Consider the following 196,582-nt stretch of genomic DNA (forward strand, 5'->3'; position numbering starts at 1 on the left):
GCGGCAGCTCCTGCAAATCACGCGAAATATTACGTAGCGGGTGCACTACCAGCCGGTTGATACACCAGCTGATGGATACCGACAAAATCAGTGCCAGCAGCAGATAGGTGGTGATCATCGTTGCCAGGGTACTGAGGATGAACTGATATACCCGGGATGAATCAGCCTGTAATACCAGATAGGCAATCGGCTTCGGCAGCCCAGTCCGTTCTACCGAATACAGTGGCAGCGTAATTTGTACTGGCAATTCAAACAAACGCGCCACCAGTCGTGGTATCGGCTTCTCCACCTCAAAATCCGCGTGCAGCGTCTGAAACGCATTGGGCAGCACCACATCGGCACGTGACAGAATGCCGGCGGGTTTCAGGGTATTAAGAATGCGTTCGGCCTGGGGAATATCGGCTTTTAACACCGCTTCGGACAGCGGCTGACGCACGGTATGCGCCACGTTCTCCATCTGCTGGGCGTAGTCAATCCTGCGCTGCTGCACAAAATGAAATAACTGGATGACGATAAAGATACAGATAGTAACCAACGCCACGGTGGAGACTGTGGCCATCTGCTTAATCGTTAAAGAACGACTGACGCGCAACAAAATCTCTCCTGGCAACTCTTAGCCGTGTTATCAGACAGGAAAATGCGTAGCAAGTATATCCCAGATCACGGTTTTTTTTCGCCGGGAGAAAGTCGCAAAATCGGCTGGCGAGGGGATAAAAGACATTATTCGGATTAATTAACGTACCGGCACAACAAGCGCGATAAATCGCGCTTGTTGTCGTTATATATTTATTGCGGGTATGCCACCCAATCGCCGCCATTAAGACGAATCCAGGGTTTGCCCTGATACATCATCACCACCGCATTATCGTTTTCCGATACCACCGGCGTTTGCGGCAGATTATCAGTCAGCGCTGACATATTCACATTCGGCGCATTAAATACCTGGCCATCCACTACGCGAGAAATAAGCTCCGAAAGCGCCAGCATGCTGGTGGGCGTATTGATGGTCAGGGGCTGGCCCTGATGCGGTGCTTTCATCCCCACAAAGCTGATCCCCACTGGCACATGGGTAATGGCTGGGCTGGGGATATCGCGCAAACCGGACATCTGCATTTTATCGCCCTGCAAGGCGGCACCGTGCTCCGGTACCACCAGCACCATCACGCGCCGTCCGGATTTCTCCAGATTGGTCAGGAAGGTGTCGAGCTGGTCAAACAATACTTTGGCGCGCGGTTGCCAGGGCGCGGTACGGGGGCTGCCCAGTTCGCGCGTGCCATCATGCAGCGGGATCAGGTTATAGAAGGTGGCGCTGCGCGCATCGTTACTCTTGCTGCGTTGATCCAGCCAGCGCTGCATCAGCTGACCATCATTAAACACCGTTGAGCCGTCAAACGAGGTCAGCTCCGGTGCGATGCCATTTTGCGACATCAGCGGAGCCTGCATATCGCCATAATCACGCAGCTCTTGCAGATAGTTACCGAACACGCCGGTATGGTCCATCATCAGTTCTTGTTTGAAACCGAGTTTTGCCAGGTTATCAAACAGGTAACAGCGCTGATCGGTGGCTTTATACAGATTGCTGTGTGAGGTCTGTCCGCAACTGGCACGCAGCAAACGAATTCCCGCCGGGCCGCTATAGCCGGTAGCCGAGTTGTAGTTATCCAGCATAATGTCGAAATGGTGCCACAGCGGATGATTGCGCAGCTGAGCCACATCCAGATCGGACCACGACAGCGAACAAATGTTGATCACCAGAATATCGAACGGTTGTGAGTCAGCAGGCAGGCTGTCCGGGAAATGGGTGACGCGCTGACGTTCGCTGTCGTAGAAACGATTGAGCCAGGCGGTAAGATTGGCACTGGTCGGCGGCGCAGATTGATCGAGCGCATCCGGGGTTTTACCCCCAGCAGCGGGTGGGTTATTCAGCACCACTTCTGGCGTGGCCGCTTTACCGGGCAGCAGATTGAAAGAGGGGCCGGCAATGTTGATCACGTTCAGCCAAATCAGCGCCACCGCCACCAGCACCGTGATGCGAATCCATTGGGCTACAAACAGATACAACACCAGCAGCACAAAAGCCGCGCCAATCATCTCCCAATTGATAAAGCGATCGAGCAGATCAAGCAGGTAAGCGGTGGAAAACCCCGCAACCTGATCGCCCTGGCTAAGAATCGAACTCAGACCCGGCAGCCAGGTATCGTGCCAAAACAGGCCAAAACCAATGGGTATCGACACCCAGTTGCGCAGCCGGTGCCAGCGCAGCGACGATAGCGGAAACAGCAGCCAGGCGAGAAACACCAGGTTGCTCAGCGCATGAAAGTTCAGGTAGCCATACCACAGCAGACCAAACTTAAGCAGAAAATAGAAATTCCAGCCGCCAAGTCCACGCCACCAGCCGCTTGCCAAAGATTTTTTATCACTCATTACGGTTTGGTATCCGTTTTCGTCGTATTCCGTTGCCAGACCCCTTCCGATTTGAGTGCACGAGCAGGCAGCAGGCGCATCAGCAGGCTATTGCTGCTGCGCGGCAGCCAGCGGGCCAACAGGGATTTAAGAAAGAGCAGAATTAATAACAGCAGGATGATGACCTGCACCCAGTCCATTAGTGTCATCAGCGCGGCACTCCCTCAATATTCAGGCTAATCGGCTGGGGAACCTGCGCCGCGCGTGTATGGGGCGCAGAGGGGGACGGATCCGGGTTTACGGCCACCGGCACGGCAGGCAGATCATACTGCGTCACCGGCGTCAGCTGCCGCATTTTGTGGACTTCCGACACAATCTGGTTGTCCTCAAACCACACCATACGGTTGCTGAACAACTCGTCATGGGGCAGCGAAAAAATAGATTTCAGCGCAATATCCAAATCATTAAAGCGACAGGAAGAAAGAAACAGGTAAATACGATCCTCACGCTGCGTCACCAGATCGCCAAAGCGACGTGGTTTGCACAGGGTCAGGACCTGTTCCGGCTTCAGCTGTGGCACCGGACGTAACGCCACCATCAAACCTTTATCATTTTCCGGCAGCAGCGTATTTTTCATCAGTTTCTGCACCGCGCTGCAAAAACCCTCCAGCGGCAGATAACCGCGTTGCTGCAACGGCTGCAACGCCTGCATCAGCGCCGGGAGATCTGCCGGGACATGGCGTGTAAATTGCTGGCCCTGAATCCCTTCCAGCGTGGTGAGAAAACGCGACAGGGTTGCCGCTGTCGGCACAATGGCATTGATGCCGCACGCCAGCAGCAGGCGTTCATCGCTGTAGCGCAGGCTGGTATTCATCTCGCGCACCACAATTTTCAGTGCGTTACCGCGTGAACGACGCAAACTATGGACCATCTTCGCCAGCGCATTGATGTCGTGGTTATTGGCGAGGCTGAAGATCACCGTGGCTGCATTGGCCTGCTGTGCACGGGTATACACCCCATCATTATTGCTAAACAATCGCCACTGCGCGGACAGCGGTGGCGCACCTTCCAGCACGCTTTCCTCGGCGAGAAATTGATTCTCATCATTGAGGCTCAGCGGAATATTTTGTTCTGCCTCGCTGGCAGCAATAAACTGCTGGTCGATAAAACTGAGCCGGATAGCGCGGTCAGCTAACAAACGATCGGCGGAATACCACCAGTTAATTCGATATTGCCAGCTATCCTGTTCATACTCTAAATGGGCTACACCATCAATCTGACGAAAATAACGCTGCAAATGATTGCGCAGGTTAATTATTGATGTACCGGAAGTTATTACCAGCAACGTCATTTGTTTTTCCATTAACAGACGACGCATACGTTTCAGCCAGATCGTCAACTCCTCGGACGATAATTTTTCCCACTGCGCGGTATTACTAAAAAACAGCAGCAGCCCGTTTTTTCTATTCAACACACGCGCAAAATCATTGGCCAATTGTAACAGGCTGGATTTATTCGACGGCAGCGAAAATAACGGAATACGTGCCGGTCCGCTTTGCGGCTCCGGGGTCAGCAAGGCGCGGGGTTTCTCACCCGAGCTTATCAGGGTTACCGTCTGCTGGTGACTAACCACCTGACGTAGCAACGATCGCGCATCTTCTGGCCTTTGACAGGTTATCCAGTAAAGCCCTGGCGTTTGCAGCGTAATTAATTCCTGCTGAACCTGTTGCAGGCCGAGCGCATAGAGATTTTTCATATTTGATTCGCGATCTGTACAATCCAGGCTAGTTTATTATAGACGGCAGCGATTGGAACTGTTGAAATAAAAAATAAGCGCACTAACTCAAATCACATTGATCTGTGTGGGTGTTTAACGTTTTTGTCAACGCTAAACTTATCTCAAATAAATATAACCATTTTTCATCCGTTGTCGTTTTTCCGGTGGCAAAAAAGTAATGAAAACAGAAAATGCCTTTTCGCTGGTATCACATACCAGTGGCGAGCAGGATGACATAAATGCCCTGAGTGAGGCCTTTTCGTTAAAGGCATTTCGCTACATTGATATTGCCCGCGCAGAACGTCTGAATACCCTGGTGTCATGCTGGCCGCTACTTCAGGAATTAACGGCCGCACAGGAGCCTGAACGCTAATGGCGGTCATTGCTCTCCAGGGGCTGCGCGGCGGCTGTGGTGCCACTGCGCTCTGCGCCGCGCTCGGCTGGGCGCTGAACGCATTGCAGGAATCGGTGCTGGTCATCGATCTTTCCCCTGCAAATCAACTGGCTATTCACTTTAATCTTCCCATCACGGAACCAGCTGGCTGGGCACCCGCACTGCTCGCTAATCAACCGTGGCAACACCAGGCACAGCGTTACCTGCCAGGGCTGGATTTCCTGCCATTCGGCGCATTAACCCATCAGCAGGGGTTAAGCATTCGCACTGCCGGAGAGAAATTTGCTGAACCTTTGCTTAATGCTTTACCGTCACTGCAATCACAATACCGCTGGTTGATTATGGATATCCCGGCGGATGTGTCGCTCTGGCATCTGCCTTTTCTGCACGCCGCAGACCGGCTGGTGCAGGTATTGACCCCGGATGCCAACTGCCAGCTGCGTCTGCATCATCCACATTTTTTGCCGCACACCCTGTTTTTAATCAACCAGTTCAACGCCAACAGCAGACTTCAACAGGATCTGCATCAGCTGTGGATCAGTTCGCTGAACAACCTGATTCCCCAGGTGATCCATCGGGATGAGGCGCTGGCAGAAGCGCTGATGATGAAGCAGCCGGTGGGTGAATATCGCCCGCACGCCCTCGCCAGCGAAGAGATAAACACCCTGGCCAACTGGCTGCTGCTCAACGTACCGGGATCGGATAAATGAATCCGTTGCGTTGGTTGCTGGTGCCACAGGCGTGGCAGGCGCTGCAACAGCGCGCCCAATCAGCTCGCCAGCACGGTGCCGGCTGGCCGACCATCATTTTGCATCTGATGTGGTGTGTGCTGGCCTGGTCTCTGCTGCGCCTGGAAACGCCGGGCTGGCAGCGTATTCTGCAACAGCGTCAGCGTTACTATCCGCAGATTTCTCCACAGCGTCCGCGTCCGCTCGATTTCCTGCGCTATCTGTTGCAAAGCCTGTGGCTGCTGCTGGTGCTGCCACTGGATGACAACCCGCGCAGCGAGCGTCAGCGCTTCAACGCGTTTCAGCCGCTGTTCCGCTGGCGTCAGCAGTTGTACCGCTGGCTTGGCGCGCTGCCGACCAGGCTGGAGCAGCATCGTCTGACCCTGCGTTGCGAACAGCGTCTGCAGCGCTTACCACCGCGTCTGCGCCAGCTGCTGTTTATTACCGCCGCGATTGCCGCCAGCCTGCTGGCGTTGCTGTGTATTTCACAGCCATTCGGCATCATGACGCAGTTTGTTTTCGTGCTGTTGCTGTGGAGCCTGGCGATGCTGGTACGCCGCGTACCAGGACGACTGTCGACCATCATGCTGATTGTGCTGTCGCTCACCGTCTCCTGCCGTTATCTGTGGTGGCGTTATACCGAAACCCTTAATTGGGACGATCCTCTCAGCCTCGCCTTTGGTCTGCTGCTGATTGGCGCGGAAACCTACTCATGGACGGTACTGGTACTCGGCTATTTCCAGACGTTATGGCCACTCAATCGCCAGCCGCTTTCCATGCCTGCGGATATTTCCAGCTGGCCGAGCGTCGATATCCTTGTGCCGACCTATAACGAGCCGCTTAGCGTGGTGAAACCGACCATCTATGCCGCCATGGGCATCGACTGGCCGCGGGATAAGCTGACTATCTATATTCTCGATGACGGTACGCGTGACGAGTTCCGCGAGTTTGCCGCCGCGGTCGGCGTGCAATACGTGGTACGCCCGACCCATGAACATGCCAAAGCGGGCAACATCAACCATGCGCTGAAAACCCGCTGTCGGGGTGACTACGTGGCGATATTTGACTGCGACCATGTGCCGACCCGTTCGTTTCTGCAACTCTCTATGGGCTGGTTCCTGCAAGATCACCAGCTGGCGATGTTGCAGACGCCGCACCACTTCTTCTCCCCCGACCCTTTTGAGCGCAACCTCGGACGCTTCCGTCAAACGCCGAATGAAGGTTCGCTGTTTTATGGTCTGGTGCAGGATGGCAACGATACCTGGGACGCGGCGTTTTTCTGCGGCTCCTGTGCAGTGCTGCGTCGTAGCGCGCTGGATGAGATTGGCGGCATCGCAGTGGAAACCGTCACCGAAGATGCGCACACCTCGCTGCGCCTGCACCGCCGCGGCTATACCTCGGCGTATATCCGCATCCCGCAGGCTGCCGGGCTGGCGACCGAAAGCCTGTCGGCGCATATCGGCCAGCGCATTCGCTGGGCGCGCGGCATGGTGCAGATTTTCCGTCTGGATAACCCGCTGTTCGGTAAAGGGCTAAAACTGGTGCAGCGCCTGTGTTACGCCAACGCCATGCTGCATTTTCTTGCCGGTATTCCGCGGCTGATCTTTCTGCTGGCCCCACTGGCATTCCTGCTGTGCCACGCCTACATCATCTACGCTCCGGCGCTGGCGATTGCCATCTACGTGCTGCCACATATGCTGCACACCAGTCTGACCAACTCGCGTATTCAGGGACGCTGGCGGCACTCATTCTGGAGTGAAGTGTATGAAACAGTGCTGGCCTGGTATATCGCCCGCCCCACCACGGTGGCGCTGTTTAATCCACATAAAGGTAAATTCAATGTCACCGCCAAGGGTGGTCTGGTGGAAAAACGCCATCTCGACTGGGTGATCACCAAACCCTACATGATTCTGGTGCTGCTGAATCTGGCAGGCATCGTAATGGCCTTCTGGCGCATGGCTTACGGTCCGTCCAACGAAATCCTCACCATCTGGGTCAGCCTGGTTTGGGTGCTCTACAACATGGTCATCCTTGGCGGTGCGGTGGCGGTGTCGGTTGAAGCCCGGCAGATTCGCGAAGCCCATCGCGTCGAGATTGCCATGCCCGCCGCCATTGCGCGTGAAGATGGTCATATGGTGCCGTGCACGCTGCGTGACTACTCGGACGGTGGCGTCGGCGTAGAGCTACGCGAAGCGGATGCGTTGCAGGAAGAGGAGCCGGTATGGCTGCTGCTGCGTCGCGGTCAGCAGGAGTTCAGCTTCCCCTGCCAGGTGCAACGCGTATTCGGTCGCCGCGCCGGTATCCGCCTGCATCAACTCACCACCGAACAACACATTGAATTTATTCAATGTACCTTTGCCCGCGCCGATACCTGGGCGCTGTGGCAGGACGGATTCCCGGAAGACAAACCGGTGCAAAGCCTCGCCGACATTATGGTGCTGGGCTTTAAAGGCTATCTGCGTCTGGCGGAGTACGGGCCGCCGCAGCTGCGTCGTTTATTCAGCCTGCTCACCCGACTTCTGGGCTGGCTGGCATCACTGCTGCCGCAGGGTATTGGCCGCGTGAAAACAGAAAACACTCATTAAGTGATATGACCATGACGAGAAAACTGAGTTGGTTCACCGCCCTGCTGCTGGGCACCGCCACTGTGGCGCAGGCCGTACCGCAGCCCGCCGCCCCGGTTGCGCCCCAGGCCGCAGTTCAGACCGCGCTGCCGGTGGCAAATGACCTGCTGATGCCGAATGCGCCGCTGCGTGCCAGCCAGTTGCTGTTCAATCAGGTTGCGCCACCGCCGGGCAGCATGACGTTACGCGGCACGGTGCCAACCAGTCAGATTGAATTTGGCGTGCGCAGTGATGAAGTGGTGACACGCGCACTGCTGACCCTCAACTATCGTCCGTCACCGGCGTTAATCCCGACGCTGTCGCAGCTTAAGGTCTATCTCAACGATGAACTGGTCAGCCTGATCACCCTCACCGCCGATCAGCTTGGCAAAGAGAACCAGGCTCAGCTGGCGATTGATCCGCGCTTTATCGGCGACTTTAACCGCATACGACTGGAACTGGTCGGCCATTACGCCAACGTGTGCGAAAACCCGGCCAACAGCACCATCTGGCTGGATATCGGTAAAGAGAGCAAGCTCGACCTGACGCTGCAAAAGCTGCCGTTGAAAAACGATCTGTCGCATTTCCCGGAACCTTTCTTTGATAGCCGCGACAGCCGACCGTTGCAGCTGCCGATGGTGTTCCGCAGCGCACCAGACCTGCAACAACAGCGCGCCGCTGCCATCCTCGCCTCTTACTTTGGCAGCAAAGCGCAATGGCGCGGCCAGACCTTCCCGGTGCTGTATAACCAGCTGCCGAAGGAACAGCACGCGGTGGTGTTCGCCACCAACGACCAACGCCCCGATTTCCTGAAGGATATGCCACCGGTGGATAAACCCACGGTGACGATGGTCAGCCAGCCGGATAATCCGTATGAGAAAATGCTGCTGATCCTTGGCCGCGATGACAAAGATTTGCTGACGGCGGTGGAAGGGATTGCTCAGGGTGAACTGCTACTGCGCGGCGATAGCTCGACGGTGGATAACGTCAAACTGCTGGCACCGCGCCAGGCCTACGATGCGCCGAACTGGGTACGCACCGACCGTCGCACCACCTTTGGCGAACTGACGCAGTACCAGAACCAGCTCCAGGCAGACGGCCTGCAACCCAACCCGATCGCCCTGACGCTCAACCTGCCACCCGATCTGTTCCTGGTACGCGCGCGCGGTATCGATATGGACCTGATTTACCGCTACACCTCGCCGATTCAACAGGATGGCTCGCGTCTGGCGGTTCATCTGAACAACCAGTTTATGCAGGATTACCCGCTGACGCCGAAAGACACCGCAGCGAAGCAGATGCTGCACATTCCGCTGATTCAGGGGTTGCAGGATAGCAGCCGTCAGCTGACCATTCCGGCGTTGCGCCTTGGCGTGGTTAACCAGCTGCGTTTCAACTTCGACTACGCCAACACCTTTATTGGCGGCACCGCCGATGGACGCTGCGAAACCGTCACCGCCGTTGACCATCATGTAGTGATTGATGATCACTCCAGCATCGATTTCTCCGGCTATCGTCATTACATCGAAATGCCGTCGCTGCGCGCCTGGGCCAACGCGGGCTTCCCGTACAGCCGCTACGCCGATTTGGCGCAGACGCTGGTACTGGTGCAGCCGAAACCGAACAACAGCGAAGTCACCACCCTGCTGAATGCGATTGGCAGCATCGGTGCGCAAACCGGTTATCCGGCGCTGCGCGTGCAGGTCAGCGATGACTGGAGCAAAGCGAAAAACACCGATGCCGATCTGCTGATGATCGGCAGCATCCCGGACGATCTCCAGGACGACCGCAAGATCAACGCTCTGGTCGCTGCCGCCCGCAGTTGGATCAATATGCCAACCCGCCAGGTCAGCGCACCGAATATTCGCGCCTCCGCCGCTGACCGCGCTGTCGAAAGCCAGACCACCATCAGCTCACGCGGGCCAATGGGGGTGATTGTCGGCTTCCAGTCTCCGCTCTTTGATCAGCGCAGCGTAGTGGCGCTGCTGGCCGACAGCCCGCGCGGCTGGGATCTGCTCAACAACGCGATGCAGGACAGCGGCAAACGCGCCGCCATTTTTGGTGCCGCCTCGATCATCCGTGAATCAGGCGTTTACAGCCTGCGCGTCGGCGATACCTACTACGTCGGCCACCTGCCATGGTGGGAGCGTCTGTGGAACATGCTGGCGACCCATCCGGTGTGGCTGGCGGTGTGCGCGACCCTGGTTGTGCTGCTGTTTGCGCTGATGACATGGCGTCTGATGCGTATGGTGAGTCGCCGTCGTCTGGCTGAAGACGAAGACGATGAATAAAGCACGCGCGTTGCGGGTCAGCTTGCTGCTGGGCAGCACGCTAGGCATGCTGGCAGGTGCGGTCGCCGCCCCGGCTGGCCCGCAGGTGTCGCCGGTCGAATGGCTGCTGATGCAGATTCGCACCGGTGAATCGACCAACAAGTACGATCTGGTACAGCAGTCGCTGTACCGGCTGGAAAAAATCGACCCTGATAATCCCCAGGTGCTGGCGGCGCAGATCCGTATGGCGCTGCGTCAGGGAGATCAAACCAAAGCCAGGCAGTTGCTGGATGAACTGAAACGTGTGGCACCACAATCCGCTGCCGCCCGGGAATCCGCAGCCGGTCTGGCGTTGACCACAAGCGTTGGCCGCCAGCAGCTGCAACAGGCACGACTGCTGGCGGCTGCGGGCCGCCTCCCTGAAGCCAAAGCTGCCTGGGACACGCTATTTCACGGCGTCTTCCCGGATGTCACCACCGAGCTGGAGTACTGGCAACTGGTGGCGCGTCTGCCCGGCCAGCAGATGACGGCGTACCGTCAGTTGCAGGCGCTGGAGCAGCGTTACCCCGGCAATATTGGCGTGGAACTGCAACTGGCGCGCATGGCGTTTGATAACAATCAGCCGGGTGACGCGCTGACGCAACTGCGCAGCCTCGCCAAACGCGATGGTGGCCGTGATGCCGCCGCCGAGCTTTGGCTGCAACAGATTCAGAATCAGCCGGTCAGCGATCGCAGCGTCGCCAGTCTGCAACAATATCTCAGCATTTTTACCTCCGGCGATGCGCAACAGCGCGGACAGCAGGAGCTGGCACGGCAGCAAAAACTGCTGGCCGATCCGGCGTACCGTCAGCGCATGCGTGGGCTGGCGCTGGTCGATGCTGGCGGTGGCGCAGGGGCGATTGCCTCATTGAGCGCAGCGCTGAAAGCCACACCTGACGATGCCGAACTGATGGGCGCGATGGGCCAGGCCCAGGCGCGCGCCAATAACCGTGCCGCCGCCATTAGCTGGCTGGAAAAAGCGATCAAAAACGGCCAGTCCAGTACTCAGGTGGGCAAATGGCAATCGTTGCTGCAAACCAACCGTTACTGGCTGGCGATCAACAACGGGGATAACGCCCTGAAGAAAGGCGATATCGCCGGGGCGGAACGTCAATATCGCTACGCCCAGGCCATCGACAGTCGCGACAGCTGGGCGTTGATTGGCCTGGGCGATGTGGCGCAGGCACGCCACAACAGCGCGCAGGCGGAACAATACTGGCAGCAGGCGCAGCGAATGGATCGCAGCAACAGCACGGCGCAACGCCGTCTGACGGCGCTGCGCCGTGACCGCCTGCTCGCCGAAGCGGATGCGCTGGCACAACAGGGCCAGTGGCATCAGGCGGTGGTGAAGTATCGCCAGGCAGCGCTGGTGATTCCTGACGACATCTGGTTGTCGTACCGGCTGGCGGGGGCACTGCGCAACAGCGGGGAAGCCGCCCAGGGCCGCGCAGTCATCGACAATATGGTGCACCAGCATCCGCAGGACCCTGGCGCTGCCTACGCGCAGGCACTGTGGCTGTCCTCCGGTGATGAGGATGACACCGCGCTGGCGGCGCTCAACCGTCTGCCGCAGGCGCGCTGGGATGACAATATGCGTGGGCTGGCTGAGCGCCTTCATCAGCAGAAAGTCCTCGCCCGCGCCGACCGGGCGCTGGAGCGCGGCGATGCGCGCAGTGCGCTGGCGGCTTATCAGCAGGTGCTGCAACAGGATGCACACAACAATGACGCCGCGCTGGGACGTATCGAAGCCTTGCTGGCACTGCATCGCCCACAGGAAGCACGCCAGGCGTTGCAGCAATTACCGGCCAGCGTGGCGCAGGAAAGCCTCAACAGTGGCCGTCGCGTGGCGCTTGCCTGGCAGAACAGCGGCGACAGCGAGCGAGCGCAGCAGCTGTTTAGCGAGCTGAAAAACCGTGCGGCCAACGAAGCGCCGTCGCAGGGGAAAGCACTGGTGTATCGCGATGCCGCACGGCTGGAAACGCAGCGGCAACAGCCCGCCCAGGCGCAGCAGGACTATCGCCAGGCGATGGCCGCCAGCGGTATCAGCGACGTCGTCCCCACAGATAATGACAGCTACACCCGGTTAACCCGTAACCAGCCGGATGATGACTGGCTGAAGCGCGGTATCCGCAGCGATGCCGCCGATCTTTATCGTCAGCAGGACACCACCTTCACGCTGGAACAGGATTACTCACGCGATAAAGGCAGCGGCGGACGCTCAGACTTCACCGCCCACACCACCATGATGCAGGCGGAAACGCCGCTTGCTGATGGTCGTAGCTTTGTACGCGTCGATCATGTGCTGGTTTCGGCCGGCACCTTTGCGACGGAGAACGGCAGCCACAACGACCGTTTCGGCAGCTGTAACGATGACAACTCGGTGGCGGCTGTCGCCGTGATTTTACTCAGCGTGCCGAAGGCACCGCGCTGGGTATTGGCTGGCATAACGATCGCTGGTCAGCCGACGTGGGCACCACCCCGCTCGGTTTTGAGGTGACCAACTGGGTTGGCGGCCTGAGCTGGAAAACCGATGTCGATGATATCGGCGTGACACTGACGGCTTCACGTCGTCCGATTGCCAGTTCGCTGCTGGCATATGCCGGTGCGCGCGATCCGGCCACCAACGGCGGCAAAACCTGGGGCGGCGTGGTCGCCACCGGCGGTTCGCTCGGTCTGAGTTACGATCAGGGCGGCGCACACGGGGTATGGGCCGATCTCAGTGCGCATCAGCTCACCGGTGAAAACGTCGCGGATAACACCCGTGAACGTTTGATGGCCGGTTATTACTACAAGCTGATTAACGAGGACAATCGCCGCGCCACGGTTGGCTTGAACACGATGCTGTGGCACTACCAGAAGGATTTAAGTGATTACACCTTTGGTCAGGGCGGTTACTACAGCCCACAGCAATATTTGTCGTTCTCGGTGCCGGTCACCTGGCGTCAGCGCACCGAAAACTGGTCATTTGATTTGGGCGGATCGCTGTCGTGGTCGCATTCGCAGACCGACGCGCAGCAACGTTACCCGGTCAATCCAGGCTTTGTACTGGCATCGAACCCGATGTCGGACAGCAGCTCCGGCAGCGGTGTGGGTTATACCTTGCAGGCGATTGTGGAACGCCGATTAACGCCGCATTGGTTTGTTGGCGTGGCGATGGATATTCAGCAGGCGAAGGATTACACCCCGAGTCATGGGTTGTTGTATGTGCGGTATTCGATGGCGGGCTGGAACGGGGATATGGATATGCCGCCACAGCCGTTGATCCCCTACGCGGATTTTAAGTAGCGATGCAGTAGTCTGGCTCCGCAGGGGCTTCGTCCGCCAGCAGCGGTTTAGCTCCGCAGGGGTTCCGCCCGCCAGGCTTTAGGCAGTTTCAGGGCCGCCAACACCCCCGCCTGCAAGACCATCGAATAAAAACAAACAGCAAAAGAAAAACCAAAGACCGGCATGGCTAGGGCAGCGGGGGTGTGAGCGCCATCCGAACTCGCTGAGCGCGGGAACGATTCCAGGGTGAGCCGCATGGATGCGGCGAAAGGCGGCGTTGAGCAGGAGCGAATCGACGCCGGTCCGTCGGAAGCGTGAGTAAGCGAAGGGACCGCGAAGCGGCGAGGCAGGCGGCGCAGAGCCGGGGAATGCAAAGGGGGAGGCCATTCCCCCTTTGCTCGGTCGCCGCACCAGCGAACTGAAACTACTTCAGCCTATAGCGAACGAAACTATCTCGATCCGAAAACAACCCCTACGCGTCAGCGCCTTTCCTGATAGGCCATCCAGACCAGCAGTTGCAAGCTCGCCGAAAAGTAATTCTGATCCGCAGCCAGCCGGTCGCTGAGATACCCGGTTTCGCTCAGGGTTAAATCACGAATCGCCAGCAAACCGCCATCGAGGTTATAAGGCGCAGGCGTGTTCGCCAGCACATCAAACCACGCTGGCGTGGTTAAGCGACCATAGCCCTGCCAGACGCGCTGGAACGGCACCAGATGCAGGCTCTGCGGATCATACCACCAGATATTGAGCGGGATACGAATCGCGTCATAGCTAAAGCGATTGGAATACCCCACCGCCGGCGCCACCGAACCATCAGCATTCAGCGCCACCCAGTCGAGCGGCAAACCGCTTTTGCCAAAGTGCATATCTCCCAGCAAATCCATGCCATCGTCAATCAACTGATTCCACACGCGCAGATGACTGTGCTCGGCAAACTCACGCCAGGCGGGGAACAGGAAATAGGAGGGATTGAGCACGATAAAGCTGGTTTTATTGAAACCCTGCGCGCCCGGCAACATCACGGTATGCCCGGCATAGGTCATCACGTTATCCTTCACGATCGCGCGCTGAATGCGGTCCGAGGCCTGCTGATAATTGCCACCCCACTTCTGCGCCGCACGCTGCAACGCCCAGGCAATCAACACATCGCCATCGGAGGCATTATTTTTATCGGCAACCGGATCGGCAGCACCCGGCGTGTAACGCCAGTAAAACAGATCGTTTTGCGGATTGCGCAGATGACGCTGCGTCCACTGCCACAGCTTATCAAAGGTGGCGCGATCGTCATTCGCCACCGCCAGCAACATGCCGTAGCCCTGGCCTTCGGTATGGCTGACATTGTTGTTGGCCGTATCGATGATGCGGCCATCACTGCTCATAAAGCGACTCTTGAAGGTACTCCAGCCATTTGCGGCCGCCTGGGCGCTAAAAAACATCACCATCAAACACAGCATCCATTGACGCCAGAACGGCTTAACTCTCATCTCAGCATCCTATTGATATCGGTAGTGCAGCGTGCCGCCATCAAGTTTTTCCAGGGTAACCGGAACGGCTGCGCTGCCACCCTGCGCCTGCAACCATTGGGCATAGACACCCGCCAGTACCGCGCTAAAAGCCAGCTGCCAGCGTTCCGCGTCCACCAGGCTGTCACCCACCGGTAACGCATGGTGCTGAATCAGAATGGCGTTTTCTATCGGTTGTAACTGGGCAAAACCCCAGCTAAAACGCGCCAGCTGCAAATTGATTTCACGCTCCAGATCCTGCACGGTGCGCGCCTCCGGCAAAGGATAGCGTGCAGCCAGTGATTCGCCCACCTGATTCAGGAAACCTTCGGCTTCCTCACCGGCATTATCCAGCATGCCTTCAACCATCACGCTAACCAGATCAAACCAGCCCGGCTGATGCGGATGGCTGACACGCGCTGCCAATTGCTCACTCATTAGTTGTCTCCGAACATGTAACGGAAGTACAGATTCGCGGTGGTCTCGTTGTAATCGCCGAAGGTGTCATAACCTAACTGACCACCCACGGTGAGATCTCTATTGATCTTATAATCCGCACCGGCGTGCAGGTTATAACCAATACCATTCTTGCTGTCGCCATCGTAGTAAGCGCTCTTGACGTCGCCCGCATCCGCCAGTGCCTGCAGCTCTGCCTGCAATGTCGGATCGTTCGGGAAATAGGCGCTCCGATCCTGGCTGTAGGACTGGTAACCAATCGAGCCGCCAATATTCACCTTCAGGTCGTCAAACTTACGCGAGAAGTCGATAGGGAATGAGATCGACGCGTAGTTCTGCGGGCTGAAGTAACCGCCCTGACCATAGCTGAAGTAGCTGAGGTTTTTCGAGAAATCCATCCACGACAGACTCATCCCCACTTTCAGTTCGCGGTCATCGTAGTGGAACGGACGCACATAAGCTCCCGCTGTGGCCTGCACGCTATTGTTGCTGGCGACGTTCTCACCCAGATAGCTGTAGGCACCGCCGCCAACATAAAAACCGGCGTCGCCGTTGTCGTAGCTTAGCAGCGCGTTGCCGCCGTTCTTCGTCACCTGACCCCATTTCTTACCGGTGGCGGTATCTTCTGCTCCCACGTACGACAGCAGGCTATCGGTCACCGCACGACGCTCACCGGTCAGGATCAGCGTCAGGAAATCTGTCAGTTTCGGCGACCATTGCACGCCACCTACCATCGTGCTCAGATCCTGGCCGAGCGGCGTACTGCCGAGGTCAATTTTATAGCTGTCGCCTTTCAGTGCCAGATTCAGCTCAACCCCGTTGCCTTTCTGCGAATTTGTCGAGGAGGACGGCACATCGGTAACTTCGGCATCACCCGCCGCTACCACCGCGCCCTGAATCAGCGAGTTAGTACCGAAGCGACGCCATGCATCGCCAGCCGCACTGCCCGCCGACAGAGAAATTGGCGTCATGGTGAAGTCGAAACGTGAATCGCCGAACGGCACGGTGGAGAAGGTCAGCGGTGCTTTGGCTTCGGTTAGCTTACTCAGACCCGATTCGCCATCACGCCCACGAACCTGCACGGCACCCTGCGTCCAGGTACCGGTTTTCTCCTGCAAATCGTCCATCATGTCGTCGATCTGGCGCAGCGTGCGGCTCTGCTGCACCGCCGGAGTATTGCTGGCCAGCGTCACGCCACTGGCGCTGCTGGTCGCATCCGGGGCGGATTGCCACGGCATCACCGCGCCATAGCTGGACGGGGTGCGTCCCACCGGTGAAGTGCTGCGGTTGATAAACGGGTTGTCGGCCAGCGCCAGACCACCCACGGTCGGCACGCTGCCGGATTGCGCGCCCTGCAAGCCAATCAGCTGGCCGCGTGCGCTACGCAGATAGCTCATCGCCTGACTGTGCTCGCCGTTGGCTTCCGCCACCCGCGCCAGCAGCAACAGGCGATCCGGTGTCTGCTCATTACGCAGGCCACGCGCCAGGGTATTGGCGCGCTGCACGTCGTTCTGCGCCAGCGCCACGTTGATGGCCCCTTCGCGCGCATCCTGAGTCGGGGTGTCCTGAGTCATCAGGTAGTCATACACCACGCCCGCTTCTTTATTCATCTTGCCGGACTGATAAAGACGCGCCATCGCAAACATCAGGTCGCGGTTCTGCGGATCATGTTGCAACGCACCCACCAGCTTGTCATAGGCGGCAGCGTACTGTTTCTGCTCGCGCAGGCGATCCACTTCGTTGATAACGTAGCCGTTACGAATACCGGCCAGCTGGGTTGGCGTACTGCGCGCCTGCAATTCCGGGCTGCTGAGGAAGCTCTGCGCTTCGGTAGTCAGGCCGGCCTGATTGAGTACCGCCACCTGGGCGGCATAATCACCGGCGTTGCCCTGCACGCCACGCTGCATATTACTGCGCACCACTGAAACTGCCGTGGTGAGGTCCCCGGCTTTCGCCAGTTTCTGCGCCAGGTTCCCCGCATCCACCGGGTTAGCAGGCGGACTGGACGCCAGCGCGCGCAGGGTATTGGCGGCGGCGGCATTGGAACCCTGCGCCAGATACTGATCGGCGGTGTTCATTTGCAGGTTGAAGTTGACGCGTTGCGCCAGCTCACGCATATCGCTGCTTTTGCTGCTGTTGGGAATACGCGACAGCAACAGGCTGGCCTGCTGCCAGGCACCGCTTTCGCTGGCATTCAAAGCACCGGCGTAAAGCTCATTGGTGCTGGCACCGGTGCGCATCGCTGGCTGCATAATATTTGCCGCCATCATGCTGTCGCCCTGCCCACGATAGATGCGCGCTAAGTCGAGACGCAGCCAGCCATCGTCAGGGAAACGCGCAATACCCTGTTGCAGGGTGGCAATCGCCGCCGCGTTGTTGCCTGCCGCCAGTTCCCGCTTCGCCTGCTGACGGATCGGGTCGGTGCTGCTGCCGCGCGGTGCCACGCTCTGACGCACGCTTTCCGGCAACGATCCCAGCAGGGTGTTGGCCTCTGCGCTGCGGTTCTGCTGGCGCAGCACATAGAACAACCCTTCTTTGGCGTTACGGTTATCCGGGTCACCTTGCAGGATCGAACGGTAAGTCTGCTCTGCCTGTGGCAGTTGATTGGTACGACGCAACACATCCGCACGAAACAATTTGGCCGAGGTGCCCTGCTCGCCAGCGGCCTGAGTCAGCGGTTCGCTGAGTGCCAACGCCTGGGCGCTGTCGCCATTTTTCAGCGCCTGCTGTGCGGTCGCCAGTTGCGCGTAGAAGCGCGCATCGGTGGCCTGTTTCTGGCGCGTTGCACTCTGATCGCCACCCAGCTGCGCAGCGCGCGTCAGGTAATCGGCGGCCTCGGAATAACGTCCGGCACGCTGCGCCACGTAGCCCATACCGGCCAGCGCATCGGCATCCTGCGGGTTCGCCTGCAACACTTTTTCGAAGTTGTTCTGGGCGCTGCTAACATCACCGCTGTTGAGGGCGGTAAAGCCTGCGCCTTTTTCGGCACCGCCGACATTTTTACGGTAGTAATCCATCACCGCGTTGTCCTGCGGGTGACGTTGCTGCCAGGTCTGATACAGCGAGGCATCGGCTGCCTGCGGCCCCAGCCACAACAACGCCTGGCGCAGCGAACGGTCGGCGTCTTTGTTGCCATCCGCCATACTTGCCAGCACATCGATCCCTTCGCGACGGGTGGATTCCTGATACGTCATCGCCTTGCCCAGCGCCAGTCTGGCCCCGGTATCCTGCGGATGCGCGGCAGCGAACTGACGCAGCGCCTCAACGGCCTGCGGCAGCAGCGTGCGGTCACCCGCCATGGTCAGATAATATTCGGCTGCTACGCTCGGCGGCGGCTCGTTGCCGCTGAAGGTGTTGCGCCAGGTCTGTAACGCGGCGGCGATATTGCCGCTGCGCGCCTGCTGACGTGCCAGTGACAGCTGCGATTGTGGAATGCTTTGCAGCTGACGCGCGTTGTCCAGCTCAGTGAGATGGCTATCGTTCGGTGATACCTGGCTCAGGCGCGCGCGCCATTGTGAAGCCGCCACGTTATCACCGCTTTGTTGTGCGTAAAGCGCCAGCAGATACAGTGCCTGAGTGTTATTCGGTTCCACCATCAGCACTTTCTGCAGCGAAGCCTGCGCCAGGTCGTCATGCGCTTTCTGATGCCAGTAAGCCGCCTGATCAAACAGCGCCTGTAGCGCAGGGTTAGTACTCTCGGCCGCCAGCAGCGGCTGAGAGAGTGTCAGTGCCCCACCCAGAATCAGGGCGTGGCGAATACCGGCGCTAATCAGATGTTTTTTCATTGTTTTTATCCTTACTTCTTGCCGGACTTGCTATCACCCTGCGGATTGAGACGTCGCCAGGCGTGACGTTTCAGCATCGCCCAGGCGCTTCCCCCCACCAGTGCCGATACCAGCAACGCGGCCAGTGCCATCAGCACCGAGTGTTGGTTGGCATACCACACCACCATCATGTACCAGGGCATTTCACCACTCGGGAACTGGGGTCCGACGCGGAAACTGCGGATACCGTTTTCATCGGTGATGATGGCGGTGTCGCCGCGAATACCCGCGTTAATCCGTGCCGAGTTCAGGTCGTTATGCAGACGTGTCAGCTGGTCATCGCTGGTGGCGACCGTCATCACCACCAGGCGATCCGGGTTCCACGGCGAGCGATAGCTGAGAAAGCCGCGCCAGGCTTCATTCGAAGAGAAGTAACGATCGGCATCCAGCTGCTGGCGATACCAGTCGCCGGTCAGCCAGCCACGCAGCTTGTCCCAGGTAGTCGGGTCCTTCACCCCCAGCGTATTGCCGCTGGTCTCATAAGGTGTCCCCGCCAGCATTGCCTGGTTAAAGGCGCTGTTTTGCGTGGTGCTCACCGCCAGCAGATCGCTGTGCTCCAGACGCGTCAGATTGGTGCCGCCATTCGGCATGCCGAACAGCACCTGGTTTTGCGCCAGCGGTACGCCGGTGGCGTTACCGGCACGGGCCGCCATATCCAGCAGGGTGGAGATCTCCGCGTCGCTCGGTTTCTCCGGCAGCATCAGCGTGGTCTGGGCGAAATCGGCCAGACGCGAGAACGGGAAGGATGCACCAACGAAGTACGACAGGTTCGGCAGCATGGTGAAGTGACGCGTATGGCTCAGGTCGATCGACGAGTCATCTTCAATGCGGCTCTTGATGTTGTTGTTCAGCAACACACCGCAAGGGGCATCCGCTTTCGGCTTGATGTTGAAGTACAACGCCAACTGGTTATCCCCGTAAATCAGATAGGGATCGAGCTTCAGCGTGTAGTTTTCCTGGCGTGCATCGCCACCCAGACGGTGCCATGCGCTCTCCAGCAGGCCGACTTTGTTCACCGTCAGGTTACGCAGGAAGGTGCCGTTCAGCATCACGTTGAGGAACGAGTTGTTCTCGTCGATCCAGCTTTCCGACGGGAAACGATAGTGCAGGTTCACCGGAATGGTGTCGCCGTCCCACATAAACAGGTCCGGCGCGGCGCGGAAGTTCACGCTCAGCGCGTCGTGCCAGATGCCGGTGGTGGTCAGGCTCTGATCTTTACGCAGCAGCTCACTCAGACGCACCGGACGGCTGGTGTTAATCCAGCGCGGCGCATCATAAGGCTTACGCAAACCAATCGGCTGCGTCTGCACATTCATGCTGCTGGCATCGGTGGTCAGCGGATGCGTGGTGAGACGGTTCGCCGCCTGACGCAGCTGCGCATCATCCGCGCCACTCACCAGCAGCAGCTTGTACACCGGGTTGATCGGGTTATCAACCATTTGCAGGGTCGGGCCGTTGGCGGCCGGGAACGTCAGCGGGCCGATTTTATCGCCCGGATGACCAAACAGAATGCCGTTGTGTTCCGGCAGATCGCCGCGCACCACCGGGAAACGAATGCCACGGTAATCCGACTGAATACCCAGCCACGAAGCCACCAGCGCCGCCGCACTGACAGTATCCGGTGCCACATCATTGGCAAAACCAATGGTGACGGTGGCGGGCGTCATACGCAGCGGATCAAGAAATGGACGCGGGAAGTTACGCAGGGCGGTGCCGATGTTCAGCTGCTGCCCTTCCATGCTCAGCGTGGTTTTCGGCAGAATCGTCACCTGATACTGGCGGGCGCTATCTTTCTCGCACAGCAATTTGTCGGCGTCGTTAATCTTGAAGCTGAGGTTGTTGCTGGACACCACCATCGCCGCCGGGATATCAAGCTGGTAATCACTGACATCGCTGTCGCTGGAGCCGAGTGGCAGCGTACCCAGCGGCTGGCCGTTAAGCATCAGTTGCAGCGAGGTATTACGTGACGCCAGCGCCGCAGAGACACGCAGAGACAGGTTGAGGCGCGCATTGGTGATCACTTCATCACCCGGCAGGGTAAAGACGATACCGGATTGCAACTGGCCGCCGGTCAATACGATCCCCTGCGGCTGGCCCATCTGCGCCACGGAAATCACGGTGCTGACCGGCTGATTCAGCGGTGCCGCAGCCACCACCGGTGCCGCGACAGGAGCGGGAAGCGGTGCGGGGGTCGGTAACACAATATCCGATGCCGGTGCCTCGCTGGCTGCCGCAGGCGCATCGTTTTCCGTCGCCGGGGCATTTTCTGCCGGGGCGTAAGGGGCACTGCCTGCCGCCGCTTTAAGCTGGGCATCCGCGTTGCTATCCAGCCCCTGCGGCGGGGGCACCTGTCCCAGGGCAGAGCTATCCTGCGTCACCGTTGCCGAGGTATCCGCCCAGGCAGGCACCAGCAGCAGCGCGGTTGCCAGCGAACTTGCCAGCAACGTTTGCATCAGATTCTTCATGCTGCGCTGTCCTCTTTCACGGCAGGCTGAGCGTCCTGCTTGCCTTTGTTGCGACGATCTTTCCATGTCAGCCAGAACAGCTCAAAAACGGTACGCACAATGGTGCCAATCGACAGCAACGGATTGTCCTGCTTGTACTGCGGCTGAATCCACGCATCGGCGCGCGCCAGCACCACGCGCACCAGTTCACGGCGACGCGACAGCGGCATGGCTTCGAAACGCAGACGAATGGTTTCTTCGTCACCGGAAATTTTGCTCACCGGAATGGTGATAGCACCGGATTTCAGCAGCAGATCAATCTCTTCGATTTCATCAAACTCATGACGACCGTCCGGTGCATCGAGCTGCGCGCCACCCATCGACAGGTTGCTGGTCATGGTGCGCGACGAGATACCGCTGGCGTAGTGAATAATCGCCGGGATTTCTACCTCAATACGGATGGTTTTACGCACCTGTTTGGTTTCGCGCGCCACCGCAATCGCCGCCATCAGGATAATCAGGCTGAACACCGCCCAGCCGACGTTCAGGGCGATAACGTAAGGGTCCACGCCAAAATAGTTATGCATGGTGGCACGTACCACGCCTGCCACGATGCCCACCGTCAGCAGTGCCGCCACAATCACATGGGGACGCACGATATGGAAATCGAAGAAGCCCTGATCCAGTACCCCGCCTTTATCCGTGACGTTGAATTTGCCGTGTTTCGGCGAAAACATGGTCAGGATAGTCGGGATAACCAGGTGGAAACACATCACCGTTTCGTAAATCTCACCCCAGAAGGTGTAGCGGAAACGGCCATTCATGCGGGAGTTGACATACAACGACATCACCAGATGCGGCAATACGTAGGCGAAGATCAGCGATGCCGACGAATGAATGATGTTCAGGTTAAACAGCAGGTACGCCAGTGGCGCAGTCAGGAACGCCACGCGCGGTAAACCAAACTGGAAATGCAGCATGGCGTTGAGGTAGCACAGACGTTGCTGCCATTTCAGACCACGGCCCAGCAGCGGATTATCGACGCGGAAAATCTGCGTCATGCCACGCGCCCAGCGGGTACGCTGAATAACGTGCAGACCAAGACGCTCGGTGGCCAGACCGGCGGCCAGCGGAATCGACAGGAACGCCGAACCCCAGCCCAGACGCTGCATTTTCAGCGCGGTGTGCGCATCTTCGGTGACGGTTTCAACCGCAAAACCCCCAATCTGCTCCAGCGCGCTACGGCGAATCACCGCACAGGAGCCACAGAAGAAGGTGGCGTTCCAGTTATCGTTACCCTGCTGTACCGGGCCGTAGAACAGCGAACCTTCGTTCGGGATGCTGCGCGCTGCGCGCAGGTTACGCTCGAACGGGTCCGGCGAGTAGAAGTAGTGCGGCGTCTGCAACAGCGCCAGTTTCGGATCTTTCAGGAACGGTCCGACCGTCGCTTGCAGGAAGGTGCGGGTGGCGACGTGGTCACAGTCAAATACGCAAATCAGCTCACCTTTGGTGATTTTCATCGCGTGGTTGAGGTTACCGGCTTTGGCGTGGCGGTTATCGTCACGGGTGATATAACCGACACCCACATCCGCAGCAAACATGGCAAACTCACTGCGCTTACCATCATCCAGTAAATAGATTTTGAGTTTGTCGCGCGGGTAATCAATACATTGTGCCGCCAACACCGTATCGCGAACCACATCAAGGCTTTCGTTGTACGATGGCACATAAACGTCCACCGTCGGCCACAGACTGGTGTCATCAGGCAACGGTTCGATGGTGCGTTTTAATGGCCAGGTGGTTTGCAGGAAGCCAAGAATTAAGATCAGCCAGACATAAAGCTCGGCAAGATATAAGCCGATGCCAAGAATGGCTTCAACCTCTGAATTAAATTGCAGAGTCTCCGTGGTGCGCCACCAGATATATCGGGTTGACATGAGCGCGGAGAGAATGACCATCACCACTGTTATTTTGCGGCTTTTGCTGAAGCCCATTAAAAACATCATACCGATGCTGATTAAGCCAAAGATATATTGTTTCTGGCTATCCATCGGCGTAATGATGATTACCGCTGCGACCGGTGCAAGCACCAGCAGCAGCAGGTAAAACCCGAGTTTTCTCATGATTCACCTGCGGAGCTGTGTTGTTTTTATTCGCGGTCTGGCAAGGCCAGACTATTAATAATGACTGCGAATGGGTGCCTGAACTTCGCCGTTACCCACGGTGATATTCAGGATATTGGAGACACGTCTGGCAACCAGCTCAATATCAAACGCTGCCGCAGATGCAGGGCTGAAATCAAAAACAGATTGCTGCGACGCATTGGCCTCCGCGACACTTTCATCACGGTGCACCACACCCAGTAAATTGTCCCCCAGACGCTGCTGCATAAAAGCAGTGACTTCACGGCTTATATTGCGGCGGTTATCGCTCTGGTTGAGAACAAAATAGTGTCCACGTTTATTATTCAGTGGCTGACCAATCATGCGGTCATTTTCAATTTGCGGCAGCAAAGAGACGGACGCGGTATCTGCCAGCATCACCACTAAATGCATATCGGCCAGTGCCGTCATCGCCTTTAATGCCGGACCCGGGCCAGGCGGAAAATCCGCAATGATCACCAGTCCCGGATAATTCAGCACCGTATCCAGACCGCGCCGCAGAAAATGCGGATCTTTCGCCAGCCGCTCTTCAAAACGCTCACGCTGTTCTTCGGTGACGTCACCGTAAGGCATGACAAAAATATTGCCGCCGGTGGTGAGAATCGACTGACTCCAGTCTGCCTGCTCATCCGAGCGCGCCACAAAGCCGCGACCATCATGCAGCGGCACACCAAAATGCAGACGCAGTGCATTTTGTACGTCAAAATCGATTGCCAAAACTTTGCTGCCTGCGCGGGCCAGACTCCAGGCCAGGTTGGCTGCCATTGTGGTTTTCCCTACTCCCCCTTTAGGCGAGCACACACAAACTAACGGCATAGCGCAATCTTCTCCAGTAACGGTTTCAGTGGTGTATCTTTCGACAGGTTCGCGGGCGCAGCTGGCCGTGAACGGAATAGTGCGCCAAAGCGTGACGGTGCCGCAGAAGGCTGAGGCGCAGGCGCGACCGGTGATACAAAAGCTGGCCCAGGCGCAACGGCAGCCGGGGCCGGGGCCGGGGCCACTGGAGCAGGCGCCACCCAGGGTGCAGGTTCAGGTACAACCGCCTGAACAGGGGCCGCTGGGGCTTCAGCCGGTTTTGGCGGCGGAGGCGGAAACAGCGATGTGGTCGCCTGGCGCTCAACATGGGTCGCTTTTGGTGCCACTGGCATGATCGACGGCGTAGGCCGGGATGTTTCAGGTGGAAACAGCGATGCTGCTGGCTGAGGCTCAGCCACCGCAGGCGCAGCTGTCACTACCGGGGCAGCTGCCAGGCTATCGAGAATTGAACCCCGCACGCTGCTGGCAACGGGTGTCGCCTGCGGTTGCGGCGCAGGAGCAGGAGCAGGAGCAGGAGCAGGAGCAGGAGCAGGAGCAGTAAATTCGTTACCCCGAATCGGCTGCGGCTGCGGCAAATCAATACGCTGGCCACCACCTAAGATTTCCTGATCTTCGTCCGCCGCCAGCTGACGAATAATCGCCCACTGACTTTGGTCCGCTTCCTGCGTTTGCCCAGACATATCCTTAAAAGCGATATCCAGCGTCTGCGTTTTTTCCTTAAAACGCTGCAAATCGTCGTAATTCTTCATGACCAGGGGCCTGTTAAGGAGGGGGGAATTTTTCGCGAATATATCACATACCTTTAAACACAGTGAGAGAATTCTGATTATTAAAGCGTCGCATTCAATAAAAGAGTTTTATCTTTCTGATTGAAAAAAAGGTAGCAATATAACGATCCATCTGCTTATTATCCGGAATTAATTAATATCGATTAACTGAAATAATCACGGTGATAACATTTCTATAACCCACTGAAAAATCACCAACCCTCTGCAATCTGCGGATTTTTCATACGTGTGATGAGCTTCACACAATCCTGACAAAATTCAGAATTTGTCCTGGCATTGAGAAGAATTTTTAAGACCAGCCAAAGACGGATGAAATGATGTAATGAATTTTTCTGTTTTTGCATAATCAATGCTTCGAGCGTTAATTTTATTGAAGTATAGACGAGCAAATGAAAAAGGCCCCATTCGGGGCCTTAAACAATCACCATAATACTTTTATGCGCCCGTAATTGGCTGGTTCTCATCCTGATCGACAGCGAAGCAGGCAATCTGCTGTTCGCCATAGGTTTTCAGTTTCGGCTGCAATTGTACGCAGGTACCAAAACGGCGGCGGCAGCGCGCATTGAAAGCACAGCCCGGCGGTGGGTTTAGCGGGCTGGGCAGCTCGCCAGTCAGTTTAATACGTTCACGACGCTCATCCGGATTCAGGCGCGGCGTCGCCGACAACAGTGCCTGGGTATACGGATGACGCGGGTTACTGAAGATCGCCTCTTTGCTGCCTTTTTCCACACAGCGTCCCAGGTACATCACCATCACTTCATCGGCGATATGTTCCACCACCGACAAATCGTGGGAAATAAACACATAGGACAGGCCAAGGTCCTGCTGCAGGTCCATCATCAGATTCAGCACCTGCGCACGCACCGACACATCAAGCGCCGACACCGGTTCATCGGCGATCAGCACATCCGGGTCGAGCATCAGACCACGCGCAATGGCGATACGCTGACGCTGGCCGCCAGAAAACATATGCGGGTAACGATCATAATGTTCGGTTTTCAGGCCGACCTTCGCCATCATCTCCAGCGTTTTCTCGCGACGTTCCGCTTTGGTCAGCGTGGTGTTGATCACCAGCGGCTCTTCCAGAATCTGGCTGATTTTCTTGCGTGGATTGAGTGAGCCATACGGATTCTGGAACACGATCTGAATTTTCTGGCGACGCAGTTTCTGCGCCTGAGGATCGTGCTTCAGCAGATCCTGACCGTGCCAGTACAGCTGCCCTTCCGTCGGGGTTTCAATCATGGTCAGCAGGCGGCCAAGGGTGGACTTACCACAGCCCGATTCCCCGACCACTGCCAGCGTTTTACCGCGTTCCAGGTTGAACGACACGCCATCAAGCGCTTTCACCAGACGTTCCTGGCCGAACAAACCTTTCTTCACCGGGTAGTGTTTTTTCAGGTCAATCGCCTGCAGCAGGTAATCCTGCTGTGTATTTTCATGACTCATAAGTCGGTCTCCCGGCATCATCCAGTGGGAAGTGGCATTTGGACTGGCGGCCCGGAATATCGCGCAGCTCAGGTTCTTCGCGACGGCAACGGTCAGTCACATAGGGGCAGCGCGGATTCAGCAGGCAGCCGGTCGGACGGTCATATTTGCCCGGCACCACACCCGGTAGCGACGCCAGACGCGCTTTATCCTCCGCGAATTCCGGCAGCGCGCGCAGTAACGCCTGAGTATAAGGATGACGCGGTGCTTTGAAGATATCCGCCGCTTTGCCGCTTTCCACCACCTGGCCGGCATACATTACGATGATGTGCTGAGCCGCTTCGGCCACCAATGCCAAATCATGGGTGATGAGGATCAGCGCCATGTTCTCCTGCTTCTGCAACTCCAGCAGCAGTTCAATGATCTGCGCCTGGATGGTCACGTCGAGTGCGGTGGTCGGCTCATCGGCGATCAGCAGTTTCGGTTTGCAGGCAATCGCCATGGCGATCATCACGCGCTGGCTCATGCCGCCGGACAGCTGATGCGGATACACATCCAGACGCGAGGCCGGATCGGGAATCCCCACCTGCTCCAGCAGGTCAATCGCCCGCTGACGGCGAGTGCTACGGCTGCCGCCCTGATGCACTTTCAGCGCTTCCATAATCTGGAAGCCCACGGTGTAACACGGATTGAGGCTGGTCATCGGGTCCTGAAAGATCATCGCCACTTCCGCCCCCACCAGCTGACGACGCTCTTTTTCAGAGATGCGTTGCAGATCGCGCTGATTAAACTCCAGCTTCTCTGCCATCACCCGGCCGGGATAATCGATCAGGCCCATAATCGCCAGTGAACTGACGGATTTGCCGGAACCGGACTCACCAACAATTCCGACCACCTGGCCCTGCTCAACCTGATAACTGATGCGGTCAACCGCACGGAACGGTGTTTTTTCGTCGCCAAAATGCACCGACAGTTTTTCTACATTTAATAACGCCATCTCGGTGCCTCTTTACTGCTTGAGTTTCGGGTCGAGTGCATCACGCAAACCATCGCCCATGAGGTTGAATGCCAGAACCGTCAGCAGGATGATCACTCCGGGGAAGGTCACCACCCACCAGGCACTTTGCGCGTACTGCAACACGTCGGAGAGCATGGTGCCCCACTCCGGCGTCGGCGGTTGCGCCCCCATACCGAGAAAGCCCAACGCTGCCATATCAAGGATGGCGTTGGAGAAACCTAATGATGCCTGCACGATCAGCGGTGCCAGGCAGTTAGGCAGAATATTGACGAACATCTGGCGCAGCGTACCGGCACCCGCCACGCTGGACGCGGTGACGTAATCGCGATTCACTTCCACCAGCACCGCCGCACGCGTCAGACGAATATAGTGCGGCAGCGCCACGAACGTCAGCGCCAGCCCGGCATTAACAATCGACGGACCGAAAATCGCCACCAGCACCAGCGCCAGCAACAGGCTGGGCAGCGCCAGCATGATATCGACCAGACGCATAATGATGGCGTCAACCACCCCACCGAGGTAACCGGCCATCAGACCGAACACCACCCCGAGGATCAGCGACAGCACCACCACCAGACAGCCCACCAGCAGTGACAGGCGCGCACCAAACATCAGGCGCGACAGGATATCGCGGCCAACATCATCGGTGCCGAGAATAAATTTCCAGCTGCCACCGTCCTGCCAGACTGGTGGGTGCAGCAGCGCATCACGGAACTGTTCAGCTGGCGCATGCGGGGCCAGAAATTCGGCGAAGATGGCGACAAGCAGCATCAGGATGATGTAGACCAGGCCAATCACCGCGCCTTTATTACGTTTGAAGTAGTGCCAGAATTCCTGAATCGGGGTCATCGGCTTGGGTGCAGCGCTTACGCTTGCGGGATCAACAGCAGACATGATGCCCCCTTATTTCTTATGACGGATACGTGGATTCACCACGCCGTACAACAGATCAACCAGCAGGTTGACCAGGATGATCAGAATCGCCACCAGCAGCACGCCGCCCTGCACTACCGGATAATCGCGGCGTTGCAGCGCTTCAATCAGCCAGCGCCCAAGGCCCGGCCAGGAGAAGATGGTTTCTGTCAGAATCGCGCCCGCCAGCAAGGTACCCACCTGCAAACCGATGACGGTCACCACCGGCAGCATGGCGTTGCGCAGCGCGTGCACCACAATCACGCGCATCCGCGTCAGCCCTTTGGCGCGCGCGGTGCGGATGTAGTCTTCGCCCAGCACTTCCAGCATCGAGGAGCGCGTCATACGCACAATCACCGCCAGCGGGATGGTGCCCAGCACGATGGCGGGCAGAATCATGTGCATCACCGCATCTTTGAAGTCACCCGGTTCACCCCACAACAGGGTGTCGATCAGCATAAAGCCGGTAAGTGGATGGCTATCGTCGAGGAAGATGGTGTCACTGACGCGCCCGGAAACCGGCGTCAGGTTGAGTTGCACCGACACCAGCATGATCAACATGATGCCCCACCAGAAAATCGGCATCGAATAACCGGTGAGTGAGATGCCAACGGCGGTGTGATCGAACACCGAACCGCGTTTCACCGCAGCCAGCACGCCCACCGGGATACCGACGGCAATGGCGAAAATCATCGCGCAGATGCCCAGCTCCAGCGTGGCTTTAAAGCGCGGCACGAATTCGTCCCACACCGGAATGCGGCTTTTTAATGAGATACCTAAATCGCCGTGCAACACACCGTTGATGTAGGTGAGATATTGTTTCCACAGGGGTTGGTCAAGACCAAACATCGCCATCAACTGCGCATGGCGTTCTGGCGAGATACCGCGTTCGCCCGCCATGATCAGCACCGGGTCACCGGGGATCAGATGGACAAATGCGAAGGTCAACAGGGTAATACCGATAAATGTCGGGATGACAAGTCCCAGACGTCGGAGTATGAACTGCAGCATAAGCCGGACTCTCAGTCATTTCCCACAGCGTTGCCACCGGGGACTACATTGCTCAAAACAAGCATCCGGCACATAGCCGAACGCGACGCCAGAAGCGCTTCAATATAAGAATTTAGCCGGAAAAAAAGTGCGGAGTGCGGGCGGTAAAGATACCGCCCGAGGGCCGACGGCGTCGGCCCTGACCGCCATAATCCGAAAGGTTATTCCTGGATATCGACGTTTTCGAAGTGATGTTTACCTAACGGGTCAACCACATAGCCGGTCACTTTCTTGCTGACGGGCTCATACACAGTCGAGTGAGCAATGATCAGCGCCGGAGCCTGGTCATGCATGATCACCTGTGCCTGTTTGTAGTATTCAATACGTTTGTTGTGATCGGCTTCAGCACGTGCAGGCTGAATCTGATCTTCAAACGGCTTGTAGCACCAGCGCGAGTAGTTAGAACCGTCTTTCGCCGCTGCACAGCTGAACAGGGTGGCGAAGAAGTTGTCCGGATCTCCGTTGTCACCGGTCCAGCCCATCATCACCGTCTGGTGTTCACCCGCTTTGGCGCGTTTCAGGTACTCGCCCCACTCGTAGGTTACGATGTTGGCTTTCACGCCAATTTTCGCCCAGTCAGCCTGAACCATTTCCGCCATACGACGGGCGTTCGGGTTGTATGGACGCTGAACCGGCATTGCCCACAGGTCGATGGTGAAGCCATTCGGCAGGCCTGCTTCTTTCAGCAGTTCTTTCGCTTTAGTCGGGTCATACGGATAATCTTTAACCGCATCGTTGTAGCCCCACATGGTCGGCGGAATCAGGTTCTTCGCCGCCTGGCCTGCACCCTGATACACCGCATCAATGATGGCTTGCTTATTCACTGCCATGGTCAGTGCCTGACGCACTTTCACGTTATCCAGCGGTTTTTTCTCGGTGTTGAACGACAAGTAACCGACGTTCAGACCCGGTTGCTCCATCAGATTGATGTTTTTGTCTTTCTTCATGCTGGCGATATCAGCCGGGTTCGGGTACGGCATCACCTGGCACTCGCCTTTCTGCAACTTGGCATAACGCACGGAAGCATCTGGCGTGATGGAGAAGACTAAGCGATCGATCTTCGGCTTGGTGCCCCAGTAATCCGGGTTAGCTTTGTAGAGGATGCGTGAGTCTTTCTGGTATTGCAGCAGCTGGAACGGACCGGTACCTACCGGGTTCAGGTCCAGTTTTTCCGGCGTACCGGCTTTCAGCATGTTGTCAGCGTACTCTTTGGACAGGATAGAAGCGAAGTCCATACCGAGGTCAGCGAGGAACGGTGATTCCGGACGTGTCAGCACGAAGCGAACGGTGTTGTCGTCCACTTTCTCGATTTTGCTGATCAAGTTCGGCATGTCCATGCCTTCGAAATACTCGTAGCTGCCGCCAGAGACGCCGTGGTACTTGTTGTTTTTATCGAGCTGACGCTCGAAGGAGAAAATCACGTCATCAGCGTTGAAGTTACGCGTCGGTTTGAAGTCTTTGGTGGTTTGCCACTTCACGCCTTTGCGCAGATGGAAGGTATAGGTTTTGCCGTCAGCGCTCACATCCCACTTTTCGGCCAGGCCCGGTTCCACTTCTGTGGTGCCGATTTTGAATTCAACCAGACGGTTGTAGATCGGTACGGAGCTGGCATCGTAGGTCGTACCAGAGGTGAACAGCTGAGGGTTAAAGCCTTCCGGCGAACCTTCTGAACAGTAAACGAGGGTTTTCGCCTGAACACCTGCGGCAACGGTCATAGCAATCAGGCTCAGACCGACCTTCAGCATCCTGGATTTAGCCAGGGAGTTGATCATGTTTTGCTCCATTGTGATGTGATGTTGTGTGCGTTGCGCCTGACCTCTGATTTTTTTATGCGGTTCAGGCAAGTCACGTTTGTGACCAAAATGCGAGCCGTTGTTGTTGTTGCACTGGCACCGTGGAATCTGCCAGATGCGTCGGACTCTGCATCTATTGACGCATCAATTTGTCAACAGTTGCAAAGAACGTCAATACAAGGTGGGGTTATTTACAGAGAGTGTGAGTAACCGCAAGCAACGATAAAAAATACCCTTCAACCGGTAAGCCAATATTTAAAAAGGTGATAAAGCCATCTACACCGAGCAATTATCTGGATATATAGCCAAATGACAGTGATTATCACCGCTAAAAAACATACAAATATTGCCAGTAAATGTTGAATATATGAACGATTCCCCGTGCGTTATGACGTTCAGGCAGCGAAATATGCTGGACTATTGGCATAAGAAATCAGCAAAAAGTAAAAAGCGGTCATAAGAAGAATGTGTCGCGAATTAAGCGGGCAGCTAAGCAGCAGCAAGGGATTGATAGCCGTGAGCAGGAATAATGACGACTAATGGACGATCGCCGAGGGTAAGGGGTGAATTGTTAACTTTTGGTATTTCGATCATCCACAGCACCAGGCCGTAGCGGCGCGATTTATCGCGCAATTCCGCGTGCGATGCAGAAAAACCCGCGCGATAAATCGCGCCGCTACGGATAATGCAGACGAAAAAAAACCTGCTTTTACAAGCAGGTTTCTTAAATCTGGTCGGTGAGAGAGGATTCGAACCTCCGACCCCTTCGTCCCGAACGAAGTGCGCTACCAGGCTGCGCCACTCACCGATGGGGGCGCATCTTACTGCGCCACTTCTGGAGCGTCAATCCCTTTTTGTGCAAATCCACGCGATCGCCTGGAAAGCAGGCAGCAGGGAAAAAGCCTCTGCTGCTCAATAAGTTCCAGGCAAAAATTACAGCATTTTGGCTTCTGCCGCTGCCGCTGGTGCCTGGCACCAGTTATTCGCCGCTTTAATCCCGCCGTTCGGCGAGCTGTAACCCAGGCAGCCGAGAATGGTGTCGAACAACTCAACATGACGATGCGTTTTGCCGACGCGCTGTTGCGCCTGCAAACGTTCGAAATTGCTGCGGTTGGTTGGGTCAGCCAGATACTTATCCGAGGCCCAGACCATCATCGGGACGCGGAACTGTTCCGGCGGTGCCATTTCGCGCGGTGTACCGTGCAAATGCATATTCTCGCTAATCGACTCACCGTGATCGGCGGCATAGAACACAATCGCCTTCTTGTCGCGCAGCTGGTCTAACACGCTATCCAGCATGGTATCGACATAAAGAATCGAGTTGTCATAAGCATTGATCAGTTGTGCTTTGCTACAGGTTTCATCGACACCCATACACTCCGGCTGATAACGGGCGAAACTGCGCGGATAGCGCTGCGAATAAAGGTAGTGCGAACCTTTGGTATGCAGCACCACCAGATGCTTACCTTTCGGGAAACGCTCCAGCGACGCCTGTAACTCTGGCACCAGCAGCATATCGTCCACCGGCTTACCCTGATTACGTTTCTCAGAGCCAATTTGCTCACGGAACGAGAAGTTATTCACATCGGCGTTATCGTAGAACCACACTTCGCTCTGCATGGCGAACAGCTCCGATGTGAAACCCAGCTCTTTCATTACTGCGAAGATATTCTGTTCTTTCAGGGTGCGCCCGGGGTTATCCATGGTGCCGCCTTCACGAACGAACATGCAACGCAGTGACAGCTTGGTCGCGGTATCGCAGGACTCGCCACGGAACGCCACCAGGTTCTTCTCTTTCGATAACTTCGGCGTGGTATCGCGTGAATAACCCAGCATGCCCATATGATCCCAGCGCGTCGTCTCACCAATCACAAACACCACGTAGGTGTCATCAATACCGGGCGGTGCCACGTAGGTAAACTGCTTTGCCGGGTCGAGCAGTTCCTGGCTATCCAGCTGCTCATCCACTTTGGTCCAGGTAAACAATCCAAGCGCGGCAATCCAGTTGGAAGGCAGATAAGAATGCGCTACCACGCCACCATAACTGGGCAAGTCGATATTGGTGATCTCTTCATTGGCTTTTTGCAGCCTGTCGAAATAGCGAATCGGCAGCCACACCAGCGCCACGCTCAGCAGTAAAATCACCGTGGGTTTGAGACGCTGGCCCGGCGTTTTCAACTGATTAATCAGCGTCTGACTCAGGTTGTTACGCCAGATCATCAGCAGCGGTAAGGCGCTCACCAGCACCATCCACAGCACAAAATGCAGGCCAATCACTTCTTTCGACAAATCAACATCGGTGGTCATCACCGAAGCGACGATGCCGTAGCCGATCACCACGTTAAAAAACGCCATGTAATAGGCAGAGGCGACGGAAATGACTACCAGCAGGCTGGCGAGCACGCGATAAATCCATTTACCGCCCAGCGACAACAACCGCATCAGGAAGAAGGTCAGCAGTACTGCCGCCACCACTTCTGCCACAGCAGAGGCCCATTCGGTCAGTGTGAATTTCGTTAGATAACTGTCAAAACGTCGATAAAAAATCGGCAAATTCAACAGGATGCCGATATACAGCGCGAGCAGCAATGACAGCTTCTGCTGCGTTAAGGTTTTAATATAATTCATGAATTTACTTATTCCCGGCCTGGTGTCGGAGCTATGACCCTAAATGTGACTGTGTAAAGACAACAGAGTTCGCACAGTTTGCTAAAAACGTGATGAAACGTGCAGGATCGGGACGAATCTGAACGGAGAGAACACGATGATGCGAAGCCAGGCAGTAGAACATTTAACCAGAGGTATGACCAGAGAATTTTTTGAGCGTCGCCTGGAAAGTTTTAATTCATGAGAGGAGTACCTACTTCACTTTGATGATTCTGCCATCATCTGTGAGCTGATAGGTTGAATAATCAAATCTAAACTGCGTTATGCCATCTCGTGTGAAATAAACAGCCATAAGTCTTTTCTTATCAATACAATTTTTGGGCGGCTGCATATCATCAAAACATAAACGATCTTCCTTACCCAGTTCTTTATAGCCATCACCAAATGCAAAAATTGAAATCAATGCTGGCCCCCCTTCCTCTTCAGAAACGATATTATATTTTAACCGAATTTCATTCTGATTCTTCAGCCACCATTGAACACTTGCCACTTGCGACAAGGGCAAGTGGTCTACGAGAATTTCCGCAGTGTATTGATTATGATGTCCCCCCATGACCATGACATCCCGATTGTTCAGGTATATCAACGACCCGGCGATAGCTGCGGCGATACCAGCTAATAAAAAAAAACCTCTTCTCATCAACGCCCTCCTTGAATATCTACGACTGCTTCCATATTTGTTAAAAATGGACGAAAACCGAACCTATCAAAACGTTGAAGAATGAACCAAATGCGAAAAAATTGGAACTGATTAAATTTTTTCTTTCGAATATCATCTACATCCAGACCAAAATGATCCTGCCCCATATATTTCACTTTTGCATGCCAGTGATTTCCATCAATTTCCAGGTTCAAAAGCTCAATTCGTGTCGAATGAACATCGTGTATAGTAATACCCATTCCATTAATTTTATCGAGTATTAAGGAATCGAACTTGGGCAGAATACTGTCTCGAATAAAGAAATTCAAACCATCAATACTCTGTTTAGTAAGTATTTTATTAGTAAAATCAATACAGGTATTTAATCCTGTGATGATAGCAAGCCTCGAACTACTGTCAGAATTATCCCTCAAAATCTTCTCCCTGTATGCCATATCCAGCTGCATATCCCGGAAGGGTGCTCCGGTCGATTGCTGAAAATGCCGGAGCATTTTATTGATCAGGTGTTTATATGGCCCCACGCAGGCGTAGGGTAGCGAAGTCACCTGCATCTCTTCAAACAATATACGGGCACATTCCTCCACACTCACCGCTGCTCCACGTTTGCCACCGTAAGCACCATGGAAACGTGACTGAGGATTATGGAATGCCGTCAGCCGTGTCATGCTGTAGGGATCAACCTGATTAGATACGTGATTGAGATGAAACTCGTTCTTTAGACGCACTTCAGAAATATCGCCATAGCGCATATCATCCGCGCCATAGTCATTAAAAAAACGTTGGGTGATATAAATCGTTTGCGGAAAGGTTGCCATTGCCATGCGGAGTTACTCCCTGTAACCGGCTGTCCATGATGCTGGCTATTAAATCGTATTCCCCGGCAGAAAAAATTGATCAAACCCCAGAAAATGAAATCCCCAAAAATAAAAAAGACCCCGCAAGGAGTCTTTTTTATTACCCGAATAACTAAAAAGAGTCATTAATTAATGATATTCAGTGTAACGTCAATATTGCCGCGTGTAGCATTAGAATACGGGCAGACGATATGCGCAGCATCCACCAGTTTCTGTGCTTCAGCAGCGTCCATACCTGGCAGATTAATATTCAGAGTCACCTGAATGCCGAAACCATTCGGGATCGGACCGATACCCACTTCACCTTCGATCCATGCATCTTTAGCAATGGCGAATTTGTCGCGCGCGGCGACAAATTTCATCGCGCCGAGGAAACAAGCGGAATAACCTGCTGCGAACAGCTGCTCCGGGTTGGTCACTTCACCGCCCGCGCCGCCCATTTCTTTTGGTACGCCGAGTTTCACATCCAGCACACCATCAGAAGAAGTCGCACGACCATCACGGCCACCGGTGGCTTTGGCTTTTGCAGTATAAACAACTTTCTCTAAAGACATGATAACCTCACTAATTCGCTATATGATCGCGTGCTACTTATTTAGCACTGTCCTGATACACATGACACGGGTGCGTCGCACCCGCTCTTTTTTACTTAGCGCGATTCAGATTATCGCGCAAATCATCCAGCTGATTTTTCAACGCCAGCAGCGTGTCATCATCGCAGGCTGAGGCGCATTTGATCGCTTCCGGGATAGATTCCGCTTTCTGGCGCAAGGCGCGTCCCTCATCCGTCAGCGTGACCACCACCTGGCGTTCATCCTGACGCGAACGGGCACGACGCAGCAGCCCGGCGCTTTCCAGCCGTTTCAGCAACGGCGTCAGGGTGGCGGAATCGAGGAAAAGCTGCTCGCCAATCTCTGACACCGTCAGGTCGTCCTGCGTCCACAGCACCAGCATCACCAGATATTGCGGGTAGGTGATTTCCAGTTGCGCCAGCAGTTGCCGATACACTTTATGCATCGCCAGGTTCGCCGAATACAAAGCGAAACAGAGATGCTGATCGAGCTGGAGTGGCGTCTGCGACACTTTTTTGTCATCTTGATTACTGTTCATGCGATTTAATATAGATAGCGCGCTAGACAATTGCAAGCTACTTTTTCCCGGAGAACACAATATGCGGGATTCACTGGAAGATCAGGCGCGCCGCTATGCCACCCAGGCCCATGCTGCTGCCGGACAGCGTCGTAAATATACCGATGAGCCTTATATCGTCCATCCGGCAGCAGTCGCTGAGCTGGTGCGCAGCGTCACTGATGACGAGGCGATGCTGGCTGCCGCCTGGCTGCATGACACGGTAGAAGATACACCCAGCACATTACAGGATATTGAAAGCCACTTTGGCCCGCGCGTGGCTGAACTGGTGGATATGTTGACTGACAGCGCCCAGCCGCAGGCGAAAAACCGCGCTGCCCGTAAGCTGGCGCACTTCCGCCATACCGCACAGGCCTCCCCCGAGGCACAAACCATCAAACTGGCCGACATCATCGATAACACCCGCGCCATCGTGCAATTTGACGCCGACTTCGCCCGCGTTTATCTGGTGGAGAAGCAGGTGCAGATTCAGCTGTTAAATGAAGGAGACAAGCGTTTGTGGCAGCAGGCGGAGAATATTATTCGTCAGGGTATTGCCCAGCTGGCGCAGCCGCCGCACAGCGTACCGGAGAGTTGGTTTGTCAAACAGGCGGCCAAATACGGGGGTTTAAGTTAAAAAAAACCCGCCGTGATGGCGGGTCAGAACCGAATAGTCGGTGTTACTCAAGTAATTGTCGACCCAGATAGGGATTGGCCTGCAACAGCTTCATCAATTTACGTGCCGTAGCGGAAGGGCGCGTGCGTTGCGCCTCCCAGCTTTTCACTGAAGAGACGCTCACCCCCATCACGCGGGCGAATTCATCAACCTGCATGCCGGTCATCTCTCGTAAACGCTGCGGCTCGGGAACTGACGCCTTGTGAAGGGCGATTTCAGATACAGAAGGCTGTGCATCACGTGTCAAAACAATCTGTTCAAGACTACTAAGTAACTCGACCATTGGATCTTTTATTTCCATAGAGAACTCCTTAAAACTCACTATGAATCACGTGAAAGTAGAGAGGTAAAGCGTCCGCAGACGCTGAAACCGACCAGTTCAGGCTGCGTCCCACAACGGTTTAAGAGGTTTTATGATGAAACCGCTACGGGACACAGCCTGTTGCACACTGCGAAAAGATGCCAGAACAATGCAACAATTGGCCGGGTTTCTAAGTATGGGTCAGAACCCCGGCTTTGCCGCGTTTTTACTGATTATTTTTTGATCTTAATTATAGCTCAACAGGATCGATCACCATAAGTAGCTGACCCGCCTGCACTTGCTGCCCGACCTGCCGTTGCAGGCTATGGATTTTTCCGCTGACTGGCGCGACGATCGGGATTTCCATCTTCATTGATTCGAGAATGCCAACGGTGGCTCCCGCTTCAATGTCACTGCCTGGTGCCACCAGCCACTGCCAGACGCTACCTGCCACCTGGCTCTCCACACCATAACAATCGGCGGGGATGCTGGCCTCTTCACTGCTCTGCTCCGGCGGCTGGCTGTCAAAGGTAAACTGCCCCTCGGCACGCCAGCGTGCCAGTTCACTGTCAAATGCCTGTTGACGCTGCTGCTGGAAGTGGGAAATCTCGTCGGCCTGCTGTGTCAGTAACGACTGATAATCGGCGAGGCGGAATTCACCCTCCTCAATCCTCAACGGATAATCCCCCCAAGGAAAACGTTCCCGAATCTGTAGCAGCTCGTCGGCGCTGACCGGATAAAAACGGATCTGGTCGAAGAAACGCAGCAGCCAGGGTTGGGTGAACACTGACGTCTGACGGTCACGGTTCCACATCTGTAGGGTACGTCCGACAAACTGATAACCGCCCGGCCCTTCCATGCCATACACGCACAGATAGGCTCCACCGATCCCCACCGAGTTTTCCGCCGTCCAGGTACGCGCCGGATTGTATTTAGTGGTCACTAAGCGATGACGTGGGTCGAGCGGTGTGGCAACCGGTGCACCGAGATAGACATCGCCCAGCCCCATCACCAGATACGCGGCGCTGAACAGAATGTCTTTCACCGCCTCAACGCTTTCCAGCCCGTTGATACGACGGATAAATTCAATATTGCTCGGACACCAGGGTGCATTGGGTCGGACAGACTGGCTGTAGCGTTGAATCGCCACACGGCAGGCTTCATCATCCCAGCTGAGCGGCAGCCACAAGGTGCGCGAAGGAACAGCCGCATCCGCTAAGGTTCCCAGTAACTTATCAGCGTGCAAAATCTGCGCCAGAAGCTCACTTCTTGTACAGGCCTGCGCGTCATAATGAATCTGCAACGAGCGGATTCCGGGGGTCAGTTCCAGCCGACCCGGCAGCGGATGCGCCTCCAGCCACTGCATCAGCGCATGGACGCGGAAACGCAGCGCGATATCTAACAGAAGATCGCCATATTCCACCAACAGAAAACGGTCACCGGCGGCGCGTACGCACAATGATGGCAACCCCTCAGTTGCTGCATGTTGGTGCAACACCGGATCAATCAGGGGCAGCGCTACGCTTACGTTCAGCGGCTGTGCCTGGAGTGTGGCGATCTCCTCACGCTGCGCCTGCGCCAGTTGATCGGCGCTGGTCAGATCGATCGGCACAAACTGCACCCGATCGCCCGCTTTCAGCTGGCCAATCTTCCACAGATCGGCCTCGATCACCGTGGCCGGACAAACAAAACCCCCGAGCGACGGCCCATCCGGACCAAGGATCACCGGCATATCGCCAGTAAAATCGACGGTGCCAAATGCGTAGGCGTTGTCATGGATATTGGAGGGATGCATCCCCGCTTCACCGCCATCGCTACGCGCCCAGGTGGGTTTCGGACCGATTAAGCGAATGCCGGTGCGGCTGGAGTTGTAATGCACCTGCCACTCGGCAGCGAAGAATTCGCTGATGTCGTTATCGGTAAAGAAGGTGGGCGCGCCATGCGGCCCATAAATCACCCGCAGCTGCCAGCTTCCGTTGAGTTCCGGCAGCAACGCCGCTGGCAACGCGGCCTGCGGTAACTGCGCGGGGGCGGCGAGGTGCAACACATCCCCGGCGCGCAGCGCCCGTCCGGCATGGCCCCCGAATTTGCCCAACGTAAAGGTACTGCGGCTACCGAGATAGCGCGGCGTATCCAGTCCGCCCGCCAGCAGCAAGTAGCTGCGGCTGCCGTCATGCACGTCCCCTAGCGTCAGGGTTTGCCCGGCCTGGGCACTGATAATCTGGTTCATCGCCAGCGATTGCTGATCGAGCTGCGCCACCAGCGGTGCGCCAGTCAGCACAAAGCTACAGGCCTGATTAAAACGTAAGGTCGGGCCACGCAAGGTAATTTCCAGACCCGCAGCCTGGGGATCATTCCCCAGCAGACGGTTGCCGAGCTGGAAGGCGCGACTGTCGAACGGACCGGAGGGCGGCACACCGACATGCCAGTAGCCGGTACGGCCCGGCGCATCCTGCACCGTGGTCAGGGTGCCGCCGCTGAGGATATCCAGCGTCGGCGGTTGCCACTGCACGCCGCCGAGGGTTGCGGTAATGATACATCCCTGCTGCACCTCCGCCAGGGTCAGCAAATGGCGCAGCCACAGCAGATTGGTTTCGATGCCGTACAATTCTGTGGCGTCCAGCGCCTGCGCCAGTCCGGCCAGCGCCTGGTCGCGGTCCGTCCCATGCACAATCACTTTCGCCAGCATCGGGTCGTAAAACGGAGAAACCGCCATGCCGCTCTCAACGCTGCTATCGACCCGCAAAGTGGCGGCTGCCAGTTCCCCCGGGAAGGCGACATGACTGAGCAGACCGGCACTCGGCTGGAACTGTTTTGCCGGATCTTCCGCATACAAACGCACCTGAATCGCATGGCCGGTTGCCACCCGCGGCAAACTGGCGAGCGGCGGCAACGTCTGCTGCGCCAGCTCCACCATCCAGCGTACTAAATCCACGCCGTACACCATTTCGGTCACGCCGTGTTCCACCTGCAAACGGGTGTTTACTTCGAGGAACCAGAATTGCTGGCTGCCCTCGTCATAGACATATTCAACCGTCCCGGCGCTGCGGTACTGCACCGCACGTCCAAGGCGTACCGCTGTCGCCTGCAATTCGGCGCGTACCGCGTCACTCAGGCCCGGGGCTGGGGTTTCTTCCATCACTTTCTGATTACGGCGCTGCGCCGAGCAATCACGCTCGCCGAGCGCAATCACCTCACCCGCCCCATCACCAAAGATCTGCACTTCGATATGACGCGCTCTGGCGATAAATTTCTCTAAAAAGACGCCATCGTCGGCGAAATTATTACCTGCGAGGCGTTTTACGCGGGTAAAGGCATCGGCCAGCTGCTGTGCATCATCACAGCGCTGCATACCGATGCCGCCACCGCCAGCGGTGCTTTTCAGCATCACCGGATAGCCGATGTCGAGCGCGGCGGCCTGCGCCTGCTCCAGCGACGTCAGCAGGCCGCTGCCGGGCAGCAACGGGACATTATTGTCCTGCGCCAGCGCACGGGCGCGGTGCTTCAGGCCAAACGCTGCCATTTGCTGTGCGTTCGGCCCGAGAAAATGCAGGCCCGCCGCTTCGCAGCGATTAACAAATTCGGGGTTTTCACTGAGGAAACCGTAACCGGGATGCAGCGCCTGTGCGCCGCTCTGCGCGGCAATCGCCAGCAGCTTGTCCTGGTTCAGATAAGTATCGCGCACCTGGCCCTCGCCCAGCGACCAGGCTTCATCCGCCAGTCGCACATGGCGCGCGTGGCGATCGGCTTCGGCATACACCGCTATCGCCCGGATATTCATCGCTTGTAAGGTGCGGATAATACGCACCGCAATCGCGCCACGGTTGGCAATCAATACACGCTCAATCATGACTTCATCTCTCTTTCCGGCAGGTCGTCCTGCGCTGGCATTGACGGCAAATAACGGGTCGTCCCGTTGCGTCAGGAGATCACCACACGCTGACTAAAATCGGCGTCGGGTTGTAACCGTTACAGGGGTTGTTGAGCTGCGGGCAGTTGGAGATCAGCACCAGAATGTTCATCTCCGCCACCATCTCGACATATTTACCCGGCGCAGAAATCCCATCGGCAAAGGTCAGCCCGCCTTCGTGCGTCACCGGTACGTTCATAAAAAAGTTGATGTTGTGGGTGATGTCGCGGCGCGTCAGACCATATTCAGGATGTTCCGCCACCGCCAGCATCCAGCTGTCGCGGCAGGCGTGCATATGCCGTTTCTCCAGGTCATAACGCACGGTGTTACTTTCGGTGGCGCAGGCACCGCCGAGGGTGTCGTGGCGACCACAGGTATCGGCGACGATGGTCAGCATCGGACGATCGTCATTGGAACGCAGCACGCTGCCCGCCGTCAGAAACACATTTTGCTGGCCGCGCAGCGTGTCAGTCATGCTGTAGCGTTCAGCGGTGTCGTCAGCGTTGAAGAACAACGTATCCGCCGCCTGATTGCCTTCCAGATCGGTGATGCGCAACGTCGCGCCTTTTTCGATGCGATACAGCCAGTAATCACCGGCACCAATATGCTGCTGAAAATGGGCCTCGGCAGGATTCAGTAAACTTTCTTTGATCATCACAACTCTCCCTGCAATTGATAGAGCGCGTTATTACGCAGGCCGCGCTGGTTCTCGGCACGTTGCAGACAAATCTCCGGCAACGGCGCGCGCTGCGCATCGATCTGCAATCCCAGCGGCTGGCGCGGATAATCACCCGCCGGGGTGAGCGGATGCGGGCAGGTGTGCAGCATCACCAGGGTGTCCATGGCGAAACGCAGCCGGACCTGAGCACCGGCAGCACCCTGCCGTTCCCGTTGCAGCGTGCCATTGTCGTCGGCGCGTACCTGGGCGAAGAAGTTGATGCAGGCGGCCATATCACGCTTGCCGAGGCCATATTTCGCCAGCTCCACGAGGAAACTGTCGTAGCCGTTCTGATGGCGCTGATTACGTGCCTGCTGATAATCGCTGGCGCCAAACAGCGCGGCGGTTTGCGCGGCGTTCAGCGTGCCACACACGCTCTCGTGCCAACCGAAGCTATCCGCTTCAATACCGCAAAAGATGCGCCCCATGTCCGAGTAGAGGCAGTGCCCGGCGGTAAGACGAAAGGTGTGCTGGCACTTGAGGGTGTCCGGCGCGTTGTAACGCTCCAGCAGGTTTTCCGGGTTGTAAAACAACATGCCGACATTCGCGCCGCCCACCACATCGGTGAGGGTCAGCGCGGTGCCGCTGCGCATCACAAACGACCAGTGCGAGCCAGCCGGTAACTGCGTTTGATACGAGGTAGTCATGATTCTCTCCTTCAGGCGACCTGCGATTCGGCCAGCGGCGCATCAGCGGGCCGCTGCCGATCGAGCGGCAGGTCGTAAGTAATGGTTGCGCCCCAGGCTTCCGGCGCGTGGGGGTCGTGGCGCAGCTTGTCGAAAACCAGCAGGCGTGAGGCGAGGCTGAAGCCTTCTTTCAGATCGTGGGTGATCATAAAGATGGTCAGGCCATGCTGTTGCCAAAGCTGGGTGATCAGCTGATGCATCTCGCTGCGGATACCGGGATCGAGCGCGCCAAAGGGCTCATCCAGCAGCAGAATGCGCGGGCGCTTCATCAGTGCCTGCGCCAGCGCCAGACGCTGTTGCATCCCTCCGGACAGCTGATGCGGATATTTGCTTTGCGCATGTTCCAGACCTACCTGCGCCAGCATTTCCTGCGCACGCTGGCGGATGGCCTGCCGTTTGCGCCCCCAGACGCGTCCCAGCCAGCGGGCGGTGCTGAACTCTTCCGCCAGCATCACGTTGCCCAGCACCGTCAGATGCGGGAACACCGAGTAGCGCTGAAACACCACGCCGCGATGGGCATCGGGTTCATCGGGGATCGGTTCACCATCCAGCAGCAATGCGCCTTTGGTGGGGGCTTCGGTGCCGAGCAGCATATTGAGGAAGGTGGTTTTGCCGCAGCCGGAAGCGCCGACAATCGCCACAAATTCTCCCTCTTCCACGCTGATGTTCAGTCGCTCCAGCACCACCTGCTGGCCATAGTGCTTCTCAAGGTTTTTCAGTTGCAGTAAGGGCATGCTGCGTTCCTTATTTGGCGTAATACCACGGCCAGCAGCGACGGCTAATCAGCCGCAGCAGCAGGTCGAGGGCAAAGGCCAGCAGGGTAATCCAGGCGACGTAAGGCAAAATCACATCCATCGCCAGATAACGACGCATCAGGAAGATGCGGTAGCCGAGGCCTTCGGTGGCGACGATGGCTTCTGCGGCGATCAGGAACAGCCACGCCGAGCTGAGTGACAGGCGCACGGCATCGAACAAGCGCGGCATCAGCTGTGGCAGTATCACCCGCCACAAAATCTGCGCGCTATTGCCGCCCAACGTCTGCGCCTTCACCAGCTGCTCGCGCGGGATTTTCTCCACCTGGAGTTGCAAATCGCGGGCAATCAGCGGGGTGATGCCGATGACAATCAGCACCACTTTCGACACTTCACCGAGGCCAAAGCAGATAAACAGAATCGGCAGAATCGCCAGCGGCGGCACCAACGCGAACAGGGTGACCAGCGGAGCCAGCACCGCACGCACCACCGGCAACGCGCCAGTGAACAGGCCAATCGCCAGCGCCAGCATGGCGCTGATTAACACGCCGCTCAGCAGACGCATCAGGCTGGCGGCGGTGTCGGTCCACAGCAGATACTCCCCGGTACGCGGGCTGGGCTGAAACGCCATCCGGTTGATGGCGTCGCCCATGGCGTTAAACCCCGGCAGCAGCTTATCCGCCGCGTTGAGGCTCAGACGCGCATCCGACGCGAACAGATACACCAGCAGCAACGCCAGCAGCGGCAGCACACCGAGCAACAGGCGGCCCATCGGCAGCGGTTGATAGTTAATCAGTTTACGCATCGGCTTTGCTCCCGCTTACAGCTGGCCTGCGGCCGCCAGTTTGGTGTAGGTATCGATAAAGCGCAGTTTGATGTTGCCCGCGTTACCCCAGTTACCCGCCGGTGTTTCCACCCCCACCACATCGGCACTCGGCGCGGCCTCGCCCAGCAAGCCATGCTTGAAGGAGAACTCCGCCACCAGCTGCATCGTGGCTTTCAGCTGCGGGCTATCGACGAAATCGAGGGTGGTTTTGCCATCGCTGAACAGATGGGTGGCGGCCAGTTGCTGGTCAAAACCGGCGAGGTCAGTGCCGGATGCCTGCGCCATTTGCGTGCGTGCGGCGACGGCGGTCGCGCCCGGACCGGACATGGTTTTCAGGGTTTCATACCAGGCACCGGTCAACGCTTTGCCCAGCTGCGGGTATTTCTTCAGGGTGTTGGTGTTGACCACCAGCAGGTCGAGGATTTCGCCCGGAATCTGCGCCGAGGAGAAGATCAGATGGCTGTTCGGCACCTTCTTCGCTTCTGCCAGCAGAGGGTTCCAGGTGACGATAGAGTTGACGTCCGGCGTACCAAAGGCGGCCACCAGATCGGCATCAGCGGTGTTGACCACTTTGACATCTTTTTCGCTCATGCCGGATTTCTCCAGCGCGCGCGCCAACAGGTAATGCGAAACCGACAGCTGCACCAGATTGATCGGTTTGCCTTTCAGCGCCGCCACACTGTCCGCGCCTTTCAGCAGAATGCCGTCGTTGCCGTTGGAGTAGTCACCGACGATCAGCGCGGTGCTATCCACGCCGCCGGTGGCCGGAATGGTCAGCGCATCCATGTTGGTCATGGTGCAGCCGTCAAAGCCGCCTGCGGTGTATTGGTTGACCGACTCGATATAGTCGTTGACCTGCACAAACTGAATGTCGATGCCGTATTTATCGGCCCATTTTTTGACGATGCCATTCTGCTGGGCGTAATCCCACGGCATCCAGCCTGCATAAATGGACCAGCAAATCTTGAAGGAAGGTTTCGCGGCGGCAAGCGCGTTAACGCTGAACAGCGCGATGGTGCAAAGCAACAGCAAGCGAAGGCAGGCTTTGATCATGGTGGTTCCTCTGACGTTAGCGGACGAATAAAAGCAGGAGGCGGCGAGTAACGATCTCGCTTTCCTCCCGGGCTTTTATCCCGCCGTGTAACCGTCAGAGGACGGTCGGTCACTCTCGGACCAGCATCTCGCGATCGGAACCCTAGTGACCCATTGCAAATTGTCTGGCGACATCGGTTACCCGCTATCGCTCCTGCATCTGGCTAAAGTCAGGCAAAAAAAGTGCCAATGTTATATTTAATTGAAAAATATGAATTTTTATAAAAAACATCTCCCCCGGCAGCCAGGTTCTGCACAGCGGTGCAGCATCCGCGCACCAACATGACGCAGGCCAACCAGGCGCAGGTTGATGTAGTTCTCAGTTTTCACCTGGCACGAAAAAAAGTTTTACTTAACGATCATAGGGTTATTCCTCAATCCCTTTACCCGCTTCCGAACCAATTAAATATTGGTTCGCTTCTTGCCTAAGCTGATAACAACTGACCACCCCCGTAGCGGCGCGATTTATCGCGCGCCTTTTAACAGAACATGCATAAACAGCGCGATGAATCGCGCCGCTACCAGTTTGTGCAGGCTGTCGTTTGATGACAGACATTAGGTTTTACGCGATTCCAATTGATGAATAAACAGGCGAACCAATCATGAGTGACACGCCAAAATCTGCCATCAACTCCAGCTCGGCACTGGAGCAATTGCGCCAGCTGATTCAGCAGCAGGAGCACACGCCCGATCGCGCACTGCCGACCGAGCGCGAGCTGGCCGAACGCTTTGGCGTGGGTCGGCGCGAAATCCGCCGCGCGCTGGATGTGCTGGAAGAAGAAGGCCGCATCTGGCGTAAGCAGGGCAAAGGCACCTTTGTCGGCCCGGCCGCCCCGGTACAGCCGCTGGTGCTGCACGATTTGCCGCAGCAGTCGAACCTGCTGGAGGTGATGGAAGCGCGTCTGCAACTGGAACCAGGGCTGGCGCGCCTCGCCGCACTACGCGCCAGCAAAGAACAAATCGCCCTGATGAAACGCCTGATTGAACGCATGCAGGGCATTGTCGCGCCAGAAGATGGCGACCAGCACGAGCTGTGGGACAGTGCCTTTCACCGCGCTATCGCCGAAGCCGCCGGGAATCGCCTGATGCTTGGTCTGTTTGAAGCCGTCGACGCGGTGCGCCGTGACCCCGGCTGGCAGCATCTGCGCGAACAGGCACGCACCCCGGCACGCCTCGATACCTACGACAACCATCATCAGCGCCTGCTGGACCATATCGCCAATCGCCAGCCCCATGAGGCGGCGGCAGCGATGCGTGAGCACCTGCTGGCGCTGCAACAGGCGCTGATGGAAACCCTGTATGCCAGCCACGAGGAGACGCCATGACGGCCCAACCTGTTTTGTCGGTCAGCAATTTGCGCGTGCAGTTTCGCGGTTCACCGGTCACGGTGATCGACGATATCTCCCTGACATTGCACGCCGGAGAGACTCTGGCGCTGGTCGGCGAATCCGGCTGCGGCAAAAGCATCACCTCGCTGACGCTGATGGGCCTGCAACCCGATAGCGCGCGGATTTTACAGGGCGAGATGCAGTTTGATGGCCGCGATTTGCGCACGCTGAGCGCCGGTGACTACGCCAGCCTGCGCGGCAATCAGCTGGCAATGATTTTTCAGGAGCCGATGACCTCGCTCAATCCGGCCTTCACCCTTGGCGATCAGCTGAGCGAGGCGGTGATGCGCCATCGTAAGGTCAACCGCCGCACCGCCATGGACACCGCACTGGCCATTCTGCAAAAAGTGCAGATTCCGGCAGCGGAAATGCGCCTGAAGGCGTATCCGCATCAGCTGTCGGGCGGAATGCGCCAGCGCGTGATGATCGCCATGGCGCTGATTAACCAACCCAAACTGCTGATCGCCGATGAACCCACCACCGCGCTCGACGTGACCATTCAGGCGCAGATCCTCGATCTGCTGAATACGCTGAAGCAGGAAACCGGCACCGCAGTACTGATGATCACCCACGATCTTGGCGTGGTAGCGGAAGTCGCGCAGCACGTGGCGGTGATGTACGCCGGCCAGGTGGTGGAGAGTGGGACGGTGGCCGCGATTTTCAACGATCCGCAGCACCCCTACACCATCGGGCTGATGGGATCGATTCCCAGCCTGAGCGCCCGCAGCGGCGCACTGGCAACCATTCCCGGCTCGGTGCCGTTGCCAGAGAGCATGCCCGCCGGTTGCCGTTTTGCCACCCGCTGCCCGTTTGCAGAAACGCGCTGTCATCAGAACCGTCCGGCGCTGCGCGCGCTGACGCCGGAACATCAGGTGGCCTGTTTTCGCGCCCCGCTGGAACAACACGTTACGCTGGGAGAGATCGCATGAAACCAATTTTAGAATGTCGCGATTTAAGCAAAACCTTCAATGGCCCAAACCGCCTGTTTAAACGCAACCGTGGCGTCACGGCGGTGGACCGCGTGTCACTGCAGGTGATGCCGGGGGAAACGCTGGCGATTGTCGGCGAGTCCGGCTCCGGTAAATCGACACTCGGGCGTCTGTTGCTGCGTTTGCTGGCGGCCAGTGCCGGTGAAGTGATGTACGAAGGTGAAAGCATCACCCACGCCAGCGGTACGCGCCTCAATCAGCTGCGCCGCGAATTGCAGATTATCTTTCAGGACCCCTTTGCCTCCCTCAACCCCCGTATGACGGTGCAGCAGATTGTCGGTGAACCGCTATGGCTGCACGACAAAATGAACCGAGAAGCACGCCATGCACGGGTGGCGGAGCTGCTGCGCACCGTCGGCTTGCCCGCCGCCTGGGCAGAACGCTATCCGCACGAGTTTTCCGGCGGCCAGCGTCAGCGCATCGGCATTGCCCGCGCCCTCGCCTCGCAACCGAAGCTGCTACTGGGGGACGAGCCGGTGTCCGCGCTGGATGTTTCGGTACAGGCACAGGTGGTGAACCTGCTGGAAAGCCTGAAGCAACAATTTGGCCTGACGATGATTATCGTGGCACACGGTCTGGCGGTGATTCGCCATATGAGCGACCGCGTAGCGGTGATGTACCTCGGGCAGATTGTCGAACTGGCGGCGGTGGACGAGATTTTCGATGCTCCGTTGCATCCCTATACCCAGGCACTGATCGCCTCCGCGCCGCAGATGCAGCCCGGGGCCAGCCGCACCATTCCAATGTTGCAGGGCGATCTGCCCAATCCAGCCAATCCTCCCACCGGCTGCCGTTTTCACACCCGCTGCCCGTGGGCGACCGCCGAATGCCGCCAGTTTGAACCCATCAACCAGGTGCTGAGCGGTGGACGACAAATTGCCTGTCACCGCTGGCAGGAGATTAACCGCGACCGTAGCGCAATTGTGATTGCGCCGCCGTCTGCCGCCTTTTTACGTCGCCGCGCGCTGTTTGAGCAGGCGGTCAATCAGCAAGCTTAACCCTCTGGAGATTAGCCGTGAAGAAAGCGTTATTAACTGCCCTTAGTGGTCTGATGTTGCTGGGTGCCAGCGCGCATAGCCACGCCGAAAGCGTGATTCGCATCGGACTGGGTGCCGACCCGGACATGCTCGATCCCCATCTGGCGCGTACCTACTATGGCCGCTTTGTGTTTGCTGCCATGTGTGACCGGCTGGTCGATGTCGATGAGAACCTGAAAGTGGTGCCGGGCCTCGCCACCGACTGGGCATGGAGTGATGACGGCAAAACGCTGACCATGAATCTGCGCAGTGGCGTCACCTTCCACGACGGTGAAAAATTCGATGCTAACGCGGTGAAATTCAATATCGAACGCGCACTGACGCTGCCGGGTTCGCTGCGTAAAAGCGAAATCTCCTCGATTCAGAGCGTGGAAGTCAGCGGGCCGATGCAGGTCAAATTCCACCTGAAAACCCCGGATGCGGCGCTGCTCAGCCAGCTGACCGACCGCGCGGGCGCGATGCTGGCTCCCGAGGCGGCGAAGAAGCCTGATTTCGCCACCCACCCGGTGTGTTCCGGCCCGTATCAGTTTGAAAGCCGCGTGCAGCAGGACCGCATCGTCCTGAAACGCTTTGATAATTACTGGAACAAAAGCGCCTATCACTTCGACAAAGTGATTTTCCTGCCGATCCCGGATGCCTCGGTACGCCTCGCCAACCTGCGCGCTGGTGACCTCGATCTCACTGAAGGCGTGGCCGCCAGCGACGTGAAAACCGTTGAAGGCGACAGCAAACTGGCGCTGGCGAAAGTCACCGGCCTCGGTTATCAGGGCATCACCTTCAACATCAGCAACGGCAAAGTCGATGCCAATAGCCCGCTGAAAGATCCGCGTGTGCGTGAAGCCTTCTCGCTGGCCATTGACCGCGATGCGCTGAACCAGGTGGCGTTTGAAGGCCTGTATACCCCGGCTAATCAGGCGTTTTCCCCGGTCAGCCCGTATCACGTCAATATCCCGACCCCGGCACGCGATGTGGAGAAAGCCAAAGCGTTGCTGAAGGCGGCTGGCGTCACCACACCGCTCAACGTGACGCTGCTGGTCACCAACAACCCCACCGCGCAGCAGGTTGGCCAGGTGATTCAGGCGATGGTGAGCGAGGCCGGTTTCAACCTCAATCTGCAAATGAGTGAGTTTGCCACCCTGCTGGATCGCCAGCAGCGCGGCGATTACCAGCTCAGCCTGTCAGGCTGGTCCGGTCGCCCCGATCCGGATGGCAGTATTTACTCGTTTATCAACAGCAAAGGCACGCTGAACGATGGCCGTTACAGCAATCCGCAGGTGGATGAGTGGCTGAACGCCGCACGTCTGACCAACGATCAGGCGCAGCGTCAGGCGTTGTACAACAAGGTGGTGAACCAGCTGCAAACTGATATGCCGATTGCTTACCTCTACTTTGAGCCGCGCATCTTTGGCATGACGAAAAAATTGCAGGGCTTTAAAGCCTGGCCGGACGGGCTGGTTCGCCTGGCTGGCGTGAGCATGGCGCAGTAAACCGCTAAGGAGCGATGATGCTGGAATTGATTGTTAAACGGCTGCTGCTGGCCATTCCCACCCTGTTGCTGGTGAGCATTATGGTGTTTGCGCTGCAAAAGCTGCTGCCAGGCGACCCGGTGCTGGCGATGGCCGGTGAGGAGCGCGATCCGGCGGTCATCGCTCAGTTGCGTGCCGAGTACCATCTCGACGACCCAATCCCAACGCAATATTTCGCGTGGATTGGCAGCGCGCTGAAGGGCGACCTCGGCATGTCGTTGCGTACCAAAGAGCCGGTGACGGCGTTGATTACCAGCAAACTACCGGTCACGCTGGAGCTGTCGCTGCTGGCGATGCTGATTGCGCTGCTGATCGGCATCAGCATGGGGATTATCGCGGCGGTACGCAAAGATAGCTGGGTCGATCACACCACCAACTTTGTCGCGCTATCGGGCATCTCGGTGCCCCATTTCTGGCTGGGGATTCTGCTGATCCTGCTGTTTTCGGTGCACCTGCAATGGCTACCGGCCTCAGGTTTTGTGCCGGTAAGCGAAGATATGGCGCAGAACCTGAAAACCCTGCTGTTGCCCGCACTGGTGCTGGGCACCGGCCTCGCCGCCACCCTGATGCGCCATACCCGCGCCTCGATGATTGCGGTGCTGAAAGCGGATTACATCCGCACCGCACGCGCCAAAGGCCTGCTGGCCCCTAAAGTGGTGCTGAAACACGCCTTCCGCAATGCGCTGATGCCGATCGTCACCCTGACTACCTTGCTGTTTGGCGAACTGCTGGGCGGCGCGGTGCTGACCGAGCAGGTTTTTACCCTGCCCGGCTTTGGCAAGATGATTGTCGATGCGGTGTTTAACCGTGATTACGCCGTGGTGCAGGGCGTGGTACTGGTGGTTGCCATCGGGTTTCTGCTGCTCAACCTGCTGGCCGACGTGCTCTATCTGTTAATCAACCCGAAAATGCGAGGCTAACCATGAGCGAGGTGTTAACCGCAGGCGCAGTGCCTGCCGTAGCAAAGCCGAATCGCCGGGTGCTGAAGAAGTTTCTGCGTAATAAAAGTGCGCTGATTGGTGCGGTGATTGTGGTGCTGTTTGTCGCAGTGGCGCTGCTGGCCCCGTGGCTGGCACCCGCTGATCCCATCAAAGCCAACTTTCTGGCGGTACGCAAAGCGCCATCGGCGCTGTTCTGGTTCGGCACTGACGAACTGGGACGCGATATTCTGTCGCGTCTGATTTGGGGCGCGCGTACCTCGCTGCTGGCGGGCTGCATTTCGGTGATGATCGCCATCCTGATTGGTGTGCCGCTCGGACTGGTTGCCGGTTACTGGCAGGGCTGGTGCGACGGCATTATTTCACGCTTTATCGAGGCACTGCTCGCCTGTCCGTTTTTGATTCTGGCGATAGCGCTCGGTGCGTTTCTCGGCCCGAGCCTGTCGAATGCGATGATTGCGATTGGCCTGTCAGCGATGCCGATTTTCGCCCGCCTGACGCGCGGCCAGGTGATCGCCATTCGTCACGAGGAGTATATCGATGGCGCTCGCGCAATTGGTCTGCCGGACCGCTGGATCATCCTGCGTTACGTGCTGCCGAATGTGCTGTCGCCAATTCTGGTGCAGGCCACGCTGGCGATTGCGTCGGCGATTATCACCGAAGCCAGTCTGTCGTTTCTCGGTCTCGGCCAGCAACCCCCTTCACCCTCGTGGGGCGCGATGCTGAATACCGCAAAAGGTTACCTGGAACAGGCACCGTGGATGTCGATTTTCCCCGGCCTGGCCATTTTTCTCACCGTGCAGGGCTTCAACCTGCTGGGCGACGGACTGCGCGACGCGCTCGATCCGCGCAATGACTCACATTAAGGAAAGGTTATGAGTGATTTGGATTACAACGTCAGTTACGCCTCCCACCGTGTACCAATGATGGGACGCAACGCCGTCGCCACCTCGCAGCCGCTGGCAGCGCAGGCCGGTATCCGCATGTTGCAGCTGGGCGGCAATGCCGTCGATGCGGCGATTGCCAGCGCCATGGCGCTGACGGTGCTGGAGCCGACCGGCAACGGCCTCGGCAGCGATGCGTTCGCCATTATCTGGGATGGCAAGGAGTTGCACGGCCTGAATGCTTCCGGGCGCGCCCCGGCGGCGTGGAACCCAGAACGCTTTGCCGGGCAGCAAACCATGCCAGAAATCGGCTGGGAGGCGGTCACCGTGCCTGGCGCAGTGTCGGCCTGGATGGCGCTGGCGGAACGCTTCGGCACCCTGCCGCTCACCACGCTAGCGCAACCGGCGATTGAGTACGCCCGCGACGGCTTTCCGGTATCGCCACTGATTGGTCAGTTGTGGCAGCGTGGCTACAACAAACTGAAAGATCAGCCCGGCTTCAGCGCCTGCTTTGCGCCGGATGGCCGCCCGCCGCGCGCCGGTGAGCTGTTCCGCAATCCGGCGCAGGCCGCCACCTTGCAGAAAATCGCCGAAACCAACGGTGAAGCCTTCTATCGCGGCGAGCTGGCGCAACGGATGACCGCCTTCGCCGCCGAACACGGCGCGGCGCTGACGCTGGAAGATCTCAACCATCATCGCGCCGATTGGGTGCAACTGCTGTCGCATCCGTTTGCCGGTGGTTCGGTGCAGGAGCTGCCGCCAAACGGCCAGGGCATCGCCACCCTGATTGCCCTCGGCATTCTGGAGCATTGGGATATCGGTCGCTATACACCGGACAGCGTGCCGTGGCTGCATCTGTCGATTGAAGCGATGAAGCTGGCGCTGGTGGATCTGGACCGTTACATCACCGATGAAGATCACCTGGAATTCCCGGCGGATTTGCTGCTGAGCGACAGCTACCTGAAACAGCGCGCTGCACTGATCGACCCGGATAAAGCGGGAGATTTTACCTTCGGTTCACCGCAGCAGAGCGGCACCGTGTATCTCTCGACCGCCGATGCCAGCGGCATGATGGTGTCATTTATTCAGTCCAACTTTATGGGCTTCGGTTCCGGCGTGGTGGTGCCTGATACCGGCATCAGCCTGCAAAACCGTGGCGCAGGTTTCTCACTCGACCCTGCTCATCCGAATGTGGTTGCCGGAGGCAAACGTCCGTTCCACACCATCATCCCGGCGTTTGCGTTGGATGGTGACGGCCAGCCGCTGATGTCATTCGGGGTGATGGGCGGCCCGATGCAGGCGCAGGGGCATTTGCAGATGGCGCTACGTATTATGCTGCACAAACAGAACCCGCAGGCTGCGATTGATGCACCACGCTGGCGTGTGGTACAGGGCCGCGAGGTGATTGTTGAAGCAGGCATGGATCGCAATGTCCTCGCCGCGCTGCGCGCGATGGGCCACAAGATTGCGGTGGAGGATCCGTTGCAGGGTTATAACTTCGGCGGTGCGCAGGTGATTGTGCGCGACCCGCAGGGGTTTTATATCGCGGCGACTGAAAGTCGCAAGGATGGGCAGGCGCTGGTGTACTGACGCCGACCACGCAACACCCCACGCAATAAATTGCGCCGCTACGACTTACTGCACGTATTTGTAGCGGCGCGATTTATCGCGCAGTTTTTAGATTATCCCGCCCGTTGTGCGCTTCATGCCATTGTTCTATCCTTGAGAACTTTTCCCACCGAATTAAATCTATTCCCCGCAACAGAAGCGTGGCGGGGATAAGCCATGATCACTGACAGGAGTTGAAATATGGCGTCAGGAATTTCCCGCATCTGGATGCGTAGCGGTATGTTGATGATTACGTTGCTTGCCGTGCTGCAACTTACCGCCTGCGGCGACAAAGAAGGCGATCAACGCAAAGCCTTTACTGATTTTCTCCAGAACACCGTGATGCGCAGCGGCGAGCATCTGCCCAGCCTGAGCGAAAACCAGAAACAAACCTTCGGTAACTATGCCAGCGATTACGCCATCCTTTATGGCTTCTCTCAGCAGGTCAATCAGGCGGTCGAACAGGGCATGCGCCCGGTCGTTGATGAGCTGGCCGCGATTCGCGTACCCCAGGATTACCTGACGCGCCGTGACACACTGCGCCAGGCCAGCGGCAATCTGGGTGTGCTGACCCAGCAGATTCAGGCCGCCAAAATGCAGGCTGACAGCAGCCACGCGGCCCTGAAACAGCCGGACGACCTGAAAAAAGTGTATGACAGCGTCTTCACCAAAGTGGTGACGCAACCCGCCAGCACCCTGATGCCACTGCTGCCGCAATTGCAGGCGCTGAGCCAGGCCGCAGTCCAGACCGGTGACTATCTGCAATCGCAGGGTACGCGTGTCACCTTTAATAATGGCGGCGTGCAGTTCCCCACCCAGGATCAGGCGACACAGTACAACGCGCTGATGACCACCCTTTCCAGCAATGCCCAGGCGCTGACCCAGGCACAGAATGCCGTGCAGAGCGGTTTTCAGTAAAACGTCAGGCGGGTAATCATGGATTACCCGCTTTTCAGACTTTTGTCACTTCCTTACATTCCCCTTTTCTGCTCTACCCCACCCCCGGCATTGTGTGATCTGGCGCATTTTCGACCATAAATTGTTTGTGATCATCATCACATTTATGAAACAAACCACACCCACCAAAAAGTGATTAGGGTCACATTTATCACCCTGATTTGGTTAAATATTCGACATCGTACTTTTCTTACACTGCCTTTTTGTGATCAATATCACCAAATAGCACCCTGCACCCCCCAAATTAGCGTGATCTAAATCACACTTATTCCATGCCCTACGCAGCGTCATAAACTAGTGCTAGAGTCCGCCTGCATACAGTAATGCCACGGCCCCCGCCGTAACGTCTTAACAAAAACAAACGCGCTCTCTTATTGCGGCGCGTCTCAATAAGGGGTGGGTTTATGTCCTCATCAGTGAAGGTCAAAGTTCAAAGCTTTGGTCGCTTTCTGAGTAATATGGTGATGCCTAACATCGGTGCGTTTATCGCCTGGGGTATCATCACCGCACTGTTCATTCCAACCGGTTGGATCCCCAACGCGACGCTGGCGAAACTCGTCGGCCCGATGATCACCTATCTGCTGCCATTGCTGATTGGTTTCACCGGTGGTCGTCTGGTGGGTGGCGACCGTGGCGGTGTGGTCGGCGCAATCACCACCATGGGTGTGATTGTCGGTGCCGACATGCCAATGTTCCTCGGCTCGATGATTGCCGGTCCGCTGGGCGGCTGGGCGATCAAACATTTTGACCGTGCCGTTGATGGCAAGATCAAAAGCGGCTTCGAGATGCTGGTTAACAACTTCTCCGCCGGTATCATCGGTATGCTGCTGGCGCTGCTGGCGTTTATCGGTATCGGTCCTTTGGTTGAAGGCCTGTCCCACATTCTCGCCGCAGGCGTGAATCTGATGGTGCAGAACAACCTGCTGCCGCTGACCTCCATCTTTGTTGAACCGGCGAAAATCCTGTTCCTCAACAACGCCATTAACCACGGTATCTTCTCTCCGCTGGGTATCCAGCAGGCGAGTGAAGTGGGCAAATCAATCTTCTTCCTGATTGAAGCCAACCCGGGTCCGGGTATGGGTGTGCTGGTGGCGTATATGATTTTTGGTCGCGGTAGCGCCAAACAATCAGCCGGTGGTGCAGCAATCATCCACTTCCTCGGCGGTATCCACGAAATTTACTTCCCGTACGTGCTGATGGCACCGCGCCTGCTGCTGGCGGTGATCCTCGGTGGTATGACTGGCGTGTTCACCCTGACCGTGCTGCACGGCGGCCTGGTGTCCCCGGCTTCTCCGGGTTCAATCCTCGCCGTGCTGGCAATGACGCCTAAAGGTGCTTACTTCGCTAACGTCACCGCCATCATCGCGGCGTTTGCTGTCTCCTTCGTTATCTCTTCTATCCTGCTGAAAACCAGCAAAGTGAAAGAAGACGACGACATCGAAGCGGCAACCAAACGTATGCAGGACATGAAAGCGCAGTCCAAAGGCCAGAACGTGACAGGTGCACCGGTTGCCGGTGATGCCATGAGCGTTGACCTGAACCACGTACGCAAAATTATTGTGGCCTGCGATGCCGGTATGGGTTCCAGCGCCATGGGTGCAGGCGTGCTGCGTAAGAAAGTGCAGGATGCCGGTCTGAGCAATATTTCGGTGACCAACAGCGCCATCAACGCCCTGCCGGGTGATGTGGACCTGGTGATTACCCACCGCGATCTGACTGAGCGTGCTATGCGCCAGGCACCGCAGGCTCAGCACATTTCGCTGAACAATTTCCTCGACAGCGCGTTGTACACCAACCTGACCGAACGTCTGGTGGCGGCAAATCGCAGCGAAGCGCATCGCGAAACTGTGCAGACCGCCCTCGCCGACAGCTATGACGACGGCAGCGCGCATCTGTTCAAACTGGGTGCCAACAACGTGTTCCTCGGCCTGAGCGCCAGCAATAAAGAGCAGGCAATTCGCTTTGCCGGTGAGCAGCTGGTGAAAGGCGGCTACGTGCAGCCGGAATACGTTGATGCCATGCTGGAGCGTGAAAAACTGACCCCGACCTACCTCGGTGAGTCGATTGCAGTACCGCACGGCACGGTGGAAGCCAAAGACCGCGTGTTGAAAACGGGCGTGGTATTCTGCCAGTATCCGGCGGGCGTGAAGTTTGGCGAAGAAGCGGATGAAGTGGCGCGCCTGGTGATCGGTATTGCAGCACGCAATAACGAACACATCCAGGTGATCACCAGCCTGACCAACGCGCTGGACGACGAAAGCGTGATTGAGAAGCTGGCGAATACCACCAGCGTACAGGATGTGCTGGATCTGCTGTCTGGCAGCAAAACCACCGCCTGATAGATAACTCCTTTTCCCTGGGGCGGGCATGCCCGTCCCCACGTTCCGGGGCGGACATGCCCGCCCCATCGTCATTTGATATGGGTCAAATTATGAAAGCGTTACATTTCGGAGCAGGTAACATTGGCCGTGGTTTTATCGGTAAGCTGTTGGCTGATGCCGGTATCGAGCTGGTATTCGCGGACGTCAATCAGGTAGTGCTCGATGCCCTTAACGCCCGTCATGAGTATCCGGTTCATGTGGTTGGCGAGCAGGCGAAAGTCGAGATTGTGAAAGGTGTGAGCGCGGTGAGCAGCGCCAGCGAGGATATCGTGACGCTGATTGCTGAGGTTGATATCGTTACCACGGCGGTTGGTCCGCAAATTCTGGAGCGCATCGCCAGTGGTGTCGCCAAAGGGCTGGCCTACCGCCGCGACAACGGTAATGTCCGTCCGCTGAATATTATTGCCTGTGAAAACATGGTGCGCGGCACCAGCCAACTGAAACAGCATGTGCTGAAAGCGCTGCCGGAGCAGTATCATGCCTGGGTTGAACAGCATGTTGGCTTTGTGGATTCCGCGGTAGACCGCATCGTGCCGCCGTCAGAAGCTGGCAGCAATGACCCGCTGGAAGTCACGGTAGAAACCTTCAGCGAGTGGATCGTCGATAAAACCCAGTTCAAAGGCGAACTGCCGAATATTCCGGGTATGGAACTGACCGATAACCTAATGGCGTTTGTCGAGCGTAAGCTGTTCACCCTGAACACCGGCCACGCGATTACCGCCTACCTCGGCCAGCTGGCCGGTCACGCCACCATCCGCGATGCCATCCTTGACCAGAAAATCCGTGCCGTGGTGCAGGGTGCGATGGAAGAAAGCGGTGCGGTGCTGATCAAGCGCTATGGCTTTGATGCGGATAAACACGCCGCCTACATCCAGAAAATCCTCAGCCGTTTTGAAAACCCGTACCTGAAAGATGACGTTGAGCGCGTGGGCCGTCAGCCGCTGCGTAAACTCAGCGCGGGCGATCGCCTGATCAAACCGACGCTGGGCACGCTGGAATATCAGCTGCCGCATGCCAACCTGGTGCAGGGCATTGCCGCCGCGATGCATTACCGCAGCGCGCAGGACCCGCAGGCCCAGGAGCTGGAAGCGCTGCTGGCGGAAAAAGGCCCGCAGGCAACCCTGGCACAAATTTCCGGGCTGGATAGCAACAGTGAAGTCGTCACCTCAGTGGTGAGTGCTTATAACGCTATGGCATAATGCGCGCCACGCAACACGGCGGTATTTGAACGATGCAGGCAATAATGGAAGAGAAGCAAGCTTTTGAAAACCGGGTGCTTGAGCGCCTGAACGCCGGTCGTTCGGTGAGAAGCTTTCTGATCGCCGCCGTTGAGCTGTTGACTGAAGCGGTTAACCTGCTGGTTTTGCAGGTTTTCCGCAAGGATGATTACGCCGTGAAATACGCCGTCGAACCCTTGCTGCTCGGCAATGGTCCGCTCGGCGAGATGTCAGTCCGCCTGAAACTGATTTACGGTCTCGGCGTGATCAATCGTCATGAATATGAAGATTGTGAATTGCTGCTGGCACTGCGCGAAGAGTTAAACCACGACACCTTTGAGTATCGTTTTACCGATGACGAGATTCTCGGCCCTTTTCGCGAACTGCACTGCGTCGTCGCCTGGCCGCCCCAACCCGATTTCACGCGCGATGATGAAGAACTGCGCGCCATGCAGCAGCAGCGTTATTTGCAGATGGTGCGCTCCACCATGGTGTTGTCTCTCACCGAGCTGATTTCCCGTATTTCCCATAAGCAGGCGTTTAAGAAGCCTGCGGTTTGAGGTATTAACCGCGCGATAAATCGCGCAACAGCCGTGTCGTTATGGTGTATCCTTTCCCTGTTTTCCTTAACGAGTTTTCCCGATGAAAGAACAAGAAAAAGCTGAGATCAAACGTCTTAGCGATCAGCTGGATGCCCTGAACCGCAAAGAACCACAGCTGCTGGAATCAGGTGATGCCGAGAAACTCGGTGCGCTGCTGAAAGAAAAAGAAGCACTGGTGGTGGAGATTGAACGCCTGCGCGGTGTCCGTGTTGAGAAGCTGAGCAAAGAAGCGCAGCAGCTGCAAAAACTGCCATTCAGCCGTGAGATCACCAAAAAAGAACAGGCCAATATGGGTGCGCTGAAGAAAAGCGTGCGCGGCCTGGTGGTGGTGCACCCGATGACCGCACTCGGACGTGAGATGGGGCTGAAAGTCATGACCGGCTACGCGAAGCAGCCGTTCTGATTGCGGTTACGCGGCGTGAGTCACGTCGCGTACCCCTTCCACACCTGATGCCAGCAATGCCTGTTGCGTCAGGTTATCCAGCAGTTCATAGCGACGGCGATACTCCGCACGTTTCTTGCTGGCAATCTCTTCCAGCGCCTTACGCGGCATATGCAGCGGCAGCGTAAATATCCCATCCGACCGTGCTTCACCACCTAACGACTGCCAGAATTCACTGTAGCTGGCAAAGAAGTGATCGCCCTTGCTGTGACGATAACGCAGGCTGCGGAAGACGTGGGTGGTATCCCCCACTGCGCTGATGGCCTGAACGCCGCATTGTTCTGCGAGAATAAATACCGCTTCCATCAGCAGACGTTTAGGGAATAAACCGTGTGCCGCCTTGGTCGCATCACGAATCACATCATTAGAAATATGTTTGCGAGGTCCCTGCAAACCGCCAATTAATAAACTGCGTTGTTGATTCTCATTAAAAATAGAGAAAGACAGAGACGCGATTAACTTCTCTTCAAAATGCAATTCCAGCGTAATTTCGCCTTCACGGTCGAAGCGCCCCGGGCAGCAGTGAATCGTGAAAGATTCGCCATTCTTGCCTTTAAAACCCGCCAATAAATTGTCACCGGGGCTTTGCAGCATCTGGCGCAGGGCGGCGTTTTCCAGGCCAGCCATCAGATGATAGTGATCGAGAATGGCTTGCGCCCGCTGCGCCACGCTAAAACCCGCGCGCAGATAAGGACGATGGAGCTTAGCGGGTAGCAACCCCTGCACCGTTAACATTTGCGGCAACTGCGGCAGTGCCGCCAGTTCATGCAGATAACGATGGGTTGTAACAGGATAAATAAGGGATCTTAAGGCAAATTTAAAACGGAAATTTTTGCTACGCCATAATTTATTTGGCACAAACTTTCCGCTTATTAATTGCAGAAAAAGTGATGCTGACGAATCATTATTCGTCTCAGAAGTAATTATCGTAGACATGATTATTTGTGCTTTTGCAGGACTAATTGGCGCAAGTATATGCCCCAAATTATCAACGACGAGTTAATAAGTTTCGACACGTTGCAATCACTGGCGGGAATATCAGTTTTGTTGAAGATTGGTTTAAATTTCGTTTAAAAAAAACCGGCGGCCATGGCCACCGGTTGCGGTATTCAGGTGCTAATTACTTAGCAGAAGCGAAGCGTGCTGCTGCTTCGTCCCAGTTAACCACGTTCCAGAACGCCTTGATGTAGTCAGGACGTTTGTTCTGATACTTCAGGTAGTAAGCGTGTTCCCACACATCCAGACCAATGATCGGGAAGCCAGAAACGCCAGCGATCGCTTCGCCCATCAGCGGGTTGTCCTGGTTAGCAGTAGAAACTACCGCCAGTTTGTCGCCTTTTTTCACCAGCCACGCCCAGCCAGAGCCGAAACGGGTCGCAGCCGCTTTCTCGAACTCTTCCTGGAATTTTTCTACGCTGCCGAAATCTTTTTCGATGGCGGCTTTCAGTTCGCCCTGCAGGGTAGTGCCGGTTTTCAGGCCTTTCCAGAACAGGCTGTGGTTAGCATGGCCGCCCGCGTTGTTACGCAGTGGGCCTTTTTTGTCAGCCGGCAGCTGATCCAGTTTGGTGATCAGCTCATCAACCGGCAGATCGGCGAATTCTGTGCCTTCCAGCGCGGCGTTAGCGTTGTTGACGTAAGTCTGGTGGTGTTTGGTGTGATGGATTTCCATCGTCTGCTTGTCGAAATGCGGTTCCAGTGCGTCGTATGCGTAAGGCAGGGATGGCAGTGAATAACTCATGTTCTTCCTCTCCATTAGTGTTTGAGCAGCACAACCTCGCTGGCGTGCCGCGTAAGCAGTTGGATCATTATAGTTAAATTCATGATCCGGAAAAGGGTTATCAATGCCTTAGTAAAGATAAGGATTTGAAGAATCTGGCAATAGTGGCGCGATAAATCGCACCACTCAGGGGAATGAAGATCAGCGGCCCAGCTCAGTCAGCGACTTATCCAGCGCCCCGACCAGCCAGTCGATATCGCCTTCCTGGAACGCCAACGGCGGACGCAGTTTCAGTACGTTACCGTACGGACCTGCGACGGAAGTCAGCACATGGTGATCACGCAGCTTCTCAATCAAATCCAGTGCCAGTGCCTTGTCTGGCGTTTTGCTGCTGCGATCGCTGACCAGTTCGAAACCGATAAACAGGCCCGCACCGCGCACGTCACCAATCGATTCATGACGGTCCATCAGCTTCGCCAGCTCGGCCTGCAACTTCGCGCCGACAATACGGCTATGCTCCTGCAAACCCTCTTCCTTGATCACCTTCAGTACCGCCTGCGCGGCTGCCATCGCCACCGGGTTGCCACCAAAGGTGTTGAAGTAAGGAATTTCATCGCTGAATGCCGCCAGCACATCACTTTTTGCCAGCAGGCCAGACACCGGAATGCCGTTGCCCATCGGTTTACCGGTGGTGACCACATCCGGCACCACGCCGTGACGGGCGAAGCCCCAGAACGCATCACCGGTACGGGCAAAGCCAGGCTGCACTTCATCCGCGATAAAAATACCGCCGTTAGCGTGTACCACATCCACTGCTTTCTGCAGGAAACCCGGCGGGTTTGGCAGCACGCCGTCAGAGGAGAAAATGGAGTCAGCGAGGAAACCGGCGAACTTGATGCCGTGCGCTTTCATGTCGTCGATTTGCTTCTGGATTTCGTTGGCAAACCACTCGCCGAGATCAGGCGCATTGACACGATAGTGATCTGGCGGTGGCACCAGACGGGTGGTCGCCGCCAGCGGCTGGCCGGTGCCCAGCGCCGGTGACGCGCCAGAAGTGAGGTCGCTGGTGCCGTGGTAAGCCTCCTGTGAAACGATAATGCCGGTGCCACCGCTGAACGAACGCGCAATGCGAATCGCCAGGTCATTGGCTTCCGAACCGGTACACATATACATCGCACGGTCGATGGCATCCGGGGTGGTCGCCAGCAGTTCTTCGCTGTAATCCAGGATACGTTCGTGCAGATAACGGGTATGGGTGTTCAGCATCTTCATTTGCTGATTCACTGCCTCAATCACTGCCGGATGGCAATGGCCGATGCTCGCCACGTTGTTGTACACATCGAGATATTTGTTACCTGCGGCATCCCACAGATACTGCCCTTCACCGCGCACCAGATGTACCGGCTTACGGTAGAACAGGCGATACGACTCGCCCAGCACTTTGCTGCGTTTATCGGTCAGTTTGCGCGTATCGGCATCCAGGCCGTCGGCATGTTCAGCACGAAAACTGTTGGTATCCATGATGGTGGAACGTGTAGCCATGGTAACTCCCGTTGCGAAGGTGAAAGGGGTGCATGCGTAATAACCGTTTACAGATATCATGCCGGTTTTGGCGAGAAATGCAACCAAATACACAAATACAACCAAATACACATGACGGAACGATGAAGCTCAGGTAATCTTAGGCCCACGCTGAACTCGCCACAGGGAAATGTCATGTTGCAGGAAACCCGTTTACATCGCATCCGCGCACTGCTGACCACGCATCATCAGGTCAGTACCGAGCGCGTGATCAAAGAGCTGGGTATTTCGCGGGAAACCGCGCGGCGCGACATTATCGAGCTGGAAGCGCAGGGGGTGGCGCGCCGCGTCCATGGCGGCCTGGTGGCGGTGGATAGCCAGCCAGAAGCACCGCTGCGCGAACGGCGCAGCGCCCAGGCCAAAGAGAAACGTGCCATTGCCATCGCGGCGGTGCAGCATCTGCAACCCGGCCAGACGCTGTTCCTCGATTCCGGCACCACCACCACCCTGCTGGCCGAAGAGTTACGCACCATGTCCGGGCTGACCATCATCACCAACAGCCTGCAAGCGGCGCTGGCGCTGAGTTCAGCCGAAGAACATGAAACGCTGAATAATCAGGTGATTTTGCTGGGCGGCATGATGTCTGCCGGTGCACAGCAGACGCGCGGCGAAATGACGGTGGGCGAGATTTATCGTTATCGTGCCGACGTAGCGCTGCTGTCTCCGGTGGGAATTGAGTCCAGACAGGGAGCCACCAGCTTCCATCCGCACGAAGCGGCGATAGCGCGCGCCATGGTTCAGCAGGCCAGTCACACCATCCTGCTGGCAGATCACAGCAAACTTGGCGTCGTCAGCCGCACTCAATACGCAGCGATTGCCGAGGTGGATTTGCTGATTTGTGATGCGGGCCAGGGCAAACCTGGCGCGCTCAATGCCCTGCAACAAGTGCTGCCGCAGGTTCAGGTGGTTTAACGCAGCCGCTGCGGGTGGGTATAGATGGTGGCGCGGCCTGGCTTGCTGAAGCCAACCAGCGTTAAGTTGCTGCGCTGTGCCACATCCACTGCCAGCTGAGTCGCTGCCGACACCGCAAACAGAATCTCGACCCCACACATCGCTGACTTCTGCACCATCTCATAGCTGGCGCGGCTGGACACCAGCACCGCGCCCTGCTGCCAGTCGGCTTTGCTGCGATAGCCCAGCAGTTTATCCAGCGCCACATGGCGACCCACATCTTCACAGCCACCGCGCAGTTCACCCGTGGGTGACATCCATGCCGCCGCGTGGGTGCAGCCGGTCAGTTCGCCCACCGGCTGGAAATCACGCAGCCGCGCTAACCCGGCATCCAGATGGTCGAGGGAAAAGGTCTGGGTAAAGGGTAAGGGGGTGATCGGTTTGCCGATCTGATCCAGCTGCTCGACACCACAGACGCCGCAACCAGTGCGCCCTGCCATCGCGCGACGCTGTTCTTTCAGCGCCATAAAGCGACGGCTGGATAGCTCGATTTGTACTTCGATGCCATTGCAGCCCGGCACCACATCAAGACCGAAAATTTCCTGCGGCGTATCGATAATCCCTTCCGACAGCGAAAAACCGAGCGCAAAGGCTTCAAGATCGCTGGGGGTCGCCATCATCACCACATGGGAAATACCGTTGTAGACCAGCGCCACCGGAACTTCCTGCGCCAGCCAGTCCGGCTCCGCATGGGTGATGTCGCGCCGCTGCCACACCTGCGCCTGGCTCGCACCTGCGATCTCACTCACATTGCTGGGACTTTTCTGATCTTTCTGTGTCACTTTCTTCGCCTCGCACAACAACCTTACAAAAGCAGTGGTAATATTTAGCCGCTATACTCGCAGTCTTAGTTGGGTCATTTTGAACCGCTAACCAGCGCTCCGCAAAAATAAAATGTAGTAATGTCGAATCAAGGATTATCCATGAACGTCAGCAGAAGAAAATTCTTCAAAATCTGCGCGGGCGGTATGGCAGGGACAACGGCAGCACTCCTCGGCTTTACGCCAGAGGTAGCGCTGGCGGAAACGCGGCAATACAAGTTGTTGCGCGCCCGCGAAACCCGTAATACCTGCACTTACTGCTCAGTCGGCTGTGGCCTGTTAATGTACAGCCTCGGCGATGGCGCGAGAAACGCCAAAGAAACCCTCTTCCATATTGAAGGGGACCCGGATCATCCGGTCAGCCGCGGAGCCTTATGCCCGAAAGGCGCTGGCCTGCTGGATTTCGTCCATAGCGACAGCCGCCTGCACTACCCGGAATATCGCGCGCCAGGCTCGGATAAATGGCAGCGTATCAGCTGGGACGATGCGTTTGATCGCATTGCGAAGCTGATGAAAGCGGACCGTGACGCCCATTTTGAGGCGCAAAACGCCGCTGGCGTGACAGTTAACCGCTGGCTCACCACCGGCATGTTGTGCGCCTCGGCGTCCAGCAATGAAACCGGCTATCTCACCCAGAAAATGACCCGATCGCTCGGTATGCTGGCGGTCGACAACCAGGCACGCGTCTGACACGGACCAACGGTAGCAAGTCTTGCTCCAACATTTGGTCGCGGTGCGATGACCAACCACTGGGTCGACATCCGTAATGCCAACCTGATCGTGGTGATGGGCGGTAATGCGGCTGAAGCGCATCCCGTCGGTTTCCGCTGGGCGATGGAAGCCAAAATCTTCAACAAAGCCAAACTGATTGTCATCGATCCGCGCTTTACGCGCACCGCATCGGTGGCGGATTTCTATACGCCCATTCGCTCCGGCTCCGACATTGCTTTCCTGTCGGGTGTGCTGCGCTGGCTGATGGAAAACGACAAAATCCAGCATGAATATGTGCAGGCGTACACCAATGCCAGCCTGATCGTGCGCGAAGATTTTACCTTCGAAGCAGGGTTATTCAGCGGCTACGACACTGAAAACCGTAAATACGACAAAACCAGCTGGAACTACGAGCTGGGCGATGATGGCTTCGCCAAACGCGACGACAGCCTGAGCCATCCGCGCTGCGTCTGGAACCTGCTGAAACAGCATGTCAGCCGCTACACGCCAGAGATTGTCGAGCGCATCTGCGGCACGCCGAAGGCCGATTTCCTGCATGTCTGCGAGCTGATTGGCGAGACCAGCGCAAAAGATCGCACCACTTCCTTCCTGTATGCCCTCGGCTGGACCCAGCACTCCATCGGCGCGCAGAACATCCGCACCATGGCGATGATTCAGCTGCTGCTCGGCAATATGGGGATGGCAGGCGGTGGCGTCAATGCGCTGCGTGGTCACTCCAATATCCAGGGGCTGACCGACCTCGGCCTGCTGTCGCAAAGCCTGCCGGGTTATATGACGCTGCCTTCTGAGAAGCAGACCGATCTGCAAACCTATCTCACCGCCAACACGCCGAAAGCTGCGCTGCCGGGCCAGGTGAACTACTGGAGCAACTACCCGAAATTCTTCGTAAGCATGATGAAAGCCTTCTTTGGCGACAAAGCGCAGGCAGAGAACAGCTGGGGCTTTGACTGGTTGCCGAAGTGGGACAAAGGCTACGACGTGCTGCAATACTTCGAAATGATGGCACAGGGGAAAGTGAACGGTTATCTGTGCCAGGGCTTCAACCCGGTGGCCTCGTTCCCGAACAAGCGCAAAGTGATTGCTTCGCTGTCGAAGCTGAAGTTCCTCGTCACCATCGACCCGCTCAACACCGAAACCTCGACCTTCTGGCAGAATCACGGCGAATTTAACGACGTCGATCCGACGCAGATTCAGACCGAGGTGTTCCGCCTGCCCTCCACCTGCTTTGCCGAGGAGAACGGCTCGATCGTGAACTCCGGCCGCTGGTTGCAGTGGCACTGGAAAGGTCAGGACGGTCCGGGTGAATCGCGCAACGATGGCGAAATTCTGGCGGGCATCTACCTGCGACTGCGTGAGATGTATGCCCACCAGGGCGGTGTTGCACCGGAGCCGGTGCTGAACATGACCTGGAACTACCTGACGCCAGATAACCCGGCGTCGGAAGAGGTGGCGATGGAGAGCAACGGCAAAGCTCTGGCGGATATCGTCGATGACAAAGGCACCCTGCTGGTGAAAAAAGGTCAGCAGCTCAGTACCTTTGCCCATCTGAAAGATGACGGCAGCACCAGCAGCGGCTGCTGGATTTTCGCCGGTAGCTGGACGCCGGAGGGCAACCAGATGGCGCGGCGCGACAACGCCGATCCGTCCGGCCTCGGCAACACACTGAACTGGAGCTGGGCATGGCCGCTCAATCGCCGCATCCTGTATAACCGCGCTTCCGCCGATCCGCAGGGCAATCCGTGGGATGCCAAACGTCAGTTGCTGAAGTGGGATGGCAGCAAGTGGGCCGGTATGGATATCCCGGACTACAGCGCCGCCGCACCTGGCAGCAATGTCGGTCCGTTCATCATGCAACCCGATGGTATGGGCCATCTGTTCGCACTCGACAAAATGGCGGAAGGTCCGTTCCCGGAACATTACGAACCGTTTGAAACGCCGATCGGCACCAACCCGCTGCACCCCAACGTGGTATCGAACCCGGCGGCGCGCGTGTTTAAGGACGATCTGGCGGCGATGGGCAAAGCCGAACAGTTCCCGTATGTCGGCACCACCTATCGTCTCACCGAGCATTTCCACTTCTGGACCAAACACGCACGGCTCAACGCCATCGCACAGCCGGAACAGTTTGTGGAGATTGGCGAAGTGCTGGCGAACAAGCTGGGCATTGCTCAGGGCGACATGGTGAAGGTCAGCTCGAATCGCGGCTATATCAAAGCCAAAGCGGTGGTCACCAAACGTCTGCGTCCGTTGCAGGTGGATGGCAAAACTGTGGATACCATCGGCATTCCGATTCACTGGGGTTATCAGGGCGTAGCGAAGAAAGGTTTTATCGCCAATACCCTGACGCCGTTTGTCGGCGACGCCAATACGCAAACGCCGGAATTTAAGGCATTCCTCGTTAACGTCGAGAAGGTGTAAGGAGAACGAATATGGCTTATCAATCGCAAGACATTATCCGCCGCTCCGCCACCAACGGCGTCACGCCACCGCCGCAGGCGCGCAACCATCAGCAGGAGGTGGCGAAGCTGATTGACGTCACCACCTGCATCGGCTGCAAAGCCTGCCAGGTGGCCTGCTCGGAGTGGAACGACATCCGTGATGAGATCGGTCATAACGTCGGGGTGTACGACAACCCGGCAGATTTGACCGCCAAATCCTGGACGGTGATGCGGTTTTCCGAAGTCGAGGAAAACGGCAAACTGGAGTGGCTGATCCGCAAGGATGGCTGCATGCATTGCGCCGATCCTGGCTGCCTGAAAGCCTGTCCTTCGGAAGGGGCGATCATTCAGTACGCCAACGGCATTGTCGATTTTCAGTCCGAGCAGTGCATCGGCTGTGGTTACTGCATCGCCGGTTGTCCGTTCGACGTGCCGCGTCTCAATAAAGAACGACAACCGCGTGTATAAATGCACGCTATGCGTCGATCGTGTCACCGTCGGCCAGGAACCGGCCTGCGTGAAAACCTGCCCAACCGGGGCGATTCATTTCGGAGCCAAAGCCGATATGCAAACCCTCGCCGGGGAACGTGTGGAGGAGCTGAAAACACGCGGTTACGACCATGCCGGTTTGTACGATCCCGCCGGGGTGGGCGGTACACACGTGATGTATGTGCTGCACCACGCCAACAAACCGCAGCTGTATCACGGCTTGCCGGAAAACCCGAGCATCAGCCCCGCTGTCACCTTCTGGAAAGGCATCTGGAAACCGCTGGCGGCGGTCGGTTTTGCCGCCACCTTCGCGGCGGCGGTGTTCCACTGCGTCGGCATCGGACCGAACCGGGTGGACGACGAAGACGACAACCTGCATGACGATGACGATAAAGAGGAGCGCAAATGATGAAAAAGCGCGATCGCCTGGTGCGCTACAGCGCACCCGAACGCATCAATCACTGGATTGTGGCGTTTTGCTTTGTCTTTGCTGCCCTGAGTGGGCTGGGTTTCTTTTTCCCGTCGTTCAACTGGCTGATGCACGTGTTGGGCACACCACAACTGGCGCGGATTCTGCATCCTTTTGTTGGCGTGATTATGTTTACTGCCTTTCTCATTATGTTCTTGCGTTACTGGCGGCATAACCTGATCAACCGTGACGACCTGATATGGGCGAAAAATATTCATAAAATCGCGCGTAATGAGGAGGTCGGCGATACCGGCAAATACAACTTCGGGCAGAAGTGTGTGTTCTGGGCTGCTATCATCAGCTTAGTCATGCTGCTGGCGAGTGGAATTGTGATTTGGCGACCGTACTTCGCCGGAGCCTTCTCCATTCCGCTGATTCGCGCCGCGCTGGTGGTGCATTCGGTCTCAGCCGTGGCGCTGATTATCGTGATTATGGTGCATATTTACGCCGCCCTGTGGGTCAAAGGCACCATCACCGCGATGGTTGAAGGCTGGGTCCCTGCCGCGTGGGCGAAGAAACATCACCCACGCTGGTATCGCGAGCAGCGCCAACGCCAAACACAACAGGAAAAACGCCCCTGATGAGTATTCGCATTATCCCGCAGGACCAGCTGGAGAAAAGCGATAAGAACACGGCGGATAAAATTCCGCCGTTACTTTTCCCCCGGCTGAAAAATTTATATAGCCGTCGGGCAGCCCGTTTGCGCGATCTGGCCGCGAAAAATCCGCTCGGCGATTATCTGCGCTTTGCCGCCGTAATCGCCCAGGCGCAGGAAATTGTGCTGTACGACCATCCGTTGCAGATCGATTTACGCGCGCGGCTGGAGCAATGCGCCGAGCAGGGTATCCCGCCGCTGGATATTCACACCTACCCACGCGATGCCCACTGGCAGCGGCTGCTGCATTCGCTCATCGCTGAGCTGAAACCGGAAATGAGTGGCCAGGCGCTGGCAGTGCTGGAAAATCTGGAGAAAGCCTCCGCGACCGAGCTGGAAACCCTCGCTACCGCGTTGCTGGAAGGCAATTTTGCGCAGGTCAGTAACGACAAGTCGCCGTTTATCTGGGCGGCATTGTCCATTTACTGGGCACAGATGGCGGCGCTAATCCCGGGCAAAGCCCGTGCCGAATATGGCGAGCATCGTCAGTTCTGCCCGGTATGTGCCAGCGTGCCGGTGGCCAGCGTGGTGCATATGGATGTCGGACAGCAGGGATTACGTTATCTGCATTGCAATCTGTGCGAAAGCGAATGGTATGTGGTACGCAGTAAATGTTCTAATTGCGAACAGACAAGGGATTTGCATTACTGGTCGCTGGATAGCGAGATGGCAGCGGTCAAAGCCGAAAGTTGTGGCGATTGTGGGACTTACCTGAAGATGTTTTATCAGGAGAAGGACCCCGCCGTAGAACCGGTGGCCGATGACCTCGCTTCTCTGGTGCTGGATGCGCGTATGGAGCAGGAAGGTTTTGCGCGCAGTAGCCTGAATCCGTTTCTGTTTCCAGGCGAAGGGTAAGCCTTCGCCATTACTCTTTCTGCGTGCCGCGACAACCACGGAGGCGTTCGATGAAACTGATAGGCAGCTACACCAGTCCTTTTGTCCGGAAAATTTCGGTGATCCTGCTGGAAAAAGGCATCGTCTTTGAATTCGTCAATGAATCACCGTGGAATGCCGATAGCCATGTACCGCATTACAATCCGCTGGGCAAAGTCCCGGCGCTGGTGGATGACAACCATCTGACCTGGTTTGATTCTTCGCTGATCGCCGAAGCTATCGAACTGCGAGGTGAAGCGCCGGCATTGCTGCCCAAAGATCCCCTGCGTGCATTGCAAATCCGCCAGCTGGAAAAACTGGCCGATGGCATCAGCGATGCCGCGCTGGTGATTGTGCGTGAAAAAATGCGCCCGGGAGACCAGCAATCCGAAGAGGTACTGCTGCGCAATCGGGAAAAAATCCTGCGCGGCCTTGATGCGCTGGAAACCGCTGCCGCCCAGCGCGAGCTGCTACATAGCGACACCCTCAATCTGGCAGATATCGCTACCGGTTGCATGATTGGTTACCTCAACTTCCGCCGCGTGGTGCCAAACTGGTGTGTGAATCGCCCGGCATTAATCAAACTGGCGGAGAACCTGTTCCAGCGGGAAAGTTTTGCCCGCACCGTCCCGCCTACCAGCTAAAAGTTGCCCGATGAAAACATTGTTTAGCCAGCTGCCTGCTATTGATAGTCTGCTGCGCGATCCTGCGTTGCAGGCGTTGATTGATGATGCAGGTACGGCTTTTGCCACACGTCAGCTACGCGCCATGCAACAGGAAGCCCGCGAACACATCCAGCAGTATCAGGCTTTGCCCGACTGGCATGCTAACTGGCCGGATGAAGCATTGCGCCGATCCCGGCAGCAGCGCCAGAGCGCGTTGCGTCCGGTGTTCAATCTGACCGGAACCGTATTACACACCAATCTGGGCCGCGCCCAATTGAGCGAGGCCGCGATCAATGCCGTCACGCACTGCCTACGCCAGCCGGTGACGCTGGAATACGCGCTGGATGATGCCGCTCGCGGCCATCGCGATCGTGCCGTTGCGGCCCTGCTGTGCGAACTGACCGGCGCGGAAGATGCCTGCATCGTCAACAACAACGCGGCGGCGGTACTGCTGATGCTCTCCGCTCTTGCTGCCGGGCGTGAAGTGGTGGTCTCGCGTGGTGAACTGGTGGAAATTGGGGGCGCATTCCGCATTCCTGACGTGATGCGCCAGGCCGGATGCCGTCTGGTGGAAGTCGGCACCACTAACCGTACCCATCTGAAAGATTATCGCGCCGCAATCACCGACGATAGTGGCTTGTTAATGAAAGTTCACACCAGTAACTATCAGATCCAGGGTTTCACCCATGCGGTGACCGAGGCGGATCTGGTGGCGCTCGGCGCAGAACATCAATTGCCGGTGATCACCGATCTCGGCAGCGGATCGCTGATCGACATGACCGCTTACGACCTGCCAGCCGAACCGATGCCACAGCAGCTGATTGCCGCTGGTGTCAGCCTGGTGAGTTTTTCCGGCGATAAACTGCTGGGTGGGCCACAGGCCGGGATAATTGTCGGTAAAAAAGCATTGATTGCCCGGTTGCAACAGCATCCTCTCAAACGCGCGTTGCGCGTGGATAAAATGACGCTGGCGGCACTGGAGGCCACGCTGCAGCTTTACCGTCACCCGGAAAAGCTGCGTGAAAAGCTGCCGACGTTGCAGCTGTTGACCCGACCCGCAGATGACATCCTGCAACAGGCCGAACGGCTGATACCCGCGCTGGAAAATGCCTTTGGTCATGATTTTTCGCTGGCAATCGCCCCTTGTTCGTCACAAATCGGTAGTGGATCGCTACCAGTGGAGCGTTTGCCCAGCTTTGCCATCACCTTTAGCCCGCGCGATGGTCAGGGTGGCACCCTGAATGCGCTGGCACAGCGCTGGCGCACCCTGCCACAACCGGTGATTGGTCGCCTGCAGGATGGCAAACTGTGGCTTGACCTGCGCTGCCTCAGCGACGAATCGGCCTTTATCAGAGCCTTAGTACCATGATTATCGCCACCGCCGGACATGTCGATCATGGCAAAACCGCACTGCTCCAGGCACTGACCGGCATCAATGCCGATCGTCTGCCAGAAGAACAACGGCGTGGCATGACCATCGACCTGGGTTACGCCTACTGGCCACAGCCTGATGGCCGGGTGATCGGTTTTATTGATGTTCCGGGCCATGAAAAGTTTCTCGCCAACATGCTGGCGGGGATTGGCGGTATTCATCACGCGCTACTGGTGGTGGCCTGCGACGATGGCGTGATGCCGCAAACCCGTGAACATTTGCAGCTGCTCAGCCTGGCCGGGCAGCCACCACTCAGCGTCGCGCTGACCAAAGCGGATCGCGCAGACGCGGCCCGTATTGAAGAAGTGCAGCAACAGGTGGCGCAGTTAACGCAGCAACTGGGCTGGCCAGATGCGGCGCAGTTTGTCACCAGCAGCACGACCCGGCAGGGCATTGACGCATTGCGCCAGCATCTGATCGCGCTGCCAGAACCGCCCTTTATACCCCGGCAGCGTTTTCGCCTTGCCATTGACCGCGCCTTTACCCTGAAAGGGACTGGCCTGGTGGTCACCGGTACCGCGCTGGCGGGAGAAGTCAGCATCGGTGATACCCTGTGGCTGACCGGAGTCAATCAGCCGGTACGCGTGCGCGCCCTGCATGCGCAGAATCAGTCCGTCCCCCATGCGCAGGCCGGGCAACGCATTGCACTGAATATTGCTGGTGAGGTGGAAAAGGCGCAGATCAGCCGTGGTGACTGGCTGCTGAGCCAGCAACAGGATCACGGCAGTACGCGACTCACCGTGGCGTTATCGCTGTTACAGCCGCTGCATAGCGCTTCACATCCGGTGCATCTTCATCATGCCGCCAGCCATGTTACCGGACGCATAACCCCACTCAGCGACCAGCTCGCCGAGCTGGTACTGACTAGCCCACTATGGTTGGCAGATAATGACCGCCTGATCATCCGCGACAGTAATACACAGCAAACGCTGGGGGGCGGTCGGGTGGTTCTCCTGAACAGCAAAAAGCGCGGCAAGCGGCATCCTGACTATCTGGCCTGGCTGCAACAGCTGGCGCTGGCGGAGGATGATGAAGACAGTCTGCGTGCCCACCTTGCACATCAGCCTGCTGACTACAGTGAATTTTCCTGGGCGCATCAGCTCACGCCAGCGGCAATGGAGATCCTGCTGACCGCCATCGCGCCGGTGCGCTTAAATCAGGCATTAATGGACCCGGATCAGGCCAGCCGCTGGCAGCAAGCGCTACTCGACGCGCTGGCCCATTTTCATCAGCAGCATCCCGAGCAACCGGGTATCGGCCACGACCGCCTGCGTCGTATCGCCCTCCCGCATGCCCCGGCAGAACTGGTGCTGGCGCTGATTGATCAGACGCTGGCACAGGGACTGATTCAGCAACGCAACGGCTGGCTGCACCAACTCCATTTCGAACCCCGTTTTAACCCGCAGGAAGAAGCGTTGTGGCAACAGGTTGGCCCGCTGTTCACGGACCAGCCGCTCTGGGTACGCGATATTGCCACCAGCCTCCAGCAGGATGAACAGGAGATTCGCACCCTGTTGCTGACGGCGGCGCGCCTCGGCCACGTCACCGCGATCGTACGCGATCGCTACTACCTCACTTCGCAGGTGCAGATCTTCGCCGATCTCATTCGCCAGCGTGCCGCTCACGGCGGCAGCACTTCGGCGGCTGATTTCCGCAACCAGCTTGGCACCGGGCGTAAAGTGGCGGTGCAAATTCTGGAGTTTTTTGACCGCAGCGGTTTTACCCGCCGCCGTGGTAATGAACATCTGCTGCGTGATGCGCGGTTGTTTAATACGTAACTGATATGCACAACTTTGTAGCGGCGTGAAGATCGCATAAAAAAGGGACGATTTCTCGTCCCTTTCAATTACCGACTGGTGCGCCTTACTGCAACAGCGAAATATCCGCTACTTGCAGGAACAGCTCGCGCAGCTGGGCCAGCAGTGTCAGACGGTTAATCCGCACTGCCTGGTCATCCGCGTTCACCATCACTTTATCGAAGAAGTTATCGACCGCTTCGCGCAGCTGCGCCAGTTCGATCAACGCATCCTGATAGCGGCCTTCTGCGAAGTACGGTTGCAGTTTACTGCTGAGCGCCGTGACGAAGGTCGCCAGCTTGATCTCTTCGTTCTCTTTCAGCAGCGAAGCCTGCACGCTGTCGTTCAGCGTTTCGGTTGATTTCGCCAGGATGTTAGAAACACGTTTGTTGGCAGCCGCCAGCGTTGCCGCCGCTTCCAGAGTACGGAAGTGCGAAACCGCTTTCATACGCGCATCGAAATCTGCCGGACGGGTCGGGCGACGAGCCAGTACCGCCTGAATGGTGTCTACACTATGGCCTTCTTCCTGATACCAGGTACGGAAACGGCCCAGCATAAAGTCGATCACATCATCCACGACCTTAGCATTGCTCAGTTTGCTGCCGTAGAGGCGCACCGCTTCTTCCGTCAGGGTTTGCAGATCGAGCGGCAGGTTCTTCTCGACGATAATACGCAGCACGCCCAGCGCAGCACGGCGCAGCGCGAACGGGTCTTTATCGCCTTTCGGATGCTGACCAATCCCGAAGATGCCCGCGAGGGTATCCATTTTGTCGGCAATCGCCACGGCGCAGGCAACCGGGTTAGACGGCAGATCATCACCGGCAAAACGCGGCTGATACTGCTCGTTCAGCGCCACGGCGACATCTTCCGCTTCGCCATCATGGCGCGCGTAGTGCATGCCCATCACACCCTGGGTGTCGGTAAATTCAAACACCATGTTGGTCATCAGGTCGCATTTGGACAGCAGGCCAGCACGGGTTGCATGGTTCACATCGGCACCGATCTGCGCGGCGATCCAGCCAGCCAGCGCCTGAATGCGGTCGGTTTTATCACGCAGCGTACCCAGCTCTTTCTGGAACAGCACCGTTTCCAGACGCGGCAGATGATCTTCCAGACGCTTTTTACGGTCGGTGTTAAAGAAGAATTCAGCATCAGCCAGACGCGGACGGACCACCTTCTCGTTACCGGAGATGATCTGCTGCGGATCGCTGGATTCGATGTTGGCAACAAAGATGAAGTTCGGCAGCAGTTTGCCGTCGTCAGCGTAAACCGGGAAGTATTTCTGGTCACCTTTCATGGTATATACCAGCGCTTCAGCCGGAACCGCGAGGAATTTCTCTTCGAAGGTGGCGGTCAGCACTACCGGCCATTCCACCAGCGAGGTGACTTCTTCCAGCAGGCTATCGCTCAGGTCAGCATTGCCACCCAGCTGCAGCGCCGCTTTTTCCGCATCCGCTTTGATCTGTGCTTTGCGCGCTTCGTAGTCCGCCATCACCTTGCCACGTTCCAGCAGCAGCTGCGGGTATTGATCGGCATTGTCGAGGGTGATTTCCGGCTCGCCCATAAAGCGATGCCCACGGATCACGCGGTCAGACTGAATGCCAAGGATGGTAGCCGGAATCAGCTCCGCACCCAGCAGCAGTGTCACGGTGTGTACCGGACGCACAAATTGCACGTCGCTGGCACCCCAGCGCATCAGTTTCGGGATCGGCAGCTTGCTCAGTGCAGTCGCTACCATGGCAGGCAGCAGCGCCTGAGCGCTTTCGCCTTTCACCTGGGCGCGATACACCAGCCATTCGCCTTTATCGGTGTTCAGACGTTCCGCCTGATCGACGGTGATACCGTTGCCCTTTGCCCAGCCTTCTGCCGCTTTGGTGGCATTGCCGTCAGCATCAAAAGCCGCCGCAATCGCCGGGCCACGTTTTTCAACTTCGCGATCCGGTTGTGCCGCCGCCAGCTGGGCCACTTTCAGTGCCAGACGACGCGGAGCCGCAAACCAGCTGACTTCACCGTGCGCCAGGCCAGCAGCATCCAGTTCAGCAGTCACATGCGCAGCAAAGGATTCCGCCAGGCTGCGCAGCGCTTTCGGAGGCAACTCTTCGGTGCCAATTTCCACCAGGAAAGTTTTATCGGTCATGGCTGCCTCTTACTTGTTGTTATTGCACATCGGGAAGCCCATCGCCTCGCGCGAGGCGTAGTAGGCTTCAGCCACGGCTTTGGTCAGGGTACGGATGCGCAGAATGTAACGCTGACGTTCGGTCACCGAGATCGCCTTACGCGCGTCCAGCAGGTTAAAGCTGTGCGCGGCTTTCAGGATGCGCTCATACGCAGGCAGCGGCAGCGGTTTTTCCAGCGCCAGCAGGCGCTGCGCTTCTTTCTCGTACTGCTCGAAGCAGGTGAAGAGAAAATCCACATCGGCGTATTCGAAGTTGTAGGTCGACTGTTCCACTTCGTTCTGATGGAATACATCACCGTAAGTGGTTTTGCCCAGCGGGCCGTCACTCCAGGTCAGATCGTAGACGCTGTCCACGCTCTGGATATACATCGCCAGACGCTCCAGACCGTAAGTGATCTCACCGGTCACCGGCTTACACTCGAGGCCGCCCACCTGCTGGAAGTAAGTAAACTGCGTCACTTCCATGCCGTTGAGCCACACTTCCCAGCCGAGACCCCAGGCACCCAGCGTCGGGTTTTCCCAGTTATCTTCAACGAAGCGAATGTCGTGCACCGTCGGATCAATACCCAGCTCTTTCAGCGACCCAAGGTACAGCTCCTGAATGTTGTCCGGCGAAGGCTTGATGATCACCTGGAACTGATAGTAGTGCTGTAAACGGTTCGGGTTTTCACCGTAGCGTCCATCGGTAGGACGGCGGGATGGCTGCACATAAGCGGCGGCAATCGGCTCCGGGCCCAATGCACGCAGGCAAGTCATCGGGTGAGAGGTGCCAGCGCCCACTTCCATGTCCAGCGGTTGGACGATGGTGCAGCCCTGACGCGCCCAGTAATCCTGCAAGGTCAGGATCAGGCCCTGAAAGGTCTTGGTATCAAACTTTTGCATGTTGAATTCGCACGCGATACGGGTGGATTAAAAAAGAGTGCGACAGTATACCCTTTGGTCGCGCAATGTGCAGCCGGAAATCCTGACGGCGGTACCAGTAGCCAGATGGCTCTGAATTTCAGACCCAAAGGTTGTTGGCGCGCCTGTCGCTGACTACCCTTCCGGGCAGGACGTTCTGTGCTCGGGGAAGCCATGCCGCAAAAAATCAATTGGATCGACAACTTACGTGCCATCGCCTGCCTGATGGTGATCGTCATTCATACCACCACCTGGTACATCACCGGGCCGCTGGCGGTAACAGGCATCAGTTGGGATGTGGCTAACGTACTCAATTCAGCATCACGCGTCTGCGTGCCACTGTTCTTTATGATTTCAGGTTATCTGTTCTTTGGTGAACGCAGTGCCCAGGGGCGGCATATGCTACGCATCGTGCTGTGCCTGCTGTTCTACAGCGCGGTGGCGCTGGCCTATATCACCTGGCTGACGCCGATCAGCGAAGGTCGCTCGCTGCTGAAGCTGCTACAAAAACCAGTGTTCTATCACCTGTGGTTTTTCTTTGCGATTATCGGTATCTACCTGCTTTCTCCGCTGATTCAGGTGAAAACCGTGCATCCGCGCTACGTGGCGTTGTTAGTCGCGGTGCTGGCGGTGCTGGCGAATCCCAACACAATCAGCCAGTCGGTAGGGCCGTTTCACTGGCTGCCGGTGAATTTGTATGTCAGCGGTGACAGCATTTATTACCTGCTGTATGCACTGCTGGGGCGGGCCATTGGTTGTATGGATACGGAAAAACCGGGCGCCACTCCACTGGCGGCACTGGGTTTTATCGCCTGCGTCATTGGCATCACTCTCGGCACCAAACAGATGCTGCTGATAAACGGCGCGTTCAACGATACCTGGTATCTCTACTGCGGACCGCTGGTATTTATTGCAGCGATCAGCCTGCTGGTATTTTGCAAAAACACCCTGAATCGCCGCACGTTACCGCTAATGGGGACCATTGCACGCTACTCTCTGCCCATTTATGGCTTTCATGCGTTGTTCATCCATTTTCTGCGAACCCACCATTACGATGATATGGCAAATCCATGGCTTGACCTGCCGTGGGTGTTTGGCGTGACGCTAATCGGCAGTTTGCTGCTGGCGATATTGTTGAAGCGGATCGATAAACATCATCTGGTGAGCTGATCGTCCCAGCGTTGCAGCGCCCGACGCAGCTGACGTGCAGAGGAGAAACCCGCGGCCAGCGCGGCTTTTTCTGCGGCTTCGCCCTGCTGCTGACGCTGACGGGCAATCACCAGCCGCAGCTGTTCGTGGTATTCGCGCACGCTAATACCCAGATGCTGGCGGAACAGACGCGTCAGATGCCGCTCGCTGACATGGGCCCGCTCCGCCAGCGCAGGCAGCGACCAGTCATACTCCGGGTGGGCAATCATCACATCCTGCGCGCGGTGAATCGCCGGGTGCAGATGGTTACGATAGCGCAGCCACGGCGAGAGTTGCGGGTCATCACCAGAACGCCGGAACCACACCACCATCTCACGCGCCACCGCCAGCGCCTGACGCGCGCCACATAGCCGGTTAATCAAGTGGAGTGAGAGGTCGATACCGGCGGTAATCCCGGCGCTGCTCCAGATGCCGCCATCTTCAATAAACACCCGGTTTTCTTTTACCAGCGCAGCCGGGGCCGCCGCCTGTAAACGGGGCAACACGTCATGATGCGTGGTGCACTGCACGCCATCCAGCAATCCGGCTTGTGCTGCCAGCAGCGAACCGGAACAGACGCACACCAGGGTGATACGCTGAGCCTGAATATCGGCCTGTTGCTGACGCAACCAGTCACGCGCAATGGCGGCGGCGGGGGTGTCGTAGCAGGTACGTGAATCGTGCACGCCAGGCACCACCAGCAGGCTGTCGGCAGGCAAGCGATCGGGCAGCGGCGCGATGTCGCTGATGGTCATTTGGGTGGAACAGGTGACGCGGGTCTGCGGCCCGATATAGTGCAGCACGAAGTGGCCGCCAGCCAGCTGGAAAGTTTCTGCCGGACCGGTGAGATCGAGCACCATCACCCCAGGCAGAGTCAGGAAGAACACGGGTTGCGGCATAGTGGTGCTCCGGTTGGTTTTTCTTTACGTCCTGCACCTGACCGTAGCGGCGCGATTTATCGCGCATGTTTTAGCAGCAGGTGTCCCGGTTCAAAAGACGCGCGATAAATCGCGCCGCTACATCATAGCCAACCTTAACATCCAACTCATGTCCTATTCGACCATCCTGACGCTGTATCAGGACATCAGCGGTTGCAGTTGCTGATACAGGCGGGCAAAGACTTCACGCTGCGGTTGATAGGCCCGATGTCTGGCCGCATCCGGTTGATGACGTTGCGCCAGCTCCGGCATTGGCAACACGCTATCGGGAGCAACCGCCAGCTGCGCCAGCCGTGCCGCACCCAGCGCAGGTCCCACTTCGCCGCCATGGCAATAATCCAGCGTCAGGCCGCTGATATCTGCCAGCATCTGCCGCCAGTAAGCGCTACGCGCGCCGCCACCAATCAGCATCACCGTTTGTGGTTGCACGCCACATTCATGTACCGCCTCCATTCCTTCCGCCAGGGCAAATCCCACCCCTTCCAGCACCGCACGCGCCAGTTCCGGCCTGCCGTGCTGATGCGTCAGGCCAAAAAATGCCCCCTGCGCCTGCGGGTTGTTATGCGGTGTCCGCTCGCCGGAAAGATAAGGCAGGAACCATACTGGTGAAACATCGCTGCGCGCCTGTTCGGCTTCAGACAGTAGTTGCGGCACATCCTCACAGCCAGTGAGTTTTGCCGCCCAGTCCAGACAGGAGGCCGCACTGAGGATCACAGACATCAAATGCCAGCGCTGCGATAGCGCATGACAAAAGCTGTGTACCGCCCGCTGTGGATTGCTGAGATAGCCATCGCTCACCAGGAAATAGACGCCCGAAGTGCCGAGCGACAACATACCCTGCCCCGGCTCTACCATACCGACACCCACCGCTCCCGCTGCGTTATCACCCCCACCTGCTACCAGCGGCACCGGCTGCATTCCCCAGCGTTGGGCAATCTCTGGCTGCAATGTACCGGTCACCTGGTTGCCTTCAAACAGCTGTGGCATCTGGCGACGATCCAGCCCACAGGCGGTGAGTAACTTATCGCTCCAGTCGCGTTTCGCTACATCGAGCCACAGGGTCCCGGCTGCATCCGACATATCCGTGGCAAAATCGCCGCTTAATCGCCAGCGCAGATAATCCTTGGGTAGTAAGACCTTAGCGATCTGCGCAAAGATCTCAGGTTCATGTTGCTGCACCCACAACAGCTTGGGTGCAGTAAAGCCAGGCATCATCAGGTTGCCGGTGATGGTACGTGCATCCGGCACCTGCTGCTCCAGCTGGCGGCACTGCTCAGCGCTGCGTCCGTCGTTCCAGAGAATCGCCGGACGCAGTACCCGAAACCGGGCATCCAGCAAGGTGGCACCGTGCATCTGGCCACTCAGCCCAATCGCCTGCACGCCGCTTAAATCGTGCTGTTGCGCCAGTGCCTGCATTGCCTGGTCCGTGGCGAGCCACCAGCTTTCGGGATCCTGCTCGCTCCATAGCGGATGCGGGCGCGACACCTGCAACGGTGCGCTTGTTACGGCAACCACCTGCCCCTGCGCATCCAGCAATGCCACTTTGACGCCGGAGGTGCCTAAATCGATCCCGATAACCATGCTGCTCTCCCGAAGGGTTAAAAATCAAAAAGGTAGTGATTCACCAGGTTTTCCAGCTGCTCCTGGCGTCCGCTGCGATGCTGCGGATTGACGATATTTCAGCTGTTCCTGCTGTCCGGCGTGTTCCGGCGCCAGGGCGAGGCGCCAGGCGGAAAATTCCCCTTTGAGGATCTGCTGACCAAACTCTCCGTTCCAGCCGCTGTAGCGCTGTGCGACCCGCTTATCCAGCTCGCCATCCGCTACCATCCGCGCCGCCACTTTCAGCGCCAGCGCCATGGTATCCATCGCGCCAATATGGCCGTAGAACAGGTCATATTTATCGGTGCTCTGACGCCGAACTTTGGCATCAAAGTTTAAGCCGCCAGTGGTGAATCCGCCCGCTTTGATGATTTCGTACATCACCAGCGCATTCTCTTCCACGCTGATCGGGAACTGGTCGGTGTCCCAGCCGCACTGGATATCGCCACGGTTGGCATCCACCGAACCGAAAATCCCCAGCGCAATGGCAGTGGCAATTTCATGGTGGAAGGAGTGGCCCGCCAGCGTGGCGTGGTTAGCTTCCACGTTAACTTTAATCTCTTTCTCCAGCCCGAACTGCTTCAGGAAGCCATATACCGTCGCCACATCGTAGTCATATTGGTGTTTGGTCGGTTCCTGCGGTTTCGGCTCGATCAGCAACATGCCCTGGAAACCGATTTTATGTTTATGGTCCACCACCATCTGCATAAAGCGGCCAATCTGCTCACGTTCCTGGCGCAGGTCGGTATTCAGCAGGGTTTCATAACCTTCTCGGCCGCCCCACAACACATAGTTTTCACCGCCGAGGGTTTGCGTTGCCTGCATGGCGCTGCACACCTGGCTGGCGGCCCAGGCAAAAATTTCCGGATCCGGATTGGTAGCTGCGCCTGCGCCATAGCGTGGATGGGTGAAGCAGTTGGCGGTGCCCCACAGCAGCTTGACGCCGGTGGACTGCTGTTTTTCCGCCATCACATCGCTCATCACCGCCAAATTATTCGCGATAGCTTTTCAGCGAATCGCCTTCCGGCGAGACATCAACATCGTGGAAGCAGTAATAAGGTACGTTGAGCTTATGGAAGAACTCAAAAGCCACGTCGGCCTTCTGTTTCGCCAGTTCGAGTGCATCACCATTCTTCTGCCAGGGGCGATCAAAGGCACCGACACCAAACATATCTGCGCCGTTCCAGCAGAAGGTATGCCAGTAGCAGGCGGCAAAACGCAGATGCTCCGCCATGGTTTTACCAAGAATCACTTCATCAGGATTGTAATGACGAAACGCCAGAGGATTGCGGGTAGCGGCTCCCTCATAACGAACGCGATCAAGCTGGTCGAAATAGGCGTGCATTTTTTGCTCCTTAGCATGAGGACCCGAGTGGTCAGCTTTGAGTCATTATTGTGGTAATGCGTTATGCCGCTTCTCAATTACGATATTTCACACTTAACTTAAGATAATTATTATTTGTGCGTCAGCTCGCAAAATAATGTCGTTATTTTCATTGCACGCCTTCTCGCAGCTGCCTTGCAATCCATTCCTCTGAAAACCTCCAAATATCGATCGCGCTCAAAAAATCGCAAATAAACCAAAAAACGTAATAGCTGGATAAAAATCAGTAATTGATGTTGCCGGAATCTCAGGTCAACAATTCAACCGCCCTGTTCATAGCCTCAAACCTTAAACAACGAAAACAGCCTCCACCCCTACAGGATGAACACCATGAACATGAAAACAACGTTGTTAGCCGTCTGCGCGGCGCTGGCCCTGATAAGCCACGCTGGCGTAGCGAAAGAAGTGAAAATCGGTATGGCGATTGATGACTTACGTCTGGAACGCTGGCAGAAAGACCGTGATATCTTCGTGAAACAGGCGGAAACGTTGGGAGCGACCGTATTTGTCCAGTCCGCCAACGGCAACGAAGAAACCCAGATGTCGCAAATTGAAAATATGATCAACCGCGGCGTCGATGTATTGGTGATCATCCCTTATAACGGCCAGGTATTAAGTAACGTGGTAGCGGAAGCGAAGCGTGAAGGCATTAAGGTTCTGGCCTATGACCGCATGATAAATAACGCCGACATTGATTTTTATATCTCTTTTGATAATGAAAAAGTGGGCGAGCTTCAGGCCGAAAGTATTGTGCAGCAGGTGCCAAAAGGGAATTATTTCCTGATGGGTGGCTCACCGGTTGATAATAACGCGCGCCTGTTCCGCGCCGGACAAATGAAGGTGTTAAAACCCTATATTGATAACGGCAGTATCAAAGTGGTGGGCGATCAGTGGGTTGATGCCTGGCTGCCAGAAAATGCGTTGAAAATTATGGAAAACGCCCTTACCGCCAACAGCAACCATATTGATGCGGTCGTGGCCTCGAACGATGCTACCGCAGGGGGTGCCATTCAGGCGCTGAGCGCACAGGGCCTGGCAGGTAAAGTGGCGATCTCCGGACAGGATGCCGACCTGGCCGCCATCAAACGCATCATGAATGGCACACAAACCATGACGGTGTATAAACCCATCACCCAGCTTGCCACCGAAGCCGCCAAAATCGCGGTTGAACTCGGCAACGGTCAGACCCCGGCCAGCAACGGCAAACTCAATAATGGCCTGAAAGATGTGCCGTCACGCCTGCTGACGCCAATTCCGGTCAACAAAAGCAATATCGAAAGCACCGTAATCAAAGACGGCTTCCATAAGCAGAGCGAACTCTAAGCGCAGCCCGCGAAGGAGAGATGTCGATGTTGCTGGAAATGAACCATATCACTAAGCGCTTCGGCGCGGTGAAAGCGGTGGATGACGTTAGCCTGCGGCTGGAAGCGGGTGAAGTGATGTCGCTGTGCGGCGAAAACGGCTCGGGAAAATCGACACTGATGAAGATCCTGTGCGGGCTTTACCCGCACGGGGACTTTGACGGCAGTATCCATTTTGCTGGCGATGAAATCCAGGCACAGACTATCCGCGATACCGAACGCAAAGGGATTGTGATTATCCATCAGGAGCTGGCGCTGGTGCGTCAGTTGACGGTGATGGAAAACATTTTCCTTGGTGCTGAACTGGGGCGCTACGGCATGGTGGATGACGAAACCATGACCCTGCGCTGCCAGCAGCTGCTGGAGCGGGTCAAACTGAATGTTTCGCCCGACACGCGCGTGGGTGAGCTGGGTTTGGGCCAGCAACAGCTGGTGGAGATTGCCCGCGCCCTGAATAAACAGGTGCGCCTGCTGATCCTCGATGAACCCACCTCCTCCCTGACCGAGCAGGAAACCGAGGTGCTGCTCAGCATCATCAAAAACCTGCGCGAGCATGGTATCGCCTGCATCTATATTTCGCACAAACTCAACGAGGTCAAAGCAATTTCGGACACCATCTGTGTGATCCGCGATGGACAGCATATCGCCACACGTGCGGCGGCTGGCCTGAGTGAGGATGACATCATCACCATGATGGTGGGACGCGAGCTGACCGCGCTCTATCCCCACACGCCGCATGATATCGGCGAGACCCTTTTGCAAGTGGAGAATCTGACCGCCTGGCATCCCGTCAATCGCCATATCCGCCGGGTGAATAACGTCTCTTTCAGCCTGAAGCGCGGTGAAATTCTGGGTATCGCCGGGCTGGTGGGGGCTGGGCGCACCGAAACTGTCCAGTGCCTGTTTGGCGTCTGGCCCGGTCGCTGGCAGGGCGACATCACCCTCAACGGCAAAAAAGTACACATCCGTGACTGCCGGGACGCCATTGCGCATGGCATCGCCATGGTGCCGGAAGATCGTAAAAAGGACGGAATTGTGCCGCTGATGGGGGTGGGCAAAAACATCACCCTGGCGGCATTGGACCAGTTCAGCCAGCGGCTTTCCACACTGGATGAGGCGCTGGAACAACAGGCGATCAACGATGCCATTGTCCGTCTGCGTGTGAAAACCTCCTCTCCCGAATTGCCGATTGGCCGCCTGAGTGGCGGTAACCAGCAGAAAGCGATTCTCGCCAAATGCCTGCTGCTGAATCCACAGATTCTGATTCTCGATGAGCCAACACGCGGCATCGATGTCGGCGCACGTCAGGAGATCTATCTGCTGATCAATGCGCTGGTGCAGCAAGGGATTGCCGTCATTGTCATTTCGTCCGAGCTGCCCGAAGTGCTGGGCCTGAGCGATCGGGTTTTGGTGATGCACGAAGGACAAATCAAAGCCGATCTGATTAACGACAACCTGACTCAGGAGCAGGTGATGGAAGCCGCCCTGCGGAGTGAACACTATGCTTAAGACCGAAAGTACAGAACGCGGCCTTACCACGCCGGGTAAAAGCGCTCCGGGCAAATTCCCGCTGCCGAATTTGCAGGTGCTGGTGATGCTAGGTGCCATCGTGTTGATTGCGCTGTTCTTCACCTGGACCACCGACGGTGCCTGGCTCAGTCCGCGTAACGTCTCCAACCTGCTGCGCCAGACTGCCATCACCGGCATCCTTGCGGTGGGAATGGTGTTTGTCATTATTTCGGCAGAGATCGATCTCTCGGTCGGTTCGATGATGGGCCTGCTCGGCGGTGCGGCGGCGATTTTTGATGTCTGGCTCGGCTGGCCGCTGCCGCTCACCATCGTGGTTACCCTGGTGATGGGGCTGTTGCTCGGCACCTGGAATGGCTGGTGGGTCGCCTATCGTAAAGTCCCCTCTTTTATCGTTACCCTGGCGGGCATGCTGGCGTTTCGTGGCATCCTGGTGGGGATCACCGACGGCACCACCGTTGCGCCCACCAGCCCGGCGATGTCGCAGATTGGGCAAAGCTACCTGCCTGGCGGGGTCGGATTTGGTTTCGGCTTTGCCGGTCTGGCACTGTTTATCCTCTGGCAGTGGCGTTTGCGCCTGCGCCGTCAGCGTCTGGGCTTGTCACAACCCGCCGCGAGTGGTGCCGTTGCACGTCAGGCAATCACCGCCGTTCTGGTGCTGGGGGCAATATGGCTGCTGAATGATTATCGTGGCGTACCGACCCCGGTGCTGCTGCTGGCGTTACTGTTGCTGGGTGGCATGTTTATGGCAACGCGCACCGCCTTTGGCCGCCGTATTTACGCCATTGGCGGCAACCTGGATGCCGCCCGGCTTTCCGGGATCAACGTGGCACGTACCAAGCTGGCGGTGTTTGCTATCAATGGCGTGATGGTGGCGATTGCCGGTTTGATCCTGAGTTCGCGACTGGGCGCGGGTTCTCCCTCTGCGGGTAACATTGCGGAGCTGGATGCCATCGCCGCCTGTGTCATCGGCGGTACCAGCCTGGCGGGAGGTGTCGGGTCTGTCGCGGGTGCGGTGATGGGGGCATTTATCATGGCATCGCTGGATAACGGCATGAGCATGATGGACGTACCGACCTTCTGGCAGTACATCGTCAAAGGCGCGATTCTGCTGCTGGCAGTGTGGATGGATACCGCTACCCGGCGTCGGGTGTAATCGCGTGAGCGATCACAATGTGGCGCAAATTCTTTCTGCTCCCCGGCCAGCCGTGTTATGCAATGCGCTGAGGGTTTAAGGGAACACGCCACTATGCATGAAAAACGCTATCGCATTACGTTGCTGTTCAACGCCAATAAGGTCTATGACCGCCAGGTTGTTGAAGGCGTAGGTGAATATTTACAGGCGTCGCAAACCGACTGGGACATCTTCATTGAAGAGGATTTTCGCTGCCGCATCGATAACATTCGTGAGTGGCTGGGCGACGGGGTGATCGCCGATTACGACGACAGCTCAATTGAAAAGCTGCTGGCGAATGTGTCTGTGCCGATTGTCGGCGTGGGTGGCTCCTATCATCAGCAACAGGACTACCCACCGGTGCATTACATCGCCACCGATAACGCCGCGCTGGTGGAGAGTGCCTTTTTGCATCTGAAAGAAAAAGGTATTAACCGCTTCGCTTTTTACGGCCTGCCCGCCGCCAGCGGTAAACGCTGGGCGCAGGAGCGTGAACATGCCTTCCGCCAGTTGGTGGCACGGGAGCGTTATCAAGGGGTGGTATATCAGGGGATGGAAACGGCCCCAGAAAACTGGCAACACGCGCAGAACCGCCTGGCGGACTGGCTGCAAACGCTGCCGCAGCAGACCGGCATTATCGCCGTCACCGATGCACGCGCGCGCCATCTGTTGCAGGCATGTGAGCATCTGAAGATTCCAGTGCCAGAGAAACTCACGGTTATCGGCATCGACAATGAAGAACTCACCCGTTACCTGTCGCGCGTGGCGCTTTCTTCCGTCGCACAGGGCACACGTCAGATGGGTTATCAGGCCGCCAAGCTGCTGCATCGCTTGCTGGATAAACAGTCGCTGCCGCTACAACGTATCCTGGTGCCGCCGGTAAAAGTGATTGCCCGCCGTTCTACCGATTTTCGTTCGTTACGTGACCCGGCAGTGATTCAGGCGATGCATTACATCCGCTTTAACGCCTGTAAAGGTATCAAGGTGGAACAGGTGCTGGATGCCATCGGCATTTCACGTTCCAATCTGGAAAAACGCTTCCGCGATGAAACGGGCGATACCATTCATGCCATGATTCACCGCGAAAAACTGGAGAAGGCGCGCGAGCTGCTAGCCAGTTCCTCCCTCAGCATCAATGAAATCTCACAGATGTGCGGCTACCCTTCGCTGCAATATTTCTACTCGGTATTTAAGAAAAGTTATGCCACGACGCCGAAGGAGTACCGGCAACATAACGGTGAAAACGTGCTGTGACGCACGGCTAAGATCAACAACGTTGCCCCGTTTGCCGCTATAATTCTGCGGCTACGGTAAAGGAAGATCGTCGTCTCCGGTGAGGCGGCCGGATTTCAAATCCGGTTGGGGCCGCCAGCGGTCCCGGGCAGGTTCGACTCCTGTGATCTTCCGCCACTTTACCTTCTCCACCCAGGACACCTCATGCTATTCAACCCTGCCGATAACATCCCCTTCGCTGGCGACCCACGCAAAGACGATTTACGCCAACGGTTGATGCAGCCGGATGCGCCCAAAGTCATTGCCGTGTCACTATCCAAAGAGCTGGATCGCGAAAGCCGCACGCATCAGCATGCCGCCGGGCAGCTTTACTGCCTGAAACAGGGGTTAATGACGGTCAACACGCCCTCTGGCATCTTCGCCAATCCGCCGCGGCTGGTAGGCTGGATTCCGCCGCACTTTGAACACGCCATCGTCGGGCCGGGCCGCGTGACAGGCTGGACGGTGCTGATTGATGAGGCGCTGGCCTCACCCTTACCGGATAGTCCGGTGCTATTAGCCTGCCCGGCACTGCTGGAGCCACTGGCCGAAAGGCTGGCGACCTTATCCCCGGACCTGTGGGGCAGCGATCGTTACAACCGGCTGAGCGAGGTCTTTCTTGATGAACTCTACCAGGCATCGGTCCAGCCGCTCACCTTACCGTTACCTGAGGACCCACGTCTGTTGCAGATTGCCCGCCAGCTGATGGATGACCCATCCGACGCGCGAACCGGACCGGAGCTGGCGCGCTGGGCCGGACTCAGCCCGCGCAGCCTGAGCCGCCATTGGACCAGCGCCACCGGCATGAGCCTGGCAAAATATCGTCAGGTTGCGCGTTTACTGAACTCATTGCAGGAACTCGCCGCCGGAAAGAGTGTGCAGCAGGTGGCATGGCAGGTCGGATTTGAAAATGTCAGCAGTTATATCAGTGCGTTCCGCAACGCTTTTGGATCAACACCGGGCAAATACTTTGCTACGCCTGCTGTCCGTGCGAATGCAGCATCAGCAGACTAGCCGGGCCGTCCATCGGCGGCAGACTGTGCTGATATTTACGGCGAAACGCGCCGGGGGGGAGATTGAACATGCGGCGGAACGTGCGGCAATAGGTTTGCTGCGAATCAAAACCGAACTGCAAAGCGATGTGCATCAACGGTGTGTTGCCACTGAGCAGTTCAATCACCGAGGCGGTTAACTTCCTCTCACGAATATAGGCACCCAGCGCCAGACCGGTATAACGGCGAAACAGACGTTGCAGGTGCCACTGCGAATACCCCGCCCGCTGGGCAACGGTCTCCAGAATCAGTTTTTGCTCGATATTCGCTTCAATCCAGATCAGCAACTGATGCATGAAGGTCACGTTAATATCCATACTTCCTCCCAATGCTGTCAGGCAAAACCGGGCCTGAATCCGGTCAGTCAGGAGGATTATAAAAAAACCGCAAATGGCTATGTTTATGCGTAAGGCCAATAAATAACGCTAACTCGCCAGTTTGGGATGTGGTGGGGGGTTTGTGTGATAGATCTGAGTATCTCTTCATGGAGACTGGCCTGCTCCTGACGGCGGACGGCTAGAATAAAAAGCCGGAAGGATCATTCAGATCACTTCCGGCTTATTTTTCATCTGGTAATAATAATATCTGGATGTTTTGTAGATTTTATAAAGTCTGAAAAATGTTCATCTCCAAATTTATCACCATGCTCCTCCATCAGGTTAATTGTGTGTGTGATAAATCTTGATAATTCCTTTAATTCATCAACACTTACCTGCAATGACATTTCCTGAAGACTGACTAAGTCACTGTCTTCATTTTCATATCCATAAATTTTCATAGTGCCTCGTGTTTAATCTGGTGGCGTCCATCCATGACTACTAAGCCATATACGAGCTTTTTTAGTTGGATTCGGTATACCACGATGAGCATCGTGAATACCACCGCTCATATTAGAGGATGTTCCATCTGAATAATGAACGTGAGCTTCCTGGCCGAGTATATGCCCCCTGTCAACACGCTGTATTTCCCTCGGAGCCTGCCCTCGCTCAACTTCCTTTTGCATTGAACCAGGCGATGAAGGTTTGCACCTGCTGAGACCTGACGGATCTATCCAGCTGAACGGGTTCGGTGCATACGCGTAGAGATTTTCTCCTCCCGCCAGACCCACCGGGTCCTGGACCGTAAACCGTCCCACCTGCGGGTCATAATACCGGAACAGATTATAATGCAGTCCGGTCTCCCGGTCCGCGTACTGGCCGGCGTAGCGCAGCGGCTGATGGCGCAGCGACGCGCCGTTCAGGTCAGTGCTGAACCAGACTGTCTCTCCCTGTTCTGCATCCTGCTGATGGTCGATTCGCGCCAGCGGGCTCCAGGTTTCTGCCGGGTCATAAACATAGGTCTGCCGGTTGCCGTTCGCCTGCTGCCTGGCGTTTAAAAGTCTTCAAAGGATGAATCAATAGCAGTATGAAATGTAATCTCAATAGGTGGTATTTATACTAACTAATAAGATAAGCGGAACACCCCTGAAAAATAAAGAATTCAACATGTAACTTAAACGAAAAACTTCCTGATTCCTGAGAAAAGACAAACAAGGATTCCTCACCCTTTTCTATAACCGCAGGCATAAAATCAGCACAATACCAATTAGAAACAACCACATCACCTGGGTTACATGCATTAAGCTTTATGCTGACAACGTTGAAATCCTTTCCCCACACCCCCCATTTTTTTGTTTCAACACATGGTTTTTCCTTAGTGTGTATTGTCAACCCTATATGACCACCAGAACCAAAAGTAACATCACCAATTAATAGGTCACCTAGAATTCCATTAGGGTATAGGGATTTTAAAAAGGGATTGCTTTCAACTAAATCTAAAATATTCATAAGTCCTCACTCAGAAATTATAATGGCCATGTGTACCCGGGAAGTCCCCGGTTTTCAAGTTATCAGATGGCCTAATGTTGAAGTGTGGCTCTAAACCATGCCCCTTAGTTGCTTTGAAATGGCCCAAGCTATGCTCCTGTATAAATACGCGTTCACCATTATTATTGTTAAATTCATACTGTCTTGTTTTAACAACCTGGCCATTTTCTCCCATGATGACTTTTCCATTCCCATCCAACAATTCAGGTTTAGATATATCTACAGGATGTTGGCTATTCGGTATTCCTGCATCACGTTTAGCCTGCCTGAATGCATCACGGCGGCTTACCCCTTCAAATGTAGTCTTCTTATTTGGACCACATGCATTCAGACCTAACGGATCGATCCAACTGTACGGATTCGGCGCATACTGATAAAGATTCCAGCCTCCCGCCAGTCCCACCGGGTCCTGCACCGTAAACCGTCCCACCTGCGGATCATAATACCGGAACAGATTATAATGCAGTCCCGTTTCCCGGTCCGCGTACTGCCCGGCGTAGCGCAGCGGCTGATGGTGCAGCGACGCGCTCCCCGGCAGACGGTAAAACCCTTCCGTCTGCCTGCTCACCTCGCCAAAGCTGCCATACTGCCCGCTCCAGCGCACCGTACCCTCTGCATCCGTCACTTCCAGCGGCGCACCGTTCAGGTCCGTGCTGAACCAGACTGTCTCTCCCTGTTCTGCATCCTGCCGATGGTCAATGCGCGCCAGCGGGCTCCAGGTCTCCGCCGGGTCATAAACATAGGTCTGGCGGCTGCCGTTCGCCTGCTGCTCCTGTAACAGGCGATACCCCTGCCACAGGAAGCACGTTTCCTGCTCACCCTGTCCGCTGTTCACCACCTTGCGCGTACGTCTGCCCAGCGCGTCGTAATGATAGTGCGCGGTAAACCGGCCCTGCGGGCCGCTGCCACCGGCGGTTATCAGCCGGTTTTCCGCGTCGTAAGTAAAATGCTGCTCATACTGGCCGCTGCGGCGACGGATGAGGTTGCCCCACGCGTCGTACTTCATAAACAGCTGCTGCCACTGCCGCAGACGGTTATCCCTCACCGCGACGGAAGCCTGCTCCTCATCCACCAGGTTGTCGGCAGCATCGTAGCGGAACCACCGGCTGGCGTGGCCCTGCCGGGCTTCGTAATGTTTCAGCAGGCGGCCTTCGGCGTCATAGCCGTAGTCCACCTGGCCGCGCAGCGTGTCGTGGATACCCGCCAGCTCACCCCGCGCGCAGTAGCGGAAGGCGCGCGACAGGATATCTTTTTCCGGCAGCGCCACCCCGTCTGTCACCGCGCTCTGCTGCCGGGTGCGGCGACCGAGGCTGTCGTACTCCCGGCTCTGCCAGCGCGCCCCCTGGCTGCGCCGGGTTTCCCGGTGCAGCCGGTCACGGGTAAATTCACTCACCAGCTGCCGGTTAAAACGGATGGCGCTGACGTGGCCGGAGCCGTAATGCAGCCAGCTAAGCTGCTGCCCGTCCGGCAGCGTCAGACCGCTGAGGTTGTTCAGTTCATCCCACTGATAATCCAGCGTGCCGCTGCGGCCTGATTCACTCAGCAGACGGCCTGACGCATCGCGCCGGAAAAGGATTTCATCCGCTTCAATACCCAGCGCCGCCCCTTCCTCTGTGGGCGTGCGCGTCACGCTAACCAGCTGACCGGCACGGTCATGCCGGTAACGATATCCGGCATGGCAATGGCTGCGCCCGGTCAGCAGGCCGCTGTCGTCATAGCGAAACTGCTGAATACGACGCGGCAGTCCGCCATCCGGGCCGGGCATACCGTCTTCCCGCATGGCGCTGAGCAGGCCGCGCTCGTCCCACTGCCACAGCCGTTCGGTTTCATCCGGGCGCACTTCACGCAGCGGACGACCGGCGGCGTCATAGTCAAAACGGTATTCACCCCCGTTGCCGTTCTCCAGCCGCAGCAGGTTGCCGCGCGGATCATAATGCCAGCGACGCGTGCGTCCGAGACGATCGGTCTGGCTGACGGGCAGACCTGCGACGTTGTAAGCCCAGCGGATTTCACTGTCCAGCGTATCGCGCCAGGCACTCAGCTGACCGCGCGGGTTCCATATCAGCGTTTCACGGGTGTCGTCGGGATGAATCAGGGTGCACAGCTGCCCGGCGTCCCGCTGATGGTCAATATGCGCCAGCAGGCTCTAGCTTTTCACCAGATCATAAACATACATCTGACAGCTGCCGTTCCTGCAACAGACGATAACCCTGCCGCAGTTTTAGTGCCTTCCTGTGTGGTGGCTAATCAGGTTACCTAAGGCTCCACAAAAATTGTTCGTCGTTCACCACAAGGTTCTTATCCACATCGTAAGGGAACTACATTGTATTATGTATTGGACGCGCTTGTAGTTCTTAGCATAGAGTTCATTCAATAGTTGAATCCGCTGTTCACCATTCGGCAACTTCCAACCCATACTCACTTTTCAACACTGTAAATCCTTTGTTTTTTTTCTCGGAAAAAAAAATTCTATCTTGTGAATTCTTATAAAGTCGCTCATCCCCCCAGAAAAAATCTATATTTCTTTTTATTATCCCCGCCTGTAATCTTATAAAAAAAACATTATCAATCGTTGATGTGCAGAATGTTAAGTCTTCATTATCATCAATTCCTGAAACAAATGACTTAAAATTTTTTTTCATTATGCGAGCATCACACTCATTTTTCAAAAGAACTTGTCTTTCAAAAGCAATATCAATGACAGCTTGATAATCAATATCTTCTTGAATGATCTCATATTCCTTAATATCGTTTTTAGATAATATCAAATCCTTTAGCACTCTAAACTCATTTCTTTCTTTTGCTACTTTAAGCTTCTCCTTAAGATTCATTGACATTTCTTTCTACCCTTCATGTTTGATATGCCTTTTGTGTCTTCTGGTATATGGCCAAGGTGTTGATTATATCTGACCTTGCTTTCCAGTGGATTTCCATGTAAATCATCAGCAGTATGAAGATGCGGACCTCTACCAAACTTATCTTCTTCATGCATTATGATATATTTCCTATCACCATTATTATAAAACTCCCACACCGTTCGATTCTCATATTTAGAATCAAAAACTTTCACAGATTGTGGAGTATTCGTGTTTTTAGGAATACCTAATCTTCTTTTAGCCTCTCTAAACTGAGCTTTGAACGATAGAGAATAATTATTTAGACCCCACGGATCCACCCACCCCATCGGATTCGGCGCATACTGATAAAGATTCCAGCCCCCCGCCAGTCCCACCGGGTCATAGGAACGATTCCGGTGCCATCATACTTTTTAGCGGGGTTAACCTGCTGATTTAATTATTTTTTCATGGCCATTTTTGCCTGCATACTGCTGCACATTAACTCGTAGTCCCCGACGCACGTTTTGCCCTATGCACGCTCGACACGCTGTGACCTTCCCTGCCTGCACTTCCACCATTATAACCGCATAGCCTGCCAATACCTGGCTCTGAACTTTTAGTTAACTTTCATGTTTTAGTTAACTTTCATGGTGGAGGACAGGCGAAACACAGTTTGAAGAATAACTAATTATTCATCTCTTTAATTTTTGGTTTCCATACATTTATCCATTTTCTTTCTATTTCTGATGAGTAGTTCTTAATTTTGTAAAGATCGCTTTCATCTTTGTGTGATAAAAAGCATTGATCAACACAATTAACCATCCAGGATAAAAATTCATTTATCTCTGCCTCACGCCCATTTTCTTTTATAAATAATTCACAGCCATAGATTAAATCATCCAATAAAGCCTGTTCGAATAATGCATCTTCAAACAATGAATAACAAAAAGTGCCTTCAATCAGATCGTCTCTATTTTTAAGTATCTCTTCTTTAAGAAGAATATTCATCTAACACCCCGGCCCCTTTCTTTTCGTTGCTTTAGCAGATTTTCGTTCATTATAAGAACCATCCAAATTAAAGACACCCTTAGACTTATCCAATGCAGAGAATGTCTCATAATGATCCTTATGCATATTATCCATGTAGAAATAGTCTCCATTTTTAAACGTAACATTCCCGATTTTTACTTTGGAAGAAATTTTAAAAATCTCAGCCCCTTGATATTTCTTTCCAGTCTTTTGAGCTGCATCTCCAATAATATCTATAAAGCTCAATCCGAGCGGATCCATCCACCCCAGCGGATTCGGCGCATACTGATAAAGATTCCAGCCCCCCGCCAGTCCCACCGGGTCCTGCACCGTAAACCGTCCCACCTGCGGGTCATAATACCGGAACAGATTATAATGCAGTCCCGTTTCCCGGTCCGCGTACTGCCCGGCGTAGCGCAGCGGCTGATGGTGCAGCGACGCGCTCCCCGGCAGACGGTAAAACCCTTCCGTCTGTCTGCTCACCTCGCCAAAGCTGCCATACTGCCCGCTCCAGCGCACCGTACCCTCTGCATCCGTCACTTCCAGCGGCGCGCCGTTCAGGTCCGTGCTGAACCAGACTGTCTCTCCCTGTTCTGCATCCTGCTGATGGTCAATGCGCGCCAGCGGGCTCCAGGTCTCCGCCGGGTCATAAACATAGGTCTGGCGGCTGCCGTTCGCCTGCTGCTCCTGCAACAGACGATATCCCTGCCACAGGAAGCACGTTTCCTGCTCACCCTGTCCGCTGTTCACCACCTTGCGCGTACGTCTGCCCAGCGCGTCGTAATGATAATGCGCGGTAAACCGGCCCTGCGGGCCGCTGCCACCGGCGGTTATCAGCCGGTTTTCCGCGTCGTAAGTAAAATGCTGCTCATACTGGCCGCTGCGGCGACGGATGAGGTTGCCCCACGCGTCGTACTTCATAAACAGCTGCTGCCACTGCCGCAGACGGTTATCCCTCACCGCGACGGAAGCCTGCTCCTCATCCACCAGGTTGTCGGCAGCATCGTAGCGGAACTGCCGGCTGGCGTGGCCCTGCCGGGCTTCGTAATGTTTCAGCAGGCGGCCTTCGGCGTCATAACCGTAGTCCACCTGGCCGCGCAGCGTGTCGTGGATACCCGCCAGCTCACCCCGCGCGCAGTAGCGGAAGGCGCGCGACAGGATATCTTTTTCCGGCAGCGCCACCCCGTCTGTCACCGCGCTCTGCTGCCGGGTGCGGCGACCGAGGCTGTCGTACTCCCGGCTCTGCCAGCGCGCCCCCTGGCTGCGCCGGGTTTCCCGGTGCAGCCGGTCACGGGTAAATTCACTCACCAGCTGCCGGTTAAAACGGATGGCGCTGACGTGGCCGGAGCCGTAATGCAGCCAGCTAAGCTGCTGCCCGTCCGGCAGCGTCAGACCGCTGAGGTTGTTCAGTTCATCCCACTGATAATCCAGCGTGCCGCTGCGGCCTGATTCACTCAGCAGACGGCCTGACGCATCGCGCCGGAAAAGGATTTCATCCGCTTCAATACCCAGCGCCGCCCCTTCCTCTGTGGGCGTGCGCGTCACGCTAACCAGCTGACCGGCACGGTCATGCCGGTAACGATATCCGGCATGGCAATGGCTGCGCCCGGTCAGCAGGCCGCTGTCGTCATAGCGAAACTGCTGAATACGACGCGGCAGTCCGCCATCCGGGCCGGGCATACCGTCTTCCCGCATGGCGCTGAGCAGGCCGCGCTCGTCCCACTGCCACAGCCGTTCGGTTTCATCCGGGCGCACTTCACGCAGCGGACGACCGGCGGCGTCATAGTCAAAACGGTATTCACCCCCGTTGCCGTTCTCCAGCCGCAGCAGGTTGCCGCGCGGATCATAATGCCAGCGCCGGGTACGTCCGAGCCGATCGGTCTGGCTGACAGGCAGACCTGCGACGTTGTAAGCCCAGCGGATTTCACTGTCCAGCGTGTCGCGCCAGCCGCTCAGCTGACCGCGCGGGTTCCATATCAGCGTTTCACGGCTGTCGTCGGGATGAATCAGGGTGCACAGCTGCCCGGCGTTGTTCCACTCGCGCTGCGTCACGTTGCCTTCCGCGTCTTCGCTGCGGAGAAGCTGGCCGAAACGGTCATAGCTGAAACGGGTGACGCTGCCGGAGCAGTCGGTGCGCTGCGTCAGCAAGCCCTGACGATTCCACGCCAGTTGCACCACGCCGCCTGTCGCATCGGTCACACTTTCCGGCAGCGTTTCTTCATCGTCCGGGTAGTGATAAACCGTGGCATAGCCGGATGCGTCGGTTTCCGACAGCAGGCGTCCGGCCGCATCGTAAAGGCTTTGCGTGCTGGTCTGGTCGGGATGCTGGATACGGGTGATCAGGTCAGTCTGGCGATGCCAATGATATTCCGTCCGGCGTCCGGCCGGATCGGTCTCTGAAGTCATGCGGCCGTATTTATCCCAGCTGCTGCGACGCATTGCGCCACCCGGCAGGATAACATCACTCAGCTCGCCGTCTGCGTAGATCAGGGTGGTCTGGCGACCATCAAAATCGGTGAAGCGGGCAACATTGTCGTCGTCATCAATCAGCCAGTGCGCCTGCGCGCCATCGTCACGCAGCGCCCGCCGCGTGCCTGCGGCAAAATCGTAGCTGAATTCGAGCTGTTCGCCGCCGTTGTGGCGAAAGGCGACCACACGCGGCAGGCCGTCAATCTCCTGCCAGCGATATTCACTCAGCAGGCCGTTGGCATCCTCATGGGCGATCATCAGCCCGTCACGCCATTGAAAACGACGGCGCACGCTACCGCCCCGGCCGGTTACGCAAACAAGCTGGTGCTGATCATCGTAAGCGTAACTGACCAGGCATACTTCGTCATCCAGCCAGGCACCCGTCAGGCGGCCCGCGTTATAACGACAAACCACGGTTTGCCCCGCGCTGTCCGTTAAGGCATGCAGGGTGCGATCGGCGTTCCAGGTGAACAGAATGTCATTGCCACCGCGATCACTCAGACGCAGCGGCAGGGAAGATTCATCATCGGATAACGCCGGGAAGTGCCAGCGCTCGCCGCTGATGTCATAGAGTGACCAGCTGTCATCCTGGTGATGTTCCAGCCACTGTTTTTCATCGGCACACCAAGTGCGATGGCCCCGAGGGACCCGGGGAAAAGAAATGAAGTCGCCGGAGGGCGCGCGCCATACCAGGCCATCCTGATAATGCTGCAGCCGGGTTTCCCAGAACAGATGCCAGCCCCGGCCCAGCACGCTGTCGCCGGGATTACCGCTGCGCCAGTAGCGCTGCCAGCGCACCGGCAGGCGGGAAGGCAGCACAAAATCCAGCTCGTCATCACCGCTGAGAAACTTCTGGCCGCTGACGATATCCACCGGGCGGGCAATAATCCCTGCCGCTGCGGCGCCGGTCATCAGCATCCCGGCCCGGCAGGCAATACGCGCAAGTTTGTTGATGCCCGGCAACCTGCTCAGTAATTTGCTCAGCGCACCGGTCTTGCCGGCCAGGCCGCCCCAGCCACCAGCGAATCCGGCAAACAGCAGCGTCAGATCCGAGAATTTATATAACCATTCAGGGACTTCAGGTTCGATCGGCAGGGTCTGCTGTGCAGCACCACCGATAAACACATTGGCGGAGCCGGTCATCACCTTTGCATCGCAGGTGGTATGGTCCCCGAGGCGCGCGGCGGGCATGCCGTTGATAAAGACGCTGGACGATCCTTCCGCCATCTGCTCGGAACCGTCGTCAGAACAGTCCACTTCGCTGTAAGTGGCGACCGCCGCAGGCTGACCATTGATAAAAACATCGGCCGAGCCGGTGGTGATGGTGCCTTCTTTTGACATGCTGGCGGCACCGGCTTCGGCAATACCATCGCGGGCTGCCGTCGCCAGTTCCCCCGTGATCCAGCCGACCGCCACGCTGGCACCGATCAGCAGAACACCCACGCCGAGACAGGCTGCGCCCAGCCCGGCAATCATTAGTGCGCCCGAGGCAATCCCCCCGACCGCCGCAATCAATCCGCCAATCAGCGTGCCACCAATCATGCCTGCAAGGGCATGAGAATGCCCGATGTCGTCCCCGACGCGTGCAGCTTCAAACATAACAACATTCCTTATCGTTAAGCGTGAAAACGGAAGCTCCTGAGCAGGGAGGCAAAACGCGATGTATCCGTATCGCTCAGTACATCCATCGAAGTCATGGTGAACACCAGCACTCTGCTGTTGTCCGGGGTGAAAACCGCCTGCTGCTGCCAGACGCATCTGCCATCACGCAGGTAACTGGCGTGGATGATTTCGCCCGACAGGAGATTCTCGCCAAGCGCAGCGGAGGCACGTTGTAACTGTTTCCAGCCCTGCAGATGCTGCGCCATCAGTGCCAGTTGACGATCAATATACGTATCCAGCGCTTCATCAGCGTGGAGCGTATCGCGGGAGATATTGAACGCGGGTAAACCCGCACCTGTTACCGTAAAGACATTGACTGTACGATCCTGATAGCAGTCAGGCAGCGCAATCAGGCCTTCCGTGAAGAGACAAAATTGAGTTGAGTCGTTCATTGAGCGCATTCCCTATGCTTAAAACGTAGGGGAGTCTCTCATATGACGTCGCCATTGACCACATTTTAAGCTGGCACTGAATTTTCTGCTGACTGGTACAGCGCGATAAATCGCGCTGTTGTAAATTCCCTTACTTCACCAGGTTTGCCTGCCAGTCACTAAACAGCGTCGGCCAGTTTTTTGCCGGAATGTCCTGTTTCTTCACGATGCCAAAACCATGGCCTCCCAGCTGAAACAGATGCAGCTCAACCGGCACCTTGTTTTTGCGCAACGCGTCAAACATCCGCAAGGTGTTCTGTGGCGAGGCCGTGCCATCATTCAGCGCCTGGGCAAGGAAAGTGGGGGGCGTATGGGCGGATACCCGGTTTTCCTGTGAATAACGTTGTTTGACGTCATCATTGATATCTTTGCCATACATCGCCGCACGCGTGCCGTTATGAGTGACGCCATCTTTCAGAGACAGCACCGGATAGATCAGCGCAGCAAAATCAGGACGCGCAGAAACCTTGTCCTGCTCATCCTTTGCCGGGTAATTGCTGGCATCAGGATCGTTGCTGACATTGGCCGCCAGGAAGGCACCGGCCGAAAAGCCCATCACGCCAATCTGATTCGGCGCGACCTGGTATTGGTCAGCATTGGCGCGAATCAGGCGCATGGCGCGCTGAACATCGGCAAAAGCATCATTGCGGTTAACCTCTGATCCACCGTGTGGCATGCGGTAAAGGAGCACGAACGAGGAATAGCCTTTTTTACTCAGGACCTTTGCCACATCCAGCCCTTCGAGATCTTCCATAATATAAGAAAATCCCCCACCCGGAATGATAAGCACCGCCGAATGATTATTTTCTCCGGCCGGTGGAACATAAATCATTTCCGGTGATGCCACCTTTGTGACAGCACGATTATTATCTGCCAGGTTCTTACTAAAGTTAATAAATGTATTATTTCCTGACACTTCATTTGACCAGATCGGAATTTCCTTATTGGCAAATGCGCTGGGAAGATAAATCAGGGAAATCAATGCGGATAAAAAAATCGACTTCATCTTTCTGGCTCCAAATCCTGAATGAAAACAACAACAAGCGTTCCGACAGCTCACCACAACGGCACGCCCTCTGCAGCAGAATCCAATCCCAGAAGAAAAAACCTGACTTTATAATAAGTCCAAATGAATCTATAGAGAAAGGTAGCAAATATTGGTGTGCATTTTCACCCAATATAATTATGGACCAGAAAAAATTAGACTTTTCTCATGTTTACGTTAACAACACCCTATGTTATAAGTAAATTTTAAACTATAAGAATCTGTGACCATGGGAATTTACTGGATCATAAGCCTGACATTGACCTTCGTGGCAATTGTTGAAGTCATGCTTAGTAAAGATGAAAACACAGCACGACTCAGATTATATCTTTATTTTGTTGCCGTGGTCGTGCTTTTTACCTTTGGTGGAATTCGTGGTCTTGGCACCGGTCTGGATGATTTACAGTATCGCCAGTTCTTCTCACAGTTTATCGATCAGATTATTATCGATGGCTTCTGGAATGCGGTTATCAACTTCCGCTATGAACCGGCTATTTATGCCATTGCGGGCATTACCCGAATATTTACCGCCAATCCGGACATCTTTATCTTTGTCTTTACCGTGATTGCCGTCTGCGTCAATGCGCATTATTTCCGTAAGCTAACGCCGATCCCCTTAGTCGCCCTGGCTGTGTACTCTGCACACCTGTTTATCAATAAAGACATGAACCAGATTCGCTTTGGTTTGTGTTCGGCATTTTTAATGGGTTTTGTTTATCATTTCGCACGCAGAAGTAAATCCGGAATGGTAACCACCTTTATTCTGTCGTTTATCAGCCACGCCACCGGTATTGTTGCGTTACTGGTACCGATAGCGCTGATTGTGAAAAAACATAAGTACATACCGATACTTATCGTGTTAGCCAGCCTGCCACTGGCCTTCATGGGCAGCTCGGCGTTAATCTCTGCCCTCTCCAGCCATCTGGGTTCGTTAGGCGACAGGGCAATGGGCTACGCCAACCAGGACTCCGCACAGGAACAGGGCATCATCACCCTTTCCAACCTGAAAAATATTGGCTTCGTCTTCATCTTTAGCTTCCTGCTGCTGAGCGACAAAATAAAGAATTTTGAAGATGAGAAATTCCGCCTTTACTACATCCTGGTCATAACCTTTGCGATTGGTAGTGGTTTGAGGATGGCTCTGCAGGATTATGCGTCCGGCGGGCGCCTGGCCAACTATTTATTGCAGGTAGAGCCGGTCCTTATTTCCCTGTGCATCTGGGAAACGAAGAAATTCATGAAGGTTCTGGCGGTGGGCGTGACGGTATTAATGGTTCTTTACTATCTTTATTACAATACTATTTCAAGTAAGCAGTCGATCACCGGCTACCAGGTTTCTCGTACCTTCCAGCTGTTCCGCTAAAAAAATGCGCTGACGTTAACTGCGTCAGCGCTGCGCTTCTATTTAAGAATACCCCGATAGACACATAAGGAAAGTCCGAATATCTTTGCTGTTCGGGGCATTGCTTGCATTTTGAATCTTTTAAAACTCTAATAGCTGAACATCTGCGTCAGCAGTGATCGGATTATTCCTAACAACTCACGTGAAGTTTATTAATGATTTCACTGGCGCAACGTCACTCAATGAAAGAATGCAGATATGAACGAAAAAAATAACTTCGACATCGTCCGACTATCGCTCGCCTTTATCGTGTTACTGGTGCATTCGGCAGAAGTCACCAGAAATCCTGACATTCGTTTCCTTGCTCACTTTCTGAATAGTGATTTTGCCGTAAAAGGATTTTTCGCAATAAGTGGTTTTCTTATTGCAAAAAGTTACTTAAGAAGTAAATCACTCACCTCTTATTTTATTAAGCGTGCGCAACGAATTTTACCCGCGTATATATTCGTGGTGATTATGTGCTTCGTGATTGGTCTGTGCCTGACGACGCTGCCCATTGTCGATTTTCTGAAAAACAAAGAAACTATCAAGTATCTGATAGCGAACTTCTCGTTCCTCAACTTCATCCAGCCATCCCTGCCGGGCGTGTTCACCAGCAACCCGAACCAGCCGCTGGATGGCTCCCTGTGGACGATTAAGGCTGAGCTGAGTCTCTACGTGCTGTTGCCCTTCGTTCTGCCGCTGATGAAGAAAAACCCGTTGAAAGTCTGGGGAGCAATTTTCATCATTTCCTGTGCCTGGTTCTTTTACTTCACAGCAGTGTATACCGGAGCCAAAGCCGATACGCTGGCGAAACAGTTCATTTCGCTCTCTTCCTACTTCTTCTTTGGCAGCCTGCTGGCGACCCATCAGCCCACGTTTGATCGTCTGAAAGAAATCACCATTATTTCACTGGTGGTGTTTCTGCTGTTCAAAGGCACCGATTACGCCTTCCTGGTGGAGCCGATCGCCTTCTCGTCGGTGGTGATTCTGTTCTGCACCAACCTATGTAGCGAGATCAAAATCAGCCAGTACGGTGACATGTCTTACGGGATGTACCTTTATCACTGGCCAATTATTCAGGTGTTGCAGCACTTTGGCGTCTTCAACGCTAACGCCTTCCTCGGCCTGCTGATGACGATTGTGATTACCGTGGCGCTGGCTTATACCTCGTGGAACCTGCTGGAAAGCCGCTTCCTGAAACGGGCACATCATACGCCACCGCCCATTGCGGGCAGCACCGCTCGCGACTGATGTTTTAAACAAAAACCCCGTTCAGTAGTGAACGGGGTTTTTACTTTTTCAGATGGTGGCACCCATCGAGAGCCGATAGTGCAGATTGACCTGCTCAATGGTCGGCAGGTGGTTGATCTTTTTAATCACGATTTCGGTAGCCACTTTGCCCATTTCAAAGCGTGGCGTAATCACGCTGGCCAGACGTGGCGTAGTGACCTGACCAATCTCCAGCCCATGAAAACCGGCAATTGCCATCGACTGCGGCACCGCGATCCCCGCTGCATGGCACTCCTGCAATACGCCAACCGCGAGGTCATCGTTAGTACAGAGAATCGCATCCATCTCCGGATAGAGCTGGCGCGCCAGCGTCATCATGCCGGTACCAATCGATACCGATGACACCTTGTTTGGCACAATGCGCCCGGCGGGCAGCCCCGCCGCGGCCACCGCATCACAATAACCAGCATAACGTTGCTCATCACGCCGGTCTGACATGGAACCAAAATAGATCACACGCTTTTTGCCACTCGCCAGCAGCATCGCCGTCATGTCATAGCCCGCACGATAGTTATCGAACCCGACATTGATGCGATCGCGCGTTTCGGTCAGTCCCATCACTTCCGCCACCGGAATGGTGGCCGCTTTCAGGTATTTTTCCGCACGGATGGTGTGCACGGACTCGGTGAGAATAAGACCTTTGATATTCAATGCCAGCACCGTGGCAATCTGCTCCTCTTCCCGCTGCGGGTTGTAATCATAATTGACCACCAGCGTTTGGTAGCCTTGCGCACTGGTCACGGATTCAATCCCGGCCAGCAAATCGGCAAAGATTTGATTATTAAAGGAAGGGATCAGCACACCAATGCGTGGCGGACTGGCGCTGCTCAGGGCGAGGTTGTCCGGATCAGGCGTGTAGCCGATTTCAGCAATAACGCTGGCAATTTTGTCGGCCGTTTCCGTTTTCACTTTTTCCGGCGTGCGTAAATATCGGCTCACCGTCATCTTGGTGACCCCCGCCAGGGTGGCAATATCATCCAGGGTGATGCGCTGCGTTTTCATCGCGATGTCCGCAAAGACGGCCTTTCAATCAACGTATTATGCCTGCTGCCCGGCAAAAAATGAAACCGCACCCTGGCGCAATGAGCGGCAGGGTAAAGTCGCTCATTTCAGAATAAAAATTTCAGAGAAATTCCAGTAAAAAGTAACAAGCGCAACATCCCGGCCAGAAGGTAATGACAAAAAACCTATCATTTCATCTGCATAAATCTTACCCCACTTATCCACGACAACAATTTTCGCAACCCCGCTCACATATTTCGGAAAAAATGATCCAAAAATATCCATTTAGAAAATATATTTCACTGCGAGTACCCTGCGTGAATACACGGAACATCGACAACCTACAACATTCCTCTTTCTGGACATGCAACGTTCAGGCGGTAGAGACAAGGGGCTATAACCATGGATTCCAGACAAAAACGCTACAACATGAGGTATGTCATTCTCTGCTGCACCGTCGCCGCATTTGGCGGGTTGCTGATGGGGTATGACTCTTCCATTATCTCAGGTGCAATCGAACCCTTAAGTGAATACTTCCAGCTGACACCCGCTGAAACGGGCTGGGCAGTCTCTAACATTCTGCTCGGGAGTCTGGTGGGTTGTTTTATCGCCCCGCGCCTGAGCGATGTGCTGGGACGCAAAAAATCTCTCGCCATTACCGCCTTGCTGTTTACCGTTTCGGTGATCGGCACCGCCATCGCCCACAATTTCACGATATTTGTGCTTTTCCGCATCATCGGTGGCCTGGCAATCGGACTCGCTTCGGTGATCTCGCCTATCTATCTGGCGGAGCTGTCGCCATCAAAGTTTCGTGGTCGCACCACCGCGCTGTATGCGGTGTGCTGCGTCGGCGGGCAATCGGTGGTGCTGCTGACTAACTACTTCATCACCAAATCGATGCTGCCGGAAGCGATGATCGCTATGGGCTGGCGCTATATTCTGGCGACCGCACTGGTGCCCTGCGCGTTGTTTATCTTCTTTATCGCCTTTATCCCGGAATCACCGCGCTGGAATGTGCTGAAAGGCAAATACGATGCCGCCCTGGACACACTGACCAAAATCTCCAACCGCGAGCATGCGGAAAGCGTGTTCAGCGAAATCAAACACTCGTTCTCCGACGAGGCAGCACGTCAGCACAAGGCACGTTTTCGCCTTGATAAAACCACGGTGCCATTGCTGGTGATCGGTATTGGTCTGGCAGTGGGTAACCAAATCAGCGGCATTAACGTGATTCAGTATTTTGGGCCAACGCTACTGAAAAATGTCTCTGGCAGTGTGGATTCGGCGCTGCTGCAAACCTTCTGGCTGTCCGTTTGTCAGTTTATTGGCGTACTGGTAGGGATGACGCTGATCGATAAAGTGGGGCGTCGTAAGCTGCTGCTGCTCGGGGCCATCACCTCCTGCATCTTCCTGGCTTACTCGTTTATCGCCTTCTATTACCATCTGCCAGGCCTGCTGCCGGTGATCGGTCTGTTCGCCTATATGATTTTCTTCGGTATGACCTGGGGCCAGATTGTCTGGACGGTGCTGGGCGAGATCTTCCCGACCGAAATCCGCTCCATCTGTGTCGGGATCTCCATCTGCGCGATGTCGATGGCGAACTTTATCATCAGTTCCACCTTCCCGATCATGAACAGCAGCCCGATGTTGATCGATATGTTCCACGGTGGTTTCCCGCTGCTGCTGTTCGCGATTTTCTCGCTGGGTATGTACTTCTTCACCTTCCGCTATCTGCCGGAAACGGCGGGGGTATCGCTGGAGAAAATTCACGGCCTGGTGCTGGAAAAATTCAATGTGGATGCAGAATTGCCAGCCGCCACCAGCAGCAGCAAATCCGCTGAGTCACTGAATATTCCACGGCATTAAAACTCAGGGTCGCCATTTTGGCGACCCTGATGAAATCACCCCATCCGCTGCTCATACTGCTCAATCACCGCCAGCGCCAGACCATTGGCTGGATCGATACGCTGCGGCAGAAAATGCAGCGCGGTATGGGCAAAGGTAAAGGCCAGCGTACTCGCCTGCGCCGTCTGCTGCACCGCCTGAACAAAGGCGGGGGACGCATTCCACGGCGCATCCACCATAATGCTGGCGGGATTGAGCAGCAGCATCACCTGGCTCAACGCGCTGCCAAGTTGCGCGCCAGCCTCACTCATCACCGCACTGACCATTGCCGGTTCGCTCTCGCGATTTTGCCAGCGCAGACCCGGTTTTCGCTGGGCCAGCTGATGCTGAATCGCAGGCTGGCTGACCAGCGCTTCCAGGCAGCCCAGACGCCCGCAGCTGCAACGCGCCCCATTCGGCTGCACCAGCAAATGGCCCACTTCTCCTGCGGTCCAGCTGCTGCCGGTAAACACTTCGCCCTGCTGTACCAGCGCCCCGCCAATACCTTCCGCAATACGCAGATAAAAATGACTCTGATTTTTATCCAGCGCCAGTTGCTGCACCGGCAACAGCGCCGCCGCTTTAACATTATTCATGATGCGCAAAGGCAGGCTGATTTCAGCTTTGAGTGGCGTCAGTAGATCAATATCCTGCCAGCCAAGATGGGAAGAGAAATGCATCCAGCCACGTTGTGGATCAACGATGCCTGGGAATCCGAGCGCGATACCAATTAACTCAGGATGGGCGGCGACCAGCGTCTGGCAGCACTCCGCCAGCTCCTGCAACAGCACGGCGGGGTCATCCGTTTGGGTGCGCCAGGTCTGTTCGGCAATCACCTGCGAGAAATAGTCACATACCTGCCAATGAATCGTCTGGCGTTCCACCATGATACCGGCGCTTTTCAGCTTTTCCGGCCTGAGTGATATTTCAATCTTCGGACGCCCGGCAGAGGCAACACTAACCGGACCCAGTTCGGTAATCACTCCCAGTTCCAGCAGATCATCCACAATCAGCGAAACGGTATTTTTGCTGAGGTTTAATGCCAGGGCCAGATCCTGGCGGGAGGTTATCCGCGTCTGACGCAGCTGCGTCATGACCCGCTTCAGGTTATTCAGTCGTAATAATGCCGGCCCTTTACCCATCGCTTTCATGCCTTTCTCACCCGGCAAAATGGAAGAGGTTCAGTGTAGCAGTGTCCGGGTGCGCTTTATCTCAGACTTTGCTGGCATTTTTGACGTGGCGCACCCTGATGAAGTGAGACAGGCGAATCAGTATTCATCGCCGCGCACGCGGCTGCGGTAGCTTTCCCAGTCGAAGCGCACCCACAGGCTGTTGCCGAGGCGCATACGGTCCATCACGCGCTCGCCAAGCAACGTGTTCATACCGGCGGGGTCGAGGTTCGACAACATGCCCGTCGGGCGTTTGGACGAGGATCGGCGATCGACAATCTGGTTAATGATCACTTTTTCATAGCGTGATTCGCTTTGCATGCCGATCTCGTCGATCACCAGCAGATCGACATTACTGAGATCCTGCAACAGGCGTTCTTCGGTGATATCGCTGCCGCCACTGAAGGTGCCTTTCATGCTCGACATCAAATCCGCTACGGTCACAATCAGCACGCTTTTGCCGCGCAAAATCAGGTCATTCCCGATAGCCGCAGCCAGATGGTTTTTGCCGGTACCAGGGCGGCCGGAAAACACAAAGCTGGAAATGCTGTTATCGAAACCCGCCGCGTACTCACGCGCCAGGCTCAAGGCTTTGCGTTGCCCTTCATTTTCCACCCGATAATTGTCGAACGAGCAATTCATATGCAGTTCGCGGATACCGGAGCGGCCCATAATACGCTGCATCTTCATCGCACGATTCTCACGCACAATGGCTTCGGAGCGTAAACGGCCCTGCTCCTGATTCCAGGCCAGCAATTCTTCACCGCTGGTGAATTTTGGTTTCACCTCATGCGGCATCAGTTTTTTCAGGCGGCTGAAAAGATCGTTCGGCGTTTTCATCATTCACCTCGAAAACCATCGGGAATATCATAATCAGTATTGCTGATCCGGGTGATATCGCGCTTCGGCTGTCCGCCGTTCGCCGCCCGGTTCATCTGTACGCTACGCGCCAGCTTTTGCTGCCACTGCACATGATGGAACAAACGCCCCTCGGCCTGCCAGTAAGCAATAAAAGTAGCCAGCTCAGCCGCCGTCACCGGTTCGCTCAGCGCGATGCCCCAGATGGCTGCCTGGCGCTGAAAATCGTTGTCCGGCAGCCAGCCCGCATACATGGCGAATTTCCCCACCGGGGCCGCAATGGGCGCGCTGGGGGTATCAAACATGCTGTCATCCAGCATGACATCATTGGGTTGCTGTGCCGCAGCTTCCAGCGCCAGCAATTGCGCCAGCCGCTGTGGCGTCAGCGCATAAAATGCCGGTGCGTTGTGATGCAGCACTGCCAGCGTGCCGTTTTCCGCCTGTTGCAGTACCGCGAGCGGATCCTGACAAAAGCCATCCAGCCCGACCAGCGTTGAAGTTAAGATTTTGACTGACATGAAGAAACCTGACGTTGACTAGCCCAGTGCAACGGAGCGGAGATGCCGCCCGCCGCTAAGGTTGCAGTGTACCTGTTTTAGCGCGTGGAATCGCCAAAAAAGGTCATCGCAGATTAAAAGCTGGCGCTGACACCAAGGCTATAAATGAACTGCTCACCGCTGCTCATCGCCCCGGTTTGTGAGAATGAGGCAAATGCTGACAGATGCTGCCCCAGCGGCATATTGGCACCCACGCTGACATCCATCCAGTTGTTTTCCCTGCCGATCCCCTCATCACTGCGTGGCGTAAAATTCATCTCACCCAATTGATGACTGTAGCTAATCTGTGCGTAGGGCGCTATCCAGCCAAGGCTGGAATCAACACGCCAGCCCAGCGAGGCGACCTGGTCAGGGTTGCTACGATCGATAAATTCACATTGCGGGCAGTTGAGAGACGAGGGATCGACCGCGTATTGCGCAATCGGCCCGGTGGATATTGCCTCACTCATCGGCATTTGCCAGCCGGCCGAGAGGCGGTTAGCAAACGGATTCGCGCCGACGCTGGCAGCTTCGGTATGGAGGTTAATGATCGCCCCATCAGGTGGGTTAAGCGCCGCATCCATTAGGCCTCGATCGTTGTTGCCGGTCAATGTCAGGTGATTCTGGGAAATTTTTTCCTCCAGGATGGCGTCATAATCAGGCGAGCTCGCGCTGGTCGTGTTCTGCTGGCTGCCCTCATCCCATGCCCGGGCAGGCAGGGCGCAGGCAGATAGCCACACACCAACAAGAGCCAGCGCAAGAATGTGCTGGCCTGACCGCTGACTTTTCTGCAACATGAAGGACTCCTGACGAGCCAGATAGGAACCGGGCGTTTAGGTATTGGATAAAACAGTTATCGGCGCCCTTTGATTAACTATTAACCGATTATTGAATACGTCAAGGAAAGAGAAGTATTTTCCTCATGCTTTAGGAGCACTGCGATGCAACGATGTGGCTGGGTAACACAGGATCCGCTCTATCTGGCGTACCACGACACCGAATGGGGCGTGCCGCAAACTGATAAGCGTGCCTTATTTGAAATGCTGTGTCTGGAAGGACAACAGGCCGGGCTTTCATGGATTACCGTGTTAAAAAAACGCGCAAATTATCAGCGTGCTTTTCATCAGTTTGACCCACAGGCAGTGGCTGCGATGGATGAAGCCGATCTCGATCGTCTGATGCAGGACAGCGGCCTGATTCGTCAACGCGCCAAACTGTCAGCCATTATTGTGAATGCGCGTGCGTTCCTCGCCATGGAGGCCAGCGGTGAAGACTTTTCTCGCTTTATCTGGGGATTTGTCGATAACACGCCAGTTTTGCACCATTTCCCCGATTACAAGCTGGCTCCCACCACCTCCGATTCTGCCATAGCAATGTCTAAAGCGTTGAAGAAGCGTGGTTTTAAATTCATCGGCCCTACGATTTGCTATTCCTATATGCAAGCCTGCGGCCTGATTAATGATCATCAAACTGATTGTTTCTGCCATCCTGCCAACATATGAGGCGATTCTTTACAATTTAAGACTTATTCTCACGCTTTCCCTCATGATTTAACGGCATAATCAGCACCGTTTTGGGTTTTTCCCCCCATTTAAATCGAAGGGACTTTTATGAATAAGCACACTGTTGCACTGGCCTTGTTACTGAGCGGCAGCCTGGCATTATCTGGCTGTACCACCAACCCTTACACCGGCGAATCACAGGCAGGTAAATCCGGCATTGGCGCGGGCCTCGGAGCCGTGCTGGGCGCGGGCGTCGGCATGCTGTCATCCTCGAAAAAAGATCGCGGTAAAGGGGCGCTGATTGGCGCGGCTTCCGGCGCAGCACTGGGGGGCGGTATCGGTTATTACATGGATGTGCAGGAAGCCAAACTGCGCGACAAAATGCGTGGCACCGGCGTCAGCGTCACGCGCCAGGGTGACAACATCGTGCTAAATATGCCAAACAATGTCACCTTCGATTCCAGCAGCAGCAACCTGAAACCGGCGGGTGCCAATACCCTGACCGGCGTGGCAATGGTACTGAAAGAGTATCCAAAAACCGCCGTCAATGTGGTTGGCTTTACTGACAGCACCGGTACGCGCGCCCTGAATATGCGTCTGTCGCAGCAGCGTGCGGAAAGCGTTGCCAGCGCGCTGATTGTGCAGGGCGTCGAAGCCAGCCGCCTGCGTACCCAGGGCATGGGGCCGGATAACCCGATTGCCAGCAACAGCACCGAAGCCGGCAAGGCGCAGAACCGCCGCGTCGAGATCACCCTCACCCCGCTGGGATAAATCTTTTGGGCCTGCGCTGTCAGGCCCATTTCGCACGTTTTTACTCCACTTTTGACGCTTGCTGCTGCCCCTGCCCTCAAATATTATCCCCCCGTAGAGCCGCCGATTTCTTTATGTTAGCTTGATCAAAAATTGATCAATGGAAGCCCATCATGTCGCTGAAAGCCATCGCCTCCATCCTCGGACTTTCCGTTACCACCGTGAGTCGTGCACTGAATGGCTATGATGATGTGGCTGAAGACACGCGCAAACGTATTGAAGAAGAAGCCAGCCGACGCGGCTATCGTCCCAATGCCGCGGCTCGCCAACTGAAGACCGGCCGTACCAACACCGTCGGGCTGGTGATACCCGATAGCGTATTGCCGCTAAGTGATAGTCATTTCACCGGCATGCTGCAAACCATTGATCAACGCCTGGCCCGTGAAGACATTGATCTGCTGATGCTGGCCGATAAACCCCAGGACCAGCAGCGCACGCTGCGTATGCTGCGCAGCCGCGCCATGGATGCGCTGATCGTTACCCATACCACCCCCGATGATATCCGCCTGCAACGTCTGCAACAGAAAGGTTTCCGCTTCCTGTCGCTGGGACGTAGCCAGCTGGCGCAGCCCTATGCCTGGTTTGACTACGATAATCACGCCGGGGTAAAGCTGGCGACAGAACACTTTCTGGCAAAGGGGCTGACCCGGCTGGGGTGGATTGGCAGCAACGAACCCAGCTCTTTTGTGCGCGACCGCCGCCAGGGGTTCCTCGATGCCATCGCATCGCACCAGCCGCCGGTTCCTGTGCCGAAGCTTGCTACCGTAGCTCCCTCACGTCGTGCGGGTTATCAGCAAACCTCGGCCTGGCTGGCGAGCGCCCCTCAACCGCAGGCGATCATTACCGATTGCAGCCCGCTGGGAGAAGGTGCCGCCATAGCATTGCAACAGGCCGGGCGGCTCAGCGGGCCGCAGGCCATTCCGTTGTTTGTTTATGACGGGCTACCGCATGATTCGATTATCGATCACCCGGTCAATGCCATCCTGCAATGCTCACAGCAACATGTTGGCGAAAAGATTGCCGAGATGGTGCTGCAATTGCTGGACGGCACCCCCCCTGAACAGGTGCAGGCCCTGTGGCAACCGCGTCTGCTCCTCACTTCTGACTAGCCGGTTGTTGCGCAGCGGTGTTCCTGTGGTAGTCTTCGCCTGTTTCTTTTGATTCAGGTATATGCAATGAAGACCAGGCCGCCACGCGCGACTATCAGTGATGTTGCCCGTACGGCAAAGACCGGGAAAACCAGCGTTTCCCGCTATCTGAATGGCGAGCAGAATCTGCTGTCGCCCGACCTGAAAGCGCGTATTGAACAGGCAATTGCTGAACTCGATTATCGCCCCAGCCAGATGGCGCGTGGGCTGAAACGTGGACGCACCCGCCTGATTGGCCTGATCATTGCGGACATCACCAATCCCTATTCCGTTGATGTGCTGAGTGGTATTGAAGCCGCCTGCCGCAGCCACGGTTTTACCCTACTGATGTGTAATACCAACAATGAAGTGGATCTGGAGCAGCATTACCTGCAACTGCTGAGCAGCTATCAGGTGGAAGGCATTGTGGTGAATGCGGTCGGCATGCGTGAAGACGTGCTGCGCCAGCTGCAACAGTCAATGCTACCGATGGTACTGATTGACCGCAAAATCCCTGATTTCGCCTGTGATGTGGTCGGGCTGAATAACCCGGAAGCAGCGCAACAGGCCACTCAACACCTGCTGGATAACGGTTATGAAGCGCTGCTGTTCCTCAGCGAGCCACTGGGTAGCGTCAACACTCGTCGCGAGCGACTGGCGGCGTTCTTTAGCACCGCGCAATCGCAACCTGCGGTGCAGGCAGAAAACACCGAAGTTGCCCTGCATCAGCCCGCCCTGATGGATGCGGCGCTGCGCGATTTCCGCCAGCGTCATGCTGGAAAACGCTGTGCCATCGTCGCCGCCAACGGCGCGCTGACGTTGCAGGTGGCGCGCGCAATGCAACGTCTTAACCTCAACTGGGGCGAATCCATCGGCCTGCTCGGCTTCGATGAGCTGGAATGGGCTGCGCTGGCCGGGCCTGGCATCACCACCCTGAAACAACCTACCTGGCAGATCGGCTATGCCGCGCTGGAAAAGGTTATCGCGCGTATTGAAGGCGACGATCAACCGATTTCCGAGCAGGTATTTTCCGGCGAACTGATTGTGCGCGGCTCCAGCCAACGGCTGCGTTAATTTATTCGTTAAAACCCGCGCGATAAATCGCGCCGCTACAGCCTCCCACGGCCCACTTCGTGAGCAGGATCATACTTCCGCGATCTGTCGCTTTTCTTTGGAACCGGTTCCATCTAACGTTTTTATAACGTTTGGCATGCTGTTCACGCCCGGAGAGATGAGATGAAACCAGAAATTATCGTTGTTACAGCCGCTTACGGCACCACCAAAGTAGCAGAACTGGGCGGTCAGGCTGCGCTGCTGCCGTTGATTAAGCAGGCAGGGGCGGATGGTGTGGAAATCCGCCGCGAATTATTCGGTGCTGATGAGATTAGCCAGCTGCCCGCGCTGGGTGAGGCGATTGCTCAGCAAGGTCTGAGCGTGTGCTATTCCGCACCGGAAACGCTGTATCTGGCCGATGGCGCGCTGAACCCCCATCTGGCACAACTGCTGCGCGAAGCCGGGCAGCTCGGGGCACAGCGCCTGAAACTGTCGCTCGGCCATTATGTCGAGCCACACTTCGACGCCCTACTTGCGGTACTGAACGCATCCCCGGTCAAACTGGTGGTGGAAAACGATCAAACCGCCGATTGCAAACTGGCCCCGATGCAGCGCTTTTTCCATCACGCCTTTGACGCCGCGCTGCCGCTGCACATGACCTTTGATATGGCGAACTGGCACTGGACCGGCGAAGACGCCATGCAGGCGGCACAGCAGCTGAGCCGCTATGTCGGCTACGTGCATGTCAAAACTGCCGTGCCTCATCACCCCAGTTTCCGCGCCATCGCGCTGGATGACAGCCCCGAAGACTGGCGCGCCCTGTTACAGGCGCTGCCCGGTGATGTACCTCGCGGTATCGAATTCCCGTTGGAAGGCGACGATTTAGTGGCGGTAACGCGTCACTACGTTGACCTGCTGCGCGCCTGCTAAGGAGCTGACAATGACGACCCCGACGCAACTGGATGTGGTGACCATTGGTGAAGCGATGGCGATGTTTATCGCGGAGCAAACTGGCGATCTGGCCGCTGCCGAACGTTTTACCAAACGCATCGCCGGTGCCGAACTTAACGTGGCAATTGGTCTGGCGCGCCTGGGATTGCAGGTGGGTTGGGTGAGCCGGGTGGGTGACGACAGCTTTGGTCGCTTTACCCTGCAACAGCTGGCAAAAGAGGCGGTTGATCATCGCTGCGTCACTGTTGATACGCGTTATCGCACCGGTTTTCAGCTCAAATCCCGCGTCGATGATGGCTCCGACCCTGAAGTGGAGTACTTCCGTGCCGGTTCCGCCGCCAGCCATCTGTCGCCGGATGATTTCAATGCCAGCTATTTCGGCCATGCGCGCCATCTGCATCTGAGTGGCGTGTCGGCAGCGATTTCCGAGACCTCGCTGGCGCTCTGCAAACATGCCGCCAAAGAGATGCGCGCGCAGGGCAAAACCATCTCCTTCGATCCCAACCTGCGGCCGGTGTTGTGGCGCAGTGAAGATGAGATGCGTAAACAGCTGAACCTGCTGGCGGAGTACGCCGACTGGGTGCTGCCGGGTGAGCGCGAGGGATTGATTCTCACCGGCTATCGCCAGCCGGAAGCCATCGCTGATTTCTACCTGGATAAAGGCGTCAGAGCGGTGGTGATCAAAACCGGCAGCGATGGTGCCTGGTTCAAAACTGCCGACGGTGACAAAGGCCTGGTGGCCCCGATTCGCGTTGACAAGGTGGTCGATACCGTCGGTGCCGGTGATGGCTTTGCCGTCGGCCTGATCAGCGCCCTGCTGGAGGGCAAAACGCTGCCGCAGGCGATCCTGCGCGGCAACAGAATCGGCTCGCTGGCTATTCAGGTCGCGGGCGACAGCGAAGGGCTGCCGACACGCGCCACCCTTGGCGATTACTGATACCTGCACAAACACATGTAGTGGCGCGATAAATCGCGCCGCTACGAACAGAGGATAAACGTATGAAAACGCAGACAATCGCGCCAAAACGCTGGTGGTTTATCATGCCCATCGTGTTTATCACCTACAGTCTGGCGTATCTCGATCGCGCGAACTTTAGCTTCGCCTCGGCCGCAGGCATTAACGACGACCTCGGCATCACCAAAGGCATGTCATCGCTGCTCGGCGCGTTGTTCTTCCTTGGCTACTTCTTTTTCCAGATCCCTGGGGCGGTGTATGCCGAACGCCGCAGCGTGAAAAAACTGATTTTCTGCTGCCTGGTGCTGTGGGGGCTGTGCGCCTCGCTGACCGGGGTAGTGAGCAATATTCCGATGCTGGCGGCCATCCGTTTTGTGCTCGGCGTGGTGGAAGCGGCGGTGATGCCCGCGATGCTGATTTACATCAGCAACTGGTTCACCAAATCCGAACGTTCACGCGCCAACACCTTTCTGATCCTTGGTAACCCGGTGACGGTGCTGTGGATGTCGGTGGTGTCGGGCTATCTGATCGATTCCTTTGGCTGGCGTGAGATGTTTATCTTCGAAGGGATTCCGGCGGTGATCTGGGCCGTCGCCTGGTGGTTCCTGGTGCAGGACAAACCGGCACAGGCGAAATGGATGAGCGACAGCGAAAAAGCCGCGTTGCAGGCGCAGTTGCAGAAAGAGCAGGAAGGCATCAAAGCGGTGCGTAATTACGGCGAAGCCTTCCGTAACCGTAATGTTGTGCTGTTATGCCTGCAATATTTTGCCTGGAGCATCGGCGTATATGGCTTCGTGCTGTGGCTGCCCTCCATCCTGCGTAACGGTACGCAGATGGGGATGGTGGAAGCGGGCTGGTTGTCGGCGGTGCCTTATCTGGTCGCCACCATCGCGATGATCGTAGTGTCGTGGGCCTCGGATAAAATGCAGAACCGTAAACTGTTTGTCTGGCCGCTGCTGCTGATTGGCGCGCTGGCCTTCCTCGGTTCGTATCTGGTGGGTTCCAGCCATTTCTGGCTGTCGTATGCGTTGCTGGTGATTGCCGGTGGTGCGATGTATGCCCCTTACGGTCCGTTCTTCGCCATCATCCCGGAAATGCTGCCGCGTAATGTGGCAGGCGGCGCGATGGCTCTGATTAATAGCATGGGCGCACTCGGTTCATTCGTCGGCTCATGGATTGTGGGTTATCTTAATGGCGCAACCGGCAACCCATCGGCCTCTTACATTTTTATGGGGGCAGCCCTGCTGGCGTCAGTCTGGCTGACGCTGGTCGTCAAACCCGCTGAAAACAAAACGCCGCCGTTGCACGGGGCAAAACACGCCTGAAAGCGTAAGCTGAAATGACTTTTCCGGGCGACGCTGGTCGCCCGTCACTCGTTCTACAGGGAGCAAAAGATGAAACCTGCTGTGATTGTTTATAAGGGTCAGAAAAGCCTGCCGGAAGAACTGTACGCGAAACTCGACGCGCACTTCACTGTCACCGAAGTCAACGACATTTCCCCGGAAACCGTCAATCAACACGCAGCCCTGTTTCAACAGGCTGAGGGCTTACTGGGTTCAGGCGGTAAAGTGAATGCGGACCTTCTGGCAAAAATGCCTGCCTTGCGCGCCTGTTCAACCATCTCTGTCGGCTATGACAACTTTGATGTCGCGGCGTTAAACCAGCGTGGTGTGGTATTGATGCACACACCCACGGTGCTGACCGAAACTGTGGCCGACACCATGATGGCACTGGTGCTGAGCAGCGCCCGCCGCGTAACAGAACTGGATGCCTGGGTGAAAGCCGGTCAGTGGCAGAAAAGCATTGGCCCGGAGAAATACGGCGTCGATGTGCATCACAAAACCCTCGGTATCCTCGGCATGGGCCGCATCGGTCTGGCGCTGGCGCAGCGCGCGCATTTCGGCTTCGGTATGAAGATTCTGTACAACGCACGTCGTCAGCATAGCGAAGCGGAAACCCGTTTTGGCGCCCGCGCCTGCAACCTGGAGACGCTGCTGAAGGAAAGCGATTTTGTCTGCATCAGCCTGCCGCTGACTGAACAGACACATCATATGATCAGCACCGCACAGCTGAAAATGATGAAGCCGAGCGCCATTCTGATCAACGCTGGACGCGGTCCGGTGGTCGATGAACAAGCGCTGATCACGGCATTACAGGACGGCACCATTCACGCCGCGGGGCTGGACGTGTTCGAGCAGGAGCCTGTCCCTGCCGATTCCGCACTGCTGAAGCTGCCGAATGTGGTGACGCTGCCGCACATCGGTTCCGCCACCCATGAAACCCGCTACGGCATGCTGAGCGATGCAGTGGATAACCTGATCGCCGCGCTGACCGGCAAAATCGAGAAGAATTGTGTCAATCCTGAGGTTGTGAAATAAGGCTTTGCACCTTTTCCCCGCCTGACCATTGCGCCTGCATGTTGCGGGCGCTATGGTTGTCCCCAATCAGTCATCACAAAGTTTTAACCTGCTATGTCTTTTTCACAGTTCGGCGACAAATTTACGCAACATTCCGGCATCTCACGTCTGATGGAAGATATGGGTGAAGGGTTGCGAACCCCCGGTACCATCATGCTTGGCGGCGGAAATCCGGCGCAAATTCCGGCCATTAACGACTATTTCCACCAGCTTTTGCAGCAGATGCATCAGGAAGGCAAGCTGAGCGAGGCGCTGTGCAATTACGACGGCCCGCGCGGCAAGGCTTTGCTGCTCGATGCGCTGGCAGCCATGCTGCGCGAGGAGTTCGGCTGGCCATTAACGGCGCAGAATATCGCGCTCACCAACGGCAGCCAGAGCGCGTTTTTCTATCTGTTTAACCTGTTCGCCGGACACCGCGCCGACGGCAGCAAAAAACGCGTACTGTTCCCGCTGGCCCCGGAATACCTCGGTTACGCTGATGCCGGGCTGGAAGAAGGCTTGTTTGTTTCCGCGAAACCGAACATCGAACTGCTGCCGGAGGGCCAGTTTAAATACCACGTCGATTTTGACCATTTGCCGCTGAATGACGAGGTTGGTCTGATCTGCGTATCACGCCCGACCAATCCCACCGGCAACGTGATCACCGATGATGAACTGTTACAGCTGGATGCCCTGGCACAGCAGCACCAGGTGCCGCTGCTGATTGATAACGCCTACGGTGTGCCCTTCCCCGGCATTATCTTTAGCGAAGCACGCCCGCTGTGGAATCCCAACATCATCCTGTGCATGAGCCTGTCAAAACTTGGCCTGCCCGGTGCGCGTTGCGGCATTATCGTTGCCGATGAAAAGACTATCAGCGCCATTGGCAATATGAACGGTATTATCAGCCTGGCACCTGGCAGCATCGGCCCGGCGATCGCCAACGAGATGATTGTGCGCGGGGATTTATTGCGTCTGTCGGAAGAGGTGATCAAACCGTTTTATCAGCACAAAGTGAGCGAAACGATCGCTATCATTCGCCGCTATTTACCGGAAGATCGCTGCCTGATTCATAAACCGGAAGGGGCGATTTTCCTCTGGTTGTGGTTCCGCGATTTGCCGATCTCCACCGAAGCCCTGTATCAGCGCCTGAAAGCACGCGGCGTGCTGATGGTGCCTGGACACTTCTTCTTCCCCGGCCTGGAGCAGGAATGGCCGCATACCCACCAATGTATGCGCATGAATTATGTACCAGACGCGGAGAATATTGAACGCGCGGTGCAGATTCTGGCGGAAGAACTCGAAGACGCCTGGCGCGCTTAATCCTGCTTTGCTTCTACCAATGACAGCTGGCACCACTGTGCCAGCTGGCGAATTGCCTGCTCCACTTCCGCATTCCAGCCAAACCCGGCGTTGAGCCGAAAACAGTGGTCGTAGCGGTGATCGGTGGCGAATATATGCCCCGGTGCGATGCCAATCCCGGCATTGCGCGCCTTGAGAAACAGCGCACGCACGTTCAGCGCCTGCACCGGCATCTCAACCCACAACACATAACCGCCTTCCGGATCAGACACCCGCGTGCCCGCAGGAAAATAGCGCAGCACCGCCTGGCGCATCTGGCGGATTTGGTTCGCCAGTTCGCGGCGCAGCTTACGCAGATGGGCATCGTAACCGCCGTTGCGCAGCAGTTCGGCAATTGCCGCCTGCGACAGCACCGAGGTGCCCATGGTTGAGGTGTATTTTAACGAGGCGATTTTGCGCATGTAGTTGGCGCTGTGCACCCAGCCAATGCGGATGCCGGGTGCCACGGTTTTTGAGAAGCCGCTGCACAAAATAACGTTCGGGCTGAAGGCGCGCATCGGGAACGGACGGCGTTCACCAAACGCGGTGTCACCGAAGATATCATCCTCAATAATCACCACATCGTTTTCATCTGCCTGACGCGCAATATAGGCCTTCTGTTCGTTGGGAATACTTTTGCCCAGCGGGTTGTTGATGTTGTTAATACTGAGGTACGCCTGCACCGCTTTGCGCTGGAACAGCGACGTCAGTTTTTCCACGTTGACGTAGCCTTCCGCACCCGCTTCCACTTCAATCACCCGCAGATTAAGGTTGTGCAACATTTGCAGTAGCACGAAGTAGCACGGCGATTCCACCGCCACGATATCGCCTGGCCGTGTGGTGGCGCGCAGCGACAGCGAGATTGCCTCGATGCAGCCATTGGTGATTAGGATGTCATCGGCGTTGATGTTGCAGCCATAATCCACCGCGCGGCGGGCGATCTCCGCTTTGAGCGGCGCATAGCCAGTGCCCTTGACGGTGTTGCCCAGCAGCGCCGGTTTGCTGTAGCCCATCTGGCGCATCAGCAGGCCAATTTTCTTTACCGGATACAGCGAGATATCGCCGTTTGCCAGGTCCAGTCGTACCCGACAATCCGAGCCGACCATCGCCAGATGCAGCTCAGTCTGCTCATCCAGCGGTGCAATTTCGCGCGGCTGCTCGTGCGGAACCAGCGGCAATTTTTTTTCCGCTTTACGCGGCGCAACAAAAAAGCCGGACTTAGGACGCGCCACCGCATAATGCTCATCCTCAAGGGTGCGTAATGTTTTTAGCGCGGTGGTCATGCTGACATGGTACTGCGTCGCCAGGGTGCGTACCGAAGGCAGACGGCTGTCTGGCGGCAGCGATCCGCTGTGAATCGCCTGCTTGATCTGTTCTGCTATCTGACGGTAACGACTGCTCTGACTCTCCTGTTCTTCCGTTTCACCCGCCATCTGTTCCACCCCATATCGTGCTGATCTGTGCGTATCCATCAGATTACATTCAAAGTAGTTTAGGCTGCATCTCTTAAATAACGATGCGCAGCGGTGGCAAGCCAACAGCCACACAGCATAAGACCGAGACATTCATTCCGTAACACCTTCGTGGCCCGTGAGCAAGGTTGTCGACTTCAAGGCGACTGCGATTTTATTAGCCAAAGGAAAAAGTGAAAAATGAATAATCTGTCCACCATGATGAGAGAAATTGAAGGATACCTGTCCAACGCCATTCTCGAATCAGCCCAGGCCTGTTCCCGCCGTTTGCTCGCCGCTTTACCCGATACGCATCATCCTGAAAACAACCGTGTGCTACTCGCCTATGGCGGTGGCAAAGACAGCAGCTACATGGTGGCGTATGTGCGCTACATCCAGGGGCTGATCTGGCAACAGCACGGCAGCACCTTCCAGCTGCGCATCAGTACCAACCGCCATGCGGCGATGAACGACAGCGTGATGGAGAACATCGATCGCGTCTATCGCGCGCTGCATATCCACAACGATGACTTTACCGAATGTCTGGTGACCGACGGATTACAGATTCGTCCTTTTGCCCGTCATTTGCCGATGCCGGAAGCAGTGCACCAGCAAAATCGCAACGATGTGCTGATGAATGGCCACCGCTTCCGCGCCGATGCGCGTTCCACCTTCTGTAACGCCTGCAACCTCAGCATGGTGAACTCCTTTGGCCTTGCTGCGCACTACGATGGCGGGGTGGATATGATCATCACCGGCGATTCCCCGCAGGAACAAACCGCTTACCTCGCGTGGGCGCGCCATCTGTCACGACTGTTTAATGCGCCAGTGGCGGATAAATCACGCGGCTTTAGCGGCTTTCTGCAAACCCTTGATGGCGTCGCTGAACGTTATTTTGCTGATATCTACGGTGCCGATCAGGTCACACCGGCGCACCGCATCACCTGGCAGCTGGCCCGCGACCCGCTGTTCTTCAATATCTATCAGGACACCGCCTATGAAGCGGGCGCGCACTGGGCGCTGCTGACGGAGTTTATGCATTTCCGCTTCGATGAACTGATGTTCAGTTTTTCCGAATCGGACTGCGGCAATCCCACCTTAATGGCACATATTCGCGGTCTGCGCGCGGAAACGCTGTTGCAGCGTAGCTACGCCGAAGGCATTCGCGAATATGTGCGCTTTGCGCTGGGGTTGATGCAGCAAAAAGATTTCCCACCCCAGCTGATTGAGGAGATGGCAGCGCGTTATCAGGATGATGAGGCCATCGCCCGGGCGCGTCAGCGCGCTGCGCGGTTCGCGGAACAGGCCTTTGGCCTCAATGAAACCCAGCTGGTGTGCATGATTTATTCCCCATTTATCGCCAGCGGCAGGCAGCTGGCGTCCTGGTTACACCAGCTGCCGCATCCACCCCAGGAGCAGGCCGTGCGGGCGTTGCTGGCGGGAGACAGTAACGATATCCAGCTGGCACAACAGCTGGAGCAACTGTCCGGCCTGACCATCACCCAGATGCGCCATTGCTGGCGCAGCGCGCAGGTGAGTTCGCTGCTGGATAACCAGCAGCACGATGCCCTATCGCGCGTGTTGCGCTTCGATCCACACAAAGCGGTGATTCAGGTGAACAATGGTGTCCTACAGGACATCGTCACAGAAGTGATTTCCGGGCGCTAACCCGGTAAGGCTAAGCGATGAGAAAGATATTCCTGCAGATTGGCGCGACCCGTGACGGGCAAAACCCGTACTGCGCCGTGGCGAAACGCGAAGGCTATTTTACCGTGCTGGCGGAGATGGGCGACTTTATCGATTACCAGTCGCTCAGCTTTACGCTGCCGTTCGATCTGATCGTGCGGCTTGACCGACCAGAAAACCCCTGGGATGTGTTGCAGGCCTGCCTGCGTGCCGGGCTGCTGGAGCATCCCCAGGTGGTGCTGGCGGGATTTGAAGCCTACAACGTCTCCGCCGGACGGGTACGCGAGATGCTGGCTGGCCCGGATGCCGGTCCCGGTTTTATTCCCCCGGATAAATATGCGCAACGCATGGCGCTGCGCAAAGCCTGGCCGCGTTTCCCGCAGCCGGAATTTCGTTTCTTTGCTTCTCCGCTCAGTATCCGCGATGCGCGTGAGGCGCTGCTTTATCCGTGCGTGATCAAGCCGGTTGATGGCGGTGGCGGCCTCGGTATCTGGCTGGTGGAACAGGCCAGCCAGCTCGACACCGTGATCAATAAACTGGTCGATACCATGAATTACGGCGGGCGCGGTTTCTCCGGCTTTATCGTCGAAAGCTGGCTGTGCGGCGATGAATATTCGCTCCAGGGGGTGGTGGATAACGGTCACGCGGTGGCGCTGACCTGCTGCCAGAAGGTGATCGAACTTCACAGCGATCAGGACGGTAGCATCAGCTTTTACGAATCCGGGCATGTGGCAATGGCGGCACAACAGTTGCCAGCTTCCTTCACCAGCCTGATGAGTTTCTGCTGCGAAACCTTTGGCTACCGTCAGGGGGCCTTTCATATCGATTTCATTGTGGTCAATGGCGAGCCGCATTTTCTCGAAATGGGTTTCCGTCTGTCGGGGATGGGTGTGGTGAATCTGGTCGAGGAAGTAACCGGCATTAACTGGGCCGAGATTGCCTTTCACATCGAAGCGGGACACGGCATGCCTGAGCTGCATTTCTGCCAGGCCGCTCAGGTGGTGGGACGCTTACGTTTACGCCAGCCGCTGCAATATCGTCAGGCGGAACAGTGGATCGCCCAACAGCAGCGCGGCCAGCTATTGCCACCGCTCAATCTGCCTGCGCTTGAAGTCTCGCCGCGCTCTTCACTGTACGCCGATTTAACCCGCCATGCGGGCATCCTCGCCACCTTTCGTCTGCCGGGCAACAGCCGCGACGACGTGCTGGCGACCTTCCATCAGATTCTCGATGTCACGTCCTTTGCCACCCGGGGGGATTTACTATGTGCAGAATGATTCTGGCGCACGGACAGTTTGATGCCACAGCGGTACTGGAGGCGGCGCGCGCGATGAGCTGTGGAGAAACCGCCACCCATGATGGCCCGATCAAACAACATCCGAACGGCTGGGGCTTGTTGTGGCGGGAACAGGGTCATATTCGCACGCTGCACGGCACCGGCACTTTTGCCGATGCGCTGCCGGGTATTGATGTGGATCGTCTGCGTGGCCGCTTTCTCGCGGTACATGTGCGCCATGCCACGCTGAGCAAAAATCAGGGCATCGAATTTTCCCATCCGCTATGGCGTACCAGCGGCCAGACGCAGTGGCACATGATGCACAACGGCTTTCTGCCGACAGTGTATCAGCAGCTCGGCATGACGGAGTCACGCTTTGACTCGGCGGAATACCTGGAATATATGGTTGATCGCGCCACGCCTGCCGATTTCACCCGTGATTATCTGCGCAACAAGATGGCGCAGGTGGCCCCGGGCGGCAGCGCGGCCAATGCCATTTTTGTCACCCGCGAGAAAGCCTGGGCGTGGCAATGGCATCCCGATGACACCCCCTACCCGGATTACTTCACCCTGCACCACTGTCAGCATAACAACAGCACGTTTATCTCTTCTGAACCCATTGCAGCACTGGGCGCGGCGTCCACCTGGCGTCGTATGAGCAACCATGAACTTCATGAAATTCCTTTGTCGGAGTGAACAAGCATGGCCATTTTCAATCAGATACGCGTTATTAGCCCCAAAATGTTTGTGGAAAGTACCTGGCTGGATGACATTGTTACTGCGCGCGTACCGCTGCTGGTGCTGCGTAATTTCCTGACCCCGGAAGTGCGTGAAGCGGCGGTGGATGACCTGCAACTTTGCCGCGAAAAGGTGCGGGTATCCCACTACCCCAACGGTGCACTGACCACTCTTGGCCCCTATCTGGCGAAGCATACCGCTGCGCCGGAAAACTATTTCACCGAACTGCGTGATATCCAGCCCGCGTTACCGCCGTCGCTGCACTGCCTGCGTGACCAGGTTTACAACTGGGTGAAACACGCTTTGCGGCTGGAAAGCCTGCAAACCGCCACCGATCCACAGCACGGCGATTACGCAGGTTCGATTGTGCGCTTCCATGCCAATGGCGTCGCTAATCCGCTGCATAACGACAACATCGTACGCGATGCGGCGGGCAGCGGCCTGGTCGTGACCGATATTTTGCATCAACTGAGTTGCGTAGTGTGCCTCCAGGAATGCAACGCCGGGGGTGAATTACGCATCTTTAATAAGAAATGGCAGCCGGTGGACGAGCGCTTTAAAACGCCCGGCGAACTCGGTTACCAGAGTGGCGTGGTTGAGCATTGCGAAACCTGCGAATTTTCGCCGCGCAGTGGCGATATCTATCTGTTTAATCCTGCTTTTTATCATGAAATTGATCGGGTGGAAGGCGATACGCGCATCACCATGGGCTTCTTCTTTGGTCTCACCGACAAAAAGATGAAGCACGCGATTGCCTGGAGTTAACCCGAGGCCCGTCATACGAGGAGAAAAGATGACAACCTTTGAGAAAGTGATCACCCAACTGGAGCAGCATCAGGCGGATTATCGTGTGATTGAGCATGAGGCCATCGGTCAGACCGATGTCATCAGCGCCATCCGGGGTAACGAGCTGAATCAGGCCGCAAAGGCGATGGTACTGGAAGTGACGATGCCGGAGGGCGCGGAGGCCCGTTACCTGCTGGCGATTGTGCCGGGTGATTGCAAAATTAACTTCAAAAGCGCCGCCCGTGCCATCGGCGGCAAGAAATCGAGCTTTGCCGCTGCGGAAAAAGCCCAGGAGCTGACACAGTGCGTGATGGGCGCGGTGCCACCCTTTAGTTTTGATGACCGGCTGGCGCTGCGTGTGGATTCACGCCTGCGTGATGTCGGTACGCTGTGGTTTAACGCCGGGTTGCTGGAACGTTCAGTGGCGCTGGATGTGAATGATTATTTTCGTGTTATCGGCGATGACTGCTGCGCAGAGATCGCCACCCCCGTGACGGCCACCGCCTGATCGCGGCAGAAGGAATTTTTATGTCAGTCAAAGATCTCTTATTAGCCCTGTGTGTGGTACTCGCCTGGGGCGTCAATTTTGTGGTGATTAAGCTGGGGCTGCATGGCATGCCCCCCTTTTTGCTGGCAGGACTGCGTTTTACTCTGGTGGCATTCCCGGCGATCTTTTTCGTTAAACGCCCGGCCATTCCGCTGCGCTGGCTGGTGGTGTATGGCATGACCATCAGTTTTGGTCAGTTCGCCTTTCTGTTCCTCGCCATCAAGCTGGGTATGCCAGCCGGCCTGGCATCGCTGGTGGTGCAGGCGCAGGCCTTTTTCACCCTGATACTCGGCGCATTGCTGCTGGCGGAGAAACTGCGCTGGAACCATATCGTCGGCATTCTGGTGGCGACCCTCGGCATGTTTACCCTGGCAACAGCCGGGATGGAGGGGCAAACCACCGCAGGCATTACGCTCACCACCATGATGCTGACGCTGGCGGCGGCGCTGTCGTGGGGATTGGGCAATATCACCAACAAAATTATTCTGCGTAACCGCAAAGTGCCGGTGATGTCGCTGGTGGTATGGAGTGCGCTGGTGCCGATGGTGCCGTTCTTTGCCTGCTCATGGTGGTTTGAAGGGCAAGAGACGATTGTCAGCAGCCTGATGAACATCTCGCTGCAAACCGTGCTGGCGCTGATCTACCTGGCCTTTGTCGCCACCATTATCGGCTACGCGATCTGGGGCAATCTGCTGAGTCGCTACGAAACCTGGCGCGTGGCACCGCTGTCGCTGCTGGTACCGGTGGTGGGGATTCTCAGTGCCGCGTTGATTTTGGGGGAAACCCTGTCAGCGCAGCAAATGCTGGGGGCATCGGTGATTATTCTCGGTCTGCTGATTAATGTGTTTGGTGGGATGGTGAGCCAGCGATTTCTGGTGAGGACCTGACGCATCGCAGGGGTGTCGGGGTATGTAACCCCGCCACCCCGAATCACATTCCCCGTCCCCACAGTTGTCTTTCCTGTCGCTCTCAGCAGATCACTGCGCCTCGTCGAAAAAATTAAATAACCTTTAAAAACATACAATTAAATATTGAGGCACAAATTGTACTTTTACAATATCACTTTTGGTGCCATTATACTGAAAACTGACGAGGTGAAGCCGTGAAAATATCATGTCATCTGCAAAAGAGAATGTCGGAAAGAAATATATCTCTGGGAGTGATTAATTTAGTAATGTCACTTGGCTCCTTTAGCGATAACAGCGAGAGATTGATATTAGATGAGAAGACATTGGCGTTAGCCATTCAATGCACCGATTCACTGAAAAAACAGTTAGTGTCTTTACAGCAAAAAAAAGGGGCAAGCGTCGCATTAACCGACGATCTGCTTATGACTTCATTTTTTCATTATGGTAAAAAAAATGCTAAAAATAAACAAAGACAAAATATTAAGCAATTCAGCTGACACTACCATTGTATTGCCGGTACCTCCACAAAAAATGAATTTAAAAATACATCGGGCAGACCTTAAATTCATCGATGAATTGGCACTTAAAATTGATACAACAAGGTCGGCCATTCTCAACAATATCATCAGAAAGATTTTAATTGAAAAACTGAAGTCTGAAGTCACCGAATTTGATAGCCAGGTGTTATTAGCGATTGAAGCTGATAAGTTATCCTCGCAAAATATCATTGATGGCTGTAATGACCTGGAGGAGAGCTGGATATTTGAAGTTGCCAGGGCAGAAATCAAGCATGAAATTCTCTATAAGTATAATAACTTCAAATTGTCAGAGCAGGATCAATATACTGACATTCTCAGCAAAGAAGAGATCGCGTTAGAAAAACACTCTGATGAACATAATTTTTGTAAACAACTTATTGAGCAGAAACTGGTGAATAAAAATGATTAAGAATCAAATCGAAAAAATGAAGATCAACGCAATTAAAGATTCTCGCGATCTTTACGAGACCGTATCAATTAAGATACCCGCTAAAAGTTATGCCATGCTCGAGTTATTAAGTCGTTTGAGCTCCGAACCTAAAACCTCATTACTTACCAAAGATATCTCTGAAACCTTATACCGGATTGTCGCTACGGAGAGTGAGGAAACTGATTTAATTGAGGAGATTATCAATAAAATCGATCCTCAATACTACCAGGAATCCTTCGTTGACCAGTTAATTAATAATAATATTATTATTCACTCCACTCCAGAGAAGTAATTATCGACAGGGAATTAAAATGCCTCTTGTATATATCACAAAATATTCTTTAATTAAGATTGGTGGCATCCTTGATATACCCTATGAAAGATCTCTCTCTGCCAGTAAAGCGATTCATACAATAATAGCGTCACATACAAAAGAAAAAATATTCAGCTCACCTGAACTTAAGGTAATGACGATGACGCTTGCGGTGAACGACATCCTTAATACAGAAACTGCTGACAACATAAAAATAATGAATCAGAGAAAATCCGAGTTTCATTCACGTAAGCAAAGGGTGATTTTCTATCAGGACAGGCTAACTTATCATTATTATAAAGATTGTCCAAATCTGCTGTCAGACTATAACAACTTCACCATCCCTGTTGAAATCCCTGAGCACAGAATAGAAGAGTATCGACAATATTTCATTAACAACATCGATACTTTTAACCGGAATGAAGAAGCTTACTATGCCCAGGCAAATGCTTTCTTTCGGGTTCATATGAGTCCGATTAAAAAAAGCCACCACGCAAACAGTGGTAAGGAATCAGTTTCAAGCAATAATCTGCTGCAATCTTCAACAGATGAAGAGGACGGAAAATATATTGAAGAAGCGTTGTCTTTTTTTCAAACTTACAAAAAGACAATAAATAAATATGGTTATGCTTCTCACCTCAAAGAAAAGCTGCTCCAGGAAAATAAAATGTCTATTGAGGATTATAAAATCATCACCGCATGGCATATTCTCAAGACGAATACCAAAAGCGAAATCATCAGCAAAATAATCAAAATAAATCAACACAGCGAACAATTATTTTCTGAGGAAGTGATGATAGCATTAGGGTTTCATGGTTGTGCGACATGTAAGACACTTAATGAAAAATCAATAAATAAAGCGCTGATTTAGTGGGAAAAGAACCGCAGTCCTTTGACAGGATTGCGGTTCTGAAGGTGGCAGTTAACGCTGACTCTTATTTCAAAATTTCAATCCGACGCGGTTTCGCCTCTTCGGGGACGATGCGTTCCAGATCGATGCTTAACAGGCCATTTTCGAGGCGCGCATCGCGCACAATGATATGGTCGGCCAGCTGGAATTTTCGCTCAAAGTTACGCTCGGCGATGCCCTGGTACAGGTATTTGCGTTCCTGTTGTTCCTCGGGATGCGCGCCGCGCACAACCAGCATATTGTCGTGTGATGTGATATCCAGCTCAGTTTGAGCAAAGCCCGCTACGGCAATGGTGATACGGTAGTGGTTTTCGTCTACCAGCTCGACGTTATACGGAGGGTAGCCACCATTGGCCTGGTTCTGATTGGATTCCAGCAGGTTAAACAGACGATCGAAACCAATAGCAGAACGATAAAGCGGAGAGAGATCAAAATTACGCATATTAGGACTCCTGATATTCAGCAAGTTTTGGCAACCTTCCACCATGGACAGGTTGTGCGGCCCGTTGCTCTCCCTGTCGGCAAAAGCAGCGTGACCTTATCCTAAAAGTGGGTGCGGTTTTGTCGCTTTCAAGTTTTCATCAGGATTTTCTTGCAGCAATTCTGATGAAATAGCATACACTCAGGAAATTATTCGCCTGAGAATCAGGACATCACCCCAGAGTGATGCGACGCAGGTGACACACTCCAGCCAGGGCCATGCCATGACTGAAGGGATGAAGACGATGAATATAATGAAACGCTTTTCGCTGCCAGGCCTGTTGGTCTGCTGTGCATGTACCACCTCCGGTTGTTCCAGCGTCATGTCCCATACTGGCGCCAGCCAGGGTTATTACCCCGGCACCCGCGCCAGCGCGGAAATGCTGACCGATGATCACACCAGCTGGGCAATGAAACCGCTGGTCGCGATTGATCTGCCGTTCTCAGCGGTAATGGATACCATCCTGCTGCCGTGGGATTACTTCCGCCACGATGATGACAAATCGATCGACTCACCACGTGAGCGCGTGCGGCAAAGCGAGAAGCTGGCCGGTACCCAGGCCAGCCTGTCCACCGCTGCCGCTATGCCCGCGGAAGCGCAGTGACGCAGAACAGCTGTCGCCAGCCGTTAACTTCTCGCATATACGCAATCTTCTGCCCATCTGGCGACCAGACCACCGCGTCACCGGATGGCGGCAGTTCACTGCGCGGCGTCAGTCGGGTGCATTTACCTGATGTCCACTCGCAGCGCATCACGCTGTTATCGCAGATAAAGGCGAGCGCCTCCCCGCCAGGATGCCAGCTAAAGGCTGACTGAATGCTGCTTTCCAGCTGCGTTACCTGCCGCGGCATCCCACCGTTGGGGGAGACTGTCCACAGCTGCACCACGCCGTTGTCATCCGCCAGCAGAAAAGCAATGGCACTACCGTCCGGCGCAGCGCGCAACCAATGACGCGGCTGTAAAGCCAGCCCTTTGCTCTGGGTCACGCGGCGCTGCTGGACCCCGGCCGGTGGCGCAGGCAATTTATCCACGGTTCCCTGTAGCGGCACCGTTCCCGGCTTCGCGTAATCTGCCAGCGCATCCGGCAAATCCGCCACAAACACCTCCGGCACTTTGTCGCCGTTGGCCGCCCGCGTATCACCAATAAACGCAATGGCCCAGCGCTGCCAGCTGCCGTCTGGCTTTTGATAGCCACGATCGCCAATCCAGCACTCCTCATACGCCCGATCGATTTGGTCGCTACCCGGCTGCGGGCAGCGCTGTGTCTGGCTAACCAGCACACAATAATGGCTGCCTTCGTATTCGCGTGGATGCTGCTTTGGCGGACACACCGGATGCAGCGGCACAGCAACACCGACGTTTCGCAGGTCATCGCGCACATCCTTTTCATGCATCACATGATCGTTATAGGTGAAGCTGAGACGTGAACCATCCGGGCTGAAGACATGGACATGGGAACCGCCGCGCAGCGCGCCTGGTGTGTAGGGCGCGGTGATATCACAGGCATCGAGATTTTCCGCGATACCTCGCTGCACAATCACGCCACGACGATGGTGGAAATCGTAATGCCAGTGCGCATCGGGACGTTCCGGGCCGTGAATGCAAACGTAGCGTGGCGGCAGATCCGGGCTGACGGTGACCACGCCAACGTAGGCACCGTCGCGTGCCTGATACAGCACTTCCACAGCGCCGCTTTGCACATTAACGCGCTCAATGGTCAGGCTGGTAAAGGAAGCACCGGAAGGCCGGACATCAAACGCCAGCCATTGGCTGTCGGCAGTCCAGACGTTGATATTGGTGAGCTGGTGATGACGTTCTGCAAAGGTGAGTTGTTTTTCTGACATGGGGCAACCTTACATCCAACAGTTGCCAGACAAACTACGCCATTCTGCCCTGCCGGGCCAGTGCTCCGGCAGGCCATCAACCGACGCGCTTCACATCACCAACCAGCAGAATATAAGAAAGCGCACCGATCAGCGCCACCACCGAGATATAGACCAGCGCCGGGGCGAAACCGTAATCCTGCGCCAGATACCCCACTACCAGCGGTACGCTGATGCCACCCAGGCCACCGATAAAGTTAAACATACCGCCAGTCAGGCCAATCAGCCGTACCGGGGCCAGCGACGAAACCAATGACCAGGTAATTGACGCGAAGCCGTTACCGAAGAACGCCAGCGCCATTAGCGCCATAATCCACATCGGGTCGTTGGTGTAGTTGGCTCCCATAATGCAGGTGGAGATCAGCAGGCCACAGATAATCGGCGTTTTACGTGCAAAACCCAGTGAACGGCCACTGCGCACCATCCGGTCCGCCACGATGCCGGAAAGAATCACCCCGACAAAAGCGGCGAGGAAAGGGACGGTGGTCATAAAGCCCGCCGTCAGCGCGCCGATGTGTTTTTCCTGCGTCAGGTAGTTCGGGAACCAGGTCAGGAAGAACCACAGGGTTGAGGTCACGGCAAACTGGCCGAGATAAACGCCGCACAGTTTACGGTGGAACACCAGTTTCCAGTCGGCAGCGGTCACCCGGCTGCGGGTTTTCTTCTCAGTGGGCGCATCCCCTTCCACCATCGCGCCGCCTTCACGAATATAGTCCAGCTCGGCCTGGTTGATGCCTTTGCTCTGGCTCGGTGCCTGATAAACCTTAATCCACACCAGTGACCAGACCAGGCCAATTGCTCCGGTGAGGATAAACACCCAATGCCAGCTCAACAGCTCCTGAATCCAGATCAGCAGCGGCGTCAGGAATGCCAGACCAACAAACTGGCCGGAAGTGTAGAAACCCACCGCCGAGGCGCGTTCGTGCTCCGGGAACCAGCTGGTCACCAGACGGTTATTGGTCGGAAACGCCGGGGCTTCGAAGACGCCGGTAATGGCGCGCAGGCCGATCAGCGACAATAAACCACCGGCAAAGCCCTGGCATAAGGTGGCGATCGACCAGCCGCAGATAGCAATAAAATAGGTTAAGCGTGAGCCAACGCGATCGAGAAACCAGCCACCGGGAATCTGGCACAGCGTATATAACCAGGCGAAGGCGGAAAAGACATAACCCATTTCCGCTTTGGTGATACCAAATTCCTGCTGAATATGGGCTGAAGCGACGGCTAAATTAGCGCGATCGACATAACAAATTACCACCGTAATAAATATCATCAATAACGTGATATAACGGCGACGCGTCGGTCGGGCCTGAACGGCAGAGAGATCCATGGTGTTTCTCCGGATACGTAGGGTATCAATATCGGTAATAACCGCCCATGGCGGCAAATAAGGCGCGCAGCTATCCTGCACAGCCGAATAAGGCTGCGCGCCAGTGGTGACAATAAATAAAGCGTGCACGAGGCCCTGCGCCTTATTTACCGGCACATCGTTATCAGAGATTTAATAAATTCAGAGCGTAATCAAATTACCATTCAGCGACAGAACCATCCGGGAAACGCCACAATGGATTACGCCAGTCCGGCGCATTTTTACTGCGCTCAATGACCAGCTCTTCATTAATTTCTACGCCAAGACCCGGTTTATTTAATGGATAGAAATGGCCGTCATCCATTTTAAAATCGTCTTTATTGATTACATAATCGAGCAGTTCTGCGCCCTGATTATAGTGAATGCCCATGCTCTGCTCCTGGAACACCGCATTGCGTGAGACGAAATCGACATGCAGGCAGGCCGCCAGTGCAATCGGTCCGAGTGGACAGTGCGGAGCCAGCGCCACATCGTAAGATTCCGCCATGGCCGCGATCTTAAAGCATTCGGTGATGCCGCCCGCATGGGACAGGTCCGGTTGCAGAATTGCCAGGCCACCGGCATCCAGCACACGTTTGAATTCGAAGCGTGAGAACATGCGCTCACCGGCCGCAATCGGCAGATGGGTTTGCGCGGCCAGACGCGGATAATATTCCGCCTGCTCCGCCAGTACCGGTTCCTCAATAAACAGCGGACGGTAAGGTTCCAGCTCTTTAATCAACACTTTCGCCATCGGCGCACTGACGCGACCGTGGAAATCGAGGCCAAACTCAATATCCTTGCCAAAGGCTTCACGAATCTGCGCCACGGTATTGACCGCTGCATCAATTTTACGTGAATTATCAATGATCCCCATCTCTTCACAGCCGTTCAGCTTGAAGGTGTCGAAGCCGATGGTGCGCAGTTTTTTGATGCCATCGATCACTTCCGCCGGGCGATCGCCACCGACCCAGCTGTAGGCTTTGATGCTGTCACGCACCAGACCACCCAACAGCTGGTACACCGGCACGCCAAGCGCTTTGCCTTTTATGTCCCACAACGCCTGATCGATACCGGCGATGGCGCTCATCAGAATCGGGCCGCCGCGATAAAAACCACCACGGTACATCACCTGCCATAAATCGTTGATACGTGCCGGGTCCTGACCCACCAGATACTCCGACAGCTCATGTACCGCCGCCTCGACACTGCGCGCGCGGCCTTCAATCACCGGCTCACCCCAGCCGACGATGCCTTCATCGGTCTCGATTTTCAGGAACATCCAGCGCGGGGGCAGGCGGTAAGTCGTCAGTTTGGTAATTTTCATCGTACAGCGTCCTTATAAGCAGCAATAAATGCGCGGGCCTTCTCCACGGTACGCGTCAACGGTTGACCGGCGCGATAGAGATCGCTGCCTAAGCCCGCACCGATACAGCCCGCGGCAAGGAATTCATGCAGGTTTTCTGGCGTCACACCGCCGACGGCAAACACCGGCACTTCCGGCGGTAGCACCGCTTTCAATGCTTTGATATAACCGGGACCGAACGCCGATGATGGGAAGATTTTCAGCGCCTGTGCGCCAGCCTGAAGGGCGGTAAAGGCTTCGGTGGCCGTCGCGCATCCGGCAGCCACCGTCATTCCACAGGCCACCGCCTGGCGAATCACCGCAGCGTCGGTATTCGGCGTCACCACCAGCTTACTGTTAAGCGTTGCCAGTTGATCCACCTGGGCGGGCGTCAGCACCGTACCGGCACCGATCAGCGCTTTATCGCCAAAGGTGTTCACCATCGCGCCAATGCTGCTGGCCCAGTCCGGTGAGTTAAGTGGGATTTCGATGGCATCAAAACCCGCCTCAATGAGTGCGCCAACGTGGGCCTCGGCCTCTTCCGGCCTGATACCACGCAGGATGGCGATCAGCGGTAACTTAGTTTGCCAGTTCATGGGCAATGCTCCTTATTCCGTGCTGGAAGGCACGGTCACCTTCCAGCGTGACTGAATCATGTCCGATAAAATGCAGCGCCTGCTGGTAACGCTGCGCCAGCGCACTGCCAGCAATAATGGTGATCGGTTGTGCCGCTGTGGTTGCCGTCATCTGCGCCACTTCGTGGCCGATCAGCAGACCAGACAGGAAATCGCTGATATGACGACGGTCGCGCGCGCCCAGCACATGCGCCGCACGCACTTCAAACAAACGCGCCAGAATCGAGCGGTCATGGCTGCCGATATCGAGGCCCGCGCGGAAAGCAGTCGCATTGTCTTCCTGCTGTGGCAGGCCCGCGCCAATCAGGGATTGCGTCAGCAGCAGATGATGAAGCTCCCCGGTCATCACGGTACGGAAGTCAATGACGCGGTCCTGTTCCATCTGCACCCACTTGGCATGCGTGCCGGGCATCACATACAACGACGCCGGATGCAGGGCCAGCGCGCCCAACAGCTGCGTTTCCTCACCGCGCATTACGTTGTAGTTGTCCACACGTTCGACGCACAATCCCGGCACGATCCACGCTTTATCCTCCACGCGGGTCAGGCGGCCTGCCAGTGCGCTCAGTGCCACCGGACAGCTCAGATATGGCACCGAAAGCCAGCCGGCATTGCTGCCGACCATACCGGCCATCACCACCGGCACCTCATCCACCGGCCAGCCTGCGGTGACGCTGGCAAAGACCTCAGCCGGGGTGCGCCCGCTCAGGCGGGTCACACCCGCTTCGGAACGACGTTCATCGATGCATTCCCCCTGCTGATAACGCCAGGCGCGCAGATTGGTGGATCCCCAGTCAATCGCGATATAGCTGGTCACATAAACTCCTTTAGTCGTGCCGTTGAGCTGGCGATCATCGCTTTAGCGGCCTGTTCGGCAGCGTTCGCATCCTGATGGCGAATCGCGTCAAACAGCGCTTTGTGCTCGGCCAGGGTACGCGGCATATTGCCTTCGTCCGGCATGTAGGTTTTGGCGAACACCGCCTTTTGCAGCTGGCTGATTGCCACGTTGAGCTGCTGCAAAACCGGGTTATGCACCGAGGCCAGCACCGCTTCGTGGTAGCGAATGTCCGCCTCGTTAAAGGCATCCCGATCGAGGTGATTCGCCACCATGTCGTTAAATGCCTGTTCAATCGCCGCTAAATCGTTGGAGGTGGCGCGCTCGGCAGACCAGCGCGCAATCTGTGGCTCCACCAGCACACGGACTTCGTTCATTGCGGCAATCAGGCGCGGGTCCTGATCGTGCGCCAGCGCCCATTGCAGGACATCGCTATCGAGGTAATTCCACTGGTTACGCGCGGTGACAAACGCGCCGCGATAGCGCTTCATCTCCACCAGGCGTTTGGCCATCAGCGAACGAAATACTTCGCGGATGATGTTGCGCGAGGTAGCAAAGCGTTCACAGAGTTCAGCTTCGGCGGGCAACGCGCCGCCCGGTGCAAACTTCCCTGCCACAATCTCTTCCCCCAGCGTCAGGATGATGCGCTCGGTTTTGCTCAATTGTTCTTGCGTCATGATGTTCCATTCAATGAAAGGCGGTGTACCCTCAGAGTACTACAATCTGCACCGTCTCAACCTCTGATGCGGATTGTAGTACCACAAGCAAACTTTGTACTACAATCTGGATCACAAAATAGACAAACCCTTGCACAATAAATTGCGCAGATTTTTGCTGCGGGCGGAAATGAAAACAGCGCGATAAATCGCGCTGTCAGGTGTTAAAACGCAGGAAGGGTTACAGCACTAACTCTTCGATAGCGTAGGCAACGCCATCTTCCATATTGGTTTTGGTGACGAACTGCGCGATGCTTTTCACTGAATCAATCGCGTTGCCCATCGCCACGCCGGTTCCGGCGTACTCAATCATCGCCAGGTCATTTTCCTGATCGCCAATCGCCATCACTTCTGACTGTTGCAGGCCGAGTTTTTCCGCCAGCATTTTGACGCCATAGCCTTTGTTAACGCGTGGGTCGAGGATTTCGAGGTAATAAGGCGCGCTTTTCAAAATGGTGTAGCTGTCGCGGGCGCGTGCTGGCAGTGCGGCAATCGCTTTATCCAGCAGTTCGGGCTTGTCGATCATCATCAGTTTCGGGAAGCGCGTCGCCGGGTCCATCTCTTCCACGGCACGATAGCGCACCGGAATGCCGGTCAGGCTGGCTTCATGGATGGTGTATTCACTGAGGTCTTTGTTCGGCGTATACAGCGAGGAGTGGTCGAAAGCATGGAAATGCACGCCAAGTTCACGCGCCAACTGTTCGACATAGCGAAAATCATCAAAACTCAGCGTCACTTCTGCCACGCTCTCACCGCTATCGGCGCGTTGCACCAGCGCACCGTTATTGCTGATGCAGTACTGACCCGGTTGACGCAAATCCAGCTCCTGCAGATAGCGCTCGACACCGACAAAAGGGCGGCCTGTTGCCAGTACGATCGCAACGCCTTTGTCGCGTGCACGCCCAATCGCCGATTTTACTGCCGGGGTGATGAGGTGGTACGGATTAAGCAGGGTGCCGTCCATATCAATCGCAATCAGTTTTATCGCCATAACGTCCTCGTTAATTCAGGGTTTGCATCCATGCTAGCGCGATTCAGCTCACATTGACCAGTTTATCGACACAAACGGCACCTTGCGTATCAGTTCCCCAATGGTTTACGCACAAACAGGCCGTAACTCAGCGCGCCAATCATCAGCAATGCCGCGCCCAGCAGGAATACATTGGTGAACTTACCGGTGGTATCGAGGATGATGCCGGTGACAATCGGCGCCATCGCCGCACCGAGGAAACCACCGAAGTTCTGGATCGCCCCCAGAGACGCCACCTGTGATTTTGGCGCGATGTCCGTCGCCAGCGTCCAGAGCGCGCCCTGCGGCATCTGCGAACAGAAATAACCGAGTGCCAGCAGGGTAATCGCCAGCGGCGTACTGTCGACAAAAGGAATCGGTGCCACAAAGCAGGCTGCCAGCGCCGCACCGGTCACCACCGGGATTTTACGCGCGGTGATGGCGCGAACGCCGCTGCGCACCAGGCGATCCGACAACATACCGCCGACCAGCACACCCAGAATGCCGCACAGGAAAGGAATCGAGGCGATCCAGCCGGTGGCTTTCAGGCTGAAGCCAAGGGATTTTTCCAGATAGCCCGGCAGCCAGGTGAGATAAACCCAGATGGTGAACATGATGGAGAAGTTACCGATCACCATAAACCAGGTGGTGCTGTGGCGGAACAACGCGCCCCAGCTCGCCTGGGCTTTCTCTTCCGGCGCGGCCTCGCTGCGCTGACCGGCATGCAGCAACGCATCTTCGCGTGCTTCAGGGTCGCGATAGAATTTCCACCACGCCAGCAGCAAAGGAATTCCCATCAGACCGATGGCAACAAACATGCCACGCCAGCCAAAGGTCAGCAGCAGCACGGTGAGGATCGGCGGCGCAATGGCGTTGGCGATCTGCGAACCGGTATTGATGATCGCGGTGGGCAAACCACGTTCGTTTTCACCAAACCAACGATGGGTGATTTTGATACCAGAGGTAAAGAACGGGGATTCAGAGATACCCAGCATCATGCGCAGGCCATAGAAGAAGCTATAGCTGTTCACAAAGGCAGCCAGCACGGTAAATCCTGACCATAACCCCAGCGCCCAGGAGAACATTTTCTTCGGACCAAACTTATCCACCAGCCAGCCTGCCGGCAGGTTAGCCAGCGCGTAAGGCCAGAGAAACGCGGATAACAACAAGCCCATCTCGGTTTGCGAGAAACCAAATTCGGCCGCGATGGTGGTGTTGGCGATACTCAGGTTAGCGCGATCAAGGTAGTTCACCACCGCCGCCAGCAGCAGGATGGTGATAATGCCCCAGCGCAATTTCCCCACTAGCGTGGGTTGTGCCACCGCTGCACCGGACAGCGTATTCACAGAGGTTTTCATTGCGTCGCCCCCGGTGAAGTGAACAGGTTGAGATGAATTTTGATCACTGCCTTACGGATCGGCTGCGCTTCAGGCGCGGCGCAGCAAGGACGATGAACATCATGCGGGAAAAACAGCGCGAACATACCCGGCGTCAGGGTGATCATCGATTCATCAATCGTCTCCTGATAAAACACCACGTCGCGTTCCGCACGCAGATCTTCGATGATGACATGCCGGGGATGCACACGTGCCACGCCAATATTCTCGCGCCCGGCCAGCAGGTACTGGATATCAACGTAGTTAAAATGCGACTCGGCGCGACGATCGCTGGCTGGTTCGGTATCCATCTCCTGCACCAGGCAGAACATCTGGTTATCCGACAGCAGGTCGTACTTGCCGGTCGCCAGCTGGCTGAAATCGGTATCGGCAATCCAGCGCAGTGCCTGGTCGACGATGGGGTGGAAAGCATGGCGCTCGCGCGCCCAGTCCTGGCTATCACATACAATCATGGTGTTTTCCCTGTCGTTATCGTTAGTGGGTTCAGGTACAGCCGTAGCGGCGCGATTTATCGCGCGGGTTTTGTCGAATAACAGGCGCGATAAATCGCGCCGCTACACATTCTCCTCAGAGGTTTTCGATACGCTGCTGCCAAATCTGGCTGCCATCGCGGATCTGGTCGAGCAGTACGCCCAGTCCCCAGAATTTCTCCAGCACGTTGTCTTTGTTGACGCGGCAATGTTCACTGGCGAAAGTGCCGAGGCGCTGATGGTAGATTTTGGCGTTTTTCGGATAACCGAGAGTTTCCGTTACCGCGCTGAGCGACAGGAACAGCGACAGCTCATGGGCTTTCTCCGCCTGCTGCGCGCCGTGGTGGTAAAGCCAGTGATACAGACCCGGATGGAAGTTGGTGAAGACGCCGCTGAAGCCTTTGGAACCGGCCTGCATGGCTGGCCAGGCGATGGCGGCGTTGGCGTTGATCACCGCCAGCGGTGTGCCTTCGGCCAGCTGTACGCGGCGGGTCACGGTCGGCAGATCGCAGCTCACGTCTTTCAGCACCACGAAACGGCCGCTGTTGGCGCAGAAGCTGAACTCTTCATCGCTCAGCAGACGACGGTACGGGGCCGGGCACTCGTACAGGCCGAGCGGCATGGAAACTGGCAGCGCGTTGAGCAGATGATTGAGGTGCGCGTAGAAAGTGGCGCTGCCTTCATTTTTCGGGTCGAGGTGGTTGGTGACCAGCACCAGCGCATCAATGCCGGTGTTCGCCATCGCCTGCAACTCCGTGGTTTGTTCAGCCAGATCGTCGCTGATATGGCCAGAGGCAATCACCGGTACACGGCCCTGCACTTTTTCCACCACAAACTTCGCCAGCGCCACACGTTCCTCAAGGCTGAGGAACTGCATCTCGCTTGACTGACACACGGCAAACAGCGCATCGACGCCTTCCGCCAGATACCAGTTAATCAGTCGCTCCAGTCCTGGGTAATCAACCTGGTTGTCGGCGGTAAACGGGGTAAGCATAACCGGCACAATGCCTTCGATTTTTTTCATGATCTCTCCTGCCAGCGGTTCCACCGCTGTGATTTGTTATCGTTGATGAAGTCGGGCCATAACCTGTTGTCGATCCGGCATATTGCTGGCACCTTCACGTTCCACAGCCAGCGCCGCAAAGGCGGATGCCCAGGTGGCGGCCTGCAACAGGCTTTGCCCCTGCGCCAGCGCGGCAGCCAGCGCACCGTTAAAGGCATCGCCTGCACCGGTGGTGTCGACGCTCAGCGCCGGGAAAGCGGGAATATGATGAAATTGTTGGTTATCAAGCAGTAACGCACCGCGTGAACCCATGGTGATGATGACGCGGCGGGCACCGAGCTGAACGATGGCCTGGGCCGCTGCGCGCGCACTGGCAAGATCGACGATTTCAATGCCGGACAGCAGCGAGGCTTCAGTCTCGTTGGGGGTCAGCACATCGATCATTGCCAGACAACTCAGCACCTCGGCGGAAAACGGTGCCGGGTTCATAATCACCCGCACACCCAGCGTATGGGCGAGGCGGATGGCGCTACGCGTCGCCTCGAAGTTGTTTTCCAGTTGCAGCAACAGCACGCTGGCATCCGACAACTCATGGGTCAGTTCGGCAATTTCGTCGTCGGTGAAGGTTTTGTTCGCGCCGGAATAGATGGCGATCATGTTCTCGCCATTCTCCTGCGAGACGTAAATGATGGCGCTGCCGGTTGGCTCGCGATTGGTCTGATACAAACGGAACGAGTGAATACCGGAGGCAGAAAGGTGGTCGAAGGCAAATTTGCTGAACTGATCGATGCCGACCTTGGCGACAAAATGCACCCGCGTACCGGCACAGCTGGCGGCCATCGCCTGGTTGGCACCTTTGCCCCCCGGCCCGAGGGTACTGCCCAGCGCCAGCAGCGACTCGCCGCCCCGGGGGAAGCGCGCCACTTTCGCTACGATATCCACGTTGAACGCGCCCAGAATGCACACTTTTCCGTTCTTTTCTGAGACTTTGGCGACCGTTTGTCGCGCCTGCAACCGCTCCAGCAGCACTTCAAAATTACCGCCGCTTTCGCTGATCAGCTTTTCCTGCAGGTTGCGCCGCAGCGCGATGGCTCCGCCATAGCAGCGCTGTACCAACCCTTCACGCGCCAGTGCGCCGAGATCGGTACGAATGGTTTCGCGCGTCACGCCAAGCTGACTTGCCAGCCCGTTCACCGTGACACGATCGTGTTCATCCAGCCATTTCAGTATTTGGTTGCGTCGTTCTTCCAGAAACATGCGTCATCCCCTCCGCTTCGCCAAAAGCGTAAGGGAGCAGCCCGCAGATGTAAGTGACACGGATCGCAGCGCACGGGAAAAAACGGAAGCAAACAAAAGCTAACGCAGATGTTTTTTAAGCAAAAAAGGAAATGTCAGGCGGGTAACAACGGAGGCAGAAACAAAAAACCCTTCCCGGCTGGGAAGGGTTTGGGCATATCAGATATCGATATTGGCCGCTTTCAGCGCGTTCTCTTCGATGAAGGCGCGGCGCGGTTCAACCGCATCGCCCATCAGCGTGGTGAACAGCTGGTCGGCAGCGATGGCGTCTTTGATGGTGACGCGCAGCATGCGGCGGCTGTCCGGGTCCATGGTGGTTTCCCACAGCTGTTCCGGGTTCATCTCGCCCAGACCTTTGTAACGCTGTACTGACAGACCACGACGCGACTCTTTCACCAGCCATTCAATCGCCTGTTCGAAACTGGTCACCGGTTGACGACGCTCGCCACGTTCGATAAAGGCGTCTTCCTCGATCAGACCACGCAGCTTCTCGCCAAGCTCGCAGATTTTGCGGTATTCCGGACCACCGATGAATTCGCTGTCCAGCGGATAATCGGTATCCACGCCATGGGTACGCACGCGAAGCACCGGCTCGAACAGGTTCTGCTCACGGTTAGCACGCACCTGCGCGACGTAGGTGCTGCCGTGCGCTTCGCGCTCGGTCAGGTACGCCACCAGCCCATCCAGCCAGCCTTTAACAGCGGCTTCATCGCTGAGATCGCTCAGGGTTGGGTGGTAAATCAGGCTACGCAGCAGCGCGAGCGGATAGCGGCGCTCCATACGTTTGATCATGCGCTGCGTGCTGTTGAAGCTCGCCACCAGATTTTCCAGCGGCTCGCCACCCAGTGCCGGGGCACTGGCGTTGGTGTGCAGGGTCGCACCATCCAGAGCGATCGCGATTTGATACTGATCCATCGCTTCGTCGTCTTTGATGTACTGCTCCTGCTTGCCCTTCTTCACTTTATACAGCGGCGGCTGAGCAATGTAGACATGACCACGTTCCACGATTTCCGGCATCTGACGATAGAAGAAGGTCAACAGCAGGGTACGAATGTGCGAGCCGTCGACGTCCGCATCGGTCATGATGATGATGCTGTGGTAACGCAGTTTGTCCGGGTTGTATTCGTCACGGCCAATGCCGCAGCCCAGCGCGGTGATAAGCGTAGCCACTTCCTGCGAGGAAAGCATTTTGTCGAAACGCGCTTTCTCAACGTTAAGGATTTTACCTTTCAGCGGCAGAATCGCCTGGTTCTTACGGTTACGCCCCTGTTTGGCTGAACCGCCTGCGGAGTCACCCTCCACCAGGTAGATTTCGGATAGCGCCGGGTCGCGTTCCTGACAATCCGCCAATTTGCCCGGCAGGCCAGCCAGATCCAGCGCGCCTTTACGTCGGGTCATTTCACGGGCACGGCGTGCCGCTTCACGCGCACGCGCTGCATCAATAATTTTACCGACGACGATTTTCGCGTCAGACGGGTTTTCCAGCAGGTACTCAGCCAGCAGTTCGTTCATCTGCTGTTCAACCGCCGATTTCACTTCTGAGGAAACCAGCTTGTCTTTGGTCTGCGAGGAGAATTTCGGGTCCGGTACTTTTACCGATACCACGGCAATCAGACCTTCACGCGCGTCATCGCCAGTGGCACTGACTTTGGCTTTTTTGCTGTAACCTTCTTTGTCCATATAGGCATTCAGGGTACGCGTCATCGCCGCACGGAAGCCCGCAAGGTGAGTACCGCCATCGCGCTGCGGAATGTTGTTGGTGAAGCAGTAGATGTTTTCCTGGAAACCATCATTCCACTGCAACGCCACTTCCACACCAATCCCGTCCTTCTCGGTAGAGAAATAGAACACATTGGGGTGAATCGGGTTTTTGTTGCGGTTGAGGTATTCAACAAACGCCTTGATACCCCCTTCATAGTGGTAATGGTCGTTTTTGTCATCGCGCTTGTCTTCAAGGCGAATCGACACGCCAGAATTGAGGAACGACAGTTCACGCAGGCGTTTTGCCAGGATGTCGTACTCAAATTCCGTCACATTGGTGAAGGTTTCATGGCTCGGCCAGAAACGCACGCGTGTACCGGTGGCATCGGTGTCACCCACCACGGCCAGCGGTGCCTGTGGCACGCCGTGTACGTAGGTTTGCTGATGCACTTTGCCATCGCGACGAATGGTCAGTTCCAGTTTCTGCGACAGGGCGTTAACCACGGAAACACCCACGCCGTGCAGACCACCGGAAACTTTATAGGAGTTGTCGTCGAACTTACCGCCCGCATGCAGTACTGTCATGATGACTTCAGCCGCCGATACGCCCTCTTCCGGGTGAATACCCGTTGGGATACCACGGCCATCATCCTGCACCGATACCGAGTTATCGGCATGGATGGTCACCATAATGTCACTACAGTAACCGGCGAGCGCTTCGTCAATGGCGTTATCCACGACCTCGAATACCATGTGATGCAGACCGGTGCCGTCATCCGTATCGCCGATATACATGCCAGGGCGTTTGCGTACCGCATCAAGCCCTTTCAGAACTTTGATACTTGAGGAGTCATAAGAATTCGACATCAACGTTTCTCGCTCATTTAATCTTCAGGTTGAACTGCTATTTTACCCTGTTCCACGCGGAACATCTTGCCCTTTTCGTCGCTCATGTCGATTACATGCTCGACACCGATGGCACTGACGAATACCTGAGCCTGAGTGGCTTTTAAACGTTCCGCTAACAGGCGACGACGCACGTCATCCAGCTCCGAAGCAAAGTCATCAATCAGGTACAGGCAGCGACGTCCACTGCTGCGCGTCAGGTACTCCCCCTGCGCCAGGCGCAGTGCGCACATCAGCAGTTTTAATTGGCCGCGTGAGAGTAAATCTTCTACCGGCGTCCCTTCGGCACGAATACGGAAATCCGCTTTGTGCGGGCCGCTGGCGGTGTATGTCAGCGCGCGATCGCGCTCGAAATTGCGCTCCAGCAGTTCGCCGTAGTCACTTTCCTTGTCCCAGCCACGCTGGAAGGAGAACGCCAGTTCAAATTCCGGCAAAAACTGGGCGCAGGTGGCGGTGATTTCGCTGGAAATCGCTTCGCTGTATTCAGCTCGCCAGGCGCTGATTTGCTCCGCCAGCGGCACCAGCTCCTGATCCCACGGGCGAATCTGGCTGTAACGCGTGACCTGACGCAGTGCGGCATTGCGTTGCTTTAGCAAACGACGCAGATTGCTCCAGGCATGGAAAAAACCGGGGGCAGCATGAAAACAGCCCCAGTCGATATAGGCTCTACGGTATTTGGGGCCGCCGTTGAGCAAAGTAAACCCCTCCGGCGTGATTAACTGCATCGGCAGCAATTGCGCCAGTTCAGCCACTTTATGGCCGTCGCTGCCATCAATACGCACCTTGCTTTCCCCGGCGCGATTTTTGGTGAGTCCAACCGCCAGCTCGCGCTCACTGCCCTCGATACGGCCATGTAACACAAAAGCCTGTTGATCGTGGCGTATCACGCGCCCGGCTTGCAGGCTGCGAAAAGCACGACCATGCCCCAGGGTATAAATAGCCTCCAGCACGCTGGTTTTACCGCTGCCGTTGGCACCTACGAGGAAATTAAATCCTGGCGCTAAGGTCAGATCGGCCTGCTCGATGTTGCGAAAATCTTTAATCAGGAGGCGGGTTAAAGCCATGAAGTGGTCCGGGGATCAGCGTAGAGGGAGCCACTAATGGCTCCCGGGATGGTGCAAACCTCAGCCAGATCGGCATAAATGCCGACCCTACAAACGCATAGGCATCACAACATAGGCCGCTGCGGGACTGGCGACGTCTTCGATCTGCACGCTGGAGACGGAATCAGTCAGCAGCAGGCGGACGTTTTCACACTTTAGCGCATTCAGCACATCCAGCACGTAACTGACGTTGAAACCGATCTCCAGTTCGCTGCCGTTGTAGCTGACATCCAGCATCTCTTCCGCCTCTTCCTGTTCCGGGTTGTTGGCGGTGATTTTCAGCTGATTTTCGGTGATATAGATACGAACACCGCGGAATTTCTCGTTCGACAGGATCGCCGCACGGGCAAACGCCTGCTTGAGCAGATCGCAACCGGCTTCCAGCGCTTTGTCGGGATTCTTCGGCAATACGCGGCGATAATCCGGGAAACGGCCATCAACCAGCTTCGATGTAAAGATAAAATCGCCGACATGCGCACGGATGTTGCTGCTGCCAATCTGGACCTGTAACGGCGTTTCGCCGCCATCGAGCAGACGAACCAGCTCAATCACCCCTTTACGCGGTACGATCACCGAATGGTCAGGCAGCGCCTGGCCTATCGGCATCGAGCAAACCGCCAGACGGTGGCCGTCGGTCGCCACGGTGCGCAGTTCTTCCCCTTCGGTTTCAAACAACATGCCGTTGAGGTAGTAACGTACGTCCTGATGCGCCATCGAAAACTGTGTCGCTTCGATCAGACGCTTCAGCGTGGCCTGCGGCAGGGTAAATTCTACTTCACTCTGCCAGTCATCCAGATTCGGGAAGTCACTGGCAGGCAGCGTGGAAAGCGAGAAACGGCTACGCCCAGAACGCACCAGCATTCTGTCGCCTTCCAGTGTCAGGGAGATCTCAGCACCATCCGGCAAACCACGACAAATATCGAGGAATTTACGCGCCGGGACGGTGGTTGCACCAGGTTCATGCGGCTGCGTTAACGCAACGCGGGCCACCATCTCCATTTCCAGATCGGTGCCGGTCAGCAACAAAGTGCCGTCATTTACCTGCAGCAGTAAATTTCCGAGGATCGGCAGCGTCGGACGCCCACCGAGCGGACCGCTGACCTGTTGCAGCGGTTTCAGCAACTGCTCACGTTCAACAATAAATTTCATAGCGTCAGGAAGATAAGGTTCGAATGAGGTTAGAGAAATCTTCTTTGATGTCGTGGCTTTCTTCACGCAGCTGCTCGATTTTACGGCAGGCGTGTAGCACGGTGGTATGGTCACGGCCACCAAACGCATCACCAATTTCCGGCAGGCTATGGTTGGTTAGCTCTTTCGCCATCGCCATCGCCATCTGGCGCGGACGCGCTACCGAGCGCGAACGGCGCTTGGATAGCAAATCGGCCACTTTAATTTTGTAATACTCCGCCACCGTCTTCTGAATATTGTCGATGGTGACCAGCTTTTCCTGCAACGCCAGCAGATCGCGCAGCGCTTCACGTACGAAGTCGATAGTAATGGCGCGACCGGTAAAGTTGGCGTTGGCAATCACGCGGTTCAGCGCGCCTTCCAGCTCACGGACGTTGGAACGCAGACGCTTAGCAATAAAGAACGCCACCTCACCCGGCAGGCGGATGTCGTTTTCATCGGCTTTCTTCATCAGGATAGCGACGCGCGTTTCCAGCTCCGGCGGCTCGATCGCCACCGTCAGTCCCCAGCCAAAACGCGACTTGAGACGATCTTCCACCCCGTTGATCTCTTTCGGGTAACGATCCGACGTCAGGATGATCTGTTGATTGCCTTCCAGCAGCGCATTGAAGGTGTGGAAAAACTCCTCCTGCGAACGCTCTTTATTGGCAAAGAACTGGATATCATCGATCAGCAGGGCATCGACAGAACGATAGTAACGTTTGAACTCTTCAATGGCGTTGTTTTGCAGGGCTTTCACCATATCCTGCACAAAACGCTCGGAATGCATATAGACCACTTTGGCATTGGGCTTACGCGCCATGATGCCATTCCCGACCGCATGTAACAGGTGGGTTTTGCCCAGACCGGTGCCACCATACAGGAACAGCGGGTTGTAAGCACCGCCCGGATTGTCAGCCACCTGACGTGCCGCCGCGCGCGCCAGCTGGTTAGATTTACCTTCGACAAAGTTGTCAAAGTTGTGGCGGTTATTGACGTTGGAACGGTAAGTCACATCGGCCGGAGCAGGCACAGAATCCCAGCTGGGACGCAGCGTTTGCGCCGGAGCCGGGCGGTTTTGTGCCGGCGCGGGTGCGCTGACGCTGGCCATCGCAGGCTGGCTGGTAGCGACCTGCGCCACCGGACGCGTGCCGACCTCAAAACGCAGCAATGGCACATCCGCACCGCAGAATTCATTCAGCAGCCCATTGATACTGTTGAGATATTTATCCCGAACCCAGTCGAGTACAAACCGATTTGGTGCATACAAGGCGAGCGTATTGTCGTTCAATTCAGCCTGCAGCGGACGAATCCACATGCTGAATTCGGTGGCAGGAAGCTCATCCTGCAAACGGGCAAGACACTGTTGCCAAAGCGTAAGTGACACGGCGGACTCCACTCGTACAAAATCGATAAGAATTTTAGGCGCTAATAAAAGAAACGTTCGTTTTTTGACACAGGCGATCAGAAAGCGCCCGCGACCGCTATCCGCGGTAGTCTCCCCGTCGATCGCAGTGCGGATCGTCAGCGGAAGGGCGGATCATAGCGCAAAGCGGCACAGAGATCTTCCCTTTCTACACAGTTTTGATCCAATTTATCCACAGGGTAGTGGCGCGCTAAAGAGTTTACGCCTTCTGGCGGAAAAGCGAGCGGGGATCAGGATGAAAGCTGCAAATTTTCTGGCGGAGTCTCGTTTTCTGTGCAAAAAATCCGCGCCTTGATCGCAAGAAGATCCTGCGCGATCCTTGCGCTTTGCCGTATAGCCCGTATAATTCTCCACCCCGGCGTTGTCGCGTTTAGCCCAATGCCCGGAAACAGCGGGCTGTATCCGGGTTTTCCTGGTACCGCGACCAGCGAAGTAAATTGACTCTGGACTGTACAATTATTACAATCCCGCCTCTTTATTAAAGACACATTGAGGCGTCGGTCGTTTTACTGGCCCGAATACGCGTCACCCAGTGAAAATTTTCAAGTTTAGGTAGAAACCGCCATGAAACGCACTTTTCAACCGTCCGTACTGAAGCGCAACCGTTCTCACGGCTTCCGTGCACGTATGGCTACAAAAAATGGTCGTCAGGTTCTGGCACGTCGTCGTGCTAAAGGCCGTTCTCGTCTGACCGTTTCTAAGTAATAAAAGCTAACCCTCGTGGTTAAGCTCGCATTTCCCAGGGAGTTACGTTTGTTAACTCCCACTCATTTCACTTTCGTCTTCCAGCAGCCACAAAGGGCTGGCACGCCGCAAATCACCATCCTCGGCCGCCTTAATTCGCTGGGGCATCCCCGCATCGGTCTCACCGTCGCCAAAAAACATGTAAAACGCGCCCATGAACGTAACCGGATCAAGCGATTGACCCGCGAAAGCTTTCGTCTGCGTCAGCATGAACTGCCCGCGATGGATTTTGTGGTCGTGGCTAAAAAAGGGGTTGCTGACCTGGATAATCGTGCGCTGGCGGAAGCGTTGGAGAAATTATGGCGTCGTCACTGTCGCCTGGCTCGCGGCTCCTGATCGCCCTGATACGCGTGTATCAACGCGCCATCAGCCCACTGCTGGGACCTCATTGCCGGTTCAATCCCTCCTGTTCGCAGTATGGGATTGAGGCATTGCGTCGCTTTGGGGTAATAAAAGGCAGTTGGTTGACGATTAAACGCGTATTAAAATGCCACCCTTTGAACCCGGGTGGCGACGATCCTGTGCCGCCAAAAACCTTTGATACCAGAGAACATTAACGATGGATTCGCAACGCAATCTCTTTCTCATCGCTTTTCTGTTCGTGTCTTTTATGATCTGGCAAGCCTGGCAAACGGACCATGCTCCGCAGCCGCAGCAAACCCAGACCACGCAGACGACCAACAGCACAGCGGGTGATGCCGCCTCTTCCGGCGTTCCCGGCAGCGGCCAGGGCAAAACGATCACCGTTAAGACTGATGTCCTGTCATTGAACATCAACACCCGCGGTGGCGACATCGAGCAGGCTTCACTGCTGACTTACCCGGACAAACTGGGTTCGGATGCACCATTCCAGCTGCTTGAAACCACCCCAGCGTTCATCTATCAGGCACAGAGCGGCTTAACCGGCCGTAACGGTCCGGATAACCCGAACAATGGCGCACGTCCACTTTTCACCACCACTCAGGATCACTTTGAGATGGCGGAAGGCCAGACTGAGCTGCGCGTACCGCTCACCTGGACTGGCGAAAATGGTGTGGTTTACACCAAAACCTTCGTGTTCAAACGCGGTGAATTCGCCGTGAATGTTGACTACAACATCAACAACACCAGCGAGCAACCGCTGGAAGTGGCGATGTTTGGTCAGCTGAAACAGACCATCGAAGTGCCGAAGCACCGTGATACCGGTAGCAACAACTTTGCTCTGCATACCTTCCGTGGTGCAGCGTACTCAACCAGCGATGCGAAATACGAAAAATATAAATTCGACACCATCAATGATAACGAGAACCTGAACACCACCACCAGCAATGGCTGGGTAGCGATGCTGCAACAGTACTTTGCTACTGCATGGGTACCGCGTACCGAAGGTACCAACACCCTGTACACCAGCAATCTGGGTAACGGCGTTGCCGCCATCGGTTATAAATCAGCACCGGTCACCGTCGCACCTGGCGCGCAGCAGAATCTCGGCGCGACCCTGTGGGTTGGCCCGGAAATTCAGGACCAGATGGCAGCTATCGCGCCTCACCTGGATCTGACGGTGGATTACGGTTGGTTGTGGTTCATCTCTCAGCCGCTGTTCAAGCTGTTGAAGTTCATCCACAGCTTTATCGGTAACTGGGGCTTCTCCATCATCGTTATCACCTTCATCGTTCGTGGCATCATGTACCCGCTGACCAAAGCGCAGTACACTTCGATGGCGAAGATGCGCATGCTGCAGCCGAAGATTCAGGCTATGCGTGAGCGTCTGGGCGATGATAAGCAGAAGATGAGCCAGGAGATGATGGCGCTGTACAAAGCGGAGAAAGTGAACCCGCTCGGCGGCTGTCTGCCGCTGGTGATTCAGATGCCAATCTTCCTTGCCCTGTACTACATGTTGTCTGGCTCGGTTGAACTGCGTCACGCGCCGTTTATTCTGTGGATTCATGACCTGTCCGCGCAGGACCCGTACTACATCCTGCCGGTTATCATGGGTATCACCATGTTCTTCATTCAGAAGATGTCACCGACCACCGTGACCGATCCGATGCAGCAGAAGATCATGACTTACATGCCGGTTATCTTTACCGTGTTCTTCCTGTGGTTCCCGTCAGGTCTGGTGCTGTACTACATCGTCAGCAACCTGGTAACCATTCTCCAGCAGCAGTTGATTTATCGCGGCCTGGAAAAACGTGGTCTGCATAGCCGCGACAAGAAGAAAGCGTAACGCCCAGCTCCTGCGAGCAAGGACGTAAACATCGGGGCGGCATTTATGTCGCCCTGTTTTTTTTTGAAACGAGAGTCAATTATGAGCCATAGCGATACCATCGTCGCCCAGGCAACGCCACCCGGCCGTGGCGGTGTCGGCATTCTGCGTATCTCCGGAGCAAAAGCGGCCGACATCGCGCAAGCCGTGCTGGGTAAACTGCCGAAACCGCGCTATGCCGACTATCTGCCGTTTACCGATGCCGATGGCAGCGTGCTGGATCAGGGTATTGCGCTGTGGTTTCCCGGCCCCAATTCTTTTACCGGTGAAGACGTGCTGGAGTTGCAGGGCCACGGCGGTCCGGTGATTCTCGACCTGCTGCTAAAGCGCATTGTGGCGCTGCCCGGCGTGCGCATTGCTCAGCCAGGTGAATTCTCCGAACGCGCTTTTCTGAATGACAAACTCGATCTGGCCCAGGCAGAAGCCATTGCTGACCTGATCGATGCCAGTTCCGAGCAGGCAGCACGTTCGGCGGTGAATTCGTTACAGGGCGCATTTTCCGTGCGTATTAACGCCCTTGTGGAAGCACTCACTTACCTGCGTATCTATGTGGAAGCGGCCATCGATTTTCCGGATGAAGAGATCGATTTCCTCTCTGACGGAAAAATTGAAGCACAGCTCAATGCGGTGATCGGCGACCTGAATGGCGTGCGAGCCGAAGCCCGCCAGGGCAGCCTGCTGCGTGAAGGGATGAAAGTGGTGATTGCTGGCCGTCCCAATGCCGGAAAATCCAGTCTTCTGAATGCATTAGCCGGACGCGAAGCCGCTATCGTCACCGATATCGCCGGTACCACGCGTGACGTGCTGCGCGAACATATTCATATCGACGGCATGCCACTGCATATCATCGATACCGCTGGCTTACGCGATGCCAGCGACGAAGTTGAACGCATCGGTATTGAACGGGCGTGGCAGGAGATTGAACAGGCCGATCGCGTACTGTTTATGGTGGATGGCACCACCACCGAGGCCACCGAAGCCGCCGCCATCTGGCCCGATTTCGTGTCGCGCCTGCCTGCCGAGCTGCCGATCACCGTGGTACGTAACAAGGCCGATATGACCGGTGAATCCCTCGGCCTGTCCGAAGTGAATGGTCACTCGCTTATTCGCCTGTCCGCTCGCACGGGTGAAGGCATCGATACCTTGCGCGACCATCTGAAACAGACCATGGGCTTCAGCGGCAATATGGAAGGCGGCTTCCTCGCCCGCCGTCGTCATTTGCAGGCGCTGGAGTTAGCAGCGACTCACCTGCAACAGGGCAAAGATCAGCTGCTGGGAGCCTGGGCGGGTGAACTGCTGGCCGAGGAACTGCGTCTGGCGCAACAGGCCCTGAGCGAAATCACCGGCGAGTTCACCTCGGATGACCTGCTGGGGCGGATTTTCTCCAGTTTTTGTATTGGGAAGTGATCTGACGGGATACCCGCATCAGCGGGTTTCTCTCACCTGACAATGCCCTTTTCCTCTCCTCCTGCTCAGTAAACAAAACAGCAGACGATGCCGTTTTGTTATTTGGCTCCCCCCTGCCTTTGCAGTATAACGATCCCACTGGGTGCGCAAAGTGCACCAACGGATCCCGGTCATTCCTCTATTCATGCTAAACATTAGGCTCAATTTGATGCCTGAAAAGGAGAGAAACATGAGTACACCGCTCGACAGCCTCGCCCTGAATGCGCTGTTCAATGAAGCCCGCACCCACAGCTACTGGCAAAACAAACCGATTTCACAGGACCTGTTAAAGCAACTCTACGCGCTGACAGCGCTGGGTCCCACCTCCGCCAACTGCTCACCGGGCCGCTTTGTGTTTGTCACCTCACAGGAAGGGAAAGAAAAGCTGAAACCCGCGCTCTCTTCCGGCAACCTGGAAAAAACCATGGCAGCTCCAGTGACGGTTATCGTCGCCTCCGATGCGGAGTTCTATGAAAATCTGCCTAAGCTGTTTCCACACGGTGATGCGCGTAGCTGGTTCACCAGCAATCCGGAGCTGGTTAAAGAGACTGCATTTCGCAACAGCAGTTTGCAGGCGGGTTATCTGATTCTGGCGGCACGCTCATTGGGGCTGGATGCTGGCCCGATGTCGGGTTTTGATCCGGCCAAAATCAATGAAGCTTTCTTCAGCAACAGCAAATGGCAGGTTAATTTGCTGATCAACCTCGGTTATGGCGAAGCGAGCAAACTGCATCCGCGTCTGCCGCGCCTCGGTTTTGATGACGTCTGCAAATTTGCCTGAGTAAAAAGCGCCGTGACACAGTCTGTCGCGGCGCGATTTATCGCGCGGGTTTTATGGACCGCGCTTATCCCAGCGAATGAAAGCCACTGTTGAAGTAGACCATCGGTTCTGCCGCTTCGCCCGGCAAATTAATGCCCACAATCCGCGCCAGCAACACGCTATGTGTGTGCCAGTCCACCACTTTTTCCAGATGACAATCAAAACTCACCAGCGCATCAGCCAGCACCGGCGCGCCGGTAGTCAGGGTTTGCCAGTCGCCGTGCTGAAAGCGCTCAGTGCGACGTGATGGCTGACTGAACTGCGCGCAAAGCTCGGCATGGTGCTCACGCAGCACGTTAACCGCAAAATATCCTGCCTGCAGAAAACCCGCATGGCTGGAGGAGCTTTGGTTGATGCAAACCAACAGGCTGGGCGGTTCTGCCGCCAGTGAGCTGACCGACGACGCAATCAGACCAAATTTCTCATCGCCTGATTGTGTGGTGACCAGTGAGACGCCTGCACTCAGGCGGCGCATACCAAAACGAAAGTCATCGAGTGAGATCGATTCCTGGGAAGATGAAGTAACTGACATAAAAACTCCGACGTGCATGATTCTGCGATGAAGCACAGCTGAAATCCGGCAATTATAATTTTCTCATCAGCCTGCTTTTTTAATGCCCAAATCCTACACTACATCGCCCCATTCAGCATCTAATCAGGCATTTATCAGCAAACAAGCTGGATGACATGGCTACTGGCGCGGCCTCAGCGCATGGCCATGATGTTCGGCGTTATCTGAAATTCAGGGATTCCACGTAATGCCGGATGCAAAGACATGAGAAAATTCTTACAATAGCTGTGATGATTATCCGACCATTTTCACGGAGCGACAGATGGCTAGTCATTTTGTTCGTTGGATGGGTAACCCGCCCCTCTCCTCTGAGACAATGCGGGTTCCACAGGATGTAATTAATAGCGCGCAACGTCTGCCCGATAAGCGCCGTGGCCGCTTTCTTGCCGCTCGTGAGCTGCTGGCGCAGCTGATGTTGCGTATTTACGGTATCAATGAACTGCCGCTGCTTGTGACCACCAGCAGCGGTCGGCCCCGTTTTGCCGATTCCGCCCTGCCTGATTTCAGCATCGCCTATGCCGGAAATATGGTGGGTGTTCTGCTGGCTGAAGAAGGTGGCCGGGCCGGGCTGGATATGGAAATCGTGCGCGCCCACAGTCGTCAGACGCAGGATGCCCTCACCCAGGATCTCTCTTCCGGAGAGAAAGCCTGGATTAATGCGCAGCAGGATTTTATGGAAGCGGTGACGCAGATCTGGACGCTACGCCAGAGCATTCTCAAACTCACCGGCGAAGCGGAAAGCGGTATCGATTCATTGCGGCTCCATCCCGCCGCAGGACGCCTGCGCTCCAGCGTGTTCCCGGATATTCAGGCCGTGTGCGATGCCGAACCGACGCTGGTTTGGTCATGCGCTTTGTCACCCGGTACGGAGCGACTTCGGTTGTGGGAAATTGATGGCGACTATCAATGGCAGCCGCTACGCGATGTGGAGATGAGTAAACCGAATATCGGTCCACGCACCTTGCGTCTGACCAGTTTACCGAGCGAACGCACTACACCGCAGGAAATAGGTCATCCATAATAAGACAGGCCGCTTATGCGGCCTGTTTAGTTTTAGTGGGCGTCAACAAACACGATTTTCAGTACAAACAACAGCGCCACCACCACCACGCACGGGCTGATTTCCCGCCAGCGTCCCGTTCCCAGCTTCATCACGCAGTAAGCGATAAAGCCCAGCGCAATGCCTTCCGTAATCGAGAAACTGAACGGCATCATCACTGCGGTGACAAACGCCGGAACCGCTTCAGTAAGATCGTCCCAGCGCACACGTGACAATGACGCCGTCATCAGTACGCCGACGTAGATCAAAGCGCCCGCAGCCGCGTAGGCGGGCACCATCGCCGCCAGCGGTGACAGAAACATCACCAGCAGGAACAGGATACCGGTGATCACCGCCATCAGCCCGGTACGGCCACCAATCGCCACGCCCGAAGAACTTTCGATATAGGCGGTAACCGATGAAGTACCAATCAGCGACCCGGCCACTGAGCTGACGCTGTCAACAAACAACGCCTGCTTCATCCGCGGGAAGGTGCCTTTTTCATCAGTCAGCCCGGCTTTGTCGGTTACGCCAATCAGCGTGCCGGAGGAGTCAAACAGGTTGACCAGCATGAACGAGAAAATCACCCCGGCCATCCCGATATTCAGTGCACCTTTAATATCGACCTGACCCACCACGGAACCCACAGAGGGTGGTGTCGCGAACACGCCGGTAAACTTCACATCGCCCAGCAGCAGGCCAATCACGGTGGTCACCACAATCGACACCAGCACCGCCGCATGGATATTACGTGAAGCCAGAATGGCGATAATGAAAAAGCCAAGCGCGCCCAGCAACACGCTATGCGAGGTCAGGTTACCCACGGTGACCAGCGTATCGGCATTTGGCACGATGATACCCGCATTTTTCAGCCCCATCATGGCGATGAACAGCCCGATACCGGCCGTGATGCCCACGCGCAGGCTCAGCGGGATATTGGCAATCATCCAGTAACGCACGCGCAACAACGTGAGGATTAATAACCCCAGCGCACCCCAGAAGATTGCCCCCATACCGATCTGCCACGAATACCCCATCGCGCCGACTACGACAAAGGCAAAGAAGGCATTCAGCCCCATCGCCGGTGCCAGAGCGACCGGCAGATTAGCCACCAGCCCCATCAGGATGCTGCCAAATGCGGCAATCAGACAGGTGGTGACAAACACCGCCTGGGTATTCATACCCGCGGCACCAAGGATTTGCGGGTTAACGAAGACGATGTACACCATCGTCAGAAAGGTGGTGAAACCGGCGATCACTTCCGTGCGCACGGTAGTACCGTGTTCCTGCAACTTAAAAATGCGCTGCAACAGACCCTGCTTGTTCATAGCATTATCCTGCTGAAAAATTTAACGCGCGTATCCTATAGATTTTACCGGCCCAGCACACTGATTTTTCGCAAGCGTTTGCTCGACGCGCGCAGTGGGTTAGAGTGACAGCTAATTGTTTACCAAAAGGATGATGTGCGATGTCAGTTGAATGTATTTTTTTTGATTGTGACGGCACGCTGGTCGACAGCGAGGTGATCTGTACGCAATCTTACGTCAACACCTTTGCCCGCTACGGTATCGAGCTATCGCTCCAGCAGATGTTCGAAAAATACAAAGGGGTCAAACTGTACGACATCATCCGTGATGTGGCAGCGGAACATCAGGCCGAACTCCCCATCGATGAAGTGGAAACCGCCTACCGCGCCGAAGTGGCCCGGCTGTTTGACTTGCAGCTGGAGCCTATCGCCGGGGCAAAAGCGCTGGTGGAGCAGGTTAAAGTGCCGATGTGTGTGGTATCGAATGGCACAGTGAAGAAAATGCAGCATTCCCTCGGGCTGACCGGCATGTTGCCGTACTTCGCTGAGAATCTTTACAGCGGTTATGACATCAATCACTGGAAACCAGACCCGGAACTGATGTATCACGCGGCGGAGCAAATGCAGGTGCCGATTGAGAAATGCATTCTGGTGGATGATTCGGAAGCAGGTGCCCGCGCTGGCATCGCCGCCGGTATTCCGGTGTTTTATTACTGCGCGGATGCGCATAACCCGGAACTTGATCACCCGCTGGTGACCCGTTTTGATGATATGGCGCAGTTGCCAGCATTGTGGCAGGCGCGGGGTTGGGCGCTGGTGTAACGCCCTGTAACCCATAACGGCGCGAAAAATCGCGCCGTGGCATCAGCCAATCGCGCCCAGTGAATCCTCATTACCCTGCTTTTTCGGCAGCAAAAACAGCGTTGCCACAATATCCAGCAGATAAATCAGCGCCAGCAGCGTAATCGCCGCAGCAAATGATATTTTCGCAGCCAGTAAACCAATTACCAGCGGCCCAACCCCCCCCACACCACGCCCGAGGTTAAACAACACGTTCTGCGCCGTGGCGCGAGCCTGTGGCGGGAAAGTATCGGAAATTAACGCGCCGTAGCCGCCAATCATGCCATTCACGAACATCCCCATCAGCGCACCGGTAAACAGCATCACGGTGGGATCACGCAGCTGAGCGTAAATCACCACCATCACTACCGCACCAAATTGATACAACAGGAAGATTTTCCAGCGCGCGAAGCGGTCCGCCAGCACGCCAAACAGCCAGATACCGAACGTCATCCCCACCACGGTGACAGCGGTCCACAGACCGGATTTGGTCAGACTGAAGCCGAAGCTGGAGGAGAGATAACTCGGCATCCAAATCATCAGACCGTAATAACCAAAGTTCTGTACCGAGCAGAGGATAAAGATACCCAGACTTGCCTTGCTGGTGGCCCGGTCGCTAAACAGCAAACGGATACGTGCGGCAAACGACAATTGCGGCGTTTTCGCCACATGACGGGTAAATCCTTCCGGTTCCCCCATGCTGCGGCGAATCACAAACGACACCAGCGCGGGCAACAGCCCCACCAGGAACATACCGCGCCAACCAATCACACTCAGCAGTGGCGGGGTAATAAAGGCTGCCAGCAGCACACCCAGCTGCCAGCCGATGCCTACCCATGCGGAGGCGCGATTACGCTTCTCCTGCGGCCAGGCTTCAGCGATAAGCGCCATGCCGATACCAAACTCGCCACCCAGCCCCATTCCTGCCAGAGTACGGTACGCCAGCAAATCCCAGTAGCCCTGCGCCACTGCGCATAACCCGGTGAAAATGGAAAACATCAGAATAGTGACGGTCAGAATGCGGATGCGGCCAAAACGGTCGCTGAGATGCCCAAAGACAATGCCACCCACCACGGCTCCAATCAGCGTCCAGGTGACCAGCGATCCTGCCTGTGAAGGATCGAGTGCCAGCGACACGCTAATCGCCGGTAACATGAAGCCAAGAATCAGCAGATCGAATCCGTCCATCGCATAGCCACTGACCGCCGCCAGCATCGCTTTGGCCGGGGTGACGCTCTGTTTCTTTTTGGGGGAGAGGGGTGACATCAGCAACACCTTGTAATAAAAAGTGCGCCAAGTATAAAGAGCGGAACGCCGTGAGACCAATCAGAAATGAAGATGGCTGCCGCTAATGCAGGCAGCCATCAGGCTATCAGGACGGTTTGTTGGTGCCATCGTCGCCGGACAGCAGCTCATCCAGCTTGTCGCCACCAACGTGACGGAAATCCTGTCCCTTCACGAAGTAGAAGATGATTTCGCAGATATTCTGGCAACGGTCACCGATACGCTCGATGGCACGTGCGCAGAACAGGGCGGTCAGTACACTTGGAATGGTACGCGGATCTTCCATCATGTAGGTCATCAGCTGACGTACAATGCCCTCGTACTCTTTATCCACCTTCTTATCTTCACGGTAGATCTGGATCGCCGCATTAAGATCCATGCGGGCAAACGCATCCAGCACGTCATGCAGCATCTGCACGGTATGATGGCCAAGTGATTCCAGGCTCACCAGCAGCGGCAGATGTTGCTGACCAAATTTCTCCAGTGCAGTGCGGCTGATTTTTTCCGCCACGTCACCGATACGTTCCAGCTCAGAAATGGTCTTGATGATTGCCATCACCAGGCGCAGGTCGCTGGCGGTAGGCTGGCGTTTGGCGATGATGCGCACGCAGGCTTCATCAATCTCCACTTCCATCATATTGACCTTCTGATCACCGTCGATAACGCGCTGTGCCAGTTCGCCATCCTGGTTATGCATCGCGGTAATGGCGTCGGTGAGCTGCTGCTCAACCATGCCACCCATGATCATCACCTGAGTGCGAATGTGCTCCAGCTCCGCGTTGAACTGACCGGAGATATGTTTGTTCAGATTTAAATTATCCATGTGCGTCTCCTGTCAAATCAGCCGTAACGACCGGTAATGTAGTCTTCTGTCTGTTTTTGCGCGGGCTTGGTAAACAGCGTATCGGTATCGCTGAATTCAATCAGCTCACCCAGATACATAAACGCGGTGTGATCAGAACAACGCGCCGCCTGCTGCATGTTATGAGTTACGATCACCACGGTGTAGTCTTGCTTCAGCTCGGTGATCAGTTCTTCGATACGGCCGGTTGAAATCGGGTCCAGCGCCGAACAAGGCTCATCCAGCAGCAGCACTTCCGGGCGAATCGCAATGCCGCGTGCAATGCACAGACGTTGCTGCTGACCGCCGGAGAGACTGTAACCACTCTGATGCAGCTTGTCTTTGGTTTCATTCCACAGCGCTGCTTTGCTCAGCGCCCACTGCACGCGCTCATCCATATCAGCACGCGACAGCTTTTCAAACAGACGCACGCCAAAGGCGATGTTGTCATAAATCGACATCGGGAACGGCGTCGGCTTCTGGAACACCATGCCAACACGGGCGCGCAGCAGGGCGATATCCTGGCTCGATGCCAGAATGTTGTCGCCATCCAGCAGAATTTCACCTTCTGCACGCTGCTCCGGGTAGAGCGAGTACATTTTGTTGAAGGTACGCAGCAGGGTCGATTTACCGCAGCCCGACGGCCCGATAAATGCGGTGACCTGGTTTTTTGCGATGTCCAGATTGATATTTTTCAGCGCATGGAATTTCCCGTAATGGAAGTTCAGATTGCGCACCTGAATTTTGCCGGCAGAAGAAGTTGCCATACTCATTGCTCGTCTCTCATGTACCGCGCCGCCGAAGCCGCGCCGGGAAATTAGTGTTTGCTCTTGGAGAAAATCACACGCGCCAGGATGTTCAGCAGCAACACGCACAGGGTAATGATCAGCACACCCGCCCACGCCAGACTCTGCCATTCCGCAAACGGGCTCATGGCGAATTTGAAGATGGTCACCGGCAGGTTGGCGATCGGCTGCATCATGTCGGTGCTCCAGAACTGGTTCGACAGCGCAGTAAACAGCAGCGGTGCGGTTTCACCGGCAATACGCGCAATCGCCAGCAGCACACCGGTCATAATGCCCGAGACTGACGCCTTCAGGGTGATAGCTGAAATCATCCTCCACTTCGGCGTACCCAGGGCATAAGCTGCCTCACGCATGCTGTCAGGCACCAGACGTAGCATGTTCTCGGTGGTGCGGATCACAATCGGGATCTGCAACAGCGCCAGCGCCACCACACCAGCCCAACCGGAGAAGTGCTGCATCTGCGCCACCACAATGGTGTAAACGAACAGACCCACCACAATCGACGGTGCGGATAACAGGATGTCGTTAATAAAACGAATCACTTCCGCCAGCCAGTGCTTGCGTCCATATTCCGCCAGGTAAATCCCCGCCATGATGCCCAGCGGCGTCCCGACGAAGGTTGACCAGAAAATCAATAAACCGCTACCGGCCAGGGCGTTCGCCAGACCACCACCAGCGGTATTGGGCGGCGGGGTCGATTCAGTAAACAGCGACCAGGATAAGCCATCGATACCGCGCGAAACGGTAGTGAACAGAATCCACACCAGCCAGAACAGGCCAAACGCCATCGTCAGTAACGACAACGTCAGCGCAATTTTATTTTTGGTACTGCGCCATGCCTGCATTTTACGACGTGAGGCTTCCAGCTCGGCGCGCGCCTGCAATTCAATCGTTGTCATGAACGGGCTCCTTCACTCTTCGCCAGACGCAGGATCATCAGTTTGGAGATCGCCAGCACGATAAAGGTGATAACAAACAGGATCAGGCCCAGTTCCATCAGTGCCGCCACATGCACGCCGGATTCCGCTTCAGCGAATTCGTTCGCCAGCGCCGAGGTGATGCTGTTGCCTGGCATAAACAGCGAAGCGCTGTCGAGCTGGTAGGTGTTACCGATAATAAAGGTGACCGCCATGGTTTCACCCAAGGCACGACCCAGGCCGAGCATCACGCCACCGATAACCCCGTTTTTGGTGAACGGCAGCACGATGCGCCAGATCACTTCCCAGGTGGTGCAGCCGATACCATAGGCTGACTCTTTCATCATCACCGGCGTCTGCTCAAACACATCACGCATCACCGAAGCGATGTAAGGGATGATCATAATAGCCAGAATCACACCTGCGGCGAGGATGCCGATGCCAAATGCCGGACCGGAAAACAGCGCGCCGACAATCGGGATATTCGACATGATGTCACCCACCGGCGTCTGGAAATATTGCGCAAACAGCGGTGCGAAAATAAACAGGCCCCACATGCCGTAAACGATACTGGGGATGGCCGCCAGCAGTTCAATCGCCGTACCAAGTGGACGACGCAGCCAGCCTGGTGCCAGTTCCGTCAGGAACAGGGCGATACCAAAGCTCACCGGAACGGCGATGATCAACGCAATCAGTGAGGTCACGACAGTGCCGTAAATCGGCACCAGCGCACCAAATTCTTCATTAGGCGCATCCCAGGTTTTGGTCCACAGGAAGGAGAAGCCAAATTTCTGGATGCTGGGCCAGGAGGAGAAAATCAGGGAGACGATGATGCCACCCAGCAGCAACAACACAATCAGCGCGGAGAGTTTAACCAGCGCGCCGAAAATCATGTCACCTTGTTTGCCAGGGGCTTTAAACGTCGGCTTAGTGGCAGCCATAGAAGTCTCTGTTCTCAGGGAATGACAGGGCGACATGATCATCATGCCGCCCATTGGGTAGGCCAGCATTGCGGCTGGCCAGGTCTATCAGTTATTCGAACAGCGCTTTGCCTGAACTGTCTTTGATGTTGGCTTTCCAGGCAGAACGGATCTGCGCGGTTACGCTGTCTGGCAGAGCGGCGTAATCCAGGCTGGTCGCCGTTTTAGAACCGTGTTTGTAAGCCCAGTCGAAGAACTTCAGCACTTCGCTACCTTTCTCAGCATTCGCCTGATCTTTGTAAACCAGGATGAACGTGGTTGAGGAGATCGGCCATGCATCTGCGCCTTTCTGGAAAGTCAGGTCCTGAGCAAAGGTTTCGCTCCAGTTCGCGCCTTTCGCCGCGTTAGAGAAGCTGGTTTCGCTCGGCGATACCGCTTTACCATCAGCATCCATCAGTTTGGTATAGGTCAGATTGTTCTGCTTAGCATACGCATATTCTACGTAGCCAATTGAACCCGGCAGACGCTGAACGAATGCAGCCACGCCATCGTTACCTTTACCGCCCAGACCGGTCGGCCAGTTTACGGTGTTACCTTTACCGATTTTGCTGTTCCACTCTTCGTTCACTTTAGACAGGTAGCTGGTGAACACGAAAGAAGTACCGGAACCATCAGCGCGGCGTACCACGTTGATGTTGGTGTCAGGCAGTTTCACGCCCGGGTTCAGCTTGGTAATTGCCGGATCGTTCCACTTTTTGATGTTACCCAGGTAGATGTCACCAACGGTTTTGCCGTCGAGGGTCAGCTGACCAGATTTAATACCAGGGATGTTAACTGCCAGTACCACGCCACCGATTACGGTCGGGAACTGGAACAGGCCATTTTTTTGCAGATCTTCATCTTTCATCGGCGCATCTGACGCACCGAAATCGACGGTTTTGGCGATGATTTGCTTCACGCCGCCTGAAGAACCAATACCCTGATAGTTGATTTTGCTACCGGTGGCTTGCTGGTATTCTGCTGCCCACTTGGCATAAACCGGTGCCGGGAACGTCCCGCCTGCGCCAGTCAGATCGGTTGCTGCAAAAGCAGAGACCGCGCTTACTGCGAAGGTGGCGGCGAGGATTCGGGCTACGGTGCTACGCATCAGTGTCATGTTCCCTCCAGGGGAGTTAAAAAAATCAGGCTCTATGCCATTTTAGTAGGAGTCATTGATTGCTGCTGGAGGGAAAATAGGACAGTTTGATTACAGTCAAATGTACGAAATATGACAGTTTTATGACATCGTTTAAAAATGAAGCGGGACCTGACAGGCCCCGCTTTTCCTGCTGATTATTCGACAGTAACTGATTTCGCCAGGTTACGTGGCTGATCAACATCAGTACCTTTAATCAACGCCACATGGTACGAAAGAAGTTGCAGCGGCACGGTATAGAAGATCGGCGCAATCACCTCTTCTACGTGCGGCAGTGAGATAATCTTCATGCCTTCGCTGTCGCTGAAACCCGCATCCTGATCGGCGAACACGTACAGCAGACCACCGCGCGCACGCACCTCTTCAATATTAGACTTCAGCTTTTCCAGTAACTCATTGTTCGGTGCCACCACAATCACTGGCATATCGGCATCAATCAGCGCCAGTGGCCCGTGCTTCAGCTCACCGGCAGCATAGGCTTCCGCGTGGATGTAGGAGATCTCTTTGAGCTTCAGTGCCCCTTCCATAGCAATCGGGTACTGATCGCCACGGCCAAGGAACAGGGCATGGTGTTTGTCAGAGAAACCTTCTGCCAGACTTTCGATCACCTTGTCCTGCGCCAGCATCTGCTCAATACGGCTCGGCAGCGCCTGCAACGCGTGCACAATGTCGTGCTCGGTGTCGGCAGACATACCGTGCAGACGACCCAGTTTCGCCACCAGCATCAACAATACCGTAAGCTGCGTGGTAAAGGCTTTGGTGGAAGCCACACCGATTTCGGTGCCCGCTTTGGTCATCAGCGCCAGATCGGATTCCCGCACCAGCGACGAACCCGCGACGTTACAGATCGCCAGCGAACCGAGGTAGCCTAGCTCTTTCGACAGACGCAGCGCGGCCAGCGTATCTGCCGTCTCACCTGACTGCGACAGCGTGATCAGCAGGCTGTTTTTACGTACGGCAGATTTGCGATAGCGGAATTCAGAAGCGATTTCGACATCACAGGGAATGTTGGCCAGCGATTCGAACCAGTAACGCGACACCATACCGGAGTTGTACGACGTACCGCAGGCGATAATCTGGATATGCTCAACTTTGCTCAGCAGGGTTTCAGCCTGCGGGCCCAGTTCACTGAGATCGACCTCACCGTGGCTGAAACGACCGGTTAAGGTGTTTTTGATCGCCATCGGCTGTTCATAAATCTCTTTCTGCATGTAATGACGATACACGCCTTTGTCACCGGCATCGTACTGCACATTGGATTCGATCTCGGCGCGATTAACCGGTTTGCCACTGCGATCGACAATCGTCACTTCGCGGCGAGTGATCTCAGCGATATCGCCCTCTTCCAGATAGATGAAGCGACGCGTCACTGGCAGCAATGCCAACTGATCAGAGGCGATAAAGTTTTCGCCCATGCCACGACCGACCACCAGCGGGCTACCGGAACGGGCAGCCACCAGCAGCGACGGATCGCGGCTGTCCATGATCACCATGCCATAAGCACCACGCAGCTGCGGAATGACCCGCAATACCACTTCACGCAGCGAACCGCCCTGCTTCTGCTCCCAGTGTACCAAATGCGCCACCACTTCGGTGTCGGTTTCTGAGGCAAACTGGTAGCCGCGTTCAATCAGTTGTGCACGCAGCGGCTCATGGTTCTCAATGATGCCGTTATGCACAATGATGATGTGCTCAGAAATATGCGGATGCGCATTCGCTTCTGAGGGTTCACCATGCGTTGCCCAGCGGGTGTGAGCGATACCGGTGCCACCAATCAACGGCTGTTCTTCCGCCGCCTCTGCCAGCTTCTGCACTTTGCCGAGACGACGCAGACGCGTCACATGGCCTTGGGCGTCAACGACGGCCAGACCAGCCGAATCGTAACCGCGATATTCGAGACGACGCAGACCTTCCAGCAGAATCTCTGCAATGTCGCGCTGTGCTACTGCACCAACAATTCCACACATAATAGTTTCCTGACTTCATGGCTTTCGGCCATTGCGTTGTCATCTGACCTGATATCCGGCATTGCCGGTTCCCCGAGCCTTGTAGAGAGTGGGGATAGAGTTATATTTACTGCTAACAGGCCGGTCTTTGCCGGCCATTAAAAATTACTTTTTCTTCACCGGACGCTGCCAGCCTGCTTTCTGGTTCTGTTCTTTACGGTTATAAACCAGAACCGCAGCGGGAACGTCTTTCATCACCGTGGTGCCTGCGGCGATAGTCGCGCCACTGGCAATGGTCACCGGGGCAACCAGCTGTGTGTCGGAGCCAACAAAGACGTTATCGCCAATGATGGTTTTCGATTTGTTCGCGCCATCGTAATTGCAGGTGATGGTACCCGCACCGATATTCACATCCTCGCCAATCTCCGCATCACCCAGATAAGAGAGATGCCCGGCCTTCGAGCCTTTACCGAGGCTGGCTTTTTTCATTTCAACGAAGTTACCCACGTGCGCCTTCTCACCCAGCTCGCTGCCAGGACGCAGACGGGCAAACGGGCCGACGGTACAAGCCGCCGCCAGGCTGGCATCTTCGATCACCGAATACGCGCTGATTTCACAGTCATCGGCAATCACGCTGTTTTTGATGATGCAACCCGCCGCAATTTTCACGCGATCGCCCAGCGTCACGTTACCTTCGATGATCACATTGGTATCGATTTCGACATCGCGCCCGTGTTGCAACGTACCGCGCAGATCAAAACGTGCCGGATCGCGCAACATGACGCCAGCCAGCAACAATCTCTCGGCCTGCTCAGTCTGATATGCACGCTCCAGCGCGGCCAGTTGCAGACGATTGTTCACACCGTCGGTTTCGCTGATCCGCGCCGGATGGACCGCCTGCACGACACGACCTTCCTGATGCGCCATGGCAATAATGTCGGTGATATAAAACTCGCCCTGAGCATTGTTGCTGTTCAGCTGAGAAAGCCAGCGTTTGAGATCGCCGCCGTTGGCAACCAGGATACCGGTGTTGATTTCCTGAATTTTCAGCTGTTCTGCCGAAGCATCTTTTTGTTCCACGATGCCGGTGATGGTGTCGTGTTCACGTACGATGCGACCATAACCGGTGGGATTGTCGAGAACTACCGTCAGTAGCCCAATGCCGCCAGCTGGTTTGGCGGCGCGCAGACGCTGCAAAGTTTCCTGCGAGATCAGCGGCACATCGCCGTACAACATCAGAATATCTTCGTCATCGGCGAAATAAGGAGCCGCCTGCTGCATCGCGTGCCCGGTTCCCAGCTGCTGTGCCTGAAGTACCCAGTTCAGGGTGTTCCCGGCAAGTTGCGCTTTGAGTTGATCACCGCCATGACCATATACCAGATGGATTTGCTGTGCGCCCAGCCCGGTGGCGGCGTCAATCACATGCTGAACCATCGGTTTTCCTGCCAGGGTATGCAGAACTTTGGGGAGATCGGAATACATACGGGTGCCCTTGCCAGCAGCAAGAATCACCACACTCATCGCAGTTGTAGACATAACCATCCTGACTCTGTTTTAGCTTTCGAAAGTTTAAGGTTTACCCCTGAGATTACTACATTTTTCTCGGATCGAAATTAGAGGATGTCGCGGTGTGACGGAAATGTGCAGGCAGGACATTGCAGGGAAAAAAAATGCCAACCCAAAGGGCTGGCATTTCGTGACGCATAAAGCCTGATTACATCGCTTTTTTGGTCAGCTCGATTACACGCAGTTTCGCGATAGCTTTCGCCAGTTCGGCAGAGGCCTGCGCATAGTCCACGTCACCGTGGCTGCTGCTCATGTGCTCTTCTGCTTTACGTTTCGCTTCCAGCGCGCGCGCCTCGTCCAGATCTTCACCGCGAATCGCAGTGTCGGCCAGCACGGTGGTGCTACTCGGCTGTACTTCCAGCACGCCGCCAGAGAGGTAGATGTACTCCTCTTCGCCGTGCTGTTTAACGATGCGAATCATACCAGGCTTGATGGCAGTCAGGAGCGGGGCGTGACCCGGGAAAATACCCAGTTCACCTTCGCTACCTGACACCTGGATCTTCTGCACCAGACCGGAGAACATTTGTTGCTCCGCGCTGACCACATCCAGGTGATAAGTCATAGCCATATCATTCCTCCCGGGAAACCGAAATTACAGTTTCTTCGCTTTTTCCACAGCTTCGTCGATCGCGCCAACCATGTAGAAAGCCTGCTCTGGCAGATGGTCGAATTCACCTTCCATGATGCCTTTGAAGCCACGGATGGTGTCTTTCAGCGATACGTACTTACCTGGAGAACCGGTGAACACTTCAGCAACGAAGAACGGCTGAGACAGGAAGCGCTGAATCTTACGCGCACGTGCCACCAGCAGTTTGTCGTCTTCAGACAGCTCGTCCATACCGAGGATGGCGATGATGTCTTTCAGTTCCTGGTAACGTTGCAGCAGTGACTGTACGCCACGCGCTACATCGTAGTGCTCCTGACCAACAACCAGCGGATCCAGCTGACGGCTGGTGGAATCCAGCGGGTCAACGGCCGGGTAGATACCCAGAGAAGCGATCTGACGGCTCAGGGTTACAGTTGAGTCCAGGTGGGCGAAGGTGGTCGCCGGAGACGGGTCAGTCAAGTCATCCGCAGGAACGTAAACAGCCTGTACGGAAGTGATTGAACCGGTCTTGGTGGAGGTAATACGCTCCTGCAACACACCCATCTCTTCAGCCAGAGTCGGCTGATAACCTACCGCTGAAGGCATACGACCCAGCAGTGCAGAGACTTCTGTACCGGCCAGGGTGTAACGATAGATGTTGTCGATGAACAGCAGTACGTCACGGCCTTCATCACGGAATTTTTCCGCCATGGTCAGACCGGTCAGTGCTACGCGCAGACGGTTACCCGGCGGCTCGTTCATCTGGCCATACACCAGCGCTACTTTATCGATAACGTTGGAGTCAGTCATTTCGTGGTAGAAGTCGTTACCCTCACGAGTACGCTCACCCACACCGGCAAATACCGAGTAACCTGAGTGCTCAGCCGCGATGTTACGGATCAGCTCCATCATGTTTACGGTTTTACCTACACCCGCACCACCGAACAGACCGACTTTACCGCCCTTAGCGAAGGGACACATCAGGTCGATAACCTTGATGCCGGTTTCCAGCAGTTCCTGCGAGTTAGACTGTTCTTCATAAGAAGGTGCTGCACGGTGAATAGAGGAAACCTCTACTGCGCTGCCGTCTTCTTCTTTCAGGTCGCCTTTCATGTCGATCGGCTCGCCCAGCACGTTCATGATACGGCCGAGGGTTGCTTTACCAACCGGTACCTGGATCGGTTTTTTCAGGTCGGTGACTTCCAGACCGCGCTTCAGGCCGTCAGAAGTACCCATGGCGATGGTACGAACCACGCCACCACCCAGCTGCTGCTGAACTTCCAGCACCAGACGAGCATCACCATTCTTAACCTCAAGGGCGCTGTACACTTGCGGTACTGCGTCCTGAGGGAATTCGACGTCAACTACGGCGCCGATAATCTGGACAATCTTTCCAGCTGCCATCTTGAATCCTCTACCTAATTCCAAACCTGGTTAAACCGCGGAGGCCCCCGAGACGATCTCGGTAAGTTCCTGGGTGATGCTGGCCTGACGAGCTTTGTTGTAAACCAACTGCAGCTCTTTGATCAGATTTCCGCCGTTATCGGTTGCAGCTTTCATCGCAACCATACGTGCGGCCTGCTCACTGGCCAGGTTTTCCACCACACCCTGATAAACCTGCGATTCGACATAACGACGCAGCAGGGTATCCAGCAGCGCTTTCGGATCGGGTTCGTACAGGTAATCCCAGGTCTTCGCCTTCATCTCTTCTTCACCTTCCGCTGGCGGTAACGGCAGCAGTTGGGTAATGGTCGGAGTCTGAGACATGGTGTTATTAAACTTGTTGCTGACGACATACAGCTTGTCGATGCGGCCTTCATCATAAGCCTGCAACATCACTTTTACCGGGCCGATCAATTCAGACAGTGAAGGCTTATCGCCCATGCCTGTAACCTGCGCCACGATGTTGCCACCCACAGAGCCGAAGAAACCCAGCCCTTTGGAACCGATAATCGCCAGATCGCTCTGTACGCCTTTATCAGTCCAGGCTTTCATTTCTGCCAGCACTTTTTTGAACAGGTTAATGTTCAAACCACCACAAAGCCCGCGGTCAGTCGAAACGACCAGGTAGCCGACGCGCTTAACGTCACGCTCATCCAGGTAAGGGTGCTTGTATTCCAGATTGCCTAACGCAAGGTGACCAATCACTTTGCGCATGGTATCTGCATACGGACGACTGGCCGCCATGCGTTCCTGCGTTTTACGCATCTTGGAGGCGGCGACCATTTCCATTGCTTTGGTAATCTTCTGCGTGTTTTTCACGCTTCCGATTTTGGATCGTATTTCTTTTGCGCCGGCCATTAGCTTCTCCTCAAAGCCTTGCGGCCTGCCTTTTCAGACAAGCCGCCAGACATTACCAGGACTGGGTTGCTTTAAACGTTTCGAGGAGGCCTTTCAGCTTCTCTTCGATTTCGTTGTTGAAGTTACCAGACTGGTTGATTTCAGCCATCAGCTCGGCGTGGTCGCGGTCTGCAAACGCCAGCAGCGCTGCTTCAAAGCTACCAATTTTTGCCAGCTCAACGTCGTTCAGGAAGCCACGCTCTGCAGCAAACAGCACCAGACCCTGCTGCGCGATTGACATCGGCGCATACTGTTTCTGTTTCAGCAGCTCGGTCACTTTCTGACCGTGGCTCAGCTGTTTACGGGTTGCGTCGTCCAGATCAGAAGCAAACTGAGAGAATGCTGCCAGTTCACGATACTGTGCCAGAGCGGTACGGATACCACCGGACAGTTTCTTGATGATCTTGGTCTGCGCTGCACCACCCACACGAGATACTGAGATCCCCGGGTTAACTGCCGGACGAATACCGGAGTTGAACAGGTTAGATTCCAGGAAGATCTGACCATCGGTGATTGAAATCACGTTGGTCGGAACGAACGCAGAAACGTCACCCGCCTGGGTTTCGATGATCGGCAGTGCAGTCAGAGAACCGGTCTTACCTTTCACTTCACCATTGGTGAAACGCTCAACGTAATCAGCGGTAACGCGTGATGCACGCTCCAGCAGACGAGAGTGGAGGTAGAACACGTCGCCAGGGAACGCTTCACGACCCGGCGGACGACGGAGCAGCAGAGAAATCTGACGGTAAGCAACAGCCTGCTTAGACAGGTCATCGTATACGATCAGCGCATCTTCACCACGGTCACGGAAGTATTCACCCATTGCGCAACCGGCATACGGCGCCAGGTATTGCAGTGCAGCAGATTCAGAAGCAGAAGCCACAACCACGATGGTGTTAGCCAGTGCACCGTGTTCTTCCAGCTTACGTACCACGTTAGAGATGGTAGAAGCTTTCTGACCGATCGCGACGTACACGCATTTGATGCCTGAATCGCGCTGGTTGATGATGGCGTCGATAGCCATTGCCGTTTTACCGGTCTGACGGTCACCGATGATCAGCTCACGCTGGCCACGGCCGATTGGAATCATCGCATCGACAGATTTGTAACCAGTCTGAACTGGCTCATCAACAGACTGACGATCGATAACGCCCGGAGCAATCACTTCAACCGGCGAGAAGCCGTCGTTTTCGATTGCGCCTTTACCGTCGATTGGAGCACCCAGGGTGTTCACAACGCGACCCAGCAGGCCACGACCAACCGGCACTTCCAGAATACGGCCAGTACACTTAACCTTCATGCCTTCGGCGAGGTCAGCATACGGACCCATCACCACCGCACCTACAGAGTCACGCTCGAGGTTCAGGGCGATAGCGTAACGGTTACCCGGCAGGGCAATCATTTCACCCTGCATCACATCGGCCAGGCCGTGTACGCGGATGATACCGTCACTTACAGAAACAATAGTACCTTCATTGTGAGCTTCGCTCACGACATTGAACTGAGCAATGCGCTGCTTGATCAGTTCGCTGATTTCGGTGGAATTCAGTTGCATATGCTCCAGTCCCCTTAAGACTGCAAGGCGTCTGCCAGACGCTCAAGACGGCCGCGAACGCTGCCATCAATCACCAGATCACCCGCACGGATGACCACGCCTGCCATTACAGACTTATCAATTTTGCAATTCAGCTTAACTTTGCGTGACAGACGTTTTTCCATCGCGGCGCTGATTTTCGTCAGCTGGCCGTCGCTCAGCGTACTGGCAGAAATCACATCAACTTCGGCCGTCGCTTCGTGAGCGTCACGCAGTTGAATGAACTGTTCCAGTACATCTGGAAGCGCTGTCAAACGTCCGTTTTCCGCCATCACCTTAATCAGGTTCTGAGCGTATTCATCCAGTTGATCACCACAGACTGCAATGAAAGAAGCAGATAAGGCTTCCGGTGCTAAGGCACCGGAAAGGAGATCTGCCATCTGTTCGTTGCCAGCCACTTCTGCGGCAAACGCCAGCATGTTTTGCCAGCGCTCGATACTTTGATGCTCAACAGCAAAGTCAAAAGCTGCTTTGGCGTAGGGGCGAGCTACAGTAATCAGATCAGACATCAGCCCCTCCCTCCTTACAGTTCAGCGACCAGTTTATCAACGATGTCGCTGTTAGCAGCTTCATCTACGGAACGTTCGATGATCTTCTCGGCGCCAGCTAATGCCAGCAACGCGACTTGCTTACGCAGCTCTTCGCGGACACGTGAACGCTCGGCTTCGATTTCTGCCTGCGCCTGCGCCACGATGCGGTTACGTTCAGTCTCAGCTTCAGTTTTCACTTCGTCCAGAATCTGTGCACGGCGTTTGTTCGCCTGCTCGATAATGACCTGGGCTTCTTCTTTGGCTTTTTTCAGCTGGTCGGTCGCATTGGCCTGCGCGAGATCCAAATCTTTCTTCGCGCGTTCAGCAGAAGCAAGGCCATCAGCAATTTCTTTCTGGCGCTTTTCGATGGCAGCCATAATCGGCGGCCATACGTACTTCATGCAGAACGCGACAAACAGGATGAACGCGATGGCCTGGCCGAGGATTGTTGCATTAATGTTCACAGCACAATGCCTCTTATTAAGTTAACTTGCTCTGCCGTTATCAATGATAAGCGGCAGAATCCGTTTCTCACCACACCGGGTGTCATGAGAAACAAAGGCTATCAGGCTTAGGCGACAGCAAACATCACGTAGAGACCCAGACCAACAGCGATCATCGGGATTGCATCCACCAGACCCATTACAACAAAGAACTGCGTGCGCAGCAGAGGAATCAGGTCCGGCTGACGCGCTGCGCCTTCCAGGAATTTTCCACCGAGGATGCCGATACCGATCGCAGCACCGATTGCCGCCAGGCCCATCATCACAGCGGCAGCCATGTACAGCAGATCCATATTCAGGTTTTCCATGACAGTCTCCAGTTTGTTTCAGTTAAAAGCTAAGTAGTTGAGATAAAAATCAATGTTCTTCAGATGCCATCGACAGATAGACGATCGTGAGGACCATGAAAATGAAAGCCTGCAGCGAAATGATCAGGATGTGGAAAATGGCCCACGGCACATTCAACACCCATTGCGACCACCACGGCAGCAGACCGGCAATCAGGATAAAGATCAGCTCACCCGCATACATGTTGCCGAACAGTCGCAGACCGAGTGAAACCGGTTTGGACAGCAGGCTAACACCTTCAAGAATCAGGTTGATGGGGATGAAGATCGGGTGATTAAAAGGCTGCAGCGTCAGCTCTTTGGCGAAGCCACCTACACCTTTCATTTTGATGCTGTAGAACAGAATCAAAATAAATACGCCCAGCGCCATAGACAGCGTGATGTTCACGTCCGCAGACGGCACGACGCGCAGCGCCGGCAGGCCTAAATAGTGCTCACCGATAAACGGCAGCAGGTCGATAGGCAGCAGATCCATGAAGTTCATCAGGAAGACCCAGACAAAAATCGTCAGAGCCAGCGGGGCGATAAGTTTGCTTTTACCGTGGTACATGTCGCGTACGTTGTTATCAACGAAACCGACAACCAGTTCGATAGCCGCTTGTAATTTCCCTGGCACACCGCTGGTGGCGCTTTTGGCCACTTTACGGAACAACACCAGGAAGATAAGTCCCAGCACCAGAGAGAAAAACATGGAATCGATATTTAATACCCAGAACGTCGCGGGAGCGTCGTGCGGATTCACTAACTCGAAAGTACGCAGGTCCAGCTGAAGGTTATTCAGGTGGTGACCTATGTATTCTTGCGGAGTAGAGATTTCTCCTGCAGCCATGATGCCTCTTACCCTTTGTTGTTAATTACAGCCGGTGCGACGATCTGCACCACCAGCACCGATAACCAGGTGATTGCGACTGGCCAGAAGACCGCCCCAAACACACCCAACGCCACAATGAGAAAAATAATGGTGGCGAACACCTTTAATACTTCACCGAAGGCGAAGCTCCAGGCTACACGCCCTTTGGCCGGTGTTTGCCCCTGCAGGCGCCAGGCTAAAAACATAAACAACACATTCGGCAGCCAGGCTGCCAGCCCACCCGCGATGGCGGAGACACCCCAGATGGCATCTTTCAGGGCAAACAACGCACCGATTACGACAAAAGTCACCAGCTGAAAAAGCAGCACGGTTCGGGCTAATTTTACACTGTAAAGAGACACTGACATGGTGCTGAACTCTCCTGCCCCGAATGGGGTATGTCGCGTGTCGTATAAGACTGCCTTTACTCATTTGAGTCAAGCAGCAAAAGCCGTGCAAATTATACGGGCCGCACCTGCGATTTCAATCGCTAAGTAGCGAAAAGGTGAACAATTATTTAAATTTCTTTCCGGAGGGCTATTTCTCAAAAGATTCACATCGAAGAATGATGGTTTCATGAGGTGAAATTGCGCCTGCCACTTGCTTTTAAAGCGTGCTTCAGATCACATTATAAGCATATGGACATGATGTGATTTTGTTTTGAACAAAAAAATACCCATTTCAGATAGGGGAAAAAAGTCCATTTATCAGAAAGATAAAATTATATTCAGACCACATCGACTGGATTAACGATAAAAACACTCTATTGACATCTCACAGCGTAATAAAATCGCAAAACTGATATTACGCACGCCGATTTATTGCTGAGTTATATTTTCTGGCGTGACTATTGTTTAACGTAAATACACCCAGAGAAGTGATCTAACTGATAATGAAATGTGAATTAAACGTTAAATGTAACAGAGCTTTTCGGATAATTTCCGCCAGGAATGTTAACTCGCTTCCCCTGCCCTGCTGAATAAATCTCTTCATCGCCTATTGTTTGATTGCTGATTTTTTATACAGCGACTGGGATAACTCAAATGGTATAGATTGGTCTTAATCCATACCATTTTCGGGGCTATTGACGGGCAATCACCACCAGATGACGTTCCCCTTCCAGCTCAGGCACCTGTAACGGATAAACCTGCTCTACCAAAAAACCCGCCGGTAAGGTGTTTATTTCATCATCCGGGCGTACCCCTTTCAGGGCATAGAAATGTCCCTGTGCCGAAGGAAGATGATGGCACCAGTTCACCATATCCTCAAGCGAAGCGAAAGCACGGCTGATCACCCCATCAAATGGCGGCTCCGCCGGAAACTCCTCAACGCGGCTCTGCACTGGCGTCACGTTAGTAAGCCCTAACTCATGTTGCACCTGACGCAGAAAACGAACACGCTTGCCAAGACTATCCAGTAGCGTGAACTGTGCCTGTGGACGCACAATCGCCAGCGGAATACCTGGTAATCCCGGCCCGGTGCCCACATCAATAAAGCGATCGCCCTGTAAATGCGGCTCCACCACGATGCTATCGAGAATATGGCGTACCAGCATTTGCTGCGGATCGCGTACGGATGTCAGGTTGTAGGCTTTATTCCATTTATGCAGCAACTCAACATAACCAACCAGCTGTTGTTTTTGTTGATCGGAGAGAGAAATGTTTGCCGCTTTCAGCAGCGCGGAGAGTTTGTTAATCACGACGAGAATTCCATTAACGGGGGCGAGCTGGCCCGCCCCGTGATCAATCAGGCGCTTTTACGCAGCAGACCCTGTTTTTTCAGGTAAATCAGCAAAATGGAGATGGCAGCTGGCGTAATGCCAGAAATGCGTGACGCCTGACCAATCGAGCTGGGTTTATGATCGTTGAGTTTAGCAATCACTTCATTCGACAGACCCGATACCTGACGGTAATCAAGCGTGGCAGGCAACAAGGTGTTTTCATTACGCTGCTGGCGATCAATTTCTTCCTGCTGACGCGCAATGTAGCCTTCGTATTTCACCTGGATTTCGACCTGCTCTGCTGCCTGTTCATCGGCCAGCGCCGGGCCATAGCTGTTCAGCGAGGTCAGCAACGCATAGGTCATTTCCGGACGACGCAGCAAATCTTCACCACTGGCTTCTTTGGTCAGCGGCGAACTGGTGATGCTGTTCACTTCCGCTACGTTGTCGGATTTTGGATGCACCCACAAATCGCGCAGACGTTGACGTTCCAGCTCAATTGCTTCCAGTTTCTGGTTGTAACGCGCCCAACGCGCATCATCCACCAGACCCAGCTCGCGACCGGTTTCAGTCAGACGCAAATCCGCGTTGTCTTCACGCAGCATCAGACGATATTCCGCGCGTGAGGTAAACATGCGGTACGGTTCTTTGGTTCCCAGCGTGCACAGGTCATCAACCAGCACACCCATATAAGCCTGATCGCGACGCGGTGCCCAGCCTTCTTTATCGGCGGATTGACGAGCCGCGTTCAGGCCCGCCAGCAGACCCTGTGCCGCCGCTTCTTCATAGCCGGTGGTGCCGTTGATCTGGCCCGCGAAGAACAAGCCCTGAATATATTTGCTTTCCAGCGTCAGTTTCAGATCACGCGGGTCGAAAAAATCATACTCGATGGCATAGCCCGGACGCACAATCTTCGCGTTTTCCAGGCCTTTCATCGAACGGACGATCTGCATCTGCACATCGAATGGCAGGCTGGTAGAAATACCGTTCGGATAGATTTCGTTGCTGGTCAGCCCTTCCGGCTCAAGGAAGATCTGATGCGAGTTACGATCGGCAAAGCGCATCACTTTGTCTTCGATCGACGGGCAATAACGTGGACCGATCCCTTCGATGACCCCGGCATACATTGGGCTGCGATCGAGGTTGTTGCGGATCACATCATGGGTTTGTTCGTTGGTATGGGTGATCCAGCATGGCACCTGTTGTGGGTGCTGGCTGACATTGCCCATGAATGAAAACACCGGCATTGGATCATCGCCATGCTGCGGTGACAGCTGAGTGAAGTCAATGGTGCGCGCGTCAATACGTGGCGGAGTTCCGGTCTTCAGACGGCCAACACGCAGCGGCAGTGCACGCAGGCGTTTGGACAACGGGATCGACGGCGGATCGCCTGCGCGACCACCGCTGTAATTATCCATACCAATATGAATTTTGCCGTCGAGGAATGTCCCGACAGTCAGCACTACGGTTTTAGCACGGAATTTCAGGCCCATCTGCGTTACAGCGCCGACGACACGATCGTTTTCCACAATCAGATCATCAACTGCCTGCTGGAAGATCATCAGGTTAGGCTGATTCTCCAGCGCAGAACGCACTGCCTGACGATACAGTACACGGTCAGCCTGTGCACGGGTCGCACGCACGGCCGGGCCTTTGCTCGCGTTTAGTATCCTAAACTGGATACCCGCTTTGTCGATTGCCGTTGCCATCAAACCGCCGAGGGCATCCACTTCCTTCACCAGGTGTCCTTTGCCGATACCACCGATTGCCGGGTTACAGGACATTTGTCCCAGCTTATCAATGTCATGGGTGAGTAACAGGGTTTGCTGACCCATTCGGGCAGCTGCCATCGCGGCCTCTGTGCCCGCATGACCACCACCAATTACGATGACGTCAAAAGGATCTGGATAAAACATGAAGTGGTACCTCGTTAATGTTCGGACAGGGATCATTGCCCTGGGCGGTGGATTCTACTGAAATTCTGTCTGCGGTGAAAGTCGCCGGATCCTGAGGTTTAAAAGAAAGGATCTTTATTCTTTGGATGATCTTCCTGTTAGATCTCTTATTAGGATCACGGTTCTCTGTTGATAACCTGAAAAAGCACTTAAGCAACAGCATATTGGTCAGGATCGTTTGCTGTGAATGATCGGTGATCCTGATCCGTATAAGCTGAGATCAAAATGACTGGTTATCCACAGCTCAGAAAAGCATCATCAGTTATTATTGGGATAACTACCGGTTATACGCATGATTCAGGCTATGTTATCCACAGGAGATCGGAGAATAAAAAGCATAAAACAGCGGAATCCTCTGGGGATCGCCCTGATTTCACGATCCCCAACCAGTCCGGATCGTCTTATAACTGTGTTTGCCAGCTCGACAGCCACACTTCGGCCGGATCTTCCGGAATCTCATGTTCCAGCACGTCGATCTCAAGGCGATCGCCAACACGTTTGGCACCCAGCTGGTTCAGTTGATCTTCCAGCAGCCTGATCGCGCCACAAAACAGATCGTATTCATGGTTGCCAATGCCCACTGCACCAAAACGAACGGCGGAGAGATCCGGCTGCGTTTCTTTTAATGCTTCATAAAAGGGCAGCAGGTTATCAGGCAGCTCACCGGCGCCGTGTGTTGACGTCACTATCAGCCAGATACCTTGCTGTGGCACTTCATCCAGTTCCGGTCCATGCAGCACCTCGGTAGAAAAGCCTGCATCCTGGAGCTTTTCTTCCAGATGTTCGGCAACATATTCGGCGCTGCCCAGGGTACTGCCAGTGATTAACGTGATATCGGCCATGATGCTCTCCGGAACTCAAAGGCGAGCATTGTACGCTGTGATCAAGCCGTGATCCACCTGTGGAAAACAGGGTTAATAACGAAAAGCACTGGCTGTCAGGCTGCATCTCTGGTGAGATCTGCCTGGGATAAGTTTGTGCACAGGAAAGGAAGGGGATCAGGGTTTGATGGTGCGCATGATCGGGTTTTGCAGGGAGATCAGGGTTTCGGTGGACTGAATTTCGTCTATGGTCTGGATCTTGTTGATCAGCACCTGTTGCAGGGCATCAATGGAACGGCACATGACCTTAATAAAGATGCTGTAGTGGCCGGTGGTATACCAGGCTTCGACTACTTCATCCAGCGCTTCCAGCTTGCTGAGAGCGGCGGGGTAGTCACGGGCGCTTTTCAGGATAATGCCAATGAAGCAACAGACGTCAAAACCCAGCTGGCGCGGATCGATCTCGACTCTGGTACCGAGAATGATGCCAGCCTGACGCATCTTCTCAACGCGTACGTGGATCGTGCCAGGACTGACATTGAACTGTTTGGCCAGCTCGGCATAAGCGGTGCGGGCATTCTCCAGCAACGCATTTAAAATGCCGCGATCCAGGTTATCCAGCTGCACATGTTCCGCCATTTCCTTCCCTCTTAAACTCGTCTTCAGTGAACAGAGGAGAATGTGCAGCAAAATGGCGGAGCAGGCAAGGCGCAGAGAACGGAGCTGCCGCTGTCTGCACGCTTTTAACGCTTACGCCACAGCGTGACCTGTGCCAGCGTGTGCTGGAACTTACGTGCCGTCTCACGAATGACGAAAGGGACATCCTGTGGTACTGCGATCTCTTCAAATTCGTCACGCAGTAAACGTTGCAGCGCCTGATAGGTTGTCAGTGCTTCGCCGTTTTCCCGCACGCCACCCAGCCAGTTTTCCTTCGGTGTGAAATCTTCCAGCCAGGTATAAGGCGATGACAACACCAGCAGGCCGCCTGAGCGAATCATTGGCGCGATATCCTGCAGGAAACGTTTCGGCTGGCGCAGGCGATCAAGCAGATTTGATGCCAGCACCAAATCGTAGCGATTCGGCTGCGGCTTCAGGTTACAGGCATCACCCTGCACGAACTGAATGCGCTGTGCCTGTTCATCAGACAGACCAAACTCTTTCAGGCGCACCTGGCGATATTCCACCAGCTCACCCTCCTCCGGCACCACATAGCGGAAATCCTCACCGGAGGTCAGTTGCAGCGCCACATCAATAAAGCGTGCCGAATAATCCATGCCGACCACCTGCTCGAAGTGGCGTGCCAGTTCAAAGCTGGCACGGCCGGTGGCACAGCCGATATCCAGCGCCTGGCCACGCTTTGTACAGTGCGGCAACAGCAGTGAGACCAGATTTTCCGCATAATTAGGTACGCCGTAGTAGCAGGGGCCGTACTGGAAATCGAGATACTGTGACACCATGCTGTCGGTTTCGTACGGGTTCAGCGCCATGGTTTCCTGGTGGGAGGAAACCACATAACGGAAACCGGCGTGCTGGAAGAAGTGACGTCGGAAGGCATAGCGTGAAGATTTCAGCGCTTCGTTACCGGTAGAAATCCAGCTGCCGCCTTTGATTAACGCATGTTTGCCATCAAAGGTTGGAGTGGAGAAGTCATCGTATAGCGGGTGCACCTTAAAGCCTTCAAAACCATTGATGGGCGTGGTGGTCCATTGCCAGACGTTACCGACGATATCGAAAAACTCGCCCTGGTTGCAGCGATCGACCGGGCAGGAAGAGGCCCAGTACGCCAGATTGATATTACCAGGTGCGTCGATCCAGTCAGGCTGATCGCCACTGACTAATTCACGTAGCTGCATCCACTCGGCTTCACAGGGAAGCTGGATAGCTTTGCCGGTTTCTTCTGCCAACCAGCGACAAAACGCCGCGGCTTCCAGCTGATTAACCTCAGCGGGCCAGTCCCAGGGCATTGCTACTTCTTCCGTCATCAGACGCAGTTTTAGCTGATCGGGTTGCTGAATATCGCCAATCCAGAAAGTTGGCATCTGCGCGGCGGAAAATTCGCGCCAGCCCCAACCTTCGTCATCCCACCAGCGCCGTTGCTGGTAACCGCCAGCGGCGACGAAAGTAAAAAATTCCGCGTTGCTGACCAGCATCCTGCTGGCTTTAAACGGTTTTAGCTCAGTTACCTTGCTGCCATATTCGTTATCCCAGCCGTAGGTATCGTCGGTTTTGCCCTGTTGCACGCGGCCACCGGGCATCGCAATCAAGGTGTTAGCAGGGACCTGGCTGCGATCGTGCCGTGCCTGCGGGCAGACAGGCCAGTGCGGCTGCGGTTTTACCCACTCGATTGGCAACTGGCGCATCAGCACGCTGGAGGTTTCCAGATGAATGCGTTCGTGTTCGATACCCATCAGAATCACCCATGCCGGGCTATCCCAGTCGACAGGGAGTTCCAGCGGCATGGTCTGGATAAATTCGCTGACCAGGTTTTTGACCTTGCCGCGATAATCGCGCACTTCCGCCACGGTCGGCCAGGCGTAATGGCTGTCGTCGAGATCGTCCCAGCTCATTTCATCCACGCCGATCGCCATCATCGCTTCAATACGATCGTCTACACGCTGATCAAGATAACGACCTGCCATCAGCTTATTGATGTAGAAAGTCGCCGTGTGGCCAAAATAGAAGATCAGCGGATGGCGCAGTGAAATGGCTTTATTGAAAAAAGCACGTTCGTCGGCAAGACAATCGAACAGGCTTTCATACAGATTCCAGGTTTGCAGGAAGTAGTCCAGCAGTTCGGCGCGTTTTTGTTCTGAATTCTGGCCGGAGAGCCGCAGCGTGCGGGTTGGTGTTGGCAGGGCGGTGGTCACGGTGTGCTCCAGTTTGCTCAATGTGAGAACTTATCACTATAGCAAATAAGCATTTCCGCCAGATGACTTAACGCTTCCAGCGCCGCAGCAGGCGGCTTTTCAGGCCGGTATCAAAGCGCCAGATATGATTGAAAATACGCAGAATACCGGGTTTGCCATGCGCAGACATCGCCACAGCATGAAAACGTTGCTGATTATGGCGCTGGCGTTGTTTGACGGCGTTAACAATTTCTTCCGGTAAACGCTGCGCGATAAAATCGGAAACGATCACCGCATCGGCCTCCTGCCACAGGCTGCCTTCCATACGCGCCACCACTGCCGCCAGACAGGCGGCCAGATCGGTGCCGCCACGAAAACGCTGGCTGAGAAAACGTATTGCCTGTTCGATGCCGTTATCGGCGGTCAGTTCATAGCCAATCACTTCATGGGCGAACAGCATGATGTAGCAACGACGCTTGTCTGCCAGCGCGACTTTCAGTAGCGCCAGACAAAAGGCTTTGGCACAGCGTTCATTAAAACCGCCCATGGAACCGGAGGTATCGACACAGACGATAAAGGGGCCACGCGGTTGTTCTTCATGTTGCTGGTGGCTGACCGGTCGCAGGCTGACTTTTTCATGCCAGGCCTCACCCTGCAGGCGGTAGGTCAGCAGACGCTTCTCGACCAGGCGGCGATAAAACTCCAGCTCCAGCTCGCTAATGCTCAGCGTGGCCAGTTCGGGCGGCAACAGGCGCAGTACATCATCGCTCTGATGAATGCCGCTGACTTCTTCCGGCACGTTATCGGGTTCGCGTACCAGCAGGTGTTGCTCTTCCAGTGGTGCATCCTGCGACGGCACAGCCTTTGCTTCACGGCTGCGTCCCAGCTGTTGCGCCAGCTTCATCAGCTCCGGCTGCTGAGCAAGAAAATCACCGTACTGTACGATCAACTCATAATCACCATGCTGCAACGGCGCTTTGCTCATATCCCATAAGCGTCCGGCCGCGGCTTCATCATCATCAGTGAGGATCGGGGCCAGTTGTCCACTCAGCGCCATGCGTTGTTGCAGCTCTGCCATCAGGCGTTCGCGCTGTTGCTCCAGCAATTGTTGATTCAGCGTCAGGGTTTGCAGCGTCAGGCTAAGCCGCCAGCGTTGCAGGAACAGGGTGTGCTGCGCGTTGCTTAGCTGGTTGCTGTCGGTATGCAGCAGCAGCTTGCTGGCTTCTTCAATAAAGGGTGATGGCAGGCTTTTTAGCTGCGTCATGATCGCGGGTAGCTGCTGGCTGAATTCATGCGGGTTCAGCAGTTGCGCCTGCTGGAACAGCTGAAATTCCTGGCCCAGTGCCTCTGGCACTGCGGTGGTTTTCATCTGTTCAGCGATTTCAGAGCGCCAGCGCGGCAGGTCACGCATCATTGCCTGTTTCAGGCGGGGGTATTTCTCAAAAAACATCGCCAGCTGCGGCGACGCGAGCAGAGCCAGAATTAATTCTTCGATTAGCTCGGTTTCGCCAATCGACAGCAGCGTGCTCAGCGCCTCCAGCGAGATCATTTCCGCGCCTGTTTCAGCTGTTCCGCCACATCCTGCAGGCTGGTTTCAATACGTGCCAGCCAGTCGTCGCTGATAAACAGACAGCGCTGATGCTGGCTGAACAACGTGCGCTGAGCGCGCAGCTGGTTATCCAGCGCATCAAACTCATCAATGATTTCCTGCGGCATTTCATTGCTAGTACTGGCACCGGGCAGCGTCAGACGCGTTGCCTGCAGGCTCACGTCACGTAACGTCAGGCAATGTTGCGCATCCACCAGCAGATCGAGGGTCTGAGCAAAACCGATGCCGTTGAGCTTGCCACGAATTTCACCGCCTTTCAGTAGCCATTGGTTCAGTGCTTCACGGCTGATCAACACATGGCTGACTTGCATGTCATGCAGCATCAGCGGCTGTTGCAACATCAGCGTCAGCTGTTCGTCGCTGAGGGAGGTGGGCAACTCGTAATGAGGTTTACGGCTAAACATGCCGCTGTGCTTTTCCAGCGTCAGTGCCTGCGCCACGCTTTGCTGCTGTTGCAGCGCCAGCCGACGCGCTTTGATCTGCTGAAGTTTCATCAGCATCGGTTGCTGTTGCCAGGCATGCTGCGTCATCAGCGCATCGATTTCACGATCCAGCAGTTTCATCGAGGTCACGTCGTGCCACAGACAATCTTTCAGCAGGATCAGATCCAGCGGAGCAATCGACACGCGGCCACTGTAGAAGGCACTGGCCTGCAACAGATGGATGGCTTTTTTCCAGCGACGATCGGAGATATAAGGTGCATCGGGCAGATTTTCCAGCTGCTGACGCAACTGATAAATCAGTTCAAACACATGATCCGGCAGGCTCACCTGGCTGATGCCTTTCTGCCACTGATGGTACTCTTCATCACTGATGCACAGTGAATCGGCCACCGGATTGCTGTTTTCATCCTGTTGGTGGGTCAGCATGCTGCGGAAATTCTGCTTCTCGTGCACGTTATCGAGCCACAGGCGAATCAGCATGCGGTCATACAAGGCTTCCAGCCCGCTGTCAGCTTCCGGCAGTTCGTTGGAGGCGGTGACCAGCAGGCGCATCGGGATTTTTTCTTCGCTATCACCATTGCGGAAGCGACGTTCGTTAATGGCGGTGAGCAGGGTATTAAGAATCGCCGGGCCAGCTTTCCAGATCTCATCCAGAAAGACGATTTCGGCATCCGGCAGATAACCTTTGGTCAGGCGCTGATAGCGACCTTCATCTTTTAACGCCTGAATGGAAAGGGGACCAAAAACTTCTTCCGGAGTGGAGAAACGCGTCATCAGGTATTCAAACGCGCGGGCATGCTGGAAAGCGTACTTCAGGCGGCGGGCAATCAGGCTTTTGGCAATGCCTGGCGGCCCCAGCAAAAAGACGCTTTCACCGCTCAGCGCAGCCAGCAGGCAGAGGCGGATCGCATGATGCCGTTCATACAACCCTTTTTCTAAGGCGTTGCTCAGGCGAGAAATTCTTTCTGCCAAAAGATGGGGTTGAGCCATAATCACATCATTGTCCTTCTGATCCTGTGCCACGCATGCTGGCGAGCGCATTACTCTACTGTTTATCATGCGTGAAAGCGTTGATAGCCGTCAGCTTTTTTGTTTCAGAAGGTTGAGGCGAGGCCTCTCGCCTGTTCCGGCCCCTTTTTTGCGTTTTTTTGCAGCGAAAAAACGCGTTGCTGACGCCATGTTGTATGTTAGTAAGGGTAGGTTTTTTTGGGAATATGTGCATACTGTGCGCTTTTTGATGGCCAGAGCGGTCGGCGAACCGCCTGATCGACTCCAACAAAAGATAACTCTATGAGCTCGGAAAACAAGCAGTCCCTAGGCGCAGTCACGCTGGCCGCCATCGGCGTGGTGTACGGCGATATTGGTACCAGCCCGCTTTATACCTTACGTGAATGTCTCTCCGGCCAGTTTGGCTTTGGTGTGGAACGCGAAGCGGTATTTGGCTTTCTTTCCCTGATTTTCTGGCTGCTGATTTTGGTGGTGTCGCTGAAATACATCAGCTACGTGATGCGTGCGGATAACGCCGGTGAAGGTGGGATTCTGACGCTCATGTCGCTGGCGGGACGTAATACCGGTGCCAGAGCCACGGCAATTCTGGTGATCATGGGGTTAATTGGTGGCAGCTTCTTCTATGGTGAAGTGGTGATCACCCCGGCGATCTCGGTGATGTCGGCGATAGAAGGCCTGGAAATTGCCGCTCCTTCGCTCGATCCCTGGATTGTTCCACTGTCGATTACTGTCTTAACCCTGCTGTTTATCATCCAGAAACACGGTACCGGTATTGTCGGCAAACTGTTTGCCCCGGTGATGCTTCTGTGGTTTATCGTACTGGCGGTACTTGGTGCGGATAGCATTATCAAAAACCCGGAAGTGCTGCAGGCGCTTAACCCGTCACATGCGGTGTACTTCTTTGTGCATTATAAAACCGTCTCCTTCTTTGCGCTGGGCGCTGTGGTGCTGTCGATCACCGGTGTGGAGGCGTTGTACGCCGATATGGGGCACTTCGGTAAATTGCCGATTCGCGTGGCATGGTTCGCAGTGGTGCTGCCGTCGTTAGTGCTGAATTACTTTGGTCAGGGCGCATTGCTGCTGTCCCATCCTGAAGCCATCAAAAACCCCTTCTTCCTGCTGGCCCCGGACTGGGCGCTGATTCCGCTGCTGATTCTCGCCACGCTGGCGACGGTGATTGCCTCGCAGGCGGTTATTTCCGGTGTGTTCTCGCTGACGCGTCAGGCGGTGCGCCTCGGCTATCTGCCACCGATGCGTATTATTCATACCTCTGAGATGGAGTCCGGCCAGATCTACGTTCCGGTGATCAACTGGCTGCTCTATTTCGCCGTGCTGATTGTCATCGTCAGCTTTGAACACTCCAGCAATCTGGCGGCAGCGTACGGTATCGCGGTAACCGGCACCATGGTGCTGACCACCATTCTGTCCTGCACTGTGGCGATCAAAAACTGGCACTGGAATAAAATTCTGGTCAGCTTCATTCTGGTTTCGTTGCTCTGTATCGATGTGTCGCTGTTCTCCGCCAACCTGGTGAAAATCTTCTCCGGCGGCTGGCTGCCGCTCTCCCTGGCGCTGGTGATGTTTATCGTAATGACCACCTGGAAAAGCGAGCGTTTCCGCCTGCTGCGCCGTATGCATGAACACGGCAATTCTCTCGAAGCGATGATTGCTTCACTGGAGAAATCACCGCCGGTGCGTGTGCCGGGCACCGCAGTGTATATGTCGCGTGCGTTAAACGTCATCCCGTTTGCGATGCTGCATAACCTCAAGCACAACAAAGTGTTGCATGAACGTGTTGTCCTGCTGACGCTGCGTACCGAAGATGCGCCTTACGTGCATAACGTTCGACGGGTGACGATTGAGCAGCTGTCACCGACTTTCTGGCGAGTGGTCGCCAGTTATGGCTGGCGTGAAACGCCGAATGTGGAAGAGATTTTCCACCGCTGCGGGCTGGAAGGCCTGAAGCTGCCGCATGATGGAAACCTCGTTCTTTATGTCGCATGAATCACTGATCATTGGCGACCGACCGTGGTATCTGCGTCTGCGCGGTAAGCTGTTCCTCGCGCTACAACGCAATGCGCTGCGCGCGCCGGATCAGTTTGAAATCCCGCCGAACCGGGTGATTGAACTGGGAACTCAGGTCGAGATCTGACACCCTTTGCGCGTCCGCTTACCAGCTGAGCGTGACGCGCAATCCCCCTGCTTCTCGCTGACTAAATACCACGCGAATACCATGCAGCTGCGCGATATTCTTCACAATGGATAAGCCCAGCCCGCTGCCAGTTTGCGTTTGTCCGGGAGGTCGCCAGAAGCGTTCCCCCAACCGCGCTAACTGCGCATCGCTCACACCCGGACCATTATCGTCAATGGTGAGGGTACGTGCAGCCAGTCTGACCTCTACCAGGCTGCCGCCGGGGGTATAACGCAGCGCGTTATCCAGCAAATTACGGACCATCAATGACAACAACAGCTGATGACCGTTTATCACCGGCTCGGCGACCACGTGCAGCTGAAGTTCGATATTGTGCTGTTCTGCCTGCGCATAATGCTCGGCCAGCAAGGTTTGCAGTAATGGAGTCAGAGCGACGGGCTGGAACTCGCTACGCAGATCGTCCGCCTCCACGCGGGACAGCGTAAGCAGCTGATCCACCAGCCGGGTCGCACGCAAGATCCCGGTATCCAGTTGCTGTAGCGCACGGTTGCGCATCGCTTCATCGTCATCCGCCAGCTGGATCACTTCACTTTGCACCCGCAGTGCCGCCAGAGGCGTGCGCAGCTCGTGGGCGGCATCTGAAGTAAAACGGCGTTCACGCTGAACCATCTCAGCCATGCGGCTGAACAGACCGTTTAACGCCTGAACCAGCGGTTGCACTTCTTTCGGCAACCGCGCAAGTGGCAACGGTGTGGCATCATCAGCGGCACGCTGGTGGAGTGAGCGGGTGAGGCGTTGCAACGGACGTAATTCGAACCACACCAGCCCCAGCAGCAACACCAACATAAACGGCAGTGCGAATAACCATGGCATGATGCTGCTTTGTGCCAAATTGCGTGTCATATCATCGCGATAATCCTTCTCCTGACCCACCACTACACGATAGCGTTGATCCGGAGAAGTCAGCCACAGCAGACGCCAGCTGTCATCATCATCCCGCAGATGCCCATCGCGAAAACCGTCGCGCCGATCATCAAACTGTAAATCGCGGCCGTTTTCGCCATCATTCAGCAGGAGTTTGCCGTCGTGACTAAAAATGGCGAAGGCCAGCGCATCGTCATCCTGTTTACCCCGATGCTTACTCAGGAGCGCTTTGTTTTTTGGCAGAGTGGCTTCATGCAGCGTGGCCGGATCGAGCGCTAACAGGCGTTTGGCAAACAGCATCTGCTGGGTATCGAACAGTTCATTAACGGTGTCGCGTGTCTGGTGCCAGGCGCTCAGGCTGGCGCTGCCCCAGCACAGGATGATCAGCAAGACAAAGCCGATGGCGAGGCGCAGGAACAGGCTCATTCTGCTGCTCCCAGCGTGTAGCCGACACCATGCACGGTGCGGATAAACTGGCTGCCAAGTTTTTTGCGCAGATGGTGGATGTGGACTTCGACCGCATTACTGGAGACATCGTCTTCCCAGCTATAGAGCTTTTCCTCCAGCTGGTTACGCGTCAACACCCGACCAGGATTACGCAGGAATAACTCCAGCAGCGCCAGCTCGCGGCTTTTAAGCGTTACCGGCTCTCCGTCATACAGCACGCTATGGCTGGCGGGGGACATCACTAGCTTGCCGTGGCGCAATTCAGGTTGAAACTGGCCATGCCGGCGGCGAATCAACGCCTGTAAACGTGCCGCCACTTCCGTCAGGGCAAAGGGTTTGCAGAGGTAATCATCAGCACCCAGCTGCAGACCCTGAACCCGCTGATCGAGCGCATCTCGTGCAGTCAGGATCAACACCGGCACATCCTGCCCCTGCTGACGCCACTGGCGCAGAATATCGAGTCCATCCCGTTCGGGCAGGGACAAATCAAGGATCACCGCATCCCAGGGGACAGATGCCAGCGCCTGAAATCCCGCATCACCGGAAACAAACCAGTCCACACTAAAACCGAGTTTGGTTAGGCCGACTTTCAGTCCATCGCCAATGATCCCGTCGTCCTCAATCAATAAAATCCGCATATAAAACCCTCCTTTTCTACTGGTGTTATACGAAGCAGAGTTGCGCATGTACAGGAGAAATAGCGACATTTTGGCCTGTTTTTCACCAATTTTAATCAATTGTTCAGCCTTAAGATCCTGTTAAGAACCTTATGGTGAAATAGCCTGCGTATCCCGCACATTTCATGGAAAAGAGGTGAATCAAATGAAAAAGCATGCAGCACTTTTCGCGATCGTGGCGCTGGTTGCCACGCCGGTTCTGGCGGCACAACAGGGTGGGTTTGTTGATCCGAATGCGCCAGCCGTACCAAGCCAGGCTGGTGGCTTTCAGGCTGGTAACACCAGCGTAGTGACGGTGAAGCAGGCCGAAGAGATGAAGGACGATAGCTGGATCACCGTACGCGGCTCTCTGGAGAAGCAAATTGGCAAGGAGGATTACCTGTTCCGCGATGAGACCGGCAGCATGAAGGTCGAAATTGATCACAAGCACTGGAATGGGCAAACCCTTTCACCCAAAGATCGGGTGGAACTGACGGGTGAGCTGGATAAAGATTTCAACGCCATTGAACTGGATGTGAAACAGGTGAGAAAACTGCCGTAACCTCCAGCAGGGGCTGCCGTGGCAGCCCCTTTCCGTTATTGCACCAGCCAGACGGAATGCTGTCCCGGTATGTTGCCCTGCGTCCAGTATGCCGCCTTATAGGTTTTGCCCTGATAAATGACGGTATCGCCGCCAGAATAGGCCATCGATGCTTTCCATTCTGTTATCTGCCCTGGATAGGCCAGTTTCCAGGCATCGTTGTAACCGGGTCTGAATAGCGTCCAGTATTTCGCGACGTATTTGATCCCTTCATAGGTCACTTTGTCCCCTGCTACATACGGGGTACCCGCTTGCCATTCCGGAAACTTGGTGCCCGGCTGCTCCGGCGTTGCCGGAGTTTCCGGTGCAGTGACGGTCATGGTCACGCGCTTCGTGTCTTGTTTGCCATTTTTGGTGACGGTTAATTCATAGATGGCGGTACCGCTGGAATTTGCCGGGGCGAGAGCGCGAACTTTAGCCAGACTTGATTCGCTTACCCAGACACCACTTTCTTTTTCCTGCAAAAAGAATTTACCCCCACCACCCACGACTTTCCAACTGTATGAATCGGCATTTTTACTGCCGGAAGCATCCAGCTCGCGGACAATCGATCTATCAGGGGAACTGGTGACGCTAAAATCGGCCGGAACCACCGCGACAGGCGCGTCTCCTGCGTTATCACCTGGGTTGTTGTTTCCGTCAAATGTTCCCCCGGCACTCATGATGACTTCTGTCGGATACGTACCGGTCATGTCATAGGTTGCACAGGTATTGGGGTTCGAATCGGAGATATAGCTCTGCCAGGGGGTGGCGGTATCGGAATACACACCCGAGACGTCATTGTACTTAACAACAAAATTGGTACGTTGCGCGCAGGTGAGTTCTCCGTTCAAAAACCACTCAGCCCAGCCCAACAGGCTTGGTTGCAGATCTGACCAGCGGGCAGGTACGGACACAATACCGATGATGGTCTCTTGACCGGTAGTCTGATCGGTGACGGAACCTTGCCAGGTTGTCAGACTTTGCGCAGCATCCTGTCCGGTGCGTTTCACATTGAAGGTATATTTATGGCCAACTTCCCAGTCATAAGGAATATGGCAACTCATACCGGTATCGGGGTCGGTCGAATCTGCGCCGCGCTTACACGCTTCAACGTTACTTTGTGTGCCTTTGCCGAAAATGCTGAACAGTGCGGTTTTGCCATACTCACCATTTGGCTGGAGACCAAAATAAAAAGCGCCTTCACTCATATACCAGCCCTGGTAAGCCCAGTACCAGGGGGGAGCTTCATTTGTCATCTCCTGCACTTCCATGCTTGCCGTCAAAGCGCTGAGCATTTTGCTGCTCTGCATGTTGGGATGGGTGCTGAAATGTACGTTCGGTGTGCGGGCTTTATCTCCCTGATCGTTATGCGCTTTTGCCACAGGCACATTGACGGTTAAGAGCGAGAGCGCAATCAAACTTCCGAGTGTTTTCACCTTGAAATTCATCATCGTCCTTTAGATAGATCCATCTTTATTTACAGCCAACGGATGGTTGTTAAGTATGGGGTTTTGTGCGAAATGACATATCCGGACACATCAGAAAACATAGTGACATAAGGTTAAGTAAGAAATTTCTTCTGAAAACCAGGGAAGTTCTTTAGTCGAAGGTAAAAGAACTCAGCTTTTCCCTGCGTAACTCAAATTTTCCCCGGTACAAGCGAAACGTTTCGATGGCGATCACATTTCCGTGATGTCGCCATTGAGTTGCGATGTACATTTTATACACTCCGGTCAGCGAAACGTTTCGCTGTGGAGTGGAAGAAATGAAGAAAGGTCGCTTGTTAAACGCTGAAATCTCTCATGTGATTGCCCGTCTGGGACACACGGATACGCTGACGATTGCTGATGCGGGGTTACCCATTCCGCTGGGGCCGCAACGTATCGATCTGGCGCTGACGCCGGGTACGCCCGAGTTTTTACAGGTTGTTGAGGTGGTAACAGAAGAGATGCAGGTCGAAAGCGCTCTGATGGCGGAAGAGATTAAGCAACACAATCCGCAACTCCACAGTGCACTGCTCGCCGTGCTCGAAGCCTTGCAACAGCACCAGGGAAATACCATTGCCGTTAGTTACATCAGTCATGAACAGTTCAAACAACAGACTCAGCGTAGTCAGGCGGTCATTCGCAGCGGAGAGTGTTCTCCGTATGCGAATGTCATCCTGAACGCGGGCGTTACCTTCTGAGGTCGCTATGCAACCGTTATTGCAACTCAAAGGGATTGAAAAGTCATTTCCCGGTGTGAAAGCCCTGAAGGGCGCATCGCTGTCGGTCATGCCTGGGCGTGTCATGGCGCTGGTCGGGGAAAACGGTGCCGGTAAATCCACCATGATGAAGGTGTTGACGGGTATCTACAGCATGGATGCGGGATCGCTACAGTGGCTGGGCCAGGAAACCACTTTCTCCGGGCCGAAAGCGTCACAGGAAGCTGGCATCGGCATTATTCATCAGGAACTGAATTTGATCCCGCAACTGACGGTCGCGGAGAACATCTTCCTTGGGCGTGAATTCGTTAACCGCTTTGGGCGCATCGAGTGGAAAAAGATGTATGCCGAAGCAGATACGCTGCTGCAACGCCTCAACCTGCGTTTCAACAGCCATAAGCTGGTGGGTGATTTGTCGATTGGTGATCAGCAGATGGTTGAGATCGCCAAAGTGCTCAGCTTTCAGTCACGAGTGATCATTATGGATGAACCGACTGATGCGCTGACCGATACCGAAACGCTGTCGTTATTCCGCGTCATTAATGAACTGAAGGCGCAGGGCTGCGGCATTGTCTATATCTCCCACCGTATGAAAGAAATTTTCGAGATTTGCGATGACGTCACGGTGTTCCGTGATGGTCAGTTTATTGCCGAACGTACGGTCAGCGAACTCAGCGAAGAAAGCCTGATTGAGATGATGGTCGGGCGCAAGCTGGAAGAGCAATACCCGCATCTTGACCAGGCGCCAGGCGCGGTACGTTTGCAGGTGGAAAACCTGAGTGGCCCAGGGGTGCATGAAGTCAGCTTCACCCTGCGCAAAGGGGAAATCCTCGGCGTTTCTGGTCTGATGGGTGCGGGCCGTACCGAATTGATGAAGCTGCTATACGGCGCACTGCCACGTAGCGGCGGCAAGGTGATGCTTGATGGCCGTGAAGTCGTGACGCGCGCACCGCAGGATGGCCTGGCAAATGGCATCGTTTATATCTCTGAAGATCGTAAACGCGATGGCCTGGTGTTGGGCATGTCGGTGAAAGAAAACATGTCGCTGACCGCATTGCGCTATTTCAGCCGTGGCAACGGTAGCCTGAAGCACGCTGAAGAACAGCTGGCAGTCGGCGATTTCATCCGCCTGTTCAACGTCAAAACCCCTTCAATGGAGCAGCCGATTGGCCTGCTTTCCGGGGGGAATCAGCAAAAAGTGGCGATTGCCCGTGGGCTGATGACGCGACCGAATGTGCTGATCCTTGATGAGCCGACGCGTGGCGTTGATGTTGGCGCCAAAAAAGAAATCTATCAGTTAATCAACCAGTTTAAAGCCGATGGGCTGAGCATCATTCTGGTGTCGTCTGAAATGCCGGAAGTGCTGGGCATGAGTGACCGCATTCTGGTGATGCATGAAGGCCATCTGAGTGGCGAATTTACCCGTGAGCAGGCTACCCAGGAATCCCTGATGGCAGCGGCAGTCGGTAAGCAACACAGCGAGGAGTTAGTTGTATGAGTACCCAAACCTTACCCGCCAGCCGTCGCTGGTTCAGCAAAGCCTGGTTGCTGGAGCAGAAATCGCTGATAGCGCTGATTGTGCTGATTGCCGTGGTTGCCAGCCTCAGCCCGAATTTCTTTACCGTCGCCAACCTGTTCAACATTCTGCAGCAGACTTCGGTGAACGCCATCATGGCGGTGGGGATGACGTTGGTGATCCTGACGTCCGGCATTGATCTTTCGGTTGGCTCGCTGCTGGCGCTGACCGGTGCGGTTGCTGCCTCGATCGTCGGCCACGAAGTGAATGCGCTGGTGGCAGTCGTTGCTGCGCTGGCGCTTGGCGCGGTGATCGGCGGGGTTACCGGCACCATTGTGGCACGCGGCAAAGTGCAGGCATTTATCGCCACGCTGGTGATGATGTTGCTGTTGCGCGGTGTCACCATGGTTTACACCGATGGCAGCCCAATCAATACCGGCTTTAGTGACAACGCCGATTTGTTTGGCTGGTTCGGTATTGGTCGCCCGCTGGGTATTCCGACGCCAGTATGGCTGATGGCAGTCGTATTTGGGCTTGCCTGGTACATGCTGCACCACACACGCCTGGGTCGTTATATCTATGCGCTGGGCGGCAACGAAGCGGCAACGCGTTTGTCCGGGATTAATGTTAACCGCGTCAAAATCATTGTTTATTCACTGTGCGGCATGCTGGCTGCGCTGGCGGGCACCATCGAGGTGGCGCGCCTGTCATCAGCACAGCCAACTGCGGGTACCGGTTATGAACTGGATGCGATCGCCGCTGTTGTTCTGGGCGGAACCAGCCTGGCGGGCGGTAAAGGTCGCATTATGGGGACGCTGATCGGGGCACTGATTCTCGGCTTCCTCAACAATGGACTCAATCTGTTGGGCGTCTCCTCTTACTACCAAATGATTGTTAAAGCAGTCGTCATTCTGCTGGCAGTGCTGGTGGATAACAAAAGCAGTAAATAACTCTGACCTTCACACAGGATTCATTAATGAAAAAGTTAACCGCATTGGCCGTCATTCTTGGCGCCACTCTGAGTGCCAGCGCGATGGCGAAGGATACTATCGCTCTGGTTGTTTCGACGCTGAACAACCCATTCTTTGTTGCGCTGAAAGATGGCGCACAGAAAGAAGCTGACAAACTGGGTTATAACCTGGTAGTGCTGGATTCGCAGAACAACCCGGCGAAAGAACTGGCGAACGTGCAGGACCTCACCGTTCGTGGTACTAAGCTGCTGCTGATCAACCCAACCGATTCTGACGCCGTGGGCAATGCCGTGAAGATGGCCAACCAGGCAAATATTCCGGTTATCACCCTTGACCGCGTGGCGGCACAGGGCACTGTGGTCAGCCACGTCGCGTCTGATAACCGCTTTGGCGGTAAGATGGCAGGTGACTTTATTGCGAAGAAAGTCGGTGACGGCGCGAAAATCATCGAATTGCAGGGCATTGCCGGTACCTCAGCAGCGCGTGAGCGTGGTGATGGTTTTAAACAGGCTGCCGATGCACACAAATTCAATATTCTTGCCAGCCAGCCGGCTGATTTTGACCGTACTAAAGGCCTGAACGTGATGCAGAACCTGCTGCAGGCGCATCCAGATGTGCAGGCGGTGTTCGCGCAGAACGATGAAATGGCATTGGGCGCACTGCGTGCATTGCAGACCGCCGGTAAAACCGACGTGGTGGTGGTGGGCTTTGATGGCACCGCAGACGGTGTGAAAGCCGTTGAAGCGGGCAAACTGACCGCCACTGTCGCACAGATGCCTGATAAGATTGGTATCATCGGCGTAGAGACTGCGGATAAAGTATTGAAAGGTGAAAAAGTGCAGTCGATCAATCCGGTCGATCTGAAACTGGTTACCAAATAACACGCGAAGAAAAGCAGGGCAACGCGCCACCGTTGGGTGGCGCACTCTTGATGGATCACTCCCTATGAGCAAAAGCGCAAAACTGGCCGTACTCGGCAGCATCAATGCCGATCACATCCTCAATCTCGCCCACTTCCCACGTCCGGGCGAAACGGTGATCGGGAAACAGTATCAGGTTGCCTTTGGCGGTAAAGGGGCTAATCAGGCGGTAGCGGCCGGACGAGCCGGTGCCGATATCGCCTTTATTGCCTGCGTTGGTGCAGATGACATTGGCGAACGCATTCGTCAGCAGCTGCAGCAGGACCGTATCGATACCGCTCCGGTAGAAACCGTGGCGGAAGAAGCCACTGGTGTGGCAATGATCTTCGTAAATGGCGAAGGTGAAAATAATATCGGCATTTATTCTGGTGCCAACGCGGCATTAACACCGGCCTGCGTGGCGCGTCATCAACAGGTTATCGCAGACGCGGACGCGTTGTTGATGCAACTGGAATCCCCACTGGAAAGCGTGCTGGCAGCGGCGAAAATTGCCAAAGCGCAGCAGACGCAGGTGATACTCAATCCGGCCCCGGCGACGCAGCTTTCCGATGAACTGCTTCGGCTAATCGATATCATCACCCCGAATGAAACTGAAGCAGAGATTCTGACCGGCATCGCGGTAAAAAGTGATGAAGATGCCGCACGTGCCGCCGCAGCGTTGCATGCCAAAGGTATTCAAACCGTGTTGATTACGCTGGGACGCCGCGGTGTCTGGCTGAGTGAGCAGGGCGATGGTGTGCGCATTCCGGGCTTCAGCGTGCAGGCTGTGGATACCATCGCTGCAGGCGATACCTTTAACGGTGCTTTTATTACTGCCCGTCTCGAAGGTGTTGCGATGCATGATGCGGTACGTTTTGCCCATGCGGCAGCGGCGATAGCCGTTACCCGTCCTGGTGCGCAGCCCTCGGTACCGTGGCGTACTGAGATTGATGCCTTCCTGCAACAACAGGGATAAGCGCTTGGCTACCATGAAAGATGTCGCCCGCCTGGCGGGCGTCTCAACCTCCACTGTTTCGCATGTCATTAATAACAATCGCTTTGTCAGCGAGCAGGTGCGCGAAAAGGTGGAGCAGGCCATTCGCACGCTTAATTACGCTCCCTCCGCGCTGGCGCGCAGCCTCAAAATCAATCAGACACGCACCATTGGTATGTTATTGACGGCCAGCAGCAACCCCTTCTATTCGGAAGTGGTGCGCGGTGTGGAGAATAGCTGCTATGAGCGAGGCTATAGTTTGATTCTGTGCAATACCGAAGGGGATGAGGAGCGCATGAATCGCAGCCTGGAAACGCTGTTGCAGAAGCGCGTTGATGGCCTGCTGATTATGTGTACCGAAACTCATCTGCCGTCGGCAGATATCCTGAATCGTTATCCGTCGATTCCGATGGTGATGATGGACTGGGCACCCTTTGAAGGACGTGGCGACATTATTCAGGATAACGCGCTGTTAGGCGGCGAGCTGGCGACGCAGCATCTGATCGATCGTGGCTATCGCCGTATCGCCTGCATTGCCGGTCCGCAGGATAAAACACCGGCGCGGCTGCGTCTGGATGGCTTCCATAAAGCCATGTCTGGCAGCGGATTGCCGGTATTGCCGGGGTATGTGGTTGACAGTGATTTTGAGTTTCAGGGTGGTTTTAATGCCATGAACCAGCTGCTGACCCTGGACCCACTGCCGGAGGCGGTATTTACCAGCAACGATGCGATGGCGGTCGGCGTTTATCACGCGCTGTTCCAGGCCGGGTTGCGTGTGCCGCAGGATATCGCCGTGATGGGATACGATAACATTGAACTGTCGCGTTATCTGACACCGCCGCTGAGTACCATCCATCAACCGAAAGATGAGTTGGGTGAACTGGCGATTGATACGCTGATTCATCGTATGAGCGATCCCGACGCCAGTCAGCAAACGCTGGTCCTGACGCCGGAGCTGGTGGAGCGAGGTTCGGTTTAAACGCCTTTCTTCTTTTTATCACGGTTGGTGATTAAATGACGGCCATCGCCATTGCGTAGCCACATAAAGGTAAAGGCGGCCAGTACGGTGATCACTCCCATGGTAAGAAAGGTGGCGTGGAAATGCTGCACCGTGGTGCCGCCAAATTCCTGATAAAAGCGCAACACCGCTGCACTTACCGCGACACCAAAACTGATCGACAACTGCTGCGTTACTGCCAGCACGCTATTACCGCCACTGGCATTCTCATCATTCAAATCGGCCAGAGTGATGGTGTTCATGGCGGTGAATTGTGTCGACATTGCCATCCCCAGCACGAATAACGCCAGCAGCAGCATTGCCACACTTCCACCTGGAGATTGCAGTGAGAAGCTGGCGATCAAAATACCGATAATCACCGAAATGCCGACCAGCGTGTGGCGGTAACCAAAGCGACGCAACACCTGGGTGACGGTGGATTTTGCCAGTAATGAGCCGATAGCGGTTGGCCCCATCATGCAACCGGCAATAATCGCTGGATAACCAAATCCAACCTGTAGCATCAGTGGCATCAGGAACGGAATACAACCGGTACCCAGACGTGAAGCGATATTGCCAATGATGCCGATGGAAAACGTGCGGGTTTTAAACATCGGCAGGCTGATCAGCGGTGCCGGATGGTGACGCGCATGAACAATATATAGAAGAAGCAATAACACACCGGCAAACAACACCCCGGTTGCCTGCCACGGCGACACAATACGTTCACCAAACAGTTCGATACCGATAGAGATCAGTACCAGGCCTACGCCGAACAACACAAAACCACCAAAGTCGAAGCGGCGTTTCGGTGTGGTGAAATCCGGCATGTATTTTCGGGCATAAAAGATGCCGAGCAGACCGATGGGAATGTTAATCAGGAAGATCCAATGCCAGCTGGCATAGGTAACCAGTAAGCCGCCCAGCATTGGCCCGAGAATCGGTCCAACCAGGCCGGGCATAGTAACAAAGTTGAGGACTGGCAACAGTTCACTGCGTGGATAGGCACGTAACAGCGCCAGTCGTGCGACCGGCATCATCATCGCCCCGCCAATCCCCTGAACTACCCGCGAGAATACCAGCATGCCCAGGCTGCCTGATAAGGCGCAGGCCAGTGAACCCAACGTGAATAATGAAACCGCCAGGATAAATATTTTGCGCGTGCCGAAGCGATCGGCCAGCCAGCCACTGACGGGAATCAGCATTGCGACAGTTAATGTGTAGCTAATGACGGCGGATTGCATGGCAAGTGGGGAACGTTCAAGACTGGTTGCGATGGCAGGAAGCGCGGTGTTGAGGATGGTGGCATCAAGCGATTGCATGAAAAATGCCATAGCGGCGATCCAGGGCAACCCGGCCATACTGCGCGCGGAGCGAATCATTTAAAGTCCTTCTTTAATAAAATTCTGTTTGCAGCAGGGGAAAACTGCGATTGGACAAACAGAATAGCACCGCCATTAAACAGCATTACGATGATTTGTGCCGCGCAGGGGGCTGTTTAGGGTGTTTCTTCATCGCAAAATGTCTTCTTTTTATTCGTTCGACTAAAAAAGTAGCGCTCAGTCAATTTTTTGCAATAAACGCTTGTCACTCAGAATTATCT

The 196,582-nt window shown here is 55.5% G+C and carries 167 protein-coding genes, 2 tRNA genes, 5 pseudogenes and 1 riboswitch (1 of these 175 running past the window's edge); of the genes and pseudogenes, 73 read left to right on the plus strand and 101 right to left on the minus strand.

The window, feature by feature from the left end; all coding sequences use genetic code 11:
- The 4 genes from hmsP to bcsE all read right to left on the minus strand — a co-directional run.
- On the minus strand, positions 1 to 592 hold the 5' end (the start) of the coding sequence (hmsP, locus tag PW844_RS19605; protein WP_299455797.1) for a biofilm formation regulator HmsP. It extends 1,421 nt beyond the left edge of the window; only the first 592 of its 2,013 coding nucleotides appear in the window; its start codon is at positions 590 to 592; its stop codon lies off the left edge, out of view.
- 194 nt (positions 593 to 786) lie between these two features.
- Positions 787 to 2,424: a cellulose biosynthesis protein BcsG gene (gene bcsG, locus PW844_RS19610; RefSeq protein ID WP_299455452.1), complete on the minus strand. Its 1,638-nt coding sequence runs from the start codon at positions 2,422 to 2,424 to the stop codon at positions 787 to 789.
- A complete protein-coding gene (gene bcsF / locus PW844_RS19615) occupies positions 2,424 to 2,612 on the minus strand; it encodes a cellulose biosynthesis protein BcsF (protein WP_084871687.1) in 189 nt (62 codons plus the stop codon). The genes bcsG and bcsF overlap by 1 nt, the downstream gene beginning before the upstream one ends.
- Positions 2,612 to 4,159, minus strand: coding sequence for a cellulose biosynthesis protein BcsE (gene bcsE / locus PW844_RS19620; RefSeq protein ID WP_299455455.1), 1,548 nt, complete (start codon positions 4,157 to 4,159; stop codon positions 2,612 to 2,614). The genes bcsF and bcsE overlap by 1 nt, the downstream gene beginning before the upstream one ends.
- Before the next feature lie 199 nt (positions 4,160 to 4,358).
- On the opposite strand from bcsE, the gene bcsR reads away from it, so the two are divergent.
- The 5 genes and pseudogenes from bcsR (at position 4,359) to bcsC (ending at position 13,499) form a co-directional block, all read left to right on the plus strand.
- Positions 4,359 to 4,553, plus strand: coding sequence for a cellulose biosynthesis protein BcsR (gene bcsR / locus PW844_RS19625; protein ID WP_084871685.1), 195 nt, complete (start codon positions 4,359 to 4,361; stop codon positions 4,551 to 4,553).
- A complete protein-coding gene (bcsQ, locus tag PW844_RS19630; protein WP_299455460.1) occupies positions 4,553 to 5,284 on the plus strand; it encodes a cellulose biosynthesis protein BcsQ in 732 nt (243 codons plus the stop codon). Before bcsR ends, bcsQ (PW844_RS19630) begins: the two co-directional genes overlap by 1 nt.
- Complete coding sequence (gene bcsA, locus PW844_RS19635; protein ID WP_299455462.1) at positions 5,281 to 7,887, plus strand: UDP-forming cellulose synthase catalytic subunit; 2,607 nt, start codon at positions 5,281 to 5,283, stop codon at positions 7,885 to 7,887. Before bcsQ (PW844_RS19630) ends, bcsA (PW844_RS19635) begins: the two co-directional genes overlap by 4 nt.
- An 11-nt stretch (positions 7,888 to 7,898) precedes the next feature.
- Positions 7,899 to 10,196, plus strand: a complete 2,298-nt coding sequence (gene bcsB, locus PW844_RS19640; RefSeq protein WP_299455464.1) for a cellulose biosynthesis cyclic di-GMP-binding regulatory protein BcsB — start codon at positions 7,899 to 7,901, stop codon at positions 10,194 to 10,196.
- Positions 10,189 to 13,499, plus strand: a pseudogene (gene bcsC / locus PW844_RS19645) (cellulose synthase complex outer membrane protein BcsC). The gene bcsB (PW844_RS19640) and the pseudogene bcsC overlap by 8 nt, the downstream one beginning before the upstream one ends.
- A 458-nt stretch (positions 13,500 to 13,957) precedes the next feature.
- On the opposite strand, the gene PW844_RS19650 reads toward bcsC, so the two are convergent.
- From PW844_RS19650 to PW844_RS19735, 18 genes are all read right to left on the minus strand, one after another.
- Positions 13,958 to 14,962, minus strand: coding sequence for a glycosyl hydrolase family 8 (locus PW844_RS19650; RefSeq protein WP_299455466.1), 1,005 nt, complete (start codon positions 14,960 to 14,962; stop codon positions 13,958 to 13,960).
- A gap of 9 nt (positions 14,963 to 14,971) precedes the next feature.
- The gene (gene bcsD, locus PW844_RS19655; RefSeq protein WP_299455468.1) at positions 14,972 to 15,418 is read right to left on the minus strand and encodes a cellulose biosynthesis protein BcsD; all 447 of its coding nucleotides are present in this window, start codon (positions 15,416 to 15,418) and stop codon (positions 14,972 to 14,974) included.
- Entirely contained in the window at positions 15,418 to 19,221 is a 3,804-nt protein-coding gene (locus PW844_RS19660; RefSeq protein ID WP_299455470.1) for a cellulose biosynthesis protein BcsC, read from the minus strand. Before PW844_RS19660 ends, bcsD begins: the two co-directional genes overlap by 1 nt.
- Positions 19,222 to 19,232: 11 nt before the next feature.
- Positions 19,233 to 21,725, minus strand: coding sequence for a cellulose biosynthesis cyclic di-GMP-binding regulatory protein BcsB (gene bcsB, locus PW844_RS19665; RefSeq protein ID WP_299455472.1), 2,493 nt, complete (start codon positions 21,723 to 21,725; stop codon positions 19,233 to 19,235).
- Positions 21,722 to 23,827 carry a UDP-forming cellulose synthase catalytic subunit gene (gene bcsA / locus PW844_RS19670; RefSeq protein WP_299455475.1) on the minus strand — a complete coding sequence of 702 codons (2,106 nt, stop codon included), beginning with the start codon at positions 23,825 to 23,827 and terminating at the stop codon, positions 21,722 to 21,724. Before bcsA (PW844_RS19670) ends, bcsB (PW844_RS19665) begins: the two co-directional genes overlap by 4 nt.
- A 54-nt stretch (positions 23,828 to 23,881) precedes the next feature.
- Positions 23,882 to 24,682, minus strand: coding sequence for a cellulose biosynthesis protein BcsQ (bcsQ, locus tag PW844_RS19675; RefSeq protein ID WP_299455477.1), 801 nt, complete (start codon positions 24,680 to 24,682; stop codon positions 23,882 to 23,884).
- Positions 24,673 to 25,431 (minus strand): cellulose biosynthesis protein BcsO, encoded by a 759-nt coding sequence (bcsO, locus tag PW844_RS19680; protein ID WP_299455479.1) that lies wholly within the window; start codon positions 25,429 to 25,431, stop codon positions 24,673 to 24,675. The genes bcsQ (PW844_RS19675) and bcsO overlap by 10 nt, the downstream gene beginning before the upstream one ends.
- A 474-nt stretch (positions 25,432 to 25,905) precedes the next feature.
- Positions 25,906 to 26,916, minus strand: coding sequence for a dipeptide ABC transporter ATP-binding subunit DppF (gene dppF / locus PW844_RS19685; RefSeq protein WP_299455481.1), 1,011 nt, complete (start codon positions 26,914 to 26,916; stop codon positions 25,906 to 25,908).
- A complete protein-coding gene (gene dppD / locus PW844_RS19690) occupies positions 26,906 to 27,892 on the minus strand; it encodes a dipeptide ABC transporter ATP-binding protein (protein WP_299455483.1) in 987 nt (328 codons plus the stop codon). Before dppD ends, dppF begins: the two co-directional genes overlap by 11 nt.
- Positions 27,893 to 27,904: 12 nt before the next feature.
- The gene (dppC, locus tag PW844_RS19695) at positions 27,905 to 28,807 is read right to left on the minus strand and encodes a dipeptide ABC transporter permease DppC (RefSeq protein ID WP_299455485.1); all 903 of its coding nucleotides are present in this window, start codon (positions 28,805 to 28,807) and stop codon (positions 27,905 to 27,907) included.
- 9 nt (positions 28,808 to 28,816) lie between these two features.
- Positions 28,817 to 29,836 (minus strand): dipeptide ABC transporter permease DppB, encoded by a 1,020-nt coding sequence (gene dppB, locus PW844_RS19700; protein WP_084871670.1) that lies wholly within the window; start codon positions 29,834 to 29,836, stop codon positions 28,817 to 28,819.
- Positions 29,837 to 30,036: 200 nt separating this feature from the next.
- The gene (gene dppA, locus PW844_RS19705) at positions 30,037 to 31,647 is read right to left on the minus strand and encodes a dipeptide ABC transporter periplasmic-binding protein DppA (RefSeq protein WP_299455488.1); all 1,611 of its coding nucleotides are present in this window, start codon (positions 31,645 to 31,647) and stop codon (positions 30,037 to 30,039) included.
- Between the two features lie 752 nt (positions 31,648 to 32,399).
- Positions 32,400 to 32,476: transfer RNA gene (locus tag PW844_RS19710), tRNA-Pro, on the minus strand.
- A 125-nt stretch (positions 32,477 to 32,601) separates the two neighbouring features.
- Positions 32,602 to 34,296: a kdo(2)-lipid A phosphoethanolamine 7''-transferase gene (gene eptB, locus PW844_RS19715; RefSeq protein ID WP_299455490.1), complete on the minus strand. Its 1,695-nt coding sequence runs from the start codon at positions 34,294 to 34,296 to the stop codon at positions 32,602 to 32,604.
- Between the two features lie 232 nt (positions 34,297 to 34,528).
- Positions 34,529 to 34,975, minus strand: coding sequence for a DUF943 family protein (locus tag PW844_RS19720; RefSeq protein WP_299455492.1), 447 nt, complete (start codon positions 34,973 to 34,975; stop codon positions 34,529 to 34,531).
- Positions 34,975 to 35,817: a DUF3289 family protein gene (locus PW844_RS19725; RefSeq protein WP_299455494.1), complete on the minus strand. Its 843-nt coding sequence runs from the start codon at positions 35,815 to 35,817 to the stop codon at positions 34,975 to 34,977. Before PW844_RS19725 ends, PW844_RS19720 begins: the two co-directional genes overlap by 1 nt.
- 158 nt (positions 35,818 to 35,975) lie before the next feature.
- On the minus strand, positions 35,976 to 36,404 hold the full coding sequence (locus tag PW844_RS19730) for an organic hydroperoxide resistance protein (protein WP_299455496.1): 429 nt from the start codon (positions 36,402 to 36,404) through the stop codon (positions 35,976 to 35,978).
- A 91-nt stretch (positions 36,405 to 36,495) separates the two neighbouring features.
- Complete coding sequence (locus PW844_RS19735; protein ID WP_084871664.1) at positions 36,496 to 36,960, minus strand: MarR family winged helix-turn-helix transcriptional regulator; 465 nt, start codon at positions 36,958 to 36,960, stop codon at positions 36,496 to 36,498.
- 61 nt (positions 36,961 to 37,021) lie between these two features.
- Here PW844_RS19735 and PW844_RS19740 point away from each other — a divergent pair, with 61 nt between their 5' ends.
- On the plus strand, positions 37,022 to 37,615 hold the full coding sequence (locus PW844_RS19740) for an HD domain-containing protein (RefSeq protein ID WP_299455498.1): 594 nt from the start codon (positions 37,022 to 37,024) through the stop codon (positions 37,613 to 37,615).
- Positions 37,616 to 37,658: 43 nt separating this feature from the next.
- Here PW844_RS19740 and PW844_RS19745 read toward each other — a convergent pair whose 3' ends face one another.
- The 7 genes from PW844_RS19745 to PW844_RS19775 all read right to left on the minus strand — a co-directional run bounded on the left by PW844_RS19745 (position 37,659) and on the right by PW844_RS19775 (position 45,900).
- Positions 37,659 to 37,955: an HTH-type transcriptional regulator gene (locus tag PW844_RS19745; protein ID WP_084871662.1), complete on the minus strand. Its 297-nt coding sequence runs from the start codon at positions 37,953 to 37,955 to the stop codon at positions 37,659 to 37,661.
- Positions 37,956 to 38,205: 250 nt separating this feature from the next.
- A complete protein-coding gene (uca, locus tag PW844_RS19750; protein ID WP_299455502.1) occupies positions 38,206 to 41,805 on the minus strand; it encodes an urea carboxylase in 3,600 nt (1,199 codons plus the stop codon).
- Between the two features lie 79 nt (positions 41,806 to 41,884).
- Entirely contained in the window at positions 41,885 to 42,520 is a 636-nt protein-coding gene (locus PW844_RS19755) for an urea amidolyase associated protein UAAP2 (RefSeq protein ID WP_299455504.1), read from the minus strand.
- A complete protein-coding gene (locus tag PW844_RS19760) occupies positions 42,520 to 43,230 on the minus strand; it encodes an urea amidolyase associated protein UAAP1 (protein ID WP_299455506.1) in 711 nt (236 codons plus the stop codon). Before PW844_RS19760 ends, PW844_RS19755 begins: the two co-directional genes overlap by 1 nt.
- An 11-nt stretch (positions 43,231 to 43,241) precedes the next feature.
- Positions 43,242 to 44,003, minus strand: a complete 762-nt coding sequence (locus PW844_RS19765; RefSeq protein ID WP_299455508.1) for an ABC transporter ATP-binding protein — start codon at positions 44,001 to 44,003, stop codon at positions 43,242 to 43,244.
- A gap of 10 nt (positions 44,004 to 44,013) precedes the next feature.
- Entirely contained in the window at positions 44,014 to 44,826 is an 813-nt protein-coding gene (locus tag PW844_RS19770) for an ABC transporter permease (RefSeq protein WP_084871657.1), read from the minus strand.
- A gap of 15 nt (positions 44,827 to 44,841) precedes the next feature.
- Positions 44,842 to 45,900 (minus strand): putative urea ABC transporter substrate-binding protein, encoded by a 1,059-nt coding sequence (locus tag PW844_RS19775; protein WP_084871656.1) that lies wholly within the window; start codon positions 45,898 to 45,900, stop codon positions 44,842 to 44,844.
- A 62-nt stretch (positions 45,901 to 45,962) separates the two neighbouring features.
- Positions 45,963 to 46,057: riboswitch (guanidine-I (ykkC/yxkD leader) on the minus strand.
- Positions 46,058 to 46,541: 484 nt separating this feature from the next.
- Between PW844_RS19775 and PW844_RS19780 the strand changes: the two genes are divergently transcribed.
- The 12 genes from PW844_RS19780 (at position 46,542) to PW844_RS19835 (ending at position 59,869) form a co-directional block, all read left to right on the plus strand.
- On the plus strand, positions 46,542 to 47,264 hold the full coding sequence (locus PW844_RS19780; protein ID WP_208713526.1) for a FadR/GntR family transcriptional regulator: 723 nt from the start codon (positions 46,542 to 46,544) through the stop codon (positions 47,262 to 47,264).
- Positions 47,261 to 48,256, plus strand: coding sequence for an ABC transporter ATP-binding protein (locus tag PW844_RS19785; RefSeq protein ID WP_299455513.1), 996 nt, complete (start codon positions 47,261 to 47,263; stop codon positions 48,254 to 48,256). The genes PW844_RS19780 and PW844_RS19785 overlap by 4 nt, the downstream gene beginning before the upstream one ends.
- Positions 48,253 to 49,314 (plus strand): ABC transporter ATP-binding protein, encoded by a 1,062-nt coding sequence (locus PW844_RS19790; RefSeq protein WP_299455515.1) that lies wholly within the window; start codon positions 48,253 to 48,255, stop codon positions 49,312 to 49,314. Before PW844_RS19785 ends, PW844_RS19790 begins: the two co-directional genes overlap by 4 nt.
- Positions 49,315 to 49,367: 53 nt before the next feature.
- A complete protein-coding gene (locus PW844_RS19795; protein ID WP_299455799.1) occupies positions 49,368 to 50,840 on the plus strand; it encodes an ABC transporter substrate-binding protein in 1,473 nt (490 codons plus the stop codon).
- A 17-nt stretch (positions 50,841 to 50,857) separates the two neighbouring features.
- On the plus strand, positions 50,858 to 51,799 hold the full coding sequence (locus tag PW844_RS19800) for an ABC transporter permease (protein ID WP_299455801.1): 942 nt from the start codon (positions 50,858 to 50,860) through the stop codon (positions 51,797 to 51,799).
- 2 nt (positions 51,800 to 51,801) lie between these two features.
- Positions 51,802 to 52,683 (plus strand): ABC transporter permease, encoded by an 882-nt coding sequence (locus PW844_RS19805; RefSeq protein ID WP_299455517.1) that lies wholly within the window; start codon positions 51,802 to 51,804, stop codon positions 52,681 to 52,683.
- Between the two features lie 9 nt (positions 52,684 to 52,692).
- Positions 52,693 to 54,291, plus strand: a complete 1,599-nt coding sequence (locus PW844_RS19810) for a gamma-glutamyltransferase family protein (RefSeq protein WP_299455519.1) — start codon at positions 52,693 to 52,695, stop codon at positions 54,289 to 54,291.
- A gap of 219 nt (positions 54,292 to 54,510) precedes the next feature.
- Positions 54,511 to 55,227 carry a DUF3053 domain-containing protein gene (locus tag PW844_RS19815; RefSeq protein WP_299455521.1) on the plus strand — a complete coding sequence of 239 codons (717 nt, stop codon included), beginning with the start codon at positions 54,511 to 54,513 and terminating at the stop codon, positions 55,225 to 55,227.
- 443 nt (positions 55,228 to 55,670) lie between these two features.
- Positions 55,671 to 57,605, plus strand: a complete 1,935-nt coding sequence (locus PW844_RS19820; protein ID WP_299455523.1) for a PTS mannitol transporter subunit IICBA — start codon at positions 55,671 to 55,673, stop codon at positions 57,603 to 57,605.
- A gap of 92 nt (positions 57,606 to 57,697) precedes the next feature.
- A complete protein-coding gene (mtlD, locus tag PW844_RS19825) occupies positions 57,698 to 58,846 on the plus strand; it encodes a mannitol-1-phosphate 5-dehydrogenase (protein WP_299455525.1) in 1,149 nt (382 codons plus the stop codon).
- 32 nt (positions 58,847 to 58,878) lie between these two features.
- A complete protein-coding gene (mtlR, locus tag PW844_RS19830) occupies positions 58,879 to 59,424 on the plus strand; it encodes a mannitol operon repressor MtlR (RefSeq protein ID WP_299455527.1) in 546 nt (181 codons plus the stop codon).
- Between the two features lie 82 nt (positions 59,425 to 59,506).
- Entirely contained in the window at positions 59,507 to 59,869 is a 363-nt protein-coding gene (locus tag PW844_RS19835; RefSeq protein WP_299455529.1) for a YibL family ribosome-associated protein, read from the plus strand.
- A gap of 6 nt (positions 59,870 to 59,875) precedes the next feature.
- On the opposite strand, the gene PW844_RS19840 is transcribed toward PW844_RS19835, so the two are convergent.
- From PW844_RS19840 to PW844_RS19850, 3 genes are all read right to left on the minus strand, one after another.
- Positions 59,876 to 60,844, minus strand: a complete 969-nt coding sequence (locus PW844_RS19840; RefSeq protein WP_299455531.1) for a VirK/YbjX family protein — start codon at positions 60,842 to 60,844, stop codon at positions 59,876 to 59,878.
- A 184-nt stretch (positions 60,845 to 61,028) separates the two neighbouring features.
- Positions 61,029 to 61,646, minus strand: a complete 618-nt coding sequence (sodA, locus tag PW844_RS19845; protein WP_299455533.1) for a superoxide dismutase [Mn] — start codon at positions 61,644 to 61,646, stop codon at positions 61,029 to 61,031.
- A 180-nt stretch (positions 61,647 to 61,826) separates the two neighbouring features.
- Positions 61,827 to 63,167 carry an aspartate aminotransferase family protein gene (locus tag PW844_RS19850; protein ID WP_299455535.1) on the minus strand — a complete coding sequence of 447 codons (1,341 nt, stop codon included), beginning with the start codon at positions 63,165 to 63,167 and terminating at the stop codon, positions 61,827 to 61,829.
- A 174-nt stretch (positions 63,168 to 63,341) separates the two neighbouring features.
- Here PW844_RS19850 and PW844_RS19855 point away from each other — a divergent pair, with 174 nt between their 5' ends.
- On the plus strand, positions 63,342 to 64,118 hold the full coding sequence (locus PW844_RS19855; protein WP_299455537.1) for a DeoR/GlpR family DNA-binding transcription regulator: 777 nt from the start codon (positions 63,342 to 63,344) through the stop codon (positions 64,116 to 64,118).
- On the opposite strand, the gene fdhD is transcribed toward PW844_RS19855, so the two are convergent.
- Positions 64,115 to 64,939, minus strand: a complete 825-nt coding sequence (fdhD, locus tag PW844_RS19860; protein ID WP_299455539.1) for a formate dehydrogenase accessory sulfurtransferase FdhD — start codon at positions 64,937 to 64,939, stop codon at positions 64,115 to 64,117. The genes PW844_RS19855 and fdhD overlap by 4 nt on opposite strands.
- 141 nt (positions 64,940 to 65,080) lie before the next feature.
- On the opposite strand from fdhD, the gene fdnG reads away from it, so the two are divergent.
- The 7 genes and pseudogenes from fdnG to selB all read left to right on the plus strand — a co-directional run bounded on the left by fdnG (position 65,081) and on the right by selB (position 74,509).
- Positions 65,081 to 68,128, plus strand: a complete 3,048-nt coding sequence (gene fdnG / locus PW844_RS19865; RefSeq protein ID WP_299455541.1) for a formate dehydrogenase-N subunit alpha — start codon at positions 65,081 to 65,083, stop codon at positions 68,126 to 68,128.
- 11 nt (positions 68,129 to 68,139) lie between these two features.
- Positions 68,140 to 69,046, plus strand: a pseudogene (gene fdxH, locus PW844_RS19870) (formate dehydrogenase subunit beta).
- Positions 69,046 to 69,687 carry a formate dehydrogenase cytochrome b556 subunit gene (gene fdoI, locus PW844_RS19875; protein WP_299455803.1) on the plus strand — a complete coding sequence of 214 codons (642 nt, stop codon included), beginning with the start codon at positions 69,046 to 69,048 and terminating at the stop codon, positions 69,685 to 69,687. Before fdxH ends, fdoI begins: the two are co-directional and overlap by 1 nt.
- Positions 69,687 to 70,616 (plus strand): formate dehydrogenase accessory protein FdhE, encoded by a 930-nt coding sequence (fdhE, locus tag PW844_RS19880; protein WP_299455543.1) that lies wholly within the window; start codon positions 69,687 to 69,689, stop codon positions 70,614 to 70,616. The genes fdoI and fdhE overlap by 1 nt, the downstream gene beginning before the upstream one ends.
- Before the next feature lie 50 nt (positions 70,617 to 70,666).
- Positions 70,667 to 71,278 (plus strand): glutathione S-transferase, encoded by a 612-nt coding sequence (locus tag PW844_RS19885; protein WP_299455545.1) that lies wholly within the window; start codon positions 70,667 to 70,669, stop codon positions 71,276 to 71,278.
- A 10-nt stretch (positions 71,279 to 71,288) separates the two neighbouring features.
- Positions 71,289 to 72,668: an L-seryl-tRNA(Sec) selenium transferase gene (gene selA, locus PW844_RS19890; RefSeq protein WP_299455547.1), complete on the plus strand. Its 1,380-nt coding sequence runs from the start codon at positions 71,289 to 71,291 to the stop codon at positions 72,666 to 72,668.
- Positions 72,665 to 74,509: a selenocysteine-specific translation elongation factor gene (gene selB / locus PW844_RS19895; protein ID WP_299455549.1), complete on the plus strand. Its 1,845-nt coding sequence runs from the start codon at positions 72,665 to 72,667 to the stop codon at positions 74,507 to 74,509. The genes selA and selB overlap by 4 nt, the downstream gene beginning before the upstream one ends.
- An 85-nt stretch (positions 74,510 to 74,594) precedes the next feature.
- On the opposite strand, the gene glyS is transcribed toward selB, so the two are convergent.
- The gene (gene glyS, locus PW844_RS19900; protein WP_299455551.1) at positions 74,595 to 76,664 is read right to left on the minus strand and encodes a glycine--tRNA ligase subunit beta; all 2,070 of its coding nucleotides are present in this window, start codon (positions 76,662 to 76,664) and stop codon (positions 74,595 to 74,597) included.
- A 9-nt stretch (positions 76,665 to 76,673) separates the two neighbouring features.
- The gene (gene glyQ, locus PW844_RS19905) at positions 76,674 to 77,585 is read right to left on the minus strand and encodes a glycine--tRNA ligase subunit alpha (RefSeq protein ID WP_299455553.1); all 912 of its coding nucleotides are present in this window, start codon (positions 77,583 to 77,585) and stop codon (positions 76,674 to 76,676) included.
- Between the two features lie 192 nt (positions 77,586 to 77,777).
- On the opposite strand from glyQ, the gene PW844_RS19910 reads away from it, so the two are divergent.
- Positions 77,778 to 78,773, plus strand: a complete 996-nt coding sequence (locus PW844_RS19910; RefSeq protein ID WP_299455805.1) for an acyltransferase — start codon at positions 77,778 to 77,780, stop codon at positions 78,771 to 78,773.
- Here PW844_RS19910 and PW844_RS19915 read toward each other — a convergent pair.
- From PW844_RS19915 to xylA, 3 genes and pseudogenes are all read right to left on the minus strand, one after another.
- Positions 78,758 to 79,690: a GlxA family transcriptional regulator gene (locus tag PW844_RS19915; protein WP_299455555.1), complete on the minus strand. Its 933-nt coding sequence runs from the start codon at positions 79,688 to 79,690 to the stop codon at positions 78,758 to 78,760. The genes PW844_RS19910 and PW844_RS19915 overlap by 16 nt on opposite strands.
- Positions 79,691 to 79,867: 177 nt before the next feature.
- On the minus strand, positions 79,868 to 81,310 hold the full coding sequence (gene xylB / locus PW844_RS19920; RefSeq protein WP_299455557.1) for a xylulokinase: 1,443 nt from the start codon (positions 81,308 to 81,310) through the stop codon (positions 79,868 to 79,870).
- Positions 81,311 to 81,327: 17 nt separating this feature from the next.
- A pseudogene (xylA, locus tag PW844_RS19925) lies at positions 81,328 to 82,673 on the minus strand (xylose isomerase).
- Between the two features lie 369 nt (positions 82,674 to 83,042).
- Between xylA and xylF the strand changes: the two are divergent.
- The 6 genes from xylF (at position 83,043) to PW844_RS19955 (ending at position 89,060) form a co-directional block, all read left to right on the plus strand.
- Positions 83,043 to 84,035 (plus strand): D-xylose ABC transporter substrate-binding protein, encoded by a 993-nt coding sequence (gene xylF, locus PW844_RS19930; protein WP_299455559.1) that lies wholly within the window; start codon positions 83,043 to 83,045, stop codon positions 84,033 to 84,035.
- A gap of 20 nt (positions 84,036 to 84,055) precedes the next feature.
- On the plus strand, positions 84,056 to 85,582 hold the full coding sequence (locus PW844_RS19935) for a xylose ABC transporter ATP-binding protein (RefSeq protein ID WP_299455561.1): 1,527 nt from the start codon (positions 84,056 to 84,058) through the stop codon (positions 85,580 to 85,582).
- Positions 85,575 to 86,756 carry a xylose ABC transporter permease XylH gene (xylH, locus tag PW844_RS19940; protein WP_299455563.1) on the plus strand — a complete coding sequence of 394 codons (1,182 nt, stop codon included), beginning with the start codon at positions 85,575 to 85,577 and terminating at the stop codon, positions 86,754 to 86,756. Before PW844_RS19935 ends, xylH begins: the two co-directional genes overlap by 8 nt.
- Positions 86,757 to 86,849: 93 nt before the next feature.
- Positions 86,850 to 88,028, plus strand: coding sequence for a D-xylose utilization transcriptional activator XylR (gene xylR / locus PW844_RS19945; protein ID WP_299455565.1), 1,179 nt, complete (start codon positions 86,850 to 86,852; stop codon positions 88,026 to 88,028).
- A 61-nt stretch (positions 88,029 to 88,089) separates the two neighbouring features.
- Positions 88,090 to 88,184: transfer RNA gene (locus PW844_RS19950), tRNA-Sec, on the plus strand.
- Positions 88,185 to 88,211: 27 nt separating this feature from the next.
- Positions 88,212 to 89,060 carry a helix-turn-helix transcriptional regulator gene (locus PW844_RS19955; protein ID WP_299455567.1) on the plus strand — a complete coding sequence of 283 codons (849 nt, stop codon included), beginning with the start codon at positions 88,212 to 88,214 and terminating at the stop codon, positions 89,058 to 89,060.
- On the opposite strand, the gene PW844_RS19960 is transcribed toward PW844_RS19955, so the two are convergent.
- The 3 genes from PW844_RS19960 to PW844_RS19970 form a co-directional block, all read right to left on the minus strand.
- A complete protein-coding gene (locus PW844_RS19960; protein WP_299455569.1) occupies positions 89,020 to 89,415 on the minus strand; it encodes a helix-turn-helix domain-containing protein in 396 nt (131 codons plus the stop codon). The genes PW844_RS19955 and PW844_RS19960 overlap by 41 nt on opposite strands.
- A 248-nt stretch (positions 89,416 to 89,663) precedes the next feature.
- Positions 89,664 to 89,876 (minus strand): hypothetical protein, encoded by a 213-nt coding sequence (locus tag PW844_RS19965; protein ID WP_208713479.1) that lies wholly within the window; start codon positions 89,874 to 89,876, stop codon positions 89,664 to 89,666.
- A gap of 12 nt (positions 89,877 to 89,888) precedes the next feature.
- Complete coding sequence (locus PW844_RS19970; RefSeq protein WP_367187769.1) at positions 89,889 to 90,338, minus strand: RHS repeat-associated core domain-containing protein; 450 nt, start codon at positions 90,336 to 90,338, stop codon at positions 89,889 to 89,891.
- Between PW844_RS19970 and PW844_RS19975 the strand changes: the two genes are divergently transcribed.
- Positions 90,264 to 90,473 carry a hypothetical protein gene (locus tag PW844_RS19975; RefSeq protein WP_299455573.1) on the plus strand — a complete coding sequence of 70 codons (210 nt, stop codon included), beginning with the start codon at positions 90,264 to 90,266 and terminating at the stop codon, positions 90,471 to 90,473. The genes PW844_RS19970 and PW844_RS19975 overlap by 75 nt on opposite strands.
- A gap of 61 nt (positions 90,474 to 90,534) precedes the next feature.
- On the opposite strand, the gene PW844_RS19980 is transcribed toward PW844_RS19975, so the two are convergent.
- From PW844_RS19980 to PW844_RS20015, 8 genes and pseudogenes are all read right to left on the minus strand, one after another.
- A complete protein-coding gene (locus PW844_RS19980) occupies positions 90,535 to 90,924 on the minus strand; it encodes a hypothetical protein (RefSeq protein ID WP_299455575.1) in 390 nt (129 codons plus the stop codon).
- A gap of 10 nt (positions 90,925 to 90,934) precedes the next feature.
- Positions 90,935 to 93,079 (minus strand): annotated as a pseudogene (locus PW844_RS19985) (RHS repeat-associated core domain-containing protein); the annotation flags it as partial.
- A gap of 274 nt (positions 93,080 to 93,353) precedes the next feature.
- Positions 93,354 to 93,800, minus strand: a complete 447-nt coding sequence (locus PW844_RS19990; RefSeq protein ID WP_299455577.1) for a hypothetical protein — start codon at positions 93,798 to 93,800, stop codon at positions 93,354 to 93,356.
- Positions 93,791 to 94,138 (minus strand): HNH/endonuclease VII fold putative polymorphic toxin, encoded by a 348-nt coding sequence (locus PW844_RS19995; RefSeq protein WP_299455579.1) that lies wholly within the window; start codon positions 94,136 to 94,138, stop codon positions 93,791 to 93,793. Before PW844_RS19995 ends, PW844_RS19990 begins: the two co-directional genes overlap by 10 nt.
- A 346-nt stretch (positions 94,139 to 94,484) precedes the next feature.
- Positions 94,485 to 94,808, minus strand: a complete 324-nt coding sequence (locus PW844_RS20000) for a hypothetical protein (RefSeq protein ID WP_299455581.1) — start codon at positions 94,806 to 94,808, stop codon at positions 94,485 to 94,487.
- Positions 94,809 to 98,897 (minus strand): RHS repeat-associated core domain-containing protein, encoded by a 4,089-nt coding sequence (locus tag PW844_RS20005; RefSeq protein WP_299455583.1) that lies wholly within the window; start codon positions 98,895 to 98,897, stop codon positions 94,809 to 94,811. It lies immediately after the preceding gene.
- 17 nt (positions 98,898 to 98,914) lie between these two features.
- Complete coding sequence (locus tag PW844_RS20010; RefSeq protein WP_299455585.1) at positions 98,915 to 99,352, minus strand: DUF1795 domain-containing protein; 438 nt, start codon at positions 99,350 to 99,352, stop codon at positions 98,915 to 98,917.
- Positions 99,353 to 99,482: 130 nt separating this feature from the next.
- On the minus strand, positions 99,483 to 100,223 hold the full coding sequence (locus PW844_RS20015; protein WP_299455587.1) for an alpha/beta hydrolase: 741 nt from the start codon (positions 100,221 to 100,223) through the stop codon (positions 99,483 to 99,485).
- 442 nt (positions 100,224 to 100,665) lie between these two features.
- On the opposite strand from PW844_RS20015, the gene PW844_RS20020 reads away from it, so the two are divergent.
- Positions 100,666 to 101,799 carry an EpsG family protein gene (locus tag PW844_RS20020; protein WP_299455589.1) on the plus strand — a complete coding sequence of 378 codons (1,134 nt, stop codon included), beginning with the start codon at positions 100,666 to 100,668 and terminating at the stop codon, positions 101,797 to 101,799.
- Positions 101,800 to 102,036: 237 nt separating this feature from the next.
- Positions 102,037 to 103,071, plus strand: coding sequence for an acyltransferase (locus PW844_RS20025; RefSeq protein ID WP_299455591.1), 1,035 nt, complete (start codon positions 102,037 to 102,039; stop codon positions 103,069 to 103,071).
- 48 nt (positions 103,072 to 103,119) lie between these two features.
- On the opposite strand, the gene PW844_RS20030 is transcribed toward PW844_RS20025, so the two are convergent.
- Complete coding sequence (locus PW844_RS20030) at positions 103,120 to 104,112, minus strand: LacI family DNA-binding transcriptional regulator (RefSeq protein WP_208717030.1); 993 nt, start codon at positions 104,110 to 104,112, stop codon at positions 103,120 to 103,122.
- Between the two features lie 402 nt (positions 104,113 to 104,514).
- Between PW844_RS20030 and PW844_RS20035 the strand changes: the two genes are divergently transcribed.
- Positions 104,515 to 105,978 (plus strand): sugar porter family MFS transporter, encoded by a 1,464-nt coding sequence (locus tag PW844_RS20035; protein WP_299455594.1) that lies wholly within the window; start codon positions 104,515 to 104,517, stop codon positions 105,976 to 105,978.
- A gap of 35 nt (positions 105,979 to 106,013) precedes the next feature.
- Here the strand turns inward: PW844_RS20035 and PW844_RS20040 are convergent, their stop codons facing one another.
- From PW844_RS20040 to PW844_RS20055, 4 genes are all read right to left on the minus strand, one after another.
- Positions 106,014 to 107,147, minus strand: a complete 1,134-nt coding sequence (locus PW844_RS20040) for an ROK family protein (RefSeq protein ID WP_299455596.1) — start codon at positions 107,145 to 107,147, stop codon at positions 106,014 to 106,016.
- A 117-nt stretch (positions 107,148 to 107,264) separates the two neighbouring features.
- Positions 107,265 to 108,005, minus strand: a complete 741-nt coding sequence (dnaC, locus tag PW844_RS20045; RefSeq protein WP_084878225.1) for a DNA replication protein DnaC — start codon at positions 108,003 to 108,005, stop codon at positions 107,265 to 107,267.
- The gene (gene dnaT / locus PW844_RS20050; protein WP_299455598.1) at positions 108,005 to 108,541 is read right to left on the minus strand and encodes a primosomal protein DnaT; all 537 of its coding nucleotides are present in this window, start codon (positions 108,539 to 108,541) and stop codon (positions 108,005 to 108,007) included. The genes dnaC and dnaT overlap by 1 nt, the downstream gene beginning before the upstream one ends.
- Positions 108,542 to 108,654: 113 nt before the next feature.
- Positions 108,655 to 109,356 (minus strand): autotransporter domain-containing protein, encoded by a 702-nt coding sequence (locus PW844_RS20055; RefSeq protein WP_299455600.1) that lies wholly within the window; start codon positions 109,354 to 109,356, stop codon positions 108,655 to 108,657.
- A gap of 144 nt (positions 109,357 to 109,500) precedes the next feature.
- Here PW844_RS20055 and PW844_RS20060 point away from each other — a divergent pair, with 144 nt between their 5' ends.
- The 9 genes from PW844_RS20060 to PW844_RS20100 all read left to right on the plus strand — a co-directional run bounded on the left by PW844_RS20060 (position 109,501) and on the right by PW844_RS20100 (position 118,676).
- Positions 109,501 to 110,061, plus strand: coding sequence for a DNA-3-methyladenine glycosylase I (locus tag PW844_RS20060; protein WP_299455602.1), 561 nt, complete (start codon positions 109,501 to 109,503; stop codon positions 110,059 to 110,061).
- A 108-nt stretch (positions 110,062 to 110,169) separates the two neighbouring features.
- A complete protein-coding gene (locus PW844_RS20065) occupies positions 110,170 to 110,832 on the plus strand; it encodes an OmpA family lipoprotein (RefSeq protein WP_208717024.1) in 663 nt (220 codons plus the stop codon).
- A 152-nt stretch (positions 110,833 to 110,984) separates the two neighbouring features.
- The gene (locus tag PW844_RS20070) at positions 110,985 to 111,980 is read left to right on the plus strand and encodes a LacI family DNA-binding transcriptional regulator (protein WP_299455605.1); all 996 of its coding nucleotides are present in this window, start codon (positions 110,985 to 110,987) and stop codon (positions 111,978 to 111,980) included.
- Between the two features lie 66 nt (positions 111,981 to 112,046).
- Complete coding sequence (locus PW844_RS20075; protein WP_299455607.1) at positions 112,047 to 113,072, plus strand: LacI family DNA-binding transcriptional regulator; 1,026 nt, start codon at positions 112,047 to 112,049, stop codon at positions 113,070 to 113,072.
- Between the two features lie 162 nt (positions 113,073 to 113,234).
- A complete protein-coding gene (locus PW844_RS20080) occupies positions 113,235 to 113,981 on the plus strand; it encodes a sugar phosphate isomerase/epimerase (RefSeq protein ID WP_299455609.1) in 747 nt (248 codons plus the stop codon).
- A gap of 10 nt (positions 113,982 to 113,991) precedes the next feature.
- On the plus strand, positions 113,992 to 114,939 hold the full coding sequence (locus PW844_RS20085; protein WP_299455611.1) for a sugar kinase: 948 nt from the start codon (positions 113,992 to 113,994) through the stop codon (positions 114,937 to 114,939).
- A gap of 62 nt (positions 114,940 to 115,001) precedes the next feature.
- On the plus strand, positions 115,002 to 116,282 hold the full coding sequence (locus PW844_RS20090) for an MFS transporter (RefSeq protein ID WP_299455613.1): 1,281 nt from the start codon (positions 115,002 to 115,004) through the stop codon (positions 116,280 to 116,282).
- 69 nt (positions 116,283 to 116,351) lie between these two features.
- Positions 116,352 to 117,335, plus strand: a complete 984-nt coding sequence (gene ghrB, locus PW844_RS20095) for a glyoxylate/hydroxypyruvate reductase GhrB (RefSeq protein WP_299455615.1) — start codon at positions 116,352 to 116,354, stop codon at positions 117,333 to 117,335.
- A 93-nt stretch (positions 117,336 to 117,428) separates the two neighbouring features.
- The gene (locus PW844_RS20100) at positions 117,429 to 118,676 is read left to right on the plus strand and encodes a valine--pyruvate transaminase (RefSeq protein WP_084878203.1); all 1,248 of its coding nucleotides are present in this window, start codon (positions 117,429 to 117,431) and stop codon (positions 118,674 to 118,676) included.
- Here PW844_RS20100 and PW844_RS20105 read toward each other — a convergent pair.
- Complete coding sequence (locus PW844_RS20105; protein ID WP_299455811.1) at positions 118,673 to 120,127, minus strand: PLP-dependent aminotransferase family protein; 1,455 nt, start codon at positions 120,125 to 120,127, stop codon at positions 118,673 to 118,675. The genes PW844_RS20100 and PW844_RS20105 overlap by 4 nt on opposite strands.
- A 219-nt stretch (positions 120,128 to 120,346) precedes the next feature.
- Here PW844_RS20105 and PW844_RS20110 point away from each other — a divergent pair, with 219 nt between their 5' ends.
- From PW844_RS20110 to PW844_RS20155, 10 genes are all read left to right on the plus strand, one after another.
- Positions 120,347 to 121,813: a hypothetical protein gene (locus PW844_RS20110; RefSeq protein WP_299455618.1), complete on the plus strand. Its 1,467-nt coding sequence runs from the start codon at positions 120,347 to 120,349 to the stop codon at positions 121,811 to 121,813.
- 17 nt (positions 121,814 to 121,830) lie between these two features.
- Complete coding sequence (locus PW844_RS20115) at positions 121,831 to 123,108, plus strand: acetyl-CoA carboxylase biotin carboxylase subunit family protein (RefSeq protein WP_299455620.1); 1,278 nt, start codon at positions 121,831 to 121,833, stop codon at positions 123,106 to 123,108.
- Complete coding sequence (locus PW844_RS20120) at positions 123,096 to 123,803, plus strand: class II glutamine amidotransferase (protein WP_299455621.1); 708 nt, start codon at positions 123,096 to 123,098, stop codon at positions 123,801 to 123,803. Before PW844_RS20115 ends, PW844_RS20120 begins: the two co-directional genes overlap by 13 nt.
- Before the next feature lie 6 nt (positions 123,804 to 123,809).
- The gene (locus tag PW844_RS20125) at positions 123,810 to 124,610 is read left to right on the plus strand and encodes a 2OG-Fe(II) oxygenase (protein WP_299455623.1); all 801 of its coding nucleotides are present in this window, start codon (positions 123,810 to 123,812) and stop codon (positions 124,608 to 124,610) included.
- Positions 124,611 to 124,638: 28 nt separating this feature from the next.
- Positions 124,639 to 125,139: a YbaK/EbsC family protein gene (locus tag PW844_RS20130; RefSeq protein ID WP_299455625.1), complete on the plus strand. Its 501-nt coding sequence runs from the start codon at positions 124,639 to 124,641 to the stop codon at positions 125,137 to 125,139.
- A 20-nt stretch (positions 125,140 to 125,159) separates the two neighbouring features.
- Positions 125,160 to 126,065, plus strand: a complete 906-nt coding sequence (locus tag PW844_RS20135) for an EamA family transporter (protein WP_299455628.1) — start codon at positions 125,160 to 125,162, stop codon at positions 126,063 to 126,065.
- A 215-nt stretch (positions 126,066 to 126,280) separates the two neighbouring features.
- Entirely contained in the window at positions 126,281 to 126,583 is a 303-nt protein-coding gene (locus PW844_RS20140) for a hypothetical protein (protein WP_208717011.1), read from the plus strand.
- Positions 126,540 to 127,034 carry a hypothetical protein gene (locus PW844_RS20145; protein WP_299455632.1) on the plus strand — a complete coding sequence of 165 codons (495 nt, stop codon included), beginning with the start codon at positions 126,540 to 126,542 and terminating at the stop codon, positions 127,032 to 127,034. Before PW844_RS20140 ends, PW844_RS20145 begins: the two co-directional genes overlap by 44 nt.
- Positions 127,027 to 127,347: a hypothetical protein gene (locus PW844_RS20150; protein WP_299455634.1), complete on the plus strand. Its 321-nt coding sequence runs from the start codon at positions 127,027 to 127,029 to the stop codon at positions 127,345 to 127,347. The genes PW844_RS20145 and PW844_RS20150 overlap by 8 nt, the downstream gene beginning before the upstream one ends.
- Positions 127,348 to 127,366: 19 nt before the next feature.
- Positions 127,367 to 128,239 (plus strand): hypothetical protein, encoded by an 873-nt coding sequence (locus tag PW844_RS20155; RefSeq protein ID WP_299455636.1) that lies wholly within the window; start codon positions 127,367 to 127,369, stop codon positions 128,237 to 128,239.
- A 64-nt stretch (positions 128,240 to 128,303) separates the two neighbouring features.
- Here PW844_RS20155 and ibpA read toward each other — a convergent pair whose 3' ends face one another.
- Complete coding sequence (gene ibpA, locus PW844_RS20160; RefSeq protein WP_299455638.1) at positions 128,304 to 128,720, minus strand: small heat shock chaperone IbpA; 417 nt, start codon at positions 128,718 to 128,720, stop codon at positions 128,304 to 128,306.
- Between the two features lie 283 nt (positions 128,721 to 129,003).
- On the opposite strand from ibpA, the gene PW844_RS20165 reads away from it, so the two are divergent.
- A complete protein-coding gene (locus PW844_RS20165) occupies positions 129,004 to 129,363 on the plus strand; it encodes a YceK/YidQ family lipoprotein (protein WP_299455640.1) in 360 nt (119 codons plus the stop codon).
- Here the strand turns inward: PW844_RS20165 and PW844_RS20170 are convergent.
- From PW844_RS20170 to dnaA, 15 genes are all read right to left on the minus strand, one after another.
- A complete protein-coding gene (locus tag PW844_RS20170; protein ID WP_299455642.1) occupies positions 129,341 to 130,603 on the minus strand; it encodes a DUF3748 domain-containing protein in 1,263 nt (420 codons plus the stop codon). The two genes, PW844_RS20165 and PW844_RS20170, sit on opposite strands and share 23 nt — an antisense overlap.
- A 76-nt stretch (positions 130,604 to 130,679) precedes the next feature.
- Positions 130,680 to 131,972 carry an MFS transporter gene (locus PW844_RS20175; protein ID WP_299455813.1) on the minus strand — a complete coding sequence of 431 codons (1,293 nt, stop codon included), beginning with the start codon at positions 131,970 to 131,972 and terminating at the stop codon, positions 130,680 to 130,682.
- Between the two features lie 196 nt (positions 131,973 to 132,168).
- Positions 132,169 to 133,317, minus strand: coding sequence for a galactonate dehydratase (dgoD, locus tag PW844_RS20180; protein ID WP_299455644.1), 1,149 nt, complete (start codon positions 133,315 to 133,317; stop codon positions 132,169 to 132,171).
- Complete coding sequence (locus PW844_RS20185) at positions 133,314 to 133,931, minus strand: 2-dehydro-3-deoxy-6-phosphogalactonate aldolase (protein ID WP_208717003.1); 618 nt, start codon at positions 133,929 to 133,931, stop codon at positions 133,314 to 133,316. The genes dgoD and PW844_RS20185 overlap by 4 nt, the downstream gene beginning before the upstream one ends.
- The gene (locus tag PW844_RS20190; RefSeq protein ID WP_299455647.1) at positions 133,915 to 134,787 is read right to left on the minus strand and encodes a 2-dehydro-3-deoxygalactonokinase; all 873 of its coding nucleotides are present in this window, start codon (positions 134,785 to 134,787) and stop codon (positions 133,915 to 133,917) included. The genes PW844_RS20185 and PW844_RS20190 overlap by 17 nt, the downstream gene beginning before the upstream one ends.
- On the minus strand, positions 134,784 to 135,482 hold the full coding sequence (locus tag PW844_RS20195) for a FadR/GntR family transcriptional regulator (RefSeq protein ID WP_084878172.1): 699 nt from the start codon (positions 135,480 to 135,482) through the stop codon (positions 134,784 to 134,786). The genes PW844_RS20190 and PW844_RS20195 overlap by 4 nt, the downstream gene beginning before the upstream one ends.
- Positions 135,483 to 135,702: 220 nt before the next feature.
- Positions 135,703 to 136,512: a sugar-phosphatase gene (gene yidA, locus PW844_RS20200; RefSeq protein ID WP_299455649.1), complete on the minus strand. Its 810-nt coding sequence runs from the start codon at positions 136,510 to 136,512 to the stop codon at positions 135,703 to 135,705.
- Positions 136,513 to 136,601: 89 nt separating this feature from the next.
- Positions 136,602 to 137,888 (minus strand): MFS transporter, encoded by a 1,287-nt coding sequence (locus tag PW844_RS20205; protein ID WP_299455650.1) that lies wholly within the window; start codon positions 137,886 to 137,888, stop codon positions 136,602 to 136,604.
- A complete protein-coding gene (locus tag PW844_RS20210; protein WP_299455651.1) occupies positions 137,885 to 138,379 on the minus strand; it encodes a YhcH/YjgK/YiaL family protein in 495 nt (164 codons plus the stop codon). The genes PW844_RS20205 and PW844_RS20210 overlap by 4 nt, the downstream gene beginning before the upstream one ends.
- A gap of 115 nt (positions 138,380 to 138,494) precedes the next feature.
- Entirely contained in the window at positions 138,495 to 139,421 is a 927-nt protein-coding gene (locus PW844_RS20215) for a dihydrodipicolinate synthase family protein (RefSeq protein WP_299455652.1), read from the minus strand.
- 36 nt (positions 139,422 to 139,457) lie between these two features.
- Positions 139,458 to 140,657, minus strand: coding sequence for a PfkB family carbohydrate kinase (locus PW844_RS20220; RefSeq protein ID WP_299455654.1), 1,200 nt, complete (start codon positions 140,655 to 140,657; stop codon positions 139,458 to 139,460).
- A gap of 198 nt (positions 140,658 to 140,855) precedes the next feature.
- Positions 140,856 to 143,264 (minus strand): DNA topoisomerase (ATP-hydrolyzing) subunit B, encoded by a 2,409-nt coding sequence (gyrB, locus tag PW844_RS20225; RefSeq protein ID WP_299455656.1) that lies wholly within the window; start codon positions 143,262 to 143,264, stop codon positions 140,856 to 140,858.
- A 17-nt stretch (positions 143,265 to 143,281) separates the two neighbouring features.
- On the minus strand, positions 143,282 to 144,367 hold the full coding sequence (recF, locus tag PW844_RS20230; protein ID WP_299455658.1) for a DNA replication/repair protein RecF: 1,086 nt from the start codon (positions 144,365 to 144,367) through the stop codon (positions 143,282 to 143,284).
- An 87-nt stretch (positions 144,368 to 144,454) separates the two neighbouring features.
- Positions 144,455 to 145,555 carry a DNA polymerase III subunit beta gene (gene dnaN / locus PW844_RS20235; protein ID WP_299455660.1) on the minus strand — a complete coding sequence of 367 codons (1,101 nt, stop codon included), beginning with the start codon at positions 145,553 to 145,555 and terminating at the stop codon, positions 144,455 to 144,457.
- Positions 145,556 to 145,559: 4 nt separating this feature from the next.
- Positions 145,560 to 146,960 carry a chromosomal replication initiator protein DnaA gene (dnaA, locus tag PW844_RS20240; RefSeq protein WP_084878156.1) on the minus strand — a complete coding sequence of 467 codons (1,401 nt, stop codon included), beginning with the start codon at positions 146,958 to 146,960 and terminating at the stop codon, positions 145,560 to 145,562.
- Positions 146,961 to 147,563: 603 nt separating this feature from the next.
- Here dnaA and rpmH point away from each other — a divergent pair.
- The 6 genes from rpmH (at position 147,564) to PW844_RS20270 (ending at position 152,215) form a co-directional block, all read left to right on the plus strand.
- Positions 147,564 to 147,704 (plus strand): 50S ribosomal protein L34, encoded by a 141-nt coding sequence (gene rpmH / locus PW844_RS20245; protein WP_003849659.1) that lies wholly within the window; start codon positions 147,564 to 147,566, stop codon positions 147,702 to 147,704.
- A gap of 15 nt (positions 147,705 to 147,719) precedes the next feature.
- Positions 147,720 to 148,079 (plus strand): ribonuclease P protein component, encoded by a 360-nt coding sequence (rnpA, locus tag PW844_RS20250; RefSeq protein ID WP_036625704.1) that lies wholly within the window; start codon positions 147,720 to 147,722, stop codon positions 148,077 to 148,079.
- Positions 148,043 to 148,300 (plus strand): membrane protein insertion efficiency factor YidD, encoded by a 258-nt coding sequence (gene yidD / locus PW844_RS20255; RefSeq protein WP_084878154.1) that lies wholly within the window; start codon positions 148,043 to 148,045, stop codon positions 148,298 to 148,300. The genes rnpA and yidD overlap by 37 nt, the downstream gene beginning before the upstream one ends.
- 2 nt (positions 148,301 to 148,302) lie before the next feature.
- Entirely contained in the window at positions 148,303 to 149,949 is a 1,647-nt protein-coding gene (yidC, locus tag PW844_RS20260; protein ID WP_299455715.1) for a membrane protein insertase YidC, read from the plus strand.
- 81 nt (positions 149,950 to 150,030) lie between these two features.
- Entirely contained in the window at positions 150,031 to 151,395 is a 1,365-nt protein-coding gene (mnmE, locus tag PW844_RS20265) for a tRNA uridine-5-carboxymethylaminomethyl(34) synthesis GTPase MnmE (RefSeq protein WP_299455716.1), read from the plus strand.
- A 229-nt stretch (positions 151,396 to 151,624) separates the two neighbouring features.
- Positions 151,625 to 152,215 (plus strand): malonic semialdehyde reductase, encoded by a 591-nt coding sequence (locus PW844_RS20270; RefSeq protein ID WP_299455718.1) that lies wholly within the window; start codon positions 151,625 to 151,627, stop codon positions 152,213 to 152,215.
- Between the two features lie 64 nt (positions 152,216 to 152,279).
- Here PW844_RS20270 and PW844_RS20275 read toward each other — a convergent pair whose 3' ends face one another.
- A complete protein-coding gene (locus PW844_RS20275; protein WP_299455720.1) occupies positions 152,280 to 152,786 on the minus strand; it encodes a flavin reductase family protein in 507 nt (168 codons plus the stop codon).
- Between the two features lie 301 nt (positions 152,787 to 153,087).
- Here PW844_RS20275 and PW844_RS20280 point away from each other — a divergent pair, with 301 nt between their 5' ends.
- A complete protein-coding gene (locus PW844_RS20280) occupies positions 153,088 to 153,846 on the plus strand; it encodes a phosphopantetheinyl transferase (RefSeq protein WP_299455722.1) in 759 nt (252 codons plus the stop codon).
- Positions 153,847 to 153,878: 32 nt separating this feature from the next.
- Here the strand turns inward: PW844_RS20280 and PW844_RS20285 are convergent, their stop codons facing one another.
- Positions 153,879 to 155,192, minus strand: coding sequence for an NCS2 family permease (locus PW844_RS20285; RefSeq protein WP_299455724.1), 1,314 nt, complete (start codon positions 155,190 to 155,192; stop codon positions 153,879 to 153,881).
- A 140-nt stretch (positions 155,193 to 155,332) separates the two neighbouring features.
- Here PW844_RS20285 and yieH point away from each other — a divergent pair, with 140 nt between their 5' ends.
- Positions 155,333 to 155,992, plus strand: a complete 660-nt coding sequence (gene yieH, locus PW844_RS20290) for a 6-phosphogluconate phosphatase (RefSeq protein ID WP_299455726.1) — start codon at positions 155,333 to 155,335, stop codon at positions 155,990 to 155,992.
- A gap of 42 nt (positions 155,993 to 156,034) precedes the next feature.
- Here yieH and PW844_RS20295 read toward each other — a convergent pair whose 3' ends face one another.
- The 24 genes from PW844_RS20295 to ravA form a co-directional block, all read right to left on the minus strand.
- Positions 156,035 to 157,276, minus strand: a complete 1,242-nt coding sequence (locus PW844_RS20295) for an MFS transporter (protein WP_299455727.1) — start codon at positions 157,274 to 157,276, stop codon at positions 156,035 to 156,037.
- Between the two features lie 106 nt (positions 157,277 to 157,382).
- Positions 157,383 to 158,117: a phosphate signaling complex protein PhoU gene (gene phoU / locus PW844_RS20300; RefSeq protein ID WP_208716984.1), complete on the minus strand. Its 735-nt coding sequence runs from the start codon at positions 158,115 to 158,117 to the stop codon at positions 157,383 to 157,385.
- Positions 158,118 to 158,134: 17 nt separating this feature from the next.
- Positions 158,135 to 158,908 (minus strand): phosphate ABC transporter ATP-binding protein PstB, encoded by a 774-nt coding sequence (gene pstB, locus PW844_RS20305; protein ID WP_084878133.1) that lies wholly within the window; start codon positions 158,906 to 158,908, stop codon positions 158,135 to 158,137.
- Between the two features lie 44 nt (positions 158,909 to 158,952).
- Positions 158,953 to 159,840 (minus strand): phosphate ABC transporter permease PstA, encoded by an 888-nt coding sequence (pstA, locus tag PW844_RS20310; protein WP_299455732.1) that lies wholly within the window; start codon positions 159,838 to 159,840, stop codon positions 158,953 to 158,955.
- Positions 159,837 to 160,799, minus strand: coding sequence for a phosphate ABC transporter permease PstC (gene pstC, locus PW844_RS20315; RefSeq protein WP_299455734.1), 963 nt, complete (start codon positions 160,797 to 160,799; stop codon positions 159,837 to 159,839). Before pstC ends, pstA begins: the two co-directional genes overlap by 4 nt.
- 91 nt (positions 160,800 to 160,890) lie before the next feature.
- On the minus strand, positions 160,891 to 161,934 hold the full coding sequence (gene pstS / locus PW844_RS20320) for a phosphate ABC transporter substrate-binding protein PstS (protein WP_299455736.1): 1,044 nt from the start codon (positions 161,932 to 161,934) through the stop codon (positions 160,891 to 160,893).
- Positions 161,935 to 162,110: 176 nt separating this feature from the next.
- A complete protein-coding gene (gene glmS, locus PW844_RS20325) occupies positions 162,111 to 163,940 on the minus strand; it encodes a glutamine--fructose-6-phosphate transaminase (isomerizing) (RefSeq protein WP_299455738.1) in 1,830 nt (609 codons plus the stop codon).
- A 144-nt stretch (positions 163,941 to 164,084) separates the two neighbouring features.
- Positions 164,085 to 165,455: a bifunctional UDP-N-acetylglucosamine diphosphorylase/glucosamine-1-phosphate N-acetyltransferase GlmU gene (gene glmU, locus PW844_RS20330; RefSeq protein WP_299455740.1), complete on the minus strand. Its 1,371-nt coding sequence runs from the start codon at positions 165,453 to 165,455 to the stop codon at positions 164,085 to 164,087.
- A gap of 178 nt (positions 165,456 to 165,633) precedes the next feature.
- Positions 165,634 to 166,053, minus strand: coding sequence for a F0F1 ATP synthase subunit epsilon (locus PW844_RS20335; protein WP_084878118.1), 420 nt, complete (start codon positions 166,051 to 166,053; stop codon positions 165,634 to 165,636).
- Between the two features lie 24 nt (positions 166,054 to 166,077).
- Positions 166,078 to 167,475, minus strand: a complete 1,398-nt coding sequence (gene atpD, locus PW844_RS20340; RefSeq protein WP_084878116.1) for a F0F1 ATP synthase subunit beta — start codon at positions 167,473 to 167,475, stop codon at positions 166,078 to 166,080.
- 30 nt (positions 167,476 to 167,505) lie between these two features.
- Positions 167,506 to 168,372 (minus strand): F0F1 ATP synthase subunit gamma, encoded by an 867-nt coding sequence (gene atpG / locus PW844_RS20345; protein WP_084878114.1) that lies wholly within the window; start codon positions 168,370 to 168,372, stop codon positions 167,506 to 167,508.
- A gap of 52 nt (positions 168,373 to 168,424) precedes the next feature.
- Positions 168,425 to 169,966 carry a F0F1 ATP synthase subunit alpha gene (atpA, locus tag PW844_RS20350; protein WP_084878112.1) on the minus strand — a complete coding sequence of 514 codons (1,542 nt, stop codon included), beginning with the start codon at positions 169,964 to 169,966 and terminating at the stop codon, positions 168,425 to 168,427.
- 14 nt (positions 169,967 to 169,980) lie between these two features.
- Complete coding sequence (gene atpH, locus PW844_RS20355; protein ID WP_299455745.1) at positions 169,981 to 170,514, minus strand: F0F1 ATP synthase subunit delta; 534 nt, start codon at positions 170,512 to 170,514, stop codon at positions 169,981 to 169,983.
- Between the two features lie 14 nt (positions 170,515 to 170,528).
- The gene (gene atpF / locus PW844_RS20360; protein ID WP_084878108.1) at positions 170,529 to 170,999 is read right to left on the minus strand and encodes a F0F1 ATP synthase subunit B; all 471 of its coding nucleotides are present in this window, start codon (positions 170,997 to 170,999) and stop codon (positions 170,529 to 170,531) included.
- A gap of 107 nt (positions 171,000 to 171,106) precedes the next feature.
- Positions 171,107 to 171,346 (minus strand): F0F1 ATP synthase subunit C, encoded by a 240-nt coding sequence (gene atpE / locus PW844_RS20365; protein WP_003849523.1) that lies wholly within the window; start codon positions 171,344 to 171,346, stop codon positions 171,107 to 171,109.
- 49 nt (positions 171,347 to 171,395) lie between these two features.
- On the minus strand, positions 171,396 to 172,214 hold the full coding sequence (atpB, locus tag PW844_RS20370) for a F0F1 ATP synthase subunit A (RefSeq protein WP_013511097.1): 819 nt from the start codon (positions 172,212 to 172,214) through the stop codon (positions 171,396 to 171,398).
- A gap of 8 nt (positions 172,215 to 172,222) precedes the next feature.
- A complete protein-coding gene (atpI, locus tag PW844_RS20375; RefSeq protein ID WP_299455761.1) occupies positions 172,223 to 172,603 on the minus strand; it encodes a F0F1 ATP synthase subunit I in 381 nt (126 codons plus the stop codon).
- 713 nt (positions 172,604 to 173,316) lie between these two features.
- Positions 173,317 to 173,934: a 16S rRNA (guanine(527)-N(7))-methyltransferase RsmG gene (gene rsmG, locus PW844_RS20380; protein WP_299455763.1), complete on the minus strand. Its 618-nt coding sequence runs from the start codon at positions 173,932 to 173,934 to the stop codon at positions 173,317 to 173,319.
- A 47-nt stretch (positions 173,935 to 173,981) separates the two neighbouring features.
- A complete protein-coding gene (gene mnmG / locus PW844_RS20385) occupies positions 173,982 to 175,871 on the minus strand; it encodes a tRNA uridine-5-carboxymethylaminomethyl(34) synthesis enzyme MnmG (protein WP_299455765.1) in 1,890 nt (629 codons plus the stop codon).
- A 440-nt stretch (positions 175,872 to 176,311) separates the two neighbouring features.
- Positions 176,312 to 176,752 (minus strand): FMN-binding protein MioC, encoded by a 441-nt coding sequence (gene mioC, locus PW844_RS20390; RefSeq protein WP_299455767.1) that lies wholly within the window; start codon positions 176,750 to 176,752, stop codon positions 176,312 to 176,314.
- Positions 176,753 to 176,908: 156 nt separating this feature from the next.
- Entirely contained in the window at positions 176,909 to 177,370 is a 462-nt protein-coding gene (gene asnC / locus PW844_RS20395; protein WP_013511092.1) for a transcriptional regulator AsnC, read from the minus strand.
- Positions 177,371 to 177,474: 104 nt separating this feature from the next.
- Positions 177,475 to 179,598, minus strand: coding sequence for a 5-histidylcysteine sulfoxide synthase (ovoA, locus tag PW844_RS20400; RefSeq protein WP_299455769.1), 2,124 nt, complete (start codon positions 179,596 to 179,598; stop codon positions 177,475 to 177,477).
- A 67-nt stretch (positions 179,599 to 179,665) separates the two neighbouring features.
- Entirely contained in the window at positions 179,666 to 181,126 is a 1,461-nt protein-coding gene (gene viaA, locus PW844_RS20405) for an ATPase RavA stimulator ViaA (RefSeq protein ID WP_299455770.1), read from the minus strand.
- A complete protein-coding gene (ravA, locus tag PW844_RS20410) occupies positions 181,123 to 182,619 on the minus strand; it encodes an ATPase RavA (RefSeq protein ID WP_299455771.1) in 1,497 nt (498 codons plus the stop codon). Before ravA ends, viaA begins: the two co-directional genes overlap by 4 nt.
- Before the next feature lie 300 nt (positions 182,620 to 182,919).
- On the opposite strand from ravA, the pseudogene kup reads away from it, so the two are divergent.
- Positions 182,920 to 184,789: pseudogene (kup, locus tag PW844_RS20415) on the plus strand (low affinity potassium transporter Kup).
- 18 nt (positions 184,790 to 184,807) lie between these two features.
- Here kup and qseC read toward each other — a convergent pair.
- Complete coding sequence (gene qseC / locus PW844_RS20420) at positions 184,808 to 186,139, minus strand: quorum sensing histidine kinase QseC (RefSeq protein ID WP_299455772.1); 1,332 nt, start codon at positions 186,137 to 186,139, stop codon at positions 184,808 to 184,810.
- Entirely contained in the window at positions 186,136 to 186,798 is a 663-nt protein-coding gene (gene qseB, locus PW844_RS20425) for a quorum sensing response regulator transcription factor QseB (RefSeq protein ID WP_299455774.1), read from the minus strand. Before qseB ends, qseC begins: the two co-directional genes overlap by 4 nt.
- Before the next feature lie 184 nt (positions 186,799 to 186,982).
- On the opposite strand from qseB, the gene PW844_RS20430 reads away from it, so the two are divergent.
- Entirely contained in the window at positions 186,983 to 187,378 is a 396-nt protein-coding gene (locus tag PW844_RS20430) for a YgiW/YdeI family stress tolerance OB fold protein (RefSeq protein ID WP_299455775.1), read from the plus strand.
- 35 nt (positions 187,379 to 187,413) lie between these two features.
- Here PW844_RS20430 and PW844_RS20435 read toward each other — a convergent pair whose 3' ends face one another.
- Complete coding sequence (locus PW844_RS20435) at positions 187,414 to 188,835, minus strand: carbohydrate-binding protein (RefSeq protein ID WP_299455777.1); 1,422 nt, start codon at positions 188,833 to 188,835, stop codon at positions 187,414 to 187,416.
- Positions 188,836 to 189,164: 329 nt separating this feature from the next.
- On the opposite strand from PW844_RS20435, the gene rbsD reads away from it, so the two are divergent.
- The 6 genes from rbsD to rbsR all read left to right on the plus strand — a co-directional run bounded on the left by rbsD (position 189,165) and on the right by rbsR (position 194,961).
- Positions 189,165 to 189,584, plus strand: coding sequence for a D-ribose pyranase (gene rbsD / locus PW844_RS20440; RefSeq protein WP_299455779.1), 420 nt, complete (start codon positions 189,165 to 189,167; stop codon positions 189,582 to 189,584).
- A gap of 7 nt (positions 189,585 to 189,591) precedes the next feature.
- A complete protein-coding gene (rbsA, locus tag PW844_RS20445) occupies positions 189,592 to 191,100 on the plus strand; it encodes a ribose ABC transporter ATP-binding protein RbsA (RefSeq protein WP_299455781.1) in 1,509 nt (502 codons plus the stop codon).
- Positions 191,097 to 192,068: a ribose ABC transporter permease gene (rbsC, locus tag PW844_RS20450; protein ID WP_299455783.1), complete on the plus strand. Its 972-nt coding sequence runs from the start codon at positions 191,097 to 191,099 to the stop codon at positions 192,066 to 192,068. The genes rbsA and rbsC overlap by 4 nt, the downstream gene beginning before the upstream one ends.
- A gap of 26 nt (positions 192,069 to 192,094) precedes the next feature.
- The gene (rbsB, locus tag PW844_RS20455; protein WP_299455785.1) at positions 192,095 to 192,970 is read left to right on the plus strand and encodes a ribose ABC transporter substrate-binding protein RbsB; all 876 of its coding nucleotides are present in this window, start codon (positions 192,095 to 192,097) and stop codon (positions 192,968 to 192,970) included.
- Positions 192,971 to 193,034: 64 nt separating this feature from the next.
- A complete protein-coding gene (gene rbsK / locus PW844_RS20460; RefSeq protein ID WP_299455787.1) occupies positions 193,035 to 193,964 on the plus strand; it encodes a ribokinase in 930 nt (309 codons plus the stop codon).
- 13 nt (positions 193,965 to 193,977) lie between these two features.
- Positions 193,978 to 194,961, plus strand: coding sequence for a ribose operon transcriptional repressor RbsR (rbsR, locus tag PW844_RS20465; protein ID WP_084878069.1), 984 nt, complete (start codon positions 193,978 to 193,980; stop codon positions 194,959 to 194,961).
- On the opposite strand, the gene mdtD is transcribed toward rbsR, so the two are convergent.
- Entirely contained in the window at positions 194,958 to 196,361 is a 1,404-nt protein-coding gene (gene mdtD / locus PW844_RS20470; RefSeq protein WP_299455789.1) for a multidrug transporter subunit MdtD, read from the minus strand. The two genes, rbsR and mdtD, sit on opposite strands and share 4 nt — an antisense overlap.
- Between the last annotated feature and the right edge of the window lie 221 nt (positions 196,362 to 196,582).

This window comes from Pantoea sp. (assembly GCF_028283705.1).
In the GTDB taxonomy this organism is placed as follows: Bacteria; Pseudomonadota; Gammaproteobacteria; order Enterobacterales; family Enterobacteriaceae; genus Pantoea.

Bases quoted from the DNA above. Each gene is read 5' to 3' on its own strand.
- PW844_RS20430 (WP_299455775.1), top strand. From the start codon at position 186,983: ATGAAAAAGCATGCAGCACTTTTCGCGATCGTGGCGCTGGTTGCCACG.
- bcsF (WP_084871687.1), bottom strand. From the start codon at position 2,612: ATGACACTAATGGACTGGGTGCAGGTCATCATCCTGCTGTTATTAATT.
- dppC (WP_299455485.1), bottom strand. From the start codon at position 28,807: ATGTCTGCTGTTGATCCCGCAAGCGTAAGCGCTGCACCCAAGCCGATG.
- atpG (WP_084878114.1), bottom strand. From the start codon at position 168,372: ATGGCCGGCGCAAAAGAAATACGATCCAAAATCGGAAGCGTGAAAAAC.
- atpH (WP_299455745.1), bottom strand. From the start codon at position 170,514: ATGTCTGATCTGATTACTGTAGCTCGCCCCTACGCCAAAGCAGCTTTT.
- qseB (WP_299455774.1), bottom strand. From the start codon at position 186,798: ATGCGGATTTTATTGATTGAGGACGACGGGATCATTGGCGATGGACTG.
- mdtD (WP_299455789.1), bottom strand. From the start codon at position 196,361: ATGATTCGCTCCGCGCGCAGTATGGCCGGGTTGCCCTGGATCGCCGCT.
- phoU (WP_208716984.1), bottom strand. From the start codon at position 158,117: ATGGATAATTTAAATCTGAACAAACATATCTCCGGTCAGTTCAACGCG.
- yidD (WP_084878154.1), top strand. From the start codon at position 148,043: ATGGCGTCGTCACTGTCGCCTGGCTCGCGGCTCCTGATCGCCCTGATA.
- atpB (WP_013511097.1), bottom strand. From the start codon at position 172,214: ATGGCTGCAGGAGAAATCTCTACTCCGCAAGAATACATAGGTCACCAC.
- PW844_RS19795 (WP_299455799.1), top strand. From the start codon at position 49,368: ATGTTGCTGGGTGCCAGCGCGCATAGCCACGCCGAAAGCGTGATTCGC.
- PW844_RS19775 (WP_084871656.1), bottom strand. From the start codon at position 45,900: ATGATCAAAGCCTGCCTTCGCTTGCTGTTGCTTTGCACCATCGCGCTG.
- PW844_RS20025 (WP_299455591.1), top strand. From the start codon at position 102,037: ATGAACGAAAAAAATAACTTCGACATCGTCCGACTATCGCTCGCCTTT.
- glyS (WP_299455551.1), bottom strand. From the start codon at position 76,664: ATGACCGATAAAACTTTCCTGGTGGAAATTGGCACCGAAGAGTTGCCT.
- selB (WP_299455549.1), top strand. From the start codon at position 72,665: ATGATTATCGCCACCGCCGGACATGTCGATCATGGCAAAACCGCACTG.
- PW844_RS20220 (WP_299455654.1), bottom strand. From the start codon at position 140,657: ATGTTTCTGGAAGAACGACGCAACCAAATACTGAAATGGCTGGATGAA.
- pstC (WP_299455734.1), bottom strand. From the start codon at position 160,799: ATGGCTGCCACTAAGCCGACGTTTAAAGCCCCTGGCAAACAAGGTGAC.
- PW844_RS19745 (WP_084871662.1), bottom strand. From the start codon at position 37,955: ATGGAAATAAAAGATCCAATGGTCGAGTTACTTAGTAGTCTTGAACAG.
- PW844_RS19755 (WP_299455504.1), bottom strand. From the start codon at position 42,520: ATGATCAAAGAAAGTTTACTGAATCCTGCCGAGGCCCATTTTCAGCAG.
- atpA (WP_084878112.1), bottom strand. From the start codon at position 169,966: ATGCAACTGAATTCCACCGAAATCAGCGAACTGATCAAGCAGCGCATT.
- dnaC (WP_084878225.1), bottom strand. From the start codon at position 108,005: ATGAAAACGCCGAACGATCTTTTCAGCCGCCTGAAAAAACTGATGCCG.
- PW844_RS20215 (WP_299455652.1), bottom strand. From the start codon at position 139,421: ATGAAAAAAATCGAAGGCATTGTGCCGGTTATGCTTACCCCGTTTACC.
- pstA (WP_299455732.1), bottom strand. From the start codon at position 159,840: ATGACAACGATTGAATTGCAGGCGCGCGCCGAGCTGGAAGCCTCACGT.
- PW844_RS20130 (WP_299455625.1), top strand. From the start codon at position 124,639: ATGACAACCTTTGAGAAAGTGATCACCCAACTGGAGCAGCATCAGGCG.
- PW844_RS19965 (WP_208713479.1), bottom strand. From the start codon at position 89,876: ATGAAAATTTATGGATATGAAAATGAAGACAGTGACTTAGTCAGTCTT.
- xylB (WP_299455557.1), bottom strand. From the start codon at position 81,310: ATGGTTATCGGGATCGATTTAGGCACCTCCGGCGTCAAAGTGGCATTG.
- PW844_RS20035 (WP_299455594.1), top strand. From the start codon at position 104,515: ATGGATTCCAGACAAAAACGCTACAACATGAGGTATGTCATTCTCTGC.
- recF (WP_299455658.1), bottom strand. From the start codon at position 144,367: ATGGCTTTAACCCGCCTCCTGATTAAAGATTTTCGCAACATCGAGCAG.
- PW844_RS20125 (WP_299455623.1), top strand. From the start codon at position 123,810: ATGGCCATTTTCAATCAGATACGCGTTATTAGCCCCAAAATGTTTGTG.
- pstS (WP_299455736.1), bottom strand. From the start codon at position 161,934: ATGACACTGATGCGTAGCACCGTAGCCCGAATCCTCGCCGCCACCTTC.
- PW844_RS19765 (WP_299455508.1), bottom strand. From the start codon at position 44,003: ATGCCCTTACTGCAACTGAAAAACCTTGAGAAGCACTATGGCCAGCAG.
- gyrB (WP_299455656.1), bottom strand. From the start codon at position 143,264: ATGTCGAATTCTTATGACTCCTCAAGTATCAAAGTTCTGAAAGGGCTT.
- dnaN (WP_299455660.1), bottom strand. From the start codon at position 145,555: ATGAAATTTATTGTTGAACGTGAGCAGTTGCTGAAACCGCTGCAACAG.
- PW844_RS19935 (WP_299455561.1), top strand. From the start codon at position 84,056: ATGTCGATGTTGCTGGAAATGAACCATATCACTAAGCGCTTCGGCGCG.
- PW844_RS20015 (WP_299455587.1), bottom strand. From the start codon at position 100,223: ATGATTTATGTTCCACCGGCCGGAGAAAATAATCATTCGGCGGTGCTT.
- dnaT (WP_299455598.1), bottom strand. From the start codon at position 108,541: ATGTCAGTCAAAATCTTAACTTCAACGCTGGTCGGGCTGGATGGCTTT.
- PW844_RS19730 (WP_299455496.1), bottom strand. From the start codon at position 36,404: ATGTCTTTAGAGAAAGTTGTTTATACTGCAAAAGCCAAAGCCACCGGT.
- mioC (WP_299455767.1), bottom strand. From the start codon at position 176,752: ATGGCCGATATCACGTTAATCACTGGCAGTACCCTGGGCAGCGCCGAA.
- PW844_RS20040 (WP_299455596.1), bottom strand. From the start codon at position 107,147: ATGAAAGCGATGGGTAAAGGGCCGGCATTATTACGACTGAATAACCTG.
- PW844_RS20195 (WP_084878172.1), bottom strand. From the start codon at position 135,482: ATGACGCAAGAACAATTGAGCAAAACCGAGCGCATCATCCTGACGCTG.
- PW844_RS19790 (WP_299455515.1), top strand. From the start codon at position 48,253: ATGAAACCAATTTTAGAATGTCGCGATTTAAGCAAAACCTTCAATGGC.
- dgoD (WP_299455644.1), bottom strand. From the start codon at position 133,317: ATGAAAATTACCAAACTGACGACTTACCGCCTGCCCCCGCGCTGGATG.
- PW844_RS20070 (WP_299455605.1), top strand. From the start codon at position 110,985: ATGTCGCTGAAAGCCATCGCCTCCATCCTCGGACTTTCCGTTACCACC.
- yieH (WP_299455726.1), top strand. From the start codon at position 155,333: ATGTCAGTTGAATGTATTTTTTTTGATTGTGACGGCACGCTGGTCGAC.
- PW844_RS19650 (WP_299455466.1), bottom strand. From the start codon at position 14,962: ATGAGAGTTAAGCCGTTCTGGCGTCAATGGATGCTGTGTTTGATGGTG.
- PW844_RS19660 (WP_299455470.1), bottom strand. From the start codon at position 19,221: ATGAAAAAACATCTGATTAGCGCCGGTATTCGCCACGCCCTGATTCTG.
- PW844_RS20165 (WP_299455640.1), top strand. From the start codon at position 129,004: ATGAATATAATGAAACGCTTTTCGCTGCCAGGCCTGTTGGTCTGCTGT.
- PW844_RS20280 (WP_299455722.1), top strand. From the start codon at position 153,088: ATGGCTAGTCATTTTGTTCGTTGGATGGGTAACCCGCCCCTCTCCTCT.
- glyQ (WP_299455553.1), bottom strand. From the start codon at position 77,585: ATGCAAAAGTTTGATACCAAGACCTTTCAGGGCCTGATCCTGACCTTG.
- PW844_RS19760 (WP_299455506.1), bottom strand. From the start codon at position 43,230: ATGACTACCTCGTATCAAACGCAGTTACCGGCTGGCTCGCACTGGTCG.
- PW844_RS20175 (WP_299455813.1), bottom strand. From the start codon at position 131,972: ATGGATCTCTCTGCCGTTCAGGCCCGACCGACGCGTCGCCGTTATATC.
- rpmH (WP_003849659.1), top strand. From the start codon at position 147,564: ATGAAACGCACTTTTCAACCGTCCGTACTGAAGCGCAACCGTTCTCAC.
- mnmG (WP_299455765.1), bottom strand. From the start codon at position 175,871: ATGTTTTATCCAGATCCTTTTGACGTCATCGTAATTGGTGGTGGTCAT.
- qseC (WP_299455772.1), bottom strand. From the start codon at position 186,139: ATGAGCCTGTTCCTGCGCCTCGCCATCGGCTTTGTCTTGCTGATCATC.
- viaA (WP_299455770.1), bottom strand. From the start codon at position 181,126: ATGATCTCGCTGGAGGCGCTGAGCACGCTGCTGTCGATTGGCGAAACC.
- rbsB (WP_299455785.1), top strand. From the start codon at position 192,095: ATGAAAAAGTTAACCGCATTGGCCGTCATTCTTGGCGCCACTCTGAGT.
- PW844_RS20270 (WP_299455718.1), top strand. From the start codon at position 151,625: ATGAGTACACCGCTCGACAGCCTCGCCCTGAATGCGCTGTTCAATGAA.
- bcsQ (WP_299455477.1), bottom strand. From the start codon at position 24,682: ATGCCGTTAGTTTGTGTGTGCTCGCCTAAAGGGGGAGTAGGGAAAACC.
- PW844_RS20150 (WP_299455634.1), top strand. From the start codon at position 127,027: ATGATTAAGAATCAAATCGAAAAAATGAAGATCAACGCAATTAAAGAT.
- PW844_RS20155 (WP_299455636.1), top strand. From the start codon at position 127,367: ATGCCTCTTGTATATATCACAAAATATTCTTTAATTAAGATTGGTGGC.
- sodA (WP_299455533.1), bottom strand. From the start codon at position 61,646: ATGAGTTATTCACTGCCATCCCTGCCTTACGCATACGACGCACTGGAA.
- bcsA (WP_299455475.1), bottom strand. From the start codon at position 23,827: ATGAGAAAACTCGGGTTTTACCTGCTGCTGCTGGTGCTTGCACCGGTC.
- pstB (WP_084878133.1), bottom strand. From the start codon at position 158,908: ATGAGTATGGCAACTTCTTCTGCCGGCAAAATTCAGGTGCGCAATCTG.
- PW844_RS19955 (WP_299455567.1), top strand. From the start codon at position 88,212: ATGCTATTCAACCCTGCCGATAACATCCCCTTCGCTGGCGACCCACGC.
- PW844_RS20135 (WP_299455628.1), top strand. From the start codon at position 125,160: ATGTCAGTCAAAGATCTCTTATTAGCCCTGTGTGTGGTACTCGCCTGG.
- PW844_RS20185 (WP_208717003.1), bottom strand. From the start codon at position 133,931: ATGAACTGGCAAACTAAGTTACCGCTGATCGCCATCCTGCGTGGTATC.
- dppA (WP_299455488.1), bottom strand. From the start codon at position 31,647: ATGATCAACTCCCTGGCTAAATCCAGGATGCTGAAGGTCGGTCTGAGC.
- PW844_RS19735 (WP_084871664.1), bottom strand. From the start codon at position 36,960: ATGAACAGTAATCAAGATGACAAAAAAGTGTCGCAGACGCCACTCCAG.
- PW844_RS19805 (WP_299455517.1), top strand. From the start codon at position 51,802: ATGAGCGAGGTGTTAACCGCAGGCGCAGTGCCTGCCGTAGCAAAGCCG.
- PW844_RS20080 (WP_299455609.1), top strand. From the start codon at position 113,235: ATGAAACCAGAAATTATCGTTGTTACAGCCGCTTACGGCACCACCAAA.
- xylH (WP_299455563.1), top strand. From the start codon at position 85,575: ATGCTTAAGACCGAAAGTACAGAACGCGGCCTTACCACGCCGGGTAAA.
- ibpA (WP_299455638.1), bottom strand. From the start codon at position 128,720: ATGCGTAATTTTGATCTCTCTCCGCTTTATCGTTCTGCTATTGGTTTC.
- rbsR (WP_084878069.1), top strand. From the start codon at position 193,978: ATGAAAGATGTCGCCCGCCTGGCGGGCGTCTCAACCTCCACTGTTTCG.
- PW844_RS20030 (WP_208717030.1), bottom strand. From the start codon at position 104,112: ATGAAAACGCAGCGCATCACCCTGGATGATATTGCCACCCTGGCGGGG.
- bcsG (WP_299455452.1), bottom strand. From the start codon at position 2,424: ATGAGTGATAAAAAATCTTTGGCAAGCGGCTGGTGGCGTGGACTTGGC.
- PW844_RS19780 (WP_208713526.1), top strand. From the start codon at position 46,542: ATGAGTGACACGCCAAAATCTGCCATCAACTCCAGCTCGGCACTGGAG.
- PW844_RS20145 (WP_299455632.1), top strand. From the start codon at position 126,540: ATGCTAAAAATAAACAAAGACAAAATATTAAGCAATTCAGCTGACACT.
- rbsK (WP_299455787.1), top strand. From the start codon at position 193,035: ATGAGCAAAAGCGCAAAACTGGCCGTACTCGGCAGCATCAATGCCGAT.
- bcsQ (WP_299455460.1), top strand. From the start codon at position 4,553: ATGGCGGTCATTGCTCTCCAGGGGCTGCGCGGCGGCTGTGGTGCCACT.
- bcsO (WP_299455479.1), bottom strand. From the start codon at position 25,431: ATGAAGAATTACGACGATTTGCAGCGTTTTAAGGAAAAAACGCAGACG.
- PW844_RS19770 (WP_084871657.1), bottom strand. From the start codon at position 44,826: ATGCGTAAACTGATTAACTATCAACCGCTGCCGATGGGCCGCCTGTTG.
- PW844_RS20055 (WP_299455600.1), bottom strand. From the start codon at position 109,356: ATGTTGCAGAAAAGTCAGCGGTCAGGCCAGCACATTCTTGCGCTGGCT.
- PW844_RS19800 (WP_299455801.1), top strand. From the start codon at position 50,858: ATGCTGGAATTGATTGTTAAACGGCTGCTGCTGGCCATTCCCACCCTG.
- PW844_RS20205 (WP_299455650.1), bottom strand. From the start codon at position 137,888: ATGAAAACCTCTGTGAATACGCTGTCCGGTGCAGCGGTGGCACAACCC.
- PW844_RS20065 (WP_208717024.1), top strand. From the start codon at position 110,170: ATGAATAAGCACACTGTTGCACTGGCCTTGTTACTGAGCGGCAGCCTG.
- rbsD (WP_299455779.1), top strand. From the start codon at position 189,165: ATGAAGAAAGGTCGCTTGTTAAACGCTGAAATCTCTCATGTGATTGCC.
- xylF (WP_299455559.1), top strand. From the start codon at position 83,043: ATGAACATGAAAACAACGTTGTTAGCCGTCTGCGCGGCGCTGGCCCTG.
- PW844_RS19975 (WP_299455573.1), top strand. From the start codon at position 90,264: ATGCAGTCCGGTCTCCCGGTCCGCGTACTGGCCGGCGTAGCGCAGCGG.
- mtlD (WP_299455525.1), top strand. From the start codon at position 57,698: ATGAAAGCGTTACATTTCGGAGCAGGTAACATTGGCCGTGGTTTTATC.
- PW844_RS19980 (WP_299455575.1), bottom strand. From the start codon at position 90,924: ATGAATATTTTAGATTTAGTTGAAAGCAATCCCTTTTTAAAATCCCTA.
- PW844_RS19815 (WP_299455521.1), top strand. From the start codon at position 54,511: ATGGCGTCAGGAATTTCCCGCATCTGGATGCGTAGCGGTATGTTGATG.
- PW844_RS19840 (WP_299455531.1), bottom strand. From the start codon at position 60,844: ATGTCTACGATAATTACTTCTGAGACGAATAATGATTCGTCAGCATCA.
- PW844_RS20000 (WP_299455581.1), bottom strand. From the start codon at position 94,808: ATGAATATTCTTCTTAAAGAAGAGATACTTAAAAATAGAGACGATCTG.
- bcsD (WP_299455468.1), bottom strand. From the start codon at position 15,418: ATGAGTGAGCAATTGGCAGCGCGTGTCAGCCATCCGCATCAGCCGGGC.
- PW844_RS20100 (WP_084878203.1), top strand. From the start codon at position 117,429: ATGTCTTTTTCACAGTTCGGCGACAAATTTACGCAACATTCCGGCATC.
- bcsB (WP_299455464.1), top strand. From the start codon at position 7,899: ATGACGAGAAAACTGAGTTGGTTCACCGCCCTGCTGCTGGGCACCGCC.
- PW844_RS19785 (WP_299455513.1), top strand. From the start codon at position 47,261: ATGACGGCCCAACCTGTTTTGTCGGTCAGCAATTTGCGCGTGCAGTTT.
- bcsR (WP_084871685.1), top strand. From the start codon at position 4,359: ATGAAAACAGAAAATGCCTTTTCGCTGGTATCACATACCAGTGGCGAG.
- PW844_RS20295 (WP_299455727.1), bottom strand. From the start codon at position 157,276: ATGTCACCCCTCTCCCCCAAAAAGAAACAGAGCGTCACCCCGGCCAAA.
- dppF (WP_299455481.1), bottom strand. From the start codon at position 26,916: ATGAGTCATGAAAATACACAGCAGGATTACCTGCTGCAGGCGATTGAC.
- fdhE (WP_299455543.1), top strand. From the start codon at position 69,687: ATGAGTATTCGCATTATCCCGCAGGACCAGCTGGAGAAAAGCGATAAG.
- ravA (WP_299455771.1), bottom strand. From the start codon at position 182,619: ATGGCTCAACCCCATCTTTTGGCAGAAAGAATTTCTCGCCTGAGCAAC.
- bcsA (WP_299455462.1), top strand. From the start codon at position 5,281: ATGAATCCGTTGCGTTGGTTGCTGGTGCCACAGGCGTGGCAGGCGCTG.
- glmS (WP_299455738.1), bottom strand. From the start codon at position 163,940: ATGTGTGGAATTGTTGGTGCAGTAGCACAGCGCGACATTGCAGAGATT.
- uca (WP_299455502.1), bottom strand. From the start codon at position 41,805: ATGATTGAGCGTGTATTGATTGCCAACCGTGGCGCGATTGCGGTGCGT.
- PW844_RS19720 (WP_299455492.1), bottom strand. From the start codon at position 34,975: ATGAGAAGAGGTTTTTTTTTATTAGCTGGTATCGCCGCAGCTATCGCC.
- PW844_RS19810 (WP_299455519.1), top strand. From the start codon at position 52,693: ATGAGTGATTTGGATTACAACGTCAGTTACGCCTCCCACCGTGTACCA.
- dppB (WP_084871670.1), bottom strand. From the start codon at position 29,836: ATGCTGCAGTTCATACTCCGACGTCTGGGACTTGTCATCCCGACATTT.
- PW844_RS19885 (WP_299455545.1), top strand. From the start codon at position 70,667: ATGAAACTGATAGGCAGCTACACCAGTCCTTTTGTCCGGAAAATTTCG.
- bcsB (WP_299455472.1), bottom strand. From the start codon at position 21,725: ATGAAGAATCTGATGCAAACGTTGCTGGCAAGTTCGCTGGCAACCGCG.
- PW844_RS20010 (WP_299455585.1), bottom strand. From the start codon at position 99,352: ATGAACGACTCAACTCAATTTTGTCTCTTCACGGAAGGCCTGATTGCG.
- xylR (WP_299455565.1), top strand. From the start codon at position 86,850: ATGCATGAAAAACGCTATCGCATTACGTTGCTGTTCAACGCCAATAAG.
- ghrB (WP_299455615.1), top strand. From the start codon at position 116,352: ATGAAACCTGCTGTGATTGTTTATAAGGGTCAGAAAAGCCTGCCGGAA.
- rbsC (WP_299455783.1), top strand. From the start codon at position 191,097: ATGAGTACCCAAACCTTACCCGCCAGCCGTCGCTGGTTCAGCAAAGCC.
- PW844_RS20060 (WP_299455602.1), top strand. From the start codon at position 109,501: ATGCAACGATGTGGCTGGGTAACACAGGATCCGCTCTATCTGGCGTAC.
- PW844_RS20020 (WP_299455589.1), top strand. From the start codon at position 100,666: ATGGGAATTTACTGGATCATAAGCCTGACATTGACCTTCGTGGCAATT.
- PW844_RS20075 (WP_299455607.1), top strand. From the start codon at position 112,047: ATGAAGACCAGGCCGCCACGCGCGACTATCAGTGATGTTGCCCGTACG.
- PW844_RS20110 (WP_299455618.1), top strand. From the start codon at position 120,347: ATGAATAATCTGTCCACCATGATGAGAGAAATTGAAGGATACCTGTCC.
- yidC (WP_299455715.1), top strand. From the start codon at position 148,303: ATGGATTCGCAACGCAATCTCTTTCTCATCGCTTTTCTGTTCGTGTCT.
- selA (WP_299455547.1), top strand. From the start codon at position 71,289: ATGAAAACATTGTTTAGCCAGCTGCCTGCTATTGATAGTCTGCTGCGC.
- atpD (WP_084878116.1), bottom strand. From the start codon at position 167,475: ATGGCAGCTGGAAAGATTGTCCAGATTATCGGCGCCGTAGTTGACGTC.
- PW844_RS20105 (WP_299455811.1), bottom strand. From the start codon at position 120,127: ATGGCGGGTGAAACGGAAGAACAGGAGAGTCAGAGCAGTCGTTACCGT.
- PW844_RS19835 (WP_299455529.1), top strand. From the start codon at position 59,507: ATGAAAGAACAAGAAAAAGCTGAGATCAAACGTCTTAGCGATCAGCTG.
- atpE (WP_003849523.1), bottom strand. From the start codon at position 171,346: ATGGAAAACCTGAATATGGATCTGCTGTACATGGCTGCCGCTGTGATG.
- rbsA (WP_299455781.1), top strand. From the start codon at position 189,592: ATGCAACCGTTATTGCAACTCAAAGGGATTGAAAAGTCATTTCCCGGT.
- atpI (WP_299455761.1), bottom strand. From the start codon at position 172,603: ATGTCAGTGTCTCTTTACAGTGTAAAATTAGCCCGAACCGTGCTGCTT.
- dppD (WP_299455483.1), bottom strand. From the start codon at position 27,892: ATGGCGTTATTAAATGTAGAAAAACTGTCGGTGCATTTTGGCGACGAA.
- mtlR (WP_299455527.1), top strand. From the start codon at position 58,879: ATGCAGGCAATAATGGAAGAGAAGCAAGCTTTTGAAAACCGGGTGCTT.
- PW844_RS20335 (WP_084878118.1), bottom strand. From the start codon at position 166,053: ATGGCTATGACTTATCACCTGGATGTGGTCAGCGCGGAGCAACAAATG.
- eptB (WP_299455490.1), bottom strand. From the start codon at position 34,296: ATGAATTATATTAAAACCTTAACGCAGCAGAAGCTGTCATTGCTGCTC.
- PW844_RS19855 (WP_299455537.1), top strand. From the start codon at position 63,342: ATGTTGCAGGAAACCCGTTTACATCGCATCCGCGCACTGCTGACCACG.
- PW844_RS19820 (WP_299455523.1), top strand. From the start codon at position 55,671: ATGTCCTCATCAGTGAAGGTCAAAGTTCAAAGCTTTGGTCGCTTTCTG.
- yidA (WP_299455649.1), bottom strand. From the start codon at position 136,512: ATGGCGATAAAACTGATTGCGATTGATATGGACGGCACCCTGCTTAAT.
- PW844_RS20115 (WP_299455620.1), top strand. From the start codon at position 121,831: ATGAGAAAGATATTCCTGCAGATTGGCGCGACCCGTGACGGGCAAAAC.
- PW844_RS20170 (WP_299455642.1), bottom strand. From the start codon at position 130,603: ATGTCAGAAAAACAACTCACCTTTGCAGAACGTCATCACCAGCTCACC.
- PW844_RS19725 (WP_299455494.1), bottom strand. From the start codon at position 35,817: ATGGCAATGGCAACCTTTCCGCAAACGATTTATATCACCCAACGTTTT.
- glmU (WP_299455740.1), bottom strand. From the start codon at position 165,455: ATGTCTACAACTGCGATGAGTGTGGTGATTCTTGCTGCTGGCAAGGGC.
- PW844_RS19740 (WP_299455498.1), top strand. From the start codon at position 37,022: ATGCGGGATTCACTGGAAGATCAGGCGCGCCGCTATGCCACCCAGGCC.
- PW844_RS20085 (WP_299455611.1), top strand. From the start codon at position 113,992: ATGACGACCCCGACGCAACTGGATGTGGTGACCATTGGTGAAGCGATG.
- PW844_RS20285 (WP_299455724.1), bottom strand. From the start codon at position 155,192: ATGAACAAGCAGGGTCTGTTGCAGCGCATTTTTAAGTTGCAGGAACAC.
- fdoI (WP_299455803.1), top strand. From the start codon at position 69,046: ATGAAAAAGCGCGATCGCCTGGTGCGCTACAGCGCACCCGAACGCATC.
- mnmE (WP_299455716.1), top strand. From the start codon at position 150,031: ATGAGCCATAGCGATACCATCGTCGCCCAGGCAACGCCACCCGGCCGT.
- PW844_RS19915 (WP_299455555.1), bottom strand. From the start codon at position 79,690: ATGCCGCAACCCGTGTTCTTCCTGACTCTGCCTGGGGTGATGGTGCTC.
- asnC (WP_013511092.1), bottom strand. From the start codon at position 177,370: ATGGCGGAACATGTGCAGCTGGATAACCTGGATCGCGGCATTTTAAAT.
- PW844_RS20210 (WP_299455651.1), bottom strand. From the start codon at position 138,379: ATGATTGTATGTGATAGCCAGGACTGGGCGCGCGAGCGCCATGCTTTC.
- bcsE (WP_299455455.1), bottom strand. From the start codon at position 4,159: ATGAAAAATCTCTATGCGCTCGGCCTGCAACAGGTTCAGCAGGAATTA.
- PW844_RS20090 (WP_299455613.1), top strand. From the start codon at position 115,002: ATGAAAACGCAGACAATCGCGCCAAAACGCTGGTGGTTTATCATGCCC.
- PW844_RS19910 (WP_299455805.1), top strand. From the start codon at position 77,778: ATGCCGCAAAAAATCAATTGGATCGACAACTTACGTGCCATCGCCTGC.
- PW844_RS19960 (WP_299455569.1), bottom strand. From the start codon at position 89,415: ATGGATATTAACGTGACCTTCATGCATCAGTTGCTGATCTGGATTGAA.
- PW844_RS20005 (WP_299455583.1), bottom strand. From the start codon at position 98,897: ATGTTTGAAGCTGCACGCGTCGGGGACGACATCGGGCATTCTCATGCC.
- PW844_RS19990 (WP_299455577.1), bottom strand. From the start codon at position 93,800: ATGTCAATGAATCTTAAGGAGAAGCTTAAAGTAGCAAAAGAAAGAAAT.
- PW844_RS20275 (WP_299455720.1), bottom strand. From the start codon at position 152,786: ATGTCAGTTACTTCATCTTCCCAGGAATCGATCTCACTCGATGACTTT.
- PW844_RS19850 (WP_299455535.1), bottom strand. From the start codon at position 63,167: ATGGCTACACGTTCCACCATCATGGATACCAACAGTTTTCGTGCTGAA.
- PW844_RS20120 (WP_299455621.1), top strand. From the start codon at position 123,096: ATGTGCAGAATGATTCTGGCGCACGGACAGTTTGATGCCACAGCGGTA.